A 228820-nucleotide genomic window follows, 5' to 3' on the forward strand; every position below is an offset into this window, starting at 1 on the left:
CGCCGCAGGTCGGTGATCTCGCGGACGCGTTCCAGCGACCGTTCGCGGGCGCTCTTCACCTGGTCCGGGCTCACCGGCAGCGACACGATCTCGGCGTGCAGCGAGTGGAGCGCCTCGGTGGTCGCCTCGTCCGGTTCGCCGACCGCGAGCTTGGGCCACTCCTTGTCCGCCACCAGCTTCGGGTACTCGGTGAGCAGCGCGCGGATCTGGTCGCGCTGCGGCTGCGGCATCACGGCGGTCTGCCAGTAGACGTCGGCCACGGCGGCGGCCTCGCGGGCGGCGTTGTCCTCGGCGGCGCCGCCCTCCTCCCAGACGATCACCATGTAGAAGGCCAGCGCGACGATGAACAGGCCGCTGATCACCGCCCCGAGGAAGCCGCGCGAGTCCGCGTCCCGGTCGTCGGCCTGGTCGTGGGCGCGCGAACGCCCGAACAACAGCAGGGCGATCGCCGTGACGACCACCGACGCGAGGATGATGACGAGCCCGGTCCACATGGCCTCCATCTCCCCACAGCGAGCACCGTTTGACCACAGACACCACGCTTCCCGGCACTCTTCCCCGCCCATCAAGAGCAACGGGGCGTCGATCAGGAACACGGCACGTCCACATCGGACCCCTCGCGCGGAAGTCGTTGACACGAACAGGGAAACCGAAGCGGACGGTCCTCGACGGAGAGTGAGGACGAGCTGATCGACCGCCGGTGACAACGCCGCCCAACCGTGCCAACCTGTGCGCCGACCCGACCGGAAGGCGTGGCATGCGTGTACCGATCCTCATCGCCGTCGTGCTGCTGGTCCCGCTGCTCACCCCGGGGCCGCCGGTCGCGGCGGCGGAGGTGTGGCACACGCAGTTCGACGAGGCGGTGTACGGGGACGTCACGATCGTCGGCGACTCCGTCCTGACCTGCCCCACCCCCGAGCAGGCGGGTCCCGACCCCAAGTTCCCGGTCCAGTCCTGTGTGGACGCGCTGGACCGCAGGGGGCACGGGTTGTCCGCGCTCAACAACGGCCACCGCATGTCGTGGACCGACGTCGACCGCGACCCGGCGACGTACAACTCCTCCAGCGCGCGGCTCACCATCCCGGCCGGCGCGACGGTCGCCTACGCCAAGCTCGGCTGGGCGGGCAGCGCGACCTGCCGCGACGGCGTGGTGCCGCCCGGCACACCCCGGGACCCGGTCCTCTTCAACGGCACGCGCGTCAACCCCGGCCGGTTCGCGATCGACGCGCCGGACGACCTCGCCCACACCGACAACGCCTTCTACAGCGCCGAAGCCGACGTCACCCGCGCGCTCACGAGCGGCACCGTGACGGTCGGCAACGTCTGGGCGCCGCAGGGGTTCGACTGCTTCGGCGGCTGGTCGCTCACGGTCGTGTGGAAGTTCGCGAACGCCACGCCGGCGGCTCCCGCGAAGCGGCACGTCGCGGTGCACGGCGGCCACGTCCGGCTCCCCACCCGCAAGCCGGTGCTGAGTACGCCGATCGCCCCCACCCACCCCGCCGGCGGCGTCCTGCGCGTGGGGATCACCGCGTACGAGGGCGACTGGGCCACGAGCGGCGACCAGCTGCTGGTCGACGGCACGTCGATCGGCGGGCACAACGCGTTCGTGTCGTCCGCGCAGGGTGCCGCGCACCTCAACAACATGAGCGTCGACGCGCGCACGTTCACCATCGGCGAGAACGTGCTGAAGCCCGGTTCGAAGAGCGCCGACCTGGGCTTCCGCAGGGCCGACGACGCGTTCCTGGTCCAGAACGTCGCGTGGTCGTTCCCGCTGCCCGAGCTCACGCTCGCCGTCGATCCCGAGAAGCCCGTCGCGCACGCGAAGGACACCGTCGCGCAGACCGCGACCGTCACCAACACCGGGGACGCGCCCGCCGCGGACGTGACCGTGTGCGGCCAGCAGGTCGGCACGATCGCCCCGCGCGCGACGGCGAAGCGCACCTGCTCGTCGACGGCGGCGGACGACGACTACCCCACGACGGTCGCGGTGACCGGTACCAGCCTCGCCGGCGATCCGCTCGCGACGCGGACGGCCTCGACGGTCGACGTGCTGCACCCGGCGTTGCGCGCGACCACCACGACCGAGCCGCTGACCGCGCTGCCCGAGCAGCCCGTGCGGTTCACGACGACCGTCACCAACACCGGCGACACCCCGCTGCACGGCCTCGCCGCGCGGGCGGTCGGCGGCTGCGCGCCCATGCAGGGGCAACTCGACCCCGGCGCCACGTCCACCGTGGACTGCACGGCCCCGGCGGGCGACGAGAGCGGTCCGCTCACCGCGACCGTCACCGCCGCCGACAAGATCGGCGGCAAGGTCGAGGCCTCGGCGTCGGTGCAGGTCAAGGTGATCTACCCGCGCCTCACGCTCAGCGCCGCCTGGTCGAAGGACCGGGCGCGCGACGGCGAGGTCGTCACCGTCACGGTCACCGTCGGCAACGCCTCCGACCTGCCGATCGCCGACGTCGCGGTGACCGGCGAGCCGGCCGCGTGCCGCCGGACGTTCCCCGTTGTGCAACCGCGGCAGCGCCTCACCTACACCTGCCAGGTCACCGCGCCGATGAACGCCCGGCTGACGGTGTCGGGCGCGGGCGCGGGTGGCGCGATCAGCGAGAGCGCGGTCGTGCGCATCGAGTCGGCCGAGGCCCCGCCCGCCGCGGACCCTCCCGCACCGCCGCCGGGTGAGCCCGCGCCGCCGAAGCCGGTGGCGCACGTGCAGCAGGTGTCGAAACCGGCGGTCGGCGGGGTGGCGGCGATCATCGGGATGATCGGGATGGTGGTGGTCGCGAGCGCGTTGTCGGGCCTCGGCCGCCGGTGAGGACGCGTTCACGGTCTGGACACGGGCGTGTTGATTCGGGGCCGGATGAGGTAGAAGGGTCGTGTGGAGATCACCGCCTTCCTCGCCCGCAAGCTCGCCCGCCGGTTCCGGACCTACGACTCCGACGGCGACGGCTTCATCGAGCGGGAGGACTTCACGCAGGCGGGAGAACGCACCACGAAAGCCTTCGGGCTGGCTGATGACGACCCGAAAGCCTTGCGGTTCCAGGGCGTGCTGGTCGGGCTGTGGGACCACCTCGCCTCGGTCGCCGACGCCGACCGCGACGGGCGGATCAGCCTCGCCGAGTACCAGCACGCGTTCGCGAACGGGTTGCTGGAGACACCGGAGTCGTTCGACGAGGGCTACCTGCCGTTCCTGAACGCGATCATGGCGATCGCGGACGAGGACGGCGACGGCAGGCTCACCGTCGACGAGCACGTCACGTGGACCGGCGCGCTGATGGGCCTCTCGGAGAACGACGCGCGCGGCATCCACGACCTGCTGTCCGACGAGGACGGTCTGCTGCCGACGCGGGCGCTGCTGGACGCGATCCGGGAGTTCTACTTCTCCGAGGACCCCGCCGAGGCCGGGAACTGGCTGCTGGGGTCGTTGGACTGACGTGCTGCTGAAGACGCTGCAGGAGTGCGCGGCACGGGCTCAGCCGGCCGCGCACGTCGAGGAGGCGGGCGGCTGGTGGCTGCGGCACTCCCCCGGTGACGCCTGGTGGGTGAGCGCGGTGCTGCCGCACGACCGCGAGGACCGGGTCGAGGTCGCGGAGGAGTTCTGCGCCGAACGCGGCTCCGGGGTGCGGTTCCAGATCACGCCGGGCGTGTGCGCGGACGATCTCGACCGGACACTCGGCGACCGCGGGTACGCGCGCGGTCACGACATGTCGCTGCAGATCGCGTCGACCGCCGACGTGCTGCGCCAGTCCCACTCGGACGCCGGCGAGGTGACGGCGCGGCCGACCGACGAGTGGCTCGCGGCGTGGCAGGCCGTCACGACGCGCGACGTCAGCGCCGAGCGCGACCTGCTCAGCCGTGTCGAGCACCCGTCCGCCTACGCGTACGCCCAGGTGGACGGCCAGGTGGTGGCCGTGGGCCGGGCGGTGGCCGAGGACGGGTGGGCCGGGGTGTTCGGCATGGCGACGCTGCCGCACGCACGGGGTCAGGGCGCCGCACGGTCCGTGCTCGCCGCACTGGCCTCGTGGGCGGCCCTGCGCGAGGCGAACCACATGTACCTGCAGATGGAGAAAGCGAACACGACGGCGTTCCGGTTGTACGAACGCACGGGGTTCCGCGAGGTGTGCACGTACCACTACCGGATTCGCTCCTAGGTAATCAGGAATCAAGAAGGCAGGAGCGCGGTCCCCGAGTTAGTTTGGCGCCATGACCAGGACAGCGCCGGCGCACGATGCCGACACCCACGATCTGATCCGCGTGCAGGGCGCACGCGTGAACAACCTGCGCGACGTCGACGTCGAGATCCCGAAGCGCCGCCTCACGGTCTTCACCGGCGTCTCCGGCTCGGGCAAGAGCTCGCTGGTGTTCGGCACGATCGCCGCGGAGTCGCAGCGGCTGATCAACGAGACCTACAGCGCGTTCATCCAGGGCTTCATGCCGACGCTGCCGCGGCCCGAGGTGTACCTGCTGGAGGGCATCACCACGGCGATCCTGGTCGACCAGCAGCGGATGGGCGCCGACCCGCGCTCGACCGTCGGCACCGCGACCGACGTGAACGCCATGCTGCGCATCCTGTTCAGCCGCCTCGGCGCCCCGCACATCGGCGGGCCGCAGGCGTTCTCGTTCAACGTCGCCTCGATCTCCGGCGCGGGTGCCGTGACGATCGAGAAGGGCGGCCAGAAGGTCAAGGAGCGCCGCGAGTTCTCCATCACCGGCGGCATGTGCCCGCGCTGCGAGGGCCGCGGCCAGGTCTCCGACATCGACCTGACCGAGGTCTACGACGAGACGAAGTCGATCATGGAGGGCGCCATCAAGGTGCCCGGCTACAACGTCGACAACCAGTGGACCGTGCAGACGTTCGCGCAGTCCGGTTTCATCGACCCGGCCAAGCCGATCCGCAAGTACACCAAGAAGGAACTGCACGACTTCCTGTACCGGGACCCGATCAAGATCAAGGTCAACGGCATCAACCTGACCTACGAGGGCCTGATCCCGAAGCTGCAGAAGTCCATGCTGTCGAAGGACCGCGAGGCGCTGCAGCCGCACATCCGGGCGTTCGTGGACCGCGCGGCGACGTTCGGCACCTGCCCGGACTGCGACGGCACACGCCTGACCGAGGCGGCGCGGTCGTCGAAGATCAAGGGCGTGTCCATCGCGGACCTGTGCGACATGCAGATCACGGACCTCGCGGACTGGATCCGCGGCGTGAAGGACAAGTCCGTGGCGCCGCTGATCGACAAGCTCGCGCACACGCTGGACTCGTTCGTGGAGATCGGTCTCGGCTACCTGTCGCTGAACCGCCCCGCGGGCACGCTGTCCGGCGGCGAGGCGCAGCGCGTGAAGATGATCCGGCACCTCGGCTCCGCGCTGACCGACGTGACGTACGTGTTCGACGAGCCGACGATCGGCCTGCACCCGCACGACATCGAGCGGATGAACAACCTGCTGCTCCGCCTGCGGGACAAGGGCAACACCGTGCTGGTCGTCGAGCACAAGCCCGAGACGATCGCCATCGCGGACCACATCGTCGACCTCGGTCCCGGTGCGGGTCGCAACGGCGGCACGATCTGCTTCGAGGGCTCGCTCGAGGGTCTGCGCAAGTCGGACACGGTCACCGGCCGCCACCTCGACGACCGCGCGTCGCTCAAGGAGGTGGTGCGCGAGCCCACCGGTGCGCTGGAGATCCGCGGCGCGTCCACGAACAACCTGCGCGACGTGGACGTCGACATCCCGCTCGGCGTGCTGACCGTCGTCACCGGTGTGGCGGGCTCGGGCAAGTCGTCGCTGATCCACCGGTCGCTGCCGCGCGACGCGGGCGCCATCGTCGTCGACCAGACGCCGATCAAGGGCTCGCGCCGGTCCAACCCGGCCACCTACACCGGCCTGCTGGAGCCGATCCGCAAGGCGTTCGCCAAGGCCAACGGCGTGAAGCCCGCGTTGTTCAGCGCGAACTCCGAGGGCGCGTGCCCGAACTGCAACGGCGCCGGCGTCGTGTTCACCGACCTCGGCATCATGGCGACGATCGAGTCCCCGTGCGACGTCTGCGAGGGCAAGCGGTTCGACCAGGCCGTGCTGGAGTTCAAGTTCGGCGGCCGCGACATCTCCGAGGTGCTCGCGATGCCCGTCGCGGAGGCCGTGGAGTTCTTCGGCGCGGGTGACGCTCGCACTCCGGCCGCCCACGCGATCCTGGAACGACTGCGGGACGTCGGCCTCGGCTACCTGTCGCTGGGCCAGCCGCTGACCACCCTGTCCGGCGGCGAGCGGCAGCGCCTGAAGCTCGCCACGCACATGGCCGACAAGGGCGGCGTGTACGTCCTCGACGAGCCCACGACCGGCCTGCACCTCGCCGACGTCGAACAGCTCCTCGGGCTGCTCGACCGCCTGGTCGAGTCGGGCAAGTCGGTGATCGTGATCGAGCACCACCAGGCCGTGATGGCGCACGCCGACTGGATCATCGACCTCGGTCCCGGCGCCGGTCACGACGGCGGCAAGGTCGTGTTCGAGGGCACCCCGGCCGAGCTGGTCGCCTCCCGCTCGACGCTGACCGGCGAGCACCTCGCCGACTACGTGGGGGCCCCGGCCCGCGGGAAGAAGCGCTGACGGGGTACACCTGGAGGCATGAAGATCACGGCGTTCCTCGACCGCAGGCTGACCCGCCGGTTCGACACCTACGACACCGACGGGGACGGCTACGTCGAGCGCGCGGACTTCGACCTGGCGAGCGAGCGGCTGACCTCGGCGTTCGGGCTGGACTCCGGCGACCTGAACGCCAAGCGGTTCCACGAGCAGCTGCTCGGCGTGTGGGACCACCTGGCCGCCGTGACGGACGTGAACGACGACGGGCGGATCAGCCTGGCCGAGTACCGGACGGCGTTCGTGCTCGGTCTGCTGGGCCGCCCGGAAGCGTTCGACGACGTGTACGTGCCGTACCTCGACGCGCTGCTGGCCGTCGCCGACCACGACGGTGACGGCCGGTTGGGCGTGGACGAGCACGTGCGGTGGTCGATGGCGTTGATGCACGTGTCCGAGGCGGACGCACGGGCCGTGCACGCACGGCTCGACCACGACGGCGATGGCCTCATCGGAACCGAGGACCTCCTCGCCGCGTGGCGCGCGTACTACTTCTCGGAGGACGAGGACGGGCCGGGAGCGTGGTTGCTCGGCCCGCTCTGATCCTGCTCGGCGGCCTGCTTGAGCGAGGCGGCCTCGGTCTCGACGTACCGCTTCGTCATCGCCTTCGTCAGCAGCCACCCGAAGCCCGCCAGCGGCCCCTTCAGGTCCAGCAGCAGGGTGAGCTGCGCGCCGTCCGCGTGCGGCTCGACGAGGTGCGCGGCGACGATCGTGACGCCGGGCGACTTCGACTCCCAGGTGAACGAGGCGCCGCCGGTGAGCTCGGTGACCGTCCACACCGCCTCGGACAGCCTGGGCTGCTTGAGCCTCGTGCGGGCGCCGACGTGCAGCGGCCCGTCGTCGAGGCGCTGCGCGGCGTCGACGGTCGGGATCCGCTCGGGCCAGCGTTCGACGTCGACCAGCACGGCCCAGACCTTCTCGGGCGGGGCCGCGATCGTGGAGGTGTGCTGGAAGCCTGGCATGGCGCGGAGTCTACGACCGGAAGCGCCGGTCGATCTCGACGATCGCGGCGGCGGCGCGCTGGTTCGCCGCCTGGCGCGGCGACTCGGCGTCGATGATCGACGCGACGAGGCGCCGCATGGTCGTGGCGATCTTCTCGAACGCCGACTCGGCCGTGGGCTCGACGTCTCCGAACAGGGTCCACCACCACCAGGAGTTCGTGGCGGAGTTCGCGACGACGTCCGGGACGACCAGCGCGCGCAGCCGTGCCTCGGCCGTCACCGGCATGTTGGCGGCCTCGACGACGAGCTTCGCCTTGACGCGGTGCGCGTTGTCCGCGGTGATCGCGTAGCTCGTGGCGGCGGGGACGAGGACGTCGGCTTCGACGTCGAGCCAGCTCTCGCGGTCCCGTTGCTCGTCCTCGGGACGCAGCTTCGAGCGGTCGATCGTGCCGTGCGCATCCCGTGACAGCAGAAGGGTTTCCACGTCGAGCCCGGCCGGGTTGGCGACGACGCCGTGGACGTCCGCGATGCCGACGACCCGGACGCCTGCTCGGGCGAGGTACCGCGCGGTCGCGCCGCCCATCGAGCCGAAGCCCTGCACGAACGCCGTGGGGTGGTGCAGGCCGAGGTGCTCGATGCCGGCCAGCGCGGCCTGCGCGACGCCGTAGCCGCCGACCAGTTCGTCGAGGCCGATGCCGTCGACGGTGACCGCGAACGCGTCCGCGAGCCGTTGCCGGGCCTTCTCCTCGTCGTCCAGCAGCGGGTAGACGGCCTGGATGGACGACTGGAGGCCGATCTCGGCGATGGCCTCGTCGATGGTGGACTGCCGCAGCCCCAGGTCCTCCCCCATGGTCCAGAACCGTTCGACGTAGGGCGACATGGCGTACAGGTAGGCGGTGAGGACCTGTTTCGCGCGCGGGTCGTAGGGGTCGAAGTCGATACCGCCCTTGGCGCCACCCAACGGGACGTACCGCGCCTCGGGGTCGTAGTTGAGGGCCTCCTTGGCGGTCATGCCCTCGGCCAGTCCGCGGACCTCGTCGAGCGTGCAGCCGGCGCGCATGCGCAGTCCCCCGCTGCTCACCCCGCGCACCAGCCGGTCGATGACGAGGAAACCACGCGCGCCCGTGGCCGGATCGGTCCACGTGACCTGGAGGAAGCTCATCAGTCAGTGAATCACCTCGACATCTGGAGGAGGAACTCGGCGTTGCTCCGGGTCTTGCGCAGTCCTTCGACAAGCACGTCGATGTCGCGCTCCGCCATGGCCCGCCGCACCGCGTCGGTGATGGCCAGTTCCTGCGCGGACACCAGCAGTTCCGCCTTGCGCGTGCTGGACTGGAGCAGGTCGATCGCGGGGTAGATCCGGCGCTGCGCGGCCTTGCGGTCGAGCTTCAGCTCGGCGTTGCCGGTGCTCTTGAGCTCCTCGAAGATCGCCGTGTCGGCGAGCGACCCGGTCTCCACGAGCGCGGTGGCGAAGATCGTGAGGCTGCCGCCGTTCTCGATGTTCCTGGCAGCGCCCAGGAACTGCTTCGGCGGCGTCAACGCCCTGGCGTCGATACCGCCACTGAGGATGCGTCCGCCGTTGGGCTGCGCGAGGTTGTACGCGCGCCCGAGCCTGGTCAGCGAGTCGAGCAGGATCACGACGTCCTGCCCGTCCTCCACCAGCCGTTTGGCCCGCTCCACGGCGAGCTCCGCGACGCGGATGTGCTCGTTGGGGTGCTCGTCGAACGTGGAGGTGAACATCTCGCCGGGGATGGTGGTGCGCATGTCGGTCACCTCCTCGGGCCGTTCGCCGACGAGCGCGACGATGAGGTGGACCTCGGGGTCGTTCTTGGCGACCGCCTGCGCGATCTGTTGCAGCACAACGGTCTTACCGGCCTTGGGAGGCGCCACGATCAGCGCCCGCTGCCCCTTGCCGACGGGCATGACCAGGTCGATCGCCCGGCTCGTGAGCTCGTCGGGGTCGTGTTCGAGCCGCAGCCTCTCGTTGGGGTAGAGCGGCGTCAGCTCCTCGAACCGCGGCCTCTTGTGCGGCGAGCGGCCGTTGACCGTGTCGACGCTGACGAGCTTGTCGCCCTGCGCCTCACCGCTGATCCGGTCGCCGCGCCGGAGGTCGTGCTGCCTGACGAGACTCTGCGGAACCTGAGGCCCGCCAACGAGAAACGCCTTGTTGTTGCGTACGTCGAGTACACCGATCTCCATCGGTCTGTCCTTTCAGGAGGGTTCTTTGAGGTGCGCTCCATCGACTCCGCACGCACGGCCTTCTCGCCGTGCCGGAGGAGAGCGCTGGATACAGGTCCGCCAGCGTCAGAAGCTGGAGGGTGTTCGCTGCGGATCTGAGACGGTCCAGCAGCTGATCGGAACTTACGTGCGCCTCTCGCGCACCGCCGGTTACGAACGAACCATAGCAGAGAACAACGGGAGCGCGACTGTTATTCCGCGCACTTCTTCCACGAGAGGCGGAACGTGGTGCTGACGCTGGAGTCCGTCGAGTCCATCGTCAGGAAGCTGCCGGCCCCCTTGCCGGTGACCTTGAGCTCGGTCTCCACGACCAACGGCTTCCGATCCCGGCACGGCCCGTGCGCCACCCCGCCCGGCGTGTCGGTCACCTGCCAGTTGTCGCTCATCGGCGCCTGGTACGTCCGGCTGCTGTGCCGCGTGGGGAAGCCCGGGAACCAGTAGTCGTTGCGCACCACCCCGCGCGCCTTGTCGGTCAGGTGCGCGAACCCGCGGTAGTCCGTGGCCGCGATCCCGTAGGTGTACCCGGGCGCGTCGATCCGGAGCTCGATCCGGCAGCTCCGCTTGGCCTCGCTCCCGTTGCCCTGCACCAGGAAGTCGCTGTAGGTGACGGTGAACGCCCCGCCGTCCTCGGACAGGGCCACGGTCGTGGTGCCGGCCGGGCAGCCGCTGCCGCCGACGCTCACCACGTCGATCGTCACGGGGCCGGGCGGGGGCACCAGGGAGGCCAGCAGTGCGAGCACGACCAGCATCCGGGGCCTCCTCACCTCGCTGCTGGAGAACCTACCGAGGCCCGCAATCCCGCAATCGGACCAGCGGGGATCACCAGTGCGTCCACGGCCACCACCCCGTCCGGCCCCACCCGCACGGGGTTGAGCTCGATCTCGGCCAGGTCCGGTCTGGCCGCGAGTGTCTCGGACACCCGCGCGATCACCTCCGCCAGCGCCGCGACGTCGGCTGCCGGGGCACCCCGCCACCCGGCCAGCAAGGGAGCGCACGTCAACCGGCTCACCATGTCCCGCGCGGTGGCGGGGGTGACCGGCGCCAGTTCGACCACGGTGTCCCGCAGCAGTTCCGCGTGCACACCGCCCGCGCCGACGAGGACGACCGGACCGAACGAGTGGTCCCGCCGCGCGCCGACGACCAGTTCGACGACGTGCTCGCGGGTGTCCATCTCCTCCAGCACGTACGTGCCGGGGCCGAGCCGTGCCCGCATCTCCTCGAACGCGGCCACGGGATCGGCGAGGTCGAGCCGCACGCCGCCGTGCTCGCTCTTGTGCGCGAGCCAGTCTGCCTTGAGCGCCAAAGGTCTTCGCAACGGCGAGGCGGCGACGTCCGCGGCGGTCGTGACGGCGTGGGCCTTCGGGAACTCGACGAAGTCCAGCAGGTCGCGAGCCGCGAGGTAACCGGGCCGGAACGGGGTCGCTGAAACGGTGCGCGGCCACACTTCCGCTGCGGCACCCCGAGGCGTGCTCGCGTGTCCCAGCGCGCCGACCGCGCGTTCGATCGTGAGCTGGACGGGCACACCGCCCTGCCGCAACGCGCGCACGGCGGCCGAGTCCTCGCGCATGCTGTGTACGACCACGGTGACGCCGGAGTCCCTTGCCAGCGAACAGATCCGGTCGGCGACCGCCACCTCCGCCGCCTCGAGCGACGGCGTGTCCGGGCCGTAGCTGCCGAAGTAGCCGGACAGCACGACCGAGTCGACCTCTCCCCCGCGCACCAGCACCTCGACCGCACGGGCGTAGTTGGCGAGGTCCCGTTCCCCGGAACCGGCGAGGTCGATCGGGTTGCGCCGGGACGCCCCGGCGGGCAGACCGTCCACAGCGGACAGTGCGGGCACGGTCAGCCCGGCCGCCACCGCGAGGTCCGCCGCGATCGCGCCCTGGCCGCCCGAGTCGGAGACCACACCCACCCGTGCGCCGCGCGGTGCCCCGGACGTGAGCACGGCCGCCAGGTCGACCAGCGCGGCGGGCGTCGGCACGCGGATCGCGCCGGCGCGGCGGCAGGCCGCGTCCACCACGTCCGAGGCGCTCGTCAGCGCGCCGGTGTGGGTCAGCGCCGCCTCCCGCGCGGCGGCGGACGACCCGACGGTCAGCAGCACCACGGGTTTGCCGGCTTTGCGCAGCTCCGTCATCGCGGTGACGATGCCCGGCCCGAAGCTCTCCAGGTAGAGCCCGACGGCGGTGGTGAGGTCGTGGGACACCAGGTCCAGCAGGGCTTCCGCCGCCGTCACGTCCGCCTGGTTGCCCACCGACACGAACCGCGAGACTCCGATTCCCGACGCCGCCGCGAGTCCCGCGATCTCCAGGCCGACCTGCCCGCTCTGCGACACCACCCCGAGCGACCCGGCCTGGAACCGACCCCAGGCGAGGTGCAGCGACGTCGCCGCGTCGAACACGCCGAGGCAGTTCGGCCCGAGCAGCCGCGCGCCCGCCTCGCGGATCCGGCTGATCACGCCGTCGTCGATGCCCGCCGTGATGCCGACGAAGCCGCGCACCCCGGCGGCCAGCGCCTCGTCGACGACGGCGGGCACGTGCGCCGCGGGAACGGCCAGCACGACGAGCTCGGGGGCTTCGTCCAGTTCGGACAGTGACCGCACGGTCGGCCGCCCCAGCACGGCACCCCCACCGCGGTTCACGAGGTGCACGGCCCGCCGGTCGTGCCCGACCAGGGCGCCGCGCGCGAGCCAGTGGCCCCACTTGGCGGGGTCGTCACTCGCCCCGACGACGGCGACGGACGCGGGATCGGAGAAGATCATCTCGCACCGAGGCCGCGGGAGATGATCAGGCGCTGGATGTCCGAGGTGCCTTCCTCGATCTCCTCGAGCTTCGCGTCGCGCATCCAGCGCTCGACGGGGTACTCCCGCGAGTACCCGTAGCCCCCCAACGTCTGCACGGCCGCGTGCGTGCACCACATCGCGTTCTCCGAGCCGACGAGCTTCGCCATCGCCGCCTCCTGCGTCACCGCGTGCCCCTCGTCGTACAACGTCGCCGCGCGCACCGCCAGCAGGTGCGAGGTGTCGATGCGCGTGGCCATGTCCGCGAGCCGGAACGCCACCGCCTGGTGCCGCGAGATCGGCACCCCGAACTGCACGCGCTCCGCCGCGTACGACGTGGCGAAGTCCAGCGCCGCACGGGCGAGCCCCGTCGTGGCCGCGCCGATGAGGACGCGCGACGCGTCGAAAGTCCGCATCAGCCCCGAGAACCCCTGTCCCTCGGCACCGAGCCGGTCCTCCACCGGCACCCGCACGTCGTCGAGGAACACCTCGGCGTTGACGATCGCGCGCTGCCCCATCTTGCGCAACGGCGGCCCGACCGTCAGCCCCGGCGCCGACCGCGGCACGACGAACGCCGTGACACCGCGGGACCTCAACGCCGGGTCCACCGTCGCGAAGACCACGAACATCTCCGCGTACGGCGCGTTGGAGATCCAGGTCTTCTGCCCGTTGAGGACGTACTCGTCCCCCTCCCGCCGCGCCGACGTCCGGATGCTCGCGGCGTCCGACCCGCTCGCGGGCTCCGTGACGGCGACGGCGGTGAGCGGCGGCCGGTCCGTCCCGAGTGGACCGAGGAACCGCTCCTGCTGCTCGGGGGTGCCGAGCTGCTCGACCGGCGCGCCGAAGAACCCGTTGGAGGTCACCAGGTTGCCGATGCCGATGTCCCCGTGGCACAGCTCTTCCTGGACAAGCACCTGGGTCAGCAGGCTCACCCCACCGCCGCCGACCTTCTCGGGCAGCATGAACGAGGTCAGCCCGAGCGCGGCCGCCTTCTCCCACACGTCGAGCGGCGACTCGACGTCGGCCTCGTCGACGGCGCGCCCGCGCGGCCGGATCTCCCTGGCGGCGAACTCCCGCGCCAGCTCGACGAACTGCTCCTGCTCGGCCGAGAGCCGCAGCCCGTCGCGGACGGTCCGCCCCATCGCGCTACTCCTAGTTTGACTGACGAGTCAGTTATTCACGATCCACGGGGCAGCCTAGCTCCGAGACGACGTCTCGGCAGGGTCGCGAACGGGTGACTACCAGCGCAAACGGGCCACGGCGCGGTGGGGCGAGACGGACTAACGGTGCGTGCGCGGCGATGGTGATCACCTGCATGGAGCAGCCCGCCGTCTCACGAGGAACGGCTGTGGCGGGACCACAGCACCCGGACCTCCCGCCGCTAACCCCAGCTCATCGCGCACACGCTGGACTCCACCGAGTCGGAGAACACCGCACCGGGGAACACCGCCCCGTACTCCCGCCGGAACTCCTGACGGCTCAACACGTGCGCCTCCGCCGCCAGGTCACGCCACTGCGCGTGCCGCTTCAACCGCACCGCCGCCAGCGCGTCCCCGACCGACCGCCCGGCCACCCCGGCCCGGACCGCGCCGCGCACCGTGCGCCCGAGCCGATACGCGCGGAACGCCAGCGGATTCGCGGCCCACGACGGGGTGTGCCGGACGACGTCGATGATCACCACCTGGCCGCCGGGCCGCACGAGACGCCGCACGTGCGCCAGGTACGCGGCCGGGTCCGGGCCCAGGTAGTGCAGGGTGTTGACGCTGAGCACGACGTCGAAGACGCCCAGCCGGTCCGGTGTCGCGTCCCACAGGTCGGCCACCTCGACCTTCACGGTCGGGAACCGGGCGCGGGCCAGGTCGGCCATGCGCGGTGAGGCGTCGACGCCGACGACCTCCCCGCACCGGTCGGTCAGGAGGTCGAGGAACCGGCCGGAGCCGCACCCCAGGTCCACCGCCCTGCCGCCGGACGCGGGCAGCACGCCCGAGATCCAGCGGCGGAAGCGGTCCTGGGTCAGGGACGCGAACCTGTCGTACAGGTCCGCGATCGGGTCGAACGTCGCGTCGGACATGCGGCGCACCTTCATGATCACGTGGCAACAACGCGACCATGGTGCTGACCTTTGTGGAACGTCGCTGTTCCAGAAACCGCACTGCACCCGGAAGAGTGTGACTAGGACCTCAGGGCCGCGCGCACGATCTCCATCGCCTCCTGCGACGAGAGGCCCAGCTCCGCGGACATCGCCGCGTACTGGGCCGCCGCCGCGCGCACCCGCTCGCGGTTGCTGTCGCCGTTCGCGCTGACCACGGTGCCGGCGCGGCCCCTGGTCTCCACGAGCCCGGCCTCCTCCAGCTCGCGGTAGGCGCGCGCCACCGTGTTCACCGCGAGGCCCAGGTCCTTCGCCAGGGCACGAACCGTCGGGAGCTTGGCGCCCACCGGCAGTTCGCGGTTCGAGATGGCGTGCGCGTAGTGCACGCGCACCTGCTCGTACGGAGGTGTCTCCCCCTGGTGATCGATCTTCACCACGCCGCGTCCTCCCCGGATGTAGCCACGTCTGTATTGACCAACGGGAGAACGCGGCGAAGGTTGCGGTCGATTCAGCGGAGATTGTTCTGCTCGGCACCCATCCGCACGTACAGCTCGCGCCAGCCCTGGTCGGCCTCGGTCGCGGATCTGCCGTCGCAGTAGGGCTTCGCCCCGTTCGACGTGTAGTAGCGCAGGATCGACAACGAGACGACGGTGTCCCAGTTCCCCTCGTCGAAGTACTCCTTCCCCGGTGTCTGCTCCTGGTGCTTCATGCAGGAGATGTCCGACTGCTGCTCGTCGTCGAACTGCGCGGTCGCGGTACCCCCGGTGGAGCACGCGGCCAGCGCGAACGCGGCGAGCACGATCAGCTTCTTCATGGTTCTTCCTCCTCGGTTGACGACTAACCGGCCAGCGCGCGCGTGGCCAGACCGACTCCGACGACCACCACCAGGGCCGCCGTGCCCACCGGTGCGAGGTCCGCAACCCGGCGGAACCGGGCCAGGCGCGGCCCGAAGCGGTCCCGCAGCGAGACGAGCAGCAGGCCGGCGGCGGTGAGCGTGGCCGCCATGCCCAGGCCGTACGCGAGCACCAGCACCACGCCGAACCACGTCCGGCCCAGCGCGACGGCGCCCAGCAGCACGACCAGCGCCGACGGGGACGGCACCAGCCCTCCGGCGATCCCCATCCCGACGAGCCCCGCCCGGCGGTGCCCATGGCCGTGGCCGTGTCCGTGCCCGTGACCATGTCCGTGGTCGTGCCGCGTACGACCACGGGAGCGCACCGCCGAGCGGAGCAGCACTCCTCCGACCACCGCGACCAGCAGGCCGCTCGCGATGCCGAGCCAGCGCAACACCGACTCGCCCGCGACCGCGCTGGACGCGCTGATCAGCAGCCCCAACACCAGGACACCCGCCGTGTGGGTGGTGGTGACGGTGGCGCCGACGAGGAATGCGTCGCGGCGGGTTCCCCTCGAACCCGCCAGGTAGGCGGCCATCACGGTCTTGCCGTGGCCGGGCAGCGCCGCGTGCGACGCGCCCAGCACCAGAGACAGCAGGACCGCACCGATCCCGACCACCGGGGTGAGATCACCCACCAGTCCGACGGCCGCCTTCGTGGCTTCTCCCAGTGCTCCCGGCGGGGCGACGACCGTGCCCTCGCCGGGTTGTGCCAGGAACCGCACCGCCCGGACGTCCAGCGGCGACGACAGCAGGTCGTCCGGGTAGGCGCGCAGTTCGTCGCTGACCGACTCGGCCGGCGCCCCGGACACGGCGACGCCGACCCCCACGACGGTGATCTCGCGCCAGCCGGGCTTGTCCTTCAGGTACGAGTCGCTGAACGTCACCTCGACCTCGCCGCGCGAGGGCAGCGGTGCGGTGTACTCGCACGTCAGGCGCATGGTGGGGAGACCGGCCTCCCCCGGCGGGCGCACGACGTCCGCGTCGCTCACCTCGAACCGCAGCGCCTGCTCGTCGGCCATGGCGTTCAACGACTTCGAGCGCTCGGCGCACCTCTTGCGGGCGTCGACGAACTCGCGGTCCTGCAGCGTCGGGATCTCCGCACTGTCCACAACGGACCTGAGCTCGATCCGGTCGGCGAACACCGTCAGCCCGTCGTAGTGGTTCACGCTCAGGTTGCTCAACGGGTGCGCCTGCGCGACCCCGCCCATAAGCAGCATCCCGAACAGGGTCAGCAGCAGGACTCTCATCTCAGGCTCCCCAGGATCGCCTCGCGGTGCCGCAGCACGTCCGGATCACGCCAGCCGAGCGACACCGCGCGGTCCGAGTACGGCACCGCCTCCGCGGATCTCCCGTTGACGTGCAACGCCCAGGCCAGCGCGTCCGCCGTGAAGACGCTCTGCCGCTTGCCCCACTCCTTCTCCGCGTATCGCAACGCCTCCGCGGGATCACCGTGGTCAGCGGCGATCAGGGCTGCCGTGAGGTCGTCACCGCCCAACGCCCGCAACTGCTGCAACGCGAGGTCGAACTGCGCCCGCGCCTCGACCGGCTGACCGGCCTCGTCCAGCGCCTTGCCGTAGCGGACGAGGTGTTCCGGGGACGACGCCCTCGCGGCCAGCTGTCGCGTGGTCTCCACCGACTCGTCGGTCCGTCCCGCCAGCTTGTCCAGGTGCAGCCGGCAGAACTCGGCCTCGTCCGGCGAGGACGCCGTCTCCAGCGCCCGCTCCAACGCCCCGCGCGCCTCGTCCAGCCGGCCGCGCAGCTCGAAGTGGTAGGCGGCGCGGGTGAACGACGCGACCCCCGGCCGCAGGTCCAGCATCCGTTGCAGCGCAACGGAAGCACCGGCGTCGTCGCCGAGCTGCGTCAGCGCGTCGACCAGCACGCCCTGCGCCGCGGCGTTGTCCGGCAGCACGGTCGCCGCCCGCCGACCCCACTCGCGGGCGGCCGCGAAGTCGTGCCGGGCGTTGGCGAGAGCGCCGCGCCCGATGTACGCCTCACCGTTGCCCTCGGGCTTGAGCCGCAACGACTCGGTGAGCGCCTTCTCGGCGCGGGCGTAGTGCTGGGGGTCGAAGGTGACGCGGGCGAGCTCCACCTGCGTCACGCCGAGGCCGGCCCACGCCGCGGCGTCCTCGGGGGTCCGGCGGAGCTTGGCCTGCAACGACTCGGCGTTGCGCTGCAGGGAGGAGGTCTGCGTGGCGGCGGGGGTCGCCGCCTGCGGGGAGGCGCAGGCGGCGACCGCGAAAAGGGCAGCCAGCAGCGGAAGAACTTTCCACATTTGGAGGCACCTTCGCTTTTAGCGGGAGTTGACCGCGCGATTGCTGGGCAGTCCGACGTACGGGAAACGGTCACCGAAGCGGACGTCGTTGGCGTTCACCCGGTCGCCCTTGGCGAGCGCCGGCACGAGCTTGCCGGTCAGCGCCGCCCCGACCACGGCCTGGATCTCGATGTCCACGACGTCGTCGGTGAGCCTGCGGCCGTTCGGGAACCCCTGCAGGTCCCCGCCGAGCACCCCGAGCCGGTTGGGGTTCTTCGACACCGGCGTGGACATGTTGAGCCGCAGCATCTCCGACGGCTGGAACCGCTTCGGGTCCACGTCAGCGTTGTTCAGCTGCGAGTTGAGGTCGGCCTTGATCGGGCCGCCGGCCTTGGTGGTGATGCCGGTCAGGAAGATCTCCACGAGGTCGGCCCTCGGCGTCTTCGGCGCGGGGATGCCGTAGATCGTCTGGATCAGCCGGGCCAGCTCCGGGTCGTTCACCCGGTCCAGCAGCGCTTGGACCTTCGCGTCGTTGACCGGCTCGAGGCCGTTGAACGCGTCCTTGAGCGGCGCGGACGACACCACCTCGTTGACCAGCGGGTTGCCTAGCCTCGACACCTGCACGAAGTTGCCCTGCGGGGTCGCCTTGCCGGGGTCGAGCTTCAGCGTGCGGCGCTCGGTGTCGCTCCACACGCCGATCACGGGGTTGCGCTTCGGGTCGCCCTTGAGCGCGAGCATCGTCTTCGGCACCTGGATGGCGATGGTGTTGACGTTGTAGCCCATCAGGGTGTCCTGGTTGACCTCCTTCAGGTTCCCGCCGTAGAGCAGGTCGAACACCCGCAGGTCCAGGAAGAACGAGTCCTCGGACGGTCCGGCGTAGACCTGGCCGCCACCGGGGATCTTCGTCGTCGCCTGGTCCCTGATGGCGCCGAAGTTCGGGAACGACGCGGGACCGGTGTTCGACGGCGCCGCACGGCCGCCCTTGACGAGCTTCGTCGTCTTGCCGGGCTCGATCAGCTCGAGGTCGTAGTTCTGGCGGAACAACAGGTTGTCGTCGTTGATGGAGGTGACGGGCCCGTTGTTGTAGAGGAAGGTGTTCGCTTTGCCCCGCCGGTCGTCGGTGCTGAACGTGAACCGGAACGTCTTGTCCGGCACGGCGTCGCCGTCCGCGTCGACGTTGACGTCGTAGCGCGCGTCGGTGGCCCAGGGGTAGTAGTTGGGGCCACCGTTGGGTTCCTGCAGGCCGAACCAGTTCGCGACGAGCGTGACGGTGTCGGGTCTGTCGGGGCTGGTGAAGGCGTACACGTCGGTGTTGTCGACCGCCGGGTCGGCCGCGATCAGCGGGGCCTCGCGGTGGCTGGAGGCCTGTGCCGCCGGAATCGCCGCGGCCACCGCGACCACGGCCGCGGCGATGGCACCGCGGCGTAATCGCTGTTTGTTGTTACTTGGCATTGTCCTGCTCCCTTCCCACGGCGGGGATTCGGAGCAGGACGTCAGCCGGTTCGAACTAATTTTTCGAGTTATTCCGCGGCTTTTGGCGCGACGACCGTGCCGCGAGCCCTCGTTACGACGATCGGCTCAGCGAGCAGGTCGGCCGCCGACGGACCGCGTTCGGGCGCCGACCGGCACACCACGCGCGCCTCGAACTCGATCTCGCGAGACCGCTTTCCGATGCGCACCAGGGTCGCCGACGCCTCGATGACGTCACCGGCCTGGATCGGCGCCACGAACTCGACGGAGCTGTACCCCGCGAACAGCCCCTCGTCGGAGTCCGTGTGGATGAGCAGTTCGGTGGCGACGTCACCGAACATGCCGAGACCGTAGGCACCGTCGACCAGATTGCCGCCGTAGTGCGCGTGCGAGTGCGGCACGTAACGCCGGTGCGTCACAGAGAAACCTTCGACCAAAGCCCCGCTCACGCGGCGACCCCCTTCTTTGCCTGCATCGCGTGCACCAGGTAGCTCGCGACCTCACCCGGCGTGGTACCCCGGGAGAAAACCCGATCAACCCCCAACTCGCCCGCCATCAGCGGGTCGAAGCGCGGTCCGCCCGCCACGAGCAGCGGCCGCCGGTCCCCCATCGCCTCGCGGAACGCGGCCGACATCTCCTGCGTGTTCAGGATGTGCGCGTCCCGCTGCGTGACGACCTGCGAGATCAGCACGGCGTCCGCCTTCTCGGCGCGGGCGCTGCGAACCAGCTCGGGGACGCTCACCTGCGCGCCGAGGTTCACGACCTTCAGCTCGCGGTAGTACTCGAGGCCCTTCTCGCCCGCGAAGCCCTTGATGTTGAGGATCGCGTCGATGCCGACCGTGTGCGCGTCGGTGCCGATGCACCCGCCGACCACGACCAGCTTGCGCCGCAACACCTTCTTCAGCGCACTGTTCACTTCGGACGGGGAAAGCAGCGGATACTCGCGCTCGACGACCTTGACCTCGTCGAGGTCCACGAGGTGCTTCACCGAGCCGTAGACCACGAAGAACGTGAAGTCGTCGCCGATGGGGTTCGAGTGGACCACCATCGCGGGGTCCATGCCCATCTTGTTCGCGAGCTGCAGCGCCGCGCCGTCCGCCTTGGGGCCGAACGGGATCGGCAGCGTGAACGACGTCTGGATCATGCCGTCGCCGGTGGTGTCGCCGTACGGCCGCACGTACCTCTTGGCGTCAGACATCGCTCGCCTCCAGCATCTCGCTCGCCGGGTTGAAGTACCCCTCGGCCTTCTCGACCACGCCGTCGGCGCCCTTCCCCTTGTCCGCCGGGCGTTTCATCAACCCGAACGTGCCGTCGGCGATGGCGTTGAGCAGGCCGTCGTCCACGATCCGCTCGAGCAGGTCGACGGCCTCGCCGAGCACCTGGTGGGCGCGCTTGACGATGAGCCCGTCCGGCGAGGGGCGGAAGTCCTCGGCGAGGCTGCCCGCCGCGTTCAGCACGTACCGGACGTTCTTCAGAGCGAGGTCGCGGTCGGAGAGGAACGGCGTCACGACGGCCTCGGTCATCATGCCGACGAGCAGGATCGACTGTCCTGTCAGGACACCCGCGAGGTTGAAGAACCCGTCCAGCAGGTAGCCGTCGAAGACGTCGCCGGTCATGTGCTTGGTCGGCGGCATCCACTTGAGCGGCGCGTCCGGGAAGAGCTCGCGGGCCAGCAGCGCGTGCGCGAGCTCGAGCCGGAACGAGTCGGGCACGTTCGGGTTGATCTCGAAGGCGTGCCCGAGGCCCAGCAGGTGGTCGGGCAGTCCCGCCTCGTGGGCGAAGTGCTCGTTCAGCAACTGGGAGACCGTGACGGTGTGCGCGGCGTCGACGGCGTCCGCGGTGGTGAGGTAGTTGTCCTCGCCGGTGTTGATGATGATGCCGGCGCGGGCGTGGACCTGGCGGCTGAACCGCTGGTCGACGAACGTGCGGATCGGGTTGATGTCGCGGAAGAGGATGCCGTACATCGAGTCGTTCAGCATCATGTCGAGGCGCTGGAGTCCGGCCAGCACGGCGATCTCCGGCATGCACAGGCCGGACGCGTAGTTGGTCAGCCGCACGTACCGGCCGACCTCCTTCGACACGTCGTCGAGCGCCGCGCGCATGATCCGGAAGTTCTCCTGCGTGGCGTACGTGCCCGCGAACCCGTGGTGCGTGGCGCCTTCCGGCACGTAGTCGAGCAGCGACTGCCCGGTCGAGCGGATCACGGCGATGATGTCGGCGCCCGCGCGGGCCGCGTTCTTGGCCTGGACGACGTCCTCGTCGATGTCGCCGGTCGCGACGATCAGGTAGATCCACGGGCGTTGCGCGGGGTCACCGAGCTTGGTGATCAGCTTGTCGCGCTGGGCCTTGTTGCGGTCGACTGTCTTGAGTCCTCTTGCGACGGCGGACGTCGAGGCCTTCCGCGCCGCGGTGAGGTCCTTGCCGGTCGGGATCTCGAACCGGATCTGGCCCGCCGCCGTGGCTTCGGCGAGCTCGGTGAGAGTGCCGAGATTGTGCTGCTTGAGCGCGTGGAACGCCGGCAGCACCACGCCGTGCTCCAGCCCGCACTGCTCGCGCACGGTGTCGATGACGCGGTTGACCCACGGGACGTCACCGGCGCGGTGCGTGGAGTCCGCGCCGGTGATGCCCGCGAGGCGGAGGGTGGCGCGCTCGACGGCGACGGTGGTGTGCGCCTTCGCGAGGGACACCACCGGTTCGGCCGCCCGCGCGGCCAATCCGCGCGCGGTGGCGACCACCTTGGGGTCGAGGTCGAGCAACGCCATCTGTCACTTCCTCTCGTAGATCGTCCGGCCGTTCAGGACGGTGCGCACGCAGACCGGTGCCGGTCCGGTGAGGTCGGGGAGTCCGGGCACGCCCGAACGGGGGTCGGTCGACCAGCGCTGCACCCGCGCGTCGGACCCGGCGACGACGAGGTCCCCGGTCTCCCACACCGCGTACGTCGCGGGCGCGCCGGGCTGCAGCGTGCCGGTCAGGCCGTCGTTCACGCCTGCCGCGCGCCAGCCACCCCGCGTGTGGGCGGTGAACGCGGCGCGCGGCGAGACGCCGTGGCCGTCGGTCCGGTGGTGCACGGCGGCCTTGACCGCGGCCCACGGGTCGATGGCGGTCACCGGGGTGTCCGAGCCGAACGCGAGCACGACGCCCGCGGCGGCGAGCCGGGAGAAGGGGTTGAGCCCCACCCCGCGCTCCGCGCCGAGCCGCTGGGCGTACATGCCGGTGGGACCGCCCCACTCGGCGTCGAACAACGGCTGGACGGACGCGACGACACCCCACCCGGCCAGTTTCTCGGCCTGTTCCTTCGTCACCATCTCGACGTGCTCGAGGCGGTGGCGCGCGGAGGCGAGCTCAGGCGTGCCGAGCACCTTCTCCGCGATCGCGAAGCCCTCGACCACGGCGGCCATGGCCGCGTCGCCGATGACGTGGAAGCCCGCCTGCACCCCCAGCTCGGTGCACTTGACCAAGTGGTCGGCGATCTGGCGGGCGTCGAGGTAGAGCGCCCCGGACGTGGCGGCGTCGGCGTACGGCTCGGTCAGCGCGGCCGTGCGGGAGCCGAGCGCGCCGTCGACGAAGTGGTCTCCGGCGAGCCCACGCACCGTGACGTCCGGCAGGTCGTGGCCACCCCAGTAGGCCACGACCTCCGGACCCTCGGCGTGCGTGAGGAGCTCGCGCAGGTCGTCCTCGCCGGAGATGTCAGGTCCCGCGCACTCGTGCACGGACGCGATGCCCTGCGACGCCGCGTAGCGCAGGAACGCCAGCTGCGCGGCTTGACGCTGTTCGGGCGTGATGGCCGCTTTCGCCGTGCCACGCACATGGTGGTGCGCGGCCCGCGAGAGAGGACCGTCGTCCGAGAAGCCATCGGCCGTGCGCGCCTCATCGGTGACGAGGTCCGACGAGACGAGAGCGGAGTGCACGTCGATGCGCGACAGGTACACCGTCTTACCTTGCGCGGCGTCGTCGATCTCCGCGCGCGTCGGAGGCCTGTTCTCCGGCCAGCGCGTCTCGTCCCACCCGTGCCCCCACACGAGGGGACCCTCGGCGGCGCGCACCTGCTGGAGCAGTTCGTCCGCCGAGGACGTCTTGGTCAGGTCGAGGCCGGTCAGCAGCAGGCCGGCGGACGTGGCGTGCACGTGCGCGTCGACGAACGCGGGCGCGACGAACGCGCCGTCCAGCTCGATGACCTCGGCGTCCGGGTGCAGCGCATGCCCGACCGAGTCCTGTCCGATCCACACGACGACACCGTCCGTGACGGCCATCGCCGTCGCATCCGGTGCGTAGATGCGGCCGCCGACCAAAAGTTGCGTACTCACGTCACGCAGTCTGCCGTTGCTCGAACAGGGCCCGCACACCCGCCCGGCTCCGGACCAGGTCCAACGCGAACTGGGCGTGACCAGGCACATAGCCGTTGCCGACGAGCATCTCCACGTCCGCCGCGAGACCCTCCGCTCCCAAAGCGGCGGCGCTGAACGAGGTCGCCATGGAGAAGAAGATCACGGTGCCGCCATCGGCCGTGGCGAGGATCGCGCCGTGCTCGCACCCGGCGACGTCCACACACACGACCGTGACATCGACCTGCTTGCCCACAGCCTCGGCCACGGCCACGGGGTTACGTGCGTCAGCGATGACGACCTCGTCCGCGAGGCCGGACTCACGCACCTGCGCAGCCTCACGCTCCGAGGGCACCAACGCGACGAGGCGCGACGCACCGGCCTCACGCGCAGCCGCAAGAGAGAGCGACCCGGACTTACCGCCACCACCCAACACCAGCACCGACGCGTTGTCGTGCTTGCGCACCACACGGTCCGTCAGAGCCGGTGCACCACACACGTCGAGCACGGACAACGCCAGCTCGTTCGACATGTCGTCGGGCAACACGGCCGCGATGGACCGCCCGAACAGCACGGCGGTCCCTCGGCACGGCACCTGCTCGTCCTCGCCGTCCCAGTCCTGCAACCCGTCGGTGATCCGCAGCGGCGTCAGCGTGAGGCTGACCAGCGTCGCGATCCGGTCACCGGCCTTCAGCCCGAGCGGCGACTCCGGCCCGACCTCGAGCACGGTGCCGAGCAGCATGCCGCCCGAGCCCGTGACCGGGTTCTGCATCTTGCCCCGCTCGCCGACGATGTCGAGCACGGCCTGCCGCACCGCCTCGCCGCTGCCGTGCTGCTCCCTGAGCTGCCGGAACGAGGCCGCGTCGAGATTGAGCCGCTCGACCGCGACGATCACCTCGTCGGGAGCGGGCACGGGGTCCGCGTCGAGCCGCCAGGCCTGCTGCGGCAGCACACCGGCGGGCTCGATGACGCGGTGCAGTCCGTACGCGCTCACGCGAAAATCCTTCGGTCGACGACGCTGTCTCGACAATATCTTCACGTGAAGCGTCAGGATCCCGCAAGCACTACTTGACGATTCGGGTCACCACCCCGCGTCCCAACGAGCTGTCGAACCTGGTGCCGACCATGATCGAGACAGGCTCGTCGGTCTCGAACAGCACGATGGCTGTCTCCGCCGGCATGCCAGGAAGAACCGTGAGCACCACCGCGTGAGGCCTCTGAGCACCGAATTCGATCATGACGGCCTGCGGGATCGCACCGACGGGCGCGATCAGCACAGCGCGGAACTGCGTGCACTCGGTCGCCGAGAGGTTCGGCGGCTCAGCCAATCCCGGTAGGCGGTCCGCCAGTTCGTAGACGTCGTTGCCGGAGTCCACGCGCACCTCGAACTTGGCGTGCTCGCGAAGGCCCTGGGGGACGGACGCGAATCCGACGGAGGCGATGGCCACGCCGGCGCCCACGAGTCGAGAGAGAGCCAACTGCCCGTTCAACTCGGGATCGTCCCCGCCGGCGACGACGGCGACCACGCAGTCGACCCGCTGTGGCGAGGCGATCAGGCAAGCGACCGGGTCGTCGGCCTCCACCACGGCGAACAGCGCTTTCCCGAAAGCATCCTGCAGCTGCGACGCCAACGTGGTTCTGGCGCTCTCGTCGCCGCCGAGCATGAGCACCGTGCGACCCTTGCTCAACTCACGCAGCCGCGACACGTAGGGGTGCAGCGGATCGAGGTCTGCAGCCTGGTCCGCGCAAGACAACGCCTCGCGCCACGCGCCGGCTTCCACCCAATGGCGTCCCAGATCCAGCAAGAGCTGGGCGGCCTCGATCGGCGCCACCGACCGAGCATGGCTGATCAGCTCCTGCAGGTGCGGTCCCAGCCGAGCCAACTCTGCCCGACTGCCTTCAAATCCCACTCTGCCCAGAACCGCCCGCAGGCTTTCTTCGGTGCTAGGAACCTCTGCGGCGAACCGGAGCACCAAGGGGTGTACGTCGAGGACGTCGTCGACCACCTTGACCAAGGACAGTTGCCTCAACTCGTCCAGGTGGGCGATGTCCGTCTCGTCCGCCCAAAGGCCCATCGGCAATGGCGGCCGGTCAAAGCACGGCAGCAACCGCAACAACTCCACCGCTCCCTGGCTGAGCCGATCGGTGGCCCGGGTCAGCACGGAACGCACGTCGGCGATTCCGTGTTCGTCCAGCAGGGGCAGGTAGTCCTGCACCGACGTGCCGGTCGAGTCGAGGTGGTCCTTGGCTCGGGCCAGTGCCAGGGGCAGGTCGCCGAGAACGTCCGCGAGCAGGTCCGCGTCCGGCACTCCGAGGAAGTCGACGGACTCGCTGCGGGAGAGCGGCCCGACCTCGACCACCGGCTGGTCACCGTCCCACATCCCGTTGCGGGTGGTCACGATGACCTGACCGGCTCCGGTCACCGGCCGTCGCGTGTCGGCCAGGTCGGCGAAGTCGTCGTAGATCAGCAGGTAGCGGCCCTCGATCTCGTGCAGCCGCATGCCCATGTGGTGCTCTAGCGCCGTGATGTCCTCGTCCTGCGAATCACTCCTGATGAGCCACACGACGTCGTAGTCGGCGAAGTTGTCGAGGGCGTACCGCACCGCGAACGTCGTCTTGCCGCTGCCCGGCATTCCGACCAGCACGGTCAACGGTTCCACAACCTGGTCGTACAGCTCTTCGCGACGCACGAGGTCTCCGCGCACCTCGGGGAGGTTGGTGTACGCGGTCCGTTCGAACTCCTCGTCCGCGTTCGTCACGTAACCGAGTTCCGCGAGCACCGCGCGTTCGATGTCAACGCCTCGCAGGCCTGACACGTCCAGCACGTTCTTCAGCGAAAGGCGGACGTCCTCCACCTTCACCGCGAGGAACGGGATACCTCGTGCGACAGCATCGCCCCACTGGATGTCCGCGTGCAGAGCCGCGGACTCCCGCGAAGCGATTCCGACCAGGTAGTCGAAGGGCAGGGCGGAGGACTCACCCACCTTGCCGACAAGAGCCCGTGCTCCCACGTCTCGGAGCGCTCTGGCCAGCCGCTCCCCCAGCGAGAGGTCGCCGGGCGCGCAGCTCACCATGATCGTGCGTTGCCGAGGTTCGTCCGGTGCCGCCACCGTGTCGACGATCGACAGGTATGACTCGATCGCCACCCCGCGGAACGCGTCCTGCTCGTTCAACTGCAGCCTGAACAGGGTTCTCAGTCCTGGGTACAGCTCGCTGAAACGCTCAACCTGAGCGCTGACGAGGTCGTCGACCTTCAGCTCCGGCTGCCGGTACGCCTGTTCGAGCCGCGCCAGCAGCGAGTGGTCGTTGATCGCCGCCCGGTACACCTGCCGGAACTGGGACTGGATCACCACGAGCTTCGCGAGCACGGCGGGCACCGGTCGCAGATCCGCCGACAGGTCCTTGAGCAGGGTGAACGCCTGAACGGTGCGCTTGATCCGCCGCGGGTTGTACGGCGGTGCGCCGCGCAGGATCGGCAGGCAGGCCAGCACGTCCGGGTCTGCGGAGATGCTGCGGATGTACGGCTCCACCTTCGCCTCGGCCGGCGGTGGCAGCGAGTACGGCAGCTGCACGATCTTCTCGAAGAACGTCTCCCCCAGTTCCCCGGCGGAGGGGAGGTCCTTGTACTTGACCCGGATCGCGTGCTCGATGACCTCCCGATCGACCGCGAGCAGGAACACGCAGCCGGGTTCGTCGAGGACGAGTTTGATCGTCTCGATGATCTGCAGGGTCTGTTCCGGCAGGCAGCGGTCGAGGTCGTCGATGATCACGACCAGTGGTTTCTTCGAGTAGACGACCTTCAGCACGCCCTGGAACTCGGCCGCGAAGTCGTCGAGCAGCGCTGTCTGCGAGCGGTGCGACCGACGGCGCCGGAACGCGCCCAGGTCGGCGCCCAGCTTCACGTCGAAGAGCTTCAACAGCGCTTCCGGTCTCGTGGCGAACGCCGCGACGACGCCGACCAGGACGCGCGCCCAGGTCGACCCGAGCACCGAGCTGCCCGCGAGCCACCCGGACATGGGGTTGCCCGGTACCGGCAGCAGACTCAGTGCCATCACGATCAGCACCGTCAGCGCCGCAACCTTGAACCCGATGGCCAGCAGCTTGCGGAACAGCTCGAAGAACCCGGCGCCGAAGTCGATCGAGCGCAGCCAGATCCGCAGGCGCACGTCCGGCGCGCGGTACCAGCGCACCGAACGGCGTGCGTCGACGACGATCGTCTCGATCAGCGCGGCCCACAGGTTGTCGTCGCGGGCGTACTTCCAGGCGTTGAACCAGATCGGACGCACACCGGACGCCGCGAGCTTGTTCTCGACGAGTCGCAGGAACGTCGACTTGCCGCTACCCCACTCGCCGTAGACGCCGATGGTCCACGGCGTGGTGGAGTGGTCGGTTTCCGCGATGGTCTTCGCGAGCGGCTCGGCGAACCGGTCGAAGCCGAGCTCGTCGATCGAAGCCGGCGTGTCGGGCTTGGGCACGCTCATTTGTCGCCCGACAGCCGGGCTTCGCTACCTCAGCCGGAACCAGCGGCAGTCGTAGGGCGCGAGGTCCACCTTGGCCCCGGTCTTCGCCGGCTTCACGTCGCGGCCGCTGACCAGGTCCGTGAGCACGCCCTCGGCCGGCACCCGGACCGTGACGTCCTGGTCGGCGAAGTTGTGCACGGCGATCACCGTGCCCCCGTCGCAGTCGGCGCGGTGGGCGAACACCGTCGGATCGCCCACGTCGAGCACCTGGACCTCGCCCCACGCCAGCTCCGGGCACTCCCGGTAGAGCTCGACCAGGCTCCGCGTCCAGGCCAGCAGCGAGTCGGGGTCGTGCCGCTGCTCCGCCGCCGCGTCCCAGTCCATCGGCACCCGCACCGCGAGCCTGCCCTCGAGCGACAGGTCCTCCTCCAGCCCGATCTCCTCGCCGTAGAACAGCACCGGCGTGCCCGGCAGCGTGAACAGCAGGCTGTAGACCATGCGGATGCGGCGCTGGTCGTGGTCGAGCATGCCCGGCAGCCTCCGCCGCAGGCCGCGGCCGTAGAGCTGCATCGCCGGGTCCGGGCCGAACGCGTCGAAGACCTCCTGGCGTTCGTCGACGGGCAACTTGTCGAGGGTGAGTTCGTCGTGGTTGCGGACGAACGTGGCCCAGTGGCCGTCGCGGGGCGGCTTCGGCCGTTCCTGCAGCGCCTTGACGAGCGGGCCGGTCGACCCGCGGGCCAGCGCGAGGTACATCGCCTGCATGCCGACGAAGTCGAAGCACATGGTCAGCTCGTCGCCGACGCCCTGGCCGTAGAAGGCCATCGTGTCCTTGTACGGCAGGTTCACCTCGCCTAGTAGCACGGCCTCGCCGTTGCGGCGGTTGAGGAACGCGCGCAGGTCGGTGAGGTAGTCGTGCGGGTCGGGCAGCGCGAGGGCGTCCATGGGGTCGTTGTGTTCGAGGAGGAACGGGACGGCGTCGACGCGGAACCCGCTGAGTCCGAGCTCCATCCAGAAGCCCATGATGCGGGCGATCTCGTCGCGCACCTGCGGGTTGGACACGTTGAGGTCGGGCTGGTGCTTGTAGAAGCGGTGCAGGTAGTACTTCCCGACCTCCTCGGAGTACTCCCAGAGCGAGTTCTCCTTGTCGGGGAACGTGATCCCCTCGGGGCCGTCGTCCTGGGGCTCGTCGGCCCAGACGTACCAGTCGCGCTTCTCCGGGTCGTGGAACCACGGGTGCTGGTCGGACGTGTGGTTCACGACGAGGTCGGCGATCACACGCATGCCACGGTCCCGTGCGGCGCGCACGAACTCCACGAAGTCGCCCAGCGATCCGAGCCGTGGGTCGACGGAGTAGAAGTCGGTGATGTCGTAGCCGTCATCGCGTTCGGCCGTTGGGTAGAACGGCATCAACCACACACACGTGACACCTAGCGCGTGGAGGTGGTCGATGCGTTCGGTGGCGCCGCGAAAGCCCTCCGTCGAGAAGGTCTCCACGTCCAGGCAGTAGAGGACGGCGTTCTTCCACCAGACGTCGGACGTGCGGATCACGCCTTCACCTCCGGTAACACGTGCTCGCCGAACGCGTCGACGAACGGGAGCAGGTCCTGGCCGACGTGGTGCAGGTAGATCTCCTCGAACCCCAGCGAGGCGTACTCGTGCAGCCGTTCGGTGTGCCACTTCAGGTCTGCGGAGACGTTCACGACCTCGGCGACCTCTTCCGGGGTGACGTGCTCGGCCACCACGTCGAAGTGCTCGGCCAGTTCGAGGTCCCAGCACACGGGCGGGCGGAACACGTTGCTGCGCCATTGGTCGTGCGCGATCGCGAGAGCCGTGTCGTCGTCTTCGGCCCAACTGAGGTGCACCTGCAGATGCAGCTTGCCCTTGCCGCCGGCGTCGCGGTACGCGCCCGCGAGCTCGCGCAGCCGGTCCGGTGAGGCGTTCACGGTGATCAGTCCGTCCGCCCAGGACGCGCACCACCGTGCCGTCTCCGGGCTCACGGCGGCGCCGATCAGCAACGGCACCTCGTCCGGGAGCGTCCACAGCTTGGCGCGGTCGACGGTGACCAGGCCGTCGTGGCTGACCTCCTCCCCGGACAGCAGAGCGCGGATGACGTCGACGCACTCGCGCAGCCGTGCGGTGCGCACGGCCTTGCGCGGCCATCCGCCGCCGGTGATGTGCTCGTTGCTGGCCTCGCCGGTGCCGAGCGCGGCCCAGAACCGGCCGGGGTTCATCGCGGCGAGCGTGCCGATCGCCTGAGCGGTGATCGCCGGGTGGTAGCGCTGCCCCGGAGCCGTGACCACGCCGAACGGGAGCTCGGTGGCCTGCAGCGCCGCGCCGAGCCAGGACCAGGCGTACCCGGACTGGCCCTGCCGCGCGCTCCACGGCGAGAAGTGGTCCGAGCTCATCGCCGCGCCAAACCCGGCCTGCTCGGCGCGGCGCACGGCGGTAAGCAGCTCGGCGGGGTGTATCTGCTCGTGTGAGGCGTGGATGCCGTAGACCGTCATGGGCCTCTAGTACCCAGCGAAGAAGTTTGGGAAAGCTTTGAACCGACTCCGAACGGCGTCCGTGTTGAGTGAGGCACCCTCACCGCGGAGGAGGAACGGCGATGTTCAACGAGACCAGGGTCGGCACCGCCACCACCGTCGAGTTCATCCGTCCGGACGGCTCGGTCGAGCCGATGTCCGTCGACCTCCAATACCGGTCGGACGATCCGCACGCCGTGACCATGCGCTTCCAGGCGCGTGACCAGGAGTCGACCTGGCTCGTCGGCCGCGAACTGCTCGCCGACGGCATCCTGTCGCCGTCCGGTCTCGGTGACGTGCGGCTGCGTCCCGGCGACGGCGACACGCTCGTGCTGGAGCTCTTCACCGAGGACTCGCACGCGGTGTTCCACCTGTCCGCCACCGAGCTGCAGCGGTTCCTGGACTCGACCTACGCCGCCGTGCCGGCCGGACGCGAGATCGTCGACTTCGAGCTGCTGGTGAAGGACCTGCTCGGCTAGAGGCGCAGCCCGAGCACCAGCTTGTCCGCGGAGTCGACGACGCGGAAGCCGAGGTGCTCCCAGAAGCCGATCGCGTGTGTGTTGTGGTGCCGCACGTGCACATGCACGCCCTTCTCCAGACGTTCGAGCACGGCACGAACGAGCGCACCGCCGAACCCCTTGCCCTTCGCGCGTGGCAGCAGGTTCGCGTGCATGTGCGCCGGGAAGTCGAGCACCAGCATCGGATCGATGCGCACCGGGTGGTGGATCTGCTGCACGATCCGGTTCGGCTCGGCCGTCATCGGATAGCGCACGCGCAGGTCAGGCCACCAGTCACGGTCGCAGCGGTCCTCGAAGGCCTCCGTGTCGGACGCCGCGAGCGCGTACCCGCAGATGCCCTCGTCGTCCTCCGCCACGAACACCAGGTCGGGCTCGAACGCCGCGTACGGGCCGACGTAGGCGTGGCCCATGAGCTTCGAGTCCTCGAACAGGTGCCGCGCACCCAGGCCACCGTTGCCGGTGTCGAGGCAGATGTCGTACAGCGCGTCCAGGTCGGCTCGCCGGTACGCGCGGATCACGTGAGCTCGCGCCGCTCCGTGATGACGACCGGCCCCGCGTCCACGTCGACGACCTCGCCCTCGACGACCTGACCGGCGCCGAAACGCCGTTCGTGCTCGAACTTGAGCGCCGCCGCCTCCGACTTCCGCGCGATCCGCCTGCTCACCAGCCGGCGGGTGAGCGGGAAGAGCAGGAACAACGCGGCGACGTCGCTGAGGAAGCCCGGCACCATGATCAACGCACCGGCCGCCGCGATCAGCACGCCGTCCGCCATCTCCTGGTGCGGCTCCTGCCGCCGGAACACCGACTCGCGGAACGCGGCCATCGTCTGCGCGCCCTGACGGCGCACCAGCGACAACCCGGCGAGGGTGCTCAACAGCAACAGCGCGATCACCCAGAGCCCGCCGATGGCGTTGCCGACGGCGACCAGGACCGCGATCTCGGCGAACATCCCGAGCAGCAGCAGCGCGAAAAGGGGCATACCTCCAGAACGCACGAGGCCGCCTCTTTGCTCCCGACCACCCCTCGACCAGAGCTTGAGCTGAAATATTTACGGCAGCCTAGCGGTATGACAGGATATCTTTACGCGACCTCGACGCTGAGGAGTACGGATGACCGCGCTGCACGACGCCCCCACGGCGCTGGAGCGGCTGGACCGCCAGCCGTACACGTACGTCCGCCGGGAGCTGGTCGAACCCGACTGGCGCCGCTTCCCCGGCTGGTCGCACGTGACCGAGGCGCAGTGGCGCGACGCCCAGTGGCAACGCGTGAACTGCGTGAAGAACGTGAAGCAGCTCCGCAAGGTCGCGGGCGACCTGCTCACCGAGAAGTTCTACGACGACCTCGCCGCCGACCAGTCGGCCTTCGCGACGATGTCGATGCTGATCCCGCCGCAGATGTTCAACACGATGGCGGTCGACGCCGAACTTTCTCCGGCCGCGTTCACCGAGGCCTTCCTGGCGGACCCGGTCCGCCGCTACATGCTCCCGGTCGCCTCCGACCGCGACCCGAGGTGGCCCTCCCACCCGCACTCCCAGCGCGACTCGCTGCACGAGGCCGAGATGTGGGTGGTGGAGGGCCTCACCCACCGCTACCCCACCAAGGTCCTGGCGGAGATGGTGTCGACGTGCCCGCAGTACTGCGGCCACTGCACCCGAATGGACCTGGTCGGCAACAGCACCCCGTTGATCGACAAGCACAAGCTCGCCCTGAAGCCTGTCGACCGCCAGGACCAGATGATCGAGTACCTGAAGAAGACCCCGGGCGTGCGCGACGTGGTCGTCTCGGGCGGCGACGTGGCGAACGTCCCGTGGCCGCAGCTCGAGTCGTTCCTGATGCGCCTGCTGGACATCGAAACGGTCCGCGACGTCCGCCTGGCCACCAAAGCACTCGCCGGCCTGCCCCAGCACTGGCTGCAGCCGCGAGTGGTCGAGGGCCTGGAACGAGTCGCCCGCACCGCCTCACGCCGTGGCGTGAACCTCGCGATCCACACACACGTGAACCACGCACAGTCCGTGACGCCCCTCGTCGCCGAGGCCGCACGCACGGCACTAGAGGTCGGCGTACGCGACGTGCGCAACCAGGGCGTTCTGATGAAGGGCGTCAACGCAACGTCCGACGACCTGCTGGACCTTTGCTTTGCACTGCAAGGCGAAGCGAACATCCTGCCGTACTACTTCTACATGTGCGACATGATCCCCAACGCCGAGCACTGGCGGGTGTCGGTGTGGGAGGCGCAGGAACTGCAGCACGCGATCATGGGCTACCTTCCGGGCTATGCGACTCCTCGCATCGTGTGCGACGTCCCGTACGTCGGCAAGCGATGGGTGCACCAGCTCGCCGAGTACGACCGGGAGCTCGGCATCTCCTACTGGACCAAGAACTACCGCACCGGAATCGAGCTGGAGGACCCGGAGGCGCTGGACCGCCGCTACCCCTACTACGACCCGATCTCCACGCTGGGTGCGGCCGGTCAAAAGTGGTGGGCCGACCAGGCCTGACAGGCAACGACGGGGCCGTCTTCGGAACATCCTCCGAAGACGGCCCCGTCGCTTGCGCCGACGTCAGCGGCTCAGGGCTTCTTCGACGAGTGGTGCTCGACGATCTTCCAGTCGCGACCGCGCTTCTCGAAGACGAACGTGACCCGCGCCTGCACCGTCTCGGGTGTTCCGCCGCGGACCAGGACGAAGTCGTAGAGCCCGGACAGCACGAGCGCCTTGCCGCCGAGCGAGCGCTGCTTGGTCTCGACGAGCGTGCCGCGCGGCTGGAGGGCGAGGAAGCCCTCGAAGTACTGGACGATCTCGGCGCGGGTGTCGTGGACGTGGCCCGCGACGGTGGGCAGCAGGACGGCGTCGCGGGCGTACTGGTCCGCGACCGTCTCGGGGTTCCCGGTGGCGAGGCTCGCGTTCCACCGGTCGAACAGCTGGCTCGCGGTGGGGTGGTGCGCGGACGAGGCCGGCGCCGAGGCACCGGCCTGCACGACGCCCGCACCGAGCACCAGGACGACAGTCGCGGCAGAAGCGACAGCGGTAGCAGGTTTCAACGTCTTCCTCCGTCTGGCAGGGCCGGTGTTTTCCGGTGAGACCAGCTTGGAATTCGTTGCTGCAGCGGCAGTTCAGGTGGATGTCAGCGGAACGTCAATTCTTCGCACAGCCCGTTCAGGACCAGGACGGCCCGCGACACGGGGCCGTCAGGTGAGCGCCGCGCCGACCAGGAGCAGCCTCAGCGTGCGCTCCGTCGCGTCGGTGAGGAGTTCGGCGGTCGTGGCCATGGCGGCGTCCAGGGTGACCGGTGCGGCGATGATGCTGGTGTAGGCGTCGATGCCCGCGTCGTGGTTGGCGCGGGCGTTCTCACCGATCGTGCCGGCGAGCGCGATCACCGGTTTGCCGTGCTTCTTGGCCCGGCGCGCCACCTCCGAGGGCACCTTGCCGTGCGGCGTCTGGCCGTCGATCGCGCCCTCCGCGGTGATGACGAGGTCGGCGTGCGGCAGGCGGGCGTCGAGGTCGGAGTGCTCCAGGACGACCTCGAAGCGCGGCAGCAGCGTGGCGCCGAGTGCGTGCAGGCCCGCACCGAGGCCTCCGGACGCGCCGCCGCCGGGCATCGTGCGCACACCGGGACCGAGCAGGTCCGCCCACGCGTCGAGGGCGTCGCTGAGCAGGTCGACCTGGGCGGCGGTCGCGCCCTTCTGCGGCCCGAACACCCTGGCCACGCCTCGGTCGCCGCACAGGACGTTGTGCTGGTTGCACGCCACGGTGATCTCCACCTTGTCGAGTCTCGGGTCCACTTCGGACAGGTCGAGGGCGGTGGCAGCGGCCAGGGCCGCTCCCCCGCGTCCGATCTCACGGCCACGGGCATCGGTGATGCGCGCGCCCAAGGCCTGCAACGCCCCCGCGCCGCCGTCCGACGTACCGGAGTCGCCACACCCGACGAGCACGCGGTCGACGCCGAGGTCCAGCGCGGCTCGGATGAGCTCACCGACGCCGTACGTGGTGGTCGTGGCCGGGTCGCGGTGCTCGCGCGGGACGAGCCGCAACCCGGCCGCCGCGGCCATCTCGACCACGGCGGTGCGCGGGCCGGGTCCGCCGAGGAGCGCGAAGTGGGACAGGACCTCCTCGCCGACCGGACCGGTGACGCGCACCGGCACGAGGGTGCCGTTCGTGGCTTCGGCGAGCGCCGCCGCCGAGCCCTCCCCGCCGTCGACGAGCGGCGTCTTGTCCACGACCGCGCCGGGGACGACGCGGTAGATGCCTCGCGCGATCGCGTCGGCGACGGCGCACGCGTCGAGGGACTCCTTGAAACCGCTGGGAGCGACCAGGAAACGCATGGGTGACCTCATTTCAGTGGGAGGCCGAGGTGCGGCCAGAGGAAGACGGAGCAGGCGAGCACGAGCACACCCGTGATCGGCGCGAGGAACAGCGAGAGCGTGAGCAGGTCCCGGGGTCGGTAGGTGTGGGCGAAGAGCGCGACGGGTTTCGCCGACGAGCTGAAGGTGTGGCAGAAGCCGGCGGCCGCGGTGGACGCGAAAGCGAGGGCGGCCGGGTTCATCCCGGCGGCCAGGGCTAGCGGGATGACGATCGGGACGAGGACCGAGGAACGCGCCGAACGGGACTGGACGACCAGGTGCGCGAGGAGGCTCACCGAGATCACGGTCAGCAGCAGGTGCTCCGGGTTGATCAGAGTTCCGAGGCTGTCCGCGGCACCGGAGCGGACGAGCGCCGTGCCGAGCATCGTCGTGGCGGCCATGAACAGCAGCAGCGACCACGGGATGTCGGCGAGTGCCGCCTTGAGCGTGGTGGTGCCGAGGCGCGGGCTGGTGATGGCGACGGCACCCGCGAGGGCGACGACCTCGGGCGGGACGTGGTGCCACGGTTCGGTGATCCAGCCGATCGACACGGCCGCGAGGATGCCGAGGGACGTGGTCTCGGCGCTGGTGAGGGTCCTGGTGGGCACCGCGGTGCCGACCGTCCCGCCCGGCGCCGCGAACTCGACGGTGGGCGCGTCCACGACGAGCGCGCGCTTCCGGTCGGCCCGGGAGGTGAACAGCCACAGCACCAGCTCCGCCGTGACGTGGGCGCTGACGACCGCGAGCGGCAGCCCGAGCAGCAGCCACTGCCCGAAGCCGATCCCCTCTCCCGTCGCCTCCTCCAGCAGCGCGCTGGTGATCAGGTGCGCTCCCGCGCCCACCAGCGTCCCCACAGCCGTCAGCAGGATCACCGACGGGAACAACACCCCGAGCGCCCGCGACACCCGCGCGTTCACCCGCAGTTCCCGGTGCACGGGAAGGGCCAGTGCGGCACGGCCCGAGGTCGACGGCACGAGGAAAGCGGTGAGCAGCAAGGCGAATGCGGTGAGATGTGCAAGCCCGCGCACCGATTTCGCCCTCCCCACCAGCGAGGCGGCGAGCCGGGCCGGCAGCCCCGAGTCCGACACCCCTCGGGCGAGGACGAAGGCGGCGATCAGCAGCCAGGTCGTGGACCCGCCCAGCACTTCCAGCGCCGACGCGGGCAGGACACCGAACAGCAGCAGGGCCACCACGGCGGCGAGGGCGACGAGCGTGTCGTCCAGCGGGGTGCACACCCACAGCACCACCGCCACCGCGAAGACCACCATCGTCAGGATCACGAGGACGATCCTGCGCGGGCCGGCCGTGTCCCAGGTGAGGCCGGGATGAAGGAGTCTTCATCCCGCGGTGGGTGAGCGCGAGGCGCCGGACCTGGTCGTCAGACCAGGCGGTACCCCATGCCGCGCACCGTCTCCACGCGCTCAACCCCGATCTTGCGCCGCAACGACCGCACGTACACGTCGACCACGTTGGACCCCGGGTCGAAGTCGTAACCCCAGACGTGGGAGAGGATCTGCTCGCGCACCAGCACCTGCCCCGGATGCCGCAGGAACAGCTCCAGCAACGCGAACTCGCGGGCCGTGAGGTCCACCGACCCGGACGGCAGCACCGCCTGGCGGGTGCGCAGGTCCAGCGCCAACGTCCCGGACGTCAGCACGGTGGCCTCGGGCACGCCGGGCGGGCGCAACCGCAGCCGGACGCGGGCCAGCAGTTCCTCGAAGCGGAACGGCTTGGTCATGTAGTCGTCGGCGCCGCCGGACAGGCCCGCGACGGTGTCGTGCACCGAGTCGCGCGCGGTCAGGATGATCACGGGGGTGGCCACGCCCTGCTCGCGCAGGGAGCGCAGGACCGAGAACCCGTCGAGGTCGGGCAGCCCGAGGTCGAGCACCACCAGGTCGAAGGAGGCGGCCCACGACAGCGCCTCCGCGCCCGAGGCGACGACGGACGTGGTGAAGCCGTTGGCGCGCAGTCCCTTCTCGACGAACGAGGCGATGCGCGCCTCGTCCTCCACGATCAGGATCCGGCCTGTCATCGGGGTACCTCCACCACGAACGTCGCTCCCTCGCCCTCCACCGAACGCACCCGCACCACGCCTCCGTGCGCCTCGGCGATGGCTTTCACGATCGGCAGGCCGAGACCGGTCGACCGCGAGAAGAGCATCGACTCGTCGCTCACGCCGGGACCGGAGTCGGACACCCAGAAGGACACTGTGGAGTCCACAGAGGACCCGAAGCGGATGACGTCACCGGATCCGGTGTGGCGGAAGGCGTTCGACGCCAGCTGCAGCACGGCCTGGGTCACGCGCTGCGGGTCGAGCACCGCTTCTCCCTCCGCGATCGCCTCGAGCACCCAGCGGCGGTCGCCGAGCGCGCGGAGCTTCGCGTCGATGTCGCTGGTGAGCTCCGGCAGGTTCACGGCCATCGGGCGCAGGAAGTCCGGCCGTTCGGACTTGACCAGCAGCAGGAGGTCCTCGACGAGCCGGGCCATGCGGTCGAGCTCGTCGGTGCACAGCCGCACCACCTCGGCGCGCTCCTGCGGTGAGTCGCCGAGCAGTTCCAGGTGGCCACGCACGATGGTGATCGGCGTGCGGAGCTCGTGGGAGGCGTCGTCGAGGAACTGGCGCTGCAGCCGGAACGAGCGGTCGAGCCGGTCGAGCATCGAGTTGAACTGCTGGGCGAGCGCGGCCACGTCGTCGTTGCCGGAGACCGGGATGCGGCGCGTGAGGTCGTCCTCGGTGATCTCGGCGGCTGCCTGGCGCACCACGCGGACCGGCGCGAGGATGGCGCCCGCGACGAACCAGGCGATCAGCGCGGCGATCAGCAGTCCGGCCAGCGACACCAGCACCAGCACGCGCACCGTCGAGTGCACCGGCGCGTGCACGCCGTCCTCGAAGTAGCCCGTGACGAACCACATCTCCTGCGGGGCCGCCGTGTGCACCTTCGCCCAGCGGAACGGTCCGGCCGGGGTGGCGACGACACCCCACGAGTCCGCCGACGAGGTGATCGTGGCGAGCGCCGCCCGGTCCTTGTCCAGCTCGTAGGTGACCTCGGAGCGCTGGACCAAGACGCGGCCGGGCAGCACGGCGAGGTGGAGCTCGTGCTGGTCGGGGTACTGCAGGCGCAGGTGGGCGTCAGCAATGGCACCGGCGTCGCCAGTGTGGTTCTCGGCGTAGCTGCCGAACTCGGTGGTCTCCTGCTCGAGGGCGCGGTTGACGCGGTCGTCGACGTCGACGAGCAGGAAGCGCCACACCACGACCACGACGGTCGCGAGGACGAGCGTCATCAGGCCGAGGAGCCAGCACATGATCTTCACGCGTGCGGGCACGTCAGTCGTCCTCGCCGTCGTCGTCATCGTCGATGGGCGGCGGCGGGGGCAGCACGGAGCCGGGGGTGGGAACGGTGGTCGTGGGGTCCGTCGTGGCAGGGGGCGTGGTGGGCGGTGCCGTCGGGACCGACCGTCCGATCTGGACCTCGGGTGCCCGCACCTCCGGTGGCACCGGCCGCACCAGCGTCAGCACGAGCAGCACCGCCGCCAGCGCGCACGCCACGCTGAGCACGGCCACGAGGACCGTGCCGGTGCGGGCGGACGGCAGCATGCGGCTGAGCCTGCCCCAGTTCGCCGGACGGTGCATGAGAACAAGATGAAGATCTCTTCATCCGACGCGCCGTCTGATCTTCGAGAACGCCGATACCCGAGGTACCGGCGCAGGGTCAGACGGCGGCCCAGCCGTTGTCGACGGGCAGCACGGCGCCGTTGATGTTGCTCGCGGCGTCGGAGGCGAGGAACACGATGGCCGCCGCCTGTTCGTCGGCCTCCGCGACGCGGCCGAAGTTGTGGGCGTAGCGGCCGACGACCTGCGGCCCGTGCGCGGCGGGGTCGATGGAGAGTCCCGTGCCGATGCCGGTCAGCGTGCCGCCGGGGGCGATGGCGTTGGTGCGGATGCCCTTCTCGCGGTACATCACGGCGAGCGACTTGGTGAGCCCGGCGATGCCGTGCTTGGACACCGTGTACGCCGTCCCCGCCGCGCTGCCGCGCAACGCCGCCTCCGACGCCGTGTTCACGATCGCGCCCTTGCCCTTCGCGAGCATGAGGGGCAGCACGGCGCGGGTCAGCAGGAAGGGGGCGGTGAGGTTCACCCGGACGACCCGTTCCCACTCCTCGTCGGACACGTCCGCGGGCGCGGACATCCCGTCCATCACCGCCGCGTTGTTGACCAGCACGTCCACGCCGCCGAACGTGTCGACCGCGGTCGCCACGACCCGGTCGATCACGGCGCGGTCGCTCAGATCGCCCACGACGGCGACCGCCTTCCCCTGTGCCGCCTCGATCTCGGCGACCGCGGCCAGCGCCGCGTCCTCGTCGAGGTCGGCGACCACCACGTGCGCGCCCTCCCCCGCGAACCGCAGTGCCGCCGCCCTGCCGATGCCCGAGCCGGCTCCGGTCACCACCACGACGCTGCCTTCGAACTCGCCCATTCCGGCCACCCTCCGCCGCTCCGCGAACACTTAATGGCACGGTACGCCATAAAGGCACGACGTGCCGTAAATGGTAGGCTGCGGCGGTGGACAAGCCGAGCTCCGCGCGGCAGGGCAGGCCGCCGCTGACCGAACGCCGCAAGGCGGAGACCAGGCTGGAGATCGCCCGGGAGGCGGTCCGCCTGTTCACCGAGAAGGGCGTCTCCGCCACGTCGGCGGAGGAGATCGCCGCGGCGGCGGGCATCTCGCTGCGCACGCTCTGGCGCTACACCTCGTCGAAGGAGAACTCGGTCCTGCCACTGCTCACCACGGGGATCGACGCGATGGCGCGCAGCCTGCGGACCTGGCGGACCGAACAGGGCGTCGACGGACTGCTCGACGACATGCAGCGCGACGGTGCCGGGTTGATGGACCACCTGCCGTCCCAACTCGACCTGGTGCGCCTCACCAAGACGGAGCCCTCCCTGCGGGCCGTGTGGGCGCAGGCCCACGCCGACGCCGAGCCGGTCTTCGCCGAGGTGCTCGCGAACCGCCTGAACACCTCGGCCGACGACCTGTCCACGCGCGTGCGAGCCGCCATGATCAACGCGGCGTTGCGCGTGGCCGTGGAACACCATGCGTTCCGCGGAGCACCGGCGACCGCCGAGGCCGTGTTCCAGACGGTGCGCGACGCCCTGACCCCCGCGGTGCGCCGCCTCGACGAAACACTTCCCTGCTCGACGTGAGTTCCAGGCGGGCGAACCCTCAGACCTCAGACGCTCCCACCACGGCGAGATCGCTCACCGGCAAGCGAAGCCGGGCTTCGAGACCTCCGCCGGGCACGGGCAGCAGGACGGCCGTTCCCCCGTTGTCCTCGACCAGCTGGCGCACGATCGCCAGGCCGAGCCCCGTGCCGTCGGACTTGCCGCGCCAGAAGCGGTCGAACGCGCGGATCCTCTGCTCCTCGTCGAGGCCGGGACCCTGGTCCACCACGGAGACGACCAGGTCCTGACGGTCGCGGGTCACCGCCACCGTGACGGCCGCCCCGCCCGGGGTGGCGTCCAGGGCGTTCATGACGAGGTTGTCCAGCACCTGGTCCAGGTGGCCCGGGGTGAGCGAGGCGCGGACGCCCGCGGCGGACGGGTGGACGTCATACGCGAGCGCGACACCCCGGTCGACGGCAACGGCTTGCCAGGCCCGGACTCTCGTGGCCACCACCTGGTCCACCGGCACCGCCTCCCGGCTGGTGGTGTCGGCCTGCGCCCTGGCCAGCACCAGGAGGTCGTTGACCAGCCGCGAGAGCCGGATGACCTCGGCGATGGCGAGGTCCAGCGACTGCGCCGTCCCGGGCTCGTCGACGTCGTCGCGGACGTTGTCGAGGCTCAGGCGCAACGCGGTGAGCGGCGACCGGAGTTGGTGTGAGACGTCCGCGACGAACGCTCGTTGTGCCGTCACGAGGCCGTCGATGCGGTGTGCGCCCAGGTTGATCGCACGAGCCACCTTGCGGGTCTCCTCCGGCCCGATCTCCTGCGCCCGCACGGTGAGGTCGCCCTGCCCGAACCTGGTGGCGGCGAGCTGGAGCGAGCGCAGCGGCCTGGTGAGCGACCGTGCCATCAGGACGGCCAGCACCGCGGTGAGCGCCAGTGTCACCACACCTGCCACGAGGCGGAAGGTCCAGATGGTCCGGATCTGGTTCCGCAGGTCGTCGGTGGGATGGCTCAGGCGGACGGCGCCGACGACCCGCCCGTCGGCCGTGCGAGCCGGCACGGTGACCACCAGCGCGGGAGCGTCGAGCGAGGAGGTTTCCTGCCACTCGACGCTCTCCTGTCCGCACAGTGCGGCGAGCAGCGCCGGGGCGTCCAGGTCGTCCACCGCCCGTCCCAGAGCGGGCCGCCGCTGGGCGTCGACCAGTTCGACCTTGCCGCTCGACTGGACCTCGAACTCACCTCGCAGCGCGCGCAGCGCCGGTTCCGAACCGCCGTCCGCCTGGAGGAACGCGATCGTCCTGGCCTCCCGCAGGACGACCTCCAGGAGGTTGGCGCGCAGCAGCTCGGCCAGGCTGATGCCCACGGGAACGGTGAAGACGGACAGCGCGATCACGACCAGTGTCAGCGACGCGACGACGAGCCGCCGCTGCATCAGGGAGCCACCTCCAGCCGGAAACCCACTCCCCGCACCGTCTCGATCTTCAGGACACCGTCGAACTTGCGCCGCAACACGCCTATGTGGACGTCGAGGGTCCGAGTCGGACCGTGCCAGTGCGCGTCCCACACCGCCTCGAGGATCTGCTCCCTGGTGAAGGCCGCGCCGAGGTCCTCGGCCAGGAAGGACAACAGGTCGAACTCCTTGGGCGTCAACGAGATCTCGACGTCGTCGATGTGCACCCGACGGCTGCGGCGGTCCAGCCGCGCGCGCCCCAGCGCCAGGCTCGACCCGGTCCCCACACCGTCGTCCGCGGTGACGACCGGCCGGCACCGGCGCAGCACCGCACGGGCCCGCGCGACGATCTCCCGGACGCCGAACGGCTTGGACACGTAGTCGTCCGCTCCGACCTCGAGCCCGACCACCGTGTCCGTCTCACCGGATCGGGCCGTGATGACGATGATGGGGACCTCGGTGCGGCGGCGGAGCTCCCGGCACAGGTCCAGACCGTCCATGTCGGGCAACCCGAGATCCAGCAACACCAGGTCGAACCCGCGGGCGGCCAGCGCCTGGGCGCCCGTGCCCGTCCGCTGCACCACGAACCCGTAGCGCGCCAGCCCGACCCCCAGGGACTCCGCGATCGCCTCGTCGTCCTCCACGAGCAGAACCCTGACCACAGCGGACTCCCCTGGCGCGGCAGTGTCCTCGCGGCGAGGTGTTCCGTGCGTGGACGCGGTCATCAGCACCTTCTCCCTGTCCGGCCGTCACGTGTGCGGCGGGGACGACCTCATCCTCGCAACGGCAGGTGCAGGGCAAGCACAAGAGGAGGTAAAGAATCCGAAGGGCGACACGGTGCCTTCCACTCCACCGGCAGGGGTGTCCCGTCTTTCCTGACGCCCTCCGCCGAGGTGACCCAGATCGGCTCGTTGATCGGGAAGCCGTCCACGGCGGCGCCGACCGACGTGCCGGACGCCCGTCGGACGGGTCGTCCCGCACGACGCTGAGACCGGCGTTGCGGTGCCTCAGGTTGTTGACCGCGAAGTGCGACCAGCCGAGGGTGATCGGGGACAGTTCGATCGGCCCGTCCGTGCGCGGCCTCAGACCTGCCACGTCCTCAACGACGGTCCAGTTGCCGCTGCCGAGGATGTTGTGGTGGATCCAGGACCGGTCGCGCAACGACAACACGACGTCCTCCCGTTCACGACCGGGAAACAGGCCGACTCGAAAGCCCGGTGCCACAGCTCGCCGCCCGGAGTCGCGCGACCGATCAGATCGGCCCGAACCAGGTTCCCGTTCCTGCGAGCAGAAGACCCCCGGCGCCGAGAAGCAGCGCCCGTCGTCGCCTCATCCGAGCGGACGACTCGCCTTTCGTCCTCTTGGCCACCAACAGGTCCACCACGGACTCGATCGCCCAGTCCTCGTCGCTGCGAACGTCGATCCAGCCGGTGCTCTGCGGCAGACCGGGCACCTCGGTGTCGTCGAGCCGCAACGGCAGCAGGGCGTTGTCCCTGCCCCGGAGCCTCGTCTCCAGCGCCGACTGCAGTTCCCGGTCGGTCCAGCCGCTGTTCAGGTAGTGCTCGGACACGACCAGCACGATGTAGCGGGACTTCTTCCCGTGAACCTCCAAGCGGTACGCGAACAGGTCCGTGCCACCCTGTGCCGTCGACGACGTTCGGCTCACCGAGGAACCGCGCTTCGCCGTGCTGGAGTTCCTCCGCAACGCCCGCAATGGCAGTGAGCGGAGGAACTCCAGCGGTGCGGCTACTTCGCGAACGCGAGTCCGACGACCTCGCCGCCGGCGAGTCCGACGACCGAGGCGCGACCGGTCTCGAGGTTGACCTTCACCAGCAGTGAGCCACCGAGCAGGCCCGGACTCACCGCGGCGAGGGCGTGGTGGCGGCCGTTGACGGTGGCGATGTCGAAGCCGTTGGCCTTGTCGACGGGGACACCGAGTTTGCCGACGGTGAAGAGCTGGCCGGTGTTCGGGGAGACGACCGGGGTGACGCCGGCGGCGGTGCCCTGGGTGACGAGCGTGTCCTTGTGGCTGTCGATGTCGTAGAGCGTGGTGGCCGTCGCGCCGGCGACGCTGTTGGTGTAGCCGGCCGCGGACACCTTCGGGGTGTTGCCGGCCGCGCGGTCGCCCGGCGCGTAGGCCAGGGGTCCGTCGGTGGCGGCGAGCGCGCCGGTGTCGGGGACCAGGCGCAGGTTCTGGCCGGTGGAGGTGACCAGGCGGATGCGGTCGACGGTCGGGTTGAAGTCGAAGCCGATCGCGGTGCCGTTCAGCGCGATCGGGGTGCCGACCGCGGTGGCACGGCCGGTGCGCGCGTCGAGGGTGTAGAGCTGGCCGGACCTGCCGATGGCGTACAGGACGCCGGTGGCGGGTCGTACGTCGATGCCGGCGAGGCGGTCGTGTGCCTCGAGGCCGGTGACGCGGACGCGGTGCTGGGCGAACAGCGGAGACGACCAGGTGCGGGTGCTGAGCACGCCGTCGTCGGTGAGCAGGTGCACGCGGAGCTGGTCCGCGGACGCCGACGCGGGTGCGGCGCCGAGCACGCCGGCGAGCAGTGCGGCCGCGGCGGCGATGGCGGTCGTGCGGGCGATGCGCATGGTTTCTCCCTGGGCCTGTGGACGCGGAACACAGGTGTGTACGACGCGTCCGGGTCCGGTGTTGAAGCGCGAACCGAACAAATCAGACCCATCTGTGGCGACCCCGGCGACGAACCGGCTTTCAGGAGCGGCGACGGGGAGCTCATGGCGATCATCGGCAAGCGGGCGGACCTGGACCTCAGAGCGGTCTACGCCGCGCACGGCCCGGAGCTCTACCGCTTCGCCCTCCGGCAGCTCGGGGACGGTCCTGCGGCCGAGGAGGCCGTGCAGGAGGTGTTCCTGAGGGCGTGGCGGTCCTCCGAGCGGTTCGACCCGGACCTGGCCAGCCTGCGCGTGTGGTTGTTCGCGATCGCCCGCAACGTCGTCATCGACGAGGCGCGGGCGCGTGCCCGGCACGACCGGCGCCTGCACGCGGCGGTGGCGGCGGACCGGCCGGAGGCGATCTCCGATCACGCCGACGCGGTGCTCGACCAGCGACTGGTGGCGCAGGCGCTGCTGAGGATCAGCGACCACCACCGCGTGGCCCTGGTGGAGACTTACCTGCGCGGCCGGTCCTATCGGGACATCGCGGCGGAGCTGGGTGTGTCGCAGGTGACGCTGCGCAGCAGGGTGTTCTTCGGGCTGAAGGCGCTGCGGCTCGCGATGGAGGAGATGGGGGTGCGGCTGTGAACTTCGTGCACCGGCGGCGGATCGAACTGCTCGGCGCCTACGTCCTGAACCACCTCACCGGCATCGAGCTCACGGCCGTTCAGGACCACCTCGACGACTGTGCCGACTGTCGGCGCACCGTCGCCGAACTCGCCCCCGTCGTGCGCGCGCTGGCCCAGGTGAACCCCGACGACGTCGCCGTTCCCGCGCACCTGGAAGAGGTGGTCGTGCGGCGGGTGGACGCCCAACGCGGCCAACGACGGCGGGTTCTGGTCCTGTCCGCGGCCGCCGCTGCCGTCGTCTTCGCAGGCGCGACGTGGTGGTATCTGCGTCCCACCGCGCCGCTCGAACCGGTCGCGCTCACCCAGCAGGCTCCCGGGGTCACGGCGGAGGCGTCGATCGTCCCGCACACCTGGGGAGTCGAGATCAAGCTCGACGGACAGGGGTTCGCCGCCGGGCAGACCTACCGGGTCGTCGTCACCAGTACCGACGGCGGCGAGGTGTCCGCGGGCTCGTTCATCGGCACCGGCACGAACATCATGCGCTGCAACCTGAACAGCTCGGTGCTGCGCGCCGACGCCTCGGGCTTCGTGGTTCGCGACGCCGCCGGCGCGGTCACTCTGTCTTCGACGTTCCCTCCGCGATAGCGCTTCTGATGGACTCGGCGACCATGGCCATGGTGGTCCGAGCCCGGACCGGGTTCTCGGTGAGGAAGTAGTGGTCCGCGCCGGGGGTTTCGTCGTGGTGGACCGGTACCCCCGCCTCACGCAGACGCATCGCGTAACGCCGGCCGTCGTGGCGGAGAACGTCGCGTTCGGCGGTCAGCACCACGGCGGGCGGCAGGCCGGACAGATCCGGTGCCCTCAAAGGAGAAGCCCAGGGCTCCAGCCGGCTGGCAGGATCCGGGAAGTAGACCCGGCGGACGAGCGCGCGCAGTTGCGGTGTGATCATGCCCCGCTCGTCGTGGCCGCTCTCGCCGTGGAAGTCCAGCACGGGGATGCCCAGCACCTGCAGGGCGGGCAGCCAGTGTCCGCCGTCGCGGGCCTGCAGACCGACCGACGCGGCCAGGTTGCCGCCGGAGGAGAACCCGCCCACGGAGATCCGGTCGCCGTCGAGCCCGAGGTCCCCGCCACCCTGGGCGGCCCACTCCGCGACGTCGTGGCACTGGTGGTGGGCGACGGGATAGGCGACGTAGGGCGCGGCCCGGAAGTCGACGTTCAGCACGGGCACGGTGGTCGTCGCGGCGAGGTAGCGGCACCACCAGTCGTCCATGAAGGGGTAGCGCATGAGGAACGCGCCGCCGTGGAAGTGGACGTGCGCGGCGCCGGGTACCGGCTCGGCGAGCGGCCGGTAGACGTGCACGCGGACGCGGCCGTGGCGGGTGGGCACCCGGATCAGCCGGGGCCGGGGCAGGTCCGATCCGGCGAAGCGGAGCACCTCGCCGTAGCGCACGGTCCAGCGCGCGGTGGCGTGCATCGTCGCGGCGGCGAGCCGGTCACTGAGCTTCACATCGGTTTCTTCGTTCCACACGGCCGATCGGATCGCTGTCGGCCGAGCAACCCGATCCGCTGCCCCGGTGGTGCGGCTACCTGACCGCGGACAGGTCGACGTCTTCCAGCGCGCGTTCCAGCTCTCGCCGGTTCTTGGCGCCGAGCTTGTTCCGGATGCGGGTGACGTGGTGCTCCACGGTCTTGGCCGAGATGAACAGCGCGTCGCCGACCTCGCGATAGGTGAGGCCGTCGCGCACCAAGGCAGCGACCTCCTGTTCGCGGTCGCTCAAACCCTCAGCGCCGGCGGCTCCCTGCCCCGGGGTGCCGTGGAACTGGCGGGCGATGTCGAGCAGCTGCGTCATCGTCCTGCGGTCCGTGGTGTGCATGGCCGCGTGCCCGGCGAGCCGTGCCGCGTCCGCGCGCATGCCGTACGCGTGCAGTTCCTGCGCCGCCGCCTCGACCGCCGCGTGGTCCACCTCGCCACGACCGGCCGAGTTCCAGCACCGCGCGGCGTCGGCGAGCGCGCGGGCGAACGGGACTTCTCGGGCGGTTTCCTCCAGCACCGCCAGGTGTTCCTCCGCGGACGGTTGATCACCGAGCAGCAGCGCGGCGTGAAAGGCGTGCCAGCGAGGCAGAACCGTCCACAGCGGAGGGTCGCCGAGTCCCGCGAGCAGCGACCACGCCTCGTTCACGTGCGTCTCGACCCGGTGGTACTGGCCGATCCTGGCACCGGCGACGGCGATCTCCGCCAGCGGGATCAACGTGTAGAGGTCGACGGGGTGCACGACGAGGGCCTGCTGGGCCGGTTCCCACGCCGACCGCAGCGCGCGCAGGTCCCCCGCCCGGCGGGTGATCCCGAGTTCCAGCGCCGCGGCGAACAGCGCTTCCCTCGGCTCCGGGCGACCGTTGCGCCGGGCGAGCTCTCGAGCCGCGTCGACGTCACCGGTGAACAGCTCCGCGAAGGCCAGCAACAGCCGGTGCCTGCCGGCGTGCAGTCCCTTGCCGTCGTCCGCCTGAACGGCTTTGGCGAGCAACGACTTCGCCACGGTCAGCTCGCCCGCGTGGACGCAGATCAGCGCGGCGAGCGCGGTGGGGCTGTCCGGTTGCACCGAGGCGCGCGATCCGGACTGGTTCACCCCGGCCGTGGCCACCGCGGCGGCGACGGCGGTCATCGGCGAACCGGTCACGCTGTCGAGCACCACGCCGGCGAGGCGGTGCCCGAGGGTGTCGGTGAGCGTTCTGGCGGGCTGCGAGCGGACGCCGAACTGGACGGTGCGGGCCTCGTCGAGCCTGCCCGCGCCGAGCAGTCCGGTGACGGCGAAGCCGAGCGCCAGTCCGTTGTCGGAGCGCTGGAGCAGTTCGCCGCCGCGCCCGACCTGTCCGCGCAACGTCAGCACGGACGCCGCGACCAGCAGGGCGTCCGCGTCGGCGTGTTCCAGGTCCACGGCATCCACGGCGCCGTCGAGATCACCGCTGAGCGCGCGGGCTCGCGCCAGGAGAGCGGAGGAGCCGGTGCCCGCAGCGGCGAACAGCCGTGCCGCCAGCCCGGGATCGTCGGTGATCACCTCGTCGCCGGCGGCGGCGTACACGTCACCCAGGCCGGGGTCCGTCACACCGAACTCCAGCAGCCGACGCGCGTAGGCCGACACCGGTCGTGCCTGTTCGACCTGGGCCAGCGCGAGCTTGCGGAGCAGGTCGGCGCACTGTTCCACCGGCGCGAGGGCTTCGATCGCGTCGGCGGCCGCGGGAAGCGGGGTCCCGTCGACTCGCAGGAGGCCCGCCGACCTGAGTGCCTCGATGGACTCCGACACCGTGTGCAGGTCCAGGGCGAGCACCGTCGCGAGGAGTCCGACGTCGAAGGGTGCGTCGAGGGCGCGGGCCAGCAGGAGGTCGGCCGCGGCGACCGACAGCCCGTCGAAGTGCCGGGCGAACGTGGTGCGCGGGTCCGGGGACAGTTCGTCGAGCACGAACGCCGGTGTGCCGCCGGTGCGCTCGTGCAGGCGGTCCGCGAACTCCTCGTCGACCCCGGCGTCCAGGACGTGTTCCGCGAGAGAACGGACGTGCGCGCGGGACAGCGATCTCAGCTGGACGCGGACGACGGTGCCGGGCAGCCCGCTGATCAGGCGCGTGAGCGGACGGTGGTCGGGCCACGGCCGATGCGCGACGACGAGCCGGCCCCCGGCGACGACCTCCTCCAGCAGCCGGTCGACCTCGCCGTCGGCGAGCGCGTGTCCGTCATCGACCAGGACCAGCTGGTCGAAGGTGTGCAGCACCGCCGTCTTGCCGCATCCGGCCGGGCCGGTCAGCACGACGTGGTCCGCGCTCCGCGCGCGTTCGAGCGTTCGGGTCGTCCCGCTGTCGAGCAACAAGGGCAGGTCCGACAGCCGAGACATGAGCGCGTGAACCTCCTGGTGACCGACCTCTTCAGCAGTAATTCGGTGCATCACCCGTTCAGGTTTGGTCACGCCGCCCGGATAGGGAGACACCCCTATTCCCCTACCGAAAGTGGCATCAATCCCGGATCCAGCCCTCCCCGACAGGACCAGGCACGTCACCCGATGTGCTGAATGGCCGACCTTTTCTAACTTTGAGTGGCACAAGCACCAACGACGCACCTGGAGTTCGACGTGACCCTGCCGCAGACGCTGAACGAGTTCGCCCTCAACCTCCTCGGCGACCCCGACGCCCGGTCGGCCTTCCAGCTCGACCCGCAGGGCTCGCTCGACGCGGCCGGCCTCGGCGACGTGCACCCGGCGGACATCCAGGAACTGCTGCCGCTCGTGCTCGACTTCGCCCCGGTCTCCTCGCTGGGCGACCTCGGCTCGATCTCCGACCTGTCGCTCGACGACCAGCTCAACCTGATGAGCACGCTGCAGAACACCGTCGGCCAGCAGTTCGACGACAACACCGTCGTCGGCGCCGTCTCCGGCCTGACCGCGGCCGTGCACGGCGTCACCAACGGCTTCGACGTGCTCAGTGACCCGTCCAGCGCCCTGGACGTCGTGGGCGGGAACGAGCTCACCGACGTCACCAAGACCGTCACCGACCTCGACGTGACCAACACCGTCGGCGACATCACCAACGGCACCGAACTGCTCGACACCACGCATGTCACCAATGTGGTCGGCGACGTCACCAGCGGCGTGCAGACCGGCGACCTGGGCGTCACCGACGTGCTCAACGGCGACATCACCTCCACCATCGGCAACGTCACCGGCAACGACCTGTCGCTCGACCACGTCGGCAACGTCACCGACGTCGTGTCGAACGTGGGCAACCTCGGCGACGTGACCGGCGTCGGCCACGTCGGGGACATCGGCCAGATCGGCGACATCTCCGGCAACCTCGGCGACGTCAACGTCGGCGGCGTGCTCAACGACCTAGACCTGGGTCTCTGACGGGTCCACTCCGGACGGCCCGCTCCTGCCCCCGGGAGCGGGCCGTTCGCCTCGCCGGTGCGGGAGCGCCCGCGGCCGGAGCAATCCGGCCGAAGATCGGCTTCGAAGCAGAACCGTGAACCCGGTGATGACGCGTGCGATCGATCCGCACCTGGCGACCGGCGCCCACTCCCTCGACGCGCTGCCCGATGCCGAACGACCGGAGTTCGAAGCACACCTGGACAGGTGCCGTGACTGTGCGGACGAAGTAGCTCAGCTGAGGGCGACCGCCGCCCGGCTCGGCAGCGCGGTCTCCTCCGTCTCCCCTGTCGCGCTGAGGCTCTCCGTGCTGGACGCGGTCAGGTTCGTGAAGCAGGTGCCTCCCGACGCGGAGGCCGTGGCCGTTTCCTCACGACCCCAAGGCTTCCGGCGCGCGACGGCTCTCGTCGCAGCCGCCTGCGTGGTCGCCGCCGTGGTGGGAGTCGTGCACGGAGCGCTGATCTCCCCCGCCGTTCCCTCCGTGGTCGCGTCTCCGCGCACGCACGTCGGCGACCTGCTGTCGGCACCGGATCTGCAACTCCTCAGCGCGAAGGACAGGTCCGCCGGCGTAGCGGTATCCCGCGGCCGCGATGAGATGCTCTTCCTGGCGGAAGGCCTGCGAGAGCTGCCCCACGACCGGGTCTACCAACTGTGGCTGGTGCGCGACAACGGGCCGCGATCAGCTGGAACCGCACGTCCTGCGGGCACGCTGACGTCGATGCTCGTGAGCGGGATCGACGGCGCCGACGAGGCCGTTCTCACCACCGAACCCGCCGGTGGATCACCTGGCCCGACGAGTGCGCCGATCGCCACCGTCGTCCTACACTGAGCCGCCTGCTGAGGGGTGCTATCGCGGAGTCAAGGCGATCACCGTGCCGGGACGAACCCAACGCATGACCGACACCAGCACGTCCGCCGGAATCGCCACGCATCCGGCGGTGGCGGCGCCGTTGGTGACATGCACGAAGAACGCGCTGCCCCCTCCGGGGACGCGTTGCTCGTTGACCCCCATCACCAGGGCGTAGTCGTACACCGCGCCCTGTTCGGCGAGGTTCTCCGACTTGCTCTCGTTGAAGGGGCACGTTCCCCGTGCGCATCGCTGGTGCGTGTTGTAGAGGGGACTGTTGACATCGCTGACCCACCAGTCCGAACTGTCGGCCCGGAAGTACGACACGCCCGCGCCCGGATCGGCCTGCCTGCCGAACGCGCCGGTGATCCCGAAGACCCCGGCCGGCGTCGCCGACGACGACTCCCCGTACGAGCTGGAGATACCGGGCGCGCCGACCTTCGCCGCGACACCGCCCAGCACCTGCCCCCAGCCGCTGCCGGACCTCTGCCACGTCGACAGCGTGGCATCCGACCCGCCCGCGCCCACCACGGAGATCACCTGGGCGGCGTTGCCCACACGATCCGCGAACCACGGGGCGGCGGGCCGCGGCACCGGAGTCCACGGCAGCAACGGCCTACCGGAAGGGCCGGTCGACGGCGTCGTGGACGGCCTGCTGATCGGCGGGCCGAGAACGACGCTCGAGCCGGCAGCCGCCGGCCCGGCGAACGCGAGCGGCCGCAGGTCCGGTGCGTCGGCGGAAGCAGGGTACGGAGACCCGTTGGCGAACGCCGCGGCGAGCGCCGTGGCAGCCACGGCCGCGAGTGCCGGACGCAGAACTCGTTTCGCTACGAGGAAAGTCACAAGACGCCGCAACATGACTCTTTCTGTGCGCAGCGCGACGCGGTTCGCGTCGCTGTGTCTGAAGATGGAGCGAGAAGGAGTGGAACACCCGGCGCACTGTCCAGGTGCACCGGGCGTCCTCCGTCGGAGGAAGGCTTCACACCTTCGTGCGGTCGACGAAGCGGCCCCAGGACTCGCCCGCCTCGAACACCTGCCAGAAGTTCGTCGACGGGTCCCAGACCGCCGCCCACTTCTTCTCCAGTGCGTACAGCGGCACAAGGTTCGGGTAGTGCTCCACCATGAACCCAAGCGTCGACATGGCGTAGCCCTCCTCCTCGCCGTTCACGTCCGCCTCGGACAGGAAGTGCCACTTGCCGCTTTCGGCACGCAGGACCGCGTGCACGGGCGCGTCTTCCACGGCGACGGACAAAGAGGTGAAGCACGACGATCCCTTGGGGTCGCTGAAGAACCACTTCAGCCGTTTCGCCTTGGGTTCTTCCGACTTGCTCGCTCGCTGACTCATCGTGGTTCACCGTTCTTCGCCTGACCGCTCACCGAACACGCGCCAGCGCCACTGCGTTGCGCGCCAACGGTTACCCCAGTGCATGGTGCAGCCCCGGACGCCCTTCTGGTGGGGCCTCATCTTGTCACCGCGGGTGGAGCAGATCCACTTGTTCTGGTCGAGCCAGTCCTTCCGCGCCTGACCTTCGGAGCTCTGGTGCCCCGGAAGGGGACGAAGGAGCGGTTCTTCACCGCTCGGCTGGCCACCTGCTGCGCCGTCTTCTTCGCTGCTTGGCGCGCCACGACCTGGCCACCGATTCGCAGACCGATGATCGCCACGAACCAGATCGCCTTGCCGTCGAGGTCGGTGACGTCGACCGGGTTGCCGGCGGTGCCCTCGTAGTCGTTGGCGCTGCAGCTGATCGGTGACAGGATCTCCCGCCCCTCACCGCCTGGTGCGCGCCGGCCGATTCCCGCGCTGGACGGCATGTCCACTGCCGCTCTCGGACTGAGCGACAACAGGGACCGACGTCTGGTGGGGAGCCGGGTCGCGACCTCGACCAGGCGTCGGTGCTACCAGGGGGTCTCGCCCACGCCCAGCCTGGCCAGCAGGTCGGCGGGGTGCGGACCGTTGCGGGTGTCGGTCCAGCTCCGGACCTCCTGCTCGGCCCAGTCCGCCCACTGCCGGGTCATCTGCGCGAGCCCGACCCGGTACGCCTGGGTCAGGCCGACGATGTGCGCCCGGCCGGGGTAGGGCTCGTCGCCGGTCGCGTAGTCGTGCGTGATCGTGGCCGCGCCGGCCTGGGTGCGGTCGGCCCAGGCGCGCATCGCCTCGATGGCGCCGAGCAGATCGTCCTGGTCACCGTGGTCGGAGAACAGGATCTTCATCATCGCGTCGAGCTGGAACTGCGGTTCGACGGCGGGGTCGGCCAACCAGCGACGCAGCTCCGCACGCCCGGCCGGCGTGATCGAGTACCGGGTGCGGCGGCGCCCGCCGTTGGCCTCGGCGGCCGCCGAGGCCAGGCCGCGGGCCACCAGTGCCTTGGGCTCGCTGTAGACCACGCTCTCGGCCGTCGCCCAGAACGTGCCGCTGCGCTTGAACTGCTGCGCCAGCTCGTACGGCGTGTGCGGACGCAGCCCGAGCAGGCCCAGGATGCCGTAGGACACCGTGGTGAGCTTCCTGTCGGCCACAACGCCTCCACCACCTTGCCGAATACTCCGTTTCGGAGTATAGACATACTCTGAAACGGAGTATTCATTGCGAGGTGTCCCCATGGCTCAGGCACCGCACACCCGCACGTCCGAATGGCCTTCCGAGGGCCGATCCGCCCTGGTCCTGTCGTTGATCGCCGCCGCGGTGTTCGGCCTCCTGGCGGGCTGCGGCGCGGCGTTGGAGGTGTCCTGGCTGTCCGAGCACCCCGACTTCGGCTGGGGCTTCACCGCTCTGGCCTGGATCGCGACGTCCCCCGCACCGGCACTGGCCCTGACCTTCGTCTGCCTGGCCGCGTTCGTGGGCGTCGTCCTGCGGATCGGGGCGGGCCGGTCGGGCTGCTGGCCCCCGGAGTCCGTCCTCACGGCCGTGCTGCTGATCCCGACCTACGCGCTGCTCCCCGTCGTGGTGCTGTTCCTCGGGCCGTTCGCGGTGTGGCTGCTGACCTGGGTCGGGTCGCTGCTGTACCACTGTCCCCCCGGCGAGTACTGCCCCACGTTCTGAGCCCGACCGGGACCGCGGCGAGCCGGTCGTGCCGCGAGTGGCGCGGAACCACTCCTCGAACCAGGCCGCCTGCTCCTCACCCGCGGCCCACGGCTGGGGCGGCAGCCGCACCCGCGCCGAGGTGGTGACCGTCGCCGCCTGGTGGTTCTCGTCGGCCTGTGGCGGCGGACCGCGTGATCGTGTTCGACGGCGCCGATGATCAGAGAGAATCCCGCACCCAACCCACGCCGCACGTGCGCCCGTGACCGAGTCATCGCATCCTTCCGTGATCTCGGTGCACAGTCAGGAAACGCGCCGCTCTGGTGACGCGCACGATCCCCCACCACGCCGAACACCCGACCCCGATGCACACCGCCCACACGATCGCCGCGGGTACCTGGGGCTGCAGGTGCGGGAACACCGCGTAGTGGGTCAGGTAGATCGCCAGCGACGCGCTGGCCAGCAGGCTCATCGGGCCCAGCAGGAAGCGCGGCACCGGCAGGTGCGCCAGCGACAGGAGCAGGACCACTCCGGCGATCAGGACGATCTCGCGGGAGAGGTCCTCCATGCGACCGGCGGCCATGGCGACCAGGACCAGCACGACGAGGCACTTCTGCCACCACGCCGGCGAGCGTTGCGCGACCCAGCCGAGCGCGATGAACCACGCCGCGCCGACCGTGGTCATGTTGCGGGTGAAGAAGTCTCCCTCGACGCTCAGCCGCAGCACGAGCCCGGCGGCGAGGAGCACCAGAGCGAAGAGGTAGCCGTGACGTCGTTCCCAGCGCCGGACGGCGGGAACCGCGAAAACCAAGGCGCAGAACACGAGCACGTGCACCACGACTTCGACGAACCAGTACCCGGCGGCACCCACGCGGGTGAAGTTGTTGACGAGCAGCACGTTGTCGAGCGTCACGTCGTCGGTGACCGCCGTCCGGTAGGTCAGCCAGAGCGACGTCGGGACCGCGATCAGCGCGGTGGCCCGCAGGAGCCGCCGTGGTTCGGCGGGGAGCAGGAACCGGGCGATGTTCCAGCCCGCGACCACGAGCAGCAGGTGCGCGCCGCCGAGGAGCTTGAAGAAGCCGACGTGCGAGCCGACGATGAGCAGGATCGACAGCGCTCGCAGCACGATCGTGGTGTCGATCAACGGGATGCGGCGGTGCGTTGCGCGGAGCTGTTCGAGCTGCGACACCGGCGTGGTCGGCCACGACGCCGGCAGGTCGCCCAGCAGGCGTTGCAGTTCGACGGTCATGTGCACGTAGCGCAACGAGTCGCCGCCCAGCGAAGTGAACGTCGCGTCTGCGGGAACCGAGCGCACGCCCAGGACCGAGGAGAACACCTCGCGCACCGAGGTGCCCTCGCGTCCGGGTGGTGCCGCGACGGTCCGGTAGTCGACCTTTCCGTTGGGTAGCAGGGGAAGCGCGGTCACGAAATAGGTGCGGACGGCGGTCGCGGGCAGGCCGGTGAAGGCGCGCACCAGGCGGGCCGCGCGGTCCGCGTCGCCCTGCACGGCCACGACCAGGCCGTTGTCGTCGCCGGCGCAGGCAGCACGGAGGCCGTCGGCGGCGAGCGAGCGTTCCACGCGGTCCAGGTCGACCCGGAGGCCGAAGGGCTTCACGAACCTGCTCTTGCGGCCCGTCACCGTGAACAGGCCGCCGGACTCCGTCCCGAGGTCCCCGGTGCGCAGCTCGAACGTCGTGCGGCCGGCGGCGAGATCGGCGGGGGAGTCGGCGTAACCGAGCATCACGTTCGGTCCGCTGTAGACGAGTTCACCGTCGTCGATCCGCAGGTGTCCACCGGGTACCGGCACGCCGATCGCGGCCGGGTGCGCGGCGGCGAGGTCCGGCGGCAGGTAGGCGATCCGGGCGGTGGCCTCGGTCTGGCCGTACATCACGAAGAACCGCCAGCCGCGCTCGGCGCCCAGGGTGGCGTAGCGGACGACGTCGTCCGCTCCGAGCCGGCCACCCGCCTGCGTCACGTAGCGCAGGCTCGGCAGGTCGAGGTCGGCGAAACCGATGCCGTCGAGCAGGCCGAACGTGTGCGGTACTCCGTGCAGGCTGGTCGCCCCGTGGTCGCGCACCAGGTCCCAGAACGCGGGCTCGATCACCGATCGGTTCGTGAGCACCAGCCCGGCACCTCGTGCGAGATTGCTGTTCACGACCGAGAGCCCGTAGCAGTAGTGCAGCGGTAGCGACGTGACGGCGCGGTCGGTCGGCCGGATGTCCAGGTACTCGGCGATCGAGGCGGCGTTCGCGGCGAGGCTGTCCGCGCTGAGGCGCACCAGCTTCGGTGATCCGGTCGTGCCGGAGGTGGACAGCAGGAGCGCGAGCTCGGGGTGCAGCGAGTGCACCGTGCCGGCGCGCCTTTCCTGCCAGGCTCCCGAGATCACGACGTCCGGGTCGTAGGTCGTGGTGAGTGCCGCAACCTGGGCAGCGGCAGCGAGCACGACCGGGTGCCTGCCGCGCAACGCGGCCAGGTACACCACGAGCGACTCGACGTCGTTCTCCGCGGCCAGCAGCACGAGTCGCCGGGTCGTGCCGAGTCGTTCGGCGGCGGCCGACACCCGCTGGTCCAGGTCGCGGTAGGTGAGCGCACCGGTCTCCGTCACGAGCGCCGGCCGGTCGCCGTGGGCGCCGAGGGTGTGCGCGAACCCCAGGTCCGCTGTGGCCGTCACGGCGTGTCCCCGAAGAACGACGCCGACCCGCGCACCGACACCGAGACGGAGTCACCCGCTCGCACCGGTATCTCGCCCTGCACCCGCGACCGGACGACGGTGCCGTCGGCGAGACGCAGCAGAACTGTCGCGTCGTGGCCGTGGAACAGCACGTCGTCCACAGTGGACGTGATGCCGTGCGGCCCGAGCACGAGCTGTTCCGGGCGCAGCAACACCGTGCCGGGGCCTTCGCCGGACGTCGGCAGCGTCCCGAGCGGGGTGTCCACCTGGCCGGAACCCGCGACACCGCGGAACGTCACGGCCTCGCCCACGAACAGGGCGACGCCGAGGTCGGCCGGTGCGGAGTAGATCGTCTGCGGCCTCCCGAGCTGCGCCACCGCGCCGTCGCGCAGCACCGCGACGAGATCGGCCATGCCCAGCGCCTCTTCCTGGTCGTGCGTCACGAGCAGAGCCGTCGCACCGGCGGCCTTCAGGGTCGCGCGCACGTCAGCGCGCAGCTCTTCACGCAGACCGGCGTCCAACGCCGAGAACGGTTCGTCGAGCAGCACGACGGCGGGTCGTGGCGCGAGGGCACGCGCGAGCGCGACGCGTTGTGCCTGCCCGCCGGAGAGCTCGGAGGGCATCCGGTGCCCGAACCCGCTCAGCCCGACGAGGTCGAGCAGTTCCCCGACCCGTGCGGCGCGCTCGCCCCGGCGCAGCCCGAATCCGATGTTGCCCGCGACGCTCAGGTGCGGGAACAACGCGCCTTCCTGGGGCACGATCCCGATGCCCCGGCGCTCCGGAGGCACGTCGTCGTCGAGCCGCCGCTCCCCCAGCCACACCTCGCCCGAGGAGATCGGGTGGAACCCGGCGAGCACGCGCAGCAGCGTCGTCTTGCCGCAGCCGGACGGCCCGAGCACGGCGAGCAGCCCGCCTTCCTGCACCTCGAAGTCGACCTCGCGCAGCACCGGGTCACCGCCGTAGCCCGCGACCAGTCGCTTCACCGTCAAGCCGCTCACCGCTCACCTCCCAGGAACCTGTCCAGCACGACGGCGGGAATCGCCGCCACCACCAGCAGCACCGCCGCGTACGGCGCCGCCGCGGCGTACGCGGCGACCTCGGTGCGCGTCCACAACTCCGTCGCCAGGGTGTCCACTCCGGTCGGTCGCAGCAGCAACGTCGCCGGCAACTCCTTGGCACAGGTCAGGAACACCAGCGCGGTGCCGGCCAACACCCCTGGCGCGGCCAGCGGCACGGTCACCCGCAGCCCCGTCCGCCAACGCCCGTGCCCCAGCGACCGCGACACGTCCTCGAGCACCGGCGGTGCGTGCGCGACACCCGTGCGCACCGCTCCCACGGCCAAAGGCAGGAACAGCACCGCGTACGCGAACGCGAGCATCGGCAGCGTCTGGTAGAGCGCCGGCGCGAACCGGATCCCGAAGAACACCAGCGCCAGGCCGACGGTGATGCCCGGCAAAGCGTGTCCCGCGAACCCGGCAAGTTCCACTCCGCGCACGAGCCGCCCGCGGTGCCGGGCGGCCAGGATTCCGACCGGCAGCGCGAACACCAGCGTGAGCAGGGCACCGAACGCCGAGACCGCGACGGTGTTCGCCGTCGTCGCCAGCACGTCGGCGACGGAGAACGTCGAGGTGCCGGCCACGAGCCACCACACGAGGCTGGCCACCGGCACGCCGAGCGTCAGCAGCACCAGCACGACCGCCCCCGCCAGCGCGGGCACGCGAGCACGCCCCAGGGGCACGGTCGCGGGCCGGCGACGGCCCCGATGCGCGACCACGCCGCGCACTCGTCGTTCCCCCAGCGTCAACGCGATCGCGAGCACCACCAGCACCAGCCCGAGGACCGCCGCCGGCGTGCGGTCGAACGTCGCCCGGTAGCTCGTGTAGATGCCGAGCGTGAACGCCTCGTACCGCATCAACGACACCGCGCCGAAGTCGCTCAGGACGTACAGCGCGACCAGCAAACCGCCGGCGAGCGCGGCGGGGCGGACCTGCCTCACCGTCACCGAGAGGAACGCCTGCGACCTCGTGCGGCCGAGCGACCGGGCGACCTCCTCCACCGCCGGGTCGGCCGTGCGCAACGCGGCCGCCACCGGCAACAGCACGTACGGGTACGACACCAGCGTCAGCACGACGAACGCGCCGCCGAACCCGGTGAGATCCGGCGCCAAGGAGATCCAGGTGAACCCGCCGACGTACGACGGCACCGCCAGCGGCAGCACCAGCAGCACACCGAACGCACGGCGGCCCGGCAGGTCCGACCGGACCACGAGCCACGCGCCGAGCACTCCGAGGACGAGGCAGGCGGCGGTCACCGCCACCGCGAGCGACACGCTGCGCAGCGCCAGTTCCGCGGTCCGGGTCCTCGCCAGCACGTCCCACACGACGCCCCCGCCGCGTTCGAACGAACGCACACCCAGGTACGCCAGCGGCAGCACGGCCACCGCGGCGACGAGGAGGGAGAGCGTGGTCAGTACAGGCGCGGCCCGGTGGCCGGGCCTCAGGACAACCCCGCTTCCTGCAACAGCTTCACCGTGTCCTGCAACGACGACAGCTTGGACAGGTCGATGTCGGGCGCCTGCAGGTCCGTGATCGGCGGCAGTCGGTGCTTGCTCGACCGCACGGCCGGGTTCGCGGGGTACTCGGCGGTCTGGTCGGCGAAGTGCCGCTGCGCCTGCTCGGACAGCAGGAACCGCACGGCCTTCCGCGCCGCCTCGCTCTGGTTGGAGCCCTGGATCACCGCCGCACCCGCCACGTTGACCAGGGCCAGGGGGTCACCACCCCCGACCCGGTGCAGCTTCGCCTTCATGTTCGCCTCGCCGCCCTTCTCCGCGGCGGAGGCGTACCAGTAGTAGTGGTTGATCAGGCCGAACGGGAGCTGCCCCTCGTCGACGGCCTTGAGGATGCTGATGTTGTTGTCGAACCGCTTCGGTTCGTTGGCCGCGAACTTCTCGAGCCAGTCCTTGGCGAAGTCCTCGCCCTTGAGCACCCGCACGGACGTCACGAAGGCCTGCCACGACCCGTTGGTCGGCGCGTAGCCGACCTTGCCCTTCCACTTCGGGTCGACGACCTCGTCGATCGTCTGGGGCAACTCGGTCTCCTCGACGACGCGGGGGTCGTAGGCGATCACACGCGCACGGGCGCTCGTCGCCACCCAGCGCCCGTCCTTCGCCCGGTAGCTCTCCGGCACCATGCCGAGCACGTCCGCCGGCAACTCGGCCAGCCTGCCCTGCTCCCCCACCGCCCCGAGCGCGCCGGCGTCCTGCGAGAAGAACACGTCCGCCTCGGTGCCCTGCCCTTCCTCCAGCAGCTGCGCGGCCATTTCGCCGCTGCCGCCGTAGCGGACTTCCACATCGATTCCGACGACGTCCTCCAGCTGTTCCAGGAGGGCGCCGACCAATTGTTCGTTGCGGCCGGAGTAAATGATCAGGTCGTTCGCGGAACTGCACGCCGTCACCGTCGACGCCAGCAGCGCCGCCACCAGCGTCACGGTCCGTACTTGGCGCCTCACCAGCGGTCCTCCTCGGCCAATCCCCAGGTCACACAGGGCGCCGACAAGGTAAAGCTAACCTAAGGCGCCAATCAAGACGCAGTTGCCATTACGTGATGCGACGACCGCCACACCACCTGAACGGCCGTCTGTTCACGCGTTCGCCTGACAGCCGGAAAGCAGGTCAGGAGGTCACCTCTCACGACCTTGTGAACTTTCGCAACATTTCTGAGGGAGGCTGGGGAACATTCGGCGCACCTGCCGCGACGTTCTGACAACTCGTGCGCACATCAGTTCCGGCAGCGCGCCGCCGATGGAGTGATGTCGACGCTGCTCGACGGAGATGCGTGGCTGCCGGACCACCGCGATCCCGGGTCCGGTGCCGAGCACGTTCCGCGGCAATTCCATCGGCGCCCAAAGGGAAAGCTCTGATCGAAACTCAGCACACCGTTGCATCGGGACACGCGTGAGAGCGGTTTCACCGGTCTGCCATCATGCTGCGACATGGATCGTTTTGAACAGTTCCGCGATGCTGCGGTCGATCGAGGCATTCCCGAGGACGAAGCCGTCAGGTTCGCCGAACACCTCCGGTTCGCGGTCTGGACGTTTCCGGCCGAAGACGGCGAGAGAGCCGCCGGCCGGATGGGAGGCCTTCCCCTCTTACCGGTCGGCGCGGACTGGCCGGGCGGCGATTTCCCGTTGCCGTTCATCGGTTCCGTGGACTGCGCCACCCTGCCGCGAGCCGAGGGGCTCGATCTTCCGGCGGACGGATCGCTGCTGTTCTTCCTGCACCACGAGGAAGACATGGAAGAACACCCCTCTACCGATTACGCGCGGGTTGTGCACGTTCCCGAGGGAACGCAGACGCAGGAGGCGGCGCCGCCACCCGGTCACGACTCCGAGACGCACTTCTGCGAGAGCATCCCGTTCCTCATCCCCGAGCAGCGGATCACCGCGCAGGTGCTGCCGGAACTGCCGGACTGGATCGTCGACCGCAACGTCGAGTTCGAGACCGACACCGTGAAGCAGGCTTTCGACGAGCTGAAGCACCTCGAGCAGCTGTGCGAGCTCGTCGACGAGCTCTGGCCGGACGGGAAGAACCGCCACCGGTACACGCTGCACCTCGGCGGGTACTGCCGCAACATCGGCAGCTCGGACGACCCGCACGCGCAGATGTCCTTCGACAGCGTCCAGCAGCAGGCGGCGAGCTCCGGGCTGTCGAACGACGAACGGTGGCGCCTGCGGAGCGAGGAGAAGCAGCGGCTCGTCGACGAGTGGCTGCCGCTCGCGCAGTTCCCGACGCAGAGCGAGGTCTACTACGGGTGCTTCCTGATAAGGGCCGAGGACCTCACCGCGAAGGACTTCGACCGCATGCGGTCGTTCACGATGTTCACCGAGTAGGCGCTCGACGACACGGTTCCACGCCGCCGGTCCAGCCGGACATCGTGGTCGCGGCCGCGGCGCAGGCCAAGTGCCCGTCGACCTGAACTGGCGCAGGGACTCCGGCGGCGCCGCCTCGACCGGCGGGACACCCGATGGGACTGAAGCTCGGAGGCCGGCACTTCGTTCGTGGCGGCCGCACCGGCAGGTGGACTGGATCACCGCCCCCGTACTACGACCCCGATCTCCACGCCCGGCGAGACCGGCCAGAAAGTGGTGGGCCGACCGGGCCTGACAGGCCGCGACGGGGCCGTTCCCGGGAGATCTTCGGGGAACGGCCCCGTCAGCAAGTCCCGCCTGGCCGGACTTTCACGCCGAGCAGCCGCACCCTGCCGCCGACTTCGCCTCCGCCGCGGTGAGGTTCGGGGCGACCGGCTGCTCGTCCGCGGTGCAGCACGCGTCGACACCACAGCAGGAGCCGGCGCTCTGCGCCGCGGGAGACACGACCTCGAGGGGCTTCACGGCGCGAACGATCGCGGAGTGCATGCCGTCCGCGGCCTGGAAGCTCGGCGTGATCTCGATGTCGGCGAAGCCGGCGGCCTCCAGGCCTGCGCGGTACTCGGCGAAGGTGAGGGCCCCGGCGATGCAGCTGACGTAGGAGCCGCGCTCGGCGCGCTCGGCCGGGGTGAGGTGGTCGTCGGCGACGACGTCGGAGATGCCGAGGCGGCCACCGGGGCGCAGGACGCGGAAGGTCTCGGCGAAGACCGCGGGCTTGTCGACGGAGAGGTTGATGACGCAGTTGGAGATGACGACGTCGATGGTGTTGCCGGGCAACGGGATCGACTCGATGTCGCCCTTGAGGAACTCGACGTTGGTGGCGCCGGCCTTGGCTGCGTTCGAGAGCGCCAGCGAGAGCATCTCGTCGGTCATGTCGAGGCCGTAGGCCTTGCCGGTGGGGCCGACGCGGCGGGCCGAGAGCAGGACGTCGATACCGCCGCCGGACCCCAGGTCGAGCACGCGCTCGCCTTCCCCGAGCTCGGCGACCGCGGTCGGGTTGCCGCACCCGAGCGAGGCCGCGACCGCCTCGGCGGGAAGCTCGTCGCGCTGGGCCGCCGGGTAGAGCGAGGCACCGAAGGTCTCGTCGACCTCGACGGCCTCGCCGCCGCAACAGCCGCCACCACCTCCGGCGACGGCGGTCGCGGCGGCGGCGTAGCGGGCTCGGACGGTCTCGCGCAGCTCGGTCTGCTCACTCATGCGAGGCACCCCTCCAGGTTGTATAGACGTTTATCTATGCCATGGTTGCACCGGGGGCGAAGGCGCGTCAATATTGAAGTATGTCGAACCAAGGCCAGGGCTGCTGCGAGCCGCTGTCGGAGGCACCGCTCGCCAAGGAGCAGGCCGAGGAGATGGCTTCGGTCTTCAAGGCGCTCGGTGACCCGGTGCGCCTGCGGCTGTTCTCGATGATCGCGTCAGGGCCGTCGGGCGAGGTGTGCGTCTGCGACCTGACCCCGGCCTTCGACCTGTCGCAGCCGACGATCTCGCACCACCTCAAGCTGCTGAAGCAGGCCGGGCTGGTCGACTCCGAACGCCGCGGGACCTGGGTCTACTACCGGGCGCGTCCGGAGACCGCGAACCGGATGGCCGCGCTGCTGGCCAGTGTGAACGGGGATCGCGCCCCCGCGTAGTCACCGCCGGAGCGTCAGCCGAGCGACGTCGCGATCCGCGCCGCAGTGGCTTTCGCGGTGGGCCCGACGCCGATCAGCGTCGCGGACGCGGCTCCGGTCCAGCCGCCGTAGCCGAGCAGGTGCAGACGTGGTTCCCCCACCGCAGTCGTGCCGTCCACCGCCACACGGCCGTTCTCGCCGCGGAGCCGCAACGGCCCGAGGTGCCCGAGCGCGGGGCGGAACCCGGTGGACCAGATCACGACGTCGGCGTGCGCGAGCGCGCCGGGGTCCACCGGTGTGGCCACGAGCAGTCCGCTGTCCCGGGCTTCCCGCACCGGTGGCACCGCCACGATGTCGCCGAGCGCGCCGACGCCGCCCGCGCGGCGGCTCGCGATGTCGAACAGCGCCTTGCCGTCGATCTCGTCGGGCAGGTAGCGCGGTGGGCGGCGGGTCATCCACGTCAGGGCCGCGTGCGGCAGGAGGTCGGCGGCGATCTGCGCGCCGGAGTTCCCTCCCCCGACCACGACGACGTTCTGCCCGGCGAACTCCCGCGGGTCGCGGTAGTCGACGGTGTGCAACTGCCGGCCCGGCAGGTCCATCAACGGCCGGAACGGCCGCCACCAGGTGCCGGTCGCGCTGATCACGTGCCGAGCGGTCCAGTCGCCGGAGTCGGTGTGCACCACCAGTTCGTCGCCGGCGCGGCTCACCGAGCGCACCACGGCCGGCCGGTGCACGGGCACGTCGTAGCGCTTCTCGTAGGCGGTCAGGTAGTCGACCACGTGCTGCGCGGTCGGGTAGCCGTCCGGGAAGGCCGGCATCGGCCAGCCGGGCAACGAGCTGTGGCGCGCGACCGAGAACAGCCGCAGCGAGTTCCACCCGTGCGGCCACGCACCGCCCGGCATCGGCTGGGCATCGAGCACCACATGGGACAGACCCGCGCGGCGCAGGTGGAAGGCGGCGGCCAGACCAGCCTGACCGCCGCCGACCACCACGACGTCAGACTTCGGCACGGGCCGCCCACCGACGCCGCAACCACAGGCTCACGTACACGAGTCCGACGAGCACGGGCACCTCGATCAGCGGCCCGACCACACCGGCCAGGGCCTGCCCCGAGGTCACGCCGAACACGCCGATCGCGACGGCGATGGCGAGCTCGAAGTTGTTGCCCGCGGCGGTGAACGCCAGGGTCGTGGTCCGCTCGTACGACAGGCCGGAGGCCTTGCCCAGCGCGTACGAACCGGCCCACATGATCGCGAAGTAGACCAGCAGCGGCAGCGCGATCCGCACGACGTCGAGCGGGCGGCTCGTGATGGTCTCGCCCTGCAACGCGAACAGGACGACGATCGTGAACAGCAGTCCGTACAACGCGATCGGGCCGACGCGCGGCAGGAACTTCGACTCGTACCACTCCCGGCCCTTCGAGCGCTCCCCCAGCTTGCGGCTGAGGTACCCGGCCAGCAGCGGGATGCCGAGGAAGATCAGCACGAACTTCGCGATCTCCCAGGCGGAGAAGTCCACCGAGGCGGTGTCGAGCCCGAGCCAGCCGGGCAGCAGGTCGAGGTAGAACCAGCCCAGCACGCCGAACATGACCACCTGGAACACGGAGTTCAGCGCCACGAGCACCGCGGCGGCCTCGCGGTCACCGCACGCGAGGTCGTTCCAGATGATCACCATCGCGATGCAGCGGGCCAGGCCGACGATGATCAGGCCCGTGCGGTACTCGGGCAGGTCGGCCAGGAAGATCCAGGCCAGCGCGAACATCAGCGCCGGGCCGAGGACCCAGTTCAGCACCAGCGAGAGCACCATCGTGCGGGTGTCGCGGGTGACGGTGTCGAGCCTGTCGTAGCGGACCTTCGCGAGGACCGGGTACATCATCAGCAGCAGGCCGAGGGCGATCGGGAGCGACACCTCGCCGATCTTCACGGCGTCCAGGACGCCCTGCAGGCCCGGCACGAACCGGCCGAGACCGAGCCCGGCGACCATGGCGAGGCCGATCCACACCGGCAGCAGTCTGTCCAGGAAGGACAGTCGGTGCAGCACGTCCGGTGCCGCGGTTTCCTGGGTGGTCAACGGGTTCTCCTGGGTGTGGGCAGGCGTCATCACCCGGCGCCGGGCCGGGCCGGAGCCGGTCGGGTCAGTCGCAGCAGGCGCTGGCGTCGCGCAGCGGCCCTCCCGGCGCGAGCACGGCCGCGAGGGTGTCGATGGCAGCGTTGTCGATGCGGTACCAGCTCCACGTGCCGCGGCGTTCGCGGCTGAGGAATCCGGCCTGCACGAGGATCTTGAGGTGGTGGCTCAGCGAGGACTGCGGCATGTCGAACTGGCCGGCGAGGTCGCAGAAGCAGGCTTCCTGCCCCTCGGTCCGGCGGACCAGGCCGACCAGCTCGACGCGGATCGGGTCGCCGAGTGCCTTGAACAGGCGGGCGGCCGTCGTCGAGTCGAGCAGCGTCTGGTCCTGGCTCGTCATGAGCCAGACCATAACCGCCTGGATTGACAAAAGTCGATACACCGAGTGTGATCTGCATCGAAGGAATTCGGTTCAAGGAGACCCACCGTGTCCAACACGCCCGAGGTGCTGTTCGTCTGCGTGCACAACGCCGGCCGTTCGCAGATGGCCGCCGCGTTGCTGCAGCACTACGGTCTGGGACGCATCGCCGTGCGTTCGGCCGGGTCCGAGCCCGCGGAGAAGGTGAACCCGGCTGCCGCGGCGGCGCTGGCCGAGTGGGGGCTCGACATCACCGCCGAGGTGCCCTCGAAGCTCACCACCGCCGACGTCGAGGCCTCCGACGTCGTGATCACCATGGGCTGCGGCGACACCTGCCCCGTCTTCCCCGGCAAGCGCTACCTCGACTGGCAGCTCGACGACCCGGCGGGCCAGGGCATCGACGCCGTGCGGCCGATCCGCGACGACATCGACCGGCGGGTGCGCGGCCTGGTCGCCGAACTGCTCGGCTAACGGCCCGGCACGCCGGCGGTCGACAACGCGGCCGCCAGCACCCCGATCACACCCAGCACCACGAACACCGCCGGATAACCGCCCAGCCACCCGGCCAGCGCGCTTCCCGCCCACGGCGCGACCGCGGCGGTCAGCATCACCGGGACGGTGAGCAGTCCGCTCAACCGTCCGTAGTGGACGGCGCCCCACCGGTCGGTGACCGCCGTCGCCTGCACGAGCGTGAAGATCCCGCGCGCGACGCCCGCGAGCACGGAACCGGCGACGAGCAGCAGCGCCGGGCCGGGAACCACGCCGAGCAGCGTGGTCACGGCCGCGCTCACCAGCAGGACCAGTGCGGTGCGGGTGCGCACCGACGTCCTGGCGGCCAGCCTGGCGTACCCGAGCCGTCCGAGGACCTGGCCCACCCCACCGAGGCCCAGGGCCACGGCGGCCGCTGACGTCGACATCCCGCGTTCGGTCAGCAACGGCACGAGGGTGACCACGACCGCGTAGACGCTGAACGCCGCCAGGCTCATCGCGATCGTCAGCACGATGAACGGCCTGCTGCGCGCCACCGCCGACGGGTGGTGCCTCGTCTCGTGCTCGATCTCCGGCCACGGCAACCGCAACCCGAACAGGTGCAGCGGAATCGTCGTGACAGCAAGGATTCCCACGAGCACGAGATAGGTGCCGCGCCAGTCCAGGTGCGTGTTCAGCACGGCGGTCAGCGGCGCGAACACCGTGCTGGCCAGACCTGCCACCAACGTGAGCGCCGTCAACGCCGACACCCGCCGGGCGCCGTACCAGCGGGTGAGCGCGGCGAACGCGGGCGCGTAGAACACGCCGGCCATCGCGACGCCGATCAGCAACCACGCCGCGGTGAACCAGGCCAGCGTCTGCGCGGTCGCCATGAGCACGACTCCTGGGACGGCGATGATCGAGCCGGTGGTCATGATCGCGCGCGGCCCGTGGCGGTCGAGCATCCTGCCGACCGGGACGCCGACGAGGCCCGCGACGACCTGGCTCGCGGAGAACCCGGCGGTGATCGCGGCGTGCGACCACCCGGTCCGTTCGCCGATGGTCGGCAGCAGCACGGGGAACGCGTAGTACAGGACGCCCCAGCTGATGATCTCCGTGGTGCACAACACGATCAGCACGCGGCGGAGCCCGGTGCCGGACTCCGCCGCGGTGGTGTCAGCGTGCACTGGGCGCGAGGCCGATCGTCAGCACACCGTTCTCCGGCGCACCGCAGCAGCCGCCGTCGCTCTTCTCCGCCTCCGGCGCGTCGAACACGCCCGCGCCACCGCACACACCGGTCTCGGGCAGCACGAGCTCGACCCGGCCGGCGGCCTCGTGGTCGCCGGCGAGCGCGGCCACGACCGACCGGGACTGCTCGTACCCGGTCAGCGACAGGAACGTGGGCGCGCGGCCGTAGCTCTTGATGCCCACGAGGTAGACGTTCGGCTCGGGGTGGCGCAGCTCGGCCTCGCCGTGCGGGTAGACGGTGCCGCACGAGTGGACGTTCGGGTCGATCAGCGGCGCGAGCCTCGTCGGTGCCTGCAGCACCGGGTCGAGTTCGAGGCGGATCTCCGACAGCCACGACAGGTCCGGCCGGAACCCGGTCAGCACGACGACCTCGTCGATGCCCTCGACCCGGTGCCCGTCGAACGACTCCAGCGTGAGCCTGCCGTCGCCGGCGCGCTCGACCACGGCGGTGCGGAACCCGGTCGCGGTCGTCATGTGCCCGGCCTCGGCCGCCTTCTTCGCCCGCAGCCCCAACGCACCCCGGGCCGGCAGCTGATCCGCCTCGCCGCCACCGAACGCGTTGCCCACGGCTCCCCGGCGCAGCAGCCAGACGATCTCCGTGCCCGGCTCCTGCTCGGCGAGGTCCGCCAGCACGACCAAGGCCGTCAGCGCGGAATGGCCGCTACCGGCGACCGCGATCCGCTTGCCCGCGTACCGGGCGCGCTCGGCCACGAGGTCCGGAACGCGGTACGTGATCTGCGCGGCGGCCGCCTTCTCCCCCGCCGCCGGAAGCCCGTCGCCGCCCAGGGGGTTCGGCGAGCCCCACGTGCCGGACGCGTCGATCACCGCACGTGCCGTGATCCGCTCCTCGCCCTCGGCGGTCCGCACGTGCACGGTGAGCGGTTCGTCCTCGCGCCCGGAATCCACGAGCCGGTCCCGCCCCCGCCGAGCCAGTCCCACCACGCGCGCACCGAACCGCACCCGGTCGCCCAGCACGTCCGCCAGCGGCCGCAGGTAGTGCTCCACCCACTCCCCGCCCGTCGGGTAGGCGTCCCCGTCCGGCCGCACCCATCCGGCCTCCTCCAGCAGCCGCTCGGCCGCCGGGTCGACGAGCTCGCTCCACCGCGAGAACAACCGGACGTGGTTCCACTCGGACACGGCCGCACCGGCGCGGTCGCCCGCCTCCAGCACGAGCACCCGCTCGCCCCGTTCGGCCAGGTTCCCCGCCGCGGACAAACCCGCTGGTCCGGCACCCACCACGACGACTGGCAACTCGCTCACCGCACACCCCTTGCATCGACGGATTTCGAATCAACGCGGCGAACTCTATCGACCCGGATCGATTGACGCAACCATCGATCTGCGTCGATACTTCAGCCATGACGACGACAGCACCCTCGCCGGCCCTGCTGCCCGCCGACGACGCCGCGACCTACGCGGACTGGTTCGCGTGCCTGGCCGAACCGACCCGCGTGCGCCTCCTGCACGCCGTGGCGACCTCGGGACGCTCGATGACCGTCGGCGAACTGACCGAGCTCGTCGGCATCAGCCAGTCCACCTGCTCCCACCACGTGCGCAAGCTGGTCGAGGTCGGTTTCCTCCGGCAGCACAAGGAAGGCACCGCCACGCACGTGAGCGTGAACCCGTCGTGCTGCACCGGCCTCCCGCACGCCGCCGACGTCGTCATGGGCGTGCTCGCGCCACCACCGTGCTGCCCGGGCGACCTGCCCGCCGGCGTGCTCGTCCGTCCCCTGGAGGGCGCCGACTGGAACGCCGTGCGCCGCGTCTACGGCGAAGGCATCGCCACCGGCGACGCCACCTTCGAGACCGAGGTCCCGCCGCGCAGGGCACTCGACGCCAGGTGGCTCCCCGGTCACCGGTGGGTCGCCGAGATCGACGGGCAGGTGGCGGGCTGGGCCGCGGCGACCGCGGTGTCCACCCGCGACTGCTACGCGGGCGTGGCCGAGACGTCCGTCTACGTGGGCGCGGGGTTCCGCGGCCGTGGCGTCGGCAAAGCGCTGGTGCACAAGCAGGTCACCGCCGCCGACGACTCGGGTCTGTGGACGTTGCAGACCTCGGTCTTCCCCGAGAACCGCGCGAGCCTCGCCCTGCACCACTCGGCGGGCTTCCGCACGCTCGGCGTCCGCGAACGCATCGCGCAGCACCACGGCGTGTGGCGCGACACCGTCTTCCTCGAACGCCGCACCGCCAACTGACCCCAGACCACCACCCGACCGTCGCCGTGCTCGGCGACGGCTGCTTCGAGGTGCCCAGTGAACAGCCACGACGTCATCGTCATCGGCGCCGGTCAGTCCGGCCTCGCCACCGCCCACGCCCTCCTCTCACGAGGCCTCCACCCACTCGTGCTCGAAGCCGGCAACGACCCGGTCGGCTCCTGGCCGCACTACTACGACAGCCTCACCTTGTTCTCCCCGGCCCGATACAGCGCGCTACCCGGTCTTCCCTTCCCCGGAGACCCGGAGCGCTACCCGCACCGCGACGAGGTCGTCGACTACCTGCGCACCTACGCCGAACGCCTCGACGCCGACATCCGCACCGGCCACCAGGTCACGGAAGTCCGGCACGACAACGGACATCGCGTCACCACCGCCGGCGGTACGACGTTCACCGCGCCGTTGGTCGTCGCCGCCACCGGAGGCTTCGGCAACCCGTACCGCCCACCCGTCCCAGGCCTGGCCGGCTTCTCCGGCGCCGTCCTGCACGCCGCGCAGTACCGCTCGCCCGCCTCGTTCCGCGGTCAGCGCGTCATCGTGGTCGGCGCCGGCAACTCCGCGGTCCAGATCGCCGCCGAACTCGCCGCCCACGCCCACGTCACCCTTGCCACCCGCAAGCCCGTGAGGTTCTCCGCCCAACGCCCGCTCGGCCGCGACCTGCACTTCTGGCTCGACCGCACACGGCTGGACCACCTCCCGATCGGTCCCTGGCTGCCCAACGGCTTCACCACCCCGGTTTTGGACACCGGCGTCCACCGCACCGCCCTCGCCCAGCGCCGACCGGACCGCCGACCGATGTTCACCGCCCTGGAAGGCTCCGAGGTCATCTGGTCCGACGAGCAGCGGGAGCACGTGGACGCGATCATCCTGGCGACGGGGTACCGCCCCGACCTCCCGTATCTGGGGAAGCTGGGCACGGAACACGACCGCGGCCTCTCCCGCCGTCACCGCGGCCTCTCCCGCCGTCACCGCGGACTCGGCTTCGTCGGCCTCGAATGGCAGCGCAGCCTCTCCTCCGCCACCCTGCGCGGCGTCGGCCGCGACGCCGCACACGTCGTGCGTCGCCTGCTCAGGTGACGTCGATCAGCTGAAGGACAGCTGCTCGCGGTGGAAGTCGAAGTGCCGCACCGGGAAGCGGTACAGGTCCGCCACCGTCATGAACTCGCGGAAGAACGGGTCCCACCGCGTCGGGTAGGGCATGCCCCGCGCGAGCCCGACGTCGGTCTCCCGGTCGAGCCGCCGGTGCAACGCCGCGACGGTGCGGTCGCACAGGCCGATCATCGCGCCTCGGGGCATCAGGCTGCCACCGAGCCAGGAGCCCGCGAAGTTGACCGCGTCGAAGGGTCTCGTGCCCGCGTCGAGCAGCCTGGCCCAGCCTCGGCCGACCCACCCCGGTAGCCGGGAGATCGCCTTGGTCAGGGCCAGCAGCGCCCGCATGATCAGGAACCCGAGCAGCATGTGGAACAGAAGTTGCCGGTTGTTCCACCGCGTCCCGTCCGACCGACGCCGCAGCGCGCCGGCCGACGCGCTGTCGAGGAGCGTGCGGAACGTCGTCCTCGCACGCTCGAGGTCACCGTGAACGGCCTGCCGGTCCACCGTTCCACGGTGCGCCCGGCCGCCCCCGCGCTCAACCACTTCCGCGGCGTCTCCCGAGGGCGGTCCACCGTTCAGCGGCGGGCCAGCCGGTAGGCCGTCGCCGCCGCGCCGAGAACGACCGCTCCCACCAACGCCCAGACCCACCACGGCGTCGACGTGCGACCTCGGAGCGAGAACCGGTACTCCCCCTTCACCGGCACGCCGTCCGACGGCGTCAGCTCGTAGGTGACGAGGTAGTCGCCCGCCGGCATCGCCGGCCGCAACGGCACGGTCAGCACGGTGTCGTCGGCGCCGATCAGCGACTCGGCCCACTGCTGACCGCCACCCGTCACCGCGATCAGGTAGGGCCCGGAGCCCGCGACGTTCCGGTCGAAGGTGAGCCGGACGTCCGCCGGCGCCACCGAGATCGTCGAGTTCATGCCCGGGTTCGCGCTCACCAGTGCGGGAGACGCCGAGGCAGCCGGCAGGAAACTCAGGAACAGCAACGACATCACGACCAGCACGCGCGTCATGAGATCCCCTTCCGGCGGATGAGGACGACTCCGCCGACGGCCACCAGCAGCCCCACGGCGAGCAGGGTGATCACGGCACCCCAAGGCACGTCGGACGCGGTGGCGAGCGCGGCGTGGTGGCCGTGGCCCGACGCCTCGGCGAGCGCGATCACCGGAGCGGGACGGCCCGGCTGGTCGTCCCACCTCACCTCGCTGCCGTCGGCGAGGAACTGCGTGGCGGGCAGGACGACGCGGTCGGCGTCGGCGGGCAGCGGACCGAGGGTCAGGCCGAAGTCCTCGTAGTGCTCGTTCCCGCCGGGGAGCTCGTTCTCCGTGCGGGCCGTCCAGACGACCGTCGTGACGACGCCGCCGTCGCCGCGCAGCACCGCGGCGTCCCAGCCGGGAACGGGCCGGGTGCGGGCGGTCGTGATGCCGAACGCCGGTGAGACGGTGACCTCGAAGCGCGTCGTGGACGGTGTTTCCTCGTTCGGCACGCGCAGGACGACGGTGCCGTGTCCGCCTTTCTCCGGCGGACTGTCCGGAACGTGCGCGGTCACGTGGGCGGAGGCCGTGCCCGCGCCCAGCACGAACAGGAAGGCCAGGCAAGCGAACAACTTCGTCAGCATGGGACAACCTCGGAGGACGAGGGGCCCCGGCCGGGAGAGTGCCGGGGCCCCGGTGGACGACGGGACTCAGCAGACGGCCTTGACCTCCTCCGCCCGGATGTCCCACGCCTGGCCCTTGGTCTGGCCCTCGACGCTGCCGTTGACGTACCAGTAGTAGTGGCCGTAGTAGCGGCTGCCGAAGTGGATCTCCCACGTGCCGTTCACGCGCGACTTCTGCTTCGAGGCGTAGATGTTCACCTTCTTGCGCGGAGCGACCTCCTGGCGGATCTCATCGGTCTTGGTCGACGAGAACGACCACTCGACCGAGTAGCTCGCCTTGATCGACGCCGTGAAGATCTCGCCGAGCTCGACGCCGCCGCTGATCTCGACGCCGAAGGTGTTCTTCGTGCCGGTGGTGGCGGAGTAGTTGATGACCCTGGTCATCAGGCTGCTCGTGCAGTTGGTGCCGCTGCCCGCCAGCTGACGGCTGCCGTTGAAGATGGTCATGGCGCCGTAAGGCTTGAACTGGCAGTAGTCCGCGCCCGCGCACCTGCTCATCAACTCCTGCACGGTCGGCTGGCCGGCGTGCGTGGCGTTCGCGGCCGGCAGCGCCGTGAACATCGCCGCGACCGCCATCGCCAGCGCCGCCAGCACCTTGCTCCTGCTGATCATGTCGTGCTCCTTCAGCTCAGGCCGATCTGGAACGTGCGGTCACCGGCGAAGGTGAGGTCCGGGTGGTTGCTCTGGAACGGGCCGTCCCGGTTGCCGTCCTTGCGGTAGAGCCACACCCAGCAGGTCGAGAACGCCTGCGCGGAGTTGACCCGGTTGCGCCAGGAGCTGTTGTTGAGGTTCATGAAGTGGTCGACCTTGTCGTTCTTCGGGCACGGCTGCGGCACCCAGATCGTGAGCATGTCGCCGGTGTAGTCGGTGCCGGTGTAGATGCGGGCACCGATGACGTCCGTGCTCTTGCGGACGCTGCTCGAACCGGTGCAGCCGAACTTCCCGGTGCTGAACGAGAAGTCGCACCGCTGGGCGGCGCTGGCGGTCCCCGCCGGTACCAGGGCGAAGATCGCGCCACTCACCGCCAGCACGGCCGCGAGTTTGCGCGAGATCATCTGTTTCATGCGCTTGAACCCTTCTGCGAAAACACTTCCACGAGCTCCGGCTCGAAATCACCTGCCCCAGCGGAATCGCGCACCGCGAATGGCGGCGCGCAATTCCGCTTCGACGATTCCGGCCGAACCGGATCCCGGCCACTCCGTTCACCGGAGATCTGCGGTGAACGTTAGGGAGCGCGACCGGTGACCACAACGGAAGTGCCATCGACCGAAACAGAACCTCACCGGCCCGAGTCGGATTCCGGTCAGACCCGGAAGCAGTCCAGTTCGACCGGCCTGCCCTGCAGGGCGTCCTGGACCCCGCTGTAGACCGTGCCGTCGAAGGGCATGCCGAGGTGCACCACGGCGCGGTACGGGCACTGCGACTGCACCCGGACGTTCGTGGCGCCGTCGCCCATCCTGGCGTTGTCGACCGGCCGCACCAGCGCGTCGAACCCGGTGTAGAGGTTCGTGTAGCGCACCGCGCCGAAGGTGTCGTCGCCGGCGTTGAGGCTGTTCAGGAAGCTGGATCCGGTCTTCATCTGCTGACAGGCGACGATCCTCAGACAGTCACCGCCCCCGAAGAAGTCGGCGATGTTCGCGACGACGGTGCCGTAGTTCGGCGCGGAGAGGTTGACCAGGGTGGCGACCTCGCTCGCACCGCCTTCGTACTTGATGTACTGCCGTGCGACGAGCCCACCCTGGGAGTGCGCCACGACGTCGACCTGCGAGGCTCCGAGCGAGGCGCGGAAGGCGTCGGCGAAGCGGCCGAGCTCGCGCGCCGAGACGCGGATGTCGGCCGTGCCCAGGCCGGGGAGCTGGAAGACCGCGACCTGACGGCCGTCCGCGCGGAGCCGGTCGGCGAGCGGCTCGTAGTAGAAGGCGGGACCGAAGGTGCCCGCCACGACGACCACCGGCCGGGGGGCCGCGGCGGCAGCGGTGCCCGGAACGGCACACGCGAGCACGAGAGAGGAAATGCAGAGAGCGGAGAATCGTCGAATCACAAGGCCTCCTTGCCCTGGAACGAAGAAACGCCGGAAATCCCGCGTTCGAGTCGAGCGCGGGAAAGACGAGATCGGCGAATGCGTTCCGGACGCTAACAAGACCCTTCGGGCCACAATGCTCCTGTGCCGCTCAGCGGCACAACCCGGGGCACTGAATGGGGAAAGAGGAGATCAGGTGACGACGAAAACGCGGAGTCCCGCCGCCCGCAGCGGCCCCGCCACGGATTCGTCGAGGGTCTGGCTCGTGATGCAGGCGTCGACGTGGTCGAGCGAGCACACCAGGTGCTCGCCGGGCGCCTCGAAGGCGTCGGGGGGCGCGACGACGATGCCGCGACGGGCACCGAACGCGGCACGGCGGCGGCCGGAGGCCTCGGGTTCGGTGCGGGCGAGCAGCCCGGCGACGCTGACACCGGCGCACCCGAGCACGGCGAGGTCGGCGTTCGTCTCGGTGTCGCGGTCCGGCACGACGCGGAGCGTGGCGTCGAGGGTCCCGGCCGGGACGACGACGGTGAAGCGGTCGGCGTGACCGGCGAACGCCGGGAGCACCGGGAGCGACTCGGTGTGCACGACGATCCCGGACAGGTCGCGCCGGGCGACGAGCGCGTCCGCGACGGACCGGATGCCGGGGGCGTGATCGAGGACGATCGTGTCCCCGCTGCGCACGAACGCGGCCACCATGGTGCCGACGGCGGGGTCGGCCCAGTCCGCCCGCGCCGGCCTGGGCGGGCCGTCCGTCCCCGGTGCCGCGGCCGCTCCCCCGCGGACGCGGTGCAGGGCGCCGCACTCCTCGAGCGACCGCAGGTCCTGCCGGATGGTCACCTCGGACACGCCGAGTTCCTGCGCGAGCCGCCGCACCTGGACGAAGCCGAGTCGCCGCACCGCGGTGACGATGCGGTGCCGCCGTTCGGTGACGGTGAGATCGCCCGGCGCCTGCTCGGTGGCCACGGCCTCTCCCCACTCGCCGGCACGGCGGTTGTGCACAAGCCTTCATATTCGAAGGCGAAGATGTTGAAAACTAAATGTACACTGGGTGAGCAGCTGCTCCAGCGCACTTCACCGCGGGTGGCGGCACTACCAGGGGCGAGGAGGGTGGGATGCCGGGACGACCACCGTCGGACCGTGTCCGCAGGCAGGGACAGCTCCTCGACATCGTGACGCGGGCGGACTTCGTCGGCATCGCCGACCTCAGTCAGCGGCTTCGGGTTTCGGAAGTGACGATTCGCTCCGACCTCCGCGACCTGGAGGCCGCCGGGCACGTGCGCCGCGTGTGGGGCGGTGCGCAACCGGCCGCGGACGAGTCGGCCCGAGCCCGCCGCAGCCCCGAGGCGACAGCCGTGATGGCCGCGGCCCTGGTGCGCTCGCACGACGCGGTCTTCCTCGGCGCGGGTCGCCTCTCCGCCGACGTCGCCGCGGCGCTGACACAGCGGCCCGACCTCACCGGCGTCACGGTGGTCACCAGCGACCTGCCCGCGTGCGCACAGTTCGCGGGCCACCTCGACCGCTTCACGGTCCGCGTCACCGGCGGGACGCTGCAGGGCGACGTGCTGACACCGGCACGGGCCGACGACGGGCCGCACGACCGCGTCGATCTGGCGTTCCTGCCCTGCCACCACGTCGACTCGAGCGGTGTCGCGCACCTCGACGCGGACCAGCTCGCGGCGGCCGAGGCGTTCTCCGCCGTCGCCGCCGGGCGCACCGTCCTGCTCGCCTCCACCGACCTCGCCACCGCGGCCGGAGGGACGCCGTGGCTCCCGCTGAGCCGCGAGCACACCCTCATCACCGCGACGCTCCAGGACCGCCGCGTTCTCGAACGACTTCGTGCCACGGGCGCACAGCTGCTCGCGGCGGCGTCCTGACCGAGGGTCGGCGTGAGAGCGTGTTCATGTCGCCGGACAGTGAACGCGCGGCGACCTCCGAATTCGACCCTTGTGCCGCTCAGTGGCACAACTCGGAGTCCACTCGCGCCATCCACAGTGGACGTTGCTACCCGCAGGGGCGACCGGAGGCTCGCGGCGCGGGCGGGTCGTCCGGGAATCCGCGCACGGGCGTGCTGCGAATGCTCTGGTTCATCGCGTTGCAGGTCGCCATGACCGCGGCACGCAGGGCGGGGACGTTGCAGCCGGGCGACCGGACGACGACGGCGAGGGAGGCGATTGCCCGCCCACCCTGGTCGACGACCGGCGCGGCGACCGCGGTGTGGGCCTCGGGCACGGCGCAGCTCACCACGGCCACCCCTTGGTTCCGCACGGAGGCAAGCCGCGCCCGCAGCCGCTGCGGACACGTCGGGACGTTCTCCGGCACCGGGACCAGTTCGCCGGCGAGGACCTGCTCCTGCAGGACCACCGGCCCGTTCGCCAGCAGGCTCTGGCCCTGTGCGGTGGCGTGCAACGGGAACCGGCTGCCGACGCGGTGCCGCGTCCGCACCGCGCCGGGTGCCGACATCATCTCGGTGATCACCGCTTCGACACCGTCGAGCACGCTCAGGACCACGTGCTGACCGGTGGAGACGTGCAGGTCCCGCATGAATGGAAGAGCCCTGGCGCGCAACCCTTCGGCGCGCGGCGCGAGCGTGGCGAGCTCCCAGAGGCCGAGCCCGATGGTGTAGCCACCCTCCGCGCACCGCTCCAGCGCGCCGAGCCGCACCAACGTCCGCGTCAATCTCAGCACGGTGGACTTCGGCAACCCCGAACGCGCGCTCAGCGAGGTCAGCGACAGCGGCCGCTGCTCGGCCCCGAACGTGCGCAGCACCCGAAAAGCTCGTTCGAGCACCGGTTCACCGATCGTCTTCGTCTCGTCCACGTCTGCTCGCACCTCCATCCGTCCCGAAGTGGCATCCCGGATCGCCGGCCGACGTAATGCTCTCTCGATCACTTTCGAAACTGTAAGTTTGCTGTTTCTGATGTGTCAAGGAAGGCGTGTTTTCGTCTCAAATGGAGATGCGGAAGAACGCTTGATTCGACATCGCCGCAGGTTAGCGCCGCAGATCAACCTGTTGTCACCACAACTGGTCCCAGCCCGGATGCGAGACTTCTACGGTTTCGTTTTCGAAAGACCTCGGCGACGCTCTGCCTTATCCGGCCTGTATGTTCCGCATGGTCGTCGAGCGGAACCCGGAGAAGGAGGCCCATTCGAGCCGGTCGCTCCACTCCAACTCGTGGACGGCGGCCTCGTGCCGCTCCTCGACCATCGCGGTCAGCAGGGCGTCACCGCCCCGTTCGGCGACCGCGAGGTACATCCGGAAGCACTCGGCGCGCAGCACCAGGGTGGGCAGCCGCGACGCCAGTTCCGTCAGACCGCGGCCGAGGTCCAGCGCGGCGCGGAGTTCCGCGGGCCGGGACTGCTCGTCCCGCAGGAACAGGCGCAGCCGGCACAGTCCCCACATGATCTCCGTGGTCATGTCCAGAGGGTCCGGATCGGGCCCGGAGGACTCCGGGATCACCAGGTCCGCGCACTCGTCCGCGACGGCGATGCGCGCGAACGCGTGGTGGGCCCGGAAAAGCGCGGCGGGCCGCCCACCGGCCGACGCGTCGCAGCCCTCCCGCGCAGCGAGCCGGAGCACGCTGCGGTACAGCTCGGCGGCGCGTCCGGGGTCGCGGGACTCCAGCGCGATCGCGAGCTGGCACCGCCTCACCACCATCAGGGCGTGCAGCATGCCCATGACCCCGGGGTGGATCACCTCCGGCGCACCCGCCCGCGTCACCTGGTCGACGACCTGGGAGATCAGCCGGTCGCTCAACTCCGAGAGCCCGATGATCCCGGTGGTGGTCGCGGCGGCGACGAGCGCGAAGGTCTGTTCCGGGCCGGGTTCCATGGCCTCGGCGGCGGCGAGCACCTCGTCGAGCCTGCCCAGCGCCTCGTCGACCCGCCCCTGCAGGAAGGCGGCGGCGATGCCGTACCCCAGCACCCGGACGCGCGCGACGTGGTCCCCGTCCGCGTCCGCCGACCTGAGCACCGCCTGGCACGCGGCCTCGGCCTCGTCGTAGCGCAGGAGGTTCACGAAGGCGACCGACCGGATGTACAACGCCAGCCGCCACTGGGCCCGGTCGGCAGGGAGATCGGGTTCCGCGCCCAGGTCCTCGGTGCGTTCCACGACTTCCGCGAACCGGCACTCGACCATCATGCGAGCGAGCTCCGCCGCCACCGGGTCCGCGTTCTTCCCGCCCGTGAACATGCCTCGTCATTATTCACGATCGATCATCTCGCGCATGACCGCTCGCTCGTGGCTTGACCTTCCAGCGGCTGCGCGGTTCAGGATGCGCTCATGGACGACCGCGACATGCTCACCATCGGCCGGCTCGCCGACCGCACCGGCCTGCCGGCGCGCACCCTGCGCTTCTGGTCGGACGAGGGCGTGATCGCCCCGGCCGGCCGTTCCGCGGGCGGGTACCGGCTCTACGACGCCGCCTGCGTGGCCCGCGTCGAGCTCATCCGCGCCCTGCGCGAGCTGGGTCTCGGCCTCGACGACGTGCGCCGGGTGCTCGAGAGCAGGGCGACCTTCGCCGAGGTGGCCGACGCGCACGTGACCGCGATCGACGCTCGGATCCGCGCGCTCCGGGTGAGCCGGGCCGTTCTGGCCACGGTGTCCCGACGCCGATCCACACTCGAGGAGACAGCACTGATGAACCGCTTGGCCCGGCTCTCCACCGCCGAACGCACCCAGATCATCGACGACTTCAAGGCGGACGTGTTCGGTCGCCTCGACATCGATCCGGCACTGCGCGACCGGGTGCGACAGCTCCACATCGACCTCCCGGACGACCCCACGCCCGACCAGGTGGACGCCTGGGTCGAACTGGCGGAGCTCGTGCAGGACCCGGACTTCCGCGCCCGGATGGTCACGTTCCTCGGCCTCACCACGGCGGCGCCGGGACAGGAGGCACCGCCCGGCGCACGCGTCTGGTGGGCGCGGCAGGTCGTGAACGACGTCGCGCGGGTCAGGGCGCGGGACGTCGCTCCGGAGGACCCCGCCGCCGCGGAGCTGGTGGGAACGCTGTTCGGCGCCGCCGACCTGAGCGCCGTGCTGTCCTCGCTGGAGGCGGGGATCGACGCGGGCGCGGAGCGGTACCGCGCCCTCGTCGGTCGCGTGCGGGGACAGGTCAGCGCCCCGGACGCGTCCGACGACCTGCGGTGGCTGGCCGCCGCTCTGCGAGTCGTCCTCCAGCAGCCCGGCCGCTCGTCATGCACGCGTGGTGTGGCCGAGTGACGATGGATTCATGACGGCGAGCACGGCCGGGGCGGGTCCGGCCATCAGCGAGAGCGGCCCAGCACCTCCAGCAGCCGCGCCGCGCCCTGGTCGGGTCCCGCGGCTCGCACGTCGTCCCTCAGGCCCGCGAACGGTTCCGGGTCCCGCAGCAACGACCGGAGCGAGGTCGCGACGTCCTCGGGCCCGGCAGCGTTGGGATCGAGGCACACGCCCGCACCCGACCGTTCGGCGTCGTGGGCGATGCAGAACTGATCACTGGAGAAGGGCAGGACCAGGGCGGGAACACCGGCCTGCAGGCATTCCGTGAACGAGTTGTTGCCGCCGTGGTGCACCATCGCGGCGACGTGCGGCAGCAGCGCGCGTTGCGGAACCACCGACTCCAGGATCACACGCGGGTCCTCGGCCAGGTCGGAGAGTTCCGCGACGCGGCCGCCCGCGGCGACCACGACCGTCAGGTCCGGGATCCGCAAGGCTCCGCGGACCACGGTGCGCAGCACGTCGTGGCGGGCGGAGAGGAACGTCCCCAGCGCGACGAGGACGACCCGGCGGCCGCGCACGCGGCCGAGCCACGTCTCGTCGAGCGGCTCAGGGGTCGTGCAGTGGCCCAGGAAGATCTGGTCCTGGTGCTCGGGCAACGGCGGCAGCCACGGCAGTCGCGGGTAGTTGACGACGGCGGCGTGGGAGGAGGTCAGCGCGAAGGCCCGCCGCGGTGCGGGACGGGCCGGTGCGGCCTCGCGGAGGAACCGGGCGAACGCGGAGGTGAAGGCGAGGTCGGTGAGACGGACCTCGGCGGACAGCAGCGACAGTTCCGCTGTGGACGGACGCACGGCCGACGGCCACGCCTGAGGCAGACCGAAGAACTGGTCGTCCCGGGAGACCAGGTAGGTCGGGTGACCGGTGACGTAGGACACGAACGGCAGGTCGAGTGCGTGCAGCGCAAGGGTTGTGGCGTAGTCGATCTGGTCGACGACGTACCAGTCCGGGCGCAGGGTGTCGTGCAGGGTGGCGAGATCGCTCAGCACCTGCCCCGGCGCGGCGAGTGGTTCGGCCCTGCGCCGCCTGGTCTGCGTCAGCAACGCGGCGGCGGCGCCCGCGCGGGTGGCTTCGAGGAAGTCGGTGAGCTGCCGGGCGGAGCGGTCGTCCTGCGCCGTGCGCTCCGCCACGCCGCTGTTCGAGTCGCGCGTCGTTTTCAGGGCGACGAACGGAAGTGAGCGGGCGAGGTCGGCGAACTCGGTGCCGCAGGCGAACGTCACCTCTCGCGCACCCGCCGAACTCAACGCTGCCGCGAACACGGACATGGGCTGCGCGTGCGAGCGGAAGGGCGGGCTGACAACGACAATCCGGGGCACTGGTTCTCCTCCTCGTTGGCACATCTCGAAAATTGTTCGATCCGGACGCGCTTCTGGTTCGAACAAAGGATGTGCGGACACATCCGGAAGTCCAGCGAGCGCTGGAAGCCAGACGACCCGAGACCGATCCTCCGGCGCCGAGCCCTCGATCCCTGATCGGCGCGATCCTCCGCGACACCCGCCCGACGACCTTCTCCCTCGCGTGCGAGGACACGTCCTCGACGCTGCGGGAGCACGGCCGGGGACCGGTGACCGACGAGCTGCGTCAGGCGTTGCTGTCCACACAGGACCGCCGCGCGATCGCGAACCTGCTCGACATCGCCACGGTGCACCGCCTCACGCCGTTGAGCGCCGACGAGGCGCGTCCCCTCGTCACAGGACCGGTCCTGTGGCGCTACCTGGACTCGGTGGGCGAACCGGTCGACGACAGCCCGCGCTCGCCCTACGAGAAGCTGATGCTCGACCTCCTGCACGACGACGTCGCGTTGCCGGTGGCGCCACCGGTGGCGGGACCGACGATCGTGCAGTCGATGCTGATCGGTGGCACCGCACGGCCGGGTGAGGGCGCGAGCGGCGGACTCACCGTGTTCCTGTCGTCCCTGGCCGAAGCCCTCGTGCGGCGCCAGGACGTCGGCCGCGTGGTCACGGCGGTGCTCGCCCACGAACCCACGGCCCTGACCGTCACGAAGGACGCGGCGCTCGACCACTGGACGGTCCACGTCCCGGTCGACTCGCCGGTGGCGCTCACCCAGCAGGACATGGCACGGCACCGCGCGGGCATCACCTGGTGGCTCGAGAAACTCCTGCGGCGGTGCGGTCTCCACCCCGACGTGGTGCACGTGCGGTACTCCGACGACGGGTCGCTCGCCGTGGCCGACGCCGCACGGCTGACGGGTGCGAAGCTGGTGTTCACCGTCACCCCGGACCCGCACCGCCACCTCGCCGAGCGCCACCTCGCCGACGCCGAGGACCTGACCGCGATGCGGTTCGACCTGCACCGCGTGCGCGCGGCGGACCACCTCGTCCGGCGCGCGGACCGGGTGATCACCATCGGCGGCAGGCAGGACGAGGTGCTGGCGCACTTCCCGCGGCTCACCCCCGCGACGCTGACCGCGCTCGAGGAGGGCATCACCCCGGCACCGCCCGCCGCGGGACGGTCGCCGGTGCGGGAGCTGTTCACGACGTCGGCACTCCCCCGCCTGGACGCCTCGGCGGAAGGCCTGCCCGTGCTGCTGAACGTGGGGCGGCTGCACCCGATGAAGCAGCAGCCGTTGCTGGTGCGGGCATGGCTGGAGGCGGGCCTGCACCACCGGACGGCGTTGGTGGTCATCGGTGGTTCCGCGACCGACAGGACGCCGGACGAGCAGGCCGTGCTCGACGAGGTGCTCGAGCTCGCGCGGTCCGCCCCCTCGGCGCGCGGACGGCTCGCGGTGCTGCCCGCCTGGCCCAACGACGACATCCGGCGGCTGCAGCACGAGTTGGCGGCGAACCCGCCACCGTCCGGTGCTCCGCACATCTACGCCTGCGCCAGCGCGAAGGAGGAGTTCGGCATCGCGGTGCTCGAGGCCATGGAGGCCGGCCTGCTCGTCGTCGGTCCCCAGCGCGGCGGGCTGCGGTGCTACGTGGACGACGGCCGGAACGGGTTCCTGGTCGACACCTCGGCCGCGCGGTCCCTGGGAGAACGGCTCGCCCACGTCGTCGGTCTCGGTGCCGCGACGGCCCCGATCGCGGCGGCGGGGCAGGAGACCGCGCGCCGCCGGTTCCACATCGACGCGGTGGCGGAGCCGTTCGCGGCGCTGTACCGCGGGCTGTCGGGCTGATCGGGGATGGGTCGCCCGCACCGCCGTGGCGGAACTTCTCCCGGAGGTGCATCCGCCGGGGCCGCGCCGGTCGTACCCATGACGACGACCAGTTCCGCACGACGGACAAGGAGTGCTTTCGATGCGCAACCGCATGCTCGCCGCCGCACTGGCGTTCGGCATCGCCCTCGCGGGCGGAGCGGCCGTGGCCGCGCCGGCGACCGCCGCACCGGTCTCCCCGGCGGCCTCGAACAGCAAGGTCTGGGGCAGCTTCTTCAAGGGGCGCACGGACCTGGCGCTCGATCCCGCGGCCGCGGCGGCGTTGACCTCGTTGGGTGTCAAGGTGAAGCCCGTCTTCGCGGGCAGGACGGGATCGGCGATCAGCTTCCCCATCGTCGGCAACCCGTCGGACGGCACGATCGAGCACATCGGCGGTCTCGTGCTCCAGGCCGGTCACACGCGCCTGTACCTCACGAACTACACGATCGACCTCAACCGCGGGGTGCTGTCGGGCCTGGTGAACTTCCGCCAGCGCGCGGACCTGTTCACCCTCGGTGCCGCCACGCCGCAGGGCGTCACGCTCGCCCTCACCCCCGGTGCGGCGTCGGTGCTCAACAGCACCTTCGGTGTCACCGCGTTCACCCCGGGCCTCGTCATCGGGTACGGCAACCCCGTACTGCGCTGAAGCCTCCCCTGTCCGGGCCCGCCCACGACGTCGTGGGCGGGCCCGCCCCTGCCGGTGAGCGGAGCCCGTCGTGACCGGCGCAGGCCAGACCCTCGACGAGACCACGAAGTCCTTCGTCGCCGGCGAGGAGGGGGCGCTGCGGGCGGTCTACGAGCGCTACGCCCCGGCCGTGCTCCGGGTCGCGGCGGCGAGTCTGCCGTCCCGGCCGGACGCCGAGGACGTCGTGCAGACCACGTTCGTCACGGCGTGGCGGAAGCGGGAGAGCTACGACCCCGCCAAGGGCAGCCTGCTCGTCTGGCTCCTGACCATCGCCCGGCGACGCGCCGTCGACGTCCTGCGCTCGCAGGGCCGCCAGGAGCACGTCGTCGTGGCCCTGCACAGCACCGGCACCCCGTCGGACGAGCCCGTCCGGCCGGAGCGCGTGGTGGACAGGATGGTGGTGCTGGAGGCGATCGGCGAGCTCCCTCCGCACCAGCAGCGCGTTCTCCTGCTCGCCTTCTACGATGATCTCACGCACGAGCAGATCGCCGCGACGACCGGACTTCCGCTGGGCACGGTCAAGAGCCACCTCCGCCGCGGCATGGTCAGGCTCCGGCAACGTTGGGAGGCGGACGGTGGCGCACGCTGACCCCGGCCTGCTCGCGTTGATGGCGCTGGGCGAACCGGCCTCGGACCACTCCACAGAGGACCACCTGCTCACCTGCGCCGCGTGCCGCGCGGACCTGGCCGCGTTGCGGGAACTGGTCGCCGTGGGCCGGGAGACGGCCGGCGAACGGGACCTGCCCGCGCCGCCGGAGGAGGTCTGGGACCGCATCGCCGCCGAGACTGCTCCGTCTCGGCCTCGTCGGCGGTGGCGTGAGCTGCTCGCCGTCGCGGCCGCGGCGGCTGTCCTCGGTGCTGCCGGGGCGGTCGTGGTGGACCGGGTCGCGTCCCCCGCCGAACAGGTCGTGGCACAGGCCGACCTGGCCGGGCTCGCTTCCGCTCGCGGCACCGCGCGGGTCGTGCGCACGGCTGATCGCACGGTGTTGCGGGTCGTCATCGACGGGTTGCCGGCGCCCGAAGGCCTGTACCAGGTGTGGCTCTACGACGGGGCCGCCACGATGATCCCGCTGGGGGTGCTCGCGGGCGGTCAGGCGGACCTGCCGGTCCCGTCCGGGATCGACCTCCGGACCTACCACGTGGTGGACGTGTCCGCGCAGCGGCTGGGTCAGCAGGAGCACGGAACCAGTGTGCTGCAGGGGAATCTCGGCTGAGTCGTCATCCGGCTGCGGCGGAGCGGGATCTCCGAGGTCAGGACGCGGGTACGAGGGCGATCGCGTTGACCTGCGGCTGGTTCTCCTTGCCGCGCACGAAGTCGATCCGCACCACCCCGTCCTCGTCCGCCGTCACCACGAGGTCCTTCTCCACCCCGAACGCCGTCAGCGGCGCGTCCGCCCCCGCCGCGACCGCCGCGCCGACGATGTCGAAGTCGCGCAGCACGCGCGTGCCGTTCACGTCGACGTCGAAGATCCGCTGACCGGGACGGGTGAAGTACCAGTCGAGGAAGTAGAGCCGTAGTTCGTAGGTGCCGCCGGCGGTGAGGCCGGTCAGCTCGTAGGCCGACTCGAGGTGCCGGGCGGTGTACCAGATCTCGGCGGGGATCGGGTGGGCGACGGTGCGGCTGAACGTCGTGTGCGCTCGTTTGTCGGCCGGCTTCGTGTCGGTGAGGCCGCCGGTGCCGAAGCTGTCGGGGAGGAACGTCGCGTCGCCGGCTCCTCCCACGTCCACCTGGACCGGGTTCTCGGCGTGCGACAGGGGCGCGGTGCCGAGGAGCAGGGCGGCCGAGGCCGCGCCGGCCGCGATGAACCTGGTGAGCTTGTGCATCGAACTCCTTGTCGCGCGAGGAGGACCGGCCGGGGAGACCCGGCCGGTCCGCAATGGTCAGCGGCGGTAGATGCCGAGCTCGTAGAGCGAGTAGCCCCAGCCGGTGCCGCGTTGGGTGGCGTGCAGGCGGACGTAGCGGCCCGTGGCGGTCACGTCGATCGAGTCGACGCCGCCGTTGCCGGTCGTGGTGCCGTAGACCGAGCGCCAGTCGGTGCCGTTGTCGGACACCTGGATCTCGTACGCACGGCCGAAGGCGCCTTCCCACACCAGTTGCACGTGCTGGAAGGTGGTCACGGCGCCGAGGTCGACGCGCAGCCACTGCGGGTCGGACCAGTCCGTGGCCCAGCGGGAGGTGCCGTTGCCGTCCACCGCGTTGGACGGCGGGAACGGGGCCCCGTCACCGACCTGCTGGTAGGACGAGGCCGTGACGGGCTTGCCCTGCGCGACGTTCACACCGGCCGGTTGCGGAGCGACGACGCGGACGGACCTGGTCTCGATGCCGATGTTGCCGCGACCGTCCTCGGCCATCACGTAGACCTTCCACACGCCCAGGCGGTCCGGCGCGGTGACGGTCAGGCGGTTGCCGTTGACCTGCACCGGGGTGCCGGCCAAGCCGCCGCTGTTGTCGATGTACTTGCTGTTGAACGCCGCCGACCACGTGATCGTGTCACCGTTCGGGTCCGACGCCGCCACGTCGATCGACAGCGGCGCACCGGCCGCGATCGTCTGCGGGAGGTTCATCGCGGAGATCACCGGCGGGGTGTTCGACGGGGTGGCGCCGCCGAACGCGCGTTGCACCGAGTAGAACGAGAGCCGCTTCTTGCCTGCCGGGGTGAGGTTGAACCAGACGGCGCCGAAGTCGTACTCGGTGCCGTAGTGGAACAACGTGCCACCGAACGAGACGCCGGCGTGGGCGGTGATGCAGTTCCAGGCCTGGGTGTAGCCGTCGCGCTTCTGGACGTCGGTGGGTTCGGCAGGGACACCGTTGGCGTCGTTGGGAACCTCCCACTCGCCCGCCGGGCCGGCCTCGGTCAGGATGTACGGCTTCGTGTAGCCGCCGTCGATCCAGTCCTGGCGGACCTTGCAGACGTTGCCGTAGGAGTTCACCGAGTACAGGTCGAGGTCGGGCGCGTGGGCCTTGAGGTAGACCCAGGCGCCGGTCCACGCGTCCGTGTTCGTCACCGGGTGGGTGGTGTCGATGGCGTGGATGGCGCGGGCGGCCTCGTTGACGTACTTCGCGTACTCGACGCGCTGGGTCTCCAGCTCGGCGCCGGAGTAGCAGTTCTGCAGGCCGAGGATGGACTCGTTGCCCACGTTCCACATGAGAACGCCGGGGTGGTCCTTGTACGTGGTCACCCACTGGCGGATCTGGCCGAGCATGTCGGCCTTGTACGCGGTGTCGGTCACGTAGTTCACGCAACCGCCGGAGCCCGGACCGCCGCCCGGCTGGAGCCAGAAGCCGTTGATCACGCGCAACCCGTTGGCGGCGGCCGCGTCCAGCAGCGGACGGGTCGACGCGTCCGTGCCCCACGTGCGCAAGGTGTTGACACCCATGGACTTCAGCTCAGGCATGTACCGCGCGGCGTCGGCGGCGGGCGGACCCCAGGTCAGGCCCTTGACCGTCCACGGCGCACCGTCGACGGTGAGCTGCCAGTTGCCCTGGGAGCCGGTCACGCGGACACCGCTGCCCGGCTGCGGGTTCGAGCCTTGTTCGCCGAAGACGCGGAACTCCCACAACGAGACGCCGTAACCGTTGGCGCGCTGGGTCGCGTTCATCCGGACGTACCGGCCGGTGCCGGACACGTCGAAGCCTTGGTTGCCGCCCGTGCCGCCGGTGACGGAGCGCAGGGTGGTCCAGGAGTCGCCGTTGGCCGAGACCTGGAGGTCGAACGTGGTCGCGTAGGCGCCTTCCCAGTCGAGCTCGATCCTGGTCACGGTGGAGGTCGCGCCCAGGTCGACGCGCAACCACTGCGGGTCGCTCCACGTGCTCGACCAGCGGGTGCCGGGGTTGCCGTCGACCGCCGCCGCGGCCGGCGTGCCGGCGCCTTCGACGGTCGAGGCGGTGACGGGTTTGCCTTGGGACAGCAGCGAGGGCGCGGCGCTGACCGTGCTCGGAACGACTGCCAGTCCCACCAGCACGGCGAGTGCCGTGCCGGCAATGCGGAGGCGGTGCATGGCGTCTCCTGCAGGGGTTCGGGTGGGGTGAGGTGCGGGAGAGCGCTCTCCCAACCCTGGCGTCGTACGTTACGAACAGACTTCGGCGATGTCAACAGGCCCCTTGACACCTCGGAAGCGGGGCGGGACGCTAACCGGGAGAGCGCTCTCCCAGCCGGTTCCCCACATCGGCAGGAGGACACCGTTGTCCCGCAAGCTCAGCGCGCTGGCCGTCGCGGCCAGCCTCGTCGCGGCCGCGTTCGCGGTCCAGTCGGCACAGGCCGACGACTACGTCAGCCACCACGAGTTCCAGGCGAACTGCGCGTTCGCCGTGGACCGCCCGGACGACCCGATCGTCTTCCCCGGCCTGCCGGGCGCGTCGCACCTGCACACGTTCCTCGGCAACAACTCCACCAACGCGAGCAGCACCAACGACTCGCTCAAGGCCGGTCAGACCAACTGCGTCACGCCCGACGACAAGTCGGCGTACTGGTTCCCCTCGGTGCTCAACGGCGACCAGGTCGTGCGCCCGACCGGCAACCAGGTCGTCTACTACAAGTCGGGAATCCTGAAGTACCAGGACGTCGTGCCGTTCCCGCCGGGCATGCGGTTCGTCGTCGGCAGTCCCACCTCGACGCTCGAGCAGTTCCGCGACCACCCCGGCGCGGTCGAGGGCTTCGAGTGCGGGGACAGCTTCAAGAACTGGGACATCCCGTCCTGGTGCGCTCCCGGCAGCCAGCTCAACGTCCGCTTCCAGGCGCCGAGCTGCTGGAACGGCCGTGACCTCGACTCGGCGGACCACAAGTCGCACATGGCCTACCCGGACCGCGCGACGCTCGTGTGCCCGCCGAGCCATCCCGTGGCGGTGCCGATGATCGAGTTCAAGATGGCGTTCCCGGTCTCCGGCGACATGTCGCGCGTACGGCTCTCCAGCGGCCGCGGCTACACCTGGCACTACGACTTCATGAACGCCTGGGACGCACCCACCCAGGCCGCACTGGTCCGGCACTGCATCAACGGCGGGCTGCAGTGCGACCCGCGCGGCTACGACCAGTACAAGCCCCACCGGGGTGCCGCACTCGGACCGGACTACCGGTTGCCGCGGTGACGTCAGCGCGGCGCTGAGAGCGTCGTCCCCTCGACGAACTCGCAGGCCAGCAGTTCGTGGGGACGCTTCTGCGGGAGGCGGGCCAGCAGGTGCACGGCACGGCGGCCCGTCTCCCACCTCGGCACCCGCAACCCGGTGAGCCCCACCAGGTCGGTCTCCGGCACGTCGAGCGTGAGCACCGAGAGGTCGTCCGGAACGGACACACCCCGGCGACGCGCCGCACGGACGAGTGCGGCGGCGTCGTCGGGGTGTTCCGCTATCACGGCCGTGACGCCGATGCGCAGCAGTTGATCGAGCCAGACGGCGGGAGCGTGCAGTCCCTTGACGCCCCAGATGTCCGCGGCGGCGCGGAAACCGCGCAGGCGTTCGACGGAGGCGGTGCCGCTCGGCAGTCCGATGTAGACGACCTGACGATGGCCCAACGCCGCGGTGCGCGCGACCAGATCGCGCACGCCCGCGGCGTAGTCGACGTCCACGTAGGGGATCTGTCTGGAGGTGCTGTCGCGCCGGCCTATCGAGACGAACGGGATCGCGTGGTCGGCCAGGCAGGCGAGGTCGTGCTCGTCGGCGGTGCGGTCGAGCAGGACGCAGCCGCTCAGGGCCACGTGCCGCGTGTCCACGAAGTCGAGATCGGCGCACAGGAGCAGGCCACTGCCCACCCTGTGCGCCGCGTGTCCGATGCCCGCCAGAGCGGGCGTGCTCTCACCGGGAAGGGAGTCCCGGGAGAGCACGCCGATCAGGCTCACGGATAGTTCACCAGGTAACGGACCTGGGTGGTGGCGTTCGCGACGCCGCCGACCCCGTTGATCACGTTGGCGATCGTGCCCACGCCGCCGAGCGACACGGTGACCAGGTGCTTGAAGCGCACACCGGACCGGGTGGGCGCCTCGAAACCGTTGTCGGTCACGATGCTCGGATCGGCCTGGTTGAAGGCGTACACGCCGACACCGTACGCCTCGTGCGTGGTGACGTTGTCGGCGACCTTGTACCCGGCCCAGCCGCGCTTGGAGCCGTTCATCCACGCGGCCTGGTTCGGCGGGTCGTACGGCAACTCGTTCTGGTACAGGTACACCCGGCCGCCATTGGCGTTCCACACCAGGTTGTGCTGCTGGTAGTGCTCGACGAACAACCCGTACGCCGTCACGTTGTCGCCGTTGACGACGACGCCGTTCTGGCCGGGGTTGGCCGTCCAGCTCACGCCTTCGCCGTGATCGGCGCGCCAGACCCAGGTGTGGTCGATGATGGTGTTGCGGCTGTTGACGCGCAGGCTCGTCGTCGCCTTGCCCGCCTGCGACCCGCCGACGCGCAGGTACACGTCGTGCATCGACGTCGGGTTCGCCGCGTGGTCGGTCGTCGTCGAGTCGCCGATCTCCAGCAGCACCGGGGAGTTCTGCACGCCGGCGTCGACCAGGAAGCCCGCGAGCTTCACACCGTCCACATCGGACGTCGTCAGCGCCGCCCTGCCGGTGGTCGGCGTCAGCGTGGCCAGGCCGAGGCCGAGCACGATGGTGTTCGGGCGGGTGACGCGGATCGTGTCGTCGAGCTGGTGGATGCCCGGCGTGAGCAGGAGGTGCTTGCCCTGCTGGAGAGCCGCGTTGATCGTGGCGACCGGGGTGCCGGGCTTGACGACGAAGAAGTCCGCGAGCGACACCGAGGTGCCCGGGTTGCCGTTCTCCCAGCTGGTGCCGCGCGAGTTCTGCCGCAGCGCCGGGACGAACACCCGGTACTCACCCGAGTTGTCGAAGTACAGGTAGGGCTTCTCGCGCGTCACCGGGGAGGTGTCGACGACGGTGTGCGACGGGTCCGGGAAGTGGTCGGTCGGCGCGCCCTGCGTGCCCGCGAACACCATGTTCCACACGGAGCCTGCCCAGCCGCCCGCGAGGTTGCTGTTGCGGGTGAGGAACTGCTGCTGCGAACCGGAGACCACGGTGCCGTCGATCTTGCTGTCGACGATCAGGCCGCCGGACGCCCAGCCGTCGTAGCCGTTCCACAGGTGCGCCTGGCCGCGCAGGTGCATCCGCCGGTACGCGGTGGCCTGCGAGACCGCCCAGCGCTCGACCTGGTTCGCCGGCAGCGTCACGGACAGGTTCTCCGCGCCGCGCCAGAAGTTCTGGGTCGCGTTGCCGAGGTTGTTGGGGTCGTTGCCCTGCTGCAGCCAGTCGGCCTCGACCCTGATGTGGCCGTTGATGTTCACGTCGTCCGGCATCAGACCCAGACCGACGATCTGGGTGTAGAACCGGAGGTTCACGTCGGCGTTGTAAGTGCCGGGCTTGAACAGCACCGCGTGGCGCTGCGGCCCGAACTGGTTCGTCTTCATCTGCGCGGAGATCGTGTCCAGGCGGGACTGCATCTCCGCCTGCGACGAACCAGGGCCGTAGACGTACACGTTCGGGCCGAAGTCCGGGTTGCGCGGGTCGGTCGGCGTGACAACCGGGACGTCCGGCGTCCCGGTGTAGACGCCCAGCTCCCACAACGAGTAGCCGTAGCCGGTGCCGCGCTGGGTGCCGAGCACGCGGACGTACCGGCCGGAGCCGGTGACGTCGAGCGACTGGTTCCCGCCCGTGCCGGTCGTGGTGGAGTAGACGTCGCGCCAGGAGCCGGCGTCGTCGGACACCTGCACCTGGAAAGCCTTGCCGTGCGCCGTTTCCCAGTTCAGGGCGACGCGGCAGACCTGTTGCGTGGAACCGAGGTCGACCTGCAGCCACTGCGGGTCCGAGAACTGCGACGACCAGCGCGTGCCCGCGTTGCCGTCCACCGCGGCGGAGGCGGGCGTGCCACCGCCCTCGACGGACGAGGCTGTGGCTGGTTTGTTCAGCGCCACGTTGGTGGTGCCGCAGCCGGCGGCGCCGGCGGGAGCGGTGCTGATGCTTGCGGTGGTCACGAGACAAAGGGCAGCGACCGACAACCCGGCCGCCCTCGACAGGGGAGAGCTCATGAGCCTGCCTGACACGTTTGGGGCGAGTGAGCCCGAACGGTGACGCCCGTGGCACCGGGCGTCGGGAGAGCGCTCTCCCGTAGATTAACGCGTGGTGTCGGACAGGTCAATCACGCCGACGCCCTGAGCACGAGTTCCGGTTCGAAGATGATCGACCGCGGCCGCTCCTCGGGGTCGTCCAACGTCCTGAGCAGCACTTCCGCCATCGTCGCGGCCATCCGCTCGACGGGCTGGCGGATCGTGGTCAGCGGCGGCCGGCAGGCCAGCGCGGGCGCGCTGTCGTCGAACCCGACCACGGCGACGTCCTCGGGAACGCGCTTTCCCTGAGCTCGCAGCACGTCCAGCGCCCCCTGGGCCATCAGGTCGTTCGCCGCGAACACCCCGTCGACCTCCGGGTACTCGACGAGCAGGCGCCCCATCGCGTCGGCACCGCTCTCCGCCGTGAAGCCTCCCTCGACCGTTGGCACGTAGGGGAATCCGGCGCGCGCCAAGGCAGCGCGGAACCCGGTGAGGCGGTCCTGACTGGCGAGCACGTCCAACGGCCCCGAGATGGCGGCGACCCGCGTGCGCCCGATCTCCGCGAACCGCGTGGCCGCGAGCCGCCCGCCCGCCTGGTGGTCGAGGTCGACGTAGCTGACCGGCAGGGGTCGGCCCGGCCGCGCGAAGAGCACGGCGGGGACGCCCGCCTCCAGCAACCGGTCCGGCAGGGTCTCGGCGGCGTGCGTCGTGACCAGCAGCGCCCCGTCCGTGCTGCCCTGCCGGAGGAACTCCACCACCTCGGACCTGGCCCGGTCGGTGTCGGCGAGCATCAGCACGGGGTGCACCCCGCGGGTGCGCAGGAGGTCGACGACCCCGGCGGTGACCCGGCCGAAGAACGGGTCGACGAACACGTCCGACCCGCCGCCCGCGCCGGAGATGATCAGCGCCACCGTCCCGGTGCGGCGGGTGACGAGCGAGCGGGCGGCGTGGTTGGGGATGTACCCGGTCCGTTCGATCGCGTCGCGCACCGTCTCCTGCAGCAGCGGGTCGACGTTGCGGGTGCCGTTGACGACGCGCGACACGGTCGCGCGGGACACCCCGGCGACCCGCGCGACGTCCTCGAGCGTCGGTGTGCCCTTGACCATGATCCGTTCTACCGCGCCCGGAACGCGAGCCGCAGTCGTGCGCACCCGGCGTCGGATCCGATGTGGACGGTGAACTCCCCCGGCTCCACCAGCCACTCCCCCGCCCAGTGGCGCACGGCCTCGTGCGGGATCTCGATCCGCGCGTACGCCACCTCACCGGGTCCGGCCACGACGCTCGCGAAGCCCGCGAGCCACCTCGGCGGCCGCGGCACGGCACTGCCGGGACGTGACAGGTAGACCTGCACGACCTCGCGCCCGCGCCGCCGGCCCGTGTTGCGCAGCCTGACCCGCACGACGTCGTGCTCGACCCGCGCCTCCTCGTAGTCCCAGGTGGTGTAGCCGAGCCCGTGGCCGAACCAGTAGGCGGGCTCGGCGTCGTGCGCGGCCCAGGCGCGGTACCCGATGTCGAGGCCCTCGTCGTAGTCCACCGCCCCTTCGACGGGCAGGAAGTTCGCGACCGGCACGTCGGATTCCTTTGCGGGCCAAGTGGTCGGCAACCTGCCGCCGGGTTCGCGGGCGCCGAACAGGACGTCCGCGAGACCGTTGCCGCCCTCCTGCCCGGGGAACCAGGTGAGCAGCACGGCGGCGGTGTCGTCGCGCCACGGCAGCAGCACCGGGCCACCGGAGTTCACGACGACGACGGTGTTCGGGTTCGCCAGGGACACCGCACTGACCAGCGCGTCCTGCTTCCCCGGCAACGCGAGGGTGCCGCGGTCGCGACCCTCGCTCTCGATGTCCTCGGTGGTGCTGACGACGACCACGGCGACGTCGGCCTTGCTCGCGGCGTCGACGGCGGCCTGGAACTCTTGCGCTGCGTCGGGCCGGGGTGGATCGGCGGCGAGCAGCGAGGCCATGCCGCTGTCGTGGCCGAGTTCCCGCCGCGCGACCAGTTCCACGTCGGCACCTTCGCCGAGCTGCACTTCCACCTCGTGGTGGGGCGGGCTGAGGTGTTTGACGGCGGGGTCGTCGGTGTCGACGGGCTGGTGGACGTCGAGCACCCTCGTGCCGTCGACGTCCAAGGTCAGGCGGCCGTAGCCCGCCACCGCCAGGCGCCACCGGCCCGTCTCGGTGACGTGCAGACTCGTGCTGATCTCCAGGACCTCGGCGTCCGGCAGCTCTTCGGTCTCGAGGATGCGGCCGGTAAGGCGATGTTCGCGGAAGAGCACCTCGTCGTTCCGGCCGAGCACGCGGACCAGGACGGGCGCGGTCACGGGGGTGGGGCGGTCGTCGATGCGCACGCCGGGGGCGTGGATCACCTCGGCTCGTTGCGTGAGGGCGTCGAGGAGGGTGTGCACGGCGTCCGGGTAGAGGCCGGAGCTGCCGCCTCCCTGGACGCGCGGGGTGGCGGCGCCGGGGCCGATCAGGGCGATGGTTCTGCCGGGGAGGAGGGGGAGGATTCCGTTGTTGCGCAGGAGAACGGTGCCGGCGGCGACCGCTTCGCGGAGGAGGGCGGTGTCGGCGGCGGAGGGGGCGGACGCGGAGGGGCCGGCGCTTGGTGCGAGGGCGGCGGTCGGGGCAGCGGTCGAGGCGAGAGCGGCGAGGGTTGTGACACCGCTGGCCGGTGCCGCGAGCAGCGGTTCCTCGGCCACCGCCGCCCGCTCGACCGGCGAGCCTCCCCCAGGCCCTTCCTCCCCTGCCCGCTCAGCCGGCGCGTCTCCCGTCGTCCCCTCCCGCTCCCCCACCCGCTCAGCCGACGCGTCTCCCGTCGTCCCCTCCCGCTCCCCCACCCGCTCAGCCGACGCGTCTCCCGTCGTCCCCTCCCGCTCCCCCACCCGTTCAACCGGCGCGCCTCCCGCCGTCCCCTCCAGCGCCCCCACCCGCGCGGCCAGGCGCAGCAGCCGCAGCACCTTCTCGTCGACCACGCTCTCCGCCACCTCCCCCGCCTCGACCGCGGCCACCAGCAAGTCGCCCCACGGCCCCCACGGCCCCGGCATCGAGAGGTCCTGCCCCGACGACGCCGACTCCGCGGTCGTCCGCACCGCACCCCAGTCCGACACCACCACCCCGTCGAAGCCCCACTCGTCCTTCAACGGGGTGGTGAGCAGCGGGTTCTCCGACATCGGGTGGCCGTTCACGCCGTTGTACGCGGACATCACGGCCCAGGCGCCGGCGGCGACCACCGCCTCGAACGGTGCCAGGTACAGCTCGCGCAGCGGGCGGTCGGCCACGCGGACGTCGTGGGTGAGGCGGTCGGTCTCGGTCTCGTTGGCGACGAAGTGCTTCGGCGCGGCCGCCACGCCGCGGGACTGGACGCCCTCGACGTAGGCCACGCCGAGTCTGGACGTGAGGAGCGGGTCCTCCGCGAAGCACTCGAAGTGGCGGCCCCCGTACGGCGTGCGGTGCAGGTTCAGCACCGGTGCCAGCAGCACGTCGACGCCCTTGCGCCGGGACTCGTCCGCCAGCAGGGCGCCGAGCCTGCGCACCAGGTCCTCGTCCCACGTGGCGCCGAGCGCGGTCGGGGACGGGAGGGCGAGCGAGGTGCGGCGTTCGTCCCAGCCGGGGCCGCGGACTCCTGCCGGGCCGTCGGAGAACGTCAGGGCGCGCAGGCCGATCGACGGTTCGGCGCAGGTGCGCCAGACCGAGCCGCCGGCCAGCAGCCGCACCTTGGCGGGCAGGTCGAGTTTGCCGACCAGCCTGACCAGCTCGTGGTCGTCGAGCACCGGGAACCTCCTTGGAGAGCGCTCTCCAAAGAGTCGTGGTGCGGGGGCGCCGCTGTCAATGCGTCGGAAGGTCCCTTCTGGTGGCGCGCGGATCGGCGCCGGTCTCCAGCAGCACCGCGACCGGGAGTGTCGCGGCGCCGACCGCGACCGCGTCGGGGCCGGTCCTGGCCAGTTCGATGCGCACCTGGCCGTACGGGTGGCGCAGCGCGTGCTCGGCCGTCGCGGCGATGATCTCGTCCAGCTTCCGGGCACCGAACGCGAGTCCGGCCCAGCCGCCGAGCACGACGCGTTCCGGGTTGAAGAGGTTCACCAGGTTCGCGATCCCGGCGCCCAGGTAGCCCACGGACTCGTCCACCACCCGGCGCGCGACGGCGGAGCGCGACGTGAGCAACTCCTCCAGTGCGGACTGCTCGTCGAGCGCAACATCTTTGCGCCGCAGCGCCTCGCGGTACCGGGCGAGCATGGCCTCCGCGCCCGCGTACGCCTCCAGGCAGCCGCGCGCCCCGCACCGGCAGCGCCGTCCGCCGTAGGCGATCGTGGTGTGGCCCCACTCCCCCGCGTTGCTGGTCGCGCCGCGGTGCACGACGCCGCCGGTCACCACGGCCACGCCGACACCGGATCCGACCAGCGCGATCACCGCGTGCCGGGCGCCCCGACCGGCGCCGAACCACATCTCGGCCTGCCCCTGGGTCTTCGCGCCGTTCTCCACGAGCAGCGGCGGCTCGACGCCCGCCGCGCGGATCATCTTCTCCAGCGGGACCTCGTCCCAGCCGATCGTCTGCGCGTGCACGACGGCCGAGCTCCCCTGCTCGACCGTGCCGGGCACACCGACGCCGACGCCGAGCACCGACGACGCCGAGACGCCCGCTGCCGCCAGCACCTCGTCGACGCCCGCCGCGATCACCTCGCTGACGGCGACGGGCTCCACCGCGGCGATCGGCCGATCCACAGTGGACAGACGGGTCATGGCGAGGTCGAACAGCTCGACCTTGATCCCCGTCTCGCCGACGTCGACCCCGATGACGTGCCCGAACGCGGGGTTGACCCGCAGCAGGACGCGCGGTCTGCCGCCGTCGGAGTCGACCGAGCCGGCCTCCACCAGCAGGCCCTCGTCGAGCAGCTCGCCGGTGATCGTGCTGGCTGTCGCCGCGCTCAGTCCGGTGGCCGCGCTGAGCTGCTGACGGCTGAGCGGGCCGTCCAGGAACAGGGCCGTCAAGAGCACCGACCGGTTCTGCCGGCGGAGGTCCCGCACGGTCGCCCGAGTACGCACCATGGGCGCCGAGGTTAGTTCGCGCCTAAAAATAAGCCTCGGGTCGTGACCTCTTCGTTATTGACTTGCGCGTGAGGTCAGGCGTCTACTCTACGGCGACCAGAGGGCCTCCACGGCCTCACCCGCGATGGCACGCGCGGTCACCTCCTCCCAGCGCTCACTTGATTCTTCTCGCTTTCGTTGGAGAACAAGGAGTTTCCATGAGAATGAGGCGTGTTTGCGCTGCCGTCACCGCGACCGCCCTGGCGTTCACCGGCGCCTGTTCGGCCACGAACCCCGGTAGCACCGGCAACGCCGCCGGCGTCCTGAACGTGGGTATGCCGAACGGACCGCAAACGGAGAACAACAACCCGTTCCTCAACTCGTCTGCGTCCTCGTCGCTCGGCTACCGGCGGTTGCTCTTCGAACCGCTCGCCATGGTCAACGAGGTCAAGGTGACAGACCAGCCGAAGCCTTGGCTGGCAACGAAGTTCACCTGGTCGGAGAACTTCCACAAGCTGTCGCTCACCATCCGCGACGGCGTCACGTGGTCCGACGGCAAGCCGCTGACGGCCGAGGACGTGGCGTACACCTTCGAGCTGCTCAAGACCAACCCCGGGCTGAACATCGAAGGCGTGCCGTACCAGGACATCTCGTTCTCCGGCAGCGAGGTCACCGTCGGCTTCCCGAAGTCGCAGTTCGTCAACCAGAAGAAGATCCTCGAGCAGTTCGTGGTGCCCAAGCACCAGTGGTCGACGTTCGCCAACCCGTCGACCGAGACGCTGAAGAACCCGATCGGCAGCGGCCCGTACACGCTGAAGTCGTTCACGCCGCAGACGGTGACGCTGTCGATCCGGGACAAGTACTGGCAGGAGCTCCCGAAGGTCAAGGAGCTGCGCTACACCTCCTACAGCGACAACAACGCGCAGACCAACGCGCTCGCCACGGGTGCCGCGGAGTGGAGCTTCGTCTTCATCCCGAACTACCAGGCCGCCTACACCAGCAAGGACGAGAAGAACCACAAGCTGTGGTTCCCGCCGGTGCTCGGCGTGCACGGCCTGTGGTTCAACACCAAGGCGAAGCCGTGGGACGACCCGGCGCTGCGGCGCGCGGCGAACATGGTGGTCAACCGCGACGACATCTTCATGCAGGGCGAGGCGGGCTACTTCTACCCGAAGGTCGACAACATCACCGGCATCCCGACGCCGGCGGGTGAGTCGTTCATCGCCCCGCAGTTCAAGGACAAGAGGATGACCGTCGACGTCGAGGGTGCGAAGAAGGCGCTGACCGAGGCCGGCTACACCTTCGACGGCAACACGCTGAAGGGCAAGGACGGCGCACCCGTCACGATCACGCTCACGGTGCCGTCCGGCTGGTCGGACTACGTCACGGACTTGGAGATCATCAAGGACAACTTCTCCAAGATCGGCATCAACGCGACGGTGAACCTGCAGAACGCCGACGCGTGGACCAAGGCGCTCGACACCGGTGACTTCGGTGCCGCGATGCACTGGACCAACAACGGCCTGACGCTCTACGACATCTACCAGTCCATCATGGACGGTGCGCTGTACAAGCCGATCGGCACGCCCGGTGTGAACGGCAACTACGGTCGTTACGAGAACCCGGCCGCCACCAAGGCGTTGGACGACTTCGCGAACGCCGCCGACGAGTCGGTGCGCAACGCGGCGTTGCAGGAGCTGCAGAAGATCTTCGTGCAGGACATGCCCGTCATCATCACCTCCGCCGCCAACGGTGGCGGCCAGTACAGCACGAAGAACTGGGTGGGCTGGCCGAGCGACTCCGACCAGTACGCCCCCGTGCAGCCCACGCTCGAAAACGCACTCGACATCGTCATGAAGCTGAGGCCTGCCTCGTGACGGCCGAGGTAGTGCCGGCGGTCTCCGGAGCGGTCTCGACAGAGATCGTTCTGGAGGCCGACGGCCTCACCAAGCACTTCCCGATCCGGTCAGCGCTGTCCCGCACCCCCAAGGCGGTGCGGGCGGTCGAGGGGGTGTCGCTGCGGTTGCGCCGGGGCAGCGTCACGGCGCTGGTCGGCGAGTCCGGCTCGGGCAAGTCGACCGTCGCGCGGCTGCTCGCCCAGCTCTACCCGCAGACGTCCGGCGAGATCCGGTTGCACGGCGAGAACGTGGCCGTGCAACGAGGCTGGGGACGGGGGCGGCGGTTCCGCGCGTACTGCCGGCGGGTTCAGATGATCTTCCAGGACCCGTTCGCGTCGCTCAACCCCGTGCACACCATCCGCTACCACCTCACGAGGGCGCTCACGATCCACGGCAACCGCGGTGACGACCTGGAGAAGTCACTCGCGGACCTGCTCACCCGCGTCCACCTGACGCCCGCGGAGCGCTACCTCGACCGCTACCCGCACGAGCTCTCCGGCGGCCAGCGCCAGCGCGTCGCGATCGCGCGGGCACTGGCCGCGAGTCCCGAGGTGCTGCTGGCCGACGAACCGGTGTCCATGTTGGACGTCTCGATCCGGCTCGGCGTGCTCAACCTGTTGCGGGACCTGAAGGAACGACTGCACCTGTCGATCCTCTACATCACGCACGACATCGCGTCCGCCCGCTACTTCGCCGACGAGACCGTGGTGATGTACGCGGGCCAGGTCGTCGAGGGCGGCGGCAGCGAGACGGTGACGCAGAAGCCCGCGCACCCGTACACGCAGCTGCTGATCGAGTCCGCGCCGGACCCCGACCGCCCGGCGGTGGAGGACAAGGACGGCGGGGCCGGCGAACCGCCGTCGTTGATCGAACCACCGCCGGGCTGCCGGTTCCACCCGCGCTGCCCGTTCGCGATGGACGTCTGCCGCACGGACGTCCCACCGCGGTTCGAGCTGGGTGACGGGCACTTCGCCGCGTGCTGGCTCTACCGCGAGGAGGAGGCGTCGTGAGCTACCTCCTCAAGCGGCTGGCTTTCTACCTGCTCACGGCCTGGGCCGCGGTCACGATCAACTTCTTCGTGCCGCGGATGATCCCGGGCGACCCGGTGCAGGCGCTGATCACCAAGCAGCGCGGGCAGATGACGAGTGAAGCAGTCCGGTCGCTGTACGTCCTCTTCGGACTGGACAAGAACGAGAGCCTGGCGAGCCAGTACTTCTCCTACCTCGGCCAGCTCTTCCGGGGCGACCTCGGGATGTCGTTCACGTTCTTCCCGAGCCCGGTGTCGGACGTGATCGGCGACGGTCTGCCGTGGACCGTCGGCCTGGTCGGCATCACCACCGTGATCGGGTTCCTCCTCGGCACCGCCGCGGGCGCCGTGGTGGGCTGGCGGCGCGGCACGTGGGCGGACTCGCTGATCCCGGTGACGACGTTCGTGTCGTCGATCCCGTACTTCTGGCTCGGCCTGGTCGCGATCGCGCTGCTCACCGGTCCGGGGAGCTTCTTCCCCGCGTCCGGCGCGTACGAGATCGGGCTGGTGCCGAACTGGGACTGGCAGTTCATCGGCAGCACCGTGCAGCACGGTCTGCTGCCCGGCTTCACGATCCTGGTGTCGTCAGTCAGCGGCTGGATCCTCAGCATGCGCAACATGATGGTGACGGTGTCGTCGGACGACTACGTCACGGTCGCGCACGCCAAGGGCCTGCCCGAACGCCGGGTGATGCTCGCCTACGCGGCCCGCAACGCGTTGCTGCCCAACGTGTCCGGCTTCGCGCTGGCGCTCGGGTTCATCGTCGGTGGCACGCTGCTGGTGGAGATCGTGTTCTCCTACCCCGGTCTCGGCCTGCAGCTGTTCCAGGCGGTCGGCGCCAAGGACTACCCGTTGCTGCAGGGCATCTTCCTCATCATCACGCTGTCCGTGCTGCTGGCGAACCTCCTCGCGGACGTCGCCTACCTGGCGCTGGACCCGCGCACCCGCAGGGAGGGTTGATGCGCACCAACGCCAAGGCGCTCACCGGTCTGATCGCGCTGGGCGTGTTCGTCCTGCTCGCCGTGATCGGACCGTGGATCGCGCCGTTCGACCCGTCGACGCGCAGCAACGCCCTGCTGCAGCCGCCGTCGGCCGAGCACTGGTTCGGCACCACGCACCTCGGTCAGGACATCTTCAGCCAGGTCCTCGCCGGCACCCGCAGCGTCGTGTTCGTCGGCGCCGTCGCCGGGGTCGTCGCGACCGTGCTGTCGGTGCTGGTCGGCATCACCGCCGGCTACCTCAGCGGGTCGGCGTCGGAGGGGCTTTCGGCGCTGTCGAACGTGTTCCTGGTGATCCCGGCGCTGCCGTTGATCGTCATCATCACCTCGTCGCTGCCGGAGACCAGCAACCTCACGATCGCGCTGGTGATCGGCCTGACGTCGTGGGCGTGGAACGCGCGGGTGCTGCGCGCGCAAACGCTGTCGTTGCGCCGCAGGGACTACGTGGAGGCGGCGCGGGCAAACGGCGAGTCGACGTGGCGGATCGTCCTGTTCGAGATCCTGCCGAACCTGTACGCGGTCATCGCGTCCGGCTTCGTCGGCACGGTGCTGTTCGCGGTGATCTCGGAGATCACGCTGGCGTTCATCGGCGTGTCCGACGCGGGCGGCTGGAACTGGGGCACGGTGCTGTACTGGGCGCAGTCGCAGCAGGCCCTGGCCCAGGGCGCGTGGTGGTGGTTCGTCCCGGCGGGCCTCGCGATCGCGTTGCTCGGCACGTCTCTGTCGCTGGTCAACTTCGGCATCGACGAGTACGTGAACCCGCGCCTGCGCACCGGTTCCCTGCGCGGCGTGCGGATGCGCGTCGGCTTCACCCCCGTGCTCGCCAAGGAGACGTCATGAAGGAACGCATTCTCGAGGTGCGCGGACTGGACGTCGACTACGGCGTGGGCGCGAACGCGGTGCGCGCCGTCCGCAACGTCGACCTCACGCTGCACCGGGGCGAAGTCCTCGGCCTCGCTGGAGAGTCCGGCAGCGGGAAGTCCACTTTGGCCTACGGCATGACACGGCTGCTGCCGCCGCCGGGCGTCGTGGCGGGTGGCGAGGTGATCTACCACCCTGCCGACGGCGAGCCCGTGGACCTGTTGCGGGTGCGCGACTCGGAGCTGCGGCGCCTGCGGTGGTCGGAGATCGCCATCGTGTTCCAGGGCGCGATCAACTCGCTCAACCCCGTGCAGCGGATCTCCACGCAGCTCATGGACGTCCTCAAGGCGCACTCGGCCCGGTCCACCCCGAAAGCCCGCCAGGACCGCGCCCGCGAGCTGCTGACGTTGGTCGGCATCGCCACGGACCGGTTGCACAGTTACCCGCACCAGCTCTCGGGCGGCATGCGCCAGCGCGTGATGATCGCGATGGCCCTGGCCCTGGAGCCCAGCGTGGTGATCATGGACGAGCCGACCACCGCGCTGGACGTGGTGGTGCAGCGGCAGATCCTGCGCACGCTGGTGGGTCTGCGCGAGCGGCTCGGCTTCTCGGTCGTGTTCATCACGCACGACCTGTCGCTGCTGGTCGAGTTCTCGGACCGCATCGCGATCATGTACGCGGGCCAGGTGGTCGAGGAGGCGGTGTCGGAGGACCTCTACCGCGCTCCCCTGCACCCGTACAGCGACGGTCTGCTGCGGTCGTTCCCCGCGTTGAAGGGGCCGAAGCGGGAACTGTCCGGCATCCCCGGCTCGCCACCGGACCTGCGGACGATGCCGGGCGGGTGCGCGTTCCACCCGCGGTGCCCTAAGGCGATGGACGTCTGCGGCAGCCGGGTGCCGGTGCTGGGGCAGAGCAGGGACGACCGGTCGGTGGCGTGCTGGCTGCACCCGGTGGCGGTGTCCTGAGCCGCGACGTGGCGGTCCCGGTGTTCGCGGGACCGCCACGCGGTCAGTAGCTGAAGGTCGTCGCGGGCTCGTCGCCGATCCAGTTCCACATCGGCACGGTGCCGTTGAGCTCCGCGCCGGTGATGAGGCCGTCGGCGTCGAGTTGCTTGGCGTTGAAGCAGAGCGGGCAGACGAAGTAGCGGCCGCCCGCCACCTCGTAGCGCTTGAGCAGGTCGGCGATCGGCGGGCAGCCGTCGCACGCGACACCGGCGGCGGTGCCGGTCAGCGAGAGGCGCACGGCCTCCTTGGACAGGAACATCAGCGTCTCGCGCCCGGTCTCGGCGGCGCCGACCGCGACGAGGAACGCGACGGTCACCTTCTCCGGGTCCTCGAGTCCGGTGGACAGGCTGACGACGGCCTTGTTCGGCATGGTCCGCTCCTTCGTTCATCTTCGGGAGACAGGACGTTAGGAGCGGAAACGGCCCGTGTCGTCGGGCGTTCTCCCTACAGATCGAGCGGGTCGAGCAGACCGTTGCGCAGCGCGAACAACGTCGCGGTCGACCGGGACGACGCCCCGGTCTTGGTGTAGATCCGCTCGATGTGCGTGCCGGCCGTCTTGCGCGAGATGCCCAGCCGTTCGGCGACCTCGCCGGTCTGCGCGCCACGGGAGATCAGGACCAGCACCTCGACCTCGCGCGGCGTGAGCCCGGCGGGCCCCGTCACCCGCCGCCGCACCCCGTTGCCCGCGGCGGCGAGGACGGCCTCGGTGGCGTCCGGGTCGAGCGCGCCGGCCCGGAGGGCGGCCACGGCCTGCTTCTCCGTCAACGCGGGCCGGTGCGCTCTCGGTTCGAGCATCGCCCGGTACGCGCACGCCGCGGCCAGCACGCGACCGGTCATCGGCACCGACGCACCGGACAGCCCGCGGTGGTAGCCGCTGCCGTCCCGGCGTTCGTGGGCCGTCGCCGCGATCGCACCCAGCTTCGCCAGCGCGGCCGGCCGGGAGAGCACGCGTTCGGTGTAGTACGAGCTCAGCCGCACGCGCTCCCAGTCCGTGGCCGACAGCGGTCCCGGCTGGTCCAGGACCGTCGCCGGGACACCGTGCAGCCCGATGTCGTGCAGCAGCCCGGCCCGCCGGGTCGCGACGACGTCGCTCAGCGGCAGCCCCATCGAGCGCGCCGCCGCACCGGCCAGTTCCGCGACGCCCCGTGAGTGCCCGGCGCGTGAGGCGCTGCGCAGGTCGGTGAAGTCGGCCAGCGCTTCCAGTGCGGTGTCCAGTTCGCCTTCCGTCAGCGGACGCCGCAGCCACAGGTCGCCCGACCCGATGTCCGACAACACTTCGGGAGCGTGCGTGACGAACGCGTCGACCACGTCGGGAGCGAACTGGCTGCCACGGCGCGCACGGGCGACCTCCAGCGCCCCGTCCAGCCCTGCGACGCGGTGCCGGACCTCGACGACGTCGGCCAGGTGCACCAGCCGGACGATCGGCGCGATCTCCTCCCCGCCCACGCCCGCCGGCACCCCGCGCCCGTCCCAGCGGGTGAAGAACTGCCGCAGCGCCCGCCCGACGTCCGGACCGAGCCCGAGGCGTTCCGCCAGCGTCGACGTCGTGACGCAGTGCGACTGCATGCCCTGCACGACGTGCTGCCCGCCGGTGGTCAGGATCGTGGTCGCCACCCTCAGCCGGTGCCACGCCGACCCGCCGCGCCCGGCACGCCGCAGGAAGAACCCGGCCCCGGCGAGACCGGCGAGGTCGACCTCGTAGCTGTCCGCGCGGAACGCGATGTCGTCGCCGAACGACGCGGCGACCTCCGGGGAGTCGGCGACGCAGCCGACCCAGGCGAGCATCGCGGCGTAGAACAGCGACCGCCGCTCGTCCTCGGCCAGGCCCATGCGCTCGGCGAGCCGGTCCGCGATCCGCCACGACCGGAGCACGTGCTCCATCGGCTGGCCCAGCCCGAGGTCCGTGGCCAGCGAGAACGCGGCCAGCAGCTCCGTCAGGTCGACCCCGGAATCCCGGTCGGCGAGCTCCACCCGCGCAGCGTAACCCCGGATTCTCACGGGCACTGTGAACCCAGGTGGGACGTGATACCCGGTCGGCTAGGCCTACGTGTCCGGTGGCGAACCCCTTCAGGCGGGTTCGCCACCAGGCACGTGCACCCAGCCGCGGCAGTCGAGGCCGACCACGTGACCTCACAGGGGAGGCCGGCGGATCTCAGCGAACTTCAGTTCTCTCCAGCTCTGCTCTACGGTGAAAGTTAGGGCCAACACGAGCCGTCGCAACACGGCTGAAGTTCAGCTGAGGACGTGATGTCGTGACTTCCGCCGGGGATCCGGCCGTCGACCTTGCGCAACGACTGAGGTCGTTGCGCAAACAAAGCTGGCCAGACAAGCGCATCACCCAGGAGGGACTGGCCCAGGCTTTCGACGTCAGCGTGCCGCTGATCTCGTCGTGGGAACGTCTGAAGGACCCGGTGCTGCCGCCGCCGCACCGCCTCCACGCCTATGCGATCTTCTTCGCCACTGTGCGGTCGGTCGAGCGTCAGCCCTATCGGCTGATCGAAGAACTGACCGAAGAGGAGCAGACGCGTCGTGACGAGTTGCTCGCCGAGCTCACAGGACTGCGCGACCAGCTAACAGACCCGGCTCCGAGCGATACCGCACCGACCACCGACAACTTGTGGCGCTTCCCCGTCGACGAAGACATCACGATCGTCTGCTCGGAAGTGCCTCAGGCTCGGTTCGGGAAACTGCCGTTCGTCGACCCCGACGATCCCGACTACGTGGAGTCCTACCGGTACTCGGATCTCGATTCGCTCATCGAACTGCACGGGCACATCCGTGCCTTCAACCCCAACAACAACGTGCACATCCGCACCGGAGCGCGGTCACTCAGCCCGGACGAGTACACCAGCCACCTGGTACTGCTGGGCGGCATCGACTGGAATCAGGTCACGGCCGCGGTTCTGCACCGCATCGACCTACCGGTCAGGCAACTGGCTCGCCCCTATGACTCGGATCCAGGCGGGTTCGAGATCATGGACACGGCACGCAGGACCTTGCGGCCCGTGCTGAACGAAGTGGAAGGGCGAATGGTTCTCGAGGAAGACATCGCACACTTCTACCGCTCGCCCAACCCGTTCAACCGGAAACGCACCATCACCATCTGCAACGGCCAGCACTCCAGAGGAACGCTCGGTGTCGTCCGCGCCCTCACCGACGCTCGGTTCCGCGATCGCAACAACACCTATCTGTGCGAACGGTTCGCGGGTCACGACACGTTCAGCATCATCTCCCGGGTACAGGTCCTGGAGGGATCCGTCGTGACACCTGACTGGACAGTCCCCGAGATCTTGCTGCACGAATGGCCGGCGACCGCGAGGTGATCGGAGTTTCTGGCATCCGTGCCCAGCACCGCCTCAGTTCACATCACGGACTGCTGTACTCCGCGCCGAGGGACTCACCCCAGGACGAAGTGGACGCGATGATCGTGCCGTCCGTCCGTCACCCGCACGCGCTGAAGCATGCCGTCGAACTCGCCTTCCAGCTCAAGTGTGTGCTCGTAGTGCTGTGCAGCAAGCACTCGTCGGCCCGTGCAATCGCGAGATGGGTGGCAGAGGTGGACGTGCCCCTGATCGCCATCGACACAGGACGGCGAACGGAGAGACTGCTCCTGCGGTTCCGAACCTGTGACCTGCTGGAGAAGACGCGGTTCAGAAGGTTCGCCGACACCAGCCACAAGCGCAATCTGGGTTTGGCCGTCGCGCGAATGGCCGGCTGGGAACGAATCGTCTTCCTGGACGACGACATAGAGGTCCCCGACCCAGCTGATCTGCGCAGGGCGGCCGCACTCACCGATCGCTTCGGCGCAGCCGGGCTGAACCTTCACGGCTACCCCGACAACTCAGTCGTCTTCCATGCGCATCGCGAGGTCGGTGGAGATCGGAACGTGTTCGTCGGCGCCGGTGCTCTCGCGGTCTCGACCAGATCGAGCCCTTCTTTCTTCCCCAACATCTACAACGAGGACTGGTTCTTCCTGCTCAACGGTGAATCTCTCACACCTACGGCAGTGACGGGCATCGCGTGGCAGAAGCCCTATGACCCGTTCACCAACGACACGCGCGCCAGGGCAGAGGAACTCGGTGACGTCCTGGCAGAAGGGCTTTTCTGGCTTCTCCACGAGGGAAGGTCGTTACGAGAGGCCAACACCGACTACTGGCGGCGCTACCTGTGCAAGCGGCAGAACTTCATCATCGAGACCGTGAACAGGATCTTGATGATGAAGGCGTCAGATTCGCGGCAGAGAATGCTCAACTCGCTCAAGGCGGCGTCTGGGCGTTCCCAGGTCATCCGGCCTGAGCTGTGCGAGGCCTTTGTACAGGCGTGGCGCGAAGATCGCCGAACCTGGAGCTACCACCTGGAGCGAATCCAGCCGAGCAGCAGGCAGAACTTCCGTGGGGGCGATGTCCACAAGGTACTGGCGGACATCGGCATTCTCTGGACCTAAGTCGCCAGCTTCTTGATCAGGACCTTGCAGGCCTCGGCCATACGATGGCCGTTGTCATCGACTGAGGAGTAGCAGTTCACTACCCCATGCGGCCATTCAAGAAAGCCCAGACGCCTGCAGAGGCGTTCCGTCTCCACGTTGCTCACCTCGATTGCCAAGGCCACGTCCTCGTAGCCGCGCTGTGCCAGTAACCGCTCCGAAGCCTGGATCAATCGAGTGCCCGCTCCCCTGCTGCGGTGGGCAGGGTGGATTTCCAGCTGGGTGAAGAGTGGTGTGCCTGGGAGGTGGATGCGGATCTCCGGCTCCTCGGCCGGTTCCAGCCACAGGTAGGCGTCACCTATCACCAGATCGTCCTGCCAGGCGATTAGTAGCACACCTCGGTGGCCTGCCTGGCGGTCGAGGCGATCGGCGAAGTACTCCCGCCGGGCCAGTCGCTCGACCAGGGACGGGAGGTCCTCGGGACGGGCAGGTCTGATGCTCAAGCTTCGCATGACACCACAGGACCCGACTTTACCCTCTCACAAGGACCGCAGTTCCTTGACAAAAAGACGACACGACAAGGAAAAGAAGCGGTGTGCGGGTAGCTTCCCCGGGCAGGAGTGCACGGTCGAGGCAGGATCCGCGTGACGACTGAACCGACGGGCACCGTCGTGGTGCTGACGGCCCTGGAAACCGAATACACCGCCGTGCGGGACCTGCTCGACTCCCCCACGACGCACCGGCACGCCGCCGGCACGCACTTCGCGGTGGGGCCCATTCGCGGACGGGCCGGGCGCGTCGCCCTCGGGCTGGTGGGTGCCGGGAACCAGTCCGCGGCGGTGCTGACCGAGCGTGCGATCGCCGAGTTCCGGCCCCGTGCGGTGTTCTTCGCCGGGATCGCCGGCGCGCTGCACGACGACCTGGCGCTCGGCACCGTCGTCGTCGGCACGAAGGTGTACGGGTACCACGGCGGGTCCGATGACGGCGCCGGGTTCGGTGCCCGGCCGCAGTCCTGGGACGCCGACCACGAGCTGGAGCAGATCGCGCGGGTCGTCAGTCGCGACGAGGTGTGGCGCGAGGGGCTGGCCGACGCGCCCGCCGTGCGGTTCCGGCCGATCGCGGCCGGCGAGGTGGTGCTCAACTCGCGGGAAGCGCCGCTGGCGCACCACATGCGGCTGCACTACGCGGACGCGGCGGCCATCGAACTGGAGAGCGCGGGCACGGCGCGGGCCGCGCACCTGAACCGCGCGCCGTTCCTGACGGTCCGCGGCATCAGCGACAAGGCCGACGGGCTCAAGCTCGCGGCCGACAGCAAGGGGTGGCAGTCGATCGCCGCCCGCAACGCCGCCGCCTTCACCATCGCCGTCGCGGCTCAGCTGCTGGCGCCTGCGGTGCCGTCGCAGCGCGCCATCGCGGGCAACGGGTTGACGCGGCCGGTGGACGTCGGCTGGCGCACGGACCTCACCGGCACCAGACCGGCCGTCGAACGCAGTGCCGTGGAGCTGCACATCGTGCCGGTGGACGGGTACGGACGCGTGGAGCCGCACGGGCTGGAACACCTGCGGGAAGCGCTTCCCCTGCACGGCCGGGCACGTCGTCTCTTCACCGACACCGAACCGCTGACCGCCGCGGTCACGGGCGGGGTCGCCTGGGTGCGGTCGGCGCCGAGCCCGTCCGGCCACAGCGGGCTGGCCGTGCACCACACCGGGCAGCGCACGACCTGGTCGCCGTTGCCGAACGACCACCTCGGCTCGGTGCTCGACCGCGCCGACCTGGCCGAGCGGATCGAGCACGCGCTGCGGCTGCTGGCGGAGATCCCCGGTCTGCCCGCGCCCGCCTCCGTCGCGCTGGCCGCCGGGCTCGAACCGGTCGCCGGGCTCGCCGAGAACAGCCCCCGCGCGCCGCGGCGGCAGAGCACCTCGCGCATCGCCCCGCACGTGCGGGTGCACCCGTTGAGCACCCTGCCGTTCACCGTGTTGCTGGCGCACCTGGCCGAGGCGGCGGACGAGATCACCGCACGGCTGTTGCTGGCGTTCCAGCAGACCCGCTGACGAGCGGGGCCGGCAGGTCCTGAGCGTGGATCACGTGCAGCACGCTCACGGCTCGGGTCAGCGCGACGTAGAGCCGTTGCAGCCCTTGGGGTTCCGCGGCGACGATGCGCGCCGGTTCGAGCACGAGCACGGTGTCGTACTCCAGGCCCTTGGTCAGCGTCACGGGTGCCAGCGTGAGGCGGCGCGGTTCCAGCAACTCCTCGCCGAGCACCGTGTGCGGCAGGTCCTCCTCGACGAACGTCCGGCGCAGCTCCTCGACGTCCGCGTCGGCGGTGATCACGCAGATCGAGCCGTCACCGGCCAACGCCGTGCGGCACGTCTCGACGACCGCCTCGGACAGCCGGGCGGTGCGGCGCACGTGCAGGGCGTCGGCGCTGTGCCGGAACGACGCGGGGCCGGCGAGACCCGGGGCGATGTGCGGCAGGAGCCGCGCGGCGTAGTCGATGACCTCCGCCGGGACGCGGTAGCCGCGTTCGAGCACGTCGACCTTGCCGTCGGGGCGGTCGAGGTGGCGCAACACCTCCGGCCAGTCGCGCACCGCGGACGGGCTCGTCGCCTGCGCCAGGTCGCCGAGCACCGTGCAGGCTCCCGCGAGGCGGCGGCCGATCGCGCGGAAGTGCATGGGGCTCAGGTCCTGCGCCTCGTCGACCATGACGTGGCCGAGCTTGTCCGGGCGCTCGACCATGGCGGCGACCTCGTCCAGCAACGCCAGGTCGAGCGAGCTCCAGGGCATCGACTTCGCGCTGCGGGGCCGTGGAGTCAGCAGGATGCTCCGCTGTTCCTCCGCCGTGAGGATTCCTTCGGCCGCCGAAGCCAGGACCGACGGGGTCGTGAGGAGGTCGAAGACCACGCGGGCCGGGTCGATCGGCGGCCACATCCGCCGCACGGCCTGGGTGATCGCGCGGCTGCGGGTGAGCTGCGCGAGGGTGACCTCGGTGCCGCGCTGCTCGATGCGGCGCAGCACGACGTGGGCGAGGCGCTGGGCGAGCAGGTCGCGGCCGGTGCCGTAGCCGAGGCCACGTGAGCGGACGGCGGCCAGCTCGTCGGCCTGGTCGTCCACGGTCAGCCGCCAGATCCGTTGCTGCTGCTGGATCTCCGCCTCGGTGTCGGGTTCGCGGAGCTGCGACCACACGTGCCGCGCCAGCACCTCCGCCATCCGCAGGTCGCCCTTCACCCGTGCCGCCGCCGGGTCGTCGACCCTGCCGACGGCGATGCCGGGACCGGTGATGTCGTCGATGGTGCTCTGGACGACCTCGGCCTCGCCGAGCGCGGGCAGCACGGTGCGGATGTGGGCGAGGAACGCGAGGTTGGGGCCGATCACGGCCACGCCGCCGTCCCTGCGCAGCTTGTCGCGCGCCGAGAAGAGCAGGTACGCCAGGCGGTGCAGGCCCACCGCGGTCTTGCCGGTGCCCGGCGCGCCCTGCACGCACAGCGTCTCGCCGACGTCCGCGCGCACCAGCCGCATCTGCTCCGGCTGGATGGTGGCGACGATGTCGCGCATCGGTCCCTGGCGGGGACGTTCGATCTCCCGCGCCAGCAACCCTCCGCCGGACGGGGCCGGGGCGGCGCCGGTCAGGGGTTCGTCCTCGAACGCGGTCAGCGCCCCGCCGTGGTCGAAGCCGTAGCGGCGGCGCACCCGCACGCCCATCGGGTCGCGCGGCGACGCCTCGTAGAACGCGCGGGCGAGCGGGGCGCGCCAGTCGATGACGACGGGTTCGCCGTCGTCGTCGCGGACACCGCGCCGGCCGACGTAGACGAGGTCGCGGTCGGCGCGGCGGGTGTGGGCCTGGCGAGCACCGCCGTCCTCGCCCTGCTCGTAGACCTCGCCCGGCGGGTAGTCCATGCGCCCGAAGAACAACGGCGCGTCGTCGAACCCCGACAGGCTCTCGATCACCTTCTTCCGGAACTCGCGCAGCGCGTGGTTGAAGTACTTGTCCCCCACGCCGTCGCCCTCGGCGGCGCGGCGGGCCAGCATGTCGCCGACCTCGTCGCGCATGCTGATCAGCTGGGCGCGGCAGAGTTCCATGAACTCGCGTTCGCCGCGTATCTCGGGGTCGACGACGTCGTGGTCGATCAGGCGCATGGTGATGACGAGCCTCACGTGGGAACGGATGTGGAGTCGCGTTCCGGCCGGTTCCCTGCGGCGTGTGCGCGGGCGGTGATCCGACGCGCGGAGAGGCGTCGTCCCGGTCCGATCCGTCCGAACGGAGAAGTTCAGCGGATCAAGCTAGCGTGATCGACTCGGCGGGCCAACCGGTTTTCAGGCGCCCGCGCCGCCGTCCACCGGGACGATCGCGCCGTTCACCATCGACGCCCTGTCGCTGAGCAGCCACGCCGCCACCTCGGCGACCTCGCGGGGCTCGGCCATCCGCCCGGCCGGGGTGGAGGCCTTGATGAAGTCCACGACGCCGGGGGTCGCCGCCTCCCACTGGTCGATCATCGCGGTCGCCGTGCCGCCGGGCGTGATGCCGTTGACCCGGATGCCCTGGCCGCCCCACGTCACGGCGGCGGTCTCGGTGAGGCTGTTGAGCGCGCGCTTCATCGCGCCGTACGCGGGCAGGACGGGGTTGGCGCGGCGACTGCCGATGCTGGAGGTGTTCACGATCGCGCCTCCCCCGCCCTGGCGCATCAGCGCGGCCTCGGCGGTCATGGCGGTCCAGTGGGCGCGGAAGTTGACCGCGAACTGCTCGTCGATCTCGTCCTCGGAGGTCGTGTCGAGCGGGCCGGGCTGCTGGACGACGGCACCGTTGTTGAACGCGCCGTCAAGGCGTCCGTGCAGTTCCCCGGCCTGGTCGACGGCGGCGCGGATGCTGGAGCGGTCGGCGAGGTCGAGCGGCACGGCGTCGGCGGTGCCGCCCTTCGCCCGGATCTCGGCGACGATGCGGGTGAGGGCGTCGGTGCCGCGCGCGGCCAGCACGACGGAGGCGCCTTCGCCGGCGAAGAGGTGGGCGGCGGCCTCGCCGATGCCGCGGCTGGCGCCGGTGATCAGCACGACCTTGCCGGCCAGGAGTCCAAGAGAGTTCGTCATGGCACCAGCGTCGGCCCGGTGCGCGGGCTCAGGCAGGCACAGGCTGTACCAGGCTCGGCGGCGGCCGGACGTGAATACTCGGGGTATGGACAAGCAGCAGCTCGGCGCATTCCTGCGCAGCAGGCGGGAGCGGCTGCGACCCGAGGACGTGGGGCTGACCGCGGGACCGCGGCGCCGGACGTCCGGGTTGCGGCGCGAGGAGGTGGCCGTGCTCGCGCACATCTCCACCGAGTACTACGTGCGGCTCGAACAGGGACGGGCGCCGCGGCCGTCCGCCGAGGTGCTCGCCGGGATCGCCGGGGCGTTGCTGCTCACCGACGCCGAGTCCGACCACCTGCACGTGCTCGCGGGCACGGCTCCCAGCCGCACGGGGACGCACCGGCGCGACGTCCGGCCGAGCATCCTCGCGTTGCTCGAACGGCTGCCGCGCACGGCCGGGTTCGTCGTCTCGGCCACGTTCGAGGTGCTGGCGTGCAACGACCTGATGGCCGCGCTGATGGAGGACTTCCGGGAACTGCCTCCGCGCGACCGCAACCTCGCGCGCCGCGCGTTCCTGGAGCAGCGCGAGCTCTACGGCGTCTCGGACGCGAGCGAGTTCCGCCACCACGTGGTGATGCGGCTGCGCAGCGCCCTCGCGCGGTACCCGGCGGATCCCGAGGTGTCCGGGCTGGTCGAGGAACTGCGCGCGGGCAGCGCCGAGTTCGCGCGGCTCTGGGAGCGGCACGACGTGCAGGCGGCGCCCGTGCTCACCAAGACGTTCCGGCACCCGGCGGTCGGCGAGATCACCGTCGACTGCGACTCGCTCGCGCTCGAGGACCGCGACCAGTACCTCGTGCTGTACAGCGCGGTACCCGGATCGCGGGACGCGGAAGCGCTTGCGCTGCTGGACGTGCTGGGCACGCAGACCCTGACAACCGGGTAGTCCGAAGAGGACCATGTTCGGTCCTCTTCGGACTGTGATCGATCAGAACTTGCCGGCCACGATGTCGGCGAAGTCCACCCGGGACGACTTGTAGTTCGCCACCGAGGTCCCGGTGTCCGGGACGACCTCGGACCGGATCGGCAGACCGTTGCCCGCGTCCACGGTCACCACGTGGTCACCGGTGTCACCGCCCTGGACCCCGGGCGGCGCGCTGAGGGTGAGCGCCGCCTTGCCGTCGACCTCGGCCTTGCCGATCTTCACGCCGCCGATCGTCGAGACCAGCTTCAGCACGCCCGCGCGGACGTCGGCGTTGGCGGCGCCGATGAACAACGCGTACGTGGCGCTGCTCCACAGGGTGTGGTTGATGCCCTCCTCGAGCTCCTTGCCGGTCGGACGCGGCTGGGGCGGCGGCACCGGCAGGCCCTTGAGCCGGAAGACCTCGGCCCTGTCCGCCTGCGCCTCCGCCCACGCCTTGTCCTTCTCGGCGTCGCTCTTGCCCAGCGCCCAGCCGATCGTCGCGTTGACCATCGCGTTCTTCGCCTGCTCCAGGTCACCGGTGGCGGCGAGGCGGGCGGCGTCCAGCACGGTCCTGTCGTACTCGGACATGAGGTCGTCGCCCTTGGCGGCCGCGTCCCGCAGCGTCTGGGGCGAGTCGCCGTAGAACTTCTGCCCCTTGTCGGTGTACACGGTGTAGAAGACGTACGGGCTGCCGTCGGGCGCCTTGGTGAAGCGGATGATCAGCGACGAGTCGCCGGTCTGCGGTCCCGCCTTGACATCCGACGCGAGCTTCACCAGCGGGGACTCCACCACCTGCGGTGCCGCGACCTGGGGCGCGGTCGGCGCGCCGCCGCCACCACCGGTCGTCGTGGCGATCACCACGGCCGTCACGGCAGCGGCGGCGCCCAGGGCGGCGACGCTCACCTTGGGCCAGGAGAACCAGCGCTTCGGCCGCACGACCGTGTTCTCGGCCGGCTCGGCCATCGCGGCCTGCAGCGCGGTCCGGGCGCGGTCGTACGCCTCGGGGCCGGGGGATGGCACGTCACGCATCTTCTTCATCAGATCCATCTCGTCCATGGGGTGTCTTCTCACGTTGTCGGGACTCCCAGCAGCGCGACCACCTCGGGGGCGTCGCGCAACGCCTTGCGTGCCTGGTGCAGCAGCCGGCGGGCCGTGCCCGCCGGGATGTCGAGCACCCGTCCCGCCTCGGCGACGGTCAGGTCCTCCCAGGCGACCAGGCCCAGCACCTCGCGCTCGTCCGGTCTGAGCCGGTCGAGCGCCTGCCGCAGCGACGCCTGCGTGTCCACGCGGGTGTCCACCTCGGGCCACGGGTCCCAGCCGGTCGCCACACCGGTGAGGTCCGGCGCCGGCTCCTCCGCCGGCGCGGACCGCCAGTGCCGCCGCAGCCTGTTGAGCGCCACGCCGTACAGCCAGGGCCGTGCCTCGGGGTACGAGCGGTCGTAGCTCGCCCGCGACTCGAAGGCCGCCACCCAGACGTCGCCGAGGACGTCCTCGGCGGTCTGCCTGCCGACCCGGCGCGCGAGGTAGTTCCCGATCGCGGTCTCGTGCCGGCTGATCACTTCCACGAAGGCATCGGTGTCTCCGCTCAGCGATCTGCCGATCAGTTCCGCGTCTGACGACATGAAGCTCCTCGGGTTTCGCTTCGCCCTACACCCCGTCTTTGCCGACGCGGGCCGAAACCGTTCAGGTTGCTCCGCCGTGTGGTCAGCGCGCCTTCCGCCGGATCAGGAAGCGACGCCTCGTCGGCTTCCCGCCGTCCGCCGGAGCCGGGACCCGCACGGCCATCAGCTCGTCGACGACGTCCGCGACGTCCCGTCCATCTCCCGGGTCGACGGCGCCCGCGATCAGGAGCTGGCAGGCCTTGCCCAGCACGGAACGGCGGTGGGCGTGGTCGATCACCTTGCCGCTGGTGGCGCCGATGTGGCGCAGGCTGAGTCCCTGGGCCATCCCGGTGAGCATCATCGTGAGCTCGTCGAGGGAGATGCCGGGGCGCAACGACACCCCGCGCGCGTCGAGGATCTCCGCGTACACGGCGCGCCAGTAGTCGAAAGAGTGCTGGTACACGCCCGCGAGCGCTTCCCTGACCTGCTCGTGGAAGTCGGCCAGTCCGGTCACCAGGTACTGGAACCGCGCCGAGGTCTCGTCGGCGTAGAGGATCTTCATGTCCGTGTACGCGACCTTCTCCACCGCAGCGCTGAAGAACGGGGTCTCGCGGAGCTCCGCGCGGGTCACCTTGTCGATCATCCCGTCGGTCAGCGAGTAGCGCTCCCGCAGCACGTACCGGACGAGATCACCCATGTAGAGGGTGAGGTTGGGCCAGGGGTCCTTCATCGTGCCGACGGACGGCCTCGTGTCGGCCTTCCTCCAGTCGGGCGGGCTGCCGAACAGCGCGTGGGCGATGTGCTCGTCGTGCCGCGCCTCCTGGAAGATCCTCTCCGCCTCGTCGGTGATGTTCTTCTGCGTCAGCGTGCACAGGGGACGGGGTTTGTGCTCCTTGTTCTTCAGGCTGAGCAACTCCTCCTCGGCTAATCGCCGGCCGGCCTCCAGGCACGCCCTCACCACCGGGCTGTTGGCCAGCTTCCGGCCGGAGCGCAACCTGCCGCTGAACTTCCGAACGTTGAGAGCCACGTCATCCAAGGGACCTTCGTACATGGGCCGAGTATCGCGATCCCCGGCCCGGAATTCTCCTCCGCAAGGGAGCAACTGCGCAGACGTACCGGTCCGGCCCAGGTCCGGGTTCCCTGTGCTCAACGCCCCGAGCAGAGAGGTGGTCGACGGTGACCAGGAACTCGCGCAAGCCCCGCAGGCAGTCGGAGTCGCGCTCAGTCCTCGCGTTGCAGGCCGGTCTGGTCCTGCTGCAGCTCGTCCTCGCCCTGGTCGAGATCGCGGAGGCGGTCAGCCGGTGAGGGCTCGACGGTGCGGAAGCCCCTCGTCCAGTAGAACGACGGGGTGGCCGCGGCGACGGCGGCGAGCACCAGCATCGCCGTCGTCAGGCCGAACGCCTCGGCGAGGACCGTGCCGATCACGGCGCCGACCGGGACCGTCGCGACGGTGACCGCGTTCACGAGCGCGCTCACCCGGCCCAGCACCGCCGGCTCGGTCCGGCGCTGCCGCAGCGACAGCAGGATCACGGCCCACGCGGTCGCGGCGGCGCCGAAGAGGAACTGGTACGCCAGCAGGACTTCGAACGGCCTGCCCAGCGCCGCGGCGGGGATCAGGAACAGGGCGGCGGCCGCCACCGACGCGCACACCGCGCACGCGAGACCGGTGCCGAGCCTGCGCGCCGCCCACGCCGATCCCGCCGCGCCGAGCACCGCGCCGAGGCTGAACGCGGACATCGTCAGACCGACCTGACCGGGTCCCAGCAGCAGTTCCTGGTAGGCGTAGACGAAGAACAGCGCGCCGATCCCGCTGCCGGCGAGGTTCAGCGTCGCGGTGCCCAGCAGGCTGCGCCGCAACACCAGGTCCGCGCGCAGGTACCGGATCGCGTCGCCCACCTGCCGGTGAACGGGTGCCGCACGACCGGTCTGCGCCTTGGTGCACAACGCGGGCGCGGTCGCGAACGCGAGGACGACGGCCGAGGCCGCGAACGTGACGGCGTTGAGCAGCAAGGCGAACGGCACCGACGCCGCCGCGACGAGCCCGCCGCCCAGACCCGGTCCCGCGATGCGCACGAGGTTGAGCAGACCGGACCGCGTGGCGTTCGCCCGGTCCAGCCGCTCGGCCGCGACCAGGTGCGGGATCGCGGTTTCCGCGGCCGAGTCGAACACCGCCGACGCGACACCGAGCACGGCCGCGAGGACGTACAGGATCCAGACCGACCGGACGCCCGAGGCGATGGCGGCGGCCGCGGCGAGCAGGGCGCCCGCGCGGACGAGGTCCATCGACACCAGCACCGAACGCAGGCGAGCGCGGTCGATCAGCACGCCGCCGAACGGGCCGAGCAGTGCGGCCGGGAGGAACTCCGCGACCAGCAACAGGGTCGCCGGGCCGATGCCGGAGCCGAAGGCGAGGACGGCGACGGCGGGCAGCAGCACCACGGTGACCTGGGTGCCGATCGTGCTGACGGCCTGCGCCACCAGCAGGAGCCACCAGTCGCGGCGAGGCCTCATCTAGGCGACGACGACCTCGACGCCTGCCGCCCGCAGCCGTTCGAGTTCGGCCGTGGGAGCCGAGGAGTCGGTGATGACGACGTGGACGTCGGTGATCCCGGCGATCCGGGAGAACGCGCGCTTGCCCACCTTGGAGCCGTCCGCGAGCACGACCACGCGGTCGGCCGTGCGCAGCAGGCAGTGGTCCGTGTGCGCCTCGACCTCGTCGTGCGTCGTGATGCCGCCGCGCGCGTCGATGCCGTCGACGCCGAGGAAGACCAGGTCGAGGCTGATGCCCGCGAGGGCGCGGTCGGCGATCGGGCCGACCAGCTCGTAGCTCTCCGGCCGCACGCCGCCGCCGGTGACGACGAGGTCGATCGTGGGACGGGGGCACAGGTCCGAGGCGATGTTGAGCGCGTTCGTCACGACCTTCAACGGCCTGGTGCCGGCGAGCAGGCGCGCGAGCTCGGTGGTCGTGGTGCCGCCGTTGAGGCCGACCGAGTGGACGGACTCGGTGACGAGCCGGACCGCGGCCTCGGCGATCTGGCGCTTCTCCTCGCGGCGCCCCACCCGGTACCGCAGCGGCAGCTCGTAGATGACCTCCGCCGCCACCGCGCCGCCGTGGGTGCGCTTGAGCAGCTTCTGCTCCTCGAGCGACTGGAGGTCGCGGCGGATCGAGGCGACCGACGTGCCCAGGTCCTCGGCGAGCCCGGTCACCGTCACCGAGCCCGCGTCCGCGAGCCTCCCCAGGATCGCAGCAAGGCGCTGCTCTTGACGCATCCGATCACTATAACGCACAAATGATGCTCGATTGATCGCTAAATGAGCACAAATCACGCAATCGGACTGCTCGTTATCTCCACATCGCGAGCCAATGCAGTCGCTTCGGCCAGGGTCGGCTGGGTCGCGACCCCACCGGCACCCCGGGTCGACAACGCGCCGGCCGCCGCACCGAGCGCCAGCGCCGCGCGCAGGTCGCCCTCGCGCAGCCAGCCTGCCAGGAACCCGGCGTCGAACGAGTCGCCCGCGCCGACCGTGTCCACCGGCTCGACGACAGGCGGACGGGCGCTGATCAGCTCGTCACCGGCCAGTGCGACGCACCCGTCCCTGCCCGCCTTGACGACCGGCAGCGTGCCGGAGGCGGCCAGCGCCGGCAGCGGGTCCGCGGATCCGGACAAAGCCACCGCCTCCGCCTGGTTCGGCAGCACGAACGTGCACCGCGCCAGCAGGTCCGCGGGCACCGACCACGCGCCGGACGGGTCGTCGTTGGTGTCGAGGGAGGTGGAGGCGCCCTGCTCGCGCACCGCCCGGAACACCTCGGGCAGTCCGGCGGCGAGGCGGGGCTGCAGGAAGTACGACGCGGCGTGCACGTGCCGGGCCGCGACCGCCGGTACGTGCTCAGGACCGAACGCGGCCAGGCACCCCGGCGCCGTCAGGATCGCCCGGTCCCCGCCGTCCTGGTTGAGGCACACCGTCAACGCCGTCGGCAACGACTCGTGCCGGACGCACGCGCTGATGTCCACGCCTGCGGACTTCAGCACGTCCAGCACGAAGTCGCCCGCCGCGTCCCGGCCGACCATCGCGGCGAGCCCCACCTCCAGCCCGAGCCGCGCGGCACCGTGCGCGACGATCGCCGCCGACCCGCCGAGCGCGAGAACCCCCTGCTCCACCAGCGTTTCCGCCTGACCGTAGGCGGGGACGGCGGGCGCGCCGGACAGCAGGACGTCCGGGTTCGCGTCGCCGACCACGAGGAGGTCCATCACGCGCCCCGCAGCGAGGCGGGCAGGAAGTCACCGTGCGCGGCCGTCAGCGCGGCCACGAGGTCGTCGATCTGGCCGACCGTCAGCGCGGCCGCGGTCGCCGGGTCGCACAACGCCGCGTGCCGCACGTGGTCCGGGTTCCCCTCGACCGCCGCCGCCACCGTCAGGTCGACCACGGTGAGGAAGCTCCGGTTCAGCGCCGCGAGCTGACGCGGCAGCGCACCGACATGGTGCGGGTGCACGCCGAGCCGGTCGAGCGTGGCGGGCACCTCCACGGCCGCGCCCTCCGGCAGGTTGGAGATCAGGCCGCGGTTCGCGACGTTCACCTGGATCGTGCGGCGCCGGCCGGTGACGAGGCTGTGGATCACCTGCGGCGCGTACTCGACGGCGTCGTCGGCCAGCGGCGGGGGCGGTTCGCCTGCGGCCAGCGCGTCCCTCGTCTTCTCATACGTGGCCACGTTCTCCGCGCTGATCGCCGCGTAGTCGCGGACCGGCAGCCGCAGTCGCTCCACTTCGGACTCGTGGCGCAGGTACCAGGGCACGTACTCGGACGAGTGCTCGCTCGTCTCCGTCGGGTAGAAGCCGAACCGCCGGTAGAGGTCGACGCGCGTGCGCCGCAGCAGTCCCGGATCGGCGGCGATCGCGGCGTCCAGCGCCGGGTACAGGTCGCGGCCCTCGTGCTGCCAGCGCAGGATCCACGCCTGGTGGTTCACCCCGGCGGACAGGAAGTCGACCTCCTCGTGCGGGACGCCGACCAGCTCGCTGAGGTCGTGGATCGTCCAGTGCACCGAGTGGCACAGGCCGGCGACCTTGAGCTCGGGCGCGACGGTCGCGAGGTACTGGACGTTCATCGCCATGGGGTTGGTGTAGTTCAGCAACCAGGCGTCCGGGCACACGGCGAGCATGTCCGCCGCGAGCCCGTCGAGGAACGGGAAGGTGCGCAGGCCGCGGAAGATCCCGCCGATGCCGAGCGTGTCGCCGATGGTCTGGCGCAGCCCGAACGACTCGGGCACGTCGAAGTCGGTCAGCGTCGCCGCGTGGCCGCCGATCGCGACCATGTTGACCACGACGTCCGCGCCCTCCAGGGCTTCGCGGCGCGACAACGAGGTGCGGATGCGCGCGGCACCGGCGCCCAGGGCGAGCGACGCCGCGACGCCCAGCCGTTCCTCGTCGATGTCGTGCAACGAGACGGTGACGTCCGCGAGCTCCGGGAACGACAGCACGTCGCGCAGGAGCTGGCGGGTGAACTCGACGGAACCCGCGCCCACGAAGGCGATGGTGAACATGGATCAGCCTTTCAGCACTCGGATGAGCCGGGCGACCTCGGCGGACACGGCCGCGCGACCGGCGCCGAGGTAGCGCCGGGGGTCGACGAGGGCGGGGTCCTCGCCGAGCACGTCCCGCACGCTGGCGGTGAAGTGCTTGTTGAGCTGCGTGGCGATGTTGATCTTCCGCATCCCCGCGCGCACGGCGGCCGCGAGGTTGTCGTCGGCGACACCGGACGACCCGTGCAGCACCAGCGGCACCGGCACCGCCTCGCGCAGCGCGGTGATCAGCTCGAAGTCGAGCTCGGCGTCGCGGCTCAGCATGGCGTGCGAGGAGCCGACGGCGACGGCGAGCAGGTCGACGCCGGTGGCCGCCACGTACGCGGCAGCGTCGTCCGGGTCGGTGCGCGCGCCCGGTGCGTGCACGCCGTCCTTGCCGCCGATCTCGCCGAGCTCTGCCTCGACGCCGACGCCTTCCCAGTGGCACCACCGCACGACGTCGGCCGTGCGGGCGACGTTCTCGTCGTGCGGCAGCGCGGAGGCGTCGAACATCACCGACCCGAACCCGAGCCGGACGGCCTCCCGCACGAGCTCCTCCGACGTGGCGTGGTCGAGGTGCACCGCGACCGGGACGGCCGCCGCGGTGGCGACGGAGAGCGCGGCGGCGGCGATGGGGCGGAGAGTTCCGTGGTAGCGCACGGCGTTCTCGCTGATCTGCAGCACCACGGGTGCTCCGGTCTCCTCGGCCGCGGCGGCGATCGCCTCGGCGTGCTCGACCTGGATCACGTTGAACGCGGGGACCGGCGCGGGCCCGCCGATCATGTCGCGAAGCTTCGCCAAGGGCATGTGCTAGTCCTCTGGAACTGGTCTGGGCGTGACGTCCGCCCGGTGCTGGTCGTAGAACGCGCGGTCGAAGTCGCCGGCGAGCGGGGCGCGCACGGCCGCCGCCGACAGGGCCACCGCCTCGGCGAGGCGCCGCGGCCACGGCAGGTGCCACCCGGCGACCAGCGCGGCGACGGCGGCGTCACCGGCTCCGGTGGGGTTCCCGGTGACCACCTCGGGCGGCGCCGCCGTCCAGACCCCGCCGGCCGTGTGAGCGGTCATGCCGCGCGCCCCGTCGGACACGAGCGCGGCGGCGGCGCCGAGCGCGAGCGGATCGTCCACATCGGACGCGGCGGTGAGCTCGCCGCGGTTCGGGGTGATGACGGCCGGTCCGGCCGCCGCGCCGAGGCTCAGCGCCCGTCCGTCGGCGTCCAGCACCACCGGTACCGGTGCGAGGCGCACGAGAGTGGCGTAAGCGTCGTCCGGAACCCCTTGGGGCAACGACCCGGAGAGCACCACGACGTCGGCGGTCGCCGCGAGCTCGGTGTAGTGGCGCAGGAACCCGGACCACTCCTCCGGCGTGACGACGGGTCCCGGTTCGGCGAAGAGCGTCGCCTCGCCGGAGCCGGTCACCACGGCGACCGTCCGCCGCGTCTCCCGCGCGATCGGGAACATCGCCTGCGGCACGCCGGAGCGGTCGAGGTCCTCGCGCAGCACCTGCCCCGCCGCGCCACCGGTCAGCCCGGTCGCGAGCGCCGGAACGCCCAGGGCGCACAGCATCCGCGCCACGTTGACGCCCTTGCCACCCGCGCGCACCGCCACCTCGGTCACCCGGTGGGTGTCGCCCGGCACGAGCGCGTCGACCCGGTAGGTGACGTCGAGCGCCGCGTTGAGCGTGACGGTCAGCGCTCTCACGGCGTGCCGTTCAGGATCACCGACCGGGTGAGGTTGCGCGGGGTGTCGGGGTCGAGCCCGCGCAGCAGCGCCACCTCGACCGCGAGCCGGTGCACGGCGACGAGCTCGGCCAGCGGGTCGCGGTCGCGGGCGACCCAGCGCCCGCCGACGGCGGCGACCTCGTCGCCGAGCCCCTCGGGCGGGGTGCCGAACGCCCAGACCAGCGACCCCTCGTCGGTGATCGCGATCGGGCCGTGCCGGTACTCGGCGGCCGGGTAGGACTCGGTCCAGCTGAGCGACGCCTCGCGCATCTTGAGCGCCGCCTCCGCCGCGAGACCCGTCGTCCAGGGCGCGCCGCCGAGGAACGTGAACTGGTTGCGCGCCACCAGGTCCGGCTCCACCGCTTCGACGAGGGCCTGCTCGGCGTCGAGGACGGCGCGGTCGAGCCGTTCGCCGAGGTGGGCGCGGAAGAGCACGAGGGCCGTGGTGGCGAACCGCGTCTGCACGACCGAGCGCTCGTCCGCGAACTCCAGCGCCACCACGTGGTCCGCCAGCTCGGTCGCGGGCGTGCCGGGCGTTCCGACGACCACCGTCGTGGGCACGTCCGGAAGCCGTCGCAGCACGTCGATCACCTCGGTGGTCGTGCCGGAGCGGGTCAGGGCGACGACCCGGTCGTAGGCGCGGCCGAACGGGAACTCGGAGGCGGCGAACGCGTCGGTCTCCCCCAGCCCCGCGTCCTCGCGCAGCCGGGCGTAGGCCTGGGCCATGAACCAGGAGGTGCCGCAGCCGACGACCGCGACCCGTTCGCCGGGGGCGGGCAGGGCGGCCACGACCTCGGGGGCGGTGGCGAGCGCGATCGCCCGGCGCCAGCAGGAGGGCTGGGACTCGATCTCGGCCGTGGTGTGCAGCCGCGCGGCGGAGTTGCTGTGCATGGCGGATTCCTTTGGTCGATCAGTCACTTGATGCCCGCTGCGGCCACCGACCGCACGAAGAACCGCTGGGCGAAGAAGAAGACGAGCAGGACGGGCAGCTGGCTGAGCACGGTGCCCGCCATGAGCTTGGGCCAGTTCGTCGTGTGCGCGCCCTGAAAGCTCTGCAGTCCTACCTGGACGGTCAGCGAGTCCGGGCTCTGCAGCACGATCAAGGGCCACAGGAAGTCGTTCCAGGTCTGCAGGAACGTCAGCACCGCGAGGGTCGCGAGCGTCGGCCGCATCAACGGCAGCAGCACCTGCAGCAGCGTGCGGAGCCTGCTCGCGCCGTCGATCCGCGCGGCCTCCTCCAGCTCACGCGGCAGCGTGGTGAAGAACTGCCGCATCAGGAACACCCCGAACGCGGTGGCGAGGTTGGGCGCGATCAACGCGCCGAGCGTGTCGACCAGTCCCAGCGACCGCATCATGATCAGCAGCGGCAGCATGACGATCTGGAACGGCACCATGAGCGTCGCCAGCATCAGGAAGAACGCCACCCGGCTGCCGATGAACCGGATGCGCGCGAACGCGTACCCCGCGAGCGAGCAGAGCAGCAGGTTGCCCGCCACGCAGACGACCGAGACGACGAGGCTGTTGACGAGCCACGAGCCGAGCGGCGCGTCCCGCATCGCGGCCAGGTAGTTCTCCCACTCGATCCCGCTCGGCAGGCCGGGCGGGAAGCGGCGTGACTCCTCCCTGGTGGAGAACGACACCAGCAGCATCCAGACCAGCGGCGTGACCATCACGACCGAGAGCGGCAGCAGGACGAGGTGCAGAGCGCTGGGCCTTCTCATCGCACCTCGTAGTGGGACCGGCGGTTGAACCGCAGCTGCAGGAGGGTGAAGGCGCCGATCAGCAGGAAGACCGCGCAGCCGATGGCCGCCGCGTACCCGCCGTCGAAGCTCACGAAGGCCTCGTTGTAGAGGTGGTAGACGAGCACCGTGGTCGCCCGCAGCGGCCCGCCCTTGGTCGTCACGTACACGGCGTCGAAGAGCTGCAGGCCGTTGATCGTGAGCCACACCAGCAGGAACCCGGTGGCGGGCGACACCAGCGGCAGCTCGACGTGCCAGAAGGAGCCCACCCGCCCGCAGCCGTCCAAAGAGGACGCTTCGATCAGGTCCTTCGGCACGTTCTGCAACGCGGCCAGGTAGATGATGACCGCGAACCCGAGCCAGCCCCACACCGTCATGGCCACCACGGCGAACAGCGCCTGGCCGGGGTCGGAGAAGAAGCCCTGCTTCGGCAGCCCGACGGCATCCAGCGCGGCGTTGACCAGCCCGAACTGCGGGTTCGCGAGCCAGCTGAACATGATGCCGGTCGCGACCGTCGAGGTCACCAGCGGCACGGACACGGCGAGCCGGTACAGCACGACACCGCGGATCTTCTGGTTGAGCATCACGGCGATCGGCAGGGCGAGCGCCAACGTGATCGGCACGAACAGCGCGACGTAGACCAGGGTGCGGCGGGCGGCGTCCCAGAACAGCGGGTCGGCGACGAGTTTCGCGTAGTTGTCGGCGCCGGTGAACGTGCCGGGCGAGGTGAGGTCCGTGCGCTGGAAGGAGAGCACGAACGACCACACGACCGGGACGAGCCCGAACGCGCCGATCAGGACCACGGCCGGTGCCGCGAAGCCCCAGCCGGCGGCGTGGTCGGCGAGCCTGCGCCGGTCTGCCGTCACGAGCCCGCCAGTTCCTGGTCGACCTCACCGCGGGCCTGCTCCAGCGCGGCCTTCGGCTCGGCCTGGCCGAGCAGCACCGCCTGCACGGCGGTGCCCAGCACCTGCGAGATCTTCGGGTACTGCGGGATGTTCGGCCGGGCCTTGGTGACGTTCTTCGCGAGGTTGTCGACGAACACCTTGGTGCCGGGGTACTTCGCCTCGAACTCGGCGTAGCCCGACAGGTCCACTTCGGACTGCCGGATCGGCAGGTGACCGGTCTCCAGGGCGAACTCGAGGTGGATCTCGGCGGAGAGCAGCCACTTCAGGAACGGCAACGCGTTCTTGCGGCCGTTCTCGCCGAACACGACGAACGTGTCCGGTCCCGCGATCGTCGCGTGCGTGACCTTGCCCGGCAGGATCTGCACGCCGTAGGAGACGTCCTCGTTGATCGAACCGAGGTCCCACGGCCCGGTCCAGAGCATCGCGACACGGCCGGAGTTGAAGAGGTTGAGGTACTGCTGGTCGCCCGCGTCGAGGTAGACCGACTTGTCCGTGACGGCCATGTCGCGCAACAGCTGCATGGCCTGCGTGCCGGCGTCCGAGGCGAAGGCAGCCTTCTTGCCGTCCGCCGACAGCAGGTCGCCACCCGCCTGCCAGAGCAGCGCGAGGAACCGCCACACCGTGTCCTCGGTGCCGTCGTTGACGTACGCCCAGCCGTACCGGCCGTCGCCGCTGAGCTTCTTCGCGGCCGCGCGGAAGTCGTCCCACGTCCAGGAGTCGGTCGGGTGCGAGACGCCGGCGTCGTCGAAGAGCTTCTTGTTGTAGACCAGGGAGAGGTTGTCGACGAGCGCGGGGACGCCGTAGATCTTGCCGTCCACCGTCGCGGCCTCCCGCCCGGCCGGGAAGAGGTCGTCCCAGCCGAAGCCCGCGTCGCCGCGCAGCACGTCGGTGAGGTCCTGCGTCTGCGGGCGGCCGGTGAGTCCGGTGATCGAGGAGCCGTACTGGTAGGCGGCCTCCGGCGGGTTGCCCGACGCGAACGACGCGAGGGTCTTCTGCAGCGCGTTGTCGTTGCCGCCGTTGAACACCAGCTCGACCTGCTGCTCGGGGTGCGTCGTGTTCCAGCGCGCGGCGAGCTTGTCGAGCGCCGCCGCCTCCTGGTCGGTGTAGCCGTGCCACACCTTGGCCTTGCCGTCACCCCCGGAGCCCGTGCCGCAGGCGGCGGTCAGGGCCAGCGCGGCCCCCATCGTGAGCACCGTCCGGCGACTCAGCGCTCGTGCCATGTCGACTCCTCAGGGGGTGGGTGCGGCTCTGTGGTCGGGGACACTAAGCCGGAATCGCTCAAACAAGCAAGCATTCTGACCGAATGAGATTGCTTTCTGGCCCTCACGGCAGGTTCTCGCTACAGTCGCTCAGACTCAATCACCGTTCGTGAGCGATCAAGGAGTTAGGCGCTGATGACATCCCCTGCGCGCGCCCTCGCCGGAACCGCGCTGGCCGCGGTCGCCCTCGCGGCCTGCGTCGCCGCACCGCTGACCTCGTCCGCCTCGGCACTGGCGGTGGAGCTGCCGCCCACCGGCGCGGTGCTCGACTACCAGCTCGGCGCGGCCTACACCCCGCCGAGCGGCGTGACCCTCGTGACGCGCGACAGCACGGCCGGCCCGGCGGCCGGCATCTACACCATCTGCTACGTCAACGGGTTCCAGACCCAGCCCGCCGACCGCGCCGTCTGGCTGAACCAGCGCGGGCACCTGATCCTGAAGGACTCGTCGGGCAGGCCGATCATCGACCCGAACTGGCCGGACGAGTTCCTGCTCGACACCTCGACGTCGGCGAAGCGCACCGAGCTCGCCTCGATCATCGGCCGCACCATCGACACCTGCGCGGCGAAGGGCTTCAAGGCCGTCGAGGTCGACAACCTCGACTCCTACCTGCGTTCGCGCGGCAAGCTGAGCGTGGACAACAACCTCGCCTACGCGAAGCTGCTCGCCGACCGCTCGCACGGCAAGGGCCTCGCCATCGGCCAGAAGAACTCCGCCGAGCAGGCCTACCGCGGACGCACCGAAGTCGGCTTCGACTTCGCGGTCTCCGAGGAGTGCCACCGCTGGGAGGAGTGCTCGTCCTATTCGGACGTGTACGAGGAGCACGTGATGGACATCGAGTACACCGACGACCTGCGCGGCACGTTCGAGGACGTGTGCAACGACCCGGACACCCCGGCCACCACGACGTTGCGCGACCGCTACCTGGTCGATCCGGACGACTCGGACTACGCGTTCGACCACTGCTGACGGGACCGGGGGTGGCGGCGCGTGCCGCCACCCCCGGCGGTCAGCACTTCACCCAGTGGTTCGGTGAGGTCTGCCGGAGACTGCTGTTCGTGTAGATGTTCCACAGACCCAACGCCTGGTTCGAGCCGAGCGCGTAGGTCTGGCCGAACGACGCGTACGCGCGCGCCGCGACCGTGTGCGCGTAGTTGCTGGCGGTGACGCACTCCCCCGTGGGCGGGTTCGTAGTCGTAGTCGTAGTAGTGGGCGCAGGGCCGCCGTTGCTCAACGCCTTCACCATGTTCACCACGGCGGTCATCTGCGGGCCGCTCTTCAACGGGTACTGCGCCGACTGGTACCCCCACCAGTCCCAGCAGCCGCGCGGGTTCGCGGTCGACGTGGTGGCCTGCGGGTAGAGCACGATCATGCCGTTGGTGTCGGCGTACTCGTTGAGGTAGGCCTTGTCCATCATGGCGTTGCCGATCTGACCGTACGTCTGCTGGCAGCCGTGCAGCGCCACCATCAGCTTGCACGGCCCGGTCTCGCACGACCGCGGCACATACGCGAACCCCTCTCGGCCCATGGTGATCGCCGACGCGCTGCCGCCGGGCGCGTAGGTGTTCTGGTCGAACTGCACGAGCTTGCCGGTCAGGGTCGGCGCGGCCGCGTTCACCGAGCCGAACAGGTGTCCGAGCATCGTCCGGACGACGTCGGCCGAGCACTTGTTGATGTACGGCGAGGCCGTCGAACCGCACGCGTTGGGGCCGATCGGGCTGATCCACGCGTGCCCGGCCGCGGTGGCGTTGTCGTAGACGACGCGCGAGCCGAAGTCGCGGTAGTAGGTGGCGAGGTCGTTGTTCACCGCGGCGTCGACCGTGTCGTCGGCGGTGCCGTGGAAGAGCCAGACCGGGTCACCGGAGAGGTTCTGCGGCGGGTCGACGGTGCCGGCCGCCGCCCGGTCGCGGGTGAGCTGCTCGAGCTGCGCGGGGGTCTTGCGGGCCTGGAAGGTGTCCATGCAGGCGAGCAGAGCGGTGTTGACGTTGTTCTGCGCGCAGTCGTAGGGACCGGCGGAGAAGATGCCGGCGCCCTGGAACAGACCGGAGTACGCGACGTGCAGCTGGTTGGCCATGTACCCGCCGGAAGAGATGCCGCTGACGTACGTGCCGGAGATGTCGTACCTGGTCAGTGCGCCGGGCTGCGGGGTCGGGACCGCCGCGAGCGAGATCGACAGGGATGCGGTGGCCAGACCGGTGGCCGCCGCCAGTGCCACGAGCGCGTTCCTCAATCGCATGTGTTCGCCTCCGTCGTTGCAGGCAGGACGACCGAGGTTAAGAGCCGGTAACTGGTCGGCACCACGTGTGACGGCACCACTTCGCGCCGTGACCGGACGTTGCCCACCGCCATTGACTAGCTTGGCGGCATGCGGACGTTCAGCCAGGTAGACGTGTTCACCGACGAGTTCATGAAAGGCAACGCGCTCGCGGTCGTGCACGACGCCGAGGGCCTGACCACGGAACAGATGGCGGCATTCGCGAACTGGACGAACCTCGCGGAAACGACTTTCCTGCTGCCCGCCGAGGACCCCGCCGCCGACTACCGGGTGCGCATTTTCACCATCAGCCGCGAACTGCCGTTCGCGGGCCACCCCACGCTCGGGTCGGCGCACGCGTGGCTCGAGGCCGGGAACACGCCGCGCGACCCCGCCCGGCTGGTGCAGGAGTGCGGTGCCGGGCTCGTGGACGTGCGCCGCGACGGCTCGCGGCTCGCGTTCGCCGCTCCTCCCCTGCTGCGCGGCGGACCGGTCGACGACCACTCCTCCCTGGCCGAGGCGCTCGCGATCACGCCGGCGGAGATCGCCGGGGCGCAGTGGGCCGACAACGGACCGGGGTGGGTCGCGGTGCTGCTGCACTCGGCCGAGGCCGTACTGGCGCTGCGGCCCGACTACCAGCGGTTCGGCGAGTTCCGGGGCATCGGCGTGGTCGGGCCGCACCGCGAGGGAGGCGACGCCGCGTTCGAGGTGCGGGCGTTCATCAACGAGGGCAGCCGGTTCGAGGAAGACCCCGTGACGGGCAGCCTCAACGCCTCGATCGCGCAGTGGCTGATCCCCGCCGGCATCGCCCAGCGGTCCTACGTCGCGGCGCAGGGCACCGCGCTCGGCCGGAGGGGACGCGTCCACCTCTCCCAGGACGACGACGGCGGGATCTGGGTGGGCGGGAACAGCGTGTCCGGCATCACCGGACGGGTGATGCTGTGATCGTCCTCTGAGGACCACTACCCGCTCTGCGGCGTTTCAAACGTTGTTCTTGATCGGGTTCGGATGAAACAATTCCGACGTGGTCACGGTATCCAGCTGGCTGCGTTCTCCGTGCCCCGCGCTCGTCGTCGACACCTCGGGTGCCGTGCACGGCATGAACGACGCGGCCAGGTCCCTGCTCCCGAACGACGTCTTGCCGCACGACTGGCGGCACGGCGAATCGGTGCACGTCGCGGAACGCACGTTCGCCGCCCACCGGGTCGACCACGAGGACGGCTCGATCACGTGGTGGCTGCTCGACGAGACCGAGCTGCTCCTCGAACGCGAGCGGGCCGCGCTGCTGGCGCAGATGTCCAGCGATCTGATGACCTCGCTCAACCCCGAGCGCTGCATGACCGTCGTCGCCGGGCTGGCCGCCGCGCACCTCGCCGACGAGGTGCTGGTGATCGCGCCGCCGTCGGCCGACGGGCACCCCGTGACGCGGTGCCGGCGCGGCGAGGAGCCGACGTACGAGCTGCGGCACGTCGACGTCGAAGAGGTGATCGGGCTCAGCGAGGCGCTGCGGGGGTTCCCGCCGGTGCCGTCGCGGTGGATCGACCCGTCCGCGGCGCCGGAGTGGCTCGCGGACGACGTGGCGTCGATCGTCGTGACCCCGCTGCCCGGCCACGGCGTGCCGGCGGGCGCGTTGATCCTGATGAGGCGCTCCGAGCAGTTCACCGAGGACGAGGAGGCGTTCGCGCGCCTGTTCGCGTCCCGCGCCGGTGTCGCGATCTCGGCGGCGAGCCTGTTCACCCAGCAGGCCGTGATCACCGAACGCCTCACCCGCGACCTCCTGCCGCCGGCGCTGCGCCGCTACGCGCACGTCGAGCTGGCCGGGCGGTACCGGGCGTCCGGCGCCACCGAACGCGTCGGCGGCGACTTCTACGACGTGCACGAACTGCCGGACGACCGGCTGTTCGTGGTGCTCGGCGACGTCTGCGGCAAGGGCCTCGACGCGGCGGCGCAGACCGGCAAGGTCCGCACGGCCGTGCACGCGCTGCTGCAGGTCGTGACCGACCACGACCAGGTGCTGCACGCCCTCAACCAGGCGCTGCTGACCACCGACGAGTCCCGCTTCATCACCACGGTCGTCGGCACGGTCACCCCCGTCGAGGAGGGCCTGCACGTGCGGCTGACCTCCGGCGGGCACCTGCCGCCGCTGATCGTGCGGGCGAACGGTGAGGTCGAGGTCGCCGCCACCAAGGGCACGCTCGTCGGCATCCTGGAGTCGATCATCACGGCGACCGACGAGGTGGTGCTGGCGCCGGGCGACTCGTGCCTGCTCTACACCGACGGCATCACCGAGGCCCACGGCGGCCCGCTCGGCGACGAGGAGTTCGGCGAGGAACGCCTGCGCCGCGCGCTGAAGGACTGCGGCGGCATGCCCGCCGAGGCACTGGCCGAACACGTGCACATGCTCGCGGCGCAGTGGGTCGGTGAAGGCGCGCACGACGACATGGCGGTTCTCGCGATCACCGCACCGCGAAAGAGGTCAGCGTGACGACCATCGAGGACGTGGGCCTGGTCGACTCCCTCTGGGAGGCCGCGCTCGAAGGCGACGAGCACCGCGCGACCGACGTCGTCCTCGCGGCCGCCGAGGAGCACGGCCACGAGGTCGTGCTGCTCGACGTGATCGGCGCCGTGCAGCAGCGGGTCGGCCGCGAGTGGGCCGCGAACCGGATCAGCGTGGCGCAGGAGCACGCGATCACCGCGATCAACGACAGGGCCGTGACCGCGTTGTCGATCACGAGACCCCGACGAGCGCCCGAGCACGGCCGCGTGACGGTGGCGTGCGTGGACGGCGAGTGGCACGCGCTGCCGGCCCGGCTGCTGGCGGAGGTGCTGGCGCTGCGCGGGTTCGCCGTCGACTACCTCGGCGCGCAGGTGCCGACCCCGCACCTCATCACGTACCTGCACCGCACCGGACCGGACGTGGTGGCGCTGTCGAGCTCGATCGCGACCAGGCTCCCCGCCGCGCACGCCACGATGACCGCGTGCCAGGCGACGGGCGTGCCGGTGATGGTGGGCGGCGCCGCGTTCGGCCCGGACGGCGCCTACGCGCGGAAGTTCGGCGCGAACGCGTGGGCCGCCGACGCCCGCTCGGCCGCGGACATGCTGGTGTCGCAGACGATCCCGCGTCCGTCGGCACCGCACCAGCCGATCGACGACCTGCCGCACCTCGCGGACCAGGAGTACACCTACGTGTCGCGCAACGCGCGTGACTTGGTGCGCACGGTGTACCGGGACCTCGAAGCGGTTCTGCCCATCATGAAGTCCTATAGCGACGAACAACGGCAGCGCACGGCCGAGGACCTGGCGCACATCGTCGAGTTCCTCGCCACCTCTCTGTACGTGGACGATGACTCGCTGTTCCTGTCGTTCCTCTCGTGGACCGGCGACGTGCTCGACGCGCGCGGCGTGCCGAGTCGTGTGCTGCAACCGACTCTCACCGCTCTGGCAGCGCGGCTGCGCGATTTCCCGCGCGCCCAACGGATGCTCATCCAGCGGTCCTAGGTAGACACAGAGTAGTCCTGTGTGGACGGACGCGTCGCGTGCCCGTCCGATCGCGCTTCGTGTTGTCACTTTCCCTTGTCCCGCACGGCCTTGCGCCCGATAGATTCGAAATGTTTTCATCTCGCGCATGGACATGGGGACGTTCACGCCGTTGGCGGCCTACGCGGTAGCCGTTCTCGGCTCCGTCCTGGGCCTTCTCTCCGCGGAACGAGCACGCCACGCGGCCCGCACGACGCGCAACTGGTGGATCGCCGTCGCCGCGGTGTCGATCGGCGGGCTCGGCATCTGGGGCATGCACTTCACCGCGATGCTCGGCACGTGGATGGGCGCCAACGTGTCCTACGACATCCCGATCACGTTGCTGAGCATGGTCGTCGCCATCGTCGTGGTCGCCGCGGGCCTGTTCCTCGTCCGCCGCTACGGCATCAACGGCGACACCCGCTTCTGGCCGCTGGCCGCGGGCGGCCTCGTCACCGGTCTCGGCGTCGCCGCGATGCACTACACCGGCATGGCCGCCATCGTGATCAACGCGCAGGTCTCGTACAACATCGGCCTGGTCGCGCTGTCCGTCGTGATCGCCGTCGTCGCCTCGACCGTCGCCCTGTGGTTCACCCGCAAGGTGAGCGGCTTCCTCGCCGTCATCGGCGCCGCCCTGGTGATGGGCGTGGCCGTCACCGGCATGCACTACACGGGCATGTACGCGATGAACATGGCGCACGACCACAGCGCATCGATCATCGCGGGCAACTCGCAGGAACTGATCACGTCGCTGATCATCGGCGGCGCGGGCGTCAGCGTCATCATCATCTTCCTGCTGGCCCTCACGTCCGACGACCAGGAGAGCCGCGAGGAGGCCGAGCTCCTCGACCGCGTGATGAGGCGCACCAGCGGCGCCTGAGCGCTCACCTCAGGTGCACGAGCACCACGCCGTCGTTGCCGGGAGCGGTCTCGACGCGCCGGTAGAGCTTCTTGACGTGCGGCTGCCTGAGCATCGCGAGCACGCGGGTCCGCAGCTTGCCCGACCCCTTGCCGGTGATGATCTCGACCAGCGGCACGCGTTGCCCGGCGGCGCGGAACAGCGCCGCCCGCACGGCCTGGGCGATGTCCTAGTCGCTGCGGAAGATCGGGTGCAGGTCGACGGTCAGCTTGTCCGGCACACCGCCATTCTGCCCGAGCCGTCCCACCTCGTCGCGAGCCCCGCGAGAGCACCCGCCGCCGTGAGCACGCACGCGACGACCACGGCGGCGGACAGCGAGAACGCTTGCGCGAGAACCGGTCCCGCCAGCGCGCCGACCAGCGTCGCCAGAGCCTCCGCGGTCAGGAACACCGCGCTGATCCGGCCGAGCACCTCGTTCGGCACCGCCCGCTGCAACGCCGTCTGCGGTGTCACGAGCGTCATCGAGCCGAACACGCCGATCGCGACGGCGGCCGGCAGCGCGACGGCCGGCGACGTCGATCCGAACAGGACGAAGAACGCCGCGGAGGTCGCCAGCTGGCTCGCCGCGAGCAGGTGGCGGGGCCGCACCCGGTCGACCAGGCGGCGGACGAGGACGGCGCCGAGCAGGAACCCGGCGCCGAGCGCCGACACCACGAACCCGATCTGCTCGCTGCCCCCGAGCCGCTCGATCCCGAACGGCACCAGCAGTGCGCTGAGCGACGCGTTCGCCGCCAGGAACACCGCCGTCAGCGGGAGCAGCGCCCGCGCGATCGGCAGGTCCCGCAAGGCTTTCGCGCCACCGGCGAGGCCGGCCCGCGCTCGCCCGGACGTCCCGGCGACGCGCGTCGTGGCGGCGATCGCGGCCGCCGAGACGAGGTAGCTCGCGACGTCGATCCAGATCAGGGTCTGGAAGCTCGTGAGGGTCATGATCGCGGCGCCGAGCGGGGGCGCGACCAGCCGGACCGTGCCGTCGACGGCGGCGTTGAGCGCGTTGGCGCTGCTCAGGCCGGTACCGGTGCCCACCACGGCCGGGACGTGCGCCTGGGCGGCCGGGCGGAACAACACCGCTCCCGCGCTCTCGGCGACCAGGGCGGCGTAGACCAGCCAGAGCGAGTGGCCCGCGGTGGCGAACAGCATCAGCGTCACCGCGAGCGCGCGGACCAGGTCGGCGGTGATCATCACGCGACGCCGGTCCCAGCGGTCGGCCAGGACGCCCGCGACGGGGCCCAGCAGCAGGGGTGGCAGGTGCTCGGCGACCAGGGTCAGGCCGGTGGCGAGGAGGGAGCCGGTGAGCGCGTACACGTGGGCCGGGATCGCGATCACCAGCAGCCACGAACCCAGCAGACTCACCGTGCGTCCGGTCCACAGCAGCCGGAAATCGCGCACTCTCAGCGCTTCGAGCACCGCCCACCCCCAGGTAGTATTCTTGTCAGAATAAGAGCGGCGATCGAAGTGTCTTGTCAAGATAGGAGCGGCCTTGTCGAACGAGCCCATCGGGCCTCGGCTGCGCGCCCTGCGGCAGGCGTCGGGGCGCACCGTCGCCTCGGTCGCCGCCGACGCCGGGCTGTCCGTGCCCTACATCGCGAACCTGGAGAACGGCAGGGGCAACCCGACGACCAACGCGCTGGGCAGGCTCGCGGCCGCGCTGGGCACCGAGCTGTCGATCGGGTTCTCGGCGGAGACACCGCCGGCCGCCGCTCCCGCGCCGCCGGGTGTGGTGAAGCTGAGCAGGAGCAAGCGCTTCCGGGCCACCGCGGCCGTGCTCGCCGAGCGGTCGGGGCAGGACCCGCAGGACGTCGCGGCGCGGTTGATCAGCGCGTGCGCCGTGCTCGCGGAGGTGTTCGGGCACGAGCCGGGCGAGCACGACTGGTGGCGGGTGCTCGACGCGCTGGTGCTCGTCGCGGAGCACCCCGCGTGATCACTGGCTGCTGATGCTCGCGACCAGGTTGATCGTCGTGGCCAGCACGCCGGTGCCGAACAGGTACGACAGCAAGGAGTGCTTCAAGGCCGTGCGGCGCATCTCGCGGCCCGACAGGCTCGTGTCCGACACCTGGAACGTCATGCCGATGCTGAACGCCACGTACGCGAAGTCGCCGTAGTCCGGCGGTTCGGGCTGGTTGAAGTCGATGCCGCCGTCCGCGCCGTAGTAGTAGAGGCGGGCGTACCGCAGGGTGAAGATCGTGTGCACGACTGTCCACGACAGCACCACGGACAGCACGCCGAGGCCCACGCGCAGCAGTTCGGAGCCACCGGTCGTGTGTGCCGCACGGGCCAGTACGAACCCCACGGACACGAGGCTCGCCAACGCCGCCACGAGCAGCAGGACCTCGGCCACGCGACGTGTGGGGTCGTTGCGGATGGCGTGCTGTGCGGTCTCCTCGGCGTCCATCGGCCAGATGACCATCCACGCGCGCACGAGGTACACGAGTGTGGCGACGTCCCAGCCGACCAGCAGGCCGAACTCGCCGTGACCGGTCAGCGTGACGGCGAGACCGGCCACGACGCCCGCCGCCACCGCGACGACGACCTTCGTGCGGTCCAGCACGTACCGGTCGGGCAGCGGGCGGGACGGCAGGTCAGGCACGGAGCGCCGAGTCCAGGTCCAGGTAGAGGTCCAGGGTCTCGTTCAGCAGGGTGGCCTTGAGCGCCCGCAGCACGCTGCCCCGCGGCGACACCAGGCGCAGCGCGGTGCCGCGTTCCTCGCCGCGCTGGTGGTACTCGACGAGCACGGAGAGGCCGACGGACGCGAAGAACTCGACCCCGCTGAGGTCCAGCACGACGGGGACCCCCTCGGCGAACGCCTCGGAGAGCTTGTCGCGCAACAGTTCCGCCGTGTACGAGTCGACCTCGCCCTCGGCCCGCAGGACGACGACGTCCGCGAGCTTCTCCGATTCGACCTTCAGCAGCGCCTCGTCCATCTCACGCCTCCCAAGCCTGCGTCAGCGCCCGTTCGAACAGCTCTACCGGCTGTGCGCCGGCCACGGCAAGACGCCCGGCGAGCACGACGAACGGCACGCCGGAGACGCCGAGCTCACGGGCGCGCTGCTCGTCGGCCCGCACCTCGTCCGCGTAGGCGGTGGGGTCTTCGAGCACGGACTTGACGTCGGTGGCGTCGAGCCCCGCCTCGACGGCGATCGCGGTCAGCGACTCGGGGGTGAACAGCGACCGCGCCTGGCCGAAGTTCGCGTGCAGCACGGCGTCGAGGACCTGCGGCTGCACGGCCCTGTCCTGCGCGAGGTGCAGCAGGCGGTGCACGTCGAACGTGTTGCCGACCTCGCGGTCGAGCCGGTACTCGAGGCCCTCGTCGCGCGCCAGCTGGGCGACAGACTCCTCCATCTCCGCGGCGCGCGGGCCGAACTTCGCGGCGAGCATGTCCTGCACGGACTCCACGCCGGTCTTGGCGGGATCCAGCTCGAACGCGCGGTGCACCACGGTGATCTCGGCGCGGTGCTCGAACGCGGCGAGCGCCTTGTCGAAGCGCGCCTTGCCTATGTAGCACCACGGACAGATGACGTCAGCCCAGAACTCGACCTGCATCGTTCGATCATGTCATGTCCTGCGGGGACCGTCCGTTCAGAAACGATAATCGTTGTCATGTAGGCTGCGTGCCATGGCAGCACGGGTCGTATTGGTAGCCGGGTTCACCCACCACGACGTCGCGGACGAGCTCTGGCGGGCGTCACCGGAGTCGTCGCTGGTCAGGCATGATCTGAGCGGCCTGGCCGACGGGGTGGTGCGGCGCTGGGCGGACGGCCGGCTGACGGTGCTGGAGCTCGCGCACGGGTGCGTCTCGTGCACGCTGCGGCTCGACCTCGTCCCGTTGCTCGAACGCCTCGACGGGCGGGTGATCGTGCAGCTCGACCCGATGCTCGAACCGGAGGCCGTCTGCTTCGCGCTGAGCGAGACCGAGGTCGAGGTGGAGGCCGTCGTCACCGTGGTCGACACCGCCACCTGGCTCGACGACGCGACCGGCACGGACTCGCTCGCCGACCGGGGCATGCGCGCGGCGGAGGGCGACGAGCGGACCGTCGCGCAGGTCGTGGTGGGTCAGGCCGAGTTCGCGGACGCGCTGGTGCTGACCGGCCCGGCCGACCCGGTGCTGACCGCCGTGCTCGACCGCCTCTCCCCCGCCGCGCCCCGCCGACTGATCTCCGAGGACGTCGCCGCGCTGCTCGGCGAGATCCCCGCGACGGCCCGGCGGGGCGAGATCGACGACGGGTTCGGCTCGCTGCTGTTCGGGCGGCCGTCGCTGGAACCGGCGCACGGCGTGTCCGTCGTCCACTTCACCGACCGGCGCCCGTTCCACCCGATGCGGCTGCACGACAGCATCGACGTGCTGCTCGACGGCGTGGTCCGGGTGCGCGGCCGGGTCTGGGTGGCGAGCCAGCCCGACGCGGCGCTGTGGCTCGAGTCCGCGGGCGGCGGGCTGCGCGTCGGCAACCTGGGTCCGTGGGAGGGCGAACGCGACCAGGAGATCGTCGTGATCGCCCGCTCCGCAGACACGGCGCACATCACCACCGCGCTCGAGAACGCTCTCGTCACCGACGAGGAGCTGGGCCTGATCACCGAGCTCGACTTCGCCGACCCGTTCGCCGACTGGCACGAGGAGCTGGAACTCTGATGCGCACCCCGTGACCGTGCTGTCCGGCTTCCTCGGCGCCGGCAAGACGACGCTGCTCGACCACGTGGTCGCGAACCGCGAGGGCCGCCGGGTGGCGGTGATCGGGAACGACACCGGGCCGCTACGACCCGATCACCGTCGCGCAGGCGCAGGAGCCGGCCGGCACGCACGTCCCGGAGACCGGGGAGTACGAACCTCGTGATCGAACCGGGTCAGCCGCTCACCGACTACAAGCTCGCAGCCGGCCCGGACGTCTGGCGGACGTTCGCCGACCCGTTGCCGGAGTGGGACCTCGCCGACCTGCACGACCACGCCAGCGTGACCAGCGCGAGCGCCGGGTAGAGCCAGCCCAGCGCGGCGAGCGGCCACGGTCGCGGGATCTCCCAGATCGACGGTTGCAGGTCGATCAGCACCGTGATCAGGTCCGACAGGACAGCGACCGCCCACACCCCGGCGAGCACGAGGTTCCGCCGCGCGTAGACCAGCCACAGGACCAGCGGGATCACCCACAGCCAGTGGTGGCTCCACGAGATCGGCGAGACCAGCAGGCCGAACAGCTGCACGACTACCACGGCGAAGAGGGTGTCGCCCGCGCGCACGGCGTTGCGCAGCGCGAACCCGGTCAGCACGGCCGACACCGCCACCGCGAGCAGCCACGGCCACGACATCTCCACGTCGTGGCCGAGACTGCGCGACAACGCGCCCCGCAGCGACTGGTTGATCACCGATCCCACCGGCCCGACCCGGTCGGCGGCGCCCAGCAGCTCGAACCAGTAGCGCCGGGAGTCCCCCGCCGACACCCCGAACCCGAGCGCGACGGTGATCAGGAAGCCCGCCACGGACCACAGCGCGGCCTTCCACCGGCGGGTGGCGAGGAAGTAGAGCCCGGAGATCGCGGGGGTCAGCTTCAGCCCGGCGGCGACGCCGACGCCGAGACCGGCCACCGACTGCCGCGCGGCCACCACCGCGGCGAACGTGCCGGCGACCAGCACGAGGTTGATCTGCCCGAAGTCCAGCGTCTTGCGCACCGGCTCAAACCACAGCGCGATCGCGGTCCACAGCAGTGCGCGCCGCTCGTCGTGCGGCCGGTCCAGCAGCTTCAGCGACGTCCGCACCAGCCACCACAGGCAGACCAGCGACAGCACCTGCCAGACGACGCGCGCGGCGGTCCACGGCAGGGCGGACAGGGGCAGGAACAGCGCGGCGGCGAACGGCGGGTAGGTGAACGGCAGCGGGAAGTCCGCCGTGAACGGCATGTCGATCGAGTAGAGCTGATCGCTGCGCACGTTCGGGGCGAGGGTCCAGTAGACCTTGAGGTCGATCATCCCCCACTTCGCCGTCGCGACGTAGGCGGCGAGGGACAGGCACAGCACCCACGGCGCGAACTTCAGCAGGCGCTGCTCCATCACTCCCACTTCATACCAAAGGCTGGTTTCGACACAGGTGCAGGGGTTTCGCGCAACGCCCGTCCGATGTGGAACGTCACCCGGACATGATCTGGACAGCACTGACCACGACCGGCGTGCTCGTCGCCGCACTGGCGGCCCCCGCGCACGCGCAGACCGGCCAGGTGGTGACGCGGGTGGCCGAACCGGACCGCGCGGCCGCCCTCGCCCACTGGACGCCGGAACGGATGAAGGCGGTCGGCGACGGCGACCTCCCGCCCGCCGAGCAGATCTCGAAGCCGTACGACGGACCTGCTCCGGGCGTGGGCAGGCTGTTCCTGTCCACCTCGCTCGGCCAGGACCAGTCCTGCACGGCCACCGTGGTGCCGAGCGCGACGAAGGACGTGGTGCTCACGGCCGGGCACTGCGTCAACGGCGGCTTCGACCGCTGGGACAACCCGATCAGGATCCTCCACGTGGTGTTCGTGCCCGGCTACGACCGCGGGGAGCGGCCGCACGGCGTGTTCGCGGCGCGGGCCTTCGCCTGGTCCGACACCTACCGGGGTCCGTCGAGCGGCGAGGACGACGACGCGGTGGTCGCGCTCGACCCGGTGGACGGCCGGCACGTCGAGGACGTGGCGGGTTCGCAGGACGTGTCGTTCGACGAGGTGGGGTCGCCGGTGGACGCCACCACGCTCGGGTACCCGGTGTCCGCGCTGGCCCGGGGCGAGGAACTGCTGTCCTGCGCGCGGCCGGCGACGCTCGAGACCAACTCGGTGATGTCGGCGTGGGAGACGGACTGCGACCTGGCGGGCGGGTCCAGCGGCGGGCCGTGGCTGCGCGGCTTCGACCCGGCCACCGGCAAGGGGACGATCTTCGCCGTGACCAGCCGGGGCACGATGAACGAGGACCTCGTGACGACGGACCTGTCCGCGGCGAAGCTCACCGCGGCGGTGCGGGCGCTGTACGAGAGGGCGCAGGACCTCTGACGACCTGGTGCGCGGCCAGGAGCGCGAGGGCCGTGACCGTCAGCCACACGTAGGTGTCGAACTCGTGCATCCGCGTCACGAACACCAGGAACACCCCGGCGAACGCGGGCCAGTGGCCGCGCAGTGCCAGGAACACCAGCACCGGCGCGCACCACACCCAGTGGTGCAGCCACGAGACGGGTGAGGCCAGCAGCCCGGCGCCCGCGATGACGAACAGCGCCACGAGGTCGTCGCGGGTCCGCCGGGCCACGTGCACCGCGACCGCCACCACGGCGGCCGCGAGCGCCGCCCACAGCACCGTCTCGACGCCGGGCGCGAGGCCGAGGCCGCGCAGCAGGCCGCGGATCGACTGGTTGGTGGACAACGACATGTCGCCGATGCGACCCGGGTCGAGCAAAGCGTGCAACCAGTACCGCACCGAGTCCTGCGGTGCGGCGAGGAAGCCGACGACCGCGAGGCCCGCAAAGGTGATCATCGAGGTGATCGCGGCCCGCCAGTCGCGCTTGACCACGAAGTACAGCACGAACACCGCGGGCGTCAGCTTGATCGCCGCGGCGACCCCGATCAGCACACCGCGCCACCGCCGGTCCGACACCAGCAGGACGTCGACCACCACCAGTGCGAGCAGGAACAGGTTGATCTGGCCGTAGCCGTATGTCGTCCACACCGGGTCCAGTGCCAGCGCGCCGATCGCGGCGAGCGGGCCGACCGTCCACTTCAGACCGGGCCGGACCCTGCCCGTCACCGCGACGCACACCACCGTGAGCGCGACGAAGCCGGCCGCGACCACCAGCGGGTTCCGCAGCGCGTCCGGCACCAGGGTCAGGCCGCTGAACAGAACCGCGGCGAACGGCGGGTAGGTGAACGGCAGCCGCGGGTCGAGCGGCGGACCGGTGAACCCGGCGTACAGCGACCGGCCCTCCAGCCAGGCGAGGCCGCCGAGGCGGTACACGTCGAGGTCGATCGGGTAGTGACCGGACCACGTCGTCAGCAGCCACCCGAGTGCGGCGCACCAGAGCACGAGGACCACTGGAGAAAGAATTCTTCGCGGAACCAGATCGGATTTCCGCGTCAGGGAAGCGGTGGACACCTTTCCGAAATTAATGACGGCGAAAGCTGTTCACCTTGCTGAACAACCGGCAGAACCACCGGCAGAAGTCTTCCCGCCAGCAACGACGGGCGGGCCGGAACGTCCATCAGGAAGCATAATGCGCAGGAGTGAAGAGGGGGTGCGCAGTGAGCACGACAGCGTTCGGGGACTTCCTCCGCTTTTATCGATCGCGTGTTCCGCTGACGCAGGAAGAACTCGCCGAACGCACCGGGTTGAGCACGCGGGCGATCAGCGACATGGAACGCGGCCGCACGCTGAGCCCGCAGTTCCGCACCGTGCAACTGCTCGTGACCGGGCTCGGGCTCGCCGGCGAGGAGGCCGCGGAGTTCACCTCGCTCGCCCGTGCCAGCCGGGTGGTCGCAGCCCAGGAACGGCCCGACGCGCCGTTCGCCGTGGCCTCCTCCTCACTGCCACCGGTGCTGATCGAGCTCACCGGCCGGGAGGACGAGGAGGAGCTGCTGGACGGGTTCGCGGCGGACGCCTCGTCGTCGTCCCGGCTGCAGATCGCGGTCGTGCACGGCGCGCCCGGCTCCGGCAAGACGGCGCTCGCGGTCGACGCGGGTCACCGGCTGGGCACGCGGTTCGCCGACGGCTGCGTGTTCCTCGACCTGCGCGGCACCGACCCGGAACCGCTGACGCCCGACAGGGCCGCGCACCGCCTGCTGCGCTCGTTCGGGGTGGACGAGCGCCAGATCCCCGCCGACCCGGACGACCGGCTGTCGCTGTACCGCTCGCAGCTGCGCGACCGGACGGTGCTGCTGGTGCTGGACAACGCGGCGAACGAGGCGCAGGTGCGCCCGCTGCTCGCCTCCAGCCCCGGCACGCTCGTGCTGCTGACCAGCCGCCGCACGCTGACCGGGCTCGACGTGCGGCACCGGCTCGCGCTGGAGTTGTTGCCGCCCAGCCGTTCCGTCGACCTGCTGCGGGTCGTGACGGGACCGGAGCGCGTCGACGCCGAACCCGAGGCGGCCGCGCGCGTCGCCGAACTGTGCGGGGGCCTGCCGCTCGCGTTGCTGATCGCGGGCAACCGCCTGACCAGCCGTCCTCAGTGGACGATCGGCCACCTCGCCGGTCAGCTGGAGGACGAGGGCCGGCGGCTGTCCGTGCTGCGGGCGGGCGACCTGGAGGTACGCGCGGCGTTCGAGATCTCCTACCACCAGCTCAGTCCGGGTGCCGCCACGGTGTTCCGCAGGCTCGCCCTGGTCCCGAGCCCGGACGTCGGCGCCGGTCTCGCCGCCGCGCTGACCGACCACGCCGAGGAGGCCCTGGAGGAACTGGCCGACGCGGGCCTGCTCGGCATCAGCGACACTCCCGGCCGGTACACGCGCCACGACCTGTTGCACGTCTTCGCCTCCGAACGCCTCGCGCTCGACGACGACCCCGAGACCGTCCTGGCCGCACGCACGCGTCTGCGCCACTGGCTCCTCGACACCGCGACCGAGATGGCGCTGCGGTTCGACCAGGACGCGCCCGCACGCCCGGCGCACGACAGGGAGACCGCGGCGCGCTGGCTCGAGCTCGAACTGGAGAACTGGCGCACGGCGGTCCAGGCCGGTCTGGACGCGGGCGAGCACGACCGCGTTCTCGCACTGGCACAGGCGATGCACTGGTACTCGGACATGCACGGCGTCGGCGAGCTGTGGCACGAGGTCTTCGCGGCCGGCGCCCACGCGGCCCGGCGACTGGGCAACGCGCGGGACGCCGCCGAGCAGCTGAACTACCTGTCGTGGGCGCTCTACGCGTTGTGCGGCCAGCCGCACGAAGCCCTTGCGGTGCACGAGGAAGCCGCGGCGATCCCGGTCGACGACACCGTGACCGAGGCCTGGACGTGCTACTACGGCTCGGCGATCCGGCGCCGCGTCGGCGAGCCGGACAAGGCCGTGAGCCTCGGCCGCCGCTGCGTCGAGCTGTTCGACCGCGCCGGCTACCGCATCGGCGAGAACCTGGCGCTGTCCCTGCTCGGCGTGATGCTGCACGCGGCGGGCGACCTGGCGGAGGCCGTCGAGGTGCAGCAGCGCAGCGTCGAGAAGCACCGCAAGGCCGACGGCGACGACGAGCTGCTGTCGATGATGCTGATCCGCCTCGCCACGACCAGGGCGGCCTCCGGCGAGGTGCCGGCCGCGCTGGACCTGCTCGACGAGGCGGAGTCGTTGTTCCGCAGGCATTCCAACACCGCCGGCACCGCGCGCGTGCGGCACGTCCGGGGCGTCGTCCTGATGGACGCGGGCCGTGCCGCCGAGGCCCGCGACCACCTGCGGGCCGCCCTGGACGAGGCACGGCTGTCCGACCAGCGCGTCGAGATCATGGACCGCCTGGCCGAGATCGCCGACACGGCGGGAGATCCGGCCCAGGCCCGTGAGCTCCGGGTGCGGGCCCTCGCCGAGTGCGACCGCTACGACACCCCGGCCGTCCGCGTCACCGCGGCCAAGCTGACCGCGGCACTCAGAACAGGCGCCCGTCCTCTTCCGCAGGAGGTTCCTCGAGGCTGAGGAGGTAGCGCTTGCGGTCGAGCCCGCCCGCGTACCCGGTGAGGCTGCCCGCCGACCCGACCACGCGGTGGCACGGCACGATGATGCTGATCGGGTTCCACCCGTTGGCGTTGCCGACCGCCTGCGCCGCCGCGGGATCGCCGAGCTCCGCGGCCAGCTGCCCGTACGTGCGCGTCTCGCCGTAGGGGATCCGCGTCAGCAGCGCCCAGACCTTCCGCTCGAACGCCGAGCCGCGCGGTGCCAGTTCGAGGTCGAAGGTCCGCCTGGTACCGGCGAAGTACTCGTCGAGCTGGCGGCGCGCGTCGGCGAACCCGTCGGCGGTGCGCGGGCCGAGGTCGGTGACGCGCGGGGTGCGGAGGTGGCCGTCGAAGTACAGGCCCAGCAACGCCGTGCCCTCGCCGACCAGGGTCAGCTCGCCGACCGGTGAGTCGACGATCGCGTGGTGGACGGACATCCGGGTCTGCTCCTGTCGGGCGGGGACGGTTCAGCCTAGGTGAGCGGGTGCGAGGCCTTCACGGCATCTGCACGGAACGCCCACAACTCCGCGTTAGCTTCTGGAAGTGCTGAGAGAACGACGGTGGCAGGTCGCCGTGAGCGGCCTGGTGCTGGCCGCGGGTGCGTACGCGCTGGCCGGTTGGATGTTCGGGCTGATGATCGTCGCCGGGACGTGGGTCGTGCCGGCCTGGGTGCCCAGTGCCGCACTCCTCGTGGTGGCGTTCGTCGTCGCACTGGTCCGGCGGGTCCGGCTGTCGTGGCCGAGCCGGGTCGTCGCGGTGCTGACGTCCGCGGTGGCGCTGCTGTCCTGGGTGGGCGACCTGTCGGCGACCTACACGGTGCTGCCGGCCTCGCCGGACGGCTGCCGCGTCGTGGTGCGGGAGTCGTCGTTCCTGTTCGCGGGTGACGGCGAGGTGTTCCTCACGTCGCCGTTCGGGATCGGACCCGGGATGGGCACGTACCAGACCGACGACGGGTACCGGCCGGTCACGGTCGGCGACTACGAGTTCCGCTGGGAGTCCGGCGTCGGCCGGTTGAGCTTCACGGGGAACTCGACCGACCCGATCCTGCGGTCGACGATCCGGACGCTCGAGTGCTGACCCTGGTTGACACGAAAAGCTAATGCCGTTAGCTTTTAGCTAATGACGTTAGCTTCACGACCGGAGGACCTGATGACCGAGCGCCTGACCGTCGACGGCAAGACCCTCGCCTACGAGCTGAGCGGGAAGGGACCTCTTGTCGTGCTGGCCCACGGCATCGGCGACAGCAGGCACTCCTACCGGTTCCTCGCTCCCGCCCTCGTCGCGCAGGGCTACCGGGTGGCGAACCTCGACCTCCGCGGCTGCGGCGACTCGGACCTCGGCTGGGACGGCTACAGCCGCACCGACATCGCGGGCGACCTCGTCGCGCTGGTGCGCGAACTCGGCGGCCCTGCTGTCCTCATCGGACAGTCCATCAGCGGTGGTGCGGCGACGATCGCCGCCGCGACGGCGCCGGAACTGATCAGCGGGGTCGTCGAGCTGGCGCCGTTCACCCGCGCGCAGTCGTTCGACCTCGCGGGCCTCGTCAAGGTGAAGCGCTACCGCAGCGGGTACTTCCAGCTGGCGCAGGTGCTCCTCCGCGGGCGCGTCGAGAACTGGAAGCGGTACCTGGACATCGCGGTGCCGGTGAAGCCCGCCGACTGGGACCGGGAGCTCGGCCGGATCGAGGCCAAGCTGCGCGAGCCCGGCCGGATGCGGGCGTTGCAGGCCATGGGCAAGGCCAGCCCCGCGGACGCCGGTGCGCAGCTCGCCCACGTGCGGTGCCCCGTGCTCGTCGTCGAGGGCAGTGCCGACCCCGACTGGGCCGACCCGCGCGCGGAGGGCGAGAGGATCCTCGCCGACCTGCCCGCCGGGCTCGGTGAGCTCGCGGTCATCGAGGGTGCCGGGCACTACCCGCACGTGCAGACGCCCGACGAACTCCTGTCGCTCGTCGTTCCCTTCCTGGAGAAGGCGAACGCCTGACAGCGAGTCCGGCCGAGGCCGGACTCAGGGTGCGATGACCCGCCGGACGCTCTCGCGCAGCAACGCCCGGCGCTGCTCGTGCACGTCGTCGGGCTCGCCGGCGGTCGCGGTGTAGACGTTGCTGACCGGCGACCAGGCCATGGACATCGCGATCACCATCGCCATCAGGTCGAACGGGTCCCCCGCGCGGACCAGGCCCGCCTCCTGCGCGTCGGCGATGGCGCGCAGCTTCGAGGCGTCCACCCGGTCGGCGTCCGCGACGAGGTGCCCGGACGGACGTCGCTCCAGACGGGTCCAGGTGGCCAGGCGGATGAGGTCGGGCCGGCGCAGGTACTCGTCGTAGAGCCGCACCGCCCAGTCCGCCAGGTCGGTCGCGTCGATCGGGACGACCGTCATGATGCGTTCCAGCGACGCGAAGAAGATCTCGTCGAACAGGCCGTCCTTGCTGCCGAAGTACGCGTAGAGCTGGGCCTTGTTCGTGCGGGCCGTCTCCACGACGCGCTCGATGCGGGCGCCCGCGATGCCGTACCGGGCGAACTCGTCGGTCGCCGCCTCGATGATGCGGTCCCACGTGGCGGCGCCACGCGCGGTCAGGGGCTTCTCGGCCATGCGCGCGACCCTAGCAACAGAACAGTCGGTTTGCTTTCCCGCCCGAGCGGGGTACGGTCGGAGAAACAAACCGACTGTTCTGTTTAGGAGAAGCGATGCGCGCCACCACCGGCTGGCAGGTCACTCGCGACGGCCTGCGCCCGACCCCGATCGAGCGCCGCGACCTGCGACCGGACGACGTCGCGGTGCGGGTGGACTTCTGCGGTGTCTGCCACACGGACCTGCACGCCGTCCGCGCCCACGAGGACGGCCCGCTGGTTCCCGGCCACGAGTTCACCGGCGTCGTCACGGAGGTCGGGTCCACCGTGAGCCGGTTCGCCGCCGGAGATCCGGTCGCGGTGGGCAACATCGTCGACTCGTGCGGCAAGTGCGCGATGTGCCTGGGCGACCAGGAGAACTACTGCGCCGAGTTCCCGACCCTCACCTACGGCGGCACCGACCGCCACGACGGCACGACGACCCTCGGCGGTTACTCCCGCGAGTACGTGGTGCGCGAGGAATTCGCCTATCCCCTGCCGCCCGGACTGGACCCGGCCGCCGCCGCTCCCCTGCTGTGCGCGGGCATCACGGTGTGGGAACCGTTGCGCGCGTTGAACGTCGGCGCCGGCACCCGCGTGGCCGTGGCTGGTCTCGGCGGGCTCGGGCACCTGGCGGTGAAGTTCGCCGTCGCGCTCGGCGCCGAGGTGACGGTGCTCAGCCGCACGCCGGACAAGGCGGAGGACGCGTTGCGGCTCGGCGCCCGTGACCTGCTGGTGTCGACGGACGAACGGCAGCTCGCCGCCGCGGCCCACCGGTTCGACGTGCTCGTCGACACCATCGCCGTGCCGCACGACCTCAAGCCGTACCTCGGGGTGGTGGCCGTGGACGGCACGCTCAGCCAGGTCGGCTACCTCGGGTCCACGACCGTGGACACGATGGACCTGTTGCTGGGCAGGAAGAAGCTCAGCTCGTCCGGCAGCGGCGTGCGCGCCCAGACCGCCGCGATGCTCGAGTTCTGCGCCGCGCACGGCATCACCGCCGACGTGGAGGTGCTGCCGTCCCGCCAGGTCGACGCGGTCCTGGACCGGTTGTCCCGCAACGACGTCCGCTACCGGTTCGTGCTCGACCTGTCCGATCTGGACTGACTCAGGGCAGGTCGGCGACGACGTCCAGGCCGAGCTTGCGGTTCAGCGCGGCGACGGCGTTGGTGACCGTGCGGCGCGGCATCACCCGCGCCACCAGGGTGGCGAGCCGGCTCGTCCCGCGACCGGGGTAGGAGGCGGTGCGCCCGCGCGCGAAGTCATCGAGCGTGCGGACGGCCACGGACTCGGCCGAGTCGGTCACGCGCGGGTCCATCTTCGCGGTCGTGCCGTCGAAGAAACCGGTCTCCGTCGCCCCGGGGTGCGCGCCCATGACGCGGACACCCGAGCCGCGCAGCTCCTCGGCGACGGCCTCGGTGAACGACAGGACGAACGCCTTCGTCGCGGCGTAGCTCGCCTGGAAGGGCATCGGCTGGAACCCCGCCGTCGACCCGACGTTGATGACGCCGCCCGCTCCCCTGGCGACCATCTGGCGGCCGAACAGGTAGGTGAGCTCCATCAGCGCCGCGACGTTGAGCGCGACCGACTGGGCGCTCTGCGCGAACGGGCGCTCGAAGAACCGGCCGGCCGAGCCCGATCCGGCGTTGTTCAGCAGCAGGTCGACCTGGAGTCCGCGCCGCGCGACGGTGTCGACGAGCGCCTCCGGTCCCGACGGGGCCGCGAGGTCGAGGCCGATGACCTCGGCCCGCACGCCGTGCGTCGTCCGCACCTCGGCCGCCAGGTCCTCCAACGCCTCCGTGGTGCGCGCGACGAGCACCAGATCGGCGCCCCTGCGGGCCAGTTCCCGCGCGTAGGCGCGTCCGATGCCCTTCGACGCTCCGGTGACGAGCGCGGTGATGCCGGTGAACGAGTACATGGACGTCTCCAGTAGTTCGAGTCTCGAAGTATCTTGCCGCCGAGCATAACAAGTTCGAGACTCGAAGCAAGTTGCTAGACTGGCGGCATGACCGAGGACGGGCAGGTGGCGGCCATCCGAGCCGTGCACGAGGTGTTCATGCGCACCGAGGCGGCGATCACCGGCCCATTGGCGGAACTGGGCCTCACCACCGCGACCGCACAGGCGCTCTGGGCGCTGGACCCCGGCGAGGAACCGCCGTCGATGAAGGCCGTGGCCGCCCGCCTGCACTGCAACGCGCCGAACCTCTCGTTCGTCGCGGACCAGCTCTCCACCCGCGGACTGGTCGAACGCGTCCCCGACCCGCGGGACAAGCGGTCGCGCGCGCTCGTCCTCACCGCCCAGGGCGAGCAGGTGCGGGCCGAGGTCCTGCGCATCGTCACCGAGCGCAGCCCCCTGTCGGCGCTGACGCCGGACGAGCTGACCACCCTTCTGTCCATTTTGGACAAAGCAGCGGAAACCCCTGGGCGCTAATACTATTTTCACCCGCGGCACTTTTTAAGAGCACGCGGCGACGTCTCAATTGACAAATATTATTAGACATCTGGACGTTCTCCGATCGCGCCCAGCACTCTGGTCCTCCGTACCGGCGAGCCGCCCGCCTCCGTTCCGGCAGCCAGGAGAACCGATGAGCCGCACCACTGTGCTCAGATTCGCCTCGATCGCCTTCCTCGTCACGAGCTTCGCCGTGCACGCGCCCCTCGCGCAGGCCGCTCCCGGAGCCACCGCGGGCTCCTACCTCGACGACGCGGGACGACTTGTCGTCACCGTGACGGACGAGGCCTCCGCCAGGGCCGTGACCGCGACCGGCGGCCAGGCCAGGGTCGTCGCGCACAGCGCCGCCGCGCTGCGGGCGAGCAGCGACGTGCTGGCACGGGAGGCGACCATCCCCGGCACGTCCTGGGGCACCGACCCGGTGACCAACCAGGTCGTGGTCTCGGCCGACTCGACGGTCACCGGCGCGGCCCTCGACCGGCTGAGGTCCGTGATGAAGGGTCTCGGCACCACCGCACGGCTGGAGCAGGTCCCTGGAGAGTTCCGCACGACCATCCGGGGCGGTGACGCGATCCTCGGCGGCGGCGTGCGCTGCTCGCTCGGCTTCAACGTCAAGACGCCCGGCACCAGCACCGCGTACCTGCTGACGGCCGGGCACTGCGGCAACGCCACGTCGACCTGGAGCACGTCCGGCGGGCAGGCCATCGCGACCCGCGTGGGCACCAGCTTCCCCGGCAACGACTACGCGTTGTTCCGCTACACCAGCGGCATCGACCGTCCTGGCGAGGTCAACCTCTACAACGGCACGATCCGCGGCATCGACACGGCGGCCGACCCCGTGGTGGGCCAGACGGTCGGCCGCAGCGGCAGCACCACCGGGTTCCACCGCGGCAAGGTCACCGGCCTCGGCGTCACGGTGAACTACGTGGACGGCACGACCGTCACCGGGATGATCGCGACGACGGTGTGCGTGCAGGGCGGCGACAGCGGCGGGCCGTTGTTCGCAGGCAACACCGCGCTCGGTCTGACCTCGGGCGGCAGCGGGAACTGCACCAGCGGCGGCCGGTCGTTCTACCAGCCCGTCACCGAGGCGCTGCGGGCCTACGGGGTGGTCGTCTACTGAGTCGGGCGAGGTTCCATTCGTCCAAGGCGGACGGTGCCGGCCACTGCGACGATGGCCGGCATGACCACCTGGGACGACGTCGTGTCGCTCGCCGCCCGGCTGCCCGAGGTCGAGGAGTCGACCTGGTACCGGACGCCGGCGCTGAAAGTGGCGGCAAGGGCTTCGCCCGGCTGCGCTCCGAGGCCGAGGGCGGGCTCGTGCTGATGTGCGGCCTCGACGAGAAGGAGGCGCTGCTCGCGTCCGGTGACCCGGCGTTCTACACCACCCCGCACTACGACGGGTACGGCGCCATCCTCGTCGACCTGACGGCCGTGGACCCCGGCCAGCTCGCCGAGCTGGTCGAACAGGCGTGGCGGCTCAAGGCCCCGGCGAAGGTGCGGGCCGCACACGACGGAGGCTGACACCGGACCGTTGACCGTACAGGTACCAGACAGGTACGTTCGCTGTATGACCAACGAGTCCGGTGCCGCTCGTGTCCGATCGTCGCTCAAGCGGCAGGAGGTCGCAGATCGGCTGCGCGAGGCGATCAGATCGGGTGAGCACCCGGCCGGGTCGCTGCTGCCGGGCGAGAACGAGCTGGCGCGGCGGTTCTCCGTCAGCCGCAGCACGATCCGCGGCGCGCTGGAGGGTCTCGCGCGGGACAACCTGATCGAGACGCAGACGGGTGTCGGCTCGTTCGTCACCTTCGACGGCCGGCAGCTCGACGAGTCGCCGAGCTGGGGGCTCGCGCTCGCGATGACCGGTGTCCACACCCGCGCCGAGATCGTCCGGGCGGAGCGGGTGGTCGATCCCGACCTGGCCGCCACGGTCGGCGCGGGGTCCATGGAGTTCCTGGCGCTGGACCGGATCCGCCGGCTCACCGGCGACGGCACCGCGGTCTCGCTGGAACGCAGCCGGGTGCCCGCGGTCGGGGCGCTGGCGCGGGTGCCCGAGGACGGGCTCGCCGACGACTCGCTGTCCGAGACCATGACCGCGGCCGGGCTGGTGCCGGCGCGCGGCGACCAGTGGATCGCGGTGGCGGCGCTCGGCGAGGAGGACGCGCGGTTGCTCGGCCGGGAGCCGGGCACGATGTTCCTGCACACGACCCGGATCGCGCGCGACGCCGAGGGCGACTTCGTCGAGAAGGTCGTGAGCTGGCTCGACCCCGCGCGGTTCCGGCTGCACGTGAGCTTCGGGGGCTGAGCGGATGAGCACCTCCGACCGCGCGCTGGCCGCGTTCCGCGGACTGGCCCTGGGCGACGCGCTGGGCATGCCCACGCAGTCGCTGTCCCGCACCGAGATCCTCGCCGACCACGGCCCCGTCACCGGGCTGCTCGATGCCGGGCCGCGGCAGCGCATCGCCGCCGGGATGGCCGCCGGGTCGATCACCGACGACACGGAACAGGCCGTGCTGCTGGCCGAACTGCTGGTCGAGGGCGACGGCGTCGTCGACCCGGTCGTGCTGGCGCGGCGGTTGCTCGCCTGGGAGGACGGGATGCGCGAGCGCGGCTCGCTCGACCTGCTCGGCCCGTCCACCAAGGCGGCGCTGGCGCGGCTGGAGGCCGGGGTCCCCGCCGAGGAGGCAGGCCGGTTCGGTGCCACGAACGGCGCCGCCATGCGCATCACGCCGGTCGGGATCGCCGTCGGCGCCGGCGACCTGAAGTCCTTTGTGGACGTAGTCGCGCGGACCAGCGCGCCGACGCACAACACCGGTCTGGGCATCGCCGCGGCCGCCGCCGTCGGTGCCGCCGTGAGCGCGGGGGTGGACGGCGCGAGCCTGGCCGACGCCGTCGAGGTCGCCGTCGCCGCGGCCGAGGAGGGCGGGCGGCGCGGCTACTGGGTGGCGGGCGGGTCGATCGCGGCCCGGTTGCGCTGGGCGCTCCCCTACCTGACCTCGCTCGGTTCCGCGGCTCGTGAGGCGGCGTTGGTCGACGTCGTCGGCACCTCCGTGGCGGCACAGGAGTCCGTGGTCGCCGCCCTCGCGCTCGCCGCGCTGGCCGACGACCCGTGGGACGCGCTCTGCCAGGCCGCGAGCCTCGGTGGCGACACGGACACCATCGCCGCGATGGCCGGCGCGGTCCTCGGCGCCACGCACGGCGGTGCGATCTGGCCCGCCGCCGCCGTCGCCACCGTCGAGGAGGTCAACGGGCTCGACCTCGGCCCGCTCGTCGGCAAGCTGCTCGACCTCCGAGGAAGGGCTTAGCTCTCAAGCGTTTCCGTCATCGTCGTCTGGAGACCGTCATGTCCACAGCCACCCGCGGCGCGCTCAGCGCCGTCGAACAGCGCGGCATCGAGCCCGTGCCCGCCGCCGACCGCACCGGCAACCCCCTGCAGCTGTTCTGGGTGTGGTTCGCGGCCAACATCTCCATCCTCGGCCTGCCGCTGGGCGCCACGCTGGTCGCCTTCCAGTTCCTCAACATCTGGCAGGCGCTGGTCGTGGCCGCGGTCGGCGCGGCGGGGTCGTTCGCGGTGGTCGGTGTCGTGTCGGTGGCCGGGCGACGGGGTGGCGCGCCGAGCATGACGTTGTCCCGCGCGGTCTTCGGCACCCGCGGCAACGCCGGTCCGACCCTGGTCGCGCTGGCGTCGCGGCTCGGCTGGGAGACGGTCAACACGACCACCGGCGCGTTCGTGCTGCTGTCGCTGTTCACCCTCGCGTTCGGCACGGCGACGGACGCGAAGTCCGTGCCGGTGCTCACGATCGTCGCGATCGCGGTGTTCGAGCTGTGCACGCTGCTGGTCTCCGGGCTCGGTCACGCGGCGATCCTGGTGATCCAGAAGTGGGCGACGTGGATCTTCGGTGCGCTGAACGTGGTCGTGGGCGTCGTGCTGGTGGCCACTGTGGACTGGAGCGCGGTCGCGGCGATGCCCGCGGGGCCGTTCACGGCCGTGCTGGCGGGCATCGGCGTGATCGCGGGCGGCACGGGCATCGGCTGGGCGAACGCGGGCGCGGACATGGCCCGCTACCAGAAGACCAGTGTGCGGGCCGGACGTCTGATCAGCGCCAGCGCGGCCGGCGCCGGCATCCCGCTGGTGCTGCTGATCGGCCTCGGCGCGCTGCTGACCGCGGGCGACGACTCGCTCGCGTCCGCGTCGGACCCGGTGGCCGCGATCCGCGAGCTGCTGCCGTCGTGGATGGCCGTGCCGTACCTGATCGCGGCGTTCGGCGGGTTGCTGCTGTCGAACCACCTGTCGGTCTACTCGGCCGGGCTCACCACGCTGACGCTGGGCGTGCGGGTGCCGCGGGTGTACGCGGTCGCGCTGGACGTGGCCGTCACGTTCCTCGGCGCGATCTACTTCATGCTGCTGGCCGAGAACTTCTACGGCCCGTTCATCTCGTTCATCTCGCTGCTGGCCATCCCGATCACCGCGTGGCTCGGCGTCTTCCTGGTCGACATGGTCAAGCGCCGCCACTACGACCCGGCCGCGCTGCTCGACATGACCCGCCAGGGCGCCTACTTCTACCGCGGCGGCGTGGAGTGGCGGGCGACCTCGGCCTGGGCCGCCGCCATCGTCGTGGGCTACCTGCTGCTCGCGGGCGGCTTCGGCTCGATCGGCTGGATCGTCACGTTCGTCGTGGCCGCGGCGGCCTACTCCGCGCTGGGAGGTGCCCGTGACTGAGGCCCGGCTGATCTCCACCGGCAACGTGATCGTCGACATCGTGCTGACCGTCGACCGCGTCCCGGAACCGGGCGGCGACGTCATCGCCACGTCCTCGCGGATGACGGCGGGCGGCGGCCTCAACACCCTCGTCGCCGCCCGGCGCACGGACCTGCCCGTCGTGTTCGCCGGCCAGTACGGCACCGGCCCGATGGGCGACATCGTGCGCGCCGCCCTCGCCGGGAGCGACTGCGTCGTCGTCCAAAGCGGACTGTCCGATGTCGACAGCGGCTACTGCGTCGCACTGGTCGACGCGACCGCCGAACGCACGTTCGTCACCACGGTGGGCGCGGAAGGCCGCCTCACGCGCGAGGACCTGGACCGCGTGCCCGTCACCGGACAGGACCTCGTCCACGTCTCCGGCTACAGCCTGGCCCACCCGGTCAACGCGGCCGCGCTGGCGGCGTGGCTGCCGGGCCTGCCCACCGGCACCAGGCTGATCACCGACCCGTCGCCGCTGGTCGGCTCGCTCGACCCGGCACTGCTCGACGCGACGCTGCGGCGCACCGACGTGCTCAGCGCCAACGCGAGGGAGGCGACGATCATGACCGGCGCCGGGGACCCGGCCGAGGCCGCCACCGCGTTGGTGCCGCGCGTCCGCTCCGGTGGGTTCGTCGTGGTCCGCGACGGCGCGGTGGGCTGCTGGCTCGCGGGCGAGCCGATCGGACCGGAACCCGTGCGGGTGCCGGGTTTCCCGGTGCACGCGGTCGACACGAACGGTGCCGGCGACGCGCACGCCGGGGTGCTGGCCTCGGCACTCGCGGCCGGTCTGGGTCCGGTGGAGGCGGCGCGGCGGGCCAACGCGGCCGCGGCGATCGCCGTCACCCGGTCCGGCCCGGCCACCGGGCCGACGACCGCGGAGCTCGACGCGTTCCTGCGCGACGCCGACCACCTGAAGCGCGCTTCAGGTTGGGGCACTTAGTTTTTTGCGGCCTCGGGCCGTCCTGTGGTGGACTCAGGTCACCGCCGATCGGGGGTCGGCGGGCTCGACCGGGGGTCACCACGATGAAGATCGTCCAGGGGTTCCGCCGTGCCACGGCGACGGCGGCCGCCACCACACTGCTGCTCACCGGAGCGCTTCCCGCGGCGTCCGCGCAGCCGTCGTCCACCGCGCCGGCGGTCACACCGAACTCGGTGCCGCCGCCCCTGCCGGCCGGCGCCCAGCCGCCGCGGGACACGGGCGGGCCGGACGTGCCGTACACGCCCACCGACAAGGGCTGCGTCGAGTCCGACACGAAGAACGAGCTGATCGAGTACAAGCCGTGGGGCCAGGTCCACCTGAACCTGGAGCAGGCGCACCGGTTCGCGACCGGCAAGGGTGTCAAGATCGCGATCATCGACACGGGCGTCGACCCGCGCAACCCGCGCTTCGGCAGCAGGGTCGTGCCCGCCGGTGAGTACGTCCACGGCACCAAGAACGGCGCGGACGACTGCGACGGCCACGGCACCGAGGTCGCGGGGGTCGCGGCGGCGGCGCGGACCGAGGGCGACTTCGTCGGTGCCGCACCGGAGGCGACGATCCTCGCGATCCGCCAGACCAGCGACCGCTTCGAGTTCAGGGGTGACGCCACCAGGCCGAAGCGCGACTCCGCCGGCAAGGTGTCGACGCTCGCGCAGGCCGTCGTGCGCGCCGCGGACCAGGGCGCGGGCGTCGTCAACATCTCGCTGACGAACTGCGGCAGTCCCAAGGACTTCAGCGCGGACGACCAGGCGCTGCAGGCCGCGATCCGGTACGCGGTGGACGTCAAGAACACCGTGATCGTCACCGCGGCCGGCAACCTCGACGCCAAGGCCGGGTGTCCCCAGCAGAACAACAACCTCGACCCGGCGACCGTCAACTCCGTGTCCTCGCCCGCGTGGTTCGCCGACGACGTGCTGTCGGTCGCGTCGATCTCCCGTTCCGGCGAGGTGTCGGGCTTCAGCGTCTGGGGGCCGTGGATCAGCATCGCGGCGCCCGGTGAGGAGATCATCTCCGTCGACCCCAAGGGCACCGGCCTGACGAACGCGAACGTGAAGGCCGACGGGGTGCAGAAGATCCAGGGCACGAGCTTCGCGGCGCCGTACGTCGCGGGCATCGCCGCGCTGGTGCGCGAGCGCTACCCGGAGCTCGACGCCCGCCAGGTGATGGCACGGCTCAAGGCCACGGCGCTGCACCCCGGCAACGTGTCCGGCAGGGACCACAAGACCGGCTTCGGCATGGTGAACCCGGTGGCCGCGCTGACCGCCGTGCTGCCCGCCGAGGCCGCCGGTTTCGAGCCGCCGCGCCCCAGGGACGCGGACACGGTCGTCACCGCGCCGCCGGGACTGGACTGGCCGCCGATCGTCGTGGCTCTGAGCGGTGTCGGGATCGGGATCGCGTTGCTGCTGCTGACGCTCGTCGTCCGCAACTCGGTCACCCGCCGCGGGTCCGCCCGGCCGTGACACGAGGCCGGTTGCCGCGACGGGGCGGCAACCGGCCTTCCGCTTCAGGCCGCGAGAGCCTCCTGCAGCAGGCTCAGCGCCTGCTTGGCGCGGACGTTGAACATGCCCATCGTGGTGTCGCGTTCGCCGAGCACCACCAGCAGCGTGTCGTCGTCCACGCCGAACACGCCGACCTGGCCCGACTCGCCCTCGAAGAACACGGCCCTGGGGGTGCCGACCCTCGCCTGCGAGGTGAACTGCGAGGCGAGTCCCGCGGCGGCCGCGGCCATCGCGGCGACGCCGTCGTCCTCGATGTCGCGGGTGATCCCGCAGAGCACCAGGCCGTCCCGCGTCGCGACCAGCACACCGTTGATGGAGATGGTGTCGATGTCGCCGTGGACCCGTTGCAGCGCCTCGGTCATCTTCCTGGCGTTGTGGCCCGTTCCCTGCCGGGCGATCGCCGGTGCCGGTGCCGTCGCCCCGCGCCTGCGCATGGGCAGCGCGCCGGCGGTGTGCGCAGCGTCGGTGGACATCTCGTTCACACCGTCAGGTCGGCTTCGATGGCCTTGAGGCTGTGCCGGGCGAGGGCGAGGTTCGCCCGCTCCCGGTCGAGGACGAGGTAGAGGAACAGCGAGTCGCCGCGCTTGCCCCCGGAGAGCAGGCGGATCAGGTGGTACTGGCGGTGCAGCGTGATGAGGATGTCCTCGATCTCGTCGTTGAGCTGCAGGGCCCCGATCACCCGCTGCTTGGAGCGGACGACCTCGGTGTTGCCCGCGGCGGCCACCTCCAGGTTCAGCCAGTCGCCCCCGCCGAGCGAGCCGAGGGACATGCCGCTGTCGTAGTCCACGAGCGCGACACCCACCGCTCCCGTGATGGTCATCGCCTCTTTGAGCGCCGTCTCGATGTTCATCCGAATGCTTCTCCTCGTGCGCGCTTTGTCACACACGGTTGCGATTTCTCTGAAGCCCCACCGAAAACCGCTGGCAGACCGCGTGATCATGTCACCCTACGTCGTCATTCGTGACCGATGAACAGACCGTTCGGAGCAACGTGCCCGCGCACCGGTCCGTTTAGGACCGAACAGAACTCCTGTTGGGACGGTCGGGCAGCATGGGGGCATGAGCGATCAGGTAGCGAGCTTCCGCCACCCCGACAACCTGCGCGGGGCCACCTTCACCGACGTGAGCCTGCGCGGTGCGCGGTTCACCCGCGCGAACTTCACCGGCGTGGTCATGCGGGCGGTGGAGGTCGGCGGCACGGACATCGACGCGCCGTGGCTGCTCGAAGGCGGCAACACGTTGCTGGTCAACGGCGTCGACGTCACGCCGTACGTCGAGGCGGAGCTGAACCGGCGCTTCCCCGGCCGCGCCGAACGCCGCGCGCAGGACCCGGACGGGCTGCGCGCGGCGTGGGCGAGGGTCGAGGCCGCCTGGGACTCCGCCGTGGACCGGGTCGCCGCGCTGCCGCCGGGTTCGCAGGACGTGTCGGTGGACGGCGAGTGGTCGTTCGCCGAGACGGTCCGGCACCTCGTCATGGCCACCGACACCTGGCTCGGCCGCGCGATCCTGGGCAAGGAGCGGCCGTACCACCCGCTGGGGATGCCGAACGCCGAGTACGAGACCGACGGGTACGACCTGTCCGTCTTCAGCCTCGGCACCCCGCCCTACGCCGAGGTGCTCGCGGCGCGGGAGGACCGGACGCGGATGGTCCGCGAGTTCCTCGCCACCGCGACCGAGGCCGACCTCGCCGTCCCCCGCGCCAACCCGTGGGGCCCCGACCACACGGAGTCCACGTTGTCGTGCCTGCACACGATCCTCGAGGAGGAGTGGGAGCACCTGCGCTACGCCACGCGCGACCTCGACACCGTCGAGCGCGGCCTCACTTCGTAGAGCCCGCCAGCACTCCCTGCACGAAGTACCGCTGGAACACCAGGAACACCAGCAGCGGCACGACCATCGACAGGAACGCGCCCGTCGACAGCACGTCGATGTTCGTGCCGAACTGCCGCAGCTGGGCCCGCAGCCCCACGGTGATCGGCGCCGAGTCCTGGTCCGCGAACACCAGCGCCACCAGCAGGTCGTTCCACACCCAGAGGAACTGGAAGATCGTCAGCGACGCGATGGCCGGCTTCGCGACCGGCAGGACCACCCGCTTGAAGATCACCCACTCCGTCGCGCCGTCCATCCGCGCGGCCTCGATCAGGTCGCGCGGGATGCCGGTGAAGAAGTTGCGCAGCAGGAAGATGGCGAACGGCAGTCCGAACGCGACGTGGAACAGCACCACGCCGGCGATCGTGCCGAACAGCCCCAGCGCGCCGAACAGCTTCGCCACCGGGATGAGCGCGACCTGGATCGGCATGACCAGCAACCCGACCACGACCACGGTCAGCGTCTCGCGGCCCGGGAACTCGATCCACGCCAGGGCGTATGACGCCAGCGACGCCATCACGACCACCAGAACCGTTGCGGGCACGGCGATGTAGAACGTGTTGAGGAACGACTGCCACACGTCGCGGTCCGCCACGAGCGCGGCGTAGTTGTCGAGCGTCAGCTCGGCGGGCTTGGTGAAGATCGTCCACCAGCCGCTCGTGGTGTTGGCCGACTCGTCGCGCAACGACGCGATCAGCAGGCCGAACACGGGCACCAGCCAGAACACCGCCACCAGGGCGAGCACGACCTGCACGAACCCGTTGCCCAGCCGGGACACGAACCGCGTCAGCACGGACCGCCTGGGCGCGCCCGCCACGGGCACGTCGATGCGGACCTCTTCGGCCACCAGGGTCACGACCGCTCCCGTCGGAATCGGCGGATGTTGAACAGCATCGCCGGGGCCACCAGCAGGAACAGGATCATCGCGAGCGCGCTGCCCGCCCCCTGGTCGCCGCCCGTGCCGAAGGACACCTGCCACATCTGCAGGGCCAGCACGTTGGCCTCCGCCTGCACCGAGCCCGGTGCGATCACGAACACCAGCTCGAAGATCTTCAGCACGTTGATCACGAGCGTCACGAACACCACCAGCAGCACCGGTGAGAGCAGCGGGACGGTGACGCGCCGGAACACCTGCCACTCGGTCGCGCCGTCCACCCGCGCGGCCTCCAGCGCGTCGCGCGGGATCGCGGACAAGCCCGCCGCGATGAACGTGATCGCGAAGCCGGTCATGATCCAGATCCAGGACGAGATGATCACCGGGGTGATCAGTGCCTGCCCGAGCCAGGTGTGGCCGCGGAACGGCGGCGCGAAGTTCTCCGCGGGCAACCGCACCGAGACCTCGCCCGCACCCAGGTCCGGGAAGGTGAACCTGCCGTCGTCACCGGTGGTGGTGCGGGCGACGACCTGCCCGTCGCGCACCGCCTCCACCACCACGCCAGGCGTGCCGCGCTCGGTCGGGTCGACCCTGCCCGCGGCGCCGCCCACCGACACGTCGAGCCACACGAGGCCGCGCAGCTCGCCCGTGTCCGCCGTCGCCGGGGACGCCGGCAGCGCCTCGGACGGCAGCTGCTGCGGCGAGTACCCGATGAGCGGCAACGAGATCGTGTCGCCCGCCTGCGACGGCCGGATCGCGGTGTAGCCCGCGTCCGTCAGGGCGTACCCGTCGCGCGGCCGCACGCCGGGGTACTTCGAGGAGGGAGCGAAGATGTCGTGCACGCCGACCACGACCGCGTTCACGATGCCCTGGTCCGGCGACTCCGCGTACACGAGCCGGAAGATGATGCCGGAGGCGAACAGCGAGATCGCCATCGGCATGAACAGCACCACCCGGAACGCCGTGGCCCACCGGATGCGTTCGGTCAGCACGGCGAGCACGAGACCGATGCCGGTGACGGCCGCCGGAGCCACGACCACCCAGATCACGTTGTTGCGGAAGGCGATCAGCGTGCGCGGGTCGGTGAAGGTGTCGACGTAGTTGTCCACGCCGACGAACTTCTCCCCCGAGGCGTCGAAGAAGCTGCGGATGAGCGAGAACACCAGCGGGTAGAGCACCAGCGCGGCCAGCACGACCAGTGCGGGGAGCAGGAACGGGATCGCCTGCCGGGGTGAGCGCCCCGGCGCGGCGTCCACGTTCGTCTTCAGTCTCATTTGTAGGCCTTGACCGCGTTGGCTTCCAGGCGCGTCATGATGCCGTCGACGTTCTTCGGGTCGGCCAGGAAGTCCTGCAGGTCCTTCCACTCCCCCGCGCCCTTCGTGCCGCCGAACGCGGCCGGCGCGAGGTCGGACATGTCGAACCGGACGTTGTCGCCCGCTCCCACGATCCGCTGGGCGAGGTCGCGCGTCACGGCGTCGGGGTAGGCGGTCTCCGGGATGTCCTTGTTGGGCGAGAGGAAGCCGCCGAGCTCGGCCCAGATCTTGCCGGACTCCGGCGAGGCCAGGAACTCCATCAACTCGGTGGTCGCCTTGTCGTCCTTGAACTGCACGGCCATGTCACCACCGGCTACCACGGCGTCCTTGCTGCCCGCGACCGAGGGGAACGGGAAGAACTTGGCGTCCTCGCCGACCTTCGCCTTGGTGTTGGTGGTGATGATGCTCGCCACGAAGTCCGCCTCGAAGACCATCGCGGCCGTGGACGGCTCGCCGAAGACGTTGATCACGGACTTCGGGAACTCGGTCTGCAGCGCGCCGGACGCGATCAGCGTCGGGTCGCCCCAGAGCTTCGCCAGCTCCTCCAGCGCCTTCTTCACGCTCGGGTCGGTCCAGGGGATCTCGTGCTTCGCGAGCTTGTCGTAGTTCTCCGGCCCCGCGGTGCGCAGGTAGACGTTCTCGAACCAGTCGGTGAGCGTCCAGCCGTCCGCGCCGCCGACCGACACCGGTGCGACGCCCGTCTCGGCGATGGCCCTGCTCACCTTCACCAGGTCGTCCCACGTCGCCGGCGGCGTCGCGCCGACCTGCCGGAAGGCCTTCTCGCTGTACCAGAACGCGGACTTGTTGGCAGCCTTGAAGGTGAAGCCGTAGAGCTTGCCGTCGACGCTGCCGAGCTGCTTCCACACCGGGGCGTTGTGGTCGGTGACGGCCTTCTCGACGTCGGCGTTCAGCGGCTTGAGCGCCCCCGCTCTGGCGAACTGCCAGGCCAGGCCGGGCTGGGCGACCAGCGCGACGTTCGGTGGTGTGCCGCCCGAGATCCTGGTCTGCACGACGGTGGGCAGCTCGTCACCGGCGGGCGTGTACTTGACCTCGGCTCCCGTCTTGTCGCTGAACGCCTTGAGGACCTGCTCGAAGTTCTTCTGCTCGTCACCGACCCACGGGCCGACGACCTCGATCGTCTGGCCCTTGAGGTCCTCGCCGCCCGCCGGGCCTCCGGTGCACGCGGTGGCCAGGGTGGTCAGCGCGACCAGTGCGATCCACTGCTTCCTCATCGAAGCTCCTACTTCCAGATGGAGGACCCGGTGGCCGGGTCGAAGAAGTGCAGCCGGGAGGTGTCCACCCAGGCGGCGACGGGTTGTCCTTCGTAGATGCGGGTGCGCGGGCTGAACCGTCCCACGAGGACGGTCCCCTTGCCTTTGGTACCGGGCAGGTCGTCGGTGCCGGTGTCCTTGGCGAGCTCGCGGGTGTCGTCGGTGACGACCGGCGGGACGTCGACCGGGAAGTGCACGAGGACGTCCGAGCCCATGGCCTCGACCAGGTCCGCCACGGAGTGCAGGATCTCGCCCTCCCGCGCGTCGGCCAGGGCCGTGTCCTCCATGTCCTCGGGACGGATTCCGACCACGACGTCGCGGCCGACGTACTGCCGCAGCGCGGGCCGTTGCGTGGGCACGGACTCCGGCAGCAGCAACGCGTCCGAGCCGAGCGAGACCCACAGCTGGCCGTCGTTCTCGACGAGCTGCGCGGACACCAGGTTCATGCCCGGCGAGCCGATGAACCCGGCGACGAACAGGTTGACGGGCCGGTCGTAGAGCTCCTGGGGCGGACCGACCTGCTGGAGCACGCCGCGGCGCATGACGGCGACGCGGTCCCCGAGCGTCATGGCCTCGGTCTGGTCGTGCGTGACGTACACCGTCGTCACGCCGATCTCGCGCTGGATCCGCGCGATCTGGGCCCGCATCTGCACGCGCAGCTTGGCGTCCAGATTGGACAGCGGCTCGTCCATCAGGAACGCCTGCGGGGCCCGCACGATCGCCCGGCCCATCGCGACGCGCTGCCGCTGGCCGCCGGAGAGGTTGCGCGGCTTGCGGTCGAGGTGCTCGGTCAGTTCGAGGACCTCGGCCACCTCGCGGACGCGGTGGTCGATCTCCTTCTTGGCGAGCTTGCGCAGCGTGAGGCCGAACGCGATGTTGTCGTACACGTTGAGGTGCGGGTAGAGCGCGTACGACTGGAACACCATCGCAACGTCGCGGTCGCGCGACGGCACGTCGTTCACGACATTCTCACCGATGTGGATGGTGCCCTCGGTGATCTGCTCGAGGCCCGCGATCATCCGCAGCGCCGTCGTCTTGCCGCAGCCCGACGGGCCCACGAGCACCAGGAACTCACCGTCGCGGATCTCCAGGTTGAGGTCGGTGACCGCACGGGTGCCGTCACCGTAGGCCTTGCCCAGCCCCGTCAGAACGACTTCTGCCACGACAACTCCCTGTTCGGTGTGACTGCAGACCGTAGGGTCGGCAGCCCTAAGACAGATTTAAGGACGAAACACGATCTCGATAAGCTCGCTACACCTCTCCCAAACGACCGGTTCGCTGCTTACCCTGCGTGTATGTCGAAGGTGCTCGTGGTCGAGGACGACCCGGTGGTCCAGGCGGCGCTCGTGCACGCGCTGACCGACCTCGGGCACGTCGTGCAGGCCGTCGGCACCGCCGTGGCCGCCCTGCGCGAGGCGGGCACGTCCGAGCTCGACCTCGTGATCCTCGACCTCGGGCTGCCGGACCTCGACGGAGTCGCGGCGCTGCGGATGCTGCGCGGCGTGAGCAACGTACCGGTGATCGTAGCGACCGCGCGGGGCGCCGAGACGTCGGTGGTGAGCACCCTGAACGCGGGCGCGGACGACTACATCGTGAAGCCCTTCTCGGCCGAGCACCTGGCCGCGCGGATCAACGCGCTGCTGCGCCGCACGGGTGGTGCCACCCTGCCGTCCGAGGTGGTGGAGCTCGGCGCGCTGCACATCGACCTGGCCCAGCGCACGGCCGCGCTCGACGGCGCGCCGCTGTCGCTGAGCAGGCGGGAGTTCGACCTGCTCGCCTACCTCGCGCAACGGCCGGGGCGGGTGATCTCGCGGCGGGAGCTGATCCAGGCGGTGTGGGGCAACCCGTACGTCGGCGACGACAAGACGATCGACGTGCACGCGTCGTGGCTGCGGCGCAAGCTCGGCGAGACCGCGGCGCACCCGCGGTACCTGCACACGGTGCGCGGCGTCGGGTTCAAGCTGGCGGCGCCCGAATGAGGGCGGTGATCACCCGCGCCCTGCTGCTCGCTACCGGCCTGGTCGCCCTGGTTTTCGTGGCCACGGCGGGTTTTCTGACCTACGCGCACGCCGCGGCCACCGCGGCGGAGGCCGACCGGCGCGACACCGCCGTCGTGACCGGGGTGCTGGCGGTGTCCGCGGACCCCGACGCGGTCCGCGGCACGATCGCCCGCACGGCCGCCGGCGCCGAGGGCAGGCTGTCCGTGGTGCTGCCCGACGGCACACGGCTCGGCGCGGGTCGCGGCACGCAGGTCGCCTCGGTCGAGGGAGCGGTGGTGTCGGTGGTGCCCGCTGCTGTGTCGTTCCCGTTCCTGCCCTTGCTGCTGGTCCTCGGGGCGGCCGTGCCGGCGGTCGGCGCGGCGGTGTGGCTGGGGCACCGGCCCTTCACGCCCGTGCTGGCGGCGCTGCGCGACCTGACCACGTCGGTCGGGCGGCGGGTGCGGCTGCGCGGGCCGCGTGAGCTCGAGGTGCTGGCCGAGTCGATCGACGCGGCGTCGTCGCGGACGGCGCAGCTGCGCGCCAAGGAGCGCGAGATGATCGCGGACGTGTCCCACCGGTTGCGCACCCCGCTGGCGGCGCTGCGGCTCGACGCGGACGCGATCGGCCCGGGCCAGGTGGCCGACCGGATCCGCAGCGCGGTCAGCACGCTGGGACACGACGTCGACCGGATCATCCAGTCCCTGCAGCCCTCCGACGACGAGGCGGCCACCTGCGACGTGGCGGCGGTCGTGGAGGCGCGGATGGCGTTCTGGTCGGCCCACGCCGCCGACCAGGGCCGGCTGTGCGAGATCGACGTGGGCGAACCCTGCTGGGTGCCGCTCGCCCCCGACGCGCTGGGAGCCGTGGTGGACACGTTGCTGGAGAACGTCTTCCGGCACACGCCGCCCGCCGCACCGGTCGGGGTGTCGGTCGTGCGGCACGCGGGCTGGGTGACGCTGGTGGTCGAGGACGGCGGCACCGGCGTCGCCGACCCGTCCTCCGCCCTGCACCGCGGCAGCAGCGGAGGCGGCTCGACCGGCCTGGGCCTCGACATCGCCCGCGCGGCCGCGGAGGCCACCGGCGGCACGATCCACCTGGAGCGAGGTCGCCTGGGCGGCGCACGGGTCCGGCTGCGGTTCGGGGAGGCCGACAGCCACCACGAGCCGGCGAGCCCGCGCGCGTGGCGGCTGTGGCAGGGGCACCCGTAAGGCTCAGGCGGCGTCGAGCTTGAACGGGTCGTGCTCGGTCAGCAGCTTGTCCAGCCGGGCCCGGTCCACCCTGCTGGTGATGTAGGTGTCCTCCTGTCTGTCCCGGATCACCTTGGCCAGCGTGAACGCCGAGGTGATCGCGTAGAGCATCGCGATGGCGAGGAACGCGCGCACCCACCCGTCCACGGGCAGGAAGACGACTCCGACGCCGACGGCGGTCAGCGAGAGCCCGAACGAGAGGACCGCCTGCACGTAGAACGCGGCGGTCGTCGGCGTGTGCGAGGGCTTGGCAGAGGTCATGCTCCGAGAGTCCTGGGTCACACCGGGACTGTCATGAGTACGGCTACTCAGGTCGGGTCACGGTCTGGCCGCCAGCGCGCAGCGGGATCAGGCCGAGGTGCGAGTAGGCCCGCGGGTGGTTGCCCAGCGCCTGCTCGGCGACCGGGTCGCACTCCTCGAACAGCTCCTCGGCGTCGGCCCGCTGCGCAGCACCCGGTGCAGCCGGCCCAGGAAAGCGCTCGCCTCGTCCGTCGACCCGAGCGCCTGCACGGTGAGAGCGGCGTCGCGCAGCCAGCGGTAGCGGTAGTCCCAGTTGCGGACGCCGCCGATCCGTTCGGGCAGTCCTCTGTGGACAGTCTCGCGCCCAGCGCAGCCCGATCGGCGTCCCCACGACGCGCACGCCGCCCGGGACCGGTTCCGACTGGACAACTTTCTGGCCAAAATCGGGACGGGACGCGAACTCCACTACAGCGGCACCCTCCCTTCGACCAAACGCACCAGTCCGCCGCACAACCTGTCGGTCACCTGAAGGCCCGTCCAGCGGGTTCGCACCGTCATCGAGCCGGATGCGTACCGTTGGCCCAACCGGAGCTGGTTCCTTCGGGGCCACACCGAGAAATGCCCGTCGCCACCGATTAGTTCGGCGAACAAAGCGGGTGAGTCCGGTGCCGGCCGACACAGCCAGGTCACGTCCACATCCGGTGTGACCAGGGCGAAAGCGCTCGGTCGGAGAGCAGGCTGTGCCGTTCGACCGGCACGGCCGCGCGCACCGGAACCAGCTGGGTCAGGAAGTCCACGCAGGTAACGCAAGTAGGCGCCAGGGCCATGAGACCTGTGTTGGGCAAGACTTGCGCGAGTCCTGAACCTCTTTTATTACATCGGATTCGGATGCGTGGATTGTTCGTGTTGAGTCATCTCGATAGGGTCCGCGTATCAGCACAGGGCATCAGGTTGTGAGGGCTTTCTTTGATCGGGCAGCGTGGACGACCGCCGTCGGATGCCGACCTGATCGACGCCGTCAGAGACGGCAGGGTCGAGGAGTACGGCAAGCTCTACGAACGGCACGTGCGCTCGGCGAGCGTCCTCGCGATGCAGCTGTCCTCGTCCTCGTCGGACGCCGACGACCTGGTGGCGGAGGCGTTCGCCAAGGTCCTCGCCGCGTTGCGCGGTGGTGGCGGACCCGGCACGGCGTTCCGGCCGTACCTGCTGACGGCCGTGCGGCACGCGGCGTACGACCGCACCCGCAAGGAGAAGCGCGTCGAACTGGCCGGTGACGTCGAGGAGATCCCGGGCGCCACCAAGGCGACCAGCGTGGAGTTCCGCGACAAGGCGGTCGAGGACCTCGACCAGACGCTGGCCGCGACGGCGTTCGCGACGCTGCCCGAGCGGTGGCAGACCGTCCTGTGGCACACCGCGATCGAGGGCCAGTCCCCCGGCGAGATCGCGCCGCTGCTGGGGTTGACGGCCAACGGCGTCTCGGCGATGGCGTTCCGTGCGCGCGAGGGGCTGCGCAAGGCGTTCCTGCAGGCGCACGTCAACCAGGAGCCGGCGGAGAAGTGCCGCGCCACGGTGACGAAGCTCGGCGCGTGGACCCGCGGCAGCATCAAGGGCCGCGAGGCCATCCAGATCGACGAGCACATGGACACGTGCGCGGAGTGCCGCAAGCTCGCGAGCGAGCTGTCCGACGTGAACGGCGCGCTGCGGGGCCTCGTCGCCCCCATCGTGCTCGGCACGGGCACCGCCGGTTACCTCGCCGCCGCCGCGACCGCGGGCAAGGGCGCCGCCGTGGGCATCAGCCTGACGTCGTGGCTCGGGGTCGCCGCGTCGGCCGCCGCCGTCGTGGTGGTCGCCGCGTCCGGCGTGGTGAGCACGGACGGCGGCGGCACGGCCTCCACGATCCCGGGCGCCGCGCCGGGGACCAGCACCAGTGCCTCGGACGGCGTCCAGCAGACGGGTCAGTCCGGCCAGCCCGGCTCCTCCCAGCCCTCCGGCGCCCCCGCGCCGGGAGGCACGTCGGCGGGATCGGCCGCGCCGGGTGTGGGGACGAGCGGGCCGAACGCGCCGGTGGTCACCACGACGGTCAATACGGTCGCGCCCGCGGCGGCCCGGCTGTCCGCGGACGCGCCCGGCAGCATCGCGATGACCACCGAGGGCCCCGCGAACGAGATGAACATCAGCATCACCAACAACGGCGACGCCCCGACGACCGTGCCAACGTTGACGCTGACGATGCCGGACAAGATCAAGACGGTCGGGCCGGGCAAGACCAACGTGGGCATGATCGGCTGCCCGGCGGGCAAGGGCACGGTGACGTGCGAGGGCGGCCAGACGCTCGCGCCCGGCCAGACGATCACGTTCCGCGCCCGGCTGCAGGCGGGCAACAAGGCGGGCGACGGCGTCATCACGGGCGTGGCGGGACCGGTGACGGTGAGCATCCCCGTCACGATCAGCTGAGTCCACTTCGGACAGCAGGATCGGCCCGCTGACCGCACCATGGGCGGGTGGACGAGCTCACGGCGGCGTTGACGGGCCTGGAGGCGCCGTTCCGCACGCTCGTGGACGACTCGGAGTGGGCGCACGCGAGCGTGGAGGGCCTGGTGCTCGACCTCGGCACGTGGTGGTCCGCCGACGACCTGACCCGCCTGCAGCCGCAGGTGACGTTCAGCGACGCCTTCAGCGAGGCGGGCCGGCACGACGGCGGCGTGTACGTCGAGGGGTTCCTCTGGACCGGTGGCGGCGCGGTCGCCGCGGCGTGGTGCGGTCTGGGCGGCGCCGTGGTCTACGGACCCCGTGCGGAGGCCTACCTCGGCGTGGCGCTGTCCCCGCACTTCTGCCGCCGGGTCCAGCAGCGCAACGGCACAGCCGCGGTGCTCATGAGCAAGCACCCGAGGCTGTTGCCGTTGCTGCGGGACGGGCTGCCGCGCGGCGCGGTGCTGCCCGGCGGGAGGCCGGGTCCCCGGTCAGCCGGTGCCTAGGGCGGCGAACCGCTCGTCCGCTTCCCGCTGGTGCCGGGCCGCCTCGGCGGGATCCGCGACGGCCTGGGCGAGGTGCTTGTGCGCGTTGGCGGCCTCACGCCGGTCGTCGATCCGTTCGGCCAGTTCGAGCGCCTCACGCAACCGCGTCACGGCCTCAGTGGGCCGTCCGGCCGCCGTGAGCACCTCCCCGAGGTAGTTGAGTACCACGGTTTCCGTCGTCACGTCACCGATAGCGCGCACGGCGGCGAGGGCCGATTCCAGTGCTTCCAACGCCTCGGCGTGCCGGCCCATCGCGTGCAGGATCATGCCGAGCGCGCTCTGGGTGTCCGCCTCGTCGCGGCGGCTGCCCATCTCGCGCATCAACGCGAGCGCGGACGTGCACGCCTGCAGTGCCTCGTCGTAGCGGCCGAGCGCGCTGTAGATGTTGCTGACGTTGCTCATCGCCTGCGACTCGAGGTGCCGGTCGCCGAGCTGCCGCGCCACCGTGATGGCCTGTTCGAGGAGGTCGGCGGCCTCGGCGTGGCGGCCGAGGGTCCGGTAGACCAGCGAGAGGTTGTTCAGCGTGCCCGCCACGCCCTGCAGGTCGCCCAGCTCGCGGAGCATCTCGATGGCCTGCTCGTTGTAGTGGATCGCCTTGGGGTACTGCGCCGTCTGCCAGAACACCATCGCGTAGTTCTTGGTGGTGATGGCGAGTGCGGCAGGCTCGTCCTTCGCGGCCTCCAGTGCCAGCTCGTTGATCGTGGCCCAGTCACGCGTGTGGCCGCGCACCATGCAGAAGAACGTCAACGCGCGCGCGAGCTGCCACGTGTGCGTGCGCCAGTCACCGTCGAGTGACAGCGCCACGGCGGCCACGAGCGTCTGGCGTTCGGTCTCCAGCCATTCGACCGCGTGGTCGTAGTCGCGCAGCACCAGCCGGGACTCCGGCCGGTAGGAGATGTCCACCTCGTACTTGCGCGCGGCGGGCGACATCAGCCGCGTCGCCTGGTTCGCCGTGTCGAGGAAGTGGTCGAGCAGCCTGGTCAGCGGCTCGCGGCTGCCGTCCACCTTGGACTGCGCGTACTGCCGCAGCAGGTCGTGCATCCGGTACCGGCCGAGCGTCGCCGACTCCAGCAGGTGCACGTCGACGAGGTCCTCGAGCATGCCGTCGCACTCGAGCGGGTCGAGCTCGCCCAGCGCGGCGGCCTGGTCGACGTCGAAATCGGTGCCGTGGTGCAGGCCCAGCAGGCCGAAGAGCCGCTGGTGCCCGGTGGGCAGCTGGCTGAACGACAGCGCGAACACCGCGTCCAGTTCGGATAATCGTCCCTCGCGCAACCGCGTCGCGAGATGGGCGGTGGTCCAGGTGGGACGGCTGCGGAGCCGTCCGGCGGCCAGGCGCACGGCCAGCGGGAGCCGCCCGCACAGTTCGACGACCTCGCGCGCGGCTTCGTCCGTGCCGCGCTCGTCGCCCACGATCGTGGCGAAGAGCTGCAACGCCTCCGCCTCGGACAACACGTCCAGCGTGAGCGTCGACGTGCCCTCCAGCTCGACCAGCCGCGCGCGGGACGTGACCAGCACCAGCGAACCGGGCACGCCCGGCAGCAGCGGGCGGACCTGGTCGGCGCTCACGGCGTTGTCGAGCACCACGAGCAACTTGCGCCGCGAGAGCTCGCCACGCCACATGGCGGCCCGTTCGTCGAGGCTGACCGGGATCTCCTCGATGCCCAACGCGCGCAAGAGCACATCTAGCGCGTCCGTGGGTTCCACGGGCGCACGGCCCGCAGTGTGCGCGTGCAGGTCGATGAACAGCTGACCGTCCGGATACTCCAGACGGTGCGCCAGGTGCACGGCGAGCGTCGTCTTGCCGACGCCCGGCATGCCGTCGATCGCGGAGATCACCACGGCTGCCTTGCCGGTGACCGCCCTGGTCAGCCGGTCGATCTCGATGGTGCGGCCGGTGAAGTCCGCGACGTCGCGCGGCAGCGTGTTCAGCGCCGGGCGCGGCTGGTCGCCGCGCAACAGCCGGGCGTGCAGCTCGCGCAGTTCGCTGCCCGGATCGGTGCCGAGCTCGTCGGCGAGCAGCACCCGCACGTCCTCGAACGCCTGCAGCGCCTCGGCGGGCCGGTTGGCCCGCTGCAACGCGTGCATGAGCTGCAGCCACAGCTGTTCGCGCAACGGGAACTGCTTGGTGAGCCGCCGCAGCTCGGCGATCAGCCGTTCGCCCTGGCCGAGCTCGATCGACAGCCGCGCGTGCTGCTCGGCGACGGTGAGCCGCCGTTCCTGCAGCAGCGTGAGCTCCGCTTCGAGCCGTGGTCCGACCGTGAGGCCGTCCAGCGCGGGACCGCGCCACAGCGCGAGGGCTTCCTCGTACCGTGCGGCCGCCTCGCGGTGGTCGCCCTGTTTCAACGCCTCGTCCCCGGCCGCGCACAGGCGGCTGAAGACGGCGACGTCCACCTCGTCGTCCGCCACCCTGAGCCGGTATCCACCCGGAACGGTGACGAGGTCGTCCTGCACGAGCTTGCGCAGGGCGGCGACGTAGGTCCTGATGTTCGATTCGGGAGCCGCGGGTGGGGATTCCCACACCGCTTCGCTCAGATGTTCAAAGCTGACCGTCTCGTTGGCATGGAGTGCCAACGCTGCCAGCAACGTCCTTTGCCGGGGCCCGCCCAGCCGCAGTTCCACGCCCCCACGCCAAATCTGCAGCGGCCCAAGAAGCCGATACCGCACTAGCCCTCCTCGGGGGGCATGGTGCCAGAACTCGGGGTGGCTGTGCGGAATTTGTGCGGACGATCTTGGAAACTGGGCGCACGCCGCCGTGAAGAGGGGGAACGAAGATGGACCTGAGCAGATCATGGTCGGGCCAGGCAGCCTAAGATGACCGCATGACCGAGACGGCGAAACGACGTCCCGGCCCCCGGATCGAAGAGGTCGCGCGGGTCGCCGGGGTGTCCAAGTCGACCGTCTCGCGCGTCATCAACGACGAGCAGTACGTCAGCGCGAAGGCCCGGGAGGCCGTGCACGCCGCCATCGCGGAGCTCGGCTACTCCCCCAACCAGGCCGCGCGCGCCCTCGCCGGCAACCGGGCCAACGCCATCGCCCTGGTCGTGTCGGAGCCGACCGGCCGCGTGCTGTCCGACCCGTTCTTCGCGGGCGTGCTGCGGGGCATCCACTCGGAACTGACCGGCCGCCACATGCAGCTGCTGCTGATGATGAGCCAGCCGTCCGACCCCGGCGACCTGGTCGCGTACCTGAGCAGCGGCCACGTCGACGGCGCGTTGCTCGTCAGCCTGCACGGCGAGGACCCGCTGGTGCCGATGCTCGCCGAGATCGGCCTGCCGGTCGTCTCCGGCGGCCGTCCGCTCGGCACCACCGTCCCGTTCGTGGACGCCGACAACTTCACCGGTGCCCTGGAGGCCGCACGCCACCTGGCGTCGCTCGGCCGCAAGCGCATCGCCACCGTCGCGGGCCCGAAGGACATGGCCGTCGGCGCCGACCGCCTGAGCGGGTTCAAGCGCGGCCTGAGCGAGGCCAAGCTCTCCTCGGACCTGGTGGCGCACGGCGACTTCACGCCCGAGAGCGGCGCACGGGCCATGGAAGCGTTGCTGCGCAAGGCACCCGACCTGGACGCGGTGTTCGTGGCGGCGGACATCATGGCCCTGGGCGCACTGCAGGTGCTGCACGCCCAGGGCAAGCGCGTGCCCGAGGACGTCGCCGTGGTCGGGTTCGACGACTCGGTGTTCGCCGCCACCGCCACGCCCCCGCTCACGACGGTCCGCCAGGACATCGAGGAGCTCGGGCGGACGATGACGTGGCGGCTGCTCGCGGAGCTGGCGGGCGAGGACGGGCTGCCGCCGTCGCTGCTGCTGCCTACCTCGCTGGTCGTGCGGTCGAGCGCCTGACCAGCTCGACGACCTCGGTCACGTGCTCGCGGTGCGTGCGGTGGCTGAGCACGCAGATCCGCAGGGTGAACTCGCCGCCGAGCCGCGTGCTGGACAGGAAGAACCGGCCGGAGCCGTTGACGGTCTTGAGGAGCCGCTCGCTGTCGGCGCTCCGGAAGATAACGACGGTGAGTCCGGACGGCAGCACCTCGACGCCGTCGATCCCGGCCAGCTCGGCGCGGAGGTGGCCGGCGAGGTCGAGCTTCTCGTCGAGGGCCTCCCGGAACGCCGCGACGCCGTGCAGGTGCAGCGGGAGCCAGACGCGCAGGCCGCGGAACTCGCGGGTGAGCTCGGGGCCGAGGTCGGCGTAGTCGGGCAGGCCGGTGCCGTGGTCGAGGTCCTGGAGGTAGTCGCCGTCGGCGACGTGAGCCGCTTTCAGCTTCGTCTCCTCGCGCACCAGCAGCACGCCCGTGCCGTACGGGAGGAAGAGGCTCTTGTGCGGGTCCCAGGCGATCGAGTCGGCCCGGTCGACGCCGTGCAGCGTCGCGCGGCCGCGTTCGGTCAGCTGGAACGCGCCCCCGTACGCGGCGTCGACGTGGAACCACAGGCCTTCGCGCTCGGCGAGGCTCGCGACGGCGTCGAGCGGGTCGACGATGCCGGTGCTGGTCGCGCCCGCCGTGCCGATGATCAGGAACGGGCGCAGGCCATCGGTGCGGTCCTCGGCGATCAGGGCAGCGGCTTGGTCGACGTCCATGCGCAGTGAGGTGTCCGTGGGGACGACACGGATGCGTTCGGCCGGGAACCCGGTGATGCGCGCTGCTTTGGCCACACAGTGGTGTGTGTGCTCGGTGACGTAGATGGTGCCCTTGGGGTCGTGTGCGCCGAGGCGGTCCTGACGGGCCGTGTGCACCGCCGAGAGAGTGGCCAGTGACGCACCGGTCGTGAAGATGCCGCCGGAGCCGTCCGGGAGGTCGAACTCGGCGCACATCCAGCGGATCACGCTGTGTTCGAGCGCGACCAGCGCGGGGGCGGTGGACGCGACGCCGGTGTAGCGGTTGGTGGCCTGGGCGAGGAACTCGGCGAGCACCGAGCTGTAGAGGCCTCCAGCCGGGAAGTAGGCGAGGTAGCGCGGGCCCGCGGTCTCCACCGCCTGGCTCGCCGCGTGACCGAACCGGGCGAGGAGGTCGGCGAGCTCCCCCGGCTCCTCCCGCGGCGGCGGGGGCAGGAGGGCGGTGCCGGGGGACGACGCGGGCGCGGTCTCCAGTCCCCCGGTGAACGTCTCGACGAAGTCCGTCACGGCCCTCGTCCACTCGACCCTGGTCTCGCGGTCCGGCTGCAGCATGACGCCACCGTACAAAGGACCTACATCGGTGATCATCGTCCGTTCGTGACGGGTCCGACCGGGTTTTCACCCGTTCAGCACAACGTCGCGGCACTGTCGGTAACACCGGGATCGGCTTCTCGATGGTGAGGCGTACAAGCCCACCTCCGAGGGAGTTGCGACAGTGATCGAGAACTCGGCCGCCGGTCTGGTGATGGTTCCCGGCGAGGTGACGGTGACCGTCACCGGCGAGCAGCACCACCAGGACGTGTTGTCGCGGTACGCGGTGCCGCACGGCGTGACGCGGCATGTCGCCGTGAACCTGACGTGGTGCGCGATCGCGTCGGGCAAGTACCGGGGTCACCGCGGCATCGAGGTGCGGCTCGACGGGCACCGCGTGGGCGAGCTGACCTTCCTGATGTCGCAACGGTATGCGCCGGTGCTGATGCACGTGGAGTCCGGCGGAGGGGCGACCGGCTGCACCGCGTTCGTCCAGCGCGGCACGAACGGCGTCCTGCAGATCTCGCTGCGGATGCCGCGCGAGATCCCCACCGGCGCGGTCGTGCCGGTGGCGGCGGCGCGCAGGTCGGTGGCGGCGCCGGTGGCGATCGGTGTGGCGGGCCTGCTCGGGTTCTTCTTCGTGGTCGGCATCGTCGGCGCCGCGGTCGACGGGCCGAGCGACCCGAACAAGGCCGCGGCACTGATCTCCTCCACCACCACGGCCGCACCCACCACCACGACGACCACCACGACCGTGGCGCCGACGACCACCACCACCACCACGACAACCACGACCACCACTACGACGACGACCACGACCACCCCTGCCGCCGCCCCGCAGCCCCAGCCGAAGCCGCAACCCCAGCCGCAGCCGCAGCCGCAGCCGAACCCCCAGCCCCAGCCGGTGCCGCAGCCCAAGCCGGCCCCGAAGCCCTCGTGCGACCCGAACTACAGTGGCTGCGTGCCGATCGCGACCGACGTGGACTGCGCCGGCGGCAGCGGGAACGGCCCCGCGTACGTGGCGGGCCCGGTCACCGTCATCGGCACGGACATCTACGGCCTGGACCACGACAAGGACGGCATCGGCTGCGAATGAACGTCCCCGAGGAGATCCTGCGCGCGGTCGGGTCCGCGGAGTGGTCCGCCGACCACGAGGGCCTGTCCGGCGACGTCTGGCACGTCGGGTCGAGCTACGTGAAGCGCGCGGGCGTCGACGAGCACGACCGGTTGCTGTGGCTGGGCAAGCACTTCGAGGTGCCGGAGGTCCGGGCGTTCGCGGACGGCTGGCTCGTGCTGGCCGACGTCGGCGCACCGTCGCTCGCCTCGGCCGACCCGGTGCACGCCGCCGAGGTCATGGGCTCCGTGCTGCGGTCGTTGCACGCGCTGCCGGTGGAGTCCTGCCCCTACGCCGCCACGATCCCCGTCGTGCTGGAGCAGGCCCGGCTCAACGTCGAGGCGGGTCTGGTGGACGCGGACGACTTCGACGACGACCACCTCGGTGCGACGCCGCGGGAGTTGTTGCTCAAGCTCGTCGCCACCGCGCCGACGACCGAGGACCTGGTGGTGGCGCACGGCGACTTCTGCCCGCCGAACGTGCTGCTGCGCCCCGACGGGTCGACCGTGCTGATCGACGTGGCCCGGCTCGGCGTGTCCGACCGGCACCGCGACCTCGCGCTGGTGCACCGGGAACTGGGCGAAGAGGCCGCAGGCGCGTTCGACCGCGCCTACGGCCTCACCCCCCGCCCCGAGGTGCTGGCCTGGTACCGGCTGCTCGACGAGTTCTTCTAACCGCGCTCGTACGGCGTCTTCTCGCCCGCCTCGACGCCGAACGGCAGGTGGTTGCCCGCGGGCGGCAGCGGACAGGTGGCGAAGTCGGTGAACGCGCACGGCAGGTTCGTCGCGCGGTTGAAGTCGAGCACGACCCTGCCGTCGCGCGGGGTGGCGGCGATCTGCCGGTTGGCCGCGTAGGTGGTGACACCGCTGGTCTCGTCGGTGAACAAGATGCTCAGCCCACCGTTGCGGCCGTTGAACGCCGTAAGTGTGTGTTCGGCGCCGTTGTGCGTGAACCGCACACGGCCCGGTGCCTCGTACACGTGGCTGAGGCCCTCCACGACAGCACCGACGGTCGTGGGCACTGGCTCGTCGAACGGTTCGTAGGTGCCTTCCAGCACCCACTCCTCGTGCGGTTCGTACGAGGGAACGCCCTTGAAGTCGTGCAGCACCTGGGCTTTGGGGTCGTGCACGCGGATCAGGTAGCCACCCCGGCGTGCGACCTCGATCTCGACGTCCCCGGCCGTGACGCGCTGGCCCGTACCGCTCTGCACGAGCGTGAACCGCTGCGTTTCGCCGTTGTGGCGCCAATACGCGGTGTCGTCGTCTTGCCACCACTCGCCCGGTAGGCCGTCATAGGTTCGTGGGCTCGTCTCCAGCCAGTCGAGCGACACCAGCGCCAACCACCCGTACGGGTCGGCCAGCGTCGTCTCCCGGTCGGTCTTCCAGGTCTGCCAGTCCTCGGCGAAGGTCATGTTCAGGGCAACGACGGTGGCAGGGCACCACTTCCCCGTTCCACGGAGTGGGACACGAGGGCGTCGCCGAGTTCGGTGCGGGCGTAGACGACGCTGCGCCCGTGCCGTTGTGAGGCCAGCAGTCCGGCGTCGCGCAACGCCCGCAGGTGCTGGTTGACCGCCGAGGTCGTCACGCCCGCGCGGAGGGCGAGGTCGGTGGACGACCCCGGCTCGGCGAGCCCGGTCAGCAGGTCCGCCCGCACCCGGCCGAGCACACCGGCGAGGGCATCCGCCCCCTTGCCAAGACCGGTCTCCCACACTGTGCCCGCCCCACGCGCCGCATAGATCAGCACCGGCGGTGCGTCGGCATCCACCGGCACGGCCGTGCGCCGCGCGAACACGCTAGGCACCAGCACGAGCCCCTGTCCTCCGGCGATCCGCCGGGCCGGCGCCCCCGCGATCCGCACCTGGACGACGGGAGGCTCGTACGTGATCCGGCCGGAGATCCCCGCGAACATCGCCGCGAGCCCGCGCCGGGCCGTCTCGCGGCCCCGGTGGGCGATGTCGGCTTCGAGGACCGCGCGCATCCGGTCCCACGACGGCGCCAGGGCCACGTGCCAGTAGGTCTCCAGCGCGGCAAGCACCCGCCCGCGGTCGCGCAGCGCGTCCGGCACGTCGCCGAACACCGCTCGGTAGTCGCGCCGCAGGGCGTGCGCGGGCAGTTCGCGCACCGCCGCGAACTCGTCCTCGATCCGGGTGAACGGCGTCCGCGGGCGGGGGCTCAGGAAGTCCGGCGTCCAGCCCCGCTCGGTCGACAGCGCCAGCAGGACCTCGGTGTCGACGTCGCGGACCCGGCGCAGCCACGGCACGTGCAGCGGGTACTTGGCCGGGTCCTTGAGCACCCGCAGGCTGAGCGTCAGTTCGCCGAGCGGGGAGACGGCGAACCGCACGTCCGCCAGATCGGACTCGCCCAGTTCGAACTCGATCATGTAGCACAACGCTACATCGGTTCCGCCCGGACGGCCGCTCCCGCCAGGCTTCGCGGCCATGTGGACCGACATGCGGCTGGCGTTGCGGATCGCCGGCGAGGCGGCACGGGTGGCTTCGAAGGCGTTCGAGGTGGGTGACCACGACGTGCGGCTCAAGGAGGACGGCAGCGAGGTCACCCCGACCGATCTCCAGGTGGAGGACCTGGTGCGCCGGTTGCTCGCCGAAGCGGTGCCCGGCGACGGTGTGCTGGGCGAGGAACGTCCCGAGCGCCTCGGGACGTCCGGGCGGCGGTGGCTGGTCGACCCGATCAGCGGCACGGCCGACTTCGTGGCGGGGAGGCCTGCCTATTCGGTGGACCTGGCGCTGGAGGGCGCGCTGGCGGTGTCCGCGATGCCGTCGCTGGGGATCACGATGGCCGCGGGGCGTGGCATGGGGTGCCGGGTGTTCCGCGGCGCACGGGAAGAGATCGCTCGGGTGTCCACAAGGGACGGCGTCGTCGGAGCGCGGGTGTGCCTGCACGGCAGGAGAAAGCCGGTGCTGGAGCAGTGCGTCGTCGTGGACGGCTCGACGTCCGTTCTCGACCTGGTCACCGGCGAGGTGGACGCGGTGATCGCGGCGGGAGCGGGCCTGGACGTGTTCGACCTGGCCTGCCTGCCCGTGCTGGTCGAGGAGGCGGGCGGGCGCGTGACGGTGGTGGAGGAGGACGTCGTGCTGGCCACCAATGGTGTCCTGCACGACGCCTTCCTCGCCCTCCTGGTCGCGCGTCCTGGTGTCGAACCAGGCACCCCAGGCTCATGAGGCCTGGGTGATCGCCGGATCCCGCGCGCTGGAGTGACCGACCGGACTCGCACCGGCTTCGACCAGGACCACAACCTGGCGCCTCGACTGCTTCGGCTTCGGTCACGGCTGCCCGTCGAGGACTCGAACCTCGATCTCCGCGTTCAGAGCGCGGTGTCCGTGCCAATTGGACCAACGGGCATCAAAAAAGCCGCCTCGTCGCTGAGTGCGACGGGACGGCTCCCCGGAGACATGAGGTCAGCTCATGCCGAGGAGCACCAGACGTGCTGATGGCGCATGTGTTGCATCACGGCTGGTTCCTCTCTTCCGGTTCGATGAGAACCACTCTGACGGATGACCTGGCGGCCTCGCAACGCATTAATCACCCTTGCAAAAGTTTGCAGCAAAGAGTCTCTGTCGTAAGGAATCCTTAAGGCGACTTGCGGAAAACTTTTGCAGCGTCTTTCCTGTACCGCTGACACACCTCATCGGAAGGCAGGGACGATGTCTTACGACTGGTGGCGCCACGCCGTCATCTACCAGGTCTACGTGCGCAGCTTCGCCGACTCGGACGGCGACGGCGTCGGCGACCTGCCGGGCATCCGCTCGCGCCTGCCCTACCTGCGCGACCTCGGGGTGGACGCGGTCTGGATCACGCCGTTCTACGCGTCGCCGATGGCGGACGGCGGCTACGACGTGGCGGACTACCGCGCGGTCGACCCGCAGTTCGGCGGACTCGACGACGTGCGCGCGTTGGTGGACGACGCGCACACGCTCGGCATCAGGGTGATCGTCGACATCGTGCCGAACCACACGTCCGACCAGCACGCGTGGTTCCAGGAGGCGCTGGCCGGCCGCGGCCGTGAGCGCTACCTGTTCCGCGAGGGCGTCGGCGACCAGCCGCCGAACGACTGGGAGTCCGTCTTCGGCGGTCCCGCGTGGACGCGGGTGGCCGACGGGTCCTGGTACCTGCACCTGTTCGCGCCGGAGCAGCCGGACCTCGACTGGGAGCAGCCGGAGGTGCGCGCGGAGTTCCGCGACGTGCTGCGGTTCTGGCTCGACCTGGGCGTGGACGGGTTCCGCGTGGACGTGGCGCACGGCATGATCAAGGCACCGGGCCTGCCGGACATCGGGCACGCCGACCAGCTCAAGCTGCTGGGCACCGAACCGCTGCCGTTCTTCGACCAGGACGGCGTGCACGAGATCCACCGCGAGTGGCGCGAGGTCGTCGACTCGTACCCCGGCGAGCGCGTGCTCGTGGCGGAGGCGTGGACGCCGTCGGCCGAGCGGACCGCGCTGTACCTGCGCCCGGACGAGATGCACCAGGCGTTCAACTTCCACTACCTGTCCGCCGAGTGGAACTACGAGGCGGTGCGCTCGGTCATCGAGTCGTCACTGGCCGCCGTGGAACCCGTTGGCGCACCTACTACGTGGGTGCTGTCGAACCATGACGTGCAACGGCACGTGACGCGCTACGGCGGCGGTGAGACCGGTGTGCGCCGTGCGCGCGCAGCACTGGCGTTGATGCTCGCGCTTCCTGGCTCCGTGTACCTGTACCAGGGCGAGGAACTGGGCCTGCCCGAGGTGCTGGACCTGCCGGACGAGGTGCTGCAGGACCCGATGTTCGTGCGGTCCGGTGGCACCGAACGCGGCCGGGACGGCTGCCGCGTCCCGCTGCCCTGGGCGTCTTCGGGACCGTCGCTCGGCTTCGGCACCGGCGGCTCGTGGCTGCCCCAGCCCGCGGACTGGGCGAAGCTCAGCGTCGAGGCGCAGAGCGACGACCAGGACTCGATGTTGTCCTTCTACCGCACGGCTTTGCGCGTGCGGCGGGAGAACCCGGCCCGCGGCGCCGGACTCACATGGGTAGATGGCCCGGCCGGCGTGCTGTGGTTCGAACGGGACGGCGTCGCCTGCGCGGTGAACCTGTCCGAGGCGGTCGTGGAGCTGCCCGACCCGGGCTCGGTCCTGCTCGCTTCGTCGTACTACGGAGTGCGCGACGGCCAGCTCCTCCTCCCGCCGGACACCGCCCTGTGGTGGAAGCTCTGACCTGCACCTCTTCTTGATCGTCGAAAACTGTCAGACCCCCTGAGTACGGTCCGTGGACATCGGTTCCAGGTCGTGTTCAGGGGGTTTTGCGTTTCGACGCAGACCCGGGAACGCGTGATCGACGTCCAACGTCAGACCGGCTCGGCACACCAAACTCGGGTTCGACAGCAGGGAGCAGTCAGTGCGCAGGTGGGAGCTCGTCTCGGGCAGCGCGGCGAAGTTCTGGGAGATCGGCCGGCAGGGCGCCGAGGTCACCGTCCGCTTCGGACGCCTCGACACGAACGGCCAGACCCAGACGAAGGAACTGCCGTCCGCCGAGGCGGCAGCGGCCCACGTGGCCAAACTGGTGGCGGAGAAGGAGAAGAAGGGCTACCGCCCCACCACTCCGGACAGTCCAACCGCGCCCGGCGCCCTCGCCGCCGACACACCCCACCCCCGCGCCTCCACTCCCGCCGCCAACGCACCCACCCCACTGGCCAACGCCGCCGACCCGAGCGCTCCGTCCTCCTCCCACCTGCCCGACACCCCTTCGCTCACGGCCCCTGCCGCCTCCACCCCATCCCCTGCCCCGCTGCCCAACACCTCCCCCACTTCCGCCTCCGGCACCCCCATCACCACTCAGCCCGCCCCCGAACCCCAAGGCACCTCCCCCTCCCGCACCCCCGAACCCCAAGCCACCACCCCCACCCTCGTCGACGAGGACACCTGGACCATGCCCAAGGCATGGCTCCGCGACGCGATGCGCCACCGCGGCCTCCACCCGGCCCCCGAGTTCACCCTCGACCCGGAACTGGCCGAGGAAGCCCGCCGCCGGCTGGGCAAGCAGCAGGCCACCACGCTCGACCGCGTCCTGTCCGAACCGGCCTCCGAACCGGACCTGGTCCAAGCGGCCCGCGACCACCTCGCAGGCCACCCGAACCCCACCGGCGCCGCCGCCATCGCCGCGATCCTCGCCATCGGCGAACAGTCCGTGCACGCCTGGATGGCCGACCACGGCCTGGTCTTCGCCACCGAAGCCACCGTGGAGTTCACCAGGCTGGCCTGCGCCAAGGAGTGGATCTCCCAGCAGCGCACCTACGGCAACGAACGCCTGGCATCACGCGGCGGCTACACCAACATCAGCGTCAACGGCGTCGAGCACAAGATGCTCACCGCCGTCCGCTACGCGCTCGCGGGAGCGTCCGATGCGGAGCGCGACGCCGCGGAGGCCGTGCTCGACAGGCTGGGCTCCCTGGACGAACCCAATGCGAAGCTGGTCCGGGCGTTCATCATGCCGGGCCGGCCCGACTGGTTCGAGGAGGCGTACCAGACGCCGCAGACCGGCACCCGCTGGTGGGTCCTGTCCTGCTGCGCCACCACGGTCGAGGAGTTCGAGAAGGCGACCCACTCGGTCGGCAACCACCCGATCGTCCTGCACACGACCCTCTACGTCCTGGGTCCGGCCGCGGCGCCGTTGCTCGCGAACGCCCTCGACCACCAGTACCAGCGCGCGGACACCCGCAAGCAGGTGCTGAAGGCCCTCTCGCTGCTGCCCACCGACGAGGCGTTCCGGTTGCTGCTCGACCGGATCGACACCAAGTACGTGCGGCCGGTGGTGCTGTCCGCGATGGCAGCGTTCCCGGCGCGGGCCGCGCGGCTGCTCGGTGAACGGTCCGCGGGCACGAACGAGTTCCAGCAGCTGCTCAGCGTGCACCTGAAGACGTACCCGCACCTGGAGACGCCGGAGGGGTTCGTCGAGGTCGAGAAGGTCGTGGTGCCGGACGCGCCCGCGGAGGCGTTGCCGCCCGTGCTGGCCTCGCCGCCGTGGCTGAACCGGAAGCCCGCGGTGAAGCCGGTCGTCGTGCCGGACCTCCCGCTGCCCACACCGACGATCACGTGGCTGCCGGGCGAGCGGGAGGAGTGGCTGAAGGACGGCCACTGGGACACCCACCCGTACAAGACCTGGCAGCACTGGCTCGCGGAGTTCAAGGCGGGCCGGATCGGCTACCGCATGGCCGACCTCCTCATCGGCGCGCCCGAGGAGGAGGTGCGGCACCTGCTCGCCGACTGGCAGCCGAACCTGGGCTGGAGCGCGGAGACCGCGGGCAGGCGGCTGGCCTCCAAGTTCGGCTTCGACGCGCTGCCGCCGCTGCTGCGCATCGCCGAGCGGAACTCCTCCACCGCCGTGATCCTGCTGCCGTACGCCACGCCCGAGGTGGCCGCGATGATGGCCGACTGGCTGGTGCGGCTCAAGCAGGTCCGCAAGACGGCGATGAGCTGGCTCGCCCGGCACCGCGACCAGGCCGCGCGACTGCTCATCCCCTCCGCGCTGGCCAAGCCCGGTGCCGAACGCCGCAACGCCGAGACCGCGCTGCGGCACCTGCACGGCCTCGGCGTGGACGTCGTGGCGCTCGCGCCGAACGAGACCGCGGCCGCCGCCCTCGCGGCGTTCCTGGCCGTCGACCCGGTCGACGTGCTGCCCGCGAAGCTGCCGGTGATCGGCGAGTGGGCCGACACCCGGCTGCTGCCGCAGGTCCTGCTCGCCGACCGCGGGCACGCCCTGCCGGCCGAGACCGCGCGGCACCTGCTGATGACGGCCGCGCTGTCCAAGCCGGGCGACGTCTACGCCGGCCTGGCCATCGCCCGCGACGCGCTCGACCGCGCCTCGCTCGCGGAGTTCGCGTGGGCGGTCTTCCAGCGCTGGCAGGAGATGGGCGCTCCGTCGAAGGAGGGCTGGGCGCTCACGGCGCTCGGCTGGTTCGGCGACGACTCGACGGTCCGCGCGCTGTCGCCGCTCATCCGGGTCTGGCCCGGCGAGAGCCAGCACACCAGGGCGGTCACGGGTCTCGACGTGCTCGCCGACATCGGCACCGAGGTCGCCCTCGCCCACCTGAACAGCATCGCGGAGAAGGTGAAGTTCAAGGGCCTCAAGACCAAGGCCCAGGAGAAGGTCGCCCAGATCGCCGAGGAGCTCGGCCTGTCCCGCGACCAGCTCGCCGACCGCCTCGTGCCGCGCCTCGGCCTCGACGACGCGGCCAGCCTCGTGATCGACTACGGCCCGCGGCAGTTCACCGTCGGCTTCGACGAGCAGCTCAAGCCCTACGTCCTCGACCAGGACGGCAAGCGCCGCAAGGACCTCCCGAAGCCCGGCGCCAAGGACGACCAGGACCAGGCCCCGGTGGAGCACAAGCGGTTCGCGGCCTTGAAGAAGGACGTCCGCGCCGTGGCGTCCGACCAGATCCACCGCCTCGAACGCGCCATGGTCGACCAGCGCACCTGGACCGCCGAGGAGTTCCACGCGGTCCTGGCCGGCCACCCCCTGCTGTGGCACATCGTCCGCCGCCTGGTGTGGATCACCGCCGACGGCGCCTCCTTCCGCCTGGCCGAGGACCGCACGCTGGCCGACGCGTCCGACGACGAGTTCACGCTCCCCGCCGACGCCACCGTCCGCGTGGCCCACCCCGTAGACCTCCAGACCGAGATGGAGGCCTGGGGCGAGGTCTTCGCCGACTACGAGATCCTCCAGCCCTTCCCGCAGCTGGGCCGCCCGCTGCACCTCGTACCGCCGGGCGAGGACCTGCTGCCGCAGCTGAAGAAGTACTGCGACGTCGACCTCCCGATCGGCAAGATCCTCAGCCTCACCAAGAAGGGCTGGCTGCGCGGCGAACCCCAGGACGGTGGCGTGGAGTGCTGGATCACCCGCCCGCTCCCCTCCGGCGGAGCGCTGGTCGGCTCACTCGACCCCGGCATCGCGGTGGGCGCCATCGACGTCTTCCCCGAGGTCAAGTTCACCGAGCTCTGGTACTCGGCCAACGGGCACGGCTACTGGTCCTCCCAGCGCAACGCGGCGAGCACCCTCACCGTCGACGCCGTCACGGCCTCGGAAGTGCTGTCCGAACTGGAGTCACTGCAGTCCTGAGCACCACCCCAGGGGGTCTGAATTGTCAGACCCCCTGGGTAACGTCCGTCGCATCAACTCCTTTCGTGTGGCCCCAGGAGGTAACGCAGTGCGCAGGTGGGAACTCGTCGCGGACGGCTCCGCGAAGTTCTGGGAGATCGAACAGGCCGGCACGTCGGTGACCGTCCGGTTCGGACGGCTCGGCACCGCGGGCCAGACCCAGACCAAGGAGCTGGCCTCCGCCGAGGCAGCCGAGGCGCACGTCGCGAAACTGGTGGCCCAGAAGGAGAAGAAGGGCTACAGACCGGACGACGCAACCCCGTTAGCCGCAGCGGCCCAGCCCGCGGCCGCCTCCACCCACCAGGCGGCCGCCACGCACCAGCCGGCCACCGCACCCTCCACCGCACCCTCCACCGCCTCCGGACAGCCGACCGCCGCTGCCTCCCAGCTGCCCATGACCGCCTCCCCGCGCCCCACCACCGCGCACTCCCCCGACACCCCCACCCAAAGCCCAACCCCCACCCCCATCGACGAAGACTCCTGGGTCATGCCCAAGGCCTGGCTGCGCGACGTAATCCGCCAGCGCGGCTTCCACCCCGCCCCGGAGTTCACCCTCGACCCGGCGAAGGCCGACCAGGCCCGCGCCCTCCTCACCGACCAGGCCGAGATCGTCGAACAGGCCTTCGCCGCCAAGCACTCCCAGCAGGACCTCGTCCAAGCCGCCAAGGAACAACTGGCCGGCACCCCGAACCCGCTGGGCGCCGCAGCCCTGGCCGCCATCACCAAGCCGGGCGCTGCGGCCGTGCACGCCTGGATCATCGACCACGGCCTCGTCTTCGCCGTCAAGGCGATCATCGAGTTCACCGGCGTGACCTACTCCGAGCAATGGCGCCCGAAGCGCAGCAAGTGGACCGGCGTCTGCCTCCAGTACGACCGCGACGGCTTCCAGACCTCCCCCAGCGACCCCGAGGGCCAGATGCTCACGGCCGTCCGCTACGCCATCGCGACGGCAAGCGCCGAGGACCGCCAGGCGGCCGAGTCGGCGCTGGAGGAGCGGGCGACCTCCAAGACGGAGAAGGGACTCCGGTCGTACCTGGTCCCGGAGCGGGCCGACTGGTTCGCCTGGCTCCGCAAGCAGCAGTACACGCCCTGCCGGTGGTGGGTGCTGCCCAGCAGCGCACGCAGCGTCGACGACTTCACCAAGACCGAGATGTCGTTGTCGGACTACGCCTTCCTGCTCTACACCGCCGTCTACGTGCTGGGTCCGGCCGCTGCGCCGAAGCTCGCCGAAGAACTCGACGGCGACATGTACTACCAGAGCGCGGACGGGCGCAAGCGGGCGTTGAAGGTGCTCGCGGCGCTGCCGACCGACGAGGCGTTCACGATCCTGCTCGACCGGCTCGACGCGAAGTACGTGCGGCCCGCCGTGCTGTCCGCGATGGCCGCGTTCCCGGCCAGGGCGGCGCGGCTGCTGGCCGCGCGGGCGACCACGAACGCCGAGGCGCTCAGGCTGTTGCAGGCGCACCTGATGTCGAACCCCGACCTCACCGTGCCCGACGACGTCGCCGCGCTGCTGGCCGAGTCCGGTCCGGCGATCATGCCGGAGGCGAGCCCGGAGCAGTTGCCGCCGCTGCTCGCCGCACCGCCGTGGCTGCACCGCAAGAAGCCGGTCAAGCCCGTGGTGCTGACGGACCTCCCGGTGCCCGCGCCCTCGGTGAGCTGGCAGCCCGGCGAGCGCGAGGAGTGGCTCAAGGCCGGCGCCGAGTGGCTGCAGGACCACCACGACTGGCGCAAGCTGCTCGAGCAGTACGAGTCCGGCACGATCGGCTACTACGACAACGACCTGTTCCTGCTCGCGCCCGACGACGCGGTGCGGCACCTGCTCGCCGACTGGAAGCCCAACTACAGCTACGGCGTCGAGGAGTGGGGCAAGAACATCGCCGCCCGCTTCGGCGTCGACGCCGCGCCCGCGCTGCTGCGGCACGTCCAGCCCGCGCCCGCGGGCACCGCAGGCGTGCTGCTCCCGTTCGCCACAGCCGAGATCGCCGCACAGATGGCCGACTGGTTCACGCGGACCAAAGCGGCGCGGCGCTGGGCGCTCGACTGGATGGCGCGGCACCGCGAGCAGGCCGCGCGGCTCCTCGTCCCGGCGGCGTCGGGCAAGGCCGGCGTCCCGCGCCGCAACGCCGAGACCGCGCTGCGCCACCTGCACAACAACCTCGACGTCGACGTGGCCGCCGTCGCGAAGGAGTGCGGGGCCGAGGCCGCGATCGACGTCGTGCTGGTGGTCGAGCCGATCGACGTGCTGCCCGCGAAGCTGCCGGTGATCGGCGAGTGGGCCGACACGAGGCTGCTGCCGCAGGTGCTGCTGGCCGACCGCGCGCACGCGCTGCCGCTCGAGGCCACCGGTCACCTGCTGATGACGGCCGCGCTGTCCAAGCCCGGTGACCTCTACGCGGGCCTCCCGATCGTGCGCGAGGCGCTGGACGCCGACTCGCTGGCGGCGTTCGCGTGGGCCGTGTTCCGGGCGTGGGACCAGGCGGGCGCGCCGTCGAAGGAGAGCTGGGCGCTGACCGCGCTGGGCTGGTTCGGCGACGACTCGACGGTCCGCGCGCTGTCGCCGTTGATCCGCAACTGGCCCGGCGAGCGCCAGCACGCCCGCGCCGTGACGGGCCTCGACGTGCTCGCCGACATCGGCACCGAGGTCGCGCTGTCGCACCTCAACAGCATCGCGGAGAAGGTGCCGTTCAAGGGTCTCAAGACCAAGGCGCAGGAGAAGGTCGCGCAGATCGCGGCGGACCTCGGCCTGTCCCGCGACCAGCTGTCGGACCGGCTGGTCCCGCGCCTCGGCCTCGACGACGCCGCGACCCTGGTGATCGACTACGGCCCGCGGCAGTTCACGGTCGGCTTCGACGAGCAGCTCAAGCCGTTCGTGCTGGACGCGGACGGCAAGCGCCGCAAGGACCTCCCGAAGCCCGGCGCCAGGGACGACCAGGACCTGGCGCCGTTGGAGCACAAGCGGTTCACCGCGCTGAAGAAGGACGTGCGCACCATCGCGTCCGACCAGATCCAGCGCCTCGAACGCGCGATGGTCAACCAGCGCACGTGGAGCGCCGACGAGTTCCAGACCGTGCTCGCCGGGCACCCGCTGCTGTGGCACCTGGTGCGGCGCCTCGTGTGGATCACCGACGACGGTGCCTCGTTCCGCCTCGCCGAGGACCGCACGCTCGCCGACGCGAACGACGACGAGTTCACGCTGCCCGAGTCCGCGACGGTCCGCGTGGCGCACGCCGTCGACCTCCGCGAGACGGCGGCGGCCTGGGGCGAGGTCTTCGCGGACTACGAGATCCTCCAGCCGTTCCCGCAGCTGGGCCGCCCGGTCCACCTGATCGAGGCCGCCGGCGACGTGCTGCCCCGGTTGAAGGAGTTCTGCGGCACCCCGTACCCGATCGGCAAGATCCTCGGCCTCACCAAGAAGGGCTGGGTGCGCGGCACCCCGCAGGACGCGGGTGTCGAGTGCTGGATCACCCGCCCGTTCCCGGACGGCGGCGCACTCGTCGCCTCGCTCGAACCCGGCATCGCGGTGGGCGCCATGGACGTCTTCCCCGAGGTCGGCTTCAGCGACATGTGGTTCTCCCCCAACGGCTACGGCACGTGGTCCGCTCCGTCGGACGCCCCGAAGACCTACGACCTCGCCCCGATCACCCTCTCCGAGCTCCTCTCCGAACTGGAGTCCCTGCGGTCATGACCAGCACCCAGACGATGCAGCGCCCTCCCGCCGAGGTGCGGTTCGCCGACGAGCTCGCGCGCCTGCGCGACGCCGACTCCGCGCCGAAGCCGCCCGGCTGGGCGCTGAGCCTCGACGCCGCCCGCAAGTTCGTGGTGGGCGACGAGAAGCGGGGCATCACGAAGAAGTTCGTCGGCGACCCGTCCCTCGTGGACCGGGCGCTGGTCACGCTCGCGACGAGCCGCGGCCTCATGCTGGTCGGCGAGCCGGGCACGGCGAAGTCGCTGCTGTCCGAACTGATCGCGGCGGCGGTGTGCGGCGAGTCGACGCTGACGATCCAGGGCGGCGCGGCCACGACCGAGGACCAGATCAAGTACTCGTGGAACTACGCGCTGCTGGTCGCGGAGGGTCCTTCGCCGCGGTCGCTGGTGCCGGCGCCGATGCTGCGCGGCATGGCCGAGGGCAAGATCGTGCGGTTCGAGGAGATCACCCGCTGCCCGCTCGAGGTCCAGGACTGCATGCTGTCGATGCTGTCCGACCGCGTGATGGCGATCGGGGAGCTGAACGGCCCGGACGGCATGGTGTTCGCGCAGGACGGGTTCAACGTGATCGCCACGGCGAACACGCGCGACCGGGGCGTCAACGAGATGAGCGCGGCGCTCAAGCGGCGGTTCAACTTCGAGACGGTGTTCCCGATCGCGGACTTCGACACCGAGCTCGCGCTGGTCGAGCAGGAGGCGGCGAAGCTGCTGGAGCGTTCCGGCGTGGAGCTCGCGCCGCGGCGGGACGTGCTGGAGGTGCTCGTCCGCACGTTCCGCGACCTGCGCGAGGGCGGCGACCGGCTGACGACCGTGATGAGCACGGCCGAGGCGGTCTCCGTGGCGCACGCGGTGGGCCTGCGGGGCTGGTTCCTGCGCGGTGAGGTCGGGTCGGCCGCGGACGTCGTCGAGTGCCTGGCGGGCACGGCGGCCAAGGACAACGCGGAGGACCTGGCCCGGCTGCGCCGCTACCTGGAGCAGCACGCGTCGCGGCGCAAGGGCAAACAGTGGCAGGAGCTCCACCGCGCCCGGCACCTGCTGCCCGGCTGATGGCGGCCGTCTTCGTCGGCGTCCGCCACCACAGTCCCGCCTGTGCCAGGGTGGTCGCCGCCACGATCGAGGAGCAGCAGCCCGCGTACGTGCTCATCGAAGGTCCCGCCGACTTCAACGAGCGCATCGACGAGCTGCTGCTCGGGCACGAGCTGCCCATCGCGTTGTTCAGCTACTCCGACCAGCACGCGTCGTGGTCACCGTTCTGCGACTACTCGCCGGAGTGGGTCGCGATCACCGAGGCGCGCCGCGTCGGGGCCGAGGTCAGGTTCATCGACCTGCCGGCGTGGCACGAGGCGTTCCGCGACGTCAGCAACAGGTACGCGGACGCCGAGCTGCGCTACACCGAGGTCGTCGACCGGCTGTGCCGGGAGTTCTCGGTCGACAACGTGGACGTGCTGTGGGACCACCTCTTCGAGTGCGAGACCGAGCCGGCGGGCATGGCCGAGTACTTCGACCTGCTGCGCGGCACGGCGACCGCGGACGAGGGCGACTCGGCGCGCGAGGAGTACATGGCGCGGTGGGTGCGGGCGGCGGTGCGCGACGCGGGTGACCGGCCCGTGGTCGTGATCACCGGTGGCTTCCACACGGCGGCGCTCAAGGCCCGGCTCGACGGCCCGGCCGAGTGGCCGGAGGTGCCGGAACGCGAGCGCGGCGCCAGCTACCTCGTGCCGTACTCGCACGAACGGCTCGACGCGTTCACCGGCTACCAGTCCGGCATGCCGTCGCCCGGCTACTACCAGCAGGTCTGGGAGATCGGGTCGCGGCGGGCGGCGGACTGGCTGGTCGAGTCGGTGGCGACACGGCTGCGCAAGCGGCAGCAACCCGTCTCGACGGCCGACCTCATCGCGGCGCGGACCCAGGCCGGTGCGCTCGCGCGGCTGCGCGGCCACGCGACCCCGGCGCGCACCGATGTGCTCGACGGGCTGACCAGCGCGTTGATCTCGGAGGACCTGACGCAGCCGCCGCCGTGGACGCGGCGGGGCACGCTGCAGCCCGGCGCGCACCCGGCGTTGATCGAGATGATCGGGGCGTTGCGGGGCGGCAAGGTCGGCCGGCTGCACCCGAGCACACCCACGCCGCCGCTGGTGCACGCGGTGCAGGAACTGCTGCGGGCGCACGGGCTCGACCAGGAGGGCAAGGTCGCGCTCGACCTCACGGACCCGGTGGCGCTGGAGCGCAGCAGGATCCTGCACCGCCTGCGGGTGCTGCGGATCCCCGGCTTCGAGCGCACCAGCGGGCCGTCCGAGGGCGCGCAGCCGAAGCTCGACGAGCAGTGGACGCTGCGGCCGGTCGAGGAGCGGCTGGCGGCGTTGATCGAGGCGGCCGAGAACGGCGCCACGCTCGAGGAGGCGGCCGGCGCGGTGCTGGAACGCCGTTCCGGGCACGCGCAGCTCGACGAGCTGGCCGGGATCCTGTTCGACGCGGTGCTGTGCGGGATCTCGGCGTTGTCCGGGCGGGTCCAGCGGTCGCTCAACGAGGGCGTCCGGGAGACCGGTGACCTCGCGGCGCTCGGCCAGGTGCTCAGCGGTGTGCTCGGGTTGTGGCGGCACGACAGGTTGTTCGGCACCCGGCGCGATCCGCTGCTGGGCTCGGTGATCGACGTCGGCACGGCCCGCGTGCTGTGGCTGATCGAGGGCCTGCACGGCGGTCCGGCGCCGGCGGATCCGCAGCGGCTCAAGGCGATGGCGGCGACCAGGGACGCGGTGCTGCACGCGAGGTCCGCGCTGTCGCTGGACGTCGTGGACGTCGCGGGGGTCGCCACCAGGGTGAGCGACGACCCGCAGGCGCCGCCGGACCTGCGCGGCGCGGCGCTGGGCCTCGCCTGGGCGCTCGGCACCCAGCCGGACGTGCGCAAGGTCCGCGCCGTGGAGGCGCTCGGCGACTGGCTCACCGGGTTGTTCGCGGTGGCGCGCGAGGAGGTGCTCGCGAGCCCGGACCTGGTCGGTGTGCTCGACGAGCTGGTCAGCGCGATGGACGAGGAGGAGTTCCTGGTGGCGCTGCCCGCGTTGCGGCTCGCCTTCAGCTACTTCCCGCCCAGGGAGAGGGAGACGATCGCGGCCACCGTCCTCGCGCACCGCGGCGTCGAGGGCAGCGCGCGGGGCGTCACCCGTCTGCGCTCCGATCCGATCGACGTGGCGGAGGCGATGGCGATCGAGAAGCGCGTGGACGCGTTGCTGGTGAAAGGCGGGCTGGCATGACGGACCTGGAACGCTGGCGGCTCATCCTCGGTGAGCCGGCGTCGCGCTGCACCGGTGGCCTGCAGGGCGACGCGGCCCGGCAGGACGCGGCGCTGGAGTGGCTCTACGGCCGCGACCCGGACCTGGCCGAGCGAGGGGTGCGCAAGGGCGGCAGCGAGGACTCGGTGCTGCAGACGGTCGACTGGCTGGACGAGGTGCACACCCTGTTCCCCAGGGAGACCGTCGAACGGCTGGAGCGCGACGCCGTCGAGCGCTACGAGATCACCGACGTCGTCACGGATCCCGATGTGCTGCAACGGATCGAGCCGAACCCGGCGCTGCTGCGCGCGGTGCTGCGGACCAAGCACCTGATGAACCCGGCCGTGCTCGCGATGGCGCGCAAGATCGTCGAAGCGGTCGTGAAGCAGTTGATGGAGAAGCTGAAGACCGAGGTCCGCACGGCGTTCAGCGGCACAAGGTCGCGGCGTCCGAGCATCCACAAGAACTCGCACAACTTCGACTTCCGCTCGACGATCAGGGCGAACCTCCAGCGCTACCAGCCGGAGGAGCGCAAGCTCGCGATCGAGCACCCGAAGTTCGTCTCGCGCACCAAGCGCCACCTCGAGCAGTGGCAGGTGATCCTGCTGGTGGACCAGTCCGGCTCGATGACCAGCTCAGTGATCCACTCCGCTGTCACGGCGGCGTGCCTGTGGGGTCTGCCGGGCCTGCGGACGCACCTCGTCGCCTTCGACACCAACGTGGTCGACCTGACCTCGGACGTGACGGACCCGGTGGAGCTGCTGATGAAGGTGCAGCTCGGCGGCGGCACGGACATCGCGAAGGCCGTCGCGTACGGGGCCGGGCTGGTGGACAGCCCGCGCCGGTCGATCGTGGCGATCATCAGCGACTTCTACGAGGGTGGCAGCGAGGCGCACCTCGTGCGCACGGTAAAGGGCCTGTGCGAGCAGGGCACCCACGTGCTGTGCCTCGCGGCCCTCGACGAGGAAGCGAACCCGGACTACGACCGAGCACTGGGCCAGCGCCTGGCGAACGTCGGCGCCCACGTCGGCGCGATGACCCCGGGCCAGCTCGCCGAATTCGTCGCGGAGAAACTCAGGTGACCCGACCCGATCTGCTGGCACTCACCCCGGACGCGCTGGCGGCGCTCGCCAACCGCGGTCTGGTCAAGCGCGCCGTCAAGGAGCTGGACGCGGGCGTCGTCCCGGCACTGGACACGGACCCGTCCGGTGCCGTCCAGGGCAAGTTCCCGGACGGCACCACCACGACGCTGCCACCGGGCACCGCTCTGGAGGCGGCCGCGTGCAGCTGCGGCGCGACAGGCGTCTGCCGCCACCGCATCGCCGTGGTCCTCGCCTACCAGCGCACCCAGGAGGCAAGCGCTCCCACCGAACTGTGGTCGCCGGGCACCGTCACGGACGCCGACCTGGTCGCGTTGATGGGCGAACGGACCCTGCGCCGCGCCCGCCGGGCACACCAGGCGGGCTACCGCGCCAAGCTCCGCCGCCCGACCGCGGAAGACCAGACGGCACAAGCAGAACTCCCCACCTGCACGGTCACGTTCCTCGTGCCCGGTGACCTCTCCTACGTCCACACGGACGCCGTCAACAAGGACGAGGCGACGGCGCTCGCGGTGTGGGCGTTCCGCGAGGCCGACGAGCAGGGCACCGACACGGTCGACGTGGGCGGCTCCCCCACCACGGCGACGGACCTGACCGCCGTGACCGACCTGCTCGACCAACTGCTGCTGGACGGCGCCACCAACGCGAGCGAAGTCCTCGACGTGGCCTGGCAACGCCTGCACCGAGACCTCACCACACAACGCCTGCACTGGCCGGCCGCCGTGATCACCGACCTGCTCGCCCAACTGACCGCGTACCGCAAACGCAGCGCCGACTACGAGGCGGAACACTTTGCCGCTCTCCTGGCAGAACTGCACGCCCGCACCACAGCGACAGGCCCGCGCGCCGAAGTCCTGGGCCCGGACGAACCGGCGGAAACCCCGCTCAAACGAGTGCGGCTCACCGCCCTCGGCGCTCGCCTCCGCACGGAGAACACGGTCGACGTCTACTTCGCCTCAGGCGACGTGGTCCTCGTCCAACGAGACACAGCCCTGCGCACCGGCCACCGCCTGGCGGCGTCCAACGTGGTCTCGGAGTCCGCGACCCGCAGCGCCAGCCGAGCGGTGACCCTGAAAACCAGCAGGGTGGCCAAAACCTCGCTCACCCCGGTCGGCACCGCGTGGGACCACCTCCCCCAGGCGCTGATCGTCGACGACTACGAGGCAGCCGCCGCCCACCTCGCCGACCTGCCACCCCGCCAGGTCCGCGCAAGGGTGGAAGCAGAGCTGGTCCGAGCCGTCCGCGTGACCGAGGTCTCCGACCTCTCCTACGACCCGGCCGCCCAACGTCTGACCGCGACCCTGCACAGCCCGACCGGCACAACATGCCACCTCGTGGCCACCCACCGAGCGATAGCACCACAGTCCCTGGACGCCCTGACCAAAGCACTGAAGGCCAACCCCACCACCATCACCGGCACAGTCCGCCGCCACCGAGGCACGCTGGTCGTGGACCCGCTGGCAGTCCACAACCCAACGGGCGTAGTGGTCCCAGACCTGGCGACGGACACAACACCACAACCGCTCCCGCCCGCCGCCACAACGTCAGACCCGCTGAGCGCCGTCGTGGACAGCGCCCTGACAGTGCTGGCCGAAGCCGCTCACCGAGGCCTCGACCACCTGACCGACAGCCTGCTCACCCGCACCCGAGAGGTGGCCACCCACCTCCACAACGCAGGCCTGAGAACAACAGCGGGCTTGGTGACCTCCTTCGCCACCACCCCCACGACCGCCACCTGGCTGGCGGCACACCTCCGCCTCCTCGTCACCGCGGACGCCCGCTGATGCACACCAAGCCCCCCAACGGAAGCCCGACCACAACCCCTGTGGACAACTCACAAGCCTGTGGACAGAGCGGGAACCAAATCGGCACTCCGCGCGTTGCGTCAGGAGGAATCGCGCGGGGGAGCGGCAGGCCGAGCCTCAGCCCACCGCACAAGTGGCGCCAGGCACGTCCCGCCCGACCGACCCAGCCACCACCGACGAGGTCGGATCGATGCGCTGCGACACCACGTAGTCCTCAGCGGCCTCAGCCACCCGCCCCAGCCGCTCCAACACGAACCCGCGAAGGTAGGCAGCGCGCGCGGCACCCCACCCGCCCAACGCGATCCCCCGCCCGTACGCCTCGAGCGCAGCCTCCAACCGCCCGCACGCGGCCAGCGAGTCCCCCTGCAACGCCCAGGTCCGGTCGTCCCCGGGACTGAGCTCGACCAGCTCGTCGGCATACCCCACGGCCCGCTGCGACAGCCCCACCGCGAGGTGCGTCCGCACGAGGAACGAGTACAACGCGTACGCCTCGTCGGCCCACGCCAACCGGTCCATCGCCGCCGACGGCGCCAGCGACGTCAACGACTCCACCGCCCGCCCCAGCAACCGGTGCGTCTCGACGATGTCGCGCCGCACGAACGGCACCGCGGCAATCGCCCGGTGCAACCGCGCCCGCCCCAGCAGCCCGGCGAAGCCGTGCTGCGGCAACTCGGACGACGCCTTGGTCGCCAACGCCGCCGCAGCCTGCATGGAGGTCGAGTCGGCACCGCGCGCGGCGTTGCGAAACACCACGAACAGCGCCAGCTCACGCCGCGTCTCCGCCGGCAGCAACCCGGACCGCGCGCCACGCAACGCCATCGCCTCCACGGCCGACGCCGGCAGATGACACCGCAACACGGCCAACTGCTCCATCGCCAGGTCAGGCGACAGCACGTGCTTGCGTGGGTCGATCACGCTCAACCCGATCACCGCGGCAGCACCCTGCGGATATCCCAGACGCAACAACAGATCGCACGCCACCCGCCGGTCGGCCACGCGCGACGCGGCCAGCGAGCGCTCGTGCACGCGCCACCACAACTCGGAGGCGAGGTCCACCGGAAACGTCGTCATGTCCGGCCCCACACCATCGAGCCGCCCCCAACTAGCCGCGGTCAGCAAGCGCAGCTGAGCCGACGGCGGCGGCTCGAACCGCGGCACCGACGCCGACTCCCCCGCCACGAACGCGCGCGCAATGGCGTGGGTGATGCGGGCGTGCAGCGACGAGGTCCGCACGGGCGCGGCCAGGCCGGCGTAGACCGGGCAGGCGACGGGGACGTCGGCGGTGCGCAGGGCGCGCAGCCTGGCGGCCAGGGCGCGGGGGCTCGAGTCGGTGCGGTACCGCGGCATTGCGGTCATGCCGGCCTCCCTCGGGGTCGGTTCGGCAGCCCGGCCACGCCGGGACTGTTCAGCGCTCCCGGCGTGGCCGGGACCGTTCAGCACTACCGGCCGCACCGGGACCGTTCAGCACTCCCGGACCGTCGACCGGGTTCCGGCCGTGCGGGGTCCATCCAGCGGTGCAGCCACACCGCGACCGTCGAGCTCAGCGCGGCTGGACCGTTCACCACACCCGGCACCGCTGGGGACGGGTTCAGCGACCCCGCCGCACCGGACGCCCACACCGGGTCAATTCAGCAACTCCCACCCGCGACGCGTCAGCCGGTGCCGCACCGACCTCCCGTTGCGATGCGTCGACACGAACCCGGCCGTCCGCAACGCGGTCGCGTGCTGTGACGCCGTCGGCAAACTGATGCCCACGTGCTTGGCGAGTTCCGTCGTGGTGCGCTCGGACGTCAACGCCCGCAACACGAGCGTCCGCGTCCGTCCCAGCGCCGGCTCCAGGCTCGCGCCGCTCGCCTGCGGTGCCGTGACCGGGTAGAACAGCAGCGGTTGCGGTTCGGCGAACATCGACACCGCTGGGCGGGTCAGGCCGTTCAGCACCGGCACGATGAGCATTCCGGTGCCGCGCAACGAGATCTCGGTGTCCCAGCCCAGTTCCACGTGCAGGGCGGGTGAGGTCCACGAGATCGCGGGGTGCAGGCCGCCGAGCAGGTCGCCGAGGCCTCGGCCGACTGCTTGGGACGAGCGCAGGCGCACCTCAGCGTCAAACGCCTGCATGGTCTGGGACCACTGGGATCCGAGCAGCTCGCGGAAACCCGCGCGCAGTGCGGCGCGCAGGTCCTGGCGGGCCGTCGGGGTGCCCGCCGCGAACGAGCGGAGCCACGGTGAGGTCGTGCCGAGCATGCCGGCGATCTGGTCGCGGACCCGGACACCGGGCACGTCCAGGACCTGGCGCACGGCCTCGTCGAAGTCGGGGCGGGCGGAGTTGAAGAAGTCCGGGATGAAGCGGCCCGGTCTGACCAGTTCGGCCAGGGGGCGGATGTGCGGCAGGAGCAGGCGGTCCCAGGTGCCGCTGTGCACCGTGAACACCAGCTCGTACATGGGCAGTGGTGCGGCGGCGAACCGGGTTCGCGCCAGGTCTTCCAGCTCGAACAGAATGGTCAACCCTCTGCCCTTGGGCACGGGTTCGGACATGACGATCGGCATTTGCTTCCCCCCGGAGTGCAACCACTTCCGACGGTACGCAGAATTCGTTGTCCGGTGTCAGAGTTGTTCCGGTTGACAACGTTCAGTGGACAAAGTCAGACGAGCGGGCCGGTCTGCTCGGTGAGCTTCAGCAGCAGGTCACGGGTGTGTTCGCGCTCCTCGGCGGACTCCTGGCCGCGCCAGAGGAGATCGGCCAGCGTCACCCCATCGAGTGCACGGGAAATGAGATCGGCGCGTTGTGGGTGGAGGCCGTCTGAATCGGTTTGCTGCCGCCAGCGGGTCGCGGCGACGTCGAGGCGCTGCTGCAGTTCCGGAACGCCGAGGAGGGCCGTGACGACGGACGGGTGGGACCACAGGTCGTCGGGCTCGAACGTCGCCCGGATGTGCGCGCGGGTCCAGCGGCCCGGGGTGTCCTCCGGTTCGAGGAGGCGCTCGACGGTCGCGTCGTAGTGGTCGAACCACTCCTCGATCAGGCCGACGATCAGCGCCTGCTTGCTGCGGAAGTGGTGCAGCAGGCCGCCCTTCGAGACGCCTGCCTCCTTCGCCACGGCGTCGAGGCTGACGTTCGGGCCTTGCTCGATCAACGCGCGCGCGGCGGCGGCGAGCACCTCACGGCGGGTGCGGGGTGCGTTGCGCTGCTCTCCGGGCATGGTGATCAACCTATCGTTTGCTTAACCGACCGTCTGGACGGTACGTTAGATTACAGACCACTTGGTCAGCTAAGGGAGTTGTGATGCGGAAGTGGGCGGCACTGGGCGTGCTCGCGCTCGCTTTGTTGTTGATCGCCGTCGACGGCACGGTGCTGGCTCTCGCGATCCCGGCATTGCAGCAGGACCTGGCGCCATCGGCGGCCGAGGTGCTGTGGATCGGGGACATCTACTCGTTCGTGCTCGGCGGCCTGCTCGTCACGATGGGCACGCTCGGCGACCGGATCGGCCGCAAGAAGCTGCTGCTGACGGGCGCGTTCGGGTTCGGGCTCGCCTCGCTGCTGGCCGCGTTCGCGCCGTCGGCGGGCTGGCTGATCGTGGCCCGCGCGCTGCTCGGCGTGGCCGGGGCGACGATCATGCCGTCGACGTTGTCGATCATCCGCAACCTGTTCACCGACCCCGCCGAGCGCACGCGGGCGGTGGCGGTCTGGGCGGCGACGGCCACGGCCGGTGCCGCGCTCGGGCCACTCGTCGGGGGTGCCCTGCTGGAGCACTTCTGGTGGGGCTCGGTCTTCGTCATCAACCTGCCGGTGATGGCGGCGCTGCTCGTGTTCGGCGCGTGGTGGCTGCCGGAGTCGCGCGACCCCGATCCCGGCCCGTTCGACCTCGTCTCGGCCGCGCTGTCCGCGGTCGGCGTGGTGCCGCTGGTCTACGCGGTCAAGGAGGTCGCGCTCGGTGGGCCGAGCTGGACCGCGCTCGCGGCCGGGCTCGTCGGTGTGGCGGGGCTGTGGCTGTTCGTGCGCCGGCAGCAGACCTCGCGGCACCCGATGATCGACGTGGCGCTGTTCCGCGCGCCCGCGTTCAGCGGCGCCGTGGGCGCCAGCATGATCGCGATCTTCGCGTTGACCGGGCTGGTGTTCTTCCTGTCGCAGTACTTCCAGAACGTGCTGGGGTACTCGCCGCTCGAGGCGGGCCTGCGGGAGCTGCCGCTGGGGCTCGCGGGAGTGCTCGTCGTCGCGGCGATCGGGCCCGTCACGCGGCTGCTCGGACGAGGCCGGGCCATCGCGGCGGGACTGCTGGCGAGCGCGGGCGGACTGGTGATCGTCGGGCTCTGGTCGACCTACGGGGCGATCGCGGTGGCTCTGGTGATCATCGGCGCCGGTGTGGGGCTGGCGTTGACGCTCACCACGGACGCCGTGGTCTCGGCGGTGCCCGCGGACAAGGCGGGCGCGGCGTCGGCGGTGTCGGAGACCGCCTACGAGCTGGGCGCGGCGCTGGGCATCGCGGTGCTCGGGACGGTGCTGTCCGCGTGGGCGGCGACCGGCACGTTCACCGAGGCGATGCAGGGCACCGCGATGGTGGCGGCCGTGCTGCTCGCCGTGGCGTCCTATGTGGCCTACCGGCTCATTCCGAACGGGGAGCGGACGCCTCGGCCAGCCGTTCGTGCAGACGCTCCCTGATCTGCTCGGGGGTGTAGGCGGCGCGGCGGCGCTGGTTGCGGGCAGCGACCACGCCGCTCGCCGCGACACCCGCGAATGCGGCCAGTCCGATCACCTTCCACAGCTTCATGTGCCTAGGCTACTGGGCCATGGCGACAACACTGGACAGAGCCGTGGAGATGACCCGCACCGGCGACGTGTGGGTGTTCCGCGGGCGCAGTGCGGCGGACCGGGCGATCCAGGCCATGACGAACAGCCCGGTCAACCACGTCGGCATGGCGATCGTGCTGGACGACCTGCCGCCGCTGATGTGGCACGCCGAGCTCGGCAAGTCCCTCAAGGACATGTGGAGCGGCACCCACCAGCGCGGCGCCCAGCTGCACGACCTGCGCGACGCGGTGGTGACGTGGCACGACAAGTACGGGCAGCGGGCCTGGATCCGGCAGCTCGACCACGAGGTGACGCGCGAGATGGAGGACGCGGCGCTGCGCACGGTCGCGCGCCTCGACGGCACGCCGTTCCCCTCCACCGCCAAGCTGGCCTCGCGCTGGCTGCGCGGGCGGGTGCCGCTCGGCCCCAGGGCGAACGCGAGCATCGAGAGCGCGTTCTGCGCGGAGATCGTGGCCGTGACGTACGAGGAGATGGGGCTGCTGCCCAAGCGCAGGCCCAACTGGTACGACCCGGGCCGCTTCTGGAGCGGTGACGACCTGGAGCTGCTCGACGGCGCGAAGCTCAGCGACGAGGTCGTGGTCATCGTGTGAGCGTTTGCGGGCAGAGGGATACCTCTGTCCGCAAAGCGACTGATAACTATCAGCCACTTGACCGGGCGCGGACGGCCCCAACACGATGGGAGCGGTCTCACCCCGGGAGCTGACAACGATGTCACGACTGCTCGTCCTCGTGCTCGCCCTGCTGTTGCCCGCCGCACCCGCTGTCGCCGCACCGGCCGGCTGGACCGTCACCGGTCCGGGCCAGGTCGCCGCGACACTTGATCTGACCAGCGGAAATCTGACCCTGGCGGTGAGCAGGCAGGGCAGAACCGTGCTCCAGCCCGCGGCCGTCGGCCTCACCACGACGACCGCGGACCTCACGAAGGACCTGACCTTCACCGGACGCGCTGACCGCGTTGTCACCGAGCGCTACACGATGCCGACCGGCAAGCGGACGCAGCGCTCGGCCCGCATGACCGAGTCCAGGTTCGGCTTCCGCACCGCCGCGGGGAGCTTCGACCTGGTCGTGCGCGTCTCGGCGGACGGCGTCGCGTACCGCTACGTGCTGCCCGGCCCGGCGACGGTGACCGGTGAGGCGTCGAGCTTCCGCGTGCCGGCCGACTCGGCGGCGTGGCTGTTGCCCTACAACGCCTGGTACGAGGCCAACCGCGTGCGGACGACCGCGGGTGAGGCCACCGGCGACTTCGGCTACCCCACGCTGCTGCGCACCGGCCAGGACTACGCGCTGCTCACCGAGTCCGATGTGGATGGACGGTACTCGGGCAGCAGGCTGCGCAAGAGCGGCAACGGTTTCCAGGTCGTGCTGGCCGACACGCAGGTCGCCTCGACCGGGACCACCCCGTGGCGCACCGCGATCGTCGGCGACCTCGCCACCGTCGGCACCTCCACGCTCGTGGACGACCTCGCCTCCCCCGCGAAGGTCGCCGACCAGAGCTGGATCGAGCCGGGCAAGGTCGCGTGGTCGTGGCTGAGCGAGCACGCCAGCCCGGGCGACTTCGCCCGGCAGAAGCAGTACGTGGACTTCGCCGCGCGCAACGGCTGGGAGTACACGCTGGTCGACGAAGGCTGGAGCAGCGCGTGGGTACCGGAACTCATCCGGTACGCCCGCGCACGGGGTGTCGAGATCCTGCTCTGGCTGCGCTGGAGCGATCTCGACACGCAGCAGGAACGCGACACCGTGCTGCCCAGGATCAAGCAGTGGGGCGCGAAGGGCGTGAAGCTCGACTTCATGGAGTCCGACTCGCAGGACCGCTACCGCTGGTACGACGCGGTGCTGCAGAAGACGGCCGACCTGAAGCTCATGGTCAACTTCCACGGCTCCACCATCCCGCACGGCCTCGCCCGCACCTGGCCGCACGTGCTCACGATGGAGGCCGTGCGCGGCGCCGAGAACTACCCGCCCGCCGCCAACAACCCCGTGCAGTTCTTCACCCGCAACGTCGCCGGCTCGATGGACTACACGCCCGTGTCGCTGGAGGTCGGCACGAAGGAGGCGTCGATCGCGCACGAGGTCGCGCTGCCGGTCGTCTACGAGTCGGGCTGGACGCACTTCGCGGACATGCCCGAAGCCTACGAACGGCACCCGGAAGCGTTGCGCTACCTCAACCAGATCCCCACGGTCTGGGACGAGACCCGGTTGCTCGACGGCGATCCGGACTCGCACGCCGTGGTCGCGCGCCGCAACGGCGACCGGTGGTTCGTCGGCGGCATCGCCACCCAGGACCGCACCCTCGAGGCACCGCTGGGCTTCCTCGGCGGCGGGCAGTGGCTGGTCGAGACCGTGCGCGATCCCGCCATCCGCGCCGACGTCGTCCGCGACACCCAGGTCCTGCGCAACACAGCCACGCTGTCGATGCCGACCAGGCGCAACGGTGGCTTCGCGGCGGTCATCTGCCGCTACCGCCCCGGTCTGCAGACGTGCGACCGGCCGATCAGCCAGGTCCCGAACACCACGCTGACCGTCACGCCCAGCGGCACCACCGACACGCCGCCGGGCTCGGCGATCGACATCGGCGGCACGTTCACCAACGGGGACAGGGAGATCCGGGACGTGAAGCTGACCGCGGTGGCTCCCGAGGGCTGGTCGCTCACGGGCGCCGCGATCGAGCGAGCCAGGCTCGCGCCGGGTGAGTCGATCAGCGGGGCGTGGCGGCTCACCGCCGGCGCCGGGGTCGGCCCGGTGGACCTGCCGGTCGTCGCCACGTTCGGCGGCGTGCACGTCGAGCAGGCCGTCAAAGCCTTCGTACCGCCGCCCGCACCGGCGAACGGCGCGCAGGTCAGCGCCCTGCCGTTCATGAGCGAGACCAACGGCTGGGGTCCCGTCGAGCGCGACAGGTCCAACGGCGAGAACGTCGCCGGCGACGGCGCCGCGTTGTCGATCGGCGGCGTCACGTACGCGACGGGGCTCGGCACCCACGCGCCGTCCGAGGTCTCCGTGTACCTCGGGAAGTCCTGCGAGCGGCTCACCGCGAAGATCGGCCTCGACGACGAGACCACCGAGACCGGCTCGGTCGCGTTCCAGGTCTTCGGCGACGACAAACCGTTGTACGACAGCGGGATCATCCGGACCAAGTCCGCCGCGGTGCCGATCGACGTCGACGTGAGCGGCGTGCGGATGCTCAGCCTCCGCGTCACCGACGGCGGCGACGGCCGCAACTTCGACCACGCCGACTGGGCGGAGGCAGCCCTGACATGCTGATCAACCGCAGGACGTTCCTCGCCGCCACAGGTGTGCTGGCGGTCGCGCCGAAAGTCTCGGTCGCCCAGCTGAAGGACACCTACTACGAGGTGCTCCTCAGGCACACGAGGTGGGCCGAGACGCAGTACGACGCCACGGCCGGGCGGTACCGTCGCACGGACTTCGGGTTCGCCGTCGTGCTCGGCAACGCCGTGCTGCTCACCCGCGGCACGTACGACGCGGCACTGGCCGGCGTGGAGAAGGACGTCCTGCGGGCCCACACCCTCGCGACGATCGAGCACTTCGCGGCGAGCAACCTGCTGGCGGGCGGCACCGAGTGGGGCAAGACCCTGTTCTGGGACACCACGTTCCAGTCGTACTTCGTCCTGGCCGCCCGCCTGCTCTGGCCGGACCTCGACGCGCGGACCCGGGCGAACGTCGAGGCGATCGCGCGCGGCCAGGCCGAGTACACGACGTCGCTCGGCACCGCGAACGACCCGCGTTCGGGCAGTTGGACACCGAACGGGCTCACCGGCGGCTACCGGGGCGACACGAAGCTCGAGGAGATGGGCGTCTACGCGCAGGCGCTCGCACCAGGCCTCGCCTGGCACGGCGACGGACCGGGCTGGCGCGAGGCGTTCGGCCGCTGGAGCCGCAACGAGGCCGGGCTGCCCGCCGCGGACCTCGCCAACCCGTCCGTTGTGGACGGTGCGCCGATCTCGGCGAACACCGCGACGAACCTGCACGACACGTTCATCGTGGAGAACCACGGCTCGTTCGGCCCGCACTACCAGGAGGAGCTCTGGCGCACCTCGGGCCGCAACGCCGTGCACTTCCTGCTCGCCGGCAGGCCGCTGCCGGAGGTGCTGACCCGGCAGCCGAACGGGGAGCTGTTGTGGCGCACCATCCTCGCCACGATGAGCGACGCCGGCGAGCCGTTGATGCCGATGGTCAACGACCGCGAGCACCTCTACGGCCGCGACGTCATCCCGCTGGCCTTCCGCTCCACGGTGCTGCGCGACCCGATGGCCGCCCGCGCCGAAGCAGCGCTCGCGGCGCGGTTGCTCGCCTACCAGGCCCATCCGCCGGTGCACCGGCTGGCGAAGTTCTCCGGTGAGGCCAAGTACGAGCCGGAGGCGCGGGCCGAGCTCGCGATCAGCTACCTGCTGCACGAGCTGCGCCCGCCCGCGTCCCCCGTGTCCGAACAGGAGTTCTTCCGCCGCGCGTCGATGACGGTCGACCACGGCGCCGACCCCGGCCTGCTGACGCACCAGTCGGCGGCCGCGTGGGCGGGCACGGTGACCAAGCCGGGCTTCACGAAGCTCGCCTGGCAGCCGGCGCACGACGACTGGCTGTTCAAGATCAGCGGCTCGACCCCGATGCTGCTGCCGCCCGCCGCCGTCACCGGCCGCACCACCGTGGCGTACCAGGCGGTCCGCGACGGTTTCGACGCCACCGCGAGCCTGCTGCGGTTCGCGGACGGGTTCGCCGGCACCGCCACCCTGCCGACCGGCACGGTCGTGTGCGCGCTCCCCCGCCCCGGCCGCGTCGACGTGCACAACCTCGCGCTGGCCGGATTCCTCACGGGCGCGCGCACCTACACCGGCTCGGCGGGTCGCGTCACGATCCGGGCGCGCGAGGGCTTCCGCGTCGACGAGCTGACGTTCCCGGCGACGACCGCGCGGTACGTCCGCATGATCGGCGTGACACCCCACGCCACCTACGGTTACTCGGTGTTCGACTTCGAGGCGGGCCGGGCGGTGGCGACCACGGCGTCGTCGTACGACCCCGGCTACGAGCCCGCGAAGGCGACCGACGGCGACCCGGCCACGCGCTGGGCGGTCGCCCGCGCCGACCGCGGCCGCGCGGACAGCTGGCTCGCCGTCGACCTGGGCGCCGCCACGACCGTGGACCGCGTGCGCCTGCGCTGGGAGACGGCCGCCGCGGTGGCGTACCGGATCGAGACGTCCCCGGACGGCACGACGTGGACCACCGCCGCCTCCTACCCGAGGCCGGACCTCAGCACGCCGGGCTGGCTCGACGTCGACGGCAGGGCCGGGTTCGTGGCGCGGTCGGCCGACCCGATCACCGTGCACGGCGACACGATCACCGTGCCGGCCGGGCTCGTGGAGGGCTACGTCCGCGCCGATCTGCGCGCGATCGCGGCGCAACCGGTGCCCCGGTGCCCCGACGGGGTGCGCGCGAGCACCGCGGACGGGTACCTCAGCGTCTTCAACCTGACCGGCGCGGACGTCACCGGAACCGTTCACCTGCCCGGCACCCGCCTGTACCGCGGCACGCAGGTCACCACCCGCGACGGCGTCGACTACGCGCTCTCCCTTCCCGCGGCCACGGCACGGGTCGAGGCGCCGTGGTTCACCGCGCGCGGGATCCCGCCGGGCATCACCGCCGAGGTGCACGACGGGCAGCGCGTCACGTTCCGCGGCGGCCCGGCGATGTTCGTGCTGGTCCACCGCGACGGCCGGAGCGTCCCCGTCGCGCTGGGCAGGGCCGCCCGCACGGTGAGCGTGCCGGGCGCGCGCCCGTTCCCGTTCGCCGACCTCGCACTCGGCCGCGTCACGTTCCCGAACTCCGTGCTGCCGCCCGGGATGAGCGATCCGGCCGCGGCGGTGGACGGCGACGAGCGCACCGCGTGGACGCCGGGACGGGACGGGCGGATGGTCGTGGACCTCGGCGCGGTGCACGAGATCGGGGACGTGAGTCTGAAGTGGACGAACGGGAACGTGCCGCCGCACTCCGTGGCGCACAGCGTGGACGGCAAGTCCTACGGGGCGGGCACTTCCGCGCGGTACGTGGCCGTGTCGACGCAGTGGCGGCCGGGCCACGCGTCGCTGCGCGCCGTCGTGGTGACACGATGACGGCATGGAGCTCCTGGGGACCGCGTCCTTCCCGTCCGGTGATCTGCTGCTGATCGACTTCGGGCTGCTCAGGATCTGGTCGGGCGAGCGGCCCCCGCTGCTGGAGGAGGGGGACGCGCCCGACCACGTCGTCGAACGGGCGAACGCGGCCGCGGACTTCGAGGTCGTCGGCCCGCAGGCGGCGGAAGCCGTGCGGGCACTGGACTTCGGCGCGCTCCAGGGCCGGTACGCGTTCGACCTGTCGCCCGACGGCGAGCCCGTGGCGTCGGCGCTGGCCGCGACCGGGCTCGACGCGGAGCTGCGCGAACTCCCGCGCATGCCGCACGCCGCGCGCGTCCGGGCGCTGCTCGAGGACCACCCGGACGGCACCGAAGTGCAGTTCCACGGCATCTGGGCGGTGGCGGCGCGCGGCCTGCCGACGGGTCCGCTGCGCGTGCTGGGCGAGCGCATGCGGGACGAGTACGCCGACAACTGGCACTCCGTGTGGGTCGAGTGCGCGGAAGGCGAGGTCGCCTCGTCGGTCGAGTGCGGGCACGTGCTCGTGGACAAGGCACGGCTGCTGTTCGCCGACGCCACCGCGCTCACCGCCTGGACCAGCGACGAGCCGTCCGACGGCCTGTTCGACCTCGCGTTCTGGGGCCGCGACGCCGACGAGGTGGCCGCGCGCGTCTCGGTGCCCCCGACGGCGACGGACGGCGAACGGGGCTGGAGCGACCTGACCTGGCCCGAGGTCTCGACGCTGGGCGAGGAACTGGAGGCGCTGCGATCGTCCGGACTGAAGTTCGCCTCCGACTTCCGCCCGCACGACGACCACTTCGCGATCCTGGGCCAGATGCGCTCCAGCACGACCGAGGCCGGCACGATCGAGGTCGGCGGCGCGGCGATGACCGGCTTTTTCACCTCGTGGGGCGACGGCGCGTTCCCGGTCCACCGCGACCTCGCCGCCGACGGCACGCTGCTGCGGATCCGCGTCGAGCTCGGCTCCCCGGAGACCGTGGAGCGGCAACGCAGGTTCGACCGGCTGTGGTCCGGTGACCTGGCGAAGGCGGCCGTCGTCTCGGCACGGGTGGCACGCGACGGCGCGCCGGTCGGCTGGCTGTACCGCGAGGAGCCCGAGGTGGAGCACGACAGCGGCTGGCGGGTGTTCGCGGGCGACGAGACGCCGGACTACGCGGACGACCCGGACAAGGCCGTCCTGATCCCGCTGCGCGAACTGATCTACGCGGACGCCGTGCTGGAACCGCTGTTCGACGAGGCACCCGGCGCGGCCTTCGAACGGGTGGAGGACGGCTTCGCCCGCGTCACCCGCTAGGTGACCGGCACGATCAGGGCGTCGAGGAGCACGCCGTCCTCGACGTCCAGCAACCCGATCGTCCCCTGCGGCTGACGCCTCTTGTCGGTCGGCGAACCGGGGTTGAACACCCGAACGCCGTCCTCCTGCTCGTCCCACGGGATGTGCGAGTGTCCGAACACGACAAGCCGAGCCGCGGGGAACCGGCGCCGCATCCGCGCCATCCGCCCGGCCTTCTGCCCGCTGTCGTGGATCATCGCGAACGGCAGTCCCGCGATCTCGGACTCGACCACGTCCGGCGCACCCCAGGCGACCACGTCCGGCCCGTCGTTGTTGCCGCACACGGCGATCACGGGCGCGTACTGGGCCAGCTCGTCGAGCACGGGTGCGACGCACACGTCTCCGCCGTGCAGGATCAGGTCGGCTGACCGCAGATGCTCGGCCACGGCCGGTGGGCACCGCTTCCAGAACCTCGGCGCGTGGGTGTCGGACAGGACCACGACTCTCACGGCGCGATGGTAGCGAGCGACGTCCGGCAAGCCGAAGGCGAGCGCCCCCAGGCTCCAACGCAATGCCGAAGGCGAGCCACCCACGCCCCAGCGCAATGCCGAAGGCGAGGCGTGAGACCTTCGTTGTCGGGCAAGCGGTAACGGTGACGTGCCCTCCCAACCCGACCACGCACGATGGCGATTGGGGCTTGACTTTGGGTGCGAGACGCTACCCTCGCACGGATCGGCCGGGCTCTTTTCAGCCCGGCTTTTGAAAGGCCGACCAGCGTCTCGCAAGGGCCCCGAAGTCAAGCCCCAATCGCTATCGACGCGTCAGCGGCGATGAAACGACCCGGCTCGTCCCGGTCTGAGCAACCCCGACGCAAGGTGACAGGACGCACGGCACTCGCCCACCCCGCTGGAACGCAACGCGACAACGCAAGCCGACCCCGCGTCCCAAGGTGACTAACTCACCCCAACCCGGGGTACCTGACCTGCATGGCAAGGGCAATCTGGAGCGGCTCCGTCAGCTTCGGCCTGGTGAGCATCCCGGTCGAGCTCTACAGCGCCACCGAAGACCACACGGTCCACTTCAACCAGTTCCAACGAGGCACCTCCGATCGAATCCGCTACAAACGCGTCAACGAACGCACCGGCCGCGAGGTCCCGTTCGACAAGATCGTCAAAGGCCACGAGACGTCCAACGGCGAGTACGTCCTGATAGAACCCGAAGAACTGGACGAGATCGCCCCAGGCCGCAGCCGCACCCTCGACATCGAGGCCTTCGTCGACATCGCCGAGATCGACCCGGTCCACTTCCAGAAGACGTACTGGCTGGGCCCGGCCAAGCCGGAGTTCTCCCGCCCGTACCTGCTCCTCGCCCAGGCCATGAAGAAGACCAACCGGGCCGGCATCGCCCTGTTCGTCATGCGCGGCAAGCAGTACCTGACCGCGCTCACCGAGGACAACGGCATTCTCGCCGTGCACACGCTGTTCTTCGCCGACGAGATCCGCAAGCCGAAGGACGTCCTGGACGTCACGCCCGAGGGTCGCGCGCCACGTGGCAAGGAGCTCGACATGGCGGTGTCGCTGGTCGAGTCCATGGCCGACGACTGGCGGCCCAAGGACTACCGCGACACCTACACCGAGCGGGTCACCAAGCTCATCAAGGCCAAGCAGAAGGGGCGCAAGGTCAAGGTCGAGGACGAGCCCGTGGCGGACACCGGTGTCGTCGACCTCATGGACGCCCTGCAGCGCAGCGTCGAGGCGAGCAAGAAGAAGCGCCGCAAGGTCAGCTGACGACCAAAGCCGTCGCGTTGTCGGTGCCACGGCCGTAGAGCGCCGCACGCACCAGGCGGTCTGCTGAGGCGTGGCCGGACATGATCGCCCTCATGCCGTCGTAGCCCAACGGGCCGTAGACGCCGTCGGACACGAGAGCGAGCCGGGAGGCGCGTGCGGTCGCACGGCCTATGTTCGCCAACGTCGCGTGGCGCACTGTGTTGGTGACGACGTGCTCCATGCGTGGTTGGGCGTGGGTGCCGCGTTCGCGGAAGTACTCGGCGACGGTGTGGTCGGTGGTGAGCTGGACGAGGTCCGTGCCGTCGGAGGCGTACGCACGGGCGTCGCCCGCCCAGGCGATGTCGAAGCCGCCCTCGGGGCGTGCGGTGGCCACGACGATCACGGCGTCGCCGGTGTGGACCTGGAGGGCGTCGCGGGCGGCGAGGATCGCGGACACCGGGTCGGTCAGCAGAGAGGCGGCGCGGGCGGCTGCCCAGGCGGCTTCGGCGGCGCTCGCGGCGTCGCCCACCCCGTCGGCGACGACGAAGGTGCGGCGGTGCGCGGCGAAGGCGTCGGCGTTGTACGTGCGTGGTCCACGGTCCGTCGCGTGGGTCACGGTCAGCGCGGTGCCGAGTGGCACGGTGTGTTCGATCAGCATGGCGGACCTCCCTGACCTCCACTAAGCCCGGCGCGCCTAGGAGTCTGCTGTCAGGACCCTGAGAAAATCTCTAGAACTTCGCCGCCCTGCGAAACCGGTCCGCTGCCCGGAGCAGCGCGGCGGACAGTTCCGGCGGGGAGACGACCTCGAACTCGGTCGTGATGCTCGCGAGCATGAACACCACGTCGTCCATCGTCTCGCCTCCGACGCGCACGTGGCACGAGGTTTCGTCCACAGCCGAAACCTCGCCGTAGCTGTGCCACTCCACGGCCTCGGCGGCGGGCACGTTCAGTCGCACCACGCCCTGGACCGGCCACCGGTCGGCGACACGGGCCGCCACGAACGCGCCCGCGTCGCCGCCCGGGACCTCACGCGGTGTGAAGCGTGCACCGAACGGGGTGCGGACGCTCATCCGATCGAGCCGAAATGTCCGCCAGTCCTCGCGCCGCACGTCCCACGCGACCAGGTACCAGCGCCGGCCCCACGTCACCAGGCGGTGCGGCTCGGCCTCGCGCTCGGACTCCTGCCCCGCGTGCCCGACGTAGCCGAACCGGATCCGCTGCCGGTCGCGGCACGCCGTGCCGACGAGCGTCAGCAGCGCGGAGTCGACCGACGGCGGAGCAGACGTGTGCGGAACCGTCGCGATCTCCAGGGCCGCGACCCGGTGGCGCAGCGCGGACGGCAGCACCTGCTCGACCTTGAGCAACGCGCGCACGGCCGTCTCTCCGATGTTCTCGATGCCGGAAGCGGTACGCAGCCCCACGGCCACAGCGACGGCCTCGTCGTCGTCGAGCAGCAACGGCGGCAACTGCGCTCCAGAACCGAGGCGGTAGCCACCGCCGGACGTGCCCATCGACGCGTGCACCGGGTAGTCCAGCGAACGAAGCCTGTCGACATCGCGCCGCACGGTGCGTGTGGTGACGTCGAGCCGTTCCGCAAGTTCCGCACCGGACCACTCACGGCGCGACTGCAGCAGACCAAGCAATTTCAACAAACGAGCAGAAGACACTGTAGGACCATAACTGTCCTACAGCCGAAATACCGTCTTCACCATGAAGCCGTTCGAGATCGCCATCCCCCAATCAGAGATCGACGACCTGCACCGCCGCCTCGACCACACCCGCTGGCCGGTGGACCCCGAGGGAGCGGGCTGGGCGCAGGGCGTCCCGCAGCCGCGCCTCCGGGAACTGGTACAGCACTGGCGCGACTTCGACTGGCGCGAGACGGAACGGCGGCTCAACAAGATCCCGCAGTTCGTCACCGAGATCGACGGCACGCCGCTGCACTTCCTGCACGTCCCCAGCGCGAACCCGGCCGCCCGGCCGCTGCTGCTCTCGCACGGCTGGCCCACGACGTGCTTCGCGTTCGAGCAGATGATCGAACCGCTCAGCCGCGACTTCCACCTCGTGATCCCGTCGGTGCCGGGCTTCGGCCTGTCCGGCCCCACCACCGAGCTCGGCTGGACCATCCCCCGGGTCGCGGACATGATCGCCGAACTGATGCGGCGGCTCGGCTACGGCACCTACCTCGCGCACGGCTACGACTACGGCGCCATGCTCACCCGCCAGCTCGGCCTGCGCGACGAGGTGACGGCCGTCCACGTCAACCAGATCTTCTCCGCCGGCGTCACCCAGGAGACCGCCGACATGGAGGTCGAGGCGGAACGGAGGTCCGTGGAGAAGGCGTTCCGGTACGAGTTCGAGCAGTTCGGCTACGTGGCGATGCAGAGCACGCGGCCGCAGTCGGTCGCGCACGCGCTCACGGACTCGCCTGTCGCGCAGCTCGAGTGGATCGAGTGGGCGTTCCACACGTGGAGCGACCCCGAGATCGGGGTACCCCTCGACGCGCTGCTGACGACCGCGTCGCTCTTCTGGTTCACCCGGACCGCGGGCTCGTCGGCGCGGTACTACCAGGAGGGGGACGAGACGTGGGGCGAGCTGGAGCCGATGTCGACGACACCGACGTCGGTCGCGGTGTTCCCGCACGACGTGGGCGTGCCGATCCGGCGGATGGCCGAGCGCAACCACACCATCGTGCGGTGGACGGACATGCCGCGGGGCGGCCACTTCGCGGCGATGGAGGTGCCGGAGCTCATGGTGCGGGAACTGCGGGAAGCATTCCTCGTGTGAGGACGGCATGACCGCGGGGAGTCGCCTTCCCGAGGGCACCGCGTCCCCGCACGGACGCGGTGCCCTCGCCGCCGGAGCGGATACGGTGATCACCGTGCGGTACACGGTCTTCGGCGCGACCGAGTTCGGTCCGACGCGTCTCGGCGCCCTGCTCGGCGTGCTGCTCGCCGACGCGGGTCGGGTGGTCACCGCCGAGGAGCTGGTCGAACGGGTGCTGGGCGACGACCCGCCGACCCGTGCCCGCGCGATGATGCAGACCTGGCTGACGCGGCTGCGGCAGACGTTGCCGGGCCTGGTCGAACGCGACCGCGACGGGTACGTGCTGCGGGTCGACCCGCTGGAGGTCGATCTGCACCTGTTCCGGCACCTGGTGCGCACTGGGAAGACCGCGCAGGCGCTGGACCTCGTGCGCGGCGAGCTGCTGTCTACACTGGACACACCGTGGGCCAGGCAGCTGCGCGCGGACTTCGCGGAGGAACTGCTCGCCGCCCGCCTCGGTCACGTCGACGAACGGCTGTCCCGGGGTGACCGCGCCCAGCTCGTGCCCGAGCTGCAGGCCCTCGCGACCGAACGGCCGCTGGACGAGCGCGTCGCGGCCCAGCTGATCGAGGCGTTGCACGGCAGCGGACGCGCGCAGGAGGCGTTGCGGCACTTCGAGGTCCTGCGCGCCAGGCTCGCCGACGAGCTCGGCGCCGAACCGTCGCGGCACCTCACCGCGCTGCACCGGCGGCTGCAGGCGGCCTCGGCCCCGCGCCAGCTGCCGGCCGCGCCCAAGCCGTTCACCGGCCGGGCGCTCGAACTGGCCGAGCTGGACCAGGCGCCGAACGGTGTCGTGGTGATCACCGGCACCGGCGGCGTCGGCAAGACCTCGCTCGCCGTGCACTGGGCGCACCGGGCCGCCGAACGATTCCCGGACGGCCAGCTCTACGTGAACCTGCACGGGTTCGGGCCGAGCGGCGCGGCGGTGAGCCCGGGAGACGCGCTGCTGCGGTTCCTCGCGGCGCTCGACGTGCCGCGCGCGCAGGTGCCGCACGACCTGGCGGGTCAGTCGGCGTTGCTGCGGGACGCGCTCGCGGACAAGCGGGTGCTCATGCTGCTGGACAACGCGACCGACGCCGAGCAGGTCGAACCGCTGCTGCCGCGCACACCGCACGCGCACGTCGTGATCACGAGCCGCACGTCGCTGAAACCGGCCCACGCCCGGGCCCTGGCGCTCGGACTGCTGCCCCCGGAGGACGCCCGCGCGTTGCTCGCCGCCCGCATCGGGCACGACCGCGCGCAGGCCGAACCGGACGCGGTCGACACCGTGGTGCGGCGCTGTGCCCGGCTGCCGCTCGCCCTCGCGGTGGCGGGCGCGCGGGCGGCGACGCACCCGGAGTTCCCGCTGGCGGCACTGGCCGACGAGCTCGCGGACCTCGACGCGTTCGCCGACGACGATGACGTCACCGCGGACCTGCGCTCGGTCTTCTCCCACTCCTGCAGGGCGTTGAGCCCCGCGGCGTTGCGGCTCTTCCGGTTGCTGGGCCTCATGCCGGGCTCGGACATCGGCCTCGCGGGCGCCGCGTCGCTCGCCGGACTGGACCTCGACGAGACCGGGGCGCTGCTCGCCGAGCTGGCGACGGCGAACCTGATCGACGAACCGGAGCCCGGCCGGTTCACCTGTCACGACCTGCTGCGCGACTACGCCGCCGAGCTCGCGCTGGCGGGCGAACGCGACGCGGCGCTGCACCGGTTGCTCGACCACCTGGCGCTGACGGCGGTCGAGGCGGGCGTCGCGTTCACGCCCAACCGCCACCGCCCGGCAACACCGGACCCGGCGCCCGGTGTGGTGGTCCTGCGGTTCGCCACGCACGAGGAGGCGCTGACGTGGCTGATGACCGAGCACCCGGCGCTGATGGCGGCCATGCCGCACGGCAGCCCGGCCCAGACGTGGCTCATGGGCTGGTCGCTCGCCGACGTGCTGGACCGGCAGGCCCGCTACCGGGACCTCCTGACGTCCCAGCAACTCGCGGTCGCCGCCGTCGAGCGGCTCGACGACACCGACGGCCTGGGCCGCACGCTGATCAACCTCGGCCGCAGCCTGAGCCGCGTGCGCCGGCCGGAGGAGGCGACCGCGGCGCTGCACCGGGCGTTCGACGTCTACGACGGCAACCCGGCGGGCCAGGCGGGCGTGCTGCTCAACATCGCGATGCTCTGCCCGGACGAGCGGATCGGCGAGGCGGTGGAGCACACGCGGCGCGGGCTCGCGCTGTTCGAGGAGTGCGGTGACGCCTACGGCCAGGCCAACGCGCTCACCGGACTCGCCTGGGGCCACGCCAAACTCGGCCGGTACGCCGAGGCGGTCGAGTTCGCCGAACGCGCGATGCCGATGTGGCGGGAGATGGGCAACCTGATCGGCCAGGCCGAGGCGTGGGACAACCTCGGCACCGCCCACCTGGGGCTGGGCGAGCACGCGAAGGCCGCCGAGGCGTTCACGCACTCGGCGGAGCTGTTCCGGCAGTGCGGCGACCTCCCGCTCGAAGCCGGTTCCCGCGAACTGCTCGGCGACACCCACGCGGCCGCGGGCAACGCCGAGAAGGCCCGCGCGGCCTGGCGGGAGGCGGCCGAACTGCGCACGCGGGCGGGACTTCCGGCCGACCGCGTGCGCGGGAAACTGGGTCTGTGAACCGGGGAGGTGCCTGCTGAGCGCGGGCACCTCCCCGGCCACCGCTACAGCCCGAAGGCCAGCAGCACCGACCCGTGCGGGTTCGTGAACTCCGGGTAGTAACCGGACTGCACGAACACCATGCCGTCCGAGATCACCGCTCCCGAACCGGGTCCGGCCATCGTGCCGCCGCGCCCGGTGAGCCCGTTGACGCCGCGCACGTCCTGCACGGTGTCGTGGGTCCACAGGATCCGGCCCGTCTTGGCGTGGTACGCGCGGAACTTGCCGTCACCGGCGCCCAGCCAGACCACCCCCGGCGAGCTCGACACGGGCACGCCGTGCGCCCGCGCGCAGTTCGGCTGGCCCACCGCACCGCCCGTCGAGCACCCGTCCGCCGGCGCCGGGGTCTGCCACAGCACCTGGCCGGTGGCCGGGTCGAGCGCGAACAACGTGCCGGGATCGGCGTAGTACGTGGCGATGTAGAGCCGCTTGCCGTCGTAGCTCGATCCCCACTGGATACCCGAGATGCCACCGCTGGGCAGCGGCACGCCGAGCTGGCGGCGCCACACGACCTGCCCCGTCGCGGCGTCGAACACGTGGTAGACACCGGACTTCTGCCCGACGCCGACGAGCTGCCTGCCGTTGACGGTGAACAGGTTCGGCGTGGCCCCGATGTCGTAGTCGAGGTTGGTGCCGTCCTTGAGCCCCGGGCAGTAGCCCTCCGCGTCAGGCGTGTTGCAGGCGTCGCGCCACGTGTCGGCGTCGGTGACCTGGTTGGTCCACCTCACCGCGCCGGTGCGGGCGTCGAGCGCCAGCAGCGAGTCGAACTCGCCGCCCTTGCCCGTGTAGTTCTGGCCCGTGCCGACGTAGAGCGTGCCGGTCCTGCGGTCGATCACCGGCGAGCTCCACACCCCGGCGCCGGACGGCTCGAACCGCTTGGCCCCGTTGGGCCACGTGCCGACCTCGACGGGTTCCGGCACCGTGTAGTGGCGCCAGACGAGCGCGCCCGTGTCGATGTCGTAGGCGTCGATGTGCCCGCGGAACGTGCAGCAGGCGTGCGTGATCGGCAGGGTGTTCTCGCCGCTGGACGTGCCCACGTACACCAGTCCGTTGTGGACGATCGGCGAACTGGTGGTCTGCGAGGCGATGCCGTCGTCGAGCTGCACCTGCCACTTCAGCCGACCGGTGCGCTGGTCCAGGGCGAAGAGCCGGCTCGCGCTGTCGCCGAAGAAGACCTTGCCCTCGGCGACGGTCGGGCCGTCGGAGTTGTACGCGTACCGGGGCGCGGGCGGGAGCGTGAACTCCCACCTCGCACCACCCGTGCGCGCGTTGCGTGCGTAGAACTTGCCGTCGGGGCCACCGAAGTAGACCGTGTCCCCCACGACGGCGGGCTGGCTGCGGACTCCGTTGAAGTCGCCCTTGGGGTACGCGAACGCCCACTTCAGCTTGAGCTTGCTCGCGTTGCCCGCGTCGATGCGCCATTCCGCGGCCTGGTGCCGCGACCCGTTGAGGTCCTTCTGCCAACCGGACCAGTCACCGTTCGCACGAGCGGTGGCCGGGGACGCGGTCAGCACGACCAGCGCCGCGGTGAGCAGCGCAGTTGTTCTGAGCATGGAATTTCCCCCTTCCGCCACCCAGCCTGGCAGTGGCGGAAGGGGGAGGCGTCCCCCCAAAGTCTCGTCGAGGGTTAACCGATCGGTTGATGCGTCACGACGCCGACGCCCGGATAGCCCTTTCCGACGATCGGGTTGCTCCGCCCGATGAGGTACTGCCGGAAGAACGCCGGGATGTAGGTGGTGGCGACCCTCCGCTGCTGTTCGGGGGTCAGCGAAGCAGCCGGGCAGGTGCTGTCGTCGTCGTAGGACCACTCGGTGTTGAAGTAGTTGTGGTTGGCGTTCTTCGGCGTGACGGCGTGGATGGGGACGACGTTGCGGCCCTTGGCGTTCTCGATGAACGTGGTGCCGCTGACCGCGCCGTCGCAGCTGCCGGTCATGACGGCGAACGGGATCCGGGTGATCCGGTAGTCGAGGTTCTCCGGTGCCTCCGGGTCGGGCGCGTAGTAGTCGGCGGGGGCCAGGGGCAGCACGGCCCTGATCCGCACACCCGCCGGGAGTTCGCCGACGTGCTTGTCGGAGGCCTGGTAGACGGCGCCGCGACCACCGCGCGAATGACCGAGCGTGCCGACGTTGGTGAGGTCGACGTGCCCGCGGAACCCGGGCAGCTTCAACGGTCCCCTGCCGTCGTCGAGATCGCGCCACAGCTCCAGGTGTTTGCTCATCACCGCGGCCCGCGCGACGTCCGCGATCTCGCCCATCTCCCCCGCGTTGACGCCGTTCACGCTCACCGACACGACCACGAAACCCTGCCGCGCCAACTCCTCGGCGAGGTAGTCGTACCCCCGGTGGCTCGGGAACGCGTCCCCTGCCGGACACGGCCAGACCCACTGCTCACCCCGGCACGGTTGCCAGTACCCGTGCGCGAGCAGCACCAGCGGGCGCTTGCCGACGAGCGTGCGCGGCGCGTGCACGACCGCGGTGAGCTCGAGGTCCGCGACGGGACCTCCCGGCTCGCTGTGAAAGCCGGGCACCTGGAATGCCCGATCACCGAGCGAGTACTCGACCTTCCTGATACCGGAGTGGTGGTCGGCTGCGGAACTGGTCGGGGCGGCCAGCACCATCGCGATCGCGACGGCGGCCGCTGCTCTTCCGATTGCCATGTGGTGATCCCATCGGGAACTTGTGGGCGTCCTGTGAGGACGCCGTCACGGTTGTGCCACAACGACGTGGCCCGCGAACCCGCCGAAGCGCTCGGCCAGCGGCCCGGTGCCCGACGTCAGCTCACGCCACAGCGCGCGGTGCCGGTCGATCGACGACCCGTCCACCAGCACCACCACGGCACCCCGGCTCGCCAGTGCCCGTGCGCCGGGGTCGCGGGTGATCACCAGGGGCCGCGCGCCGGTGAGGGTGCGCGGCGAGTGCACGACCGCGGCCAGATCACCGACCTGGTACGTCATCGTGGTGGTCGCGGGGCGGTAGTCGTCCTGCGAGGGAGCGGCCGCGGTGCTCGGCGCCGTCAGCACCAGGGCGCACGCCACGGCAACAAGGACTCTGCCGAAAACCATGGTCACGATCTCATCGAGTTCGTGTGCGCTGGACGTCCGGACTATGTCACGGTTTTGCTACAGCGCCCTCCACGCCGTCGAGCAACACCTTCAGTCCGCCGCGGAAGTTCTCCACCGCATCGTTCTCCAGGTACGGCAACTCCGGATCGATCGGTTCACGATCGTTCTCCAGCAGGTGCAGCATCGGGAACTTCTTCGCCAGGTCCGGTTCGACCTCCACCAGCACGGCCGACCGCGCGTACCACCACTCCTCGTCGGCCTCCCCGGTCGCCCCGCCCGCCGCACGCGCCTCGGCCACGGTCTGGGCGGCCCCGCGCACGAAGTACGTGAGGGCGCCGACGATGCCGCGCAGGTCCCGGCCGGGCAGGCCGGTGGACACCAGGACCGCGGCGAGCGCCTCGATCGACGCGAACTCGTGCGGGCCGAGCACCGGACGGGCCTGCGAGACCTGCAGCATCCACGGGTGGCGGCTGTAGAACTCCCACATGTCCCGCGCCCAGCGCTCGGTCGCGGCGCGCCAGCCGTCGTCGAGGGGGTAGGAGCCGGGCAGCTCGGCCATCGCGCGGTCGTACATGAGGTCGACCAGCTCGTTCTTGCCCGGCACGTACGTGTAGAGCGCCATGGCCGTGCGCCCGAGCCGCTCCCCCACCGCGCGCATCGAGAACGCCATGCCCTGCTCGTCGGCGACCTCGATGGCCGCGTCGACGATCGCGTCCACGCTCAGTCCGGGCTTCGGTCCCGGGCGGTGCTCGGCGGCGGACTTCCGCCAGAGCAGCTCGATGGACCGGCGCGGATCGCCCTGACCTGCGTAGACGACCACAGTTGCAACTCCTTACAACGTAAAGTAACCTCGCTGGTCCCGTACTTTACGGCATAAAGAATCATTTGGGGGAAGCAGCTGTGAACGCTGTCGCCGACAGCCATGACGTGATCCAGGTCCGCGGGGCCAGGGAGAACAACCTCGCGGACGTCTCGCTCGACGTCCCCAAGCGCCGCCTGACCGTCTTCACCGGCGTGTCCGGCTCCGGCAAGTCCTCGCTGGTCTTCGGCACGATCGCGGCCGAGTCCCAGCGCATGATCAACGAGACCTACACGGCGTTCCTGCAGTCCTTCATGCCGTCCATCGGCCGGCCCGACGTGGACGCGCTGCACAACCTGAGCGCGGCGATCATCGTCGACCAGGAGCGGATGGGCGCGAACTCCCGGTCCACCGTCGGCACCGCCACCGACGCGCACACCATGCTGCGGATCGTGTTCAGCCGCCTCGGCGAGCCGCACGTCGGCACGTCCGGCGCGTTCAGCTTCAACCTGCCCGAGGGCATGTGCCCGGCCTGCGAGGGCCTGGGCAAGGTCACCACCATCGACGTGGACGCCATCGTCGACCGCACGAAGTCGTTGAACGACGGCGCGATCGACGCCCCGAACTACGGCGTGGGCACCTGGTACTGGCAGGTCCTCGCGAACTCCGGCCTCTACCCCGCCGACCAGCCGATCAACACGTTCACCGAGCAGCAACTGCACGACTTCCTCCACAAGCCGACCACCAAGCTGAACATCGGCGGCAGCAACATCACCTACGACGGCCTGATCACCAAGCTGCAGCGCACGGTCCTGTCCAAGGACCGCGACTCGATGCAGCCGCACATCAAGGCGTTCGTCGACAAGGCCGTCACCTTCGCCCCCTGCCCGGACTGCCGGGGCGCCCGCATCAACCAGGCCGCGCTCGGTTCCAAGATCCGCGGCGTGAACATCGCGGACTGCTGCGCGATGCAGATCAGCGACCTCGCGAAGTTCGTCCACGAGATCGACGACCCGTCCGTCGCACCGCTGCTCGCCACGCTGCGCGGAACGCTCGACTCGCTGGTGGAGATCGGCCTCGGCTACCTCTCCCTCGACCGCGAGTCCGGCACGCTCTCCGGCGGCGAGTCGCAGCGCGTGAAGATGGTGCGGCACTTGGGTTCCTCGCTCACCGACATCACCTACGTCTTCGACGAACCGACCGTCGGCCTGCACCCGCACGACATCCGGCGGATGAACGACCTGCTGCTGCGGTTGCGGGACAAGGGCAACACCGTCCTCGTCGTCGAGCACAAGCCGGAGACCATCGAGATCGCCGACCACGTCGTCGACCTCGGGCCCGGCGCGGGCGTGCACGGCGGCCACCTGTGCTACTCCGGCGACGTGGCCGGCCTGCGCACCTCCGGCACGCTGACCGGCCGCCACCTCGACCACCGGGCCAAGCTGAGGTCGGAGTTCCGCTCCCCCAAGGGTTTCCTGACGATCAGCGGAGCCCGCACCAACAACCTCAAGGACGTCTCGGTCGACCTGCCGCTCGGCGTGCTGACCGTCGTCACCGGCGTCGCGGGCTCCGGCAAGTCGTCGCTGGTCCGCGGCTCGCTGCGCAACCGGCCCGGCGTCGTCACGGTCGACCAGTCGCCGATCCGCGGCTCGCGCCGGTCCAACCCCGCCACCTACACCGGCCTGCTCGACTCGGTCCGCACCGCGTTCGCCAAGGCCAACGGCGTCAAGGCGGCGTTGTTCAGCGCGAACTCCGAAGGCGCCTGTGAGAACTGCAAGGGCATCGGGCTCGTCTACACCGACCTCGCCATGATGGCCGGTGTCGCCACGGTCTGCGAGAAGTGCGAGGGCAAGCGCTTCACCCCCGAGGTGCTGCGCTACACGTTGCGGGGCAAGAACATCAGCGAGGTGCTCGGCATGTCCGTCGCCGAGGCCCGCGACTTCTTCCCGTCCGGCCAGGCCCGCGCGGTGCTCGGCCGCCTGCACGACGTCGGCCTGTCGTACCTGTCCCTCGGCCAGCCGCTCACCACGTTGTCCGGCGGGGAACGCCAGCGGCTCAAGCTCGCGATCCACATGGCCGAGAAGGCCTCGACGTACGTGCTGGACGAGCCGACGTCCGGCCTGCACCTCGCCGACGTCGACCAGTTGCTCGGCCTGCTCGACCAGCTGATCGACTCGGGCAACACGGTCATCGTCATCGAGCACCACCTCGCCGTGATGGCGCACGCCGACTGGATCGTCGACATGGGTCCCGGCGCGGGCCACGACGGCGGCCAGGTCGTGTTCTCCGGCACCCCCGGCGATCTGGTGTCCACTTCGGACACCCTGACCGCCCGGCACCTCAAGGAGTACCTGTCATGAGCCTGCTGACGGTGACCTCGGTCCAGCCGCTCACCCCGCGGATGACCCGCCTGACGTTCGATGGCCCCGGACTCGACGCCATCGGGACGTGGCCGGACCAGCAGCTCAAACTGCTGTTCCCCAAGCCGGGCCGCGCAGCGCACGTCTCGGACTCCCCGGACGTCGGCACCTGGTACCAGGCGTACCTGGCCATGCCCGAGGACGAACGGCCGTGGATGCGCAGCTTCACGGTCCGGTCACTGACAGGCGGCGTGCTCACGATCGACTTCGTGCTGCACGGCGACGACGGCCCGGCATCGAGTTGGGCGGCCCGCGCCCGCGTCGGCGACGTGATCGGCAGGTTCGGGCCGTCACCCGAGTACGCCGTGCCTCTCGGGAAAGCCGACCTGCTGGTGTTCGCGGGCGACGAGACCGCACTGCCCGCGATCGCGTCGCTGCTCGAACTGCTGCCGGACGCTCAGCGGCGGCTCGTGTTCGTCGAGATCGCGGACCCGGCGGAGGAACAGGACGTCCCCGGCGTGCGGTGGGTGCACCGCAGTGCCGGGGAGGACCTGGTCTCCACCGTGACGGCGGCGGAGGTCGAACCGTCGACCTGGGTGTGGCTCGGCGGCGAGGCCTCTGCGGTTCGTGCGCTGCGCAGGCACTTCGTCGGTCTGGGAGTGTCCAAGAAGGACATCGAGTTCGCCGGCTACTGGCGGCGCGCCCTCACCCAGGACGACGCGCCGACCACCGACGACCTCGCCGAGGCGCAGGAACGGATCGCCGCGCTCAGCGAGTGAACTCGAGCAGGCTGCGCCCGTTCACCGGGGTCACCGACTCCAGCACGAGCCCGTGCCGCGCGGCCATCCGCTCGAGGTCGTGGAGCCCTCGGTCCCGCCCGCCGAAGTGGGCGAGCATGACGAGGTCGAACTCCGTGCTCTCCCCGAGGGACTCCACGACCAGCACCTTCGTCCCGTGCGCAGCGCACCGCGCCAGGATCTCGTGCGCCTTCTCGTCGTCCCAGTTGTGCAGGACGTCGACCAGCAGGTAAGCGTCTCCGGCGGGCAGCGGGTCGAAGAAGCTTCCACCGGTCACCTCGGCCTCCAGCCCCAGCTCGCGGAACATCTCCGCCGCTCCCGCGACCGTGTCCGGCAGGTCGACCAGGTGACCGCGCGTCCCGGGACTGGACTGGAGGATCGCGGCGAGCGTGCGGCCGTTCCCGCCGCCGACGTCGACGAGCGTGCCGAACCGCGACCAGTCCGCCGCCGCCACCAGCCGAGGGATCCACGCGGCCATGCGGTGGTTCATCTGCCGATCGAACGCGGCCCGCAGGTGCGGGTGTGCGGCCAGGTCGGCCCAGAAGCCCTGGCCGTAGCGGACCTCGTAGGCGGACTCGCCGGTGCGGACGCTGTGCAGCAGGTCGACGAACGCCAGGTCGGCGCGACCGGCCGGTGAGTCCTGGTGGAGGAAGCCGTGCAGGCCGTTGCCGGCATCGGCGCGGAGGAGGGCGCCGAAGTCGGTGGTGCGGTAGCCGGCGTCTGTTCGTTCGATCACGCCGAGGGCCGTCAGGTGGGCCAGGAGCAGGTCGAGCGCGAGCGGATCGACCTCCAGTCCGGGGGCGAGTTCGTGAGCGGTGGCAGGCCGGTCGCGCAGGCGGTCCGGAAGCCCCAGGGTCACGGCCACCCTCAGCGCCATCGGCGTGACCAGCCCGGACATCTGTCGCAGCTTCTGTATCTCAGCGTCCACGTATACCCACCCTGCCACCATCGGCAATTGAATTTCGGTCGACACTGAAGCCATAGTGTTAACAGGTTCTCAGCCAGTGGACGTGGACGACTCACTCACTCGATCGGCTTACTGTCACGCCCCGACAGATCAACTAGCCCCAGAAGCAGGTCACTCCGTTGTCCACTCCCGTCGTCGCGCGGTCGGTGCCCGCCGCGATCAGAGCGGTGCTCGCCCGCGACCGCTGGGCGCTCACCGGCACGATCACCGTCGTGGTGATCGGGCTGGTCGCGATCTTCGCGGACGTCCTCACCGCCATCGAGGGCCACGACCCGTACACCTACGACGCGACCGCGCTCGACCCGGACACCGGGCTGCCGGCCGGGTCGTTCGGCGGGGTGAGCGCCGAGCACTGGTTCGGCGTCGAGCCGCTGACCGGCCGCGACCTGTTCGCGATCATCGTGCACGGCGCGCGGACGTCGTTCCTGATCGGGCTCGCGGCCACCCTGGTGTCGATCGCGCTCGGCGTGCTGATCGGCGCGGCCGCGGGCTACCTCGGCGGCTGGATCGACCGGGTCGTCGTGTGGGGCGCGGACGTGTTCCTGGGCTTCCCGTACCTGGTGTTCATGATCGCGCTGGGCGCGGTCGTGCCGGCCGAGTTCCCGCGGGCGCTGCTGCTGATCGTGGTGATCGGCTTCTTCGGCTGGCCGTCGACCGCGCGGATCGTGCGGGCGCAGGTGCTCACGTTGAAGGAGCGCAACTTCGTGAAGGCGGCCCGCGTGCTGGGCGCGTCGCCGTGGCAGGTCTTCCGCACCGAGCTGCTGCCGAACCTGTGGGGTCCGGTGCTGGTCATGGCAACGTTGTCAGTGCCCGGCAAGATCGGGTTGGAGGCCGCGCTGTCGTTCCTCGGCGTCGGGGTGCTGCCGCCCACGCCGAGCTGGGGCCGGTCGATCAGCGCCGCCATCGACTGGGTGCGGGTCGACCCGATGTACCTGATCTTCCCCGGCCTCGCGCTGTTCGCCGTCACGTGGGGATTCAACGCGCTGGGCGACGGGCTGCGCGACGCGCTCGACCCGAGGTCGGTGACGAAGCGGTGAAGTACGCCCTCGCCCGGCTCGGCGGCATGGTGCTCGTGCTGCTGATCGTCGCCTTCTGCACGTTCGTCGTGTTCTACCTGGTGCCGTCGGACCCGGCCCTGCTGGCGTGCGGCAAGCCGTGCACGCCGGAGAACCTCGCACTGGCGCGGGAGTTCATGGGCTTCGACGAACCGTGGTGGCAGCAGTTCCTCACGTTCCTCGGCGGGATCTTCACCGGGCGCACGTTCGGCACCGGCGCGACCGCGATCCACTGCGCGGCACCGTGCTTCGGCTACTCGTTCCGGCAGAACACCGACGTGCTGGAACTGATCGGCGACCGGCTGCCGGTGACGTTCTCGCTCGCGATCGGCGCCGCGGTGCTGTGGGTCGGCGCCGGCGTCGCGATCGGCGTGGTCGCCGCGCTGCGCAAGGACTCCTGGTTCGACCGGGTCGCGCTGGCCGGGTCGGTGATCGGCGTGTCCGCGCCGGTGTACCTGGTGGGGCTGCTCGGCATCCTCGTGCTCGGCTTCCAGCTCAACGTGGTCCCGGTCGGCAACTACACCGCGTTCGCCGACGACCCGGTGCGCTGGGCGTGGGGCCTGGTGCTGCCGTGGTGCGTGCTGGCGTTCGCGCACGGCGCCCACTACGTCAAGCTCACCCGCTCGCAGATGCTCGAGACGATGAGCGAGGACTTCATCCGCACCGCCCGTGCGAAGGGCGTGCCGGAGCGGACCGTCGTCGGGAAACACGCGCTGCGCAACGTGTTGCTGCCCGTCGTCACGCTGACCGGCATCGAGTTCGGCTCGCTGCTCGGCGGCGCCGTCATCACCGAACGGGTGTTCAGCCTGCCGGGTCTCGGCGGCCTGCTGATCGAGGCCGTGCACAACCGCGACCTGCCGACGCTGCTCGGCTGCACCCTGTTCGCCGGTTTTCTCGTAGTCGTCGCCAACGCCGTCGTCGACCTGTCCTACGGCGTGCTCGATCCGCGAGCACGACTCACCTGAGGGAGGAAAGTCCGTTGTCCAGCAAGAGACTTCTCGCGCTCGTGCTCGTCGGTGCCCTGGGGGCGGCCGCGTGCGGCGCGAACGACCAGCCCTCCGGTGACCCCGCCGCGAAACCCGGCAAGGGCGGCACGCTGCGCATCCTGTCCGAGTCGCGCACGATCAACTTCGACCCGGCCAAGTCGCAGAGCCTCGCGATCACCTCGCTCGGCCTCGTGCACCGCAGGCTGACCGGCTGGCAGAACGCCGTCGGGCAGCCCGCGAAGGTCGTGCCGGACCTCTCCGACACCGGCAAGACCACCGACGGCGGCAAGACCTGGACGTTCGTGCTGCAGGACGGCCTGAAGTTCAGCGACGGCACGCCGATCACCTCCGCGGACGTGAAGTGGGGCGTCGAGCGCTCGTTCGCACCGGCGTTCGGCGGCGGTCTCGGCTACCACAAGGACCTGCTCGGCGGCGGTGACTACAAGGGACCGTTCGAGGGCAAGGAGCTCGACTCCATCGAGACCCCGGACGCCAAGACGATCACCTTCAAGCTGACCCGCCCGTACGGCGACTGGCCGTGGATCGCCTCGACGCCCGCGTTCGCGCCGGTGCCGAAGGGCAAGGGCGCCGAGCCCGACTACCAGGAACACGCCATCGCGTCGGGTCCCTACCAGATCCAGACCTACACCAAGGGCGTCGAGGTCAAGCTCTCGCGCAACCCGAACTGGGACGGCTCCAAGGACCAGGTCCGCGCGGGCCTGCCGGACGAGGTCGTGTTCCAGCTGGGCCAGGACGCCTCCGTGGTCTCGCAGCGCCTCGCCGCGGACTCCGGTGACGACAGGTTCGCGTTCGGCGCGTCCTTCGCCTCCCCCGCCCAGCTCGCGCAGCTGCAGGCCAACCCGTCCGCGAAGTCCCGCGTGGTGACGTCGAAGTCGGGCGCGGTCGCCTACCTCGCGCTCAACACGCAGAAGGCGCCGCTGAACAACGTCAAGGTGCGCCAGGCGTTCCAGTACGCGGTGAACAAGTCCGCGTACCAGATCGCCTCGGCGGGCACGGCCGCACTGGCCGGCGACGCCGCCACGACGTTGATCACGCAGGGCATCGAGGGCCGCGAGCAGTTCGACCTCTACCCGAGCAAGCCCGAGGGCGACCCGGACAAGGCCAAGGCGCTGCTCGCCGAGGCCGGCTTCCCGAACGGCCTCGAGGGCCTGTCGCTGGTGCTGAACAAGTCCAACAACCAGACCGAGAAGGCCGAGGCGATCCAGGCCGCGCTGGCGCGGGCGAACATCAAGGTCACCCTGCGGACGCTGGAGGCGGACGCGTTCGAGACCGAGACGAACCTCGCGGAGAACCCGACCTACGACCTCACCCTGTCGTCGTGGCAGCCGGACTTCCCCAGCGCCAACGCGAACATTCAGCCGCTGTTCGCGACCTCGGAGATCGGCAAGGGCGGCTACAACATCTCGCGGTACTCGAACCCCGAGGTGGACAAGCTGATCGAGGAGGCGCAGACCACGGTCGACGCCGTCGAGGCCGGCAAGAAGTGGGCCGCCATCGACAAGCGGATCCTGCAGGACTCTCCGGTCGTGCCGCTGATCTACACCCGCAACTCGTTCATCCACGGCTCCAAGGTCGGCAACTTCTACATCGCCGACTTTCCCGCCTACCCGAACTACCTCCAGGCGGGTATCTCCCAGTGAGTGCGCTGCTGTCCGTCGAGGAGGTCTCGGTGGACTTCGGTTCCTCCCCGGTCGTCAGCGAGGTCTCGTTCTCGCTGACGACCGGGGAGGTCCTCGCCGTGGTCGGCGAGTCGGGCTCGGGCAAGACCGTGACCGCGATGTCGTTGCTGGGGCTGCTGCCCCCGACCGCTTCGGTGTCGGGACGGGCCGTGCTGAACGGCCGCGACCTGTACTCGTTGTCCCCGGCCGAGCTGCGGGAGGTGCGGGGGAACGAGGTCGGCATGGTGTTCCAGGAACCCATGAGCGCCCTCAACCCCGTGTTCACCATCGGCAGCCAGATCGTCGAGGCCGTGCGGGTGCACCGTGCGGTCTCACGGGCCGAGGCACGCGCACGGGCCGTGGAACTGCTCGAACTCGTGGGGCTGCCGCCGGAGCGGTTCAAGGCCTATCCGCACGAGATGTCCGGCGGGCAGCTGCAGCGCGTGGTGATCGCGATGGCGGTGGCGAACGAGCCGTCGCTGCTCGTCGCGGACGAGCCCACCACCGCCCTGGACGTGACCGTGCAGGCCGAGATCCTCGGGCTGCTGCGGGACCTGCGCGACCGGCTCGGCGTCGCGATCCTGCTCATCACGCACGACATGGGCGTGGTGGCGGACCTCGCGGACCGGGTGGTCGTCATGAACGCCGGACGGGTCGTCGAGACCGGGCCGGTGCGGCAGGTGTTCCGGACGCCGGCGGAGGAGTACACGCGGACGTTGCTCGACTCGGTCCTGCGGCTGGAGTCGCGCGAGCTGGTCGCACGGCAGGCCGAGGAGCCCGTCCTGGAGCTCGCGGACGTGTCCGTCACCTACGGCAGGCTGCGCGCCGTCGACGGCGTCTCGTTCACCATCGGCCGCGGCGAGACCCTCGGCCTGGTCGGCGAGTCCGGCTCCGGCAAGTCGTCGCTGGCGGGCGCCGTCACCGGTCTCACCCGCTACACCGGCCGGCTCACGATCGCGGGCCGGGAGGTCTCCGAGCTGCGCAAGGCCGACCGGGGCCGGATCGGGCTGGTGTTCCAGGACCCGCTGTCGTCGCTGAACCCCCGTGCCACGATCGCGAGGTCGATCGCCCAGCCGCTGCTGCTGCACACCCCGTTGCGCGGCGCCGAGCTGGCCGCGAAGGTCGACGAGCTGCTCGACGCCGTGCGGCTCGGGCCGGCCCTGCGCGACCGGTACCCGCACGAGCTGTCCGGCGGGCAGCGGCAGCGGGTCGGCATCGCGCGGGCCATCGCGCTCGGCCCCGACCTGCTGATCGCCGACGAACCGACGTCCGCGCTGGACGTCACGGTGCAGGCGCGGGTGCTCGACCTGTTCCGCGAGCTGCAGCGCGAGCTGCGGTTCGCGTGCCTGTTCATCAGCCACGACCTGGCCGTCGTGCAGCACCTCGCGGACCGGGTCGCCGTGCTGCACCGGGGCCGCGTCGTCGAGGAGGGCACGGAGGTGTTCGCCGCGCCACGGGATCCCTACACACGACGTTTGCTGGCGTCGGCGCTTACCGTGTCCGTATGAGCACCAACTGGGCGGGCAACGTCACGTTCAGCGCGGCCCAGGCCGTCAGCCCGGCGTCGGCCGACGACCTGCGGGCGGTCGTGCGGGGTTCCTCGGCCGTGCACGTGGTCGGGACGGGACACTCGTTCAGCACGATCGCCGACACGACCGGCACGCTGGTGTCGCTCGCGGACATGCCCGAGGTGTTCGAGGTGTCCGGCCACACCGTCCGGGTGAGCGCGGGCATGACGCTCGCGACGCTGGCGGTCCGGCTGGAGGCGGTGGGCCTCGCGCTGCACACGCTGCCGTCGTTGCCGCACATCACGGTGGCCGGGGCGATCACCACGGCGACCCACGGCTCCGGGGCGCGCTCGCTGGCGGGGGCCGTGCGCTCGGTCGAGGTGATGCGCGGGGACGGGTCGGTCGTCGAGCTGACCTCCGCGGGCGCGGCCGTGTCGCTGGGCGGCCTCGGCGTCGTCCTCACGGTCACGCTCGACGTGGTGCCGACGTTCCAGGTGGCGCAGACGGTCTACGAGGACGTCGCGTGGACGACGCTGCTGGTCCGGTTCGAGCAGATCTTCGACGGCGCGTACAGCGTGAGCGCGTTCATCGACTGGCAGGGCGGCGCGACGCTGTGGGCGAAGCACCGCGTGGGCGACGAGGAGTTCGCGTTCCCCGGCCGTCGCGCGTCCGAGCCCGCCCACCCGGTGCCCGGCCAGCCCGCCTCCCGCTGCACGGTGCAGGACGGCGTGCCCGGCCCGTGGCACGAACGGCTGCCGCACTTCCGGGCCGAGTTCACGCCGTCGGTCGGCGAGGAGCTGCAGACCGAGTACTTCGTGCCCCGCACCCGTGCCGTGACGGCATTGCGGGCGCTGGCCGAGATGTCCACGGTGATCTCCCCGCTGGTGCAGGCCTGCGAGATCCGCACGGTCAACGGCGAACCGCAGTGGCTCAGCCCCGCCCACGACCGCGACAGCGTCGCGATCCACTTCACCTGGGTGCCGAACACCCCGGCCGTGCTCGCGCTGCTGCCGCGGATGGAGGAGGCGATCGCGCCGCGGCCGCACTGGGGCAAGCTCTTCACCGTGCCGCCGGCGCTGCTCGCCGCGCGCTACCCGCAGTGGGACGCCTTCCGGTCGTTGCTGCGCGAGCACGACCCGAAAGGCGTCTTCCGCAACGAGTTCCTGACCCGCTACTTCGGGTCGGCCGGTCCCTTCTGACGCACGGCCTCCAGCTCGGCGTCGGAGAACCCGTACGTCGTCACGACGGTCATCTTCGCGCTCGTGACGACGAGGCCCGGGCCGAACTCCTCGACCACGACGCCGCGCTGGTTCTCGCTCTCGAAGAACGGCTTGCCGCTCACGCCCAGGTCGACCTCGGACGGCCAGAACAGCGTCCGGCGCTGCTCGCCGGGGTGGTGCTCGTGCGCGAACTTGAGCTGGTGCAGGAACGTGATCCAGCCCTCGGTGATGTCGTCGTAGTAGTCGTCCCACTCGGGTGAGGTGCCCTTGGGCGCGCGGGTCAGCACCACGCGCGTGCCCTCCGGGACGGGGCTGAGCGCGAACGTGTCGTGGCCTTGGACGATCAGCGTGGTGCCGTCCTCCTCGGCGTTGCGGAAGTAGATCTCGTCGATCTCGGCGTCGAGCTCGGGCAGGTCCCACCCGTGCCAGTGCCGCAGCCTCTCCTTGTCCCGGAACGACTGCCACACCTCGTCGACCGGCGCGGCCACGGTGATCTCGATCCGGACGCCCTCGTGGTCACTCATCTGCTACTCCGGGATGGCCCATCGCGACCACCCGGTACGGGCGGCCTGTCTCGGTGTCGTACTTCAGCGCGATCTGCCGCACCGCTTCGGCCAGGTCGCTCGTAAACTCGTGGACGTCGCCGGGCGCGCCGAAGCGGACCGTCGTCTCCACCGTGAACGTGAGCAAGCGCTTTCCCGCGTCGGCGGCGGCCGCCGACATCCGCTCGACCTCGCGCGCGGTGTCCCCCGCGACCGACACGAGGTGCGTGGCGGCGAACTGGTCCTGGACGTCCGCCGCGATCTCCCGGCCGGGCCGCGCGCGCAGCACGCGTTCGACGCAGCCGCGCCGCTGCCGTTCCTCGACGAGCTCGATCAGCCCGGCCTGTTCCAGCGCCCTGACGTGGTAGTTCACCCGCTGCCGGGGCAGGTCCAGGGCGGCCGCGAGCTGCGTCGCCGAGGCGGGCGACTTCAGCAGCTCCAGCAGCGACAGGCGCAACGGCGACAGCTCCACGCCTAGCACAGTCTCATTTGACAAAATCATTTGTCAATACCGGAACGGGACCGGAAACGGTTAGGTTCGTTGACGGTTGCAACAAACCACCCCCACCCTGTGACCCGTGAGAACCCCCCTGCTGGTGGCAGCGTTGGCAGCAGCGGCGATCGTTCCCGTGTGGACGGTCGCGGCGCAGGCCGACGTGGTGCCCGGAACCGCTTATCAAGTGACGAACGTCGGCAGCGGAAAGTGCGTGGAGTCGCTGGGAACGGCGAACGGCTCGCAGCTCCGCCAACAAGGTTGCTCCGGTCAGACGTGGACCTTCACGCCCACGAGCGACGGCTACTTCACCGTCGGCCAGGGCCAGGTCTGGGACGTCTCGAACGTCTCGACCGCGGACAACGCGGCCGTCCACATGTGGCAGTCGTTCACCGCGAACAACCAGCAATGGCGCCCGGAACAGGTCGGCACGGACACCTACCGGTTCGTGAACCGCCACAGCGCCAAGTGCCTCGACGTGCCCGGCGCGTCGACCGGTGACGTGCAGCTGGTCCAGTACACCTGCAACGGGACCAACGCGCAGAACTTCCGCCTCTCCGGCGGCACGCAGCAGCCGGGCAACCCGGACTTCGGCCCGAACGTCGTGATCTTCGACCCGTCGATGCCCGCCGCCACGATCCAGGCGCGGCTCAACGACATCTTCCGCCAGCAGGAAGAGGGTCAGTACGACGCGCGCCGGTACGCGATCATGTTCAAGCCCGGCAACTACAACGTCGACGTCAACATCGGCTTCTTCACCCAGGTCCTCGGCCTGGGGCAGCTGCCGGACGGCGTGACGATCAACGGCCAGGTGCACGTCGAGGCCGACTGGTTCCAGGGCAACGCGACGCACAACTTCTGGCGCGGCGCGGAGAACCTGGCGATCCGGCCGCCGAGCGGCACCAACACGTGGGCCGTCTCGCAGGCCTCGGCCATGCGCCGCACCAAGACCTACGGCAACATGCAGCTCGACGACGGCGGCTGGTCGTCCGGCGGCTTCCTCGCCGACTCCGTGGTGACGGGCCAGGTCCGCTCCGGTTCGCAGCAGCAGTGGCTGTCGCGCAACACCGAGTGGGGCTCGTGGACCGGTGAGAACTGGAACATGGTGTTCGTCGGCGCGCGCAACGCACCGCAGACCTCGTTCCCCGAACCGCCCTACACCAACGTCGCGCAGACCCCGGTCATCCGCGAGAAGCCGTTCCTGAACGTCGACTCCGCGGGCGCCTACAACGTGTTCGTGCCGGCGCTGCGCTCCAACACCTCGGGCACCACCTGGGCGTCGGGCACCCAGCAGGGCACGAACATCCCGCTGTCGCAGTTCTACATCGCGAAGCCGGGCACCTCGGCCGCCACGATGAACGCGCAGCTCGCGGCCGGCAAGCACCTGCTGCTCACGCCGGGCATCCACCAGGTCTCCGAGCCGATCCGCGTCACCCGTCCCGACACGGTGGTGATGGGCCTGGGTCTTGCGACCGTCATGCCCACCAACGGGAACATGGCGCTGGACGTGGCCGATGTGGACGGTGTGAAGATCGCGGGCCTGCTGCTCGACGCGGCCCCGACCAACTCGCCGCTGCTGATGCAGATGGGCCAGCCGGGCAGCAACGCGAACCACAGCGCCAAC

Annotated in this window: 208 protein-coding genes, 2 tRNA genes and 2 pseudogenes (2 of these 212 cut by a window edge); 88 read left to right on the plus strand and 124 right to left on the minus strand. The window is 70.9% G+C overall.

The window, feature by feature from the left end; genetic code table 11:
- Positions 1-503 carry the 5' portion of a hypothetical protein gene (locus ABZX02_RS17985; protein WP_355299444.1) on the minus strand. The gene continues 286 nt to the left of window position 1, outside the view, so the window shows 503 of its 789 coding nt (coding positions 1-503); the start codon lies at positions 501-503; the stop codon falls past the left edge of the window.
- A gap of 254 nt (positions 504-757) precedes the next feature.
- Between ABZX02_RS17985 and ABZX02_RS17990 the strand changes: the two genes are divergently transcribed.
- The 5 genes from ABZX02_RS17990 (at position 758) to ABZX02_RS18010 (ending at position 7170) form a co-directional block, all read left to right on the plus strand.
- Complete coding sequence (locus ABZX02_RS17990) at positions 758-2815, plus strand: hypothetical protein (protein WP_355299446.1); 2058 nt, start codon at positions 758-760, stop codon at positions 2813-2815.
- 63 nt (positions 2816-2878) lie between these two features.
- Positions 2879-3433, plus strand: a complete 555-nt coding sequence (locus tag ABZX02_RS17995) for an EF-hand domain-containing protein (protein WP_355299448.1) — start codon at positions 2879-2881, stop codon at positions 3431-3433.
- A gap of 1 nt (position 3434) precedes the next feature.
- Positions 3435-4151: a GNAT family N-acetyltransferase gene (locus tag ABZX02_RS18000; RefSeq protein ID WP_355299450.1), complete on the plus strand. Its 717-nt coding sequence runs from the start codon at positions 3435-3437 to the stop codon at positions 4149-4151.
- A 52-nt stretch (positions 4152-4203) separates the two neighbouring features.
- The gene (locus ABZX02_RS18005; protein ID WP_355299452.1) at positions 4204-6597 is read left to right on the plus strand and encodes an excinuclease ABC subunit UvrA; all 2394 of its coding nucleotides are present in this window, start codon (positions 4204-4206) and stop codon (positions 6595-6597) included.
- An 18-nt stretch (positions 6598-6615) separates the two neighbouring features.
- Positions 6616-7170 carry an EF-hand domain-containing protein gene (locus ABZX02_RS18010; protein ID WP_355299453.1) on the plus strand — a complete coding sequence of 185 codons (555 nt, stop codon included), beginning with the start codon at positions 6616-6618 and terminating at the stop codon, positions 7168-7170.
- Here the strand turns inward: ABZX02_RS18010 and ABZX02_RS18015 are convergent.
- The 20 genes and pseudogenes from ABZX02_RS18015 to ABZX02_RS18110 form a co-directional block, all read right to left on the minus strand.
- On the minus strand, positions 7116-7589 hold the full coding sequence (locus ABZX02_RS18015) for an SRPBCC family protein (protein ID WP_355299455.1): 474 nt from the start codon (positions 7587-7589) through the stop codon (positions 7116-7118). The two genes, ABZX02_RS18010 and ABZX02_RS18015, sit on opposite strands and share 55 nt — an antisense overlap.
- 10 nt (positions 7590-7599) lie before the next feature.
- Complete coding sequence (locus tag ABZX02_RS18020) at positions 7600-8730, minus strand: Glu/Leu/Phe/Val dehydrogenase dimerization domain-containing protein (RefSeq protein WP_355299457.1); 1131 nt, start codon at positions 8728-8730, stop codon at positions 7600-7602.
- Positions 8731-8741: 11 nt separating this feature from the next.
- Positions 8742-9758 (minus strand): annotated as a pseudogene (gene rho / locus ABZX02_RS18025) (transcription termination factor Rho); the annotation flags it as partial.
- 239 nt (positions 9759-9997) lie between these two features.
- Positions 9998-10555 carry a DUF4360 domain-containing protein gene (locus ABZX02_RS18030; protein ID WP_355299459.1) on the minus strand — a complete coding sequence of 186 codons (558 nt, stop codon included), beginning with the start codon at positions 10553-10555 and terminating at the stop codon, positions 9998-10000.
- An 11-nt stretch (positions 10556-10566) separates the two neighbouring features.
- Complete coding sequence (locus tag ABZX02_RS18035; RefSeq protein WP_355299461.1) at positions 10567-12564, minus strand: acetate--CoA ligase family protein; 1998 nt, start codon at positions 12562-12564, stop codon at positions 10567-10569.
- Positions 12561-13724, minus strand: a complete 1164-nt coding sequence (locus ABZX02_RS18040; protein ID WP_355299462.1) for an acyl-CoA dehydrogenase family protein — start codon at positions 13722-13724, stop codon at positions 12561-12563. Before ABZX02_RS18040 ends, ABZX02_RS18035 begins: the two co-directional genes overlap by 4 nt.
- Positions 13725-13963: 239 nt before the next feature.
- Positions 13964-14653: a class I SAM-dependent methyltransferase gene (locus tag ABZX02_RS18045; RefSeq protein WP_355299464.1), complete on the minus strand. Its 690-nt coding sequence runs from the start codon at positions 14651-14653 to the stop codon at positions 13964-13966.
- Positions 14654-14754: 101 nt separating this feature from the next.
- Positions 14755-15108 carry a GntR family transcriptional regulator gene (locus tag ABZX02_RS18050; RefSeq protein ID WP_355299466.1) on the minus strand — a complete coding sequence of 118 codons (354 nt, stop codon included), beginning with the start codon at positions 15106-15108 and terminating at the stop codon, positions 14755-14757.
- Between the two features lie 71 nt (positions 15109-15179).
- A complete protein-coding gene (locus tag ABZX02_RS18055; protein ID WP_355299468.1) occupies positions 15180-15485 on the minus strand; it encodes a hypothetical protein in 306 nt (101 codons plus the stop codon).
- Positions 15486-15508: 23 nt separating this feature from the next.
- Positions 15509-16813, minus strand: a complete 1305-nt coding sequence (locus tag ABZX02_RS18060) for a sulfite exporter TauE/SafE family protein (protein ID WP_355299470.1) — start codon at positions 16811-16813, stop codon at positions 15509-15511.
- Positions 16810-17838 carry a tetratricopeptide repeat protein gene (locus ABZX02_RS18065; protein WP_355299472.1) on the minus strand — a complete coding sequence of 343 codons (1029 nt, stop codon included), beginning with the start codon at positions 17836-17838 and terminating at the stop codon, positions 16810-16812. Before ABZX02_RS18065 ends, ABZX02_RS18060 begins: the two co-directional genes overlap by 4 nt.
- Positions 17839-17856: 18 nt before the next feature.
- Positions 17857-19269 carry a DUF4331 domain-containing protein gene (locus ABZX02_RS18070; protein ID WP_355299474.1) on the minus strand — a complete coding sequence of 471 codons (1413 nt, stop codon included), beginning with the start codon at positions 19267-19269 and terminating at the stop codon, positions 17857-17859.
- A gap of 68 nt (positions 19270-19337) precedes the next feature.
- Positions 19338-19706 (minus strand): hotdog fold domain-containing protein, encoded by a 369-nt coding sequence (locus tag ABZX02_RS18075; protein WP_355299476.1) that lies wholly within the window; start codon positions 19704-19706, stop codon positions 19338-19340.
- 26 nt (positions 19707-19732) lie between these two features.
- Positions 19733-20485, minus strand: coding sequence for an OAM dimerization domain-containing protein (locus ABZX02_RS18080; RefSeq protein ID WP_355299477.1), 753 nt, complete (start codon positions 20483-20485; stop codon positions 19733-19735).
- Positions 20478-22049, minus strand: a complete 1572-nt coding sequence (locus tag ABZX02_RS18085; protein ID WP_355299479.1) for a lysine 5,6-aminomutase subunit alpha — start codon at positions 22047-22049, stop codon at positions 20478-20480. The genes ABZX02_RS18080 and ABZX02_RS18085 overlap by 8 nt, the downstream gene beginning before the upstream one ends.
- Positions 22050-22052: 3 nt before the next feature.
- Entirely contained in the window at positions 22053-23600 is a 1548-nt protein-coding gene (locus ABZX02_RS18090) for an amidohydrolase (protein WP_355299855.1), read from the minus strand.
- Entirely contained in the window at positions 23593-24603 is a 1011-nt protein-coding gene (locus ABZX02_RS18095) for an L-erythro-3,5-diaminohexanoate dehydrogenase (protein ID WP_355299481.1), read from the minus strand. Before ABZX02_RS18095 ends, ABZX02_RS18090 begins: the two co-directional genes overlap by 8 nt.
- A 70-nt stretch (positions 24604-24673) precedes the next feature.
- The gene (locus tag ABZX02_RS18100; protein WP_355299483.1) at positions 24674-28090 is read right to left on the minus strand and encodes a P-loop NTPase fold protein; all 3417 of its coding nucleotides are present in this window, start codon (positions 28088-28090) and stop codon (positions 24674-24676) included.
- A 24-nt stretch (positions 28091-28114) separates the two neighbouring features.
- On the minus strand, positions 28115-29617 hold the full coding sequence (locus ABZX02_RS18105) for an alpha-amylase family protein (protein WP_355299485.1): 1503 nt from the start codon (positions 29615-29617) through the stop codon (positions 28115-28117).
- A complete protein-coding gene (locus tag ABZX02_RS18110; RefSeq protein WP_355299486.1) occupies positions 29614-30573 on the minus strand; it encodes a TIGR03885 family FMN-dependent LLM class oxidoreductase in 960 nt (319 codons plus the stop codon). The genes ABZX02_RS18105 and ABZX02_RS18110 overlap by 4 nt, the downstream gene beginning before the upstream one ends.
- A gap of 101 nt (positions 30574-30674) precedes the next feature.
- Between ABZX02_RS18110 and ABZX02_RS18115 the strand changes: the two genes are divergently transcribed.
- Positions 30675-31070 (plus strand): SsgA family sporulation/cell division regulator, encoded by a 396-nt coding sequence (locus ABZX02_RS18115; RefSeq protein WP_355299488.1) that lies wholly within the window; start codon positions 30675-30677, stop codon positions 31068-31070.
- Here ABZX02_RS18115 and ABZX02_RS18120 read toward each other — a convergent pair.
- Together ABZX02_RS18120 and ABZX02_RS18125 are read right to left on the minus strand one after the other, a co-directional pair.
- Positions 31067-31627 (minus strand): GNAT family N-acetyltransferase, encoded by a 561-nt coding sequence (locus tag ABZX02_RS18120; RefSeq protein WP_355299490.1) that lies wholly within the window; start codon positions 31625-31627, stop codon positions 31067-31069. The two genes, ABZX02_RS18115 and ABZX02_RS18120, sit on opposite strands and share 4 nt — an antisense overlap.
- The gene (locus ABZX02_RS18125) at positions 31624-32088 is read right to left on the minus strand and encodes an FxsA family protein (protein WP_355299492.1); all 465 of its coding nucleotides are present in this window, start codon (positions 32086-32088) and stop codon (positions 31624-31626) included. Before ABZX02_RS18125 ends, ABZX02_RS18120 begins: the two co-directional genes overlap by 4 nt.
- Before the next feature lie 130 nt (positions 32089-32218).
- On the opposite strand from ABZX02_RS18125, the gene ABZX02_RS18130 reads away from it, so the two are divergent.
- Entirely contained in the window at positions 32219-33607 is a 1389-nt protein-coding gene (locus tag ABZX02_RS18130; protein WP_355299494.1) for a lysine 2,3-aminomutase, read from the plus strand.
- A gap of 71 nt (positions 33608-33678) precedes the next feature.
- On the opposite strand, the gene ABZX02_RS18135 is transcribed toward ABZX02_RS18130, so the two are convergent.
- The 7 genes from ABZX02_RS18135 to ABZX02_RS18165 form a co-directional block, all read right to left on the minus strand.
- Positions 33679-34104 (minus strand): SgcJ/EcaC family oxidoreductase, encoded by a 426-nt coding sequence (locus ABZX02_RS18135; RefSeq protein ID WP_355299496.1) that lies wholly within the window; start codon positions 34102-34104, stop codon positions 33679-33681.
- Positions 34105-34296: 192 nt separating this feature from the next.
- Positions 34297-35430: a glycerate kinase gene (locus ABZX02_RS18140; protein WP_355299498.1), complete on the minus strand. Its 1134-nt coding sequence runs from the start codon at positions 35428-35430 to the stop codon at positions 34297-34299.
- Positions 35431-35438: 8 nt separating this feature from the next.
- Positions 35439-36728, minus strand: coding sequence for an SLC13 family permease (locus tag ABZX02_RS18145; protein ID WP_355299500.1), 1290 nt, complete (start codon positions 36726-36728; stop codon positions 35439-35441).
- A gap of 98 nt (positions 36729-36826) precedes the next feature.
- The gene (locus tag ABZX02_RS18150) at positions 36827-37480 is read right to left on the minus strand and encodes a response regulator transcription factor (RefSeq protein WP_355299502.1); all 654 of its coding nucleotides are present in this window, start codon (positions 37478-37480) and stop codon (positions 36827-36829) included.
- On the minus strand, positions 37477-38772 hold the full coding sequence (locus ABZX02_RS18155) for a HAMP domain-containing sensor histidine kinase (protein WP_355299504.1): 1296 nt from the start codon (positions 38770-38772) through the stop codon (positions 37477-37479). Before ABZX02_RS18155 ends, ABZX02_RS18150 begins: the two co-directional genes overlap by 4 nt.
- Before the next feature lies 1 nt (position 38773).
- Positions 38774-39079: a hypothetical protein gene (locus tag ABZX02_RS18160; protein WP_355299505.1), complete on the minus strand. Its 306-nt coding sequence runs from the start codon at positions 39077-39079 to the stop codon at positions 38774-38776.
- Between the two features lie 79 nt (positions 39080-39158).
- Complete coding sequence (locus ABZX02_RS18165) at positions 39159-39923, minus strand: SDR family NAD(P)-dependent oxidoreductase (protein WP_355299507.1); 765 nt, start codon at positions 39921-39923, stop codon at positions 39159-39161.
- An 86-nt stretch (positions 39924-40009) separates the two neighbouring features.
- Here ABZX02_RS18165 and ABZX02_RS18170 point away from each other — a divergent pair, with 86 nt between their 5' ends.
- On the plus strand, positions 40010-40648 hold the full coding sequence (locus ABZX02_RS18170) for a TetR family transcriptional regulator (protein ID WP_355299508.1): 639 nt from the start codon (positions 40010-40012) through the stop codon (positions 40646-40648).
- A gap of 19 nt (positions 40649-40667) precedes the next feature.
- Here ABZX02_RS18170 and ABZX02_RS18175 read toward each other — a convergent pair whose 3' ends face one another.
- The 4 genes from ABZX02_RS18175 to ABZX02_RS18190 all read right to left on the minus strand — a co-directional run bounded on the left by ABZX02_RS18175 (position 40668) and on the right by ABZX02_RS18190 (position 44651).
- Positions 40668-42041, minus strand: a complete 1374-nt coding sequence (locus ABZX02_RS18175) for a HAMP domain-containing sensor histidine kinase (RefSeq protein ID WP_355299510.1) — start codon at positions 42039-42041, stop codon at positions 40668-40670.
- Positions 42041-42721: a response regulator transcription factor gene (locus ABZX02_RS18180; RefSeq protein ID WP_355299511.1), complete on the minus strand. Its 681-nt coding sequence runs from the start codon at positions 42719-42721 to the stop codon at positions 42041-42043. The genes ABZX02_RS18175 and ABZX02_RS18180 overlap by 1 nt, the downstream gene beginning before the upstream one ends.
- 590 nt (positions 42722-43311) lie before the next feature.
- Entirely contained in the window at positions 43312-43725 is a 414-nt protein-coding gene (locus tag ABZX02_RS18185; RefSeq protein ID WP_355299512.1) for a toll/interleukin-1 receptor domain-containing protein, read from the minus strand.
- 80 nt (positions 43726-43805) lie between these two features.
- The gene (locus tag ABZX02_RS18190) at positions 43806-44651 is read right to left on the minus strand and encodes a DUF4394 domain-containing protein (RefSeq protein ID WP_355299514.1); all 846 of its coding nucleotides are present in this window, start codon (positions 44649-44651) and stop codon (positions 43806-43808) included.
- Between the two features lie 144 nt (positions 44652-44795).
- On the opposite strand from ABZX02_RS18190, the gene ABZX02_RS18195 reads away from it, so the two are divergent.
- Complete coding sequence (locus ABZX02_RS18195; protein ID WP_355299515.1) at positions 44796-45320, plus strand: sigma-70 family RNA polymerase sigma factor; 525 nt, start codon at positions 44796-44798, stop codon at positions 45318-45320.
- Positions 45317-45946: a zf-HC2 domain-containing protein gene (locus ABZX02_RS18200; RefSeq protein ID WP_355299517.1), complete on the plus strand. Its 630-nt coding sequence runs from the start codon at positions 45317-45319 to the stop codon at positions 45944-45946. The genes ABZX02_RS18195 and ABZX02_RS18200 overlap by 4 nt, the downstream gene beginning before the upstream one ends.
- Here the strand turns inward: ABZX02_RS18200 and ABZX02_RS18205 are convergent.
- Both ABZX02_RS18205 and ABZX02_RS18210 read right to left on the minus strand, forming a co-directional pair.
- Complete coding sequence (locus tag ABZX02_RS18205; protein WP_355299519.1) at positions 45915-46808, minus strand: alpha/beta hydrolase; 894 nt, start codon at positions 46806-46808, stop codon at positions 45915-45917. The genes ABZX02_RS18200 and ABZX02_RS18205 overlap by 32 nt on opposite strands.
- A gap of 76 nt (positions 46809-46884) precedes the next feature.
- Positions 46885-49182: a helix-turn-helix transcriptional regulator gene (locus ABZX02_RS18210; protein ID WP_355299521.1), complete on the minus strand. Its 2298-nt coding sequence runs from the start codon at positions 49180-49182 to the stop codon at positions 46885-46887.
- A 198-nt stretch (positions 49183-49380) separates the two neighbouring features.
- Here ABZX02_RS18210 and ABZX02_RS18215 point away from each other — a divergent pair, with 198 nt between their 5' ends.
- Both ABZX02_RS18215 and ABZX02_RS18220 read left to right on the plus strand, forming a co-directional pair.
- Positions 49381-50187, plus strand: a complete 807-nt coding sequence (locus ABZX02_RS18215; protein ID WP_355299523.1) for an IniB N-terminal domain-containing protein — start codon at positions 49381-49383, stop codon at positions 50185-50187.
- Between the two features lie 127 nt (positions 50188-50314).
- A complete protein-coding gene (locus ABZX02_RS18220) occupies positions 50315-51034 on the plus strand; it encodes an anti-sigma factor (RefSeq protein WP_355299525.1) in 720 nt (239 codons plus the stop codon).
- A gap of 18 nt (positions 51035-51052) precedes the next feature.
- On the opposite strand, the gene ABZX02_RS18225 is transcribed toward ABZX02_RS18220, so the two are convergent.
- The 4 genes from ABZX02_RS18225 to ABZX02_RS18240 form a co-directional block, all read right to left on the minus strand.
- Positions 51053-51847, minus strand: coding sequence for a L,D-transpeptidase family protein (locus tag ABZX02_RS18225; RefSeq protein ID WP_355299526.1), 795 nt, complete (start codon positions 51845-51847; stop codon positions 51053-51055).
- Positions 51848-52031: 184 nt separating this feature from the next.
- The gene (locus tag ABZX02_RS18230; protein WP_355299528.1) at positions 52032-52397 is read right to left on the minus strand and encodes a hypothetical protein; all 366 of its coding nucleotides are present in this window, start codon (positions 52395-52397) and stop codon (positions 52032-52034) included.
- A gap of 116 nt (positions 52398-52513) precedes the next feature.
- A complete protein-coding gene (locus ABZX02_RS18235) occupies positions 52514-52864 on the minus strand; it encodes a hypothetical protein (protein WP_355299530.1) in 351 nt (116 codons plus the stop codon).
- Between the two features lie 84 nt (positions 52865-52948).
- Positions 52949-53566, minus strand: a complete 618-nt coding sequence (locus ABZX02_RS18240) for a PadR family transcriptional regulator (RefSeq protein WP_355299532.1) — start codon at positions 53564-53566, stop codon at positions 52949-52951.
- Between the two features lie 82 nt (positions 53567-53648).
- Here ABZX02_RS18240 and ABZX02_RS18245 point away from each other — a divergent pair, with 82 nt between their 5' ends.
- Positions 53649-54089 carry a hypothetical protein gene (locus ABZX02_RS18245; RefSeq protein ID WP_355299534.1) on the plus strand — a complete coding sequence of 147 codons (441 nt, stop codon included), beginning with the start codon at positions 53649-53651 and terminating at the stop codon, positions 54087-54089.
- Between the two features lie 250 nt (positions 54090-54339).
- Here ABZX02_RS18245 and ABZX02_RS18250 read toward each other — a convergent pair whose 3' ends face one another.
- From ABZX02_RS18250 to ABZX02_RS18265, 4 genes are read right to left on the minus strand one after another with little or no spacing between them, the layout of a single operon-like run.
- On the minus strand, positions 54340-56739 hold the full coding sequence (locus ABZX02_RS18250; protein WP_355299536.1) for an AMP-binding protein: 2400 nt from the start codon (positions 56737-56739) through the stop codon (positions 54340-54342).
- Complete coding sequence (locus tag ABZX02_RS18255; protein WP_355299538.1) at positions 56736-57737, minus strand: ABC transporter ATP-binding protein; 1002 nt, start codon at positions 57735-57737, stop codon at positions 56736-56738. Before ABZX02_RS18255 ends, ABZX02_RS18250 begins: the two co-directional genes overlap by 4 nt.
- Positions 57734-59179: an iron ABC transporter permease gene (locus ABZX02_RS18260; protein ID WP_355299540.1), complete on the minus strand. Its 1446-nt coding sequence runs from the start codon at positions 59177-59179 to the stop codon at positions 57734-57736. The genes ABZX02_RS18255 and ABZX02_RS18260 overlap by 4 nt, the downstream gene beginning before the upstream one ends.
- Before the next feature lie 56 nt (positions 59180-59235).
- Entirely contained in the window at positions 59236-60246 is a 1011-nt protein-coding gene (locus tag ABZX02_RS18265) for an iron ABC transporter substrate-binding protein (protein ID WP_355299541.1), read from the minus strand.
- Positions 60247-60729: 483 nt separating this feature from the next.
- On the opposite strand from ABZX02_RS18265, the gene ABZX02_RS18270 reads away from it, so the two are divergent.
- Positions 60730-61626, plus strand: a complete 897-nt coding sequence (locus tag ABZX02_RS18270) for a DUF1963 domain-containing protein (RefSeq protein WP_355299543.1) — start codon at positions 60730-60732, stop codon at positions 61624-61626.
- Between the two features lie 348 nt (positions 61627-61974).
- Here the strand turns inward: ABZX02_RS18270 and arsM are convergent, their stop codons facing one another.
- Positions 61975-62859 (minus strand): arsenite methyltransferase, encoded by an 885-nt coding sequence (gene arsM / locus ABZX02_RS18275; protein ID WP_355299545.1) that lies wholly within the window; start codon positions 62857-62859, stop codon positions 61975-61977.
- An 80-nt stretch (positions 62860-62939) separates the two neighbouring features.
- On the opposite strand from arsM, the gene ABZX02_RS18280 reads away from it, so the two are divergent.
- Positions 62940-63290 (plus strand): metalloregulator ArsR/SmtB family transcription factor, encoded by a 351-nt coding sequence (locus tag ABZX02_RS18280; protein ID WP_355299547.1) that lies wholly within the window; start codon positions 62940-62942, stop codon positions 63288-63290.
- Positions 63291-63304: 14 nt separating this feature from the next.
- Here ABZX02_RS18280 and ABZX02_RS18285 read toward each other — a convergent pair whose 3' ends face one another.
- The 3 genes from ABZX02_RS18285 to ABZX02_RS18295 are packed head-to-tail and all read right to left on the minus strand — an operon-like array spanning position 63305 to position 65733.
- On the minus strand, positions 63305-64279 hold the full coding sequence (locus ABZX02_RS18285; protein WP_355299548.1) for an ArsO family NAD(P)H-dependent flavin-containing monooxygenase: 975 nt from the start codon (positions 64277-64279) through the stop codon (positions 63305-63307).
- Positions 64266-65369, minus strand: coding sequence for an ACR3 family arsenite efflux transporter (gene arsB, locus ABZX02_RS18290; RefSeq protein ID WP_355299550.1), 1104 nt, complete (start codon positions 65367-65369; stop codon positions 64266-64268). Before arsB ends, ABZX02_RS18285 begins: the two co-directional genes overlap by 14 nt.
- A 34-nt stretch (positions 65370-65403) precedes the next feature.
- Positions 65404-65733, minus strand: a complete 330-nt coding sequence (locus ABZX02_RS18295) for a metalloregulator ArsR/SmtB family transcription factor (protein ID WP_355299552.1) — start codon at positions 65731-65733, stop codon at positions 65404-65406.
- 87 nt (positions 65734-65820) lie between these two features.
- On the opposite strand from ABZX02_RS18295, the gene ABZX02_RS18300 reads away from it, so the two are divergent.
- The gene (locus ABZX02_RS18300) at positions 65821-66222 is read left to right on the plus strand and encodes an arsenate reductase ArsC (protein ID WP_355299553.1); all 402 of its coding nucleotides are present in this window, start codon (positions 65821-65823) and stop codon (positions 66220-66222) included.
- Here the strand turns inward: ABZX02_RS18300 and ABZX02_RS18305 are convergent.
- Together ABZX02_RS18305 and ABZX02_RS18310 are read right to left on the minus strand one after the other, a co-directional pair.
- A complete protein-coding gene (locus ABZX02_RS18305) occupies positions 66219-67406 on the minus strand; it encodes an MFS transporter (protein ID WP_355299555.1) in 1188 nt (395 codons plus the stop codon). The genes ABZX02_RS18300 and ABZX02_RS18305 overlap by 4 nt on opposite strands.
- Entirely contained in the window at positions 67396-68727 is a 1332-nt protein-coding gene (locus ABZX02_RS18310) for an FAD-dependent oxidoreductase (RefSeq protein WP_355299557.1), read from the minus strand. Before ABZX02_RS18310 ends, ABZX02_RS18305 begins: the two co-directional genes overlap by 11 nt.
- A 98-nt stretch (positions 68728-68825) precedes the next feature.
- Between ABZX02_RS18310 and ABZX02_RS18315 the strand changes: the two genes are divergently transcribed.
- Positions 68826-69662: a metalloregulator ArsR/SmtB family transcription factor gene (locus ABZX02_RS18315; RefSeq protein WP_355299559.1), complete on the plus strand. Its 837-nt coding sequence runs from the start codon at positions 68826-68828 to the stop codon at positions 69660-69662.
- Between the two features lie 57 nt (positions 69663-69719).
- Positions 69720-70757, plus strand: coding sequence for an NAD(P)-binding domain-containing protein (locus ABZX02_RS18320; protein ID WP_355299561.1), 1038 nt, complete (start codon positions 69720-69722; stop codon positions 70755-70757).
- A 6-nt stretch (positions 70758-70763) separates the two neighbouring features.
- Here the strand turns inward: ABZX02_RS18320 and ABZX02_RS18325 are convergent, their stop codons facing one another.
- The 7 genes from ABZX02_RS18325 to ABZX02_RS18355 form a co-directional block, all read right to left on the minus strand.
- Positions 70764-71276, minus strand: coding sequence for a DinB family protein (locus tag ABZX02_RS18325; RefSeq protein ID WP_355299563.1), 513 nt, complete (start codon positions 71274-71276; stop codon positions 70764-70766).
- Positions 71277-71347: 71 nt separating this feature from the next.
- Positions 71348-71788, minus strand: coding sequence for a copper resistance CopC family protein (locus tag ABZX02_RS18330; protein WP_355299564.1), 441 nt, complete (start codon positions 71786-71788; stop codon positions 71348-71350).
- The gene (locus ABZX02_RS18335) at positions 71785-72393 is read right to left on the minus strand and encodes a DUF1775 domain-containing protein (RefSeq protein WP_355299566.1); all 609 of its coding nucleotides are present in this window, start codon (positions 72391-72393) and stop codon (positions 71785-71787) included. The genes ABZX02_RS18330 and ABZX02_RS18335 overlap by 4 nt, the downstream gene beginning before the upstream one ends.
- 66 nt (positions 72394-72459) lie before the next feature.
- Complete coding sequence (locus tag ABZX02_RS18340; RefSeq protein ID WP_355299568.1) at positions 72460-73044, minus strand: hypothetical protein; 585 nt, start codon at positions 73042-73044, stop codon at positions 72460-72462.
- Between the two features lie 11 nt (positions 73045-73055).
- Positions 73056-73496, minus strand: coding sequence for a hypothetical protein (locus ABZX02_RS18345; RefSeq protein WP_355299570.1), 441 nt, complete (start codon positions 73494-73496; stop codon positions 73056-73058).
- Positions 73497-73735: 239 nt separating this feature from the next.
- Complete coding sequence (locus ABZX02_RS18350) at positions 73736-74473, minus strand: alpha/beta fold hydrolase (RefSeq protein WP_355299572.1); 738 nt, start codon at positions 74471-74473, stop codon at positions 73736-73738.
- Between the two features lie 171 nt (positions 74474-74644).
- Complete coding sequence (locus ABZX02_RS18355; protein ID WP_355299574.1) at positions 74645-75418, minus strand: DeoR/GlpR family DNA-binding transcription regulator; 774 nt, start codon at positions 75416-75418, stop codon at positions 74645-74647.
- Between the two features lie 149 nt (positions 75419-75567).
- Between ABZX02_RS18355 and ABZX02_RS18360 the strand changes: the two genes are divergently transcribed.
- Positions 75568-76329 (plus strand): DeoR family transcriptional regulator, encoded by a 762-nt coding sequence (locus tag ABZX02_RS18360; protein WP_355299576.1) that lies wholly within the window; start codon positions 75568-75570, stop codon positions 76327-76329.
- Positions 76330-76456: 127 nt separating this feature from the next.
- Here the strand turns inward: ABZX02_RS18360 and ABZX02_RS18365 are convergent, their stop codons facing one another.
- Both ABZX02_RS18365 and ABZX02_RS18370 read right to left on the minus strand, forming a co-directional pair.
- Positions 76457-77272, minus strand: coding sequence for an IclR family transcriptional regulator (locus ABZX02_RS18365; RefSeq protein ID WP_355299578.1), 816 nt, complete (start codon positions 77270-77272; stop codon positions 76457-76459).
- A gap of 271 nt (positions 77273-77543) precedes the next feature.
- The gene (locus tag ABZX02_RS18370; RefSeq protein ID WP_355299580.1) at positions 77544-78644 is read right to left on the minus strand and encodes a hypothetical protein; all 1101 of its coding nucleotides are present in this window, start codon (positions 78642-78644) and stop codon (positions 77544-77546) included.
- 90 nt (positions 78645-78734) lie between these two features.
- On the opposite strand from ABZX02_RS18370, the gene ABZX02_RS18375 reads away from it, so the two are divergent.
- Entirely contained in the window at positions 78735-79676 is a 942-nt protein-coding gene (locus ABZX02_RS18375; RefSeq protein WP_355299582.1) for a MerR family transcriptional regulator, read from the plus strand.
- 44 nt (positions 79677-79720) lie between these two features.
- On the opposite strand, the gene ABZX02_RS18380 is transcribed toward ABZX02_RS18375, so the two are convergent.
- Complete coding sequence (locus tag ABZX02_RS18380) at positions 79721-81025, minus strand: glycosyltransferase (RefSeq protein WP_355299583.1); 1305 nt, start codon at positions 81023-81025, stop codon at positions 79721-79723.
- 71 nt (positions 81026-81096) lie between these two features.
- Between ABZX02_RS18380 and ABZX02_RS18385 the strand changes: the two genes are divergently transcribed.
- From ABZX02_RS18385 to ABZX02_RS18400, 4 genes are all read left to right on the plus strand, one after another.
- Complete coding sequence (locus ABZX02_RS18385; protein ID WP_355299585.1) at positions 81097-82845, plus strand: glycosyltransferase family 4 protein; 1749 nt, start codon at positions 81097-81099, stop codon at positions 82843-82845.
- 121 nt (positions 82846-82966) lie between these two features.
- Positions 82967-83509 carry a hypothetical protein gene (locus ABZX02_RS18390; RefSeq protein ID WP_355299587.1) on the plus strand — a complete coding sequence of 181 codons (543 nt, stop codon included), beginning with the start codon at positions 82967-82969 and terminating at the stop codon, positions 83507-83509.
- A gap of 70 nt (positions 83510-83579) precedes the next feature.
- Complete coding sequence (locus ABZX02_RS18395; RefSeq protein WP_355299589.1) at positions 83580-84137, plus strand: sigma-70 family RNA polymerase sigma factor; 558 nt, start codon at positions 83580-83582, stop codon at positions 84135-84137.
- Positions 84124-84762, plus strand: a complete 639-nt coding sequence (locus tag ABZX02_RS18400; protein WP_355299591.1) for an anti-sigma factor — start codon at positions 84124-84126, stop codon at positions 84760-84762. The genes ABZX02_RS18395 and ABZX02_RS18400 overlap by 14 nt, the downstream gene beginning before the upstream one ends.
- A 37-nt stretch (positions 84763-84799) precedes the next feature.
- Here ABZX02_RS18400 and ABZX02_RS18405 read toward each other — a convergent pair whose 3' ends face one another.
- Positions 84800-85372 carry a malectin domain-containing carbohydrate-binding protein gene (locus ABZX02_RS18405; protein ID WP_355299592.1) on the minus strand — a complete coding sequence of 191 codons (573 nt, stop codon included), beginning with the start codon at positions 85370-85372 and terminating at the stop codon, positions 84800-84802.
- A 57-nt stretch (positions 85373-85429) separates the two neighbouring features.
- Positions 85430-87547, minus strand: a complete 2118-nt coding sequence (locus ABZX02_RS18410; protein ID WP_355299594.1) for a discoidin domain-containing protein — start codon at positions 87545-87547, stop codon at positions 85430-85432.
- 184 nt (positions 87548-87731) lie between these two features.
- On the opposite strand from ABZX02_RS18410, the gene ABZX02_RS18415 reads away from it, so the two are divergent.
- Positions 87732-88634: a DUF1996 domain-containing protein gene (locus ABZX02_RS18415; RefSeq protein ID WP_355299595.1), complete on the plus strand. Its 903-nt coding sequence runs from the start codon at positions 87732-87734 to the stop codon at positions 88632-88634.
- Positions 88635-88636: 2 nt separating this feature from the next.
- Here ABZX02_RS18415 and ABZX02_RS18420 read toward each other — a convergent pair whose 3' ends face one another.
- The 5 genes from ABZX02_RS18420 to ABZX02_RS18440 form a co-directional block, all read right to left on the minus strand.
- Positions 88637-89380: a substrate-binding domain-containing protein gene (locus tag ABZX02_RS18420; RefSeq protein ID WP_355299597.1), complete on the minus strand. Its 744-nt coding sequence runs from the start codon at positions 89378-89380 to the stop codon at positions 88637-88639.
- Positions 89377-91569 (minus strand): discoidin domain-containing protein, encoded by a 2193-nt coding sequence (locus ABZX02_RS18425; protein WP_355299599.1) that lies wholly within the window; start codon positions 91567-91569, stop codon positions 89377-89379. Before ABZX02_RS18425 ends, ABZX02_RS18420 begins: the two co-directional genes overlap by 4 nt.
- 110 nt (positions 91570-91679) lie before the next feature.
- On the minus strand, positions 91680-92693 hold the full coding sequence (locus ABZX02_RS18430; RefSeq protein WP_355299601.1) for a LacI family DNA-binding transcriptional regulator: 1014 nt from the start codon (positions 92691-92693) through the stop codon (positions 91680-91682).
- 8 nt (positions 92694-92701) lie between these two features.
- Positions 92702-95353, minus strand: coding sequence for a glycoside hydrolase family 3 C-terminal domain-containing protein (locus ABZX02_RS18435; protein ID WP_355299603.1), 2652 nt, complete (start codon positions 95351-95353; stop codon positions 92702-92704).
- Positions 95354-95408: 55 nt separating this feature from the next.
- Positions 95409-96626, minus strand: coding sequence for an ROK family protein (locus ABZX02_RS18440; RefSeq protein WP_355299605.1), 1218 nt, complete (start codon positions 96624-96626; stop codon positions 95409-95411).
- Positions 96627-96829: 203 nt separating this feature from the next.
- Here ABZX02_RS18440 and ABZX02_RS18445 point away from each other — a divergent pair, with 203 nt between their 5' ends.
- Genes ABZX02_RS18445 through ABZX02_RS18465 form a run of 5 tightly spaced genes read left to right on the plus strand, consistent with a single transcriptional unit; the run spans position 96830 to position 102354 of the window.
- Positions 96830-98482 (plus strand): ABC transporter substrate-binding protein, encoded by a 1653-nt coding sequence (locus ABZX02_RS18445; RefSeq protein ID WP_355299606.1) that lies wholly within the window; start codon positions 96830-96832, stop codon positions 98480-98482.
- Positions 98479-99513, plus strand: coding sequence for an ABC transporter ATP-binding protein (locus ABZX02_RS18450; RefSeq protein WP_355299608.1), 1035 nt, complete (start codon positions 98479-98481; stop codon positions 99511-99513). Before ABZX02_RS18445 ends, ABZX02_RS18450 begins: the two co-directional genes overlap by 4 nt.
- Positions 99510-100490, plus strand: coding sequence for an ABC transporter permease (locus tag ABZX02_RS18455; protein WP_355299610.1), 981 nt, complete (start codon positions 99510-99512; stop codon positions 100488-100490). The genes ABZX02_RS18450 and ABZX02_RS18455 overlap by 4 nt, the downstream gene beginning before the upstream one ends.
- On the plus strand, positions 100490-101368 hold the full coding sequence (locus ABZX02_RS18460) for an ABC transporter permease (protein WP_355299612.1): 879 nt from the start codon (positions 100490-100492) through the stop codon (positions 101366-101368). The genes ABZX02_RS18455 and ABZX02_RS18460 overlap by 1 nt, the downstream gene beginning before the upstream one ends.
- On the plus strand, positions 101365-102354 hold the full coding sequence (locus ABZX02_RS18465) for an ABC transporter ATP-binding protein (protein WP_355299614.1): 990 nt from the start codon (positions 101365-101367) through the stop codon (positions 102352-102354). The genes ABZX02_RS18460 and ABZX02_RS18465 overlap by 4 nt, the downstream gene beginning before the upstream one ends.
- Positions 102355-102397: 43 nt before the next feature.
- On the opposite strand, the gene ABZX02_RS18470 is transcribed toward ABZX02_RS18465, so the two are convergent.
- Both ABZX02_RS18470 and ABZX02_RS18475 read right to left on the minus strand, forming a co-directional pair.
- Positions 102398-102763: a peroxiredoxin gene (locus ABZX02_RS18470; RefSeq protein ID WP_355299616.1), complete on the minus strand. Its 366-nt coding sequence runs from the start codon at positions 102761-102763 to the stop codon at positions 102398-102400.
- Positions 102764-102837: 74 nt separating this feature from the next.
- Positions 102838-104364, minus strand: coding sequence for an HD domain-containing phosphohydrolase (locus ABZX02_RS18475; RefSeq protein WP_355299618.1), 1527 nt, complete (start codon positions 104362-104364; stop codon positions 102838-102840).
- A 281-nt stretch (positions 104365-104645) separates the two neighbouring features.
- Here ABZX02_RS18475 and ABZX02_RS18480 point away from each other — a divergent pair, with 281 nt between their 5' ends.
- Positions 104646-105716, plus strand: coding sequence for a helix-turn-helix transcriptional regulator (locus tag ABZX02_RS18480; protein ID WP_355299619.1), 1071 nt, complete (start codon positions 104646-104648; stop codon positions 105714-105716).
- Complete coding sequence (locus ABZX02_RS18485) at positions 105695-106837, plus strand: hypothetical protein (protein ID WP_355299621.1); 1143 nt, start codon at positions 105695-105697, stop codon at positions 106835-106837. The genes ABZX02_RS18480 and ABZX02_RS18485 overlap by 22 nt, the downstream gene beginning before the upstream one ends.
- Here ABZX02_RS18485 and ABZX02_RS18490 read toward each other — a convergent pair.
- Positions 106834-107319 (minus strand): GNAT family N-acetyltransferase, encoded by a 486-nt coding sequence (locus tag ABZX02_RS18490; protein ID WP_355299623.1) that lies wholly within the window; start codon positions 107317-107319, stop codon positions 106834-106836. The genes ABZX02_RS18485 and ABZX02_RS18490 overlap by 4 nt on opposite strands.
- Before the next feature lie 141 nt (positions 107320-107460).
- Here ABZX02_RS18490 and ABZX02_RS18495 point away from each other — a divergent pair, with 141 nt between their 5' ends.
- Positions 107461-108867 (plus strand): 5'-methylthioadenosine/S-adenosylhomocysteine nucleosidase, encoded by a 1407-nt coding sequence (locus ABZX02_RS18495; protein WP_355299625.1) that lies wholly within the window; start codon positions 107461-107463, stop codon positions 108865-108867.
- On the opposite strand, the gene ABZX02_RS18500 is transcribed toward ABZX02_RS18495, so the two are convergent.
- Both ABZX02_RS18500 and ABZX02_RS18505 read right to left on the minus strand, forming a co-directional pair.
- Complete coding sequence (locus ABZX02_RS18500) at positions 108827-110968, minus strand: AAA family ATPase (protein ID WP_355299627.1); 2142 nt, start codon at positions 110966-110968, stop codon at positions 108827-108829. The genes ABZX02_RS18495 and ABZX02_RS18500 overlap by 41 nt on opposite strands.
- Before the next feature lie 159 nt (positions 110969-111127).
- A complete protein-coding gene (locus ABZX02_RS18505) occupies positions 111128-111895 on the minus strand; it encodes an SDR family oxidoreductase (RefSeq protein ID WP_355299629.1) in 768 nt (255 codons plus the stop codon).
- Between the two features lie 85 nt (positions 111896-111980).
- On the opposite strand from ABZX02_RS18505, the gene ABZX02_RS18510 reads away from it, so the two are divergent.
- Positions 111981-112817, plus strand: coding sequence for a helix-turn-helix transcriptional regulator (locus ABZX02_RS18510; RefSeq protein WP_355299631.1), 837 nt, complete (start codon positions 111981-111983; stop codon positions 112815-112817).
- 42 nt (positions 112818-112859) lie between these two features.
- Here the strand turns inward: ABZX02_RS18510 and ABZX02_RS18515 are convergent, their stop codons facing one another.
- The 13 genes from ABZX02_RS18515 to ABZX02_RS18575 all read right to left on the minus strand — a co-directional run bounded on the left by ABZX02_RS18515 (position 112860) and on the right by ABZX02_RS18575 (position 125572).
- Complete coding sequence (locus ABZX02_RS18515) at positions 112860-113891, minus strand: hypothetical protein (RefSeq protein ID WP_355299633.1); 1032 nt, start codon at positions 113889-113891, stop codon at positions 112860-112862.
- A gap of 11 nt (positions 113892-113902) precedes the next feature.
- Positions 113903-114457, minus strand: a complete 555-nt coding sequence (locus ABZX02_RS18520) for a sigma-70 family RNA polymerase sigma factor (RefSeq protein ID WP_355299635.1) — start codon at positions 114455-114457, stop codon at positions 113903-113905.
- Between the two features lie 82 nt (positions 114458-114539).
- Complete coding sequence (locus ABZX02_RS18525; RefSeq protein ID WP_355299637.1) at positions 114540-115463, minus strand: hypothetical protein; 924 nt, start codon at positions 115461-115463, stop codon at positions 114540-114542.
- A gap of 194 nt (positions 115464-115657) precedes the next feature.
- On the minus strand, positions 115658-116947 hold the full coding sequence (locus ABZX02_RS18530) for an MFS transporter (RefSeq protein ID WP_355299638.1): 1290 nt from the start codon (positions 116945-116947) through the stop codon (positions 115658-115660).
- On the minus strand, positions 116948-117706 hold the full coding sequence (locus ABZX02_RS18535) for a DeoR/GlpR family DNA-binding transcription regulator (RefSeq protein ID WP_355299640.1): 759 nt from the start codon (positions 117704-117706) through the stop codon (positions 116948-116950). It abuts the gene before it with no gap.
- Between the two features lie 53 nt (positions 117707-117759).
- On the minus strand, positions 117760-118686 hold the full coding sequence (locus ABZX02_RS18540; RefSeq protein ID WP_355299642.1) for a carbohydrate kinase family protein: 927 nt from the start codon (positions 118684-118686) through the stop codon (positions 117760-117762).
- Positions 118686-119972, minus strand: a complete 1287-nt coding sequence (melA, locus tag ABZX02_RS18545) for an alpha-galactosidase (RefSeq protein WP_355299644.1) — start codon at positions 119970-119972, stop codon at positions 118686-118688. The genes ABZX02_RS18540 and melA overlap by 1 nt, the downstream gene beginning before the upstream one ends.
- Positions 119973-119975: 3 nt before the next feature.
- A complete protein-coding gene (locus ABZX02_RS18550; RefSeq protein WP_355299646.1) occupies positions 119976-120797 on the minus strand; it encodes a class II fructose-bisphosphate aldolase in 822 nt (273 codons plus the stop codon).
- Positions 120798-120800: 3 nt separating this feature from the next.
- On the minus strand, positions 120801-121688 hold the full coding sequence (locus ABZX02_RS18555; protein ID WP_355299648.1) for a 1-phosphofructokinase family hexose kinase: 888 nt from the start codon (positions 121686-121688) through the stop codon (positions 120801-120803).
- Positions 121685-122599 carry a sugar isomerase gene (locus tag ABZX02_RS18560; protein ID WP_355299650.1) on the minus strand — a complete coding sequence of 305 codons (915 nt, stop codon included), beginning with the start codon at positions 122597-122599 and terminating at the stop codon, positions 121685-121687. The genes ABZX02_RS18555 and ABZX02_RS18560 overlap by 4 nt, the downstream gene beginning before the upstream one ends.
- A 23-nt stretch (positions 122600-122622) precedes the next feature.
- Positions 122623-123429 (minus strand): carbohydrate ABC transporter permease, encoded by an 807-nt coding sequence (locus ABZX02_RS18565; RefSeq protein ID WP_355299651.1) that lies wholly within the window; start codon positions 123427-123429, stop codon positions 122623-122625.
- Positions 123426-124313 carry a sugar ABC transporter permease gene (locus ABZX02_RS18570; RefSeq protein ID WP_355299653.1) on the minus strand — a complete coding sequence of 296 codons (888 nt, stop codon included), beginning with the start codon at positions 124311-124313 and terminating at the stop codon, positions 123426-123428. The genes ABZX02_RS18565 and ABZX02_RS18570 overlap by 4 nt, the downstream gene beginning before the upstream one ends.
- Positions 124310-125572, minus strand: coding sequence for an ABC transporter substrate-binding protein (locus tag ABZX02_RS18575; protein WP_355299655.1), 1263 nt, complete (start codon positions 125570-125572; stop codon positions 124310-124312). The genes ABZX02_RS18570 and ABZX02_RS18575 overlap by 4 nt, the downstream gene beginning before the upstream one ends.
- A gap of 174 nt (positions 125573-125746) precedes the next feature.
- On the opposite strand from ABZX02_RS18575, the gene ABZX02_RS18580 reads away from it, so the two are divergent.
- Entirely contained in the window at positions 125747-126580 is an 834-nt protein-coding gene (locus ABZX02_RS18580) for an endo alpha-1,4 polygalactosaminidase (RefSeq protein WP_355299656.1), read from the plus strand.
- A 40-nt stretch (positions 126581-126620) separates the two neighbouring features.
- Here the strand turns inward: ABZX02_RS18580 and ABZX02_RS18585 are convergent, their stop codons facing one another.
- Positions 126621-127847, minus strand: coding sequence for a PHB depolymerase family esterase (locus ABZX02_RS18585; protein ID WP_355299658.1), 1227 nt, complete (start codon positions 127845-127847; stop codon positions 126621-126623).
- A 129-nt stretch (positions 127848-127976) separates the two neighbouring features.
- Between ABZX02_RS18585 and ABZX02_RS18590 the strand changes: the two genes are divergently transcribed.
- The 4 genes from ABZX02_RS18590 to ABZX02_RS18605 all read left to right on the plus strand — a co-directional run bounded on the left by ABZX02_RS18590 (position 127977) and on the right by ABZX02_RS18605 (position 132261).
- Positions 127977-128810, plus strand: coding sequence for a PhzF family phenazine biosynthesis protein (locus tag ABZX02_RS18590; RefSeq protein WP_355299660.1), 834 nt, complete (start codon positions 127977-127979; stop codon positions 128808-128810).
- A 79-nt stretch (positions 128811-128889) separates the two neighbouring features.
- Positions 128890-130350 carry a SpoIIE family protein phosphatase gene (locus ABZX02_RS18595; RefSeq protein WP_355299661.1) on the plus strand — a complete coding sequence of 487 codons (1461 nt, stop codon included), beginning with the start codon at positions 128890-128892 and terminating at the stop codon, positions 130348-130350.
- Positions 130347-131363: a cobalamin-dependent protein gene (locus ABZX02_RS18600; protein WP_355299663.1), complete on the plus strand. Its 1017-nt coding sequence runs from the start codon at positions 130347-130349 to the stop codon at positions 131361-131363. Before ABZX02_RS18595 ends, ABZX02_RS18600 begins: the two co-directional genes overlap by 4 nt.
- Before the next feature lie 127 nt (positions 131364-131490).
- The gene (locus ABZX02_RS18605; protein ID WP_355299665.1) at positions 131491-132261 is read left to right on the plus strand and encodes an MHYT domain-containing protein; all 771 of its coding nucleotides are present in this window, start codon (positions 131491-131493) and stop codon (positions 132259-132261) included.
- Positions 132262-132265: 4 nt separating this feature from the next.
- On the opposite strand, the gene ABZX02_RS18610 is transcribed toward ABZX02_RS18605, so the two are convergent.
- On the minus strand, positions 132266-132454 hold the full coding sequence (locus ABZX02_RS18610) for a Smr/MutS family protein (protein ID WP_355299666.1): 189 nt from the start codon (positions 132452-132454) through the stop codon (positions 132266-132268).
- A gap of 50 nt (positions 132455-132504) precedes the next feature.
- Positions 132505-133704 carry an MFS transporter gene (locus tag ABZX02_RS18615; protein WP_355299668.1) on the minus strand — a complete coding sequence of 400 codons (1200 nt, stop codon included), beginning with the start codon at positions 133702-133704 and terminating at the stop codon, positions 132505-132507.
- A 73-nt stretch (positions 133705-133777) separates the two neighbouring features.
- Here ABZX02_RS18615 and ABZX02_RS18620 point away from each other — a divergent pair, with 73 nt between their 5' ends.
- Positions 133778-134218: a helix-turn-helix transcriptional regulator gene (locus ABZX02_RS18620; RefSeq protein WP_355299670.1), complete on the plus strand. Its 441-nt coding sequence runs from the start codon at positions 133778-133780 to the stop codon at positions 134216-134218.
- On the opposite strand, the gene ABZX02_RS18625 is transcribed toward ABZX02_RS18620, so the two are convergent.
- Genes ABZX02_RS18625 through ABZX02_RS18635 form a run of 3 tightly spaced genes read right to left on the minus strand, consistent with a single transcriptional unit; the run spans position 134219 to position 135837 of the window.
- Positions 134219-134884 carry a DUF1345 domain-containing protein gene (locus ABZX02_RS18625; protein WP_355299672.1) on the minus strand — a complete coding sequence of 222 codons (666 nt, stop codon included), beginning with the start codon at positions 134882-134884 and terminating at the stop codon, positions 134219-134221.
- A complete protein-coding gene (locus tag ABZX02_RS18630; protein WP_355299674.1) occupies positions 134877-135218 on the minus strand; it encodes an STAS domain-containing protein in 342 nt (113 codons plus the stop codon). Before ABZX02_RS18630 ends, ABZX02_RS18625 begins: the two co-directional genes overlap by 8 nt.
- A gap of 1 nt (position 135219) precedes the next feature.
- Positions 135220-135837: a DsbA family oxidoreductase gene (locus ABZX02_RS18635; RefSeq protein WP_355299676.1), complete on the minus strand. Its 618-nt coding sequence runs from the start codon at positions 135835-135837 to the stop codon at positions 135220-135222.
- A 73-nt stretch (positions 135838-135910) separates the two neighbouring features.
- Between ABZX02_RS18635 and ABZX02_RS18640 the strand changes: the two genes are divergently transcribed.
- Both ABZX02_RS18640 and ABZX02_RS18645 read left to right on the plus strand, forming a co-directional pair.
- Positions 135911-136921, plus strand: a complete 1011-nt coding sequence (locus ABZX02_RS18640) for a GTP-binding protein (protein ID WP_355299678.1) — start codon at positions 135911-135913, stop codon at positions 136919-136921.
- Between the two features lie 10 nt (positions 136922-136931).
- Positions 136932-137123 (plus strand): GTP-binding protein, encoded by a 192-nt coding sequence (locus ABZX02_RS18645; RefSeq protein ID WP_355299680.1) that lies wholly within the window; start codon positions 136932-136934, stop codon positions 137121-137123.
- Positions 137124-137148: 25 nt separating this feature from the next.
- Here ABZX02_RS18645 and ABZX02_RS18650 read toward each other — a convergent pair whose 3' ends face one another.
- Entirely contained in the window at positions 137149-138327 is a 1179-nt protein-coding gene (locus tag ABZX02_RS18650) for a mannosyltransferase (RefSeq protein WP_355299682.1), read from the minus strand.
- An 86-nt stretch (positions 138328-138413) separates the two neighbouring features.
- Between ABZX02_RS18650 and ABZX02_RS18655 the strand changes: the two genes are divergently transcribed.
- Positions 138414-139295: a hypothetical protein gene (locus ABZX02_RS18655; protein ID WP_355299684.1), complete on the plus strand. Its 882-nt coding sequence runs from the start codon at positions 138414-138416 to the stop codon at positions 139293-139295.
- On the opposite strand, the gene ABZX02_RS18660 is transcribed toward ABZX02_RS18655, so the two are convergent.
- Entirely contained in the window at positions 139249-140325 is a 1077-nt protein-coding gene (locus tag ABZX02_RS18660) for a glycosyltransferase 87 family protein (protein WP_355299686.1), read from the minus strand. The genes ABZX02_RS18655 and ABZX02_RS18660 overlap by 47 nt on opposite strands.
- Positions 140326-140531: 206 nt before the next feature.
- Between ABZX02_RS18660 and ABZX02_RS18665 the strand changes: the two genes are divergently transcribed.
- Positions 140532-142895: a tetratricopeptide repeat protein gene (locus ABZX02_RS18665; RefSeq protein ID WP_355299687.1), complete on the plus strand. Its 2364-nt coding sequence runs from the start codon at positions 140532-140534 to the stop codon at positions 142893-142895.
- Here ABZX02_RS18665 and ABZX02_RS18670 read toward each other — a convergent pair.
- The gene (locus ABZX02_RS18670) at positions 142849-143349 is read right to left on the minus strand and encodes a methylated-DNA--[protein]-cysteine S-methyltransferase (protein WP_355299689.1); all 501 of its coding nucleotides are present in this window, start codon (positions 143347-143349) and stop codon (positions 142849-142851) included. The two genes, ABZX02_RS18665 and ABZX02_RS18670, sit on opposite strands and share 47 nt — an antisense overlap.
- A 106-nt stretch (positions 143350-143455) precedes the next feature.
- Here ABZX02_RS18670 and ABZX02_RS18675 point away from each other — a divergent pair, with 106 nt between their 5' ends.
- Positions 143456-143989 (plus strand): hypothetical protein, encoded by a 534-nt coding sequence (locus ABZX02_RS18675; RefSeq protein WP_355299691.1) that lies wholly within the window; start codon positions 143456-143458, stop codon positions 143987-143989.
- Between the two features lie 72 nt (positions 143990-144061).
- Complete coding sequence (locus ABZX02_RS18680) at positions 144062-144892, plus strand: alpha/beta hydrolase (RefSeq protein ID WP_355299693.1); 831 nt, start codon at positions 144062-144064, stop codon at positions 144890-144892.
- A 24-nt stretch (positions 144893-144916) separates the two neighbouring features.
- On the opposite strand, the gene ABZX02_RS18685 is transcribed toward ABZX02_RS18680, so the two are convergent.
- A complete protein-coding gene (locus ABZX02_RS18685) occupies positions 144917-145501 on the minus strand; it encodes a TetR family transcriptional regulator (RefSeq protein WP_355299695.1) in 585 nt (194 codons plus the stop codon).
- Between the two features lie 95 nt (positions 145502-145596).
- Here ABZX02_RS18685 and ABZX02_RS18690 point away from each other — a divergent pair, with 95 nt between their 5' ends.
- Complete coding sequence (locus ABZX02_RS18690) at positions 145597-146625, plus strand: NAD(P)-dependent alcohol dehydrogenase (RefSeq protein ID WP_355299697.1); 1029 nt, start codon at positions 145597-145599, stop codon at positions 146623-146625.
- Position 146626: 1 nt separating this feature from the next.
- Here ABZX02_RS18690 and ABZX02_RS18695 read toward each other — a convergent pair whose 3' ends face one another.
- Positions 146627-147436, minus strand: coding sequence for an SDR family oxidoreductase (locus ABZX02_RS18695; protein WP_355299699.1), 810 nt, complete (start codon positions 147434-147436; stop codon positions 146627-146629).
- A gap of 87 nt (positions 147437-147523) precedes the next feature.
- On the opposite strand from ABZX02_RS18695, the gene ABZX02_RS18700 reads away from it, so the two are divergent.
- The 8 genes and pseudogenes from ABZX02_RS18700 (at position 147524) to mycP (ending at position 155150) form a co-directional block, all read left to right on the plus strand.
- Positions 147524-147949 (plus strand): MarR family winged helix-turn-helix transcriptional regulator, encoded by a 426-nt coding sequence (locus ABZX02_RS18700; protein WP_355299701.1) that lies wholly within the window; start codon positions 147524-147526, stop codon positions 147947-147949.
- A 154-nt stretch (positions 147950-148103) separates the two neighbouring features.
- The gene (locus tag ABZX02_RS18705; RefSeq protein ID WP_355299702.1) at positions 148104-149093 is read left to right on the plus strand and encodes a S1 family peptidase; all 990 of its coding nucleotides are present in this window, start codon (positions 148104-148106) and stop codon (positions 149091-149093) included.
- 60 nt (positions 149094-149153) lie between these two features.
- Positions 149154-149494: pseudogene (locus tag ABZX02_RS18710) on the plus strand (MmcQ/YjbR family DNA-binding protein).
- 46 nt (positions 149495-149540) lie between these two features.
- The gene (locus tag ABZX02_RS18715; protein WP_355299704.1) at positions 149541-150275 is read left to right on the plus strand and encodes a GntR family transcriptional regulator; all 735 of its coding nucleotides are present in this window, start codon (positions 149541-149543) and stop codon (positions 150273-150275) included.
- A gap of 4 nt (positions 150276-150279) precedes the next feature.
- Positions 150280-151275 (plus strand): ADP-ribosylglycohydrolase family protein, encoded by a 996-nt coding sequence (locus tag ABZX02_RS18720; protein ID WP_355299706.1) that lies wholly within the window; start codon positions 150280-150282, stop codon positions 151273-151275.
- A gap of 38 nt (positions 151276-151313) precedes the next feature.
- Complete coding sequence (locus ABZX02_RS18725; protein WP_355299708.1) at positions 151314-152690, plus strand: cytosine permease; 1377 nt, start codon at positions 151314-151316, stop codon at positions 152688-152690.
- Complete coding sequence (locus ABZX02_RS18730; protein ID WP_355299710.1) at positions 152683-153651, plus strand: PfkB family carbohydrate kinase; 969 nt, start codon at positions 152683-152685, stop codon at positions 153649-153651. The genes ABZX02_RS18725 and ABZX02_RS18730 overlap by 8 nt, the downstream gene beginning before the upstream one ends.
- 83 nt (positions 153652-153734) lie before the next feature.
- On the plus strand, positions 153735-155150 hold the full coding sequence (mycP, locus tag ABZX02_RS18735; protein ID WP_355299712.1) for a type VII secretion-associated serine protease mycosin: 1416 nt from the start codon (positions 153735-153737) through the stop codon (positions 155148-155150).
- Positions 155151-155194: 44 nt separating this feature from the next.
- Here mycP and ABZX02_RS18740 read toward each other — a convergent pair whose 3' ends face one another.
- Positions 155195-155662: a roadblock/LC7 domain-containing protein gene (locus ABZX02_RS18740; RefSeq protein WP_355299714.1), complete on the minus strand. Its 468-nt coding sequence runs from the start codon at positions 155660-155662 to the stop codon at positions 155195-155197.
- A 5-nt stretch (positions 155663-155667) separates the two neighbouring features.
- On the minus strand, positions 155668-156039 hold the full coding sequence (locus tag ABZX02_RS18745) for a hypothetical protein (protein WP_355299716.1): 372 nt from the start codon (positions 156037-156039) through the stop codon (positions 155668-155670).
- Positions 156040-156247: 208 nt separating this feature from the next.
- Here ABZX02_RS18745 and ABZX02_RS18750 point away from each other — a divergent pair, with 208 nt between their 5' ends.
- The gene (locus ABZX02_RS18750; RefSeq protein WP_355299718.1) at positions 156248-157018 is read left to right on the plus strand and encodes a DinB family protein; all 771 of its coding nucleotides are present in this window, start codon (positions 156248-156250) and stop codon (positions 157016-157018) included.
- Here the strand turns inward: ABZX02_RS18750 and ABZX02_RS18755 are convergent.
- Genes ABZX02_RS18755 through ugpC form a run of 4 tightly spaced genes read right to left on the minus strand, consistent with a single transcriptional unit; the run spans position 157008 to position 161678 of the window.
- Positions 157008-157913 (minus strand): carbohydrate ABC transporter permease, encoded by a 906-nt coding sequence (locus ABZX02_RS18755; protein WP_355299719.1) that lies wholly within the window; start codon positions 157911-157913, stop codon positions 157008-157010. The genes ABZX02_RS18750 and ABZX02_RS18755 overlap by 11 nt on opposite strands.
- Positions 157910-159205, minus strand: a complete 1296-nt coding sequence (locus ABZX02_RS18760; protein WP_355299721.1) for an ABC transporter permease subunit — start codon at positions 159203-159205, stop codon at positions 157910-157912. The genes ABZX02_RS18755 and ABZX02_RS18760 overlap by 4 nt, the downstream gene beginning before the upstream one ends.
- Entirely contained in the window at positions 159202-160476 is a 1275-nt protein-coding gene (locus ABZX02_RS18765) for an ABC transporter substrate-binding protein (RefSeq protein WP_355299723.1), read from the minus strand. The genes ABZX02_RS18760 and ABZX02_RS18765 overlap by 4 nt, the downstream gene beginning before the upstream one ends.
- An 8-nt stretch (positions 160477-160484) precedes the next feature.
- On the minus strand, positions 160485-161678 hold the full coding sequence (ugpC, locus tag ABZX02_RS18770; protein WP_355299725.1) for a sn-glycerol-3-phosphate ABC transporter ATP-binding protein UgpC: 1194 nt from the start codon (positions 161676-161678) through the stop codon (positions 160485-160487).
- A 132-nt stretch (positions 161679-161810) separates the two neighbouring features.
- On the opposite strand from ugpC, the gene ABZX02_RS18775 reads away from it, so the two are divergent.
- A complete protein-coding gene (locus ABZX02_RS18775) occupies positions 161811-162494 on the plus strand; it encodes a response regulator transcription factor (protein ID WP_355299727.1) in 684 nt (227 codons plus the stop codon).
- The gene (locus tag ABZX02_RS18780) at positions 162491-163702 is read left to right on the plus strand and encodes a HAMP domain-containing sensor histidine kinase (RefSeq protein ID WP_355299728.1); all 1212 of its coding nucleotides are present in this window, start codon (positions 162491-162493) and stop codon (positions 163700-163702) included. Before ABZX02_RS18775 ends, ABZX02_RS18780 begins: the two co-directional genes overlap by 4 nt.
- Before the next feature lie 3 nt (positions 163703-163705).
- On the opposite strand, the gene ABZX02_RS18785 is transcribed toward ABZX02_RS18780, so the two are convergent.
- Complete coding sequence (locus tag ABZX02_RS18785) at positions 163706-164002, minus strand: YiaA/YiaB family inner membrane protein (RefSeq protein ID WP_355299730.1); 297 nt, start codon at positions 164000-164002, stop codon at positions 163706-163708.
- Between the two features lie 115 nt (positions 164003-164117).
- Between ABZX02_RS18785 and ABZX02_RS18790 the strand changes: the two genes are divergently transcribed.
- Positions 164118-164282 (plus strand): hypothetical protein, encoded by a 165-nt coding sequence (locus ABZX02_RS18790; protein ID WP_355299732.1) that lies wholly within the window; start codon positions 164118-164120, stop codon positions 164280-164282.
- Between the two features lie 164 nt (positions 164283-164446).
- On the opposite strand, the gene ABZX02_RS18795 is transcribed toward ABZX02_RS18790, so the two are convergent.
- Positions 164447-164677, minus strand: a complete 231-nt coding sequence (locus tag ABZX02_RS18795) for a trehalase-like domain-containing protein (protein ID WP_355299734.1) — start codon at positions 164675-164677, stop codon at positions 164447-164449.
- A 270-nt stretch (positions 164678-164947) separates the two neighbouring features.
- Between ABZX02_RS18795 and ABZX02_RS18800 the strand changes: the two genes are divergently transcribed.
- Together ABZX02_RS18800 and ABZX02_RS18805 are read left to right on the plus strand one after the other, a co-directional pair.
- On the plus strand, positions 164948-166435 hold the full coding sequence (locus tag ABZX02_RS18800; protein ID WP_355299736.1) for a sigma-70 family RNA polymerase sigma factor: 1488 nt from the start codon (positions 164948-164950) through the stop codon (positions 166433-166435).
- Positions 166436-166482: 47 nt separating this feature from the next.
- Entirely contained in the window at positions 166483-166956 is a 474-nt protein-coding gene (locus ABZX02_RS18805) for a hypothetical protein (protein ID WP_355299738.1), read from the plus strand.
- Here ABZX02_RS18805 and ABZX02_RS18810 read toward each other — a convergent pair.
- Positions 166942-169785, minus strand: coding sequence for a BTAD domain-containing putative transcriptional regulator (locus ABZX02_RS18810; protein WP_355299740.1), 2844 nt, complete (start codon positions 169783-169785; stop codon positions 166942-166944). The genes ABZX02_RS18805 and ABZX02_RS18810 overlap by 15 nt on opposite strands.
- A gap of 29 nt (positions 169786-169814) precedes the next feature.
- Between ABZX02_RS18810 and ABZX02_RS18815 the strand changes: the two genes are divergently transcribed.
- Positions 169815-170831: a LacI family DNA-binding transcriptional regulator gene (locus tag ABZX02_RS18815; protein ID WP_355299741.1), complete on the plus strand. Its 1017-nt coding sequence runs from the start codon at positions 169815-169817 to the stop codon at positions 170829-170831.
- On the opposite strand, the gene ABZX02_RS18820 is transcribed toward ABZX02_RS18815, so the two are convergent.
- Positions 170800-172152, minus strand: coding sequence for an aminotransferase class V-fold PLP-dependent enzyme (locus ABZX02_RS18820; protein WP_355299743.1), 1353 nt, complete (start codon positions 172150-172152; stop codon positions 170800-170802). The genes ABZX02_RS18815 and ABZX02_RS18820 overlap by 32 nt on opposite strands.
- 163 nt (positions 172153-172315) lie before the next feature.
- Between ABZX02_RS18820 and ABZX02_RS18825 the strand changes: the two genes are divergently transcribed.
- The gene (locus ABZX02_RS18825) at positions 172316-173227 is read left to right on the plus strand and encodes a hypothetical protein (RefSeq protein WP_355299745.1); all 912 of its coding nucleotides are present in this window, start codon (positions 172316-172318) and stop codon (positions 173225-173227) included.
- Positions 173224-173919 carry an aminoglycoside 3'-phosphotransferase gene (locus ABZX02_RS18830; RefSeq protein ID WP_355299747.1) on the plus strand — a complete coding sequence of 232 codons (696 nt, stop codon included), beginning with the start codon at positions 173224-173226 and terminating at the stop codon, positions 173917-173919. Before ABZX02_RS18825 ends, ABZX02_RS18830 begins: the two co-directional genes overlap by 4 nt.
- Here the strand turns inward: ABZX02_RS18830 and ABZX02_RS18835 are convergent.
- Together ABZX02_RS18835 and ABZX02_RS18840 are read right to left on the minus strand one after the other, a co-directional pair.
- Positions 173916-174656: a DUF1684 domain-containing protein gene (locus tag ABZX02_RS18835; protein WP_355299749.1), complete on the minus strand. Its 741-nt coding sequence runs from the start codon at positions 174654-174656 to the stop codon at positions 173916-173918. The genes ABZX02_RS18830 and ABZX02_RS18835 overlap by 4 nt on opposite strands.
- A 2-nt stretch (positions 174657-174658) precedes the next feature.
- Complete coding sequence (locus ABZX02_RS18840; RefSeq protein WP_355299751.1) at positions 174659-175624, minus strand: DUF5937 family protein; 966 nt, start codon at positions 175622-175624, stop codon at positions 174659-174661.
- Positions 175625-175694: 70 nt separating this feature from the next.
- Between ABZX02_RS18840 and ABZX02_RS18845 the strand changes: the two genes are divergently transcribed.
- Positions 175695-176423, plus strand: a complete 729-nt coding sequence (locus tag ABZX02_RS18845; protein WP_355299857.1) for an inositol monophosphatase family protein — start codon at positions 175695-175697, stop codon at positions 176421-176423.
- On the opposite strand, the gene ABZX02_RS18850 is transcribed toward ABZX02_RS18845, so the two are convergent.
- Positions 176380-176451, minus strand: a tRNA-Ile gene (locus tag ABZX02_RS18850). The two genes, ABZX02_RS18845 and ABZX02_RS18850, sit on opposite strands and share 44 nt — an antisense overlap.
- Positions 176452-176531: 80 nt before the next feature.
- Positions 176532-176604, minus strand: a tRNA-Gln gene (locus ABZX02_RS18855).
- Between the two features lie 302 nt (positions 176605-176906).
- Here ABZX02_RS18855 and ABZX02_RS18860 point away from each other — a divergent pair.
- From ABZX02_RS18860 to ABZX02_RS18890, 7 genes are all read left to right on the plus strand, one after another.
- On the plus strand, positions 176907-178448 hold the full coding sequence (locus ABZX02_RS18860; RefSeq protein ID WP_355299752.1) for a glycoside hydrolase family 13 protein: 1542 nt from the start codon (positions 176907-176909) through the stop codon (positions 178446-178448).
- 181 nt (positions 178449-178629) lie between these two features.
- Positions 178630-182346 (plus strand): DUF4132 domain-containing protein, encoded by a 3717-nt coding sequence (locus ABZX02_RS18865; RefSeq protein WP_355299754.1) that lies wholly within the window; start codon positions 178630-178632, stop codon positions 182344-182346.
- Positions 182347-182434: 88 nt separating this feature from the next.
- The gene (locus tag ABZX02_RS18870) at positions 182435-186073 is read left to right on the plus strand and encodes a DUF4132 domain-containing protein (protein ID WP_355299755.1); all 3639 of its coding nucleotides are present in this window, start codon (positions 182435-182437) and stop codon (positions 186071-186073) included.
- A complete protein-coding gene (locus tag ABZX02_RS18875) occupies positions 186070-187140 on the plus strand; it encodes an AAA family ATPase (RefSeq protein ID WP_355299757.1) in 1071 nt (356 codons plus the stop codon). Before ABZX02_RS18870 ends, ABZX02_RS18875 begins: the two co-directional genes overlap by 4 nt.
- Entirely contained in the window at positions 187098-189341 is a 2244-nt protein-coding gene (locus ABZX02_RS18880; protein WP_355299758.1) for a DUF5682 family protein, read from the plus strand. Before ABZX02_RS18875 ends, ABZX02_RS18880 begins: the two co-directional genes overlap by 43 nt.
- Positions 189338-190441: a VWA domain-containing protein gene (locus tag ABZX02_RS18885; RefSeq protein ID WP_355299760.1), complete on the plus strand. Its 1104-nt coding sequence runs from the start codon at positions 189338-189340 to the stop codon at positions 190439-190441. Before ABZX02_RS18880 ends, ABZX02_RS18885 begins: the two co-directional genes overlap by 4 nt.
- A complete protein-coding gene (locus tag ABZX02_RS18890; RefSeq protein WP_355299761.1) occupies positions 190438-192243 on the plus strand; it encodes a hypothetical protein in 1806 nt (601 codons plus the stop codon). The genes ABZX02_RS18885 and ABZX02_RS18890 overlap by 4 nt, the downstream gene beginning before the upstream one ends.
- Positions 192244-192381: 138 nt before the next feature.
- Here ABZX02_RS18890 and ABZX02_RS18895 read toward each other — a convergent pair whose 3' ends face one another.
- The 3 genes from ABZX02_RS18895 to ABZX02_RS18905 all read right to left on the minus strand — a co-directional run bounded on the left by ABZX02_RS18895 (position 192382) and on the right by ABZX02_RS18905 (position 195458).
- Positions 192382-193620: a tetratricopeptide repeat protein gene (locus ABZX02_RS18895; protein ID WP_355299763.1), complete on the minus strand. Its 1239-nt coding sequence runs from the start codon at positions 193618-193620 to the stop codon at positions 192382-192384.
- A gap of 267 nt (positions 193621-193887) precedes the next feature.
- Positions 193888-194808 carry an ArsR family transcriptional regulator gene (locus tag ABZX02_RS18900; RefSeq protein ID WP_355299764.1) on the minus strand — a complete coding sequence of 307 codons (921 nt, stop codon included), beginning with the start codon at positions 194806-194808 and terminating at the stop codon, positions 193888-193890.
- 95 nt (positions 194809-194903) lie between these two features.
- Positions 194904-195458 (minus strand): TetR/AcrR family transcriptional regulator, encoded by a 555-nt coding sequence (locus tag ABZX02_RS18905; protein ID WP_355299766.1) that lies wholly within the window; start codon positions 195456-195458, stop codon positions 194904-194906.
- An 83-nt stretch (positions 195459-195541) separates the two neighbouring features.
- On the opposite strand from ABZX02_RS18905, the gene ABZX02_RS18910 reads away from it, so the two are divergent.
- Positions 195542-196915: an MFS transporter gene (locus ABZX02_RS18910; RefSeq protein WP_355299768.1), complete on the plus strand. Its 1374-nt coding sequence runs from the start codon at positions 195542-195544 to the stop codon at positions 196913-196915.
- Here ABZX02_RS18910 and ABZX02_RS18915 read toward each other — a convergent pair.
- Positions 196860-197024 (minus strand): hypothetical protein, encoded by a 165-nt coding sequence (locus tag ABZX02_RS18915; protein ID WP_355299770.1) that lies wholly within the window; start codon positions 197022-197024, stop codon positions 196860-196862. The two genes, ABZX02_RS18910 and ABZX02_RS18915, sit on opposite strands and share 56 nt — an antisense overlap.
- A 19-nt stretch (positions 197025-197043) precedes the next feature.
- On the opposite strand from ABZX02_RS18915, the gene ABZX02_RS18920 reads away from it, so the two are divergent.
- From ABZX02_RS18920 to ABZX02_RS18935, 4 genes are all read left to right on the plus strand, one after another.
- Positions 197044-197655, plus strand: coding sequence for a hypothetical protein (locus ABZX02_RS18920; RefSeq protein WP_355299772.1), 612 nt, complete (start codon positions 197044-197046; stop codon positions 197653-197655).
- Between the two features lie 118 nt (positions 197656-197773).
- Positions 197774-200323, plus strand: coding sequence for a glycoside hydrolase family 97 catalytic domain-containing protein (locus ABZX02_RS18925; protein ID WP_355299774.1), 2550 nt, complete (start codon positions 197774-197776; stop codon positions 200321-200323).
- Positions 200317-203181 (plus strand): discoidin domain-containing protein, encoded by a 2865-nt coding sequence (locus tag ABZX02_RS18930; RefSeq protein WP_355299776.1) that lies wholly within the window; start codon positions 200317-200319, stop codon positions 203179-203181. Before ABZX02_RS18925 ends, ABZX02_RS18930 begins: the two co-directional genes overlap by 7 nt.
- An 883-nt stretch (positions 203182-204064) precedes the next feature.
- Entirely contained in the window at positions 204065-204493 is a 429-nt protein-coding gene (locus tag ABZX02_RS18935) for a DUF2185 domain-containing protein (protein ID WP_355299858.1), read from the plus strand.
- Here the strand turns inward: ABZX02_RS18935 and ABZX02_RS18940 are convergent.
- Positions 204490-204981, minus strand: a complete 492-nt coding sequence (locus tag ABZX02_RS18940; RefSeq protein ID WP_355299778.1) for a metallophosphoesterase family protein — start codon at positions 204979-204981, stop codon at positions 204490-204492. The two genes, ABZX02_RS18935 and ABZX02_RS18940, sit on opposite strands and share 4 nt — an antisense overlap.
- 477 nt (positions 204982-205458) lie before the next feature.
- Here ABZX02_RS18940 and ABZX02_RS18945 point away from each other — a divergent pair, with 477 nt between their 5' ends.
- Positions 205459-206259, plus strand: coding sequence for a Ku protein (locus ABZX02_RS18945; protein ID WP_355299780.1), 801 nt, complete (start codon positions 205459-205461; stop codon positions 206257-206259).
- On the opposite strand, the gene ABZX02_RS18950 is transcribed toward ABZX02_RS18945, so the two are convergent.
- Positions 206252-206896: a serine/threonine protein phosphatase gene (locus ABZX02_RS18950; protein ID WP_355299781.1), complete on the minus strand. Its 645-nt coding sequence runs from the start codon at positions 206894-206896 to the stop codon at positions 206252-206254. The two genes, ABZX02_RS18945 and ABZX02_RS18950, sit on opposite strands and share 8 nt — an antisense overlap.
- Positions 206897-206966: 70 nt before the next feature.
- Complete coding sequence (locus tag ABZX02_RS18955; RefSeq protein ID WP_355299783.1) at positions 206967-207905, minus strand: WYL domain-containing protein; 939 nt, start codon at positions 207903-207905, stop codon at positions 206967-206969.
- Between the two features lie 43 nt (positions 207906-207948).
- On the opposite strand from ABZX02_RS18955, the gene ABZX02_RS18960 reads away from it, so the two are divergent.
- Complete coding sequence (locus ABZX02_RS18960) at positions 207949-209025, plus strand: epoxide hydrolase family protein (RefSeq protein WP_355299785.1); 1077 nt, start codon at positions 207949-207951, stop codon at positions 209023-209025.
- Positions 209026-209119: 94 nt separating this feature from the next.
- Entirely contained in the window at positions 209120-211690 is a 2571-nt protein-coding gene (locus ABZX02_RS18965; RefSeq protein WP_355299786.1) for a BTAD domain-containing putative transcriptional regulator, read from the plus strand.
- Between the two features lie 44 nt (positions 211691-211734).
- Here ABZX02_RS18965 and ABZX02_RS18970 read toward each other — a convergent pair whose 3' ends face one another.
- The 4 genes from ABZX02_RS18970 to ABZX02_RS18985 all read right to left on the minus strand — a co-directional run bounded on the left by ABZX02_RS18970 (position 211735) and on the right by ABZX02_RS18985 (position 215610).
- Positions 211735-213282: a PQQ-binding-like beta-propeller repeat protein gene (locus tag ABZX02_RS18970; RefSeq protein ID WP_355299788.1), complete on the minus strand. Its 1548-nt coding sequence runs from the start codon at positions 213280-213282 to the stop codon at positions 211735-211737.
- A gap of 74 nt (positions 213283-213356) precedes the next feature.
- Complete coding sequence (locus tag ABZX02_RS18975) at positions 213357-214385, minus strand: hypothetical protein (protein ID WP_355299790.1); 1029 nt, start codon at positions 214383-214385, stop codon at positions 213357-213359.
- 45 nt (positions 214386-214430) lie between these two features.
- The gene (locus ABZX02_RS18980) at positions 214431-214790 is read right to left on the minus strand and encodes a hypothetical protein (RefSeq protein WP_355299791.1); all 360 of its coding nucleotides are present in this window, start codon (positions 214788-214790) and stop codon (positions 214431-214433) included.
- 46 nt (positions 214791-214836) lie between these two features.
- The gene (locus ABZX02_RS18985) at positions 214837-215610 is read right to left on the minus strand and encodes a TetR/AcrR family transcriptional regulator (RefSeq protein WP_355299793.1); all 774 of its coding nucleotides are present in this window, start codon (positions 215608-215610) and stop codon (positions 214837-214839) included.
- 80 nt (positions 215611-215690) lie between these two features.
- Here ABZX02_RS18985 and ABZX02_RS18990 point away from each other — a divergent pair, with 80 nt between their 5' ends.
- The gene (locus tag ABZX02_RS18990; RefSeq protein ID WP_355299795.1) at positions 215691-217949 is read left to right on the plus strand and encodes an excinuclease ABC subunit UvrA; all 2259 of its coding nucleotides are present in this window, start codon (positions 215691-215693) and stop codon (positions 217947-217949) included.
- A complete protein-coding gene (locus ABZX02_RS18995; protein WP_355299797.1) occupies positions 217946-218728 on the plus strand; it encodes a siderophore-interacting protein in 783 nt (260 codons plus the stop codon). Before ABZX02_RS18990 ends, ABZX02_RS18995 begins: the two co-directional genes overlap by 4 nt.
- Here ABZX02_RS18995 and ABZX02_RS19000 read toward each other — a convergent pair.
- Positions 218718-219674 (minus strand): methyltransferase, encoded by a 957-nt coding sequence (locus ABZX02_RS19000; RefSeq protein ID WP_355299799.1) that lies wholly within the window; start codon positions 219672-219674, stop codon positions 218718-218720. The genes ABZX02_RS18995 and ABZX02_RS19000 overlap by 11 nt on opposite strands.
- Positions 219675-219832: 158 nt before the next feature.
- Here ABZX02_RS19000 and ABZX02_RS19005 point away from each other — a divergent pair, with 158 nt between their 5' ends.
- Genes ABZX02_RS19005 through ABZX02_RS19025 form a run of 5 tightly spaced genes read left to right on the plus strand, consistent with a single transcriptional unit; the run spans position 219833 to position 226140 of the window.
- The gene (locus ABZX02_RS19005; RefSeq protein ID WP_355299801.1) at positions 219833-220750 is read left to right on the plus strand and encodes an ABC transporter permease; all 918 of its coding nucleotides are present in this window, start codon (positions 219833-219835) and stop codon (positions 220748-220750) included.
- Positions 220747-221733, plus strand: coding sequence for an ABC transporter permease (locus tag ABZX02_RS19010; RefSeq protein ID WP_355299802.1), 987 nt, complete (start codon positions 220747-220749; stop codon positions 221731-221733). The genes ABZX02_RS19005 and ABZX02_RS19010 overlap by 4 nt, the downstream gene beginning before the upstream one ends.
- A 14-nt stretch (positions 221734-221747) precedes the next feature.
- Positions 221748-223415, plus strand: a complete 1668-nt coding sequence (locus ABZX02_RS19015; protein WP_355299804.1) for an ABC transporter substrate-binding protein — start codon at positions 221748-221750, stop codon at positions 223413-223415.
- Positions 223412-224941: an ABC transporter ATP-binding protein gene (locus ABZX02_RS19020; protein WP_355299806.1), complete on the plus strand. Its 1530-nt coding sequence runs from the start codon at positions 223412-223414 to the stop codon at positions 224939-224941. Before ABZX02_RS19015 ends, ABZX02_RS19020 begins: the two co-directional genes overlap by 4 nt.
- Positions 224938-226140, plus strand: coding sequence for a D-arabinono-1,4-lactone oxidase (locus ABZX02_RS19025; protein WP_355299808.1), 1203 nt, complete (start codon positions 224938-224940; stop codon positions 226138-226140). The genes ABZX02_RS19020 and ABZX02_RS19025 overlap by 4 nt, the downstream gene beginning before the upstream one ends.
- Here ABZX02_RS19025 and ABZX02_RS19030 read toward each other — a convergent pair.
- Both ABZX02_RS19030 and ABZX02_RS19035 read right to left on the minus strand, forming a co-directional pair.
- On the minus strand, positions 226113-226685 hold the full coding sequence (locus tag ABZX02_RS19030; protein ID WP_355299810.1) for a hypothetical protein: 573 nt from the start codon (positions 226683-226685) through the stop codon (positions 226113-226115). The two genes, ABZX02_RS19025 and ABZX02_RS19030, sit on opposite strands and share 28 nt — an antisense overlap.
- Positions 226678-227175, minus strand: a complete 498-nt coding sequence (locus ABZX02_RS19035; RefSeq protein WP_355299812.1) for a helix-turn-helix domain-containing protein — start codon at positions 227173-227175, stop codon at positions 226678-226680. The genes ABZX02_RS19030 and ABZX02_RS19035 overlap by 8 nt, the downstream gene beginning before the upstream one ends.
- Positions 227176-227281: 106 nt before the next feature.
- Here ABZX02_RS19035 and ABZX02_RS19040 point away from each other — a divergent pair, with 106 nt between their 5' ends.
- Positions 227282-228820: the 5' portion of an RICIN domain-containing protein gene (locus ABZX02_RS19040; protein ID WP_355299814.1), read on the plus strand. The gene runs 591 nt beyond the window's last position; 1539 of the gene's 2130 nt are visible here — the first part of the coding sequence; its start codon is at positions 227282-227284; its stop codon lies off the right edge, out of view.

This window comes from Lentzea sp. NPDC003310, assembly GCF_040610935.1.
In the GTDB taxonomy this organism is placed as follows: Bacteria; Actinomycetota; Actinomycetes; order Mycobacteriales; family Pseudonocardiaceae; genus Lentzea.

Excerpts from the sequence above, each read along its gene's own strand:
- ABZX02_RS18580 (WP_355299656.1), top strand. The coding sequence starts at position 125,747 with ATGACATCCCCTGCGCGCGCCCTCGCCGGAACCGCGCTGGCCGCGGTC.
- ABZX02_RS18015 (WP_355299455.1), bottom strand. The coding sequence starts at position 7,589 with ATGCCAGGCTTCCAGCACACCTCCACGATCGCGGCCCCGCCCGAGAAG.
- ABZX02_RS18245 (WP_355299534.1), top strand. The coding sequence starts at position 53,649 with ATGGCTCAGGCACCGCACACCCGCACGTCCGAATGGCCTTCCGAGGGC.
- ABZX02_RS18405 (WP_355299592.1), bottom strand. The coding sequence starts at position 85,372 with ATGCACAAGCTCACCAGGTTCATCGCGGCCGGCGCGGCCTCGGCCGCC.
- ABZX02_RS18945 (WP_355299780.1), top strand. The coding sequence starts at position 205,459 with ATGGCAAGGGCAATCTGGAGCGGCTCCGTCAGCTTCGGCCTGGTGAGC.
- ABZX02_RS18565 (WP_355299651.1), bottom strand. The coding sequence starts at position 123,429 with ATGAGAAGGCCCAGCGCTCTGCACCTCGTCCTGCTGCCGCTCTCGGTC.
- ABZX02_RS18700 (WP_355299701.1), top strand. The coding sequence starts at position 147,524 with ATGACCGAGGACGGGCAGGTGGCGGCCATCCGAGCCGTGCACGAGGTG.
- ABZX02_RS18330 (WP_355299564.1), bottom strand. The coding sequence starts at position 71,788 with ATGACGCGCGTGCTGGTCGTGATGTCGTTGCTGTTCCTGAGTTTCCTG.
- ABZX02_RS18020 (WP_355299457.1), bottom strand. The coding sequence starts at position 8,730 with ATGAGCTTCCTCCAGGTCACGTGGACCGATCCGGCCACGGGCGCGCGT.
- ABZX02_RS18530 (WP_355299638.1), bottom strand. The coding sequence starts at position 116,947 with ATGAGGCCTCGCCGCGACTGGTGGCTCCTGCTGGTGGCGCAGGCCGTC.
- ABZX02_RS18070 (WP_355299474.1), bottom strand. The coding sequence starts at position 19,269 with ATGCCAAGTAACAACAAACAGCGATTACGCCGCGGTGCCATCGCCGCG.
- ABZX02_RS18685 (WP_355299695.1), bottom strand. The coding sequence starts at position 145,501 with ATGGCCGAGAAGCCCCTGACCGCGCGTGGCGCCGCCACGTGGGACCGC.
- ABZX02_RS18335 (WP_355299566.1), bottom strand. The coding sequence starts at position 72,393 with ATGCTGACGAAGTTGTTCGCTTGCCTGGCCTTCCTGTTCGTGCTGGGC.
- ABZX02_RS18780 (WP_355299728.1), top strand. The coding sequence starts at position 162,491 with ATGAGGGCGGTGATCACCCGCGCCCTGCTGCTCGCTACCGGCCTGGTC.
- ABZX02_RS18190 (WP_355299514.1), bottom strand. The coding sequence starts at position 44,651 with ATGCGCATCGCCCGCACGACCGCCATCGCCGCCGCGGCCGCACTGCTC.
- ABZX02_RS18005 (WP_355299452.1), top strand. The coding sequence starts at position 4,204 with ATGACCAGGACAGCGCCGGCGCACGATGCCGACACCCACGATCTGATC.
- ABZX02_RS18860 (WP_355299752.1), top strand. The coding sequence starts at position 176,907 with ATGTCTTACGACTGGTGGCGCCACGCCGTCATCTACCAGGTCTACGTG.
- arsM (WP_355299545.1), bottom strand. The coding sequence starts at position 62,859 with ATGAGTGAGCAGACCGAGCTGCGCGAGACCGTCCGAGCCCGCTACGCC.
- ABZX02_RS18635 (WP_355299676.1), bottom strand. The coding sequence starts at position 135,837 with ATGCAGGTCGAGTTCTGGGCTGACGTCATCTGTCCGTGGTGCTACATA.
- ABZX02_RS18995 (WP_355299797.1), top strand. The coding sequence starts at position 217,946 with ATGAGCCTGCTGACGGTGACCTCGGTCCAGCCGCTCACCCCGCGGATG.
- ABZX02_RS18895 (WP_355299763.1), bottom strand. The coding sequence starts at position 193,620 with ATGACCGCAATGCCGCGGTACCGCACCGACTCGAGCCCCCGCGCCCTG.
- ABZX02_RS19025 (WP_355299808.1), top strand. The coding sequence starts at position 224,938 with ATGAGCACCAACTGGGCGGGCAACGTCACGTTCAGCGCGGCCCAGGCC.
- ABZX02_RS18340 (WP_355299568.1), bottom strand. The coding sequence starts at position 73,044 with ATGATCAGCAGGAGCAAGGTGCTGGCGGCGCTGGCGATGGCGGTCGCG.
- ABZX02_RS18370 (WP_355299580.1), bottom strand. The coding sequence starts at position 78,644 with ATGTTCACGGGCGGGAAGAACGCGGACCCGGTGGCGGCGGAGCTCGCT.
- ABZX02_RS18085 (WP_355299479.1), bottom strand. The coding sequence starts at position 22,049 with ATGGCGTTGCTCGACCTCGACCCCAAGGTGGTCGCCACCGCGCGCGGA.
- ABZX02_RS18630 (WP_355299674.1), bottom strand. The coding sequence starts at position 135,218 with ATGGACGAGGCGCTGCTGAAGGTCGAATCGGAGAAGCTCGCGGACGTC.
- ABZX02_RS18605 (WP_355299665.1), top strand. The coding sequence starts at position 131,491 with ATGGACATGGGGACGTTCACGCCGTTGGCGGCCTACGCGGTAGCCGTT.
- ABZX02_RS18920 (WP_355299772.1), top strand. The coding sequence starts at position 197,044 with ATGGCGACAACACTGGACAGAGCCGTGGAGATGACCCGCACCGGCGAC.
- ABZX02_RS18690 (WP_355299697.1), top strand. The coding sequence starts at position 145,597 with ATGCGCGCCACCACCGGCTGGCAGGTCACTCGCGACGGCCTGCGCCCG.
- ABZX02_RS18425 (WP_355299599.1), bottom strand. The coding sequence starts at position 91,569 with ATGAGCTCTCCCCTGTCGAGGGCGGCCGGGTTGTCGGTCGCTGCCCTT.
- ABZX02_RS18280 (WP_355299547.1), top strand. The coding sequence starts at position 62,940 with ATGTCGAACCAAGGCCAGGGCTGCTGCGAGCCGCTGTCGGAGGCACCG.
- ABZX02_RS18440 (WP_355299605.1), bottom strand. The coding sequence starts at position 96,626 with ATGGTGCGTACTCGGGCGACCGTGCGGGACCTCCGCCGGCAGAACCGG.
- ABZX02_RS18720 (WP_355299706.1), top strand. The coding sequence starts at position 150,280 with ATGAGCACCTCCGACCGCGCGCTGGCCGCGTTCCGCGGACTGGCCCTG.
- ABZX02_RS18540 (WP_355299642.1), bottom strand. The coding sequence starts at position 118,686 with ATGGACCTCCTCGTGGTCGGCGACGCGAACCCGGACGTCCTGCTGTCC.
- ABZX02_RS18650 (WP_355299682.1), bottom strand. The coding sequence starts at position 138,327 with ATGGAGCAGCGCCTGCTGAAGTTCGCGCCGTGGGTGCTGTGCCTGTCC.
- ABZX02_RS18560 (WP_355299650.1), bottom strand. The coding sequence starts at position 122,599 with ATGCACAGCAACTCCGCCGCGCGGCTGCACACCACGGCCGAGATCGAG.
- ABZX02_RS18695 (WP_355299699.1), bottom strand. The coding sequence starts at position 147,436 with ATGTACTCGTTCACCGGCATCACCGCGCTCGTCACCGGAGCGTCGAAG.
- ABZX02_RS18950 (WP_355299781.1), bottom strand. The coding sequence starts at position 206,896 with ATGCTGATCGAACACACCGTGCCACTCGGCACCGCGCTGACCGTGACC.
- ABZX02_RS18030 (WP_355299459.1), bottom strand. The coding sequence starts at position 10,555 with ATGCTGGTCGTGCTCGCACTGCTGGCCTCCCTGGTGCCCCCGCCCGGC.
- ABZX02_RS18715 (WP_355299704.1), top strand. The coding sequence starts at position 149,541 with ATGACCAACGAGTCCGGTGCCGCTCGTGTCCGATCGTCGCTCAAGCGG.
- ABZX02_RS18970 (WP_355299788.1), bottom strand. The coding sequence starts at position 213,282 with ATGCTCAGAACAACTGCGCTGCTCACCGCGGCGCTGGTCGTGCTGACC.
- ABZX02_RS18815 (WP_355299741.1), top strand. The coding sequence starts at position 169,815 with ATGACCGAGACGGCGAAACGACGTCCCGGCCCCCGGATCGAAGAGGTC.
- ABZX02_RS18150 (WP_355299502.1), bottom strand. The coding sequence starts at position 37,480 with ATGACAGGCCGGATCCTGATCGTGGAGGACGAGGCGCGCATCGCCTCG.
- ABZX02_RS18810 (WP_355299740.1), bottom strand. The coding sequence starts at position 169,785 with ATGATCTGCTCAGGTCCATCTTCGTTCCCCCTCTTCACGGCGGCGTGC.
- ABZX02_RS18835 (WP_355299749.1), bottom strand. The coding sequence starts at position 174,656 with ATGACCTTCGCCGAGGACTGGCAGACCTGGAAGACCGACCGGGAGACG.
- arsB (WP_355299550.1), bottom strand. The coding sequence starts at position 65,369 with ATGACGCCTGCCCACACCCAGGAGAACCCGTTGACCACCCAGGAAACC.
- ABZX02_RS18315 (WP_355299559.1), top strand. The coding sequence starts at position 68,826 with ATGACGACGACAGCACCCTCGCCGGCCCTGCTGCCCGCCGACGACGCC.
- ABZX02_RS18375 (WP_355299582.1), top strand. The coding sequence starts at position 78,735 with ATGGACGACCGCGACATGCTCACCATCGGCCGGCTCGCCGACCGCACC.
- ABZX02_RS18115 (WP_355299488.1), top strand. The coding sequence starts at position 30,675 with ATGTTCAACGAGACCAGGGTCGGCACCGCCACCACCGTCGAGTTCATC.
- ABZX02_RS18160 (WP_355299505.1), bottom strand. The coding sequence starts at position 39,079 with ATGCACCGTCCGGCGAACTGGGGCAGGCTCAGCCGCATGCTGCCGTCC.
- ABZX02_RS18230 (WP_355299528.1), bottom strand. The coding sequence starts at position 52,397 with ATGAGTCAGCGAGCGAGCAAGTCGGAAGAACCCAAGGCGAAACGGCTG.
- ABZX02_RS18510 (WP_355299631.1), top strand. The coding sequence starts at position 111,981 with ATGGACAAGCAGCAGCTCGGCGCATTCCTGCGCAGCAGGCGGGAGCGG.
- ABZX02_RS18740 (WP_355299714.1), bottom strand. The coding sequence starts at position 155,662 with ATGTCCACCGACGCTGCGCACACCGCCGGCGCGCTGCCCATGCGCAGG.
- ABZX02_RS18470 (WP_355299616.1), bottom strand. The coding sequence starts at position 102,763 with ATGCCGAACAAGGCCGTCGTCAGCCTGTCCACCGGACTCGAGGACCCG.
- ABZX02_RS18485 (WP_355299621.1), top strand. The coding sequence starts at position 105,695 with ATGGCCGGCGACCGCGAGGTGATCGGAGTTTCTGGCATCCGTGCCCAG.
- ABZX02_RS18935 (WP_355299858.1), top strand. The coding sequence starts at position 204,065 with ATGACCGGCTTTTTCACCTCGTGGGGCGACGGCGCGTTCCCGGTCCAC.
- ABZX02_RS18745 (WP_355299716.1), bottom strand. The coding sequence starts at position 156,039 with ATGAACATCGAGACGGCGCTCAAAGAGGCGATGACCATCACGGGAGCG.
- ABZX02_RS18045 (WP_355299464.1), bottom strand. The coding sequence starts at position 14,653 with ATGTCCGACGCGACGTTCGACCCGATCGCGGACCTGTACGACAGGTTC.
- ABZX02_RS18975 (WP_355299790.1), bottom strand. The coding sequence starts at position 214,385 with ATGGCAATCGGAAGAGCAGCGGCCGCCGTCGCGATCGCGATGGTGCTG.
- ABZX02_RS18270 (WP_355299543.1), top strand. The coding sequence starts at position 60,730 with ATGGATCGTTTTGAACAGTTCCGCGATGCTGCGGTCGATCGAGGCATT.
- melA (WP_355299644.1), bottom strand. The coding sequence starts at position 119,972 with ATGTTCACCATCGCCTTCGTGGGCGCGGGTTCCGTCGAGTTCACCCGC.
- ABZX02_RS18925 (WP_355299774.1), top strand. The coding sequence starts at position 197,774 with ATGTCACGACTGCTCGTCCTCGTGCTCGCCCTGCTGTTGCCCGCCGCA.
- ABZX02_RS18820 (WP_355299743.1), bottom strand. The coding sequence starts at position 172,152 with ATGCTGCAGCCGGACCGCGAGACCAGGGTCGAGTGGACGAGGGCCGTG.
- ABZX02_RS18220 (WP_355299525.1), top strand. The coding sequence starts at position 50,315 with ATGACGCGTGCGATCGATCCGCACCTGGCGACCGGCGCCCACTCCCTC.
- ABZX02_RS18035 (WP_355299461.1), bottom strand. The coding sequence starts at position 12,564 with ATGATCTTCTCCGATCCCGCGTCCGTCGCCGTCGTCGGGGCGAGTGAC.
- ABZX02_RS18130 (WP_355299494.1), top strand. The coding sequence starts at position 32,219 with ATGACCGCGCTGCACGACGCCCCCACGGCGCTGGAGCGGCTGGACCGC.
- ABZX02_RS18915 (WP_355299770.1), bottom strand. The coding sequence starts at position 197,024 with ATGAAGCTGTGGAAGGTGATCGGACTGGCCGCATTCGCGGGTGTCGCG.
- ABZX02_RS18725 (WP_355299708.1), top strand. The coding sequence starts at position 151,314 with ATGTCCACAGCCACCCGCGGCGCGCTCAGCGCCGTCGAACAGCGCGGC.
- ABZX02_RS18430 (WP_355299601.1), bottom strand. The coding sequence starts at position 92,693 with ATGGTCAAGGGCACACCGACGCTCGAGGACGTCGCGCGGGTCGCCGGG.
- ABZX02_RS18640 (WP_355299678.1), top strand. The coding sequence starts at position 135,911 with ATGGCAGCACGGGTCGTATTGGTAGCCGGGTTCACCCACCACGACGTC.
- ABZX02_RS18390 (WP_355299587.1), top strand. The coding sequence starts at position 82,967 with ATGCGCAACCGCATGCTCGCCGCCGCACTGGCGTTCGGCATCGCCCTC.
- ABZX02_RS18905 (WP_355299766.1), bottom strand. The coding sequence starts at position 195,458 with ATGCCCGGAGAGCAGCGCAACGCACCCCGCACCCGCCGTGAGGTGCTC.
- ABZX02_RS18900 (WP_355299764.1), bottom strand. The coding sequence starts at position 194,808 with ATGCCGATCGTCATGTCCGAACCCGTGCCCAAGGGCAGAGGGTTGACC.
- ABZX02_RS18345 (WP_355299570.1), bottom strand. The coding sequence starts at position 73,496 with ATGAAACAGATGATCTCGCGCAAACTCGCGGCCGTGCTGGCGGTGAGT.
- ABZX02_RS18705 (WP_355299702.1), top strand. The coding sequence starts at position 148,104 with ATGAGCCGCACCACTGTGCTCAGATTCGCCTCGATCGCCTTCCTCGTC.
- ABZX02_RS18060 (WP_355299470.1), bottom strand. The coding sequence starts at position 16,813 with ATGAGAGTCCTGCTGCTGACCCTGTTCGGGATGCTGCTTATGGGCGGG.
- ABZX02_RS18960 (WP_355299785.1), top strand. The coding sequence starts at position 207,949 with ATGAAGCCGTTCGAGATCGCCATCCCCCAATCAGAGATCGACGACCTG.
- ABZX02_RS18175 (WP_355299510.1), bottom strand. The coding sequence starts at position 42,041 with ATGCAGCGGCGGCTCGTCGTCGCGTCGCTGACACTGGTCGTGATCGCG.
- ABZX02_RS18885 (WP_355299760.1), top strand. The coding sequence starts at position 189,338 with ATGACGGACCTGGAACGCTGGCGGCTCATCCTCGGTGAGCCGGCGTCG.
- ABZX02_RS18760 (WP_355299721.1), bottom strand. The coding sequence starts at position 159,205 with ATGAGACTGAAGACGAACGTGGACGCCGCGCCGGGGCGCTCACCCCGG.
- ABZX02_RS18055 (WP_355299468.1), bottom strand. The coding sequence starts at position 15,485 with ATGAAGAAGCTGATCGTGCTCGCCGCGTTCGCGCTGGCCGCGTGCTCC.
- ABZX02_RS18100 (WP_355299483.1), bottom strand. The coding sequence starts at position 28,090 with ATGAGCGTGCCCAAGCCCGACACGCCGGCTTCGATCGACGAGCTCGGC.
- ABZX02_RS18765 (WP_355299723.1), bottom strand. The coding sequence starts at position 160,476 with ATGAGGAAGCAGTGGATCGCACTGGTCGCGCTGACCACCCTGGCCACC.
- ABZX02_RS18235 (WP_355299530.1), bottom strand. The coding sequence starts at position 52,864 with ATGCCGTCCAGCGCGGGAATCGGCCGGCGCGCACCAGGCGGTGAGGGG.
- ABZX02_RS18295 (WP_355299552.1), bottom strand. The coding sequence starts at position 65,733 with ATGACGAGCCAGGACCAGACGCTGCTCGACTCGACGACGGCCGCCCGC.
- ABZX02_RS18785 (WP_355299730.1), bottom strand. The coding sequence starts at position 164,002 with ATGACCTCTGCCAAGCCCTCGCACACGCCGACGACCGCCGCGTTCTAC.
- ABZX02_RS18550 (WP_355299646.1), bottom strand. The coding sequence starts at position 120,797 with ATGCCCTTGGCGAAGCTTCGCGACATGATCGGCGGGCCCGCGCCGGTC.
- ABZX02_RS18195 (WP_355299515.1), top strand. The coding sequence starts at position 44,796 with ATGGCGATCATCGGCAAGCGGGCGGACCTGGACCTCAGAGCGGTCTAC.
- ABZX02_RS18655 (WP_355299684.1), top strand. The coding sequence starts at position 138,414 with ATGATCTGGACAGCACTGACCACGACCGGCGTGCTCGTCGCCGCACTG.
- ABZX02_RS18840 (WP_355299751.1), bottom strand. The coding sequence starts at position 175,624 with ATGATCGAGTTCGAACTGGGCGAGTCCGATCTGGCGGACGTGCGGTTC.
- ABZX02_RS18080 (WP_355299477.1), bottom strand. The coding sequence starts at position 20,485 with ATGTCTGACGCCAAGAGGTACGTGCGGCCGTACGGCGACACCACCGGC.
- ABZX02_RS18065 (WP_355299472.1), bottom strand. The coding sequence starts at position 17,838 with ATGTGGAAAGTTCTTCCGCTGCTGGCTGCCCTTTTCGCGGTCGCCGCC.
- ABZX02_RS18575 (WP_355299655.1), bottom strand. The coding sequence starts at position 125,572 with ATGGCACGAGCGCTGAGTCGCCGGACGGTGCTCACGATGGGGGCCGCG.
- ABZX02_RS18410 (WP_355299594.1), bottom strand. The coding sequence starts at position 87,547 with ATGCACCGCCTCCGCATTGCCGGCACGGCACTCGCCGTGCTGGTGGGA.
- ABZX02_RS17990 (WP_355299446.1), top strand. The coding sequence starts at position 758 with ATGCGTGTACCGATCCTCATCGCCGTCGTGCTGCTGGTCCCGCTGCTC.
- ABZX02_RS18535 (WP_355299640.1), bottom strand. The coding sequence starts at position 117,706 with ATGCGTCAAGAGCAGCGCCTTGCTGCGATCCTGGGGAGGCTCGCGGAC.
- ABZX02_RS18830 (WP_355299747.1), top strand. The coding sequence starts at position 173,224 with ATGAACGTCCCCGAGGAGATCCTGCGCGCGGTCGGGTCCGCGGAGTGG.
- ABZX02_RS18465 (WP_355299614.1), top strand. The coding sequence starts at position 101,365 with ATGAAGGAACGCATTCTCGAGGTGCGCGGACTGGACGTCGACTACGGC.
- ABZX02_RS18140 (WP_355299498.1), bottom strand. The coding sequence starts at position 35,430 with ATGCGTTTCCTGGTCGCTCCCAGCGGTTTCAAGGAGTCCCTCGACGCG.
- ABZX02_RS18875 (WP_355299757.1), top strand. The coding sequence starts at position 186,070 with ATGACCAGCACCCAGACGATGCAGCGCCCTCCCGCCGAGGTGCGGTTC.
- ABZX02_RS18670 (WP_355299689.1), bottom strand. The coding sequence starts at position 143,349 with ATGTCCGTCCACCACGCGATCGTCGACTCACCGGTCGGCGAGCTGACC.
- ABZX02_RS18515 (WP_355299633.1), bottom strand. The coding sequence starts at position 113,891 with ATGGACGAGATGGATCTGATGAAGAAGATGCGTGACGTGCCATCCCCC.
- ABZX02_RS18845 (WP_355299857.1), top strand. The coding sequence starts at position 175,695 with ATGCGGCTGGCGTTGCGGATCGCCGGCGAGGCGGCACGGGTGGCTTCG.
- mycP (WP_355299712.1), top strand. The coding sequence starts at position 153,735 with ATGAAGATCGTCCAGGGGTTCCGCCGTGCCACGGCGACGGCGGCCGCC.
- ABZX02_RS18775 (WP_355299727.1), top strand. The coding sequence starts at position 161,811 with ATGTCGAAGGTGCTCGTGGTCGAGGACGACCCGGTGGTCCAGGCGGCG.
- ABZX02_RS18750 (WP_355299718.1), top strand. The coding sequence starts at position 156,248 with ATGAGCGATCAGGTAGCGAGCTTCCGCCACCCCGACAACCTGCGCGGG.
- ABZX02_RS18930 (WP_355299776.1), top strand. The coding sequence starts at position 200,317 with ATGCTGATCAACCGCAGGACGTTCCTCGCCGCCACAGGTGTGCTGGCG.
- ABZX02_RS18460 (WP_355299612.1), top strand. The coding sequence starts at position 100,490 with ATGCGCACCAACGCCAAGGCGCTCACCGGTCTGATCGCGCTGGGCGTG.
- ABZX02_RS18980 (WP_355299791.1), bottom strand. The coding sequence starts at position 214,790 with ATGGTTTTCGGCAGAGTCCTTGTTGCCGTGGCGTGCGCCCTGGTGCTG.
- ABZX02_RS18010 (WP_355299453.1), top strand. The coding sequence starts at position 6,616 with ATGAAGATCACGGCGTTCCTCGACCGCAGGCTGACCCGCCGGTTCGAC.
- ABZX02_RS18910 (WP_355299768.1), top strand. The coding sequence starts at position 195,542 with ATGCGGAAGTGGGCGGCACTGGGCGTGCTCGCGCTCGCTTTGTTGTTG.
- ABZX02_RS18110 (WP_355299486.1), bottom strand. The coding sequence starts at position 30,573 with ATGACGGTCTACGGCATCCACGCCTCACACGAGCAGATACACCCCGCC.
- ABZX02_RS18680 (WP_355299693.1), top strand. The coding sequence starts at position 144,062 with ATGACCGAGCGCCTGACCGTCGACGGCAAGACCCTCGCCTACGAGCTG.
- ABZX02_RS18360 (WP_355299576.1), top strand. The coding sequence starts at position 75,568 with ATGCCGGGACGACCACCGTCGGACCGTGTCCGCAGGCAGGGACAGCTC.
- ABZX02_RS18585 (WP_355299658.1), bottom strand. The coding sequence starts at position 127,847 with ATGCGATTGAGGAACGCGCTCGTGGCACTGGCGGCGGCCACCGGTCTG.
- ABZX02_RS18505 (WP_355299629.1), bottom strand. The coding sequence starts at position 111,895 with ATGACGAACTCTCTTGGACTCCTGGCCGGCAAGGTCGTGCTGATCACC.
- ABZX02_RS18165 (WP_355299507.1), bottom strand. The coding sequence starts at position 39,923 with ATGGGCGAGTTCGAAGGCAGCGTCGTGGTGGTGACCGGAGCCGGCTCG.
- ABZX02_RS18520 (WP_355299635.1), bottom strand. The coding sequence starts at position 114,457 with ATGTCGTCAGACGCGGAACTGATCGGCAGATCGCTGAGCGGAGACACC.
- ABZX02_RS19030 (WP_355299810.1), bottom strand. The coding sequence starts at position 226,685 with ATGAGTGACCACGAGGGCGTCCGGATCGAGATCACCGTGGCCGCGCCG.
- ABZX02_RS18445 (WP_355299606.1), top strand. The coding sequence starts at position 96,830 with ATGAGGCGTGTTTGCGCTGCCGTCACCGCGACCGCCCTGGCGTTCACC.
- ABZX02_RS18590 (WP_355299660.1), top strand. The coding sequence starts at position 127,977 with ATGCGGACGTTCAGCCAGGTAGACGTGTTCACCGACGAGTTCATGAAA.
- ABZX02_RS18040 (WP_355299462.1), bottom strand. The coding sequence starts at position 13,724 with ATGGGGCGGACCGTCCGCGACGGGCTGCGGCTCTCGGCCGAGCAGGAG.
- ABZX02_RS18210 (WP_355299521.1), bottom strand. The coding sequence starts at position 49,182 with ATGTCTCGGCTGTCGGACCTGCCCTTGTTGCTCGACAGCGGGACGACC.
- ABZX02_RS18125 (WP_355299492.1), bottom strand. The coding sequence starts at position 32,088 with ATGCCCCTTTTCGCGCTGCTGCTGCTCGGGATGTTCGCCGAGATCGCG.